Consider the following 217,582-nt stretch of genomic DNA (forward strand, 5'->3'; position numbering starts at 1 on the left):
AGTACCGGGCACTGGTCGTCCCGGTGCAGTGCGCCCAGGCGTACGCGGTTTTCCCGCTCCTCTTCCCACAATACGGCTGCCAGGCAATTGCCACGGGCCACAAGGGTCAGCATGCCGACGGGCGATGGCATGATCGTGAATGCGCTGGACATAGCAGGCTCCTGCAAGTTGCGATCGGCCCACTGTACGCATCCACAGTCCTTGATGCACCCGCTTTCTTGCTCAGTTCATTGCGCAGCCGGCAATGTGCCGCGCCTGGCTGAGCGTGACCTTGGGTATCAGCTCAGCGGGAATGCGTGATGTTGCCGACAGGTTGTAGACGTGGAAATGCTCGCTGACCACTTCCCTGGCCATCAGCTTCAACGACGGCAGGATGCGGCTGTCCCAATGCTGATCGAGCCCGCACGGCGAAGACGGGCCTTGGCCGTCCTCGTAAAAGCGCCCGACGCTCTGGTCGAGGTCAACCCCCACCAGCAACACTTCCTCGAAGCCCAGGTGATAGGCCAACTGCAAGGCCACATAAGCCACCGTGCGGGCATCGAAAAAGCCATGGCCCATGTCTTTACTGAAGGCGATCGAGCGGCTGCGTTTGCTCCACAGTGCCCGGTTGCACACGCAACTGTCACCATGGCCGCGCAAACCGTCCAGCAGGCTCGGCATATCGGCTTTGTGCAAGGCATAACACTGGGTGTGAGCTGGCACATCGGTACGCGCATACTGCTCTGGCCACAAGGCCAGGCGTTCGCTGTCGCGCACGGCAGTGGCGAACAAGGCCGGCTGTTGCTGGCAAAAGCTTTTGTCGGTGCACACGTAGAAGAAGGGTTTGATGCCGTGTTCGGCGGTCATGGCGACCGAGCCATTCATGGCGATGATGGGCAAGTGCGCAAACTCGCCCAGCGGAAAATGTTTGGCAGAAGCGCCGGAGGCAAGGATCACCACGGGGCCCTGTTGGGAATTGCGACACGCCTCGAAACCGGAGAACGCCCCGCGTTCAGCGCTTGGCTGCGACGGAAGTGTGTTCATCAATGGCATCTTTAACTGGACAGTACAAACCACAATACTGATCCGTGTATATGCCGTGGCCGCTTTTACCTAACTTTACGTGGGTGAACTTAAGTCAACCGCCATTCCCTTGTTTGGCGGGGTTTTGGGGCTGCTGAGCGCGCGGGCAAAGACCCCGCCAGCAACAAGATGGGGCGCAAGGCGCCCCCAAGCATCGCAAGCCACTTCTATATTGCAGTCTGGCGAATGCGTTTCTTGTCGATCTTGCCGACACTGGTCTTGGGGATCTCGTCCACACACCGCACCTGCCGCGGTATCGCCCATTTGGCCAGGTGCCCGCTGTCAACATACGGCTGCAGGTGCCTGGCCAATGCCGGCTGGTCCAACTGCACACCGTCATGACAGACCACCAAGGCCAAAGGTTGTTCCCCCCACTGTGGATCAGGAATACCGATCACCGCGACCGAGGCGACGGACGGGTGCTGGCTGATCAGGTTTTCCAGCGCCACCGAACTGATCCACTCGCCACCGGTCTTGATCACATCCTTGATGCGATCGCGGATACGCACCACGCCCAGCGAGTCGATACAGGCCAGGTCACCGGTATTCATCCAGCCACCCAGCCACAGCGCCGCGCCTTGCTCCGGTTCGTGCAGGTAACCCTGGCTCAGCCAAGGCGCGCGCACCACGATTTCGCCCAGGCTCGCACCATCGTGCGGTACTTCCCTGCCCTCGCTATCGACGATGCGCAGGTCCACCAAGGCAAGCGGCACACCGGCATCGATGCGCAGCGGCAGTTGCTGCGCCATGGGCTGTGCCAGCAAGTCGGTGCTCAGGTGGGTGATGCTGAGCAGCGGGCAGCTTTCCGACATGCCGTAGCCACAATGCACACTGATGCCGCGTGCGCTGGCACGCTGGGCCAGGCTCAGCGTCAGGGCGCTGCCGCCCAGCAGCATCTTCCAGCCGGTCAGGTCGGTGCAGCGCCCTTGCTCGCTGTCGAGCATCATTTGCAGCACCGTCGGTACGCAATGGGAGAACGTCACCCCCTCGTCATGGAACAGGCGCACCAGGCGGTTGGGCTCGTAGCGCCCGGGGTAGACCTGCTTGATGCCCAGCGCCGTGGCCACATAGGGCACGCCCCAGGCATGCACGTGGAACATGGGCGTGATCGGCATGTACACATCGCCGGTGCGCAGCAACGGTACCTCCCCACACGCGGCCAAGGTGCCCTGCTCGACCAGGGTATGCAGCACCAGTTGCCGGTGGCTGAAGTACACCCCCTTGGGGTTGCCGGTGGTACCGCTGGTATAGAACAGTGTGGCCAGCGAGTTTTCGTCGAAGTCGGCAAATTCGAACTGTGGCGCTGCAGCCGCCAGCATGGCTTCGTATTCGCCCAGCAAAGGCACTGTCTGCGCGGCGGCAGCGCCGTCGCTGAGGCGGATGATGCCCTCGACTGCCGGCAGGTCGGCGCATAGCTGCTGCATCAATGGCAGGAAGTCGTCATGCGCCAGTACCCACCGATCCTCGGCGTGGTTCATGGTGTAGCGCACCTGCTCGCTGGACAGCCGCACGTTCACCGTATGCAAAACCGCGCCCAGCATTGGTACGGCAAAGAAACATTCCAGTGCCCGGTGGCTGTCCCAGTCGAGCAATGCCACCGTGTCGCCAGGCTTGACCCCGGCCGTGGTCAGCACGTTGGCCAGCCGTTGGATGCGTTCCAGCAACGTGGTGTAGGTGTAGCGCAGCTTGTCGGCGTAGACGATTTCCTGGTTGGGCTGGTAGCGCACACCCGACAGCAGCAGGCGTTTGATCAGCAGCGGATAGGCATAGGCCTGCTCGGCCCGGGGCATGACGCGAGTGGTGAGTATGTTGGTGGCCATCACAGTTGCTCGGCCTTGAGCAGGTACAGGCTATCGCTGCCAGCCCTGACACTGGCGCTGAGCGAATGGATGCGTGGTAGCAGGCGTGCAAAGTAGAAGCGCGCGGTACCGAGCTTGCTGAGGTGGAACGGCTCAGGTGCCGCTTGGCCCTGGCACACCACGGCCATGCGCGCCCACAGGTAGGCGTAGAAGGTGTAGCCAAACACGTGCAGGTACTCCACCGCCGCCGCGCCAAGCTCGCGTGGGTTGCCTTGGCTGCGGTCGAGCAGCCACGCACTCAGTTCGTCAAGGTTGTGCACGGCAGCCAGCAGTGGCGCACTGAACTCGGCGTGCGCCACTGGCAGCGCCTGGGCAAAGCTGACGATTTCGTCAGATAGGCCACGGTAGGCCTTGCCGCCATCACCAAATAGCTTGCGCCCTACCAGGTCGAGCGCCTGGATGCCATTGGTGCCTTCGTAGATCTGGGTAATGCGGCAGTCACGAATCAACTGCTCCTGGCCCCACTCGCGGATATAGCCGTGGCCACCCAGCACCTGCTGGCCGTGCAGGGTAGTCTCCAGTCCCATGTCGGTGAGGAAGGCTTTGGCTACCGGCGTAAGCAACGCCACCTTGGCCTCGGCATTGGCGCGTGTAGCCGGGTCGTCGCTGTATTTGGCCAGGTCCAACTGCAACGCCACGTAGGTGGAAAATGCCCGCCCGCCTTCGTTCAGCGCTTTCATGGTCAGCAGCATGCGGCGTACGTCCGGGTGGACGATGATCGGGTCGGCAGACTGCGACGGCGCTTCGACACCCGACGGCGCGCGGCCTTGAAGACGATCACGGGCATAAGCGATGGCCCCCTGATAAGACCGCTCGCCCAGCGCCAGCCCCTGGATACCCACGCCCAGGCGCTCGTAGTTCATCATGGTGAACATGGCATTGAGGCCCTTGTTCGGCTCGCCGACCAGGTAGCCGATGGCGCCGTCGAAGTTCATCACGCAGGTGGCCGAGGCCTTGATGCCCATCTTGTGCTCGATCGAGCCGCAGCTCACTGCATTGGCCTCGCCAAGCACGCCGTCGGCGTCGACCAGCACCTTGGGCACCAGGAACAGCGAGATGCCTTTGGGGCCGGCCGGGGCATCCGGTAACCGCGCCAGCACCAGGTGGATGATGTTCTCGGTCAGGTCCTGCTCGCCGCCAGTGATGAAGACCTTGGTGCCGCTGATGCGGTAGCCGCCGTCGGCGAGGGGTTGTGCCCGGGTGCGGATCAGGCCCAGGTCGGTGCCGGCGTGGGGCTCGGTCAGGCACATCGAACCGGCCCAACGCCCTTGGTACATGGGTGGCAGGTACAGCGCCTGCAAAGCCTCACTGGCATGGTTGAGCAGTGCCAGGCAGGCCCCGGCGGTCAGCATCGGGTACAGGCCAAACGACAGGTTGGCGGCATTGAGCATCTCTTCGAGTTGGGCGCCGATCACCTTCGGCATGCCCATGCCGCCGTAGGCCGGGTCGCCGGCCACACCGACCCAGCCGTCAGCGGCAAATGCCCGGTAGGCATCGGCGAAGCCGTCGGGCGTGCGTACCAGGCCAGCCTCCCAGCGGCAGCCCTGCTCGTCGCCACTGCGGTTGAGCGGCGCCACTCGCTCGGCAATCAGCTTGCCGGCCTGCTCGAGTATGGCCCGGGCAGTGTCACCATCGACCACCTCGGCCAGTTCGGGCGTTTGCGCCCACCAGGTCGGGATGTCGAACACTTCGTTGAACAGAAAATCCATGTCGCGCAGTGGCGCAAGGTAATCAGACATGAGGCGAGCACTCGGTTTCTTGGGTTTGCGAAAGCGCCGGCGCCTGGGCATCGGCAGCTGCCGGGGCGCCCTGGCCGCGCAGGAGGAAGTGCGACAACGCGGGTATCAGCACCAGCGCGCCGAGCATGTTCCACAGGAACATGAAGGTCAGCAGCAGGCCCATGTCGGCCTGAAACTTGATTGGCGACCAAGCCCAGCCGGCTACGCCAGCGGCCAAGGTGATACCGACCAGCCCCACCACCCGACCGGTGAAGGCCAGGGCTTTCTGGTAGGCGTGGGCCAGGCTCAGGCCGGCGCGCTGGTAGTGCAACTGCACGCTGAGCAGATACAGCGCGTAGTCCACGCCAATGCCCACCCCCAGGGCGATCACCGGCAAGGTGGCGACCTTGACGCCGATGCCCATGGCCACCATCAACGCCTCGCACAGCACCGAGGTAAGCATCAGCGGCAGGATTGCCACCAGCGTCGCTCGCCAGCTGCGGAAGGTGACCAGGCAGAACAGGGTCACCGCCAGGTACACCAGCAACAGCATGCGGTGGTTGGCCTCGCGCACCACCTCGTTGGTGGCGGCCTCGATGCCGGCGCTGCCGGCGGCCAGCAGGAATTGGTGGTCAGCATTGCTGTTGGCCTGGGCGAAACGCTCAGCCGCTACAGCCACCTGGGCCAGCGTGTCGGCGCGGTGGTCCTTGAGGTAGGCGATCACCGGCATCAGCGAACAGTCGTTGTTGAACAGCTCCGGGGCGTTGACCGAGGCTTGCTGGGCGGCGTAGTTGAGCACGTCCTGGTTGCGCTGCAGGCTGTTCAGGCGCGCGTTGCCTTCGTAGGTACCCGCAGTGATCTGGCGCACCGCGTTTGCCAGCGACACGGTGGTCTGCACACCCGGCAGTTGCTGCAGCTCCCAGGCCAGGCGGTCGGCGAGGATCAGTGTCTGGTATTGCAGGCAGCCTTCGGGGGCCGTCTTGACCATGACCGCGAAGGTATCGCTGGACAGTGCGTAGTGCTGGGTGATGTAAGCGTTGTCGAGGTTGTAGCGCGAGTCCGCACGCAGCTCGGGGGCGCCACTGTCGAGGTCGCCGATTTTCAGCTGGAGGCTACCCCAGGTGCCTAGGGCGGCCAACGCCAGGGCAGCCAGCAGTGCAGCACTGGCCCACTTGCGTTCGGTGAATCGGTCAAGCAGCGCCCACAGCCGGCCGAAGCCACGGTGCTGATCCGCGCGAGCATCGATACGCAGCGCTCGCTCGGCTGCCTTGCGGCCCACACCGACATAGGACAGCGCCACCGGCATCAACAGCAACGAGGTAAAAATCAGCACCGCCACACCAATGCTGGCGGTGATTGCCAGGTCCTGGATCACCGGAATATCGATCAGCATCAGCACCGCAAAGCCCACGGCATCGGCCAGCAGTGCGGTGACCCCGGCCACGAACAGGCGGCGGAAGGTATAGCGGGCGGCAATCTGCCGGTGCGTACCGCGGCCTATGTCCTGAAGGATGCCGTTCATCTTCTGCGCCGCGTGCGACACGCCGATGGCAAAGATCAGGAACGGCACCAGGATCGAATACGGGTCGATGGCATAGCCCAGCCAGGCGACGATACCCAGCTGCCATACCACCGCAGTCAGCGAACACACCACCACCAGCAAGGTGCTGCGTACACAGCGGGTATAGCAGTAGATGATCACCAGGCTGGTCAGCACAGCCAGCGCAAAGAACGCCATCACCTGGATCAGGCCGTCGATCAGGTCGCCCATCAGCTTGGCGAAGCCGATCACATGAATGCGGTACTGGCCGCTGGCCTGGTACTGACTGCGCAATTGTTCGAGCTTTTGCGAAAAGGCATGGTAGTCCAGGCCTTTGCCGGTGGCTGAGTCCTGGTCCAGCAGCGGCACCACCAGCATGCTCGACTTGAAGTCGCGCGCTACCAGGCTGCCGACGATGTTGGCACGCTCGATGTTCTGCCTTAGCTGTTCGATATCACCGGCTGCGCCTTGATACCCGTCAGGCATGACCGGCCCGCCCTGGAAACCCTCCTCGGTAACCTCGGTCCATCGCACCGCCGGGCTCCACAAGGACTTCACCCATGCCCGGTCCACGCCTTGGCTGAGGAACAGTTCGTCGTTGATATGGCGCAGGGTCTGCAGGTAACCCGGGTCGAAGATATCACCGTGGGTGTTCTCTACCACCACCCGGACCGCATTGCCCAATCCGCGCAGCGAAGCGCGGTTTTCCAGGTAGTTCTGTATGTAGGGGTGGCTCTGCGGCAGCATTTTGTCAAAGCTGGGGCGCAGCTCCAGGCGCGTCGCCGCCATGAAGCCCAGCACCAACGTTGCCAGCAGCATGCACAGCAGAAATGGCCAGCGATGGTTGAACACCAGGCGTTCCAGGCGATTGCCCGAGCGTGGGTCGAAATCGGCGAGGTTGCGGATTACCGGAAGCGTATCTTGGCGGGTAGCGGCCATCAGGGTCTTCTCTTGTCAGGGGTGCAGCGTGGGGTTACCGGCCAGGTTGCGCGTGCCCCGCTCGCCCACCAGCACCAGGCCGTTACCGGCATCGCTGACGAGCGCGGTGACTGGGCTGCGGGGGCTGTGGGGTACCGGGCTGAAGCTGGCGCCGTCATCGCGGCTGAGCAGCAGGTCACCGGCCTGGCTGGCAAGCCAGAATTGCCCGTCACGGTCGATACCGGCGGCGGTGAGGCTGGCGTTGATCCCGGTGTCGATCAGTTGCCACTGCTGGCCGCCATCGGTACTGCGGTAGGCGTGGCCGCGCAGGCCGTATATCAGCAGCACGCCGGGCTTGCCGACAGCACCGAACAGGGTGCCGGCGTAGGGTGTGCCAACGCGAGCGAAGCGCTTGCCGTCCCACTTCAGCAACAGGCCCTGCTCGCCCGTGATGAACAACTCGTCGCCCACCGCGGCCAGGCTGGTCAGGTGCAGGCCTTGCGGGTTGTCGCTGTGGTCGAGCCACGGCTGCCAGTGCTTGCCGCCATCCGTGGTGCGAAGCAGCAGGTTGAACACCCCCACCGCGTAGCCCGTGCGGGCATCGCCGAACCACACGTCGAGCAAGGCATTGTCGGTGTCCGCGCCTGGCAGCTGTTCGGCCAGTACCCGGCCGTCCAGCTGTTTTTGCCAGTGCATGCCACCGTCACGGCTGTGCAGGACCACGCCGTCGTGGCCCACCGCCCAGCCCAGTTCGGGCGTGGCGAAGCTCACCGCATTCAGGTCGGCGCTGACCGGCACCTGGGCTTGCTGCCAGTGCGCGCCGTGGTCATCGGAATACAGGATGTGCCCGCGCGGGCCGACCGCGACCAGGCGCTGCCCGGCCCAGGTCACATCACGCAGGGCGCTACTGCTGGCAAGGGCGCTGGGCATGGCGGGCACATCCAGCACATCGGTGAATGGCGCAGCCAAGGCTGCACCCTGCAGCGCAACCAGGGCCAGCATCACCACGCTGCATCGTTTGAAGACAGACATTGGAACCTCTGCTCCGTGCGTTCAGCGAATGCCGTTGCCGGCCAGCGAATCGGGCGACCATTGGGTTTTCGACAACGGGTCGATGTAACGGATGCCGCCGTAGGCACCGACCACGCCATTGAGGTTGTAGGTGCCGCCGATGAGGTCGTAGATCATGAACGGCGTGGCGTCCGGGGTCTGCTTGTCATAGCTCTGGGTGAGGAAGGCGAACGAACCCCGGTACAGCTGGCCACGGGCGTCGTACTGGTCCGAGGCCAGCGCGATCCAGCTGTCCTCATCAAGGTAGAAGCGGCGCTTGTGGTAGATGTGACGCGCGCCGTCCTTGAGCTTGCCTTCCACCACCCACACGCGGTGTTTTTCCCAACGTACAAACTGCGGCGCCAGGTGGTTGGGGGTGATCAACTGTTTGACATCGGTGTTGTAGGTCAGCTGGTAGGTGTTGTAAGGCACATACATCTCCTGCTTGCCGACCAGGGTCCAGTCGTAGCGGTCCAGCGCGCCGTTGAAGACGAACACGTCATCGTAGGTGCCAGAGCCGGAGGTGCCCGGGTTGGGCGTGTCGTAGGCCAGGTTAGGTGCCAGCTTGACCCGGCGCTGGCCCGGCAGGTACTGCCAGGCGCTGCGCGGCTGCACCAGCGGGTTGGCAGCGTCGCGCAGCATCATTGCTTCACCGGCACGGCGTGCGGGCCCGGTGTACACCAGTTTCATCTGGTAATAGGTGTCCTTGGCGCCGATCGGCCTGGTCATGTCCTCGTAGATCGGGTAACTGATGTGCGCCTGGCCTGTGGTCGACAATGACGGTTTGCCGGCAGCATCGACGTTCCACGAGTCGTACTTGGCGGTCATGCTCACGCCCTGGTAGCGCAGCAGGAAGTTCCACATGGCCTCGGCGCCGTTCTGCGGAATGGGGAACGGAATGCCCGGCAGCACATTGTCCACGGCAGTGCCGCCCTCCTGGCTTCTGGCGCCGGTGGCGTTCTTGCGGGTGTTGTCCAGCACCGCCTGCGGCAGCGCAACGCTGCGGTGCGTCGGGTACACGTCAACGTGGTAGCTGGGGTAGCGCTTGAGCAGTTCGAGGGTAGTGGCGGTCAGTTGCCCCTTGTACTGATCGGCATTCTTGCCATCGATGACCAGCAACGGCTTCTCGCTGGCAAACGGGTCGGGGCGCATGCTGGCGCCGCTCTGATAGCTGGCCGGCGGGGTAAGCAGGCCGCCTTGGTAGGCCGGGATAGAGCCGTCGGCATTGCCGGCCTTTTCGGCGCCGAGGGTGGTCAGGTTGGTGCCCAGGTGTGCAGCCTGGTCAGGGGAAACGGCAGCCTGGGCGGCGTTGAGCGCGGCCAGCGACAGGCACGAGGCCAGCAGGGTACGTACGAAGGTCATGATGGTTGTCTTCCTGTGTAGGCGGTAGGAAACAGGGCTCAGAAGGTCGTCTTGACGGTCAGGTACAGCGCGCCACGGTCTTCGGTGGTGGCGCCACCGCCGGAGAAGGAGGCGTAGCCGCCGCCGTAGCAGGTGTAATCCTGTTCGCCGTCCAGGGCATTGGGGGTGCTGCCGTCGGTCTGGCCGTCCTTGCAGGCCTTGGTCTCACCGAAGCTGTCGACGTACTTGAGGTCGACGAAGTACTGGTTGTAGATCGCAGCGCTTAAGCCCACCGCGTAATTGCCGGTGTTTTCGGCGCCGCCGCCTTGCACTGGCGAGACACCGTCCAGGCCGACGTTGACCGACAACGGCATGCTCAAGTCCATGCCCGGCAACACCTGGTACCAGGTGGGGGTGAAGTTGACGGCGATACCCCAGTTGTCGCGGGTCGCCTTGTCGATGCCGCGGTAGCTGCCCTTGCCTTTGTACAAAGCCTCGTTGTGGCCATCGAGCTTGAGCAGGTTGCTGTAGAACAGCTCACCCAGCAGGGTTGCCGAGTCGAACAGCGGCGTGTCACCCATCGTCATCAGGCCGTTGACGGTGAAATGCAGGGTGTCGCCAGTGGCGCTCAGGCTGTCACCATCCTTGGGCACGTCGTAGACCACCCCGCTGCTGGGCAGGCGCGACGGCAGTAAACCGAAGCCACCACCCAGGCCACCTTGGCCGGGGGCACTGACGATTGCCGGGATACTCGCCAGCGGCATGTTGTGGCGGATGTTGAGGTCGCTGCCGACGCTGATGCCGGCCACATCCTTGGACAGGCTCAGGCCATAGATGTCGATGTTGTCGGCGTAGGCGAACTGGTAAGTGGTGCTTTGCAGCGAGTTGTACAGGTTACCGACCGCCCCTTGGCGGCTGCCCGGCGGGTTGCCGAAAGGGCCACTGGCCACGGTCATGCCGCGCGCATCGAGCCAGGCCTGAGGCAGAATCTCGGACGTCTTGCGGTAGTAGAAACCGAGGGTGCCGCCCAGCCATTGCGGCGACCACCTGGCCATGATGCCCCAGTCGCCGCTCTTGCCGGGCGTCAGGTCATGACCGCGACGGAGGGTGGTCAGCGCTCCGCGCACCGGGATCAAGCCCGGGGTGCCGGTGTGGCCGAGCAGGAAGCTCTGCGCGCCCTCGCCTACCACATCGGCGCCGCCATAGTAGGTGCCCGCTTCGGGCAAGCGGGCAGCATCCCAGTCGAAGAAGTACTGCGCACCCAAGGTGAGTTCGGAGTTGACCAGGAACGAGGTCGACAGTTGGTTGCGGGGGACGAACAGCTCCTTGGCCTCGGTGCCTGGCGAGGCCGCCAGCTTGGCCAGGTCCAGGCCGGATTGGCCATAGCTCAGCGAATGCACGGGGTTGAGCAGGGTTTCCCCCCAGAACAGGTTGTGCTGGCCCAGCTTGGCACTGACCTGCGACGCTTCGCCGACATCACGGCTCATGAATACGAACGCATCCAGCACTTCGCCCGATGGGCCGTTGTAGTATCGCTGGGCGTAGTTGCTCAGGTGCGGGCTGCCCAGGGGTGTGCCAGTACCCGGCAGGCCATTGAGGCTGGGGCTGATGCCCGACTGATCACCGTTGCCATTGACGAACGGGTTGCTGTTGGAGCCGGTATTGTCGTAGGCCTTGTCGTACCAGCTGGCAGTGCTGACGCGAAAACCGGTGTTGCCCTGATACACCACATCCAGCTCGGTCAGCAGGTCGACCCGGTTGGTGATGTTGGTGCCGGCCTTGCGGAAGTTGTAGTCACCGTCGTTGCTGTTGGGCGTGCCCAGCATGCGCTTGTCGGCGCTTTCCGTGCGCACGCCATAATTGTATTTGACGGTATTGTCCAAGCGCACGGCCCAGTCTTCATTGCCGGTCTCGACTTCGACGGCCTGGGCGGCGGGCAGCGTGAGCAGGGCGACGGCGCAGGCGAGCAGGCAGCGCTGTGGCTTCACGGCATGGTGAATGCGGTGTTCTGGCATTACGATGGCTCCACGTATTGTTATTGTTTTTTACGCCGCCCGTCTGTTGCGGGCGTGGCTGGGGCGTCCATGCGTTACTACAGGGTTTCGGCGTCCAGACGGCGGATCAGGGCCTCGGCCAACGGCCAAGGGCCGAAACCGGAAGCCGGGTTGAGATGGCCGACGGCACCCAGGTTGACCAGTTCACTGCCCCAACGGTGGGCAAGTTCGCTAACGGCGGCGTAGCTGGCCAGGTGGTCATTGCTGCTGGCCGCGACAATGCTCGGGAACGGCAGCGCCGTGGTTGGCAACGGCGACCAGCCCTGGGCGGCCAGGCTGGCTGGGCTTGGGTAGTGCGCCGGCCATTGGGCGTTGAGGTCTGGCGGTGCAGCCAGCAAAGCCCCCTTGATCGGCCACCGGTAACGTGCGGCCCAGTGGGCGACCATCAGTACGCCGGCACTGTGCGCCACCAGCAGCACCTGGCCGTCGATCTGCTCCAGTTCGCGCTGGATCGCCTCTACCCGGGCGTTGCAGCAAAGGCCGTCAAGCTTCAGCGGCGGTACGCTGCGCACCTTCGCCAGGCGGCTGGCAAGCAGCGTCTGCCAATGATCGGCAACGTGGTCGCGCAGGCCAGGGACGATCAACACGGTGGCAGTGGTTTGCAGTTTTTCCACGGTGAACCTCGTGTGCGGTGTAGCTGTTGAGGTTCACAGTAAACAGCCCTCCCCCCGGGTGCTTCACATTGGGCGTCAGGTACTTTTCATTTGATGACAATGGCCCGAACAGGGCTTTGCTTTTCAATAGATGACACGCAGGCTATAAAACCCGTGCACCTGCAAGCCAAGTGCTTTTTGTCGCAACAGCCTTGTGCTGCTGCTTGAAAGCGCCAGGTTGCCTGAACAATAGGGATAACAATAAAAAATGCCTGCCCTCGTCCGCGCCGCCAGCTTGACCAATTACCTGGAGGTGTCTCGCCACCTGGGTCTGAACCCCCACAAACTGCTGGCACAGGTGGGCCTCAGCGCGGCGTTGCTCGACGACCCCAACCGGCGTATCCCGGTGGCCAGCGTGATCAACCTGCTGGAAGCTTCCGCCAGCGCCAGCCAATGCGAGAGCTTCGGCTTGCGCATGGCCGAACTGCGCCAGTTGTCGGACTTCGGCGAAATCAGCCTGCTGCTCAGCCACCAACGCAACCTGCGCGATGCGCTGCAGGTGATCGTGCAGTACCGTCATCTGCTCAATGACGCGCTAGCCATTCATATCGAAGAAGCTGGCAAGACCGTGGTCATTCGCGAAGAGGTGATCAGCGAGCGCGCGCCCTGTAGCCGCCAGGCCACCGAGCTGGCTATCGGCGTGATGATGCGCTTGTGCGCGGCGCTGCTAGGCACGCACTGGCACCCGATCAGCGCCAATTTCACCCATGCGGCCCCCGCCGACCCCGCCATTCACCGGCGCATTTTCGGCTGCACGCTGGTGTTTGGCAGCGAGTTCAACGGCATCGTCTGCCCTGCCGCCGACCTCGACAGTGCCAGCCCGCAAGCCAACGAAGCCATGGCCCGCCTGGCGCGGCGCTACCTGGACACGCTACCAGCAGGCAGCGAACCATCGCTGGAGCTGGAGTTGCGCAAGACCATCTACCTGCTGCTGCCCATGGGGCGGGCCACCCTCGAGCAAGTGGCGCAAACCCAGGGCATGAACGTACGCACGCTGCAGCGGCGGCTGGAAGAAAGCGGGTTGACCTTCAAGGACCTGATCAACAGCGTGCGACGTGACCTGGTGATGCGCTACCTGGAGAACCCCAGCTATTCGCTGGGTCGCATTGCCGATATGCTCGGCTACTCGATGCCCAGTTCGTTCACCCGCTGGTTCATCGCCCAGTACGGCATGCCGCCGGCCAGCTGGCGGGCAAGCAGTGTCAGCCCTGCTCCCCAAACCCGTCACTATCGAGGGTGATGAATACCGCATCACCCTCCTGCTGCACCGGGTAGCAGGTAACTTTCAACGCCTTGGAATTGACCAGGTAGCCGCTGGCCAGGTCGAAGCGCAGGCCGTGGGCACAGCACTGGATCACCCGCCCTTCCAGGCGCCCGCCACACAGCGACGCCCCTTGGTGCGGGCAGCTATCGTCGATGGCATAGAGCGCACCGGCGACATTGAACAACGCTACGCTGCGGCCCTCGCAGGCCAGCAGCACCCGGCCATTGCGCTCCGGCAGTTGGCTGGGGTTCAGGGCGATACGCAGGCTCATGCCTGCACCCTCTCTGACAAGGCGTCGGTCATCGCGGCAAACAGCGCCTCGGCTGGCCGCACCCCGGCAATCAGAGGGCCTAGGTTGAAGCGATAACGTGGCACGGCACTGCCTGCACGCCCTGCACCGTCGAGGAACGGGCTGCCATCATCACGCAAACAATCGATTACCTGCGCGGCCTTGAGCCCGCAACTCTCGGCGATGCCGAGCAACGTGCGGCTATCACCGAGGTCACGGCCTTGGTGGAAATAGGCAATGAACAGCCGCTCCAGCAACGCTTGCTGTTGCGACGCGCCAAGCAGACTGCCGGCGCGCTGCATCAACCGGTGGGCGTTGCCGGTGTTTGGCATGCGGCAGATGCGCGAGAAGTCGATATCCTCCCCCACCACGCGGGCAGCGGCGCGCACCTGAGCCTGGCGCTCGCGCACTGCCTGCTCGCTGCCCAGGCGTTGAAGGTAGAACTGTTTGAAGGGTACCCCATTGGCTGGCAGCCCCGGCAGCAACTGCACGCCCTGCCTGTGAACCTGCACTTGCACGTGTGGCTGCTCACGCTGCAACAGCAACAACGCAGCCTGCAAGTGCCGCTGGCCAATCAGGCACCAGGGGCAGACGAAATCGAAGAGCACCTCGATGGACAATTGCTGTTTCACAGTTTCAACTCCTGGCGCGCAGACGATCCATGTCGCGGTGGTAGTGACGTTTGGCAACCCAGAACACGGCCGCCGCTGCAATGCTTGTCAGTGGCACCCACTGCAGCGCCGCCTGAAGCCCGATCAGGTCAGACACCCGACCGGTGATCAGCGGCCCGGTGGCCAGGCCGAGCAGGTTGTTGGCCAAGGTCAGGGTGGCGAATGCCGTGCCATGCACAGCGGCGTGGGTCAGGTTGGCGACCATGGCACTGGAAGGGCCATTGGTGCCGGCGGCGATCATCATGCCCAGGCAGATCAGCACCAGTTGTGCGGTACCGGCAGGCAACGCAAAGGCAATGCTCAGCAGCGCGCAACTGCCCAGGCAATAGCCGATGGCCAGGCTGATCTTGCGGTCCGGGCGCTGCCGCCCAAGGCGATCGCAGAGCATGGCGCAGAGAATCATGCCGATACCACTGCACAGCACGATGACGGCGGCGATCGCCCCCGCGCGATCGGTGCCCATGGCGTAATAGCGGTTCAGGTAGCTGGGCATCCACACGATCAGGGTGCCGCCGACAAACAACTGCAGGCCACTGCCGACATAGGCGGCGATGACCGAACGGCTGCTGTACAGGGTGCGCAGCGGGTGGCTGGCCTTGTCCAGCGCCTGCTGCGCGCACTTGGGGGCAATGCGCCCCTCTTTGACGATGACTGGGTAGAGCATCGCCAGCACCAGGCCGAACAATGCCATGCCGGCGAATGCCCAGCGCCAGCCCAGGTGCTGGGCCAACACCCCGCCCAAGGCCATGCCCAGCACCGAGCCGAACATGCCGCCCGCCATGAACGCCCCGGCCAGCGTCGAGCGCATGTCGCGGGGGAATACCGCGACCACCACGGCAATGCCGACACTGCCATAGGCGGCCTCGCCGACCCCGACCAGAAAGCGCGCAATGAACATTTGCGGGTAGTTTTCCGCCAGGCCACAGCCGAGCGTGGCCAGGCTCCACAGCACGGCCATCAGCACCAGGCTGCGTACCCTGCCGAAACGGTCGGCCAGCAGCGACAACGGGAAGGTCAGCAGGCCGACCATCAGCGCGACGATGCCGCTGAGCAAGCCTAACTGGCTGTCGCTCAATGCCCATTCGCCCTTGAGCAGCGGAAACACCGCATTGAGCACCTGGCGCGACATGTAGTCGGAGATCAACAGGCCGAAGGTCAGGGCAAAGACGACCCAGGCATAGCGCCGGGGAATGCTGTTGGCAGTGTCGGTGCCGGAGTCTTCGGCGCTGACGAGATAGGTGGCCATGTTGCCTCCTTGGGTGTGAAGCGTGGGTGTCGTTTTTGTTGTTATGGGTAACCGCCAGAACTCACGTTGCGTTTTGTGGCCTCTTCGCGGGGACGCACGCGAAGAGGCCGGGCCTGCCATAACCGCATCAAATGCGCTGCGGCACGCCCTTCTCACCCGCCTGGCGGTTCGGCGCCATGCCATTGGCTTTCAGCGTCTGCTCGATACTGTCGTACTGCTGCCCGATGCGGTAAATGGCGCGGGCCTCCTTGCCACTGGCAATCTCGCGACCCAGCTCATGGGCCACGCGCACGGTCTGCTGGACCTGCTGCACCGAGGTGAAGCGTTTGCCGTGCTGGTCGATGATGGTGTCTTCGTTGCCGCAGCGCGGGTGCAGGCCCATGGCCAGCGCCATGGTGTTGAACGGCAGCACGTTCTTTAGCAACGATTCGGCAGTCAGGGTGCAGCCGTCCGGCGCGCGGTGGATGAAGTTGAAGAAGTTGAACGGGTTGGGGCCATCGAAACCGCCGCCAATACCGATCCAGGTCAGGTTCAGCGGCCCCATGTAGTCACCCCGGCGCACGATGCGTTCGAGGGTTTCCAGGGCATGCATGCCGGTCAGCTGGAAATGCGGCTGGATATGGCTGGCCTGCAGGCGGCGCAAGTGCTCGCGAACCCAGGCCGGGCCGGCCGGCACGGTCATTTCGCTGTAGGCGGCATGGATTGCGGGGCTGGCCAGCGAGGTGCCCTCAAGGTACTCGGGGTACAGCAACTCCATGATGTTCATCTGCGTGGTGTTGATGGCCACGGTCACCTGGTCGGGCCGCGGCGTCAGCTCGGCAAGCATGTGCCGGGTGTCATCCGACAGCCATTTGGCCGCCTCGCCTTCGCCTTCCGGGGCGAAGGAAATCGAACCGCCAACTTGAATGATCATGTCCGGTACAGCTTCACGTACTCCGGCGATCAGCTCGTTGAACTTGGACAGGCGCTTGGAGCCTTTGCCGTCCAGCTCACGCACATGCAAGTGCAGCACGGTGGCGCCTGCCTCGTAGCAGTCGACGGCCTTCTGCACCTGCTCGTCCATGGTCAGCGGAATGTCTTCAGGGAAGTCTTCGGGCATCCACTCCGGGCCATAAGGGGCGACGGTGATGACCACTTTTTCCATGTTTTCCGGGTGCAACGAATCGTCGAAGAATTGCATGCTGTAGTCCTCGCTATTGTTATTGTGCGGTTACCGCCAGTGACGGCGGCAGGCTTAGAACGTGCGGCTGCCCTTGATCCCGGCACGCTCCATCTTGCGATGGCATGGCGGGTAGTCCATGACGGCGTAGTGCTGGGTGCTGCGGTTGTCCCAAATCGCCACGCTGTTGGGCTTCCAGCGCCAACGCACCTGGTATTCAGGCAGGTAGGCCTGGCTGATCAGGTAACGCAGCAGGTCGCCGGCGCCCGGGTTTGCATCCTGGCCGAAACGCACCCGCTGCGGGGTGTGGTAGTTGCTGAAGTGGGTGGTGAAGGCGTTGACGAACAGCACCTGCTCGCCCGTTTCCGGGTGGGTGCGTACGACCGGGTGCTCGGCGTCGGGGAACTGCGCCTTGAGTGCCAGCCGTTTGTCCAGCGGCATTGCAGCGCCGAAGCTGGCCTCGATGCTGTGGCGGGCGCGCAGGTCTTCGATTCTGGCCTTTACATCGTTTGGCAGGTTCTCATAGGCCAGCACCATGTTCGCCCACAAGGTGTCGCCGCCTACCGGCGGGCATTCCACACAGCGCAGCACACAACCCATGGGCGGTGCCTCACGCCAGGTGGCATCGGTGTGCCAGGCATTTTCATAGCGGTCGTTGGGCTGGTCCGGGCGCTTGTAGATCTGCACCAGCCCCGGGTGCTCCGGGTCGCTCCCGGCCACCGGATGATCCTCCAGCTCGCCGAAGCGGCGGGCGAAGGCCACGTGCTCGGCACGGCTGAAGTGCTGGTCGCGCAGGAACAGCACACGGTGCTGGAGCAACTGCTGGCGCAACTGGGCGAACAGTTCGTCATCGTGAATCGCATCGGCCAGGTTGACGCCACTCACCTCGGCACCAATCGCGCAGGTCAGTTGTTCAATGTGCATGCTGTTGCCCTCTTCAGATGACGAAGATCGACGAGCCCGTGGTTTTGCGGGCTTCCAGGTCACGGTGGGCCTGTACCGCGTCCTGCAGGGCGTAGTGCTGATTGATTTCGATACGAATGCGCCCGCTGCTGACGTGGTCGAACAATTCGCCGGCCAGGTCAGCCTTTTCTGCCGGATCGGCGATGAAGTCGGCCAGTGCCGGGCGGGTAAGCTGCAACGAGCCCTTGATTGCCAGCAACTGCGGGTCGAACGGCGGGATGGTGCCCGACGCCGTGCCGACGCAAACCATCAGCCCGCGGCGCTTGAGCGAATCGAGCGAGCCGGTGAAGGTGGTCTTGCCGACACTGTCGAACACGACGTTCACCCCTACCCCGTCGGTCAGTTCGCGCACGCGGCTGGCGACGTCTTCGACGCTGTAGTTGATGATGTGGTTGCAGCCATGGGCGCGGGCTACCTCGGCCTTGGCCTCGGTGGATACGGTGCCGATCACGTTCAGCCCAAGCAGCCGCGCCCACTGCGCGACAATCAGGCCCACCCCGCCAGCAGCCGCATGCAGCAGCACGCTGTCACCGGGTTTGAAGTCATACAGCCGGCGTAACAGGTAGGCCGAGGTCAGGCCGCGCATGGTCATGGCGGCAGCAGTCTCGAAGGCAATGGTTTCCGGCAGCTTGATCAGCGCCGCAGCGGGGATCAGGCGCTCGGTGCAATAGGCACCCAAGGTATTGAGGAAACCGGTATAGGTGACCCGGTCACCGACCACCACCTGGGTCACGCCTTCGCCCACCGCCTCCACCACCCCGGCAGCTTCCACGCCGATGCCATTGGGCAGCGCGATCGGGTAAGTGCCGTTGCGAAAGTAGGTGTCGGCATAGTTCAGGCCCACCGCCACCTGGCGCAAACGAACCTGCCCGGGGCCGGGCTCGCCAACCTCGGCGTCCTCGTAGCGCAATACCTCGGGGCCACCGGTCTGATGGAAACGTACCACTTTGGACATGCTTGTCTCTCCAATCATCGATCTGGACGTCAGGCGTCAGTGTTGGGTGATTGGACTGTATGCCCTTGGCTTGCGGGGTGCTTCGCATCGGACGACAGCGGGTTTTCATTTGATGACAGCACGTGTCGACGCACCGGTGTTCGGACCAGCGCCTTTATTCATGAGGCTGCTTGATGGTTACCTCTTGCGAGACTAATACTTAAATCTCTGCCTGGGGAGGCACGAAAAATGCAACCAAGATTCGTTATCGTTCCCGCTGTGCCGATCGAAAAGGAATCGTTCCGCGTTGGCAGCCGCTACTACGCCGCTACCGTGTGTGGAGGGTTCGACATTTATGACAATCAGGCAAAGGAGCGGCTCAAGCCGAGCTATCCGAGCCGCACGGAGGCACAGGTGAAATGCGAGCATTTGAACAAGCGGGATGAGTTGGGGTAACTGCAGGAGATCGGGGCGGCTCAACCCGCTCGGGGCACGGGTTCAATCCAGGCATTGCTTGGCAGCGTGGCGTAATTTGTCGCCAGACAGAAAGCTGCCCTTGTAGAAGGTCGCGCGGCTGCCCTCGTGAGCGTCAACCACATCAAGCACATCGTCGCTTGCCACGGCGCTTGGCGCCGTGAGCCGGTAGCCGTGGGCTATCGACTTCTGCGTGGCCTGTGGGGCCAGCGCTTGCCATTTTGGCAGGACACAGGCGGCGTACTGCTGCGGCGATTTTTTGGTCAGTTTGCTGGCAGTGGGTTTGCCGGGGCTTGCGCAACCGGCGAGGCTGGCAACCAACACAGTGGCGATAAAAATACGAATGTCAGGCATTTGCAATCGACCGTTATGGATACGCTGCATTCTAACGGGCGTGACGCCGCGTTACTAATCAACCAAAGTCTTGCTGCAGGACGACGCCCAAGCGGGATCAGTGCAGCGCACCTGATATTTCTGCCAGTAGCCGGGGCACGCCGCAACAGTGAAACTCCCGAGGGACATCACACCACGACTCGGCAGGGCTTCATACCATGCAAACGAACGCCAACCACACTCAGTTCTTCTATCAGAACGGCAAACTCGTCACCCTTAAAACCGGTGAACAGGGCCATAGTATCTTTCGCTCGCCGGACGTCCCCCTTGCCGAGCGACAATCAGACGACACCGACGCCGGCGGATTGCTGGCAACTGACGACAAGGGTTCGGTGCTGCAGGTACAGCAGAGAAGCTGAAGTCCTCATGATGCTCCGGCCCCATTGCGAACCAAACGCGGGCTCAGGGCTTGGCTCCCCTGTACAACACGATGGCTGCTATATCCAGGGCCAGCACACTGCCGACAATCACGAACATGATGTACAGATCCTCAGAGAGCATTGCCGTATCCCCCCAGATGCACCGGTTTCAAAAGGGGTAAGCAAATACTGATCCATTCAGTGCATCAGGTAGCGCGCTGCGACTCAGCTGAACTTCAACTTGACCACTTTGCTCAGCGCCCAGCCACTGAAGACATAGAACGCATCCAGGTAGAAGCGCCCTGCATAGTTGGGCAACGGCGTTTGATTCAACAGCACATCCGGCTCGGGCGCAGGAGGAAACAGTGCATAAAAGCCGTTGGGCAGCACTGCCAGTGCCAGCAGTAACAGGTAAGTCGAGGCTTGTAGCAGGGTGGCACGATTACTGGATCTGGCGGACCACTTCAGCCCGTAGTAGGCAACCAGGCCGGCAACAGGCAAAACCCAGAAATGCGTCGGCATCCCAATGAACATTTCGGCGACTACGCTTCTTGCTTCCACCTGCGGCTCTCCATCCAAATACAACGATTATTACGGGCGGGGCCGGCAAATGCAAAGCAACGCTGCTCAGGCCATACCGGCTCCCCCCCCCTTTTTGAACGTTGCCGGGCAGGCGATCGGCAGACAAAAAGCCCGCTCTCGACGGCGGGCTATTGGTGTGGGGTTGGATGATTACGCTTTTGAACACATCAGTGCAGCATCCAGCAACCTGCCATGGTCGTACCAGGCATCACGTTGATAGGCCGTGAAGTGGCGCTCGCTTCCCGTGCCCCGCAACTCTACAAGACCTTCTGCCTTGTCGGGGTCAGTGCTTTCGACGAAAAGCCTGACCGCGTTATCACCCTCAACTTCATAGGTTTTCACATTCCCTTGTAGCTCGCCTTTGACGCAGCCCAGATAGGCGGGTGGGCTTTTCACGGTAGTGCCAGCGGTATAATCGTGGCTGTCACGCACATCCGGGTTTTGTGCGCAGCCTGCGACGAACAACGAGGCTGCCCCGATTACCAGTATTGCACCTGCCAGCGATCTTGAGTTTTTCACGCGACACGCTCCTGCAGCCCCATCGAAAACTGGGAAATGTTGCCAAGCAGCCTGCCCTTTTTTGGTTTTTGTCCTGCCCATGTTACTGCTCAACGACAACAGGGCATCAGGTTTGTTTGCTATATAGGGTTCGGGGCGTTTTCCTCACACCCTGCGTTGGCCCCGATTACGCGTAAGGCCTGCCCCATAAACGGGGTCAGGGAATGGCATTGAGAAACACATATGTCGCCGCCAGATCGAGTACCAGCACAGCAACCACGCTGAAAATCATGTAATAGCGGTCATCCTGAGTCATTTCTGCGTACTCCGCATGATCAATGTCTCGGGGGTCACAGCAATTCCCGTTCCAGCGCCCAGGTTCAGCCCGCTGGCACCGCGCCAGCCAAACAGCGCAATCGCGCAGTCAGTCCTTGATCTGGCATACGCCATTGGCTTTGTTCTTACCGGTATACGAGACGTCAGGCGAGCCGTCCGGGTTGATCGACAACGATACCGTTACCCCGCCACCTTTGGCCTCGAAATAGTTGTCATTGAATTTTTTCAGCGTGGCTTCCTTGCCATTGATATAGACAGGCCCACCTTTATCGGCATGGACCTCGATATTTCCGGGGCATGTTGCGTTCAACAGCGGAATACCGGCATGGGCAGCGCCCGATGCGGCAAGCAACAGGCCCAGTAACAAACGCTTCATTTGCAGTGTCCTCGTGGGGTTTTCGGGGGTGCGCGCGTTAAAGCAGTCCTGCGATAGCAAAGAGGCTCATCGCTCGTTCGAGATGGTAGGCAAGCACATGCAGGCTCATCTCGCTAAGCATTTTTTTCATTCAGTGCATCCAGTCCGCCCGTTGGCGGGTATTGCTAGTGGGCGGCCTTTGACTGCCCAGCCCAATGACTTTCAGGAGCACTGCCCATGAACTTCAAATACTCCGCCTGCCTGTTTGCCTGCAGCCTCGCCCTTGCGCTGCCGCCCGCCCACGCCCAGACCGCGCTGCCAGAAGCGGTCAAAGTCCCTGATGGCCATCGCGTCCTGCTCGAAACCGTCGGCGTCGGCGAGATCACCTACGAGTGCCGCGACAAGGCCAACACCCCCGGTCAGACCGAATGGACTTTCGTCGGCCCCAAGGCAGTGCTCAATGACCGTGCCGGTAAACAGGTGGGCGACTACTTTGGCCCACCCGCAACCTGGCAGGCCAAGGATGGCTCGAAAGTCACCGGTACCCAGTTGGCAGTGGCACCGGCGGACAAAGGCGCCATCCCCTATCAGCTGGTCAAGGCCAACCCGGCCGAAGGCAAAGGCGCCATGCAGGGGGTCAGCTATATCCAGCGCCTGGCTACCCGCGGCGGTGTGGCGCCGTCAGTCGACTGCACGGCGCAGAACAAAGGTGCCAGGCAGGTCGTCCAGTACCAGGCTGACTATGTATTCTGGACAGCCAAGTGACACGCACCTGACCCTACGCCCTGCGAGTGATGATCTACGCTCGATGGCAAGCCCCCCGGCTGGATGGCCGGGGTACTTGCCTTACACAAGGAAGCCACACACGTTGAACTCGCCGGCCACTCCCTTCGACTTCCACCGCTGCCTGTTAGCCTGTGCACAGGGTGACCGGCGGGCCCTGCAAGCGCTCTACGATCACGAAGGCGCGCGCCTGCTGGGCGTTGCCCGGCGTATCGCACGTGACGACGCCACCGCAGAAGACATCGTCCACGATGCGATCATCCGCATCTGGACCCGCGCAGCCAGCTACGACCCGGCGCGCGGCTCGGCTCGAGGCTGGATATACAGCATTACCCGCCACCTGGCGCTGAATTCGATACGCGATACCCGCCGTGAAACTGTACTGACCGATGCCGACACCGAAACTGCGTCAACATTGCACGGGAGGGTTGATGACCTTGACCTCTGGTCCGGCTCAGCAAAGATTTACCGCTGCCTTGAACAACTGCAGCCCGCACCGCAACGCTGCATCCTGCACGCCTACGTGGACGGCTGCAGCCACGCCGAGATAGCCGGTTTATTGGGTGCGCCACTGGGCACTGTCAAGGCCTGGATCAAACGCAGCCTCAAAGCGCTACGGGAGTGCCTGGAATGAAGCCCGATTCTGCCGAAGAACTGGACAGCCTCGCCGGGGAATATGTGCTGGGGACCTTGTCGCCGGAGCAATATGCCGCGGCGGCCGAACGCCTGCGTACCGACCCCGCGCTTCGCGCCGCCGTGGATGCCTGGGAGGCCCGGCTGCTGGAGCTGACCGCGCTGTCTACCCCGCAGCCACCGAGCCCCCGCCTGTGGCGCCGTATCCAGCGCAGCCTCGATGAGCTACCCGCACCGCGCACGCAGGCTCGCTGGTGGCAACGCCTCGGCCTGTGGCAAGGGCTCAGCGCCGCAGGGCTGGCTGCAAGCCTGCTGCTGGCGTTTACCTTGCTGACAACGCCCCCCTCTACCACGCAATACCTGGTGGTGCTGGTGGCGCCGAACAGCCAGGCCCCCGGCTGGGTGGTGCAGGCCAGCGACAGCCACATGATCGAACTGCTGCCGCTGGGCCGGGACACGGTCCCCGACGGCATGGCCCTGCAGTTCTGGACCAAGGGCGAGCAATGGCGTGCTCCGGTTTCGCTTGGCCTGGTCAAACCGGGCGAACCCTATCGAGTTCCGCTGGAAAGTTTGCCACCCTTGGAGGCCAATCAATTGTTCGAGCTGACGCTGGAGAAAGCCGGTGGCTCGCCGACCGGTCTGCCGACAGGGCCGGTGAAGTTCATTGGTCGCGCGGTGAAAGTGATATGACACGAAAGGGCCGCAGAACGTGACTGCGGCCTTCGCAAGGCTGGAAGCCAGGGTCAGCCGCGGATCACCTCAAGGCGATCCCGCCCAGCCTCTGTGATGGCGTTCTCCCCTTCATCGCTGATGCGATAACGTCCTGACACCATTTTGGTAATTGAGAAACGGACCAGCCCGCTTTGGGACAAGGCTTGGCCTGCTTCGAAGCGCATTGCCTGCTCCAGGTCGAAGATCTTGATCTCTCCGATTTTGTAGCGTGCAAACGCGACCAAGGCGTTATCCAGTTCTTGTTGACTGATCGTTGTAGCGACTTCCATTCGACCTCCCAGGTCATGAGAGCCCCGGTCCGTGGGGGGGTGAAGGCAACGAACCGGGTGGCTTGTTGAAGGCGGACCGTACTATGCAGTCACGGAAGTCGCTACTGGCTTTCCATCCATGCTGGATGGGTAGGCAGCACGACACCCACCACACCTACGGTCACTTCAGGCGCCGTCGCTGGCGGCGGAACGCTTACGGCCTTGATCTGCGTCGTCCTGTTCAGTGCCCGCTGCCCTTTACGCCCGTGCGCTTTGGGGCGAAAAGCTGCCGATCGTGAATGACCGCCATCGACCCGTTATCGGTTGTCCGTTCGCTGTAGGTCGTTCATGGCCTAAAGGAACCCGATTCCAACACCTGTCCCCTGAAGACGTGGCCGTGAACCCAACACAGCTAAGTACGCAACACCTGTTCACCAGCATTGGCAGGCAGGCGTACAGCATCAACCAACGCGGCGCAAGCAATCAGGCCGATACCGACAAGCGCCCAGCGGAAGTCGCCCACTGTCATCTCGCTTTCACCCCCCCGCAGCATCGTCGAGACCCTCAGCAGCAGGGCCGCAATCGCAACCCCGAGCGCCATCGCCAGTTGGAAGAACATGCTGAACAGCGTCGACGCCTGGCCCATCTGTGCTTTTGGCACCTCGGCAAACCCGATGGCGTTGTAGGTGGTGAACTGCATGGAACGAGACAGCCCGCCAATGAACAGCACCAGCGCCATCCAGTACCACGGCATGTCCTGCTGCAGGAGCAAGCACGCGAGAATGCAACCGACGCCGATCAAGCCATTGACCAGCAGCACTCGACGAAAGCCGTGGCGGCGCAGCAGCCCGGTGGTGAACGGTTTCATCGCGAGGTTGCCGACGAAGATCGCCAGCACCAGCAACCCGGCATCCACCGGCGAATAGCCGAAACCGATCTGCAGCAACAGCGGAATCAGGAACGGCAAGGCGCTGATCGACAGGCGGAACAACGTGCCGCCGATGATGCTGGCGCGGAACGTGGCGATGCCTAGGGTAGCCAGCGGTAGCAGCGGCGCCGGATGACGCTGGCAATGGCGGATCGACAGCCAGGTCAGCATAGCCCCCACGGCCACCAGTGCAGCGCCTGTGCCGAGGCTGCCGCCCGATAGCGAGCCGAGCATCTCCAGGCCCAGCAACCAGGTCGCGCAGGCCGAAGCGAGGAAGACGAAGCCGAGCCAGTCGAAACGGCGCGATTCACTGGCACGGGTGTTGGGGACCAGCCACCACGCCGCTGCGATGGCCAGCAGGCCGAGCGGGATGTTCAGGTAGAAGATCCACGGCCACGACAGGTGGGTGACGATCAACCCGCCAATCGGTGGGCCGAGCACCGGCGCCACCAACCCGGGCCAGGTGATCACCGCAAGCACCTTCACCAGGTCCTGCTTCTCGGTGGTGCGCAGCACCACCAGACGCCCGACCGGTACCATCAGCGCGCCACCGATGCCTTGCAGCACCCGTGCGGCGACGAAAGTTTCCAAGGTTTGTGCCAATCCGCACAGCCACGAGGCCAGGGTGAACAGGCCAATGGCCCCGGCGAACACCTGGCGCGCGCCGAAGCGATCGGCGACCCAGCCGCTGAGCGGGATGAACACCGCCACCGCCAGCAGGTAGGCGCTGATGCCGATGTTCAGGCTGACCGGGTTCTCGGCGAAGTCACGGGCCATCTGCGGCAGCGCGGTGGCGATGACGGTGGCGTCGAGGTTTTCCATGAAGAAGGTGACGGCGACCAGCAAGGCGATGCCGGTGTTGGGGACTGCGGGGGTGGCCAAGGGTTCAGTTCCTTCTGCAAAAGGAGAGTCTCGATTGTAGGAGCGGGTTTACCCGCGAACACCGGCGCAGCCGGTGCCATGCCCCGCGTCACCTGCTTCGCGGGTAAACCCGCTCAGAGCGCCGAGCCATGCGGCCCTGCTCAGACCATGCTCATCGCCGCACGCAGTGCCAGCAGGTAGGTTTCGACACCAAACCCGCAGATCTGCCCGCGCACCACCTCGGCAAATACCGAGTGATGGCGGAACGGCTCCCTGGCATGGATGTTGGACATGTGCACTTCTACCACCGGCACTTCGATAATGGCCAATGCATCACGAATGCCGTAGCTGTAATGCGTCCAGGCACCGGCATTGATCAGCACCGCATCCACCCGGTCCTCATAGGCCTGATGGATGCGTTCGCACATGGCGCCCTCGAAGTTGCTCTGGAAGCTCACGACCTGCGCCCCCAGCTCTTCGCCCAGGGCTTGCAACGCCTGGTCGATGTCGGCCAGGGTCGCTGTGCCGTACTGGCGCGGGTCGCGCTTGCCGAACATGTTGTGGTTGATGCCATGCAGCATCAGTACATTGGCGACCATCGACCTACTCCAGGGGAATCGTCAGCTGATTGATCACGGCACGTGTGTCGGGCCGCACCCCGCGCCACCAGGCGAACGCCTCGGCGGCCTGCTCCACCAGCATGCCGACGCCATCGGCCAGGCGCGCCTGGCCCTGCTCGCGGGCCAGGCGCAGGAAAGGCGTGAGGCCTTTGCCATAGGCCAGTTCGTAGGCCAAGGCCGCCTCACCCAGCACATCAGCCGGCAGTGGCGGCAAGTCAGCGGTCAGGCTCGCCGAGGTGGCGTTGACCACGATGTCGAACGATTGCCCTTCCAGCGCTTCGTAGCGGCTGATGCGCAGACGCGGGTGATCGAGCTCGTTACGCAGCGCCAGCGCCTTGGCCATGTCCCGGTTGGCGATCACCAGCTCGCGTGGCCCCGCCTGCAGGAACGGCAGCAACGCCCCGCGCACCGCGCCGCCAGCGCCCAGCAGCAGCACTCGGCGGTTGCGCAGCGGCTCGCCAAGGTTCTCTTCGATGTCCCGCAGCAAACCGATGCCATCGAAGTTCTCGGCGACGATGCGGCCATCCTCGAACTTCAGCGCATTGGCCGCCCGTGCCAATTGCGCCCGCTCGCTGCGCCGGTCGGCCAGCTCGAAGGCACGCAGCTTGAACGGGGCAGTGATGTTCATGCCCTTCCCGCCTTCGCTACGAAACTGCAGTACCTGGGCCTCGAAGTCTTCCAGCGAGCCCTCGATAGCCCCGTATTCCAGCTGCTGGTTGCTGGCCTGAGCGAACAGGCCATGAATCAGTGGGGACTTGGTGTGGCTGATCGGTCGGCCGATCACTGCGTAGCGGTCGCTCATCGTGCATCTCCGTGGGTAAACAACACGCCATCCGCCTGCAAGGCAGTGATTTCTTCAGGGCTGAAGCCAAGCCCGGCGGCCACTTCGGCGTTGTGCTGGCCAAGGTCCGGGGCTACTTGGTGAATCGTGGTGTCGCAGTCGGAAAAGCGGAACGGCAGGTTGGCCAGGCGCAGCGTGCCGTAGCGTGGGTGCTGCTGCTCGATGACCATGTTGCGTGCCTGGATCTGCGGGTCGGCCAGCACTTCGTCGATGCGTTGAACCTTGGCACTGGGGATGTCGATGCCATCGAGCAACGCGAGGATCTCGGCCACCCGACGCGCGCCAACCCAGTCGCGGACCACCGCCAGGATCGCCTCGCGGTGGGCGTTGCGGCCGTTGAGGCTGTGGTAGCGGCGGTCGCTGCCGAACCCGGGCGGGCCGCCGTTAGCTTCGAGCATGGCCGCGAAGCGCTGCCAGGCATCGTCGACCTGGGCGGCGATCACCAGGTCGCCGTCGGTGGCGCGGAACACGCCGTACAGGGTCGAAGTGGGCATGTCGTGGCCGGTCTGCTGGGGCAACACAGTGCCACCGGACAGCGTGTAACACTGCACCGCGTATTCGTGCATCGACACCAGGGTGTCGTACAGCGCCATGTCGATGTGCTGGCCACGGCCACTGCTCACCCGGCCGAGCAGCGCGGCATTGATCGCCGCCACCGCGTGGATGCCGGTGTACATGTCGCCCAGGGAAATACGCAGCAGCGGCGGTGCCTCGCCCGGCACCCCAACCATCTGCATGATCCCGCTCTTGGCCTCGGCGATCAGGCCGAAGCCGGCGCGGTGGGCGTCCGGCCCGGTATGGCCGTAGGCGGAAATCGAGCAGTACACCAGGCGCGGGTTGCGCGCCGACAGCTCGGCGTAGCCCAGGCCCAGCTTGTCCAGAGCGCCGGGGCGGTAGTTCTCGATGAACACGTCGGCCGAATCGGTCAGACGCTGCATGAACGCCTTGCCGCGCGGGTCTTTCATGTTGACGCTGACGCCCTGCTTGCCCATGTTCAGCTGCAGGAAATAGCCGCTCTGCTGGTCGTCCAGGGTGAACGCATGCTGGCGGCCAGCGTCGCCGCTACCCGGCCGCTCGACCTTGATCACCTCTGCGCCGAGCGCCGCCAGGCAACGGCCGACATAGGGGCCGGCGAGGAAGTGGCTGTAGTCAATGACGCGGATACCCGCCAATGGCAATGCCTGGCTCATGCTACTGCCCTCCGCGGCACCATCAACCGGTGCTCGCCACGTTGCACGACTTCGCCGTGCTGGTTGATCAGTTCCGAAGGCAGCACCACGATGCCCCAGCCAGGTCGGCTGTTGCTCGGGCGCATCGCCCCCACCCGCATGCGCACGTGGAGCACGTCGTTGACCTTGATCGGCAGCACGAAGTCCCAGGTCCAGCCCAGCGACATGCCCGGTAGGAAGCGGTACTCGCACTGGGTCTTCAGGCCGTCGGCGATCGACAGCCCGAACAGGCCGTGGGCGACCAGGCAGCCAAAGTGGCTGGCGTTGGCGTAGGCCTCATCGACATGTACCGGGGTGTGGTCGCCGGTGAGGTCGGCGTAGGCCAGGATGCGTTCGCGGGTCACGGTGTAGGTCGGGCTGATGCACTCATCGCCTTCGCGGGCATCGTCCCAGTACTTTTCAATCACGCTCATGCCTGCACCTCCGCGCGCGGGTCGATGGCCAGTGCCTGGGCTACGCATTTGGGCGGCAGCGCCTGGATGAACTCCACCGCCAGGCCATCAGGCAGGCGCAGCCAGTTTCGGCCCTGGGGCATCTCACTGACGCCAAAGCGTTGGGCGGCGGCCAGCGCCGCTTCCAGGTCTTCGCACATGATGCCCAGGTGCGCCAGGCGCCCTTCCGGGCCTGCGAAGTCCGGCTGGTGAATGAACTGCAGGCCGCCGAGTGTCCAGTACTGCGCCGGTTGCTCGACGTCACCCTGCACTTCACGCATGGTCATGCCGCACACCTCGCTGAAAAAGCGGATATGCCACTGAATGTCCTGCACCCAGAACGCCACGTGTTCGAGGTAGGCTTTTGACTGGCTCATGGGGTTTCCCTTTTCTGGTGATCGGCCATGGCGCGCTCGATACCCTTGATGCAGGCCACCAGGGTTGCGTTGACCGGCGTGGCCACGCCATGGCGCTGGCCCCAGCGCACGACGGAGCCGTTGATGAAGTCGATTTCGGTGATCGAGTTTTTTTCCAGGCTCTGCAGCATCGAGGTGCGGAAGCTCGCCGGCAGGCCCTCGGCGGCCAGTGACCAGGCAGCCTCGGGGCTGGTCAGGCTCAAGCGGATGCCGGCGCGCTCGGCCACGGCAATGGCCTCGGCCACGGCGGCCTTGGCGGTGCTTTCCAGCAGCGGCTCGCTGTACAGCTGGCCGTAGCTGAGCATGGTGATGCCGCTCAATGCACCGGTGGCGACGTTGACCAGCAGCTTGTCCCACATGGTGCCGAGGATGTTGTCGCTGACCGTGGTGGCCAGCCCGGCATTGTTGAACGCTTCGGCGATGGCCTGCACGCGGGGCGTCAGCTGGCCGTCGAGCTCACCGATGAAAGTCTGTTTGCCGGCCACACCGGCGCGGATAGAGCCCGGCGCGAGTAGCACGCCGCCGACATAGGTCTTGCCAGCCAGCACCCGCTGGCGACCCACCACTTCGGCCAGGATGTCCTCGTGGCCGAGGCCGTTCTGCAGCGACAGCACCAGCGTCTGTGGGCCTATCAGCGCGAGGGCACCGGCGATGGCCTCTGCAGTGTGAAACGACTTCACCAGCACCACCACCAAGTCGGTCACGCCAACGTCTTCGGCTTCGATGGCCGCGTTGACCGGTACATAGCGCTCGCCCCGCTCGTCCTGCACCCGCAGACCATGCTGGTTCATCGCCTCGACATGCGCGCGGCCGCGGTTCAGCAGCCAGGTTTCATGCCCTGCCTCGCTCAGGGCCGCGCCGATGGCGCAACCCAGTGCACCGGCGCCCAGAATGCAGATTTTCACGTCGCAGACCTCCTGTGATTTGCGATCACCTTATGCAGCGGGGTTTATTTGCGCTATACAATGACCTCAATACAGCCATTGAGAATTTCAATAATGACTACCCTGGAGGCCCTGCCCGAACCCAAGCTGCTGCAGCTGTTCGACGTGCTGTACCAATGCCGCAGCGTGACCCGTGCCGCCGAACAGCTGGGGCAAAGCCAGCCGACCATCAGCATCTGGCTGGCGCGCCTGCGCGAGCAATTGAACGACCCGCTGTTCGTGCGTACGCCGGGCGGCATGGCCCCTACCCCCCGCGCCGATCAGCTGATAGGGCCGTGCCGCGAGGTGCTGGAATCGCTGCGCCGGCTGACCGCCTGGGAGCCACAGTTCATCGCCGCCACAGCGCAGCGGCGTTTTCGCCTGTGTGTCAGCGATGCCAGCCACATCACCTTGCTGCCAAGCATCCTCAACCATCTGCGCAGCCATGCGCCGGGCATCCGCCTGGAGGCGGCGCGGATCGACGGCAATACCGAGAGCGCGCTGGAGTCGGGCGAAGCGGACCTGGCCATCGGCTTCGTGCCCTGGCTGGGAGGGGGGATGTATCAGCAGGTGCTGTTCGAGCAGGACTGGGTGTGCCTGAGCAACCCGCAGCATCCGCGCCTGGGCGATGGCATGAGCCTGGAGCGGTATCGGGCCGAGGGGCATGTGCAGATCAGTTTCGGCACCGGGCAGAAGCTGCTGGAAGCGGGATTGGCGCGGGCCGGGATAGAACGGCGGATCATGCTCGAGCTGCCAGCGTTTCTCGGGTTAGGGATGATAATCGGGACTACCGATCTCCTGGGCACCTTGCCGCGGCATATCGGGCAGACACTGGCCGATATGCATGGGCTACAGGTCCATGACTGCCCGTTCGAAGTGGAGGGATTCACGGTCAAACAGCATTGGCATGCCCGCTATCATCAGGACAATGGAAATCGATGGTTGAGGGAAGTCGTTCGCGGATTGTTTCAGTAAGCCCGCCAAGCAGGCTCCCGTTTCGACTTGGATAGCAGGTCTGATTCAAGCCATCCGCTCTGGCCGCACGCCTATCTTCGCGAAGGATGGGCTTGGGTCGTAAATTGGCATTCACGACCGGCCGCTTTCGACCATAAGCGGTCGCTCGATTATTTACTATTAAACGCGAACGGCCTGTTTCTGAGCACTTGCTTAGGGCGTCTAGACGTCCATGAGGACACAGTCGCCACCTCCCGATTTCCGGGACTGATGAGCAAACCTCATGAACCCTTGCCGATTTCACCGTCTAGTCCCCGCTCGTTAGCTCGCTTACTGTGCTCCCAACGCCAATGTCGGGAGATCCAAATGCACAAGCGCACACTCGGAAACAGTTCACTCGAAGTGTCAGCCCTGGGTTTGGGTTGCATGGGACTGAGCCATGGCTACGGCCCGGCGACTGACACAAAACAAGCCATTGCGCTGATCCGATCGGCGGTTGACCGAGGCGTCACGCTCTTCGATACCGCCGAGGTTTACGGCCCTTACCTGAACGAACAAGTGGTAGGCGAAGCCCTCGCCCCGGTGCGCGATCAAGTGGTCATCGCCACCAAGTTCGGCTTCACCTTCGGCGACGACAATAAACAGCAGATTCTCAACAGCCGCCCTGAGCACATCCGGGTCGCGGTCGAGGGTTCGTTGCGTCGACTGAGGACCGATTACATCGATCTGCTTTACCAGCACCGCGTCGATCCGGATGTGCCGATCGAGGACGTCGCCGGGGTGGTGAAAGACTTGATTGGCGAAGGTAAGGTCAAGCACTTCGGCCTGTCAGAAGCTGGTGCGCAGACCATTCGCCGTGCGCACGCGGTACAGCCGGTCGCAGCGTTGCAAAGCGAATACTCGCTGTGGTGGCGCGAGCCTGAGCAGGAAATCCTGCCGACGCTGTGGGAGTTAGGCATCGGCCTCGTGCCGTTCAGCCCATTGGGCAAAGGTTTTCTCACCGGCGCGGTGTCGGCGCAGGCCACTTACGGCAGCGACGATTTCCGCAGCATCGTCCCCCGTTTCAGTCAGTCGGCGCTGCAAGCCAATCAGGGACTGGTGGTGTTGATTCGTCAGATCGCCGCGCAGAAACAAGCGACACCCGCACAGATCGCACTGGCATGGCTGCTCGCACAGGCGCCATGGATTGTGCCGATTCCGGGGACAACCAAACTGCATCGCCTGGAAGAAAACCTCGGCGGCGCGGACATCACGCTTGACGCCTTCGAACTTAAGGCAATTGATACAGCGCTGGCGCAGATTCGCATCGAAGGCGAGCGTTATCCCGAGGCCCTTAAGGCGCGCGTAGGTCGATGAGCAACGATCACGACCCGCTGCGGCGCACGGTGATCGCCGCACTGGCCAGCGCCCCGCTGCTGTCGCTCGCCGACACGCAAGGCGTCCGTCAAACACCGCGCTCAGGCTCGCGGATTCTGGTCGCGTACTTCTCGCGCTCAGGCAATACCCGCGTGGTCGCCGGGCTGATCCAGCGTGGACTGGGTGCCGATCTCTTCGAGATTCGCCCGGCCCACGCCTACCCCGAGGACTATCTGCAAACCGTGGAGCAAGCGCGTCAGGAGCGTGACAGCGGCTTCGAGCCCGAGCTGCAAAACAAGGTTCACGCCCTCAGCGACTACGACACGATCTATCTCGGCTTTCCGATCTGGGGTGAAACCGCCCCGCCCATCGTGCGCGCCTTTCTCAGCGCCCACGACCTGACCGGCAAGACCCTCATCCCCTTCAATACCCACGGCGGTTATGGCTTGGGCAACAGCCGCAGCGTGCTGGTCGAGCACGCGCCTAAGGTTAGGCTTCTCGAAGGTTTTGTGATGGAGAGTGAGCAGGAGCGCAAGACCATGGAACGTGTGAACGGCTGGCTGAGCAATCACCCCTGCACGCGTTAATCGAATTCTGTACGGAGTGACATCATGAAAATCCGCACGTTGGGCAATGGCCTGGAAGTGTCTGCACTGGGCCTTGGCTGCATGAGCATGACCTCGGCTTATGGGCCGGCTGCCGACAAAGCCGGCATGATCAAGCTGATTCGTTCGGCCCACGAGCAAGGCATCACTTTGTTCGACACCGCCGAAGCGTATGGCCCGTTCGCCAATGAAGAACTGCTGGGCGAGGCCTTGCAGCCGATCCGCGAGCAGGTCGTCATCGCCACCAAGTTCGGCTTCGATATCGACCTGATCACCGGTGCACGCGGCGGTGGAACCAACAGCCGCCCGGAACATATACGCGCCGTGGCCGAGGCGTCGTTGAAGCGTCTGCGCACCGATTGCATCGACCTGTTTTATCAGCACCGCGTCGATCCGCAGGTCCCCATCGAAGACGTCGCCGGCACCGTCAAGGATCTGATCGCTGAGGGCAAGGTCAAGCATTTCGGCCTATCTGAGGCGGGTGTGCAAACCATTCGCCGGGCGCACGCGGTGCAAGCGGTCACGGCGGTGCAGAGCGAATATTCGCTGTTCTGGCGAGGCCCGGAGTTGGAGCTGCTGGCCGTACTGGAAGAACTGGGAATCGGTTTCGTACCGTTCAGCCCCCTCGGAGCCGGTTTCCTCACCGGCCAGATCGATGAGCACACGCAGTTCGATGCCAGCGATTTCCGCAACTTCGTCCCGCGTTTTTCCCCTGAAGCGCGCAAGGCCAATCTGGCATTGGTCGAGGTGGTGAAAGCCGTCGCGCAACGCAAACACGCCACGCCGGCGCAAGTGGCGCTGGCCTGGTTGCTCGCACAGAGACCGTGGATTGTACCGATCCCAGGCACGACCAAACCCCATCGACTGGAAGAGAACCTGGGCGCAGTCGAACTGCAATTGACCGGTGACGATCTGCGCGAGATCAACCAACAGATGGCGCAGATTCAAGTGCACGGTGAACGCCTGCCGGAATCGGCACTGAAGATGACCGGACTCTGAGTCTGCCCAACGCGGCGCCATGTGCGGCGCCACTTTCACGTCTGAACGGAGTTGATCCGATGAACCGATTGATTGCACCACTCGTTGCTTTGTCATTCATGGCGGCAGAATCCCAGGCCGCCAGCGAAATCCGCGTTACGCCGAACGGCTCGCAGCCCTCGGTCAAGGGCGCTGCTCAAAACTTTACCGGCACGGTGCGCGTTGATGGCCTGTTCAACGGTGATGCGCCGGCGCGCATCGGCGGCGGCACGGTGACCTTCGAGCCCGGCGCACGCACGGCGTGGCACACCCACCCGCTGGGCCAAACGCTGATCGTCACCGCCGGCGTCGGCTACGTGCAGCAAGAGGGCGGCCCGCGACAGGAAATCCGGCCGGGCGACACTGTCTGGATTCCGCCGCACACCCGTCACTGGCATGGCGCCACGGCCAGCAACGGCATGACCCACATCGCCATCGCTGAAGCCGAGGACGGCAACACCGTCACCTGGGCAGAACAGGTCTCGGAGGCGCAATACGCCGGCCAATGAAGTTACGGAATGTGTCGAAGTTGTTCGCCCGGCACTTTTATCGCAGTCCGTCATCCGCCCTACAGGCCCCGCATCAGCGGGGTCGCGCCGGAATTGCAGCGGTAAGGTCAAGGTCGACTCATGAGCTCTGCTCAGAAGTCCATGCGCAATTTCGGGGTTAATCGATACAACCATCCTCCGTACGATCCAGCGACACCCCGGTGACCTGCAACGAATGGAGCCTTTCACGATGACCATTGACGCACGCAACAACGCTACCCTACCCGCACTCATGGCGCTTTGTCTGGGCATCGGGGCGATGTTCAGCGTTACCACTCAAGCAGCCGAGGCATCGCAGACCATGGCCAGCAAGCCCACCAGCGCAGCCACGTTGTCGCACCAACAACAAACGATCCCTCTGATCGCCGCGTTCATGGCGACCAGCGACATGCCCAACCTCAACACCGCGCTCAATCAAGGGCTCGATGCCGGCCTGACCATCAGCGAAACCCGGGAAATTCTGGTGCAGCTGTACGCCTATGTGGGCTTCCCGCGTAGCCTTAACGCCTTGAACGAGCTGATGACCGTGGTGCAGGCGCGCAAAAAGCGCGGTATCGAAGACGTGCCGGGGCGTGAGCCGAGCCGGCCGACCCCGATCGGGGATGAGCTGCTGGCCGCCGGCACTGCAAATCAAACCCGGATCTCCGGCGCCCCGGTCAAAGGCCCGGTGTTCGAGTTCGCGCCAGTGATCAACCGTTTCCTGCAAACCCACCTGTTCGGCGACATCTTCGAGCGTGACAACCTCGACTGGCAAAGCCGCGAACTGGCGACCGTCGGGGCCCTGGCGGCAACGCCTGGGGTCGAGCCGCAACTACGCGCGCACATGGCGGCGAGCCTGCGCGTCGGTCTGAGCCCGGCACAGTTGCACGAGGTCACGGAACTGCTGAAAAAACACGGCGATGCGCAGACGGCTGAACGCGCCAACACCGCGTTGGCCCAGGCCCTCGCGGCGTCGGGGAAATGACATGAAATCTGCAAAGTACCTGCTGAGCATCACGCTGTTGAGCGTGTTGGCGGCCTGCGCGAACCACCCCGATGGCTCGTTGCTGATTCAACAACAAGGCAGCTTCGCCGCAGGCGGAACGGTGACCACTGCACCGGGCACCTTCAACCCGCACCAACCGATGACGCCCAACGGCCAGACCTACCATGGTGACCACGCCTACGCCTTCTATCAAATCCCGGTGGATGCGCGAAAGCTGCCCATCGTCATGTGGCACGGTGCGGGTCAGTTTTCCAAGACCTGGGAAACCACCGCCGATGGTCGCGAAGGCTTTCAGAACATCTTTCTGCGCCGCCATTACGGCGTCTATCTGATCGATCAGCCCCGGCGTGGCGATGCTGGACGCAGCATGGTCGAGACCACAATCAAGCCTGTGCCTGACGAACAACTGTGGTTCAACCAGTTCCGCATCGGCTTGTGGCCCAACTACTTCAAGGGCGTACAAGTGGCACAGGACGCCCAGACCCGCGAGCAGTTTTTCCGGGCGATGACGCCGAACACCGGGCCGTTCGACATGGGCGTGGTCGCTGATGGCGTGTCAGCACTTTTCGACAAAATCGGCCCAGGGATTTTATTCACCCACTCGCAAGGTGGCGGGCCGGGCTGGTTGACGGCGATCAAGAACGACAAGGTCAAGGCCATCGTGGCGTTCGAGCCGGGCAGCAGCTTCGTGTTTGCAGATGGTGAAGTGCCTGCGCCGATTCCCAGCGCGTTCGACACGGTGCAAGGCGCGGCGGTGCCGATGGAGCAATTCATGGCCCTCACTCGCATTCCGATCCTGATCCTTTACGGCGACAACATCCCGGAGCAGGCGGTCGACCTGCCCGCTCAGGACAGTTGGCGCGCACGCCTGGAAATGGCCAGGCTCTGGCGTGACGCGGTCAATCGCCACGGCGGGGATGTTCGATTGATCCATCTGCCGGAAATCGGCATTCACGGCAATACCCATTTCCCCATGTCGGATCTGAACAACGTGCAGATCGCTGACCTGGTCGCGCAATTCCTCAGAGATAAACAACTGGACTGACCCAAACACATCTGCAACTGCCGCCCTTTGGATTGCTCAGGAGCTTCACGTGAAAAACACTCTCAAAGCCACGCTCATGTCGGCATTGGTCGGCCTCTCGGCGGGCGAAGCCTTGGCCGCCGATTACAAAAAGAACCCGTTCACCCTCACCTACGACGGCGCGATCAGCAAGAACGAACCGGGCAAGGTCAACATCCACCCGGTCAGCTATAAACTCAATGGTCTGGACATCGCCGCCAACGTTTACACTCCAGCCAACTACGATGCGAAGAAGACCTACCCGACCGTGGTCGTTGCCCACCCCAATGGCGGCGTGAAAGAACAAGTCGCCGGTCTGTATGCCCAACGCCTGGCCGAACAGGGCTACATCACCATCACGGCCGATGCGGCGTATCAGGGTGCCAGCGGTGGTCAGCCGCGCAGCATCGATAAACCGGCGTATCGCATCGAAGACATTCACGGCATGGCCGACTTCATCAGCCAATTTGCCGGCGTCGATGACAAGCGTCTGGGCCTGCTCGGCATCTGTGGTGGCGGTGGTTATTCGTTGGCGGCAGCGCAAACCGACAAACGCTTCAAATCGCTGGCAACCGTGAGCATGTTCAATTCGGGCCGGGTACGTCGCAACGGCTACAACGACTCGCAACTGGACAGCATTCAGCAACGCCTGCAACAGGCGTCAGCAGCCCGCGCGCAAGAAGCGGCCGGCGGCGCGGTGCTGTACTCGGGCGATGCCAACCTCACCGACGAGCAGATTGCCAAACTGCCCTTCGAGCTGTATCGCCAAGGTTATGAATACTACTGGAAGACCCACGCGCACCCGAACTCGACCTTCAAATACACCACCAGCAGCCTGATCGACTTGATGCGTTTCGACGCCACTGACCATATCGAGCTGATCAACCAACCGTTGCTGATGATCGCGGGCAGCAAAGCCGATAGCCTGTACATGACGCAGGACGCCTTTCCCAAAGCCACCGGCACCACCGACAAGGAAGTGTTTATCCTCGACGGCGCGACGCACATCGAAACCTATTGGGTGCCGCGTTATGTCGATGCCGCAATTGGCAAACTGACCGCGTTTTACGCCCGCACCTTGTAATTACCGCTCTTGGGGTCGCGCTTCCGTGTGTAACCTGCTTTCATGGATTAATCCCGCGCCCCTCATGAGAGGTTCTCATCAATGTCACGCGCCAATCTAAACGACCTGCAAGCCTTCGTGGTCATCACTCGCGAAGGCAGTTTCACCCGCGCGGCCGCTCAGCTTGGCGTCTCGCAGTCAGCGCTGAGCCACACCATGCGCGCGCTGGAAAGCCGATTGGGCGTCCGCCTGCTGACACGTACCACCCGCAGCGTGTCGCCCACCGAGGCGGGTCAGCGGCTGTATCAATCGATGGCGCCGAGGTTCGATGAAATTGAACTCGAACTGGCTGCGGTCAGCGAGTTTCGTGACACCCCAGCAGGCAATGTGCGGATTCAAGCATCCGAACATGCCGCCAACAATATTCTGTGGCCCAAGCTATTGAAGGTGCTACCCGACTATCCGGACATCAAAGTCGAAATCACTGTCGACTACGCCCTCTCCGACATCGTCGCGCAACGCTATGACGCCGGAGTACGTTTGGGAGATCAGGTGGCTAAGGACATGATCGCCGTTCCTATCGGCCCACCCTTGCGCATCGCGGTCGTGGGCTCACCCGAGTATTTCAAACAGCGGCCGGTGCCGAAGGAGCCCGGTGATCTGGCCGCGCAAAATTGCATCAATCTACGCCTACCCACCCATGGCAGCCTGATGCAATGGGATTTTGAGAAGGATGGTCACGAACTGAAGGCCCGTGTCGAAGGACAATGGACGTTCAACAGCAGCCTGCCGATCCTGCGTGCGGCCGTGGCGGGATGTGGCTTGGGGTTCCTGCCGGAGGACATGGTGGCGAAGGAGCTAGCGGACGGTAGCCTTGTGCGGGTATTGGAAGATTGGTGCCAACCCTTTGCCGGTTACCATCTTTACTACCCCAATCGCCGAGAACATTCGTCAGCGTTTGGCGTTGTAGTTGAAGCGTTACTCTACAAGCACTGAGTCATCGACCTTCAAGGCGTCTGACTTTTACCCGCCCCACAAACCCGCGAATGAGTAGATATCTTTGATCGACTGCAGGCGTACGCGACCGATTGCAATCGGTCGTTAGAAGTCCTTCGTGAAGGGCTGCTTTGGGTCCAGGCTGTGTGAAAACGCCTGCGATTGTCTAACCTTCTGATCGTCGAGATCGTGGCGCCAAGGCTGAGCATCTTCGGCATCATAGGGCTACTTGAGGCGATCAGGGCGTGAATCCCGCCGCTTGCTGGCCCGTAAACAGGCATATGGGCCAGCAAGCGCCCCATATGGCCTTCTTCTCTTCTGCTCCACCGGAACACGCTAAACCTAAGTCAGATTCAACCCACCGTCTGAAAGGAGTATCTCGCCGGTCAAGTAGTCCGACTCGACCAGCATGACAACAGCTTTTGCGATGTCGTCTGGGCTGGCGGCCCTGCGCATGGGTGCGCGAGTTCGCCACAACTCTTGGGCCTCTGTCCACTCTGCGGTCAGAGGCGTGTCGACCAAGCCAGGCGCCACAGCGTTTACGCGAATGTCTGGCCCCAGCGATAGCGCGAGCAAGCGGGTCATGTGATTTAGCGCAGCTTTGCTTACCGCATAGGGAATCGATGCGCCCTTAGGACGGGTACCGGCATGCGAACTGATGTTTACGACGCAACCTGCTCGACGGTAACGGGCGGCATCGCGCAGTGCCGACTCGGCCAAAGCAACCAGATGGAACGGTGCCACGACATTAACCTCGTTAAGCTCGTGCCACACCGTCGAACTGGCAGCGGCAAGGTCGCCGTGCGCAATGACTCTGCTAATACCGGCGTTATTGACCAGTACGTCGAGCTGCCCCCACGCGGCGATAGCCTCGTTAACAAGCCTGACCCTGTCCGCTTCGACAGCAAGATCAGCTTGCAAGTAAATAGCCTGCTTCATTTCGGCAACCATCGCGCGTCCCGTATCCGCAGAATTTCGCGAATGGAGCACCACCGCATAGCCTGCCCGGCTAAGGACACGTGCAATGGCTGCGCCGATACCGGACGTTGATCCTGTCACCAACGCAACGCGTAATGCGTTATCAGTTGTCGGATTGGGTGTCATATGGGTATCTCGAATGGAGTGCTAAAGAGTAAGCGGCCAGCGTACACACCTTGCACAGATCAGTCAGCCATCCACAGATGCGGAAGCAGTTGCTCGGTCTCACTGGCTCACTGCGTCGGCAGCCGCGTCAGCACATCGTTTAGCTACGCGCATGGGTCATGACCCTTCAGCCGCTCAGAAGCTGATATCGTGGGACACGCGAACGTATCCGCTACCGGGAATCTGCTTGGCCATCTACCAACGTCTGGATCTCTGCGAAGACATCTGAAGCCAGGCTAGCCGGGACGACCCAATTATCAAAAATCCCGCCCTCCTCTCGATTCTGGCCACCAGTCACAAAATGCCGGTCCCAAACTTCTGCTTCAGGCGCATTGCCAAACAGCCAACGAGCCCTCTACAGCGATCGTCATCTTGCGTCTCCCAGGCCCTTGTCATGCGCAGACGTTTCAATCCATTTTCGATACTGGCGCGTGCGATAAGCCATGAAGAGCTGTTGCACGATCAGCGCGCGCAACGGCGAAACGCTCGGATCGGGCTTTTTAGCCCGGCTGAGTTTGCGCAGTTGAAACTTCACTACTGCCATGTTTGCCAAGGATGCGATGGCTTTGTTTTTCCAGGTGATCGGCGGCAATTGAGGGGCGTTTTCTTTGCCCTGCAACCAGTCACGAGGCAAGTGCGGATCGATGGCTAACGCCGTGCCGATACCCACCATGTCCACACCGCTCTGCACGACGCTTTCGGCCACCGGGCGGCGACGTATACCGCCAGTGACCATCACCGGCATTTTGGCGACGGTTTGGAGATCACGGGCGAACTCGACGAAATACGCTTCGCGAGCCAGGGTGCGACCATCGCGCGCGTCACCCTGCATGGCGGGGACTTCGTAGCTGCCTCCCGATAACTCCACCATGTCTACGCCCAGGTCGTTGAGCCACTCAACGACCTTTTTCGCGTCTTCGGTGGTGAACCCTCCACGCTGGAAATCGGCGGAGTTGAGTTTGACCGCCACTGCAAAATCCACAGAAACCTCGGCCCTGACCGCCTTGACGATTTCGAGCAACAGGCGCGCCCGGTTTTCCAGAGAGCCACCCCACTCGTCCTTCCTTTGGTTGGTCAACGGCGAAAGGAACTGGCTCAACAAATAGCCATGGGCAGCGTGGATCTCCACACCTGTGAATCCGGCTTGTTCGCCCAGGCGTGCGGTGTTCGCAAAGCGCTGAATAACCTCTTCGATCACGCCGGGGGGCATCGCGTGAGGCGTGGCAAAACGCTTGGACATTGTGCCCAGTTCCAGCGGCACGGCTGACGGTGCCCAGGTATTTTGCCCAAGATTGGACTGCATCTGCCGCCCTGGGTGGTTAATTTGCAACCAGAACTGCGCGCCGCCGGATCGACCAATACGCGCCCAGCGCTTGAACTTGCCCAGTTGCTGATCGTCCTGTAACACCACGCCACCCGGTCCGGTCATGGCGCGGCCGTCGACCATCACATTGCCGGTGATAATCAGGCCAGCACCACCGTCGGCCCACGCTTGATAGAGACGCATGAGTGCTTCGGAAGGCGCCTGGTCGGCATCCGCCATGTTCTCTTCCATGGCGGCTTTGGCGATTCGGTTCTTGACGGTCGAACCGTTGGGAAGCATCAGGGTGTCGAACACATTCATGGAGCAGTCCTCAACTGGATATGCGGCCACCTTAAGTTTGAAGTCGACTTTAAGGTCAATACCTTTTTCAAGGTCAGTCGATGTTCAACGCGCCAGGCCCTGGCAAGTGTGTCACCCGATGGGCGCCCGACAACCGAGTGGGGTGTTCAATCGAAGTCTTGGCAGCACCGGGTGAACAGCTCGAGCGCGAATCAAACCCCAGCGCCAGATGCGTCGGAAATTATTTGCAGCATTGGGGATTGACCTTAAAGCGAGGTTTAAGGTGAGCATGCGCTGACCTGCTTGAGTGATGGAACTCGGGTGATGCTCAAGACCGTTGTTTCTTATGCGTTGGTACTGATAGGTAGCGCTTTCATGACATTTTCAACTGCTGGCACCGCCGCTTCCACAATGACTGCCAAGAATCGCCAAATGCTGGTGATTCTGACCAATCACGCCAGATATCCCTCACGCACCGATTCCACGGGGTTGTGGCTTACTGAGCTGACGCATTTCACCGATGTGGTGGAGGCGGCTGGCTACAGCACAGTTTTTGCCAGTCCCAAAGGCGGTGCGGTGCCACTGGACGAGCGCAGTCTCGGTTGGCTGTACATGGACAAAGCCGCGCGTGAGCATTTGCAGTCCCCGGCCTTTCGCACTCGCTTGCAAAACACGCTGCCGATCGCCGATATCGATCCGTCCCAGTTCGGCGTCATCTACTTCACCGGGGGCCATGGCGTGATGTGGGACTTCCCCAATAATCCCGACCTGCGACGTGTCGCCGAAACCATCTACAACCAGGGTGGCATCGTCTCGGCCGTCTGCCATGGCGTAGCGGGCCTGCTGGATCTGAAGGATGAAAAGGGCCAGTTGATCATCAAGGGCAAGAACATCACCGGCTTCTCTGATCGCGAAGAGCTGTTCTCCGGCATGAAAAGCCAGGTGCCCTTCTTCCTTGAGGACAAGTTGGTGAGTCAGGGTGCTCGGTACCGCAAAGGCTGGCTGCCATTCACGTCATTTGCCATCACGGATGGAAGGCTTGTCACCGGCCAAAACCCTCAATCGCCCAAAGCCGTAGCTGAAGCCGTGGTGGCGGTGCTCTCTGGCAACAACGTAGCTCGCTGAACCCTCAAGCAGTTCCCACCGCGGAGAAAGACCGATTGAAACTCGCACGCACCGTATTAACAGGATTGCTGTTCAGCTCAATTGCCAACCAAGGGTTGGCGGGGACGCCTGAAATGCTCACTTCGAATGAAACCAACACAATCGAAATCGCAGGCCACCCAGTGCCGGTCGTCAAAGGCGGCCTGTACGACCGTTATCGCTCGAACCCGCCCTTGTCGGTGATTGCAGCAGAGCTGCCGGGTGTTGATTTGAGCTGGTTCAAAGGACTGGAAAAGCACAAGGTCGACATCGGCTTCGAGTCATACTCCCCGAACTTTTACTACCAGAACAGTCGGGTAACGGCTGTCTACACGGCCGACTTGGACGCACTTCGGGCATTGATGCCGCCGGAAGTACTAGCAACCGCATCCCCCCTGCAAGTCTGGCCAGGCCGTGGCTTGGTTGCGTTTACTGCATACACCTATGAGCATTGTGATAACGACGCCTATAACGAAGTGGCCGTGTCGATCATTACCAACACGCCAGGCAAAGCCAATCTGGGTCCGTTCACACTGATTGGACAGTCGATGTCCGGCGACTTCTGGGGCTATGTGCTCAAGCTGCCGGTCAATACCGAGCTTGCACGGGTGCGTGGTGTCGTCGGTTACAACCTGCCTAAATGGCTGACAGGTATCGACCGCAAAGAAGATGCCCAGTCTGTGGTCTATGACATTACCGACAGCCAGACCGGAAAAGTCGATGTGTCCTTCAAAGCGAAGAAACTCGACAAGCTCTCTCGCGAAGTCGATATCGTCACCAGCAGCTTCACCAATCTCGATCATCAGGGCCAGTTGGCATACGGTTATGCGGTTTCCCGCCAACTCCGTCACGGCTCGAGCCGCGACGCAGATTCAGCCACCCTCACACTAGGCGACGGCGCTCTGTCGAATTACCTCCGCACCCTGAAGCTTGGGAAAATGATGAAGTACGAATACGTGCCAGCGTTCCAGAGTGCGCTCTATGCCCCCAGACCACTCGCCGGCCTGATTGGCGAGCGCTGAGACCTTTTGCGCCTGTCAGGCCCCGGAAGCCTGGCGGGTGTTTTTTCTCGTTGAAGACGTTACCGCACGCTTGCCGGACGCTTGGCCAACCCCTTCTTCACGCAAACGATTTATCAGCATTTGCGCATTGTCCGCACACGCCATGCCTTCGGGCTTACCCTCGATGCCTTCGATGACGAGCAGAAGTTGCGCTTTGTTTTGTGCCAGCCGTTCCTCCAGCGCACTGATTTCCTCAACCTTTTGCTTGAGCCCAGTGAGCAACTCGTCGTGCCGCCAGCCACTGGTGTCCATCGGCATCAGTTGCCGGATCTCCTCCAAAGAAAAACCTGCTGCCTGTGCGCTGGTTATGAGTTGCAGAACCCATTCGGTATCAGGCGCATAGTCCCGGTATCCATTGGCCTTGCGCTCGACGGCGCTGATCAAGCCACTGGCTTCATAGAAACGGATGCGTGACGGAGCCAGCCCACTGATTTTTGCCAGTTCGCCTATTCTCATACCTCACCCTGAAAAACCTATTGACCTTAAAGTTGACTTTAAGTCTAAAGTCATCGGGCGGCCAAGCACAACGTGTGACTTGGTCGCCTTGGTTTCATAGGGAAGCGGAGGCCGCGGATTCGATCATTCGTACACAATCACGCGTTCAGTGGCCGCTGATATCGTTCAGCCGCGTGGGTTTGTCGAATGTCAGACATCAGCCCTTGACGTGCACCTTCCAGCGCATCCCAGCGCTCGGCAACATGAAGTGGCGGGATGGTTACCAACTCGCGACGGTCGAAACCGACAAGTGCAGCATCGACCAGCTCACCGACCTCCATCACCTCCGGGAGTGTGTTGACGTCAATGCCGGCACGCGCCCAGATCTCGGTACGGGTCGCGGCTGGCAGCACCGCTTGCACGTACACGCCCTTGGGTGACAGCTCCTGACTCAGCCCCTGTGACAGAAACAGCACGAAGGCTTTGGTAGCGCCGTAGATGGACATGCCGAACTCGGGCGCAAAACCCACCACTGAACCCACGTTGACGATTGCACCAGTGCCCGACTGCGCGAGGCGCGGCGCGATCGCAGCCGCAAGCCGTGTCAGCGCGGTGGTGTTGAGCGTGACAAGGCGCTCAATAGCTTCAGCGGACTGGTCCAGAAAACCACCCGATTGGGCCATACCCGCGTTGTTGATCAACACGCCGATATTGGCGTCGTCGCGCAGTCGACTTTCAAGTACGGACAGGTCTGCCGAGCTTGTCAGGTCGGCGGGCAGCACCTCAACGGCCACATGGCTTTCCTTGCGCAAGCGTAATGCAAGCGACTCCATGCGCGATGTGTCGCGCGCCACAAGGATGAGATCGTGGCCACGACGGGCGAAACGCTCGGCGTAGGTGGCGCCAATGCCGCTGGAGGCGCCGGTAATGAGTACGGTCGGACGTGTGGTCATGGAAGTTACCTTTATGTCGATAGTTGTGTGAGAAACACGGCGGCAGTCACATCTTGATTACGACCTTGCCCTTGGAGCGCCCTTGAGCAAGGTACTCAAGCGCACCCTTTGCGTCCTCGAACGGAAATACCCGGTCGATCACCGGCTTAATTTGCTGGGCGTCCAGAAGTTTGCCGATTTCGGCGAGTTGGGCACCGTCGGGCTGCACGAAAAGAAACGAGTATTTGACATTGCGCCTCTTTGCCAGGCGCATGATCTTGCGGCTCATCAGGCCGAACACGAAGGTCAGGAGGACGTTCAGGCGTTTGGCCCGGGCGAACGCAGCATCCAGTGGGCCGATGAGCGAGACAATCTGGCTTCCGGGTCTGAGGATGGACATGGATTTTTCAATCGCATCCCCCCTTACGGTTCCGAGCACCGCGTCGTAGTTGCGCAGCACGGTCTCGAAATCCTGCGTCTTGTAGTCCACAACCTCGTCCGCCCCCAGAGCGCGCACCAGGTCAACGTTGCCTGTACTGGTGGTGGTGCCCACCTTTGCACCGAGGTGTTTGGCCAACTGGATTGCGAACGTACCGATGCCGCCGGACCCGGCGGGAATGAACACCTTCTGCCCGGCCTGAAGCGTGAGGCGCTCTTTGAGCGCTTGCCATGAGGTGAGGCCGACCATCGGGATGGACGCCGCCTGCTCGAAGCTCAGATTGGCCGGTTTCAGCGCGGCGGCGCTTTCCGGCACAACCGCGAATTCAGCAATCGCCCCTGTGCCAATATCGAAGAGGCTGGCGAAGACAGCATCGCCTGGCTTGAAGCGGGTCACATTGCTGCCCACCTCGGTCACGATGCCGGCCAGATCGCTGCCCAGGGTGGCTGGCAGCTGGAAATGCAATACTGGCTTGAACATCCCCGTTGGAATCATGTTGTCGATCGGATTCAGGCCGGCAGCGTGGACGTGCACCAGTAATTCGTCAGCCTTTGGCGTGGGGCGGGGAACGTCGGCCAACCCGATGTCGGGTGACTTGCCGTAGCGCTTGAAGGTCAGTGCTTGCATGGTTCGGCTATTCATCATTGGTTTTTACGGGTGGATGGCTCATCATCGAGGTGTTACTATCAATTTGATACAGACAATACTCCCCTTTTGAAGGCAGGTCACTATCAAAATAGTATGGACGTGAAAAATAGTTGTGATGACCCGTGCCCGATCGCCCGCAGCCTGGCTGTTGCCGGTGACGCCTGGAGCATATTGATCCTGCGCGATGCCCATGCTGGCATCGCTCGCTTTGACCAATTCCGCAAGAGCCTGGGTATTGCACCGACAATGCTGACCCGCCGGCTGGCGGCACTGACGGAGGAAGGATTACTGGAGAAGCGGCGCTACTCGGAGCACCCGCCTAGGGAGGAGTATCTGCTGACCGCTGCGGGTCGCGATTTTCTCCCTGTGCTGTTCATGATTGGTGCATGGGGCCGGCAATACCGAGGCGGTGGTAAGCTGACGCGCTTCTTCGATGCGCAAACCGGCACAGAAATCAAAGCTGTCGCCGTGGACGAGGTTACGGGGGCAAAGATCGGCACGCGCCCCATGCGTATTGTCACACCTGACGAAAGTTGACACCGCCTGTTCAGCCTTAGAACCGGTAGTCGTACAGCAACATGCCGTCTTGCGCCGAAGATGCCTGCGGGTCACTTGCTGATCCGCTGTCGCTCTGGATCGTCGCGCCGACATCCACCCTGAAACTGCAGGCTTTATTGCGTTAACAGGTGGCTCGTGGAACAACCGTCGCATTTGCCGAGGACACGGCTTCGAGCAGAACCCCCTCCAAGGTGTCAAAAAAGCATTTGATGTGAGCTTGCTTTAAGGCCTGAGGCCGGGTCACCAAATAGATCTCCATATCTGGAAGTTGGAGATGCGGGAACAGCTCGACCAAATCGGTAGCCGCTAAACGAGGCAGCACAGCCACCCCCATCCCTCGCCTCACCGACTGGAGCTGCACGGCGAACGAGTTCACGCTGATCTGCGCGCGGTCCAGACCTGCGGCCTTTGCCGCTCGCATTTGCGGCAAGATATCCAGCGGGGGAAGCAAGGAAACACTGACCGCCGTGGTAAGCGTCACGCCTGGAAATTGCTTCAGATAACTCGGGGCAGCAAAGATGCCGTAGGCGAGCCGGCCAATGGGTCGATAAATCAGTGACGGTTCCCCCAGACGGGCGGTGCGCACAGCAACATCTGCCACGCCGCGGGCGATCTTGTGAAAGTCGGCTGCCACCGTTAGCTCCACTGAGCAACGCGGGTGCAGGGATGTAAAGCGCCTTATCGCCTCCAGAACGTAATCCGAGAACCCCTCCCCTGCACTGACCAACACACTGCCGGACAGCTCGGTAGGCTGCTGCGATGTGCCAGAAAGGGATTGCCGCCTCAAGCCTGATTCTGCAGCGATAGCAACTTCCACCAGGGATTGCCCCCGGGACGTCAGCCGGCATCCTTCAACGCCGCGCTCGACAAGTGGCTCGCCCACTGCAACCTCAAGTTGAGTCAGGCGGCGTGACAATGTAGAAGCTGCGATACCGAGCAATTGTCCAGCCTGAAGAAAGCTGCCACGTCGCGAGACGGCCAGCAGAAGGCGAAGATCATCCCAATTTGCGTGCAACGTCATACTGTCAGTCATTCCCGGCTTTGCGAATATGCAAAGCCATTATGCAGTGATCGCTGTTTTTCGAAAGCACCCTCAAAGGTATATCTATAGCCCTTCGATACGAATGGACCGGACTTTATGACTCTCCCCCCCAACGTCTATGCGCAACACGCTTCTGGCGCTTTCAATCGACCAGATCCAGAGGCGTTGCTTGCAGTGCTTGGCGACGATTGCATCCACCTCGATAGCAGGGGTCTGATCGTCAGCGACGAGGCCTTTTTCGACAGGGCCGTGTTGCTGCCGTTAACCGAACAGCGAGCGTGTTGAGCCATGCGCAACGTATTTGTGACCGGAGCAACCGGCTTGCTGGGCAACAACCTGGTGCGTGAATTGGTCGCTCGCGGCTACACGGTCAAAGGCCTGGTCCGCTCAAAAGCCAAAGGTGAACAGCAGTTCAACAATCTGCCGGGCGTGGAACTGGTCGTTGGGGACATGGCCAAGGTCGACGCATTCTCAGCATCGCTGCAAGGCTGCGATACGGTATTTCACACAGCGGCGTTCTTTCGCGATAACTACAAGGGCGGCAGCCACGGGAACGAACTCGAACAGATAAACGTGTCGGGTACGCGGCGCCTGCTTGAGCAGGCCTACCGGGCCGGCATACGACGGTTCATCCATACGTCTTCCATTGCTGTGCTCAACGGCGCACCTGGCACTTCCATCGAGGAGAACTGCCTGAGGGCCGACGCCGACGCAGATGACTACTACCGCAGCAAGATCCTCGCTGACCGTGTCGTATTGTCGTTCCTGGAGAGCCACCCCCAGATGCATGCCTGTATGGTCTTGCCTGGCTGGATGTGGGGGCCTGGCGACATTGGCCCAACCTCGTCGGGGCAACTGGTCAACGATGTGGTACAGGGCAAGTTGCCCGGGTTGATCCCTGGCAGTTTTTCCATTGTCGATGCCCGTGATGTGGCATTGGCACACATTGCAGCAGCCAGACATGGGCGCCGAGGTGAGCGCTATCTCGCGGCGGGTCGACATATGACAATGCGCGAACTGATGCCTGTTTTAGGACGCATGGCGGGCGTCAAGACACCCGCCCGACAAATACCGCTGCCCTTTCTATACACCTTGGCGGCTGTTCAGGAGATCTATGCGCGCCTGACCGGCAGACCCATTCTGCTGAGCATGGCCACGTTGCGTCTACTGGTACGAGAGCAGGACCGCACCCGTTTCGACCACCGCAAGAGTGAACAGGAGCTTGGACTGAGTTTCCGGGCACTCGAGCTGACAATCGCCGACACCGTGGCGTGGTACCGTGATCACGGCTGGTTTGAAAAAGGCAGCCGACTGTGAGCGGGGAAATAATCCTGATGCGCCACGGCCAGCCAAAACGAGTCACAGCCATTGTTCGGTCATGGTTTCATGAATCGGATGATCTCCAAGCACCTGATGGCAGACAGATGGAAACGCCAAACGCGTAACGGCAGCCAGTATTGGAGTGCGACGGTCTATCGATATGCAGGTGTTGAAGCGTGAATCGCCCGGATTCCGAATACACATATCGGCGACAGTGATTGACCTGTAAGTGAGTGGCAAAAGCACACGCCTTGATGGACAATCCGGCGCCTCGAGGATTTATCGCCAAGGAACGGACATGGCACTGACCAGCAAGATTGCCCCCTACGATCCCACATGGCCTGCCCGCTTCCTGACAGACAAGCCACTCATTGCCTCTGCATTTGACGCTGAACTGATTGCTGTCCACCACGTTGGAAGCACGTCTGTCCCAGGGCTGGCGGCGAAGCCCGAACTCGATGTGCTCATTGAGGTTCACGCGCATCGCAATACCTCGGCGCGGGACGAGGTGTTGATGGCTCTGGGGTATGTACGGGGAAGTGATCTGTCAGAGGGCCATCATTTCTACCGGCGCAATGTGGATGGGATTCGCACGCACAAGCTCCATGTTTGTACCCGCGACCACCTGACGATCACTCAGATGCTGGGGTTCAGAGATTTGCTCAGGCGCGATGCCTCGATCCGCCAACAGTATGAAACGCTGAAGCTTCAGTTGGAGTCGAGCAATACGGGTGGGATGGCTGAGTATCTAGAGAAAAAGGCTCCTTTCATTATCGCGGCGCTGCTTCATGCCGGTATAACCACGCGTGAATGATCGATTTTTCTGGCACACCCTTTCCTCCCGACAGTAGCGACGAAGTCACCACTTCGATTGCGGCCAGCTTGACCGGCCGCCGGCACCGCCTGGAACAAAGCCCCTCACATCAAGGAAGGACTTTCATGATCACTTGCCATCAAGGCTTGAAGCGGGCGTTTCCGGCGGGTAATTACTGATAGATAAAGCTCAGGAGACTATTCACTTATCAACTGGATAACCGTCTTGCCCCTGCCGCGACCTTCGGCGACCTGTCGGAATGCGTCGTTGACCTCATCCAATGCAAACTGTTGCGGGTCCACCCGGATCGCCAGTTGCCCGGCATTGGCCAGAACGGCGGCCTCGCGCAGGATACTTCCATGGTGTTCGCGTCCCTTGCCGGTTAGCAGCGGTGCCAGGGTAAATACGCCCGAGTAGGTGGCACTTTTGAAGGATAAAGGCGCGAGACTGTGCTGGCCCCAACCGAGGCAGCTGAGTACGTGCCCGGTATAAGGCTTTACTGCCTTGAATGACGCGTCCAACGTGCTGCCGCCGACGGTGTCATAAACGATGTCGAAACCTTCCCCGGCCGTATATTGTTCGACATAGGCCTCTACACCCTGCGCCTGATAGTCAATTGCCGTGGCCCCCAGCGAGCGAATGAAGTCTAGACTGCCCGCGGAACCGGTGGCGTAGACTTCGGCACCGCGAGCCTTGGCCAATTGCACCGCAACTTGGCCGACGCCACCTGCGCCGCCATGAATCAGCACACGCTGACCACTACGAACATTTGCGTGATCTACCAAACCTTCCCAGGCGGTGATGAATACCAACGGCAGCGCGGCAGCCTCACGCATGCCGAGTGCATGCGGCTTTGATGCAATCAGCCTGGCATCCACGGCGATGTATTCGGCCAGGGTGCCTTGGGCGCCGCCGATTCCGCCGGCCATGCCGAAGACCTCCTGGCCAGGCGTGAAGCCATCAACTGCCTCGCCCAGTTCGACGACCGTACCGGCGAGATCCAGGCCGAGCACGGCCGGTAACTCCTGGCGGGCGTGAGCACCCGCACCGATTGAAATCTTGGTGTCGAGCGGGTTGACCCCGGCGGCGTGAATCCGCACCAAAACCTGCCCCTTACCGGGCACAGGGCGGGCGATGTGGCGCACGACCAGCGGGGTCTGGGCGGATTCGGCGATAGCGGCAAGCATGGTCTGATTCATGACGGCAACCTCTGAATGAATGGACGCTTACAGGTTGCACCGCCTTCCTCATTCCGATAAGAAACTAAATTTGGATATTACTTATTCCCCAAAGAGGCCCAATAGCGATGGATCTGTTCGACAGCATGCGCATCTTCGTGCGCGTCGTGGAGCGTGGCTCGTTTTCCGCAGTGGCTCGGGAGCTGAACATGGGGCAGCCGGCAGTCAGCAAGCAGGTCCGTGCGTTGGAGCAGTACCTGGGCGGAGCCGTGTTCGCCCGCAGCACCCGGCACCTCGCCCTCACCGATCAAGGGCAACGCTTCTACAGCCACTGCCAGGAGATTCTCAGCCAGCTAGAGCATGCCACGCGCAGCTTCGCCAGCGGCCAGGAGCAGATCGCCGGCCCCCTGCGAATAGCCGCACCGGTCAGCTATGGGAGGCTGTGCATAGCGCCCCTGATCGGGGCTTTTCTACAGCGCCACCCCGATGTGCAGATCGACCTGCGCCTGAACGATTACAACGAAGACCTGCTCATGGAAAACATCGACCTGGCCATCCGCATTGGTGTGGTGAAGAGCGAGGGGCTGGTGGCCGTGCCCCTGGGCACCAGCACACGGCGAGTCTATGCTGCACCGGCCTATCTCGATCGCCATGGCCAGCCACGCGAGCCCGCCGAACTGGCAGGCCACAACTGCATCGCCTTCACCTTGCTTGAGCATTACGACCGCTGGCACTTCACCCGTCGTGACGAAGCACTTGAGGTTGCAATCAAAGGCAACGTCACCAGCAACAACAGCGAGGCCATTCGTGAAATGGTCCTCGGTGGCCTGGGCATCTCCCTGTCTCCCCAATGGCTGTTTGCTGCAGACTTCGAGCAGGGTAGCGTGTGTAGCCTGCTCGACGAATACCAGACGACCGCGCTGCCGGTCAGCGCCGTGTTCAGCCGTGAGCGGCGCCGCTCGGCAAGGACGATGGCGTTCATCGATTTTCTTCGGGAGAACGTGTAAGCCACCCCGATGAGGCGCAGGACCTTGCTCATTGCCTGGCGTGCAAGTCGGTCGACCAGGCGTCACACCGTTCCCTGCTGCAGCCATTGTTTCGGGCTCGCGCCCACCTTGCGGCGAAAGGTTCGGGCTAGCGCAGAAGGACTTTCGTAGCCGACCTCATCGGCGATCAGGGCAATGGGGCGCCCTTCGCGAAGGCGTTTTTGCGTCAAACTGATGCGCCAGTTCGCCAGGTAGTCCGCAGGCGTAATACCCACGATCTCGCGAAAGTGCGAAGCGAAGCTTGCCCGCGACATGCCCGAAAGATTCGCCAGTTCCGCCACGGACCAATTGCGCTGCGGCTCATCGTGGATCCCCACAAGCGCGCGAGACAGCTGAGCGTTGGCCAGACCCGCCATCATTCCCGAGGCGATGCTGCGGCTGGCGATGAGGTGGCGAAGCAGCTGAATGATCATCAGCTCGAACAAGCGATTGAGAATGACATCACGACCACACTCATCTCCAAAGGCTTCTTCGAACAGCCAGTCAAGGGTGCCATCAAGGCCTTGCAATTCGCCGAGGGGCTTGATGATGAAGTCCGGCAAAGCCAGGGTCAGCGGATTGTTGGCGCCGCCATCGAATTGCAGGGTGGCGCACACTAACTCCGCTTCATCGGCGTCGGTGGCAAGCAAGTGATGCTCCTGCGGGCGCACCGCCAGAATCAGGGTGGGTTCGGTCAACTCGATACGCTGCCCACGCTTGTCCTTGAAGGACAGACGCCCCGAGCGCAACAGATGGGCGTGCCCGACACTGTGTTGCCCAAGTTGGGTCGTTCCACAGAACCCACCCTGGTGAAACGCACTAGCGTGCAGGTTGAAGTGCTTAAGCAGTGTCGACAGTCGGTCCATAGCGCACTCAGGTTTAGACGATCTGTTGCATAACTTCGACGATCTGAAGCCGAAAGAAAAGTCTGCCTCTCTAGTATGGACCCCAAGCTTGATAGACAAGCCGGTTACTCAACCTATTGGAGAACGACCATGACTCGTATTACCGCTCTCTCGCTAGACCAGGCGCCTACTGGCTCGCGCGCAGCTCTCGAAGGCATTCAAAAAGGTCTCGGCTTCATTCCCAACGCATTCAGGACCCTGGCGCACGCTCCGGTCGCGCTCAATGGTTACCTGGGCCTCGCCCAAGCGTTGGGTAAAAGCTCACTGAGCGCCGCCGAGCGTGAAGTCGTTGCCCTGGCCACTTCGGAAATCAACGGGTGCGACTACTGCCTGGCTGCACACACCTTCTTCGGCGGCAAGGCGGGTTTGAGCGATGAGGCCGTAAGCCAAGCCCGAGCCGGCACACTCAGCGCGGTTGCCGCACTGGCGCAGCAGATCACGGCAAGGCGCGGCCAGTTGAGTGACGAGCAGATCGCTGCCGCGCGTGAGGCAGGGCTTACTGATAGCAAGATCGTGGAGGTGGTGGCACAGGTCACGCTGTTAACCCTGACCAACTACCTGAACAACATCGCCGCTACCGATATCGACTTTCCGCCATCGGCAAACTAGGAGGGTAACCGCCATGAGCCCTGTGACTATCTATACCACCCCGCACTGCCCATACTGCCTGAGCGCCAAGCGACTGCTGTCGAGCAAGGGCATCACCCCTGACGAAATCAACGTTGAAGCGTCACCCCTGCACCTGGCGGAAATGATGCAGCGATCCCAACGCCGAACCGTCCCACAGATATTTGTTGGCAAGGTGCATGTCGGCGGCTTCGATGACTTGGCACGTCTCGACAGCAAGGGCCAGCTCGAGGCATTGCTTCACGCTTGAAGTGTAGAGTGCTCCGGCATGTGACCCCATCCGGAGCACTGCTTGCGTTCACTCAATGCCCATGCCATACGTACTCACCTGTGCAGCCGTTCTATCGCCCGCGCAACAGCACAGCGGCCCTTACCCGCTGCCTGCCGAAACTGCTCATGCGCTGAAATTCGGCATGGCTTACGGGCAGATGCTGGCAATCCAGGATGCGTTTCTGGCGGCTGTGATCCACATCAGGATCATGCAGGTACACGAATTCGTCATCGCAACCCGTGACCAGAATCCAGTGCGGGGCCTTCAGACGGGTGAAACGGTAGCTGCTAATCAGCACCACCGGCCTGAACCCGGCTTGCAACGCTGAACGCACATCAAGGCCGGGCGCCAGCACCTGATGCACGTCGGTTTCGGCCAACGCCCCGGCAAAGCCGTCCTCGACCAATTGCATTACGTCTTTTTTCTGCGCGCTGCGCACCCCATCGAGGAACAGCGATCCAGGCTGGCTGACCACCATGCACACCTCGAACCCGCGGCGCCAGGCCGCCAGTGCAAGCCCCTGCGGGCTGCAACCGCCGTGCCCTGCCGTCATGAAGATGGTGGTCGCTTCTCGCCACAGTTGAATTTCCTCACTGCGGTGCATGGCCCGCTCCCGTTCGACCGCAGCCATGGCCATCAGCAGGCAGGCCGCTCCGCAGGTGAACTCGGTCGTTTGCGCGTAGTACGGCACTTGCCGTGCAGGGGGCGGAGCACTGCGCAGGATACGCTTCTCGAAACGCAGCGCCTGGCTGTGGTCTTCGTAGTAGTTCTCAACCACAGCGAAGCGTTGATAGCCATTGCTTTCGTACAAGCTGATGGCCGCAGGATTGTCCGCGCGTACTTCCAGGCGCAGCCAGGCGCAATTACGCTCCAGCGCACTGGCCTGGGCCTGGTCCAGCAACTGCTGGCCCAACCCATGGCCGCGCCAGGCCGGGCTTACGGCAATTGAATACAGACGGGCAAGTGATGTGCCGCGATGGAACAGCAGCAGCGCATAGCCTGCCAGATGGCCCTGTTGTTCAGCGACAATAAGGCAGGCATTGGCGCGTCGCACCATCCAGTTGAAATTACGCGGGCTCAGGCGGTCGAGGGTGAAACAGTCCTGCTCCAGGGCAACCAGCGCATCGATATCGGCCACCGATGCAAAGCGAAAATCAAAAGCCATGGCAACACCGTAATGTTTGAGTAACGAACCGGGACAGGTCGGGAAACCCGTGATTTATTGAAGGGGCGTCTTCTTCAACAGGGATCGAATACTCATGTCAGCGGTGCAAGCCAACGTGGCCGAAGTATTGGCCAAAACCGACGTTTCCACAATAACCCTCTCCGAGGAGCCACCCAGTAAGCGGAGCGCTGGTAACCGCTTGTTGATCGTGGTGGAGCGCAAGGAAGACTGGGCCAGCTACTTTCCCAGCGAGAGCCTGATGCTGGCCCAGGATTACTTTGAACACAGCGACGACGTTGCGAGGCGTACGCAGGTAATCAACCTGTGCCGCAGCTACAAGTATCTGGGGCAAGGCTACTACTGCTCGCTGCTCGCCGAGGCACGGGGCCACAAGGTGTTCCCGTCGGTGCGAACCATCAGCGAGCTTACCCGCAAGGCGCTCTATGGCGTGGGGCTGGATGACCTGGAACGCACGCTGGAGCGAGCCCTGGCCGATCACCCCTATGGCAGCACCGAGGCCTTCACCCTCACCTTGTATTTCGGGCGGACCGCCATTGAACCCCTTCAGGATATCGGCCGACAGCTGTTCGAGTCGTTCCCCTGCCCTGTCTTGCTGGTGGAGTTTCGCAGGCGTGACACCTGGCAGATCGACGGGATCAAGGCCGGCGCGCTGCACAAACTGCGGGATGAGCAGCAGCACTTGTTTGCCGACGCGCTGGATGCCTTCAACCGCCGGACGTGGCGCCAGCCCGCCTCCAAACGCCTGGCCCGGTTCGACCTGGCGATTCTGCATGACCCGGCCGAGGCGCTGCCACCTTCCAATCCTGAGGCGCTGGAGCAGTTCATCGAAAACGGCAAACAGCTGGGCATCGATGTAGAGCTGATCGAAAAGAAGGACTATGCACGCCTGGCCGAATTTGACGCCTTGTTCATTCGGGAGACCACGCGGGTGGACGACCATACCTACCGTTTTGCCAAAAAGGCCGAAAGCGAAGGCCTGGTGGTGATCGACGACCCCTCCTCCATCCTGCGCTGCACCAACAAGGTGTATCTCGCCGATCTGCTCAAACGCCACAACCTCGGCGCACCGGCCACGGAGATCCTGTACAAGGACCGCCCGCAGGAACTCGAACTTGTGGGCCGGCGCCTCGGTTTTCCGCTGGTGTTGAAGATTCCCGACGGCTGCTTTTCGAAAGGCGTGATCAAGGTCGCCGACGCCCAGGCACTGGCCTCGGCGGCACAGGAGTTGTTCGAACACTCGGTACTGTTGCTGGCCCAGGAGTACTGCTACACCGAATACGACTGGCGTATCGGCGTACTCAACGGTGAGGCGCTGTACGCCTGCCAGTACTTCATGTCCAAGGGCCACTGGCAGATCTACAACCACAAGGCCCAGGCCGGCGAAGTCAACGGCCTGTGCCGCGCGGTCCCGGTGGAACAGGCACCGCCCGAAGTCGTAAAGCTGGCCGTCGACACTGCCAGGCTGATCGGGCAAGGGCTGTACGGTGTGGACCTGAAGCAGACCGGCGACCGCGTACTGGTGATCGAAGTCAACGACAACCCCAACCTCGATGCCGGCACCGAAGACGCCGTGCTGGGTAACGCGCTTTACCAGCGAGTGCTGCAGGCTTTCGTGCAGCGGCTTGAACGTAAACACCTCGGCCAGGCCTGGTAAACGATGATCGAATACTACCTCGCCGTAGACGGTGCGCTTCTTGAAGCCCCCGAGGAACGAGCCAGCGTCTGGTTGTGTGTCGCGCCGGACGCAGCGGAGCAATCCCGGTTGTGCGAGTGCCTGGGGGTCAGTGCCCAGTCGCTGGAGTCCTCCCTGGACCCGGATGAAGTGGCGCGTATCGAGATCAAGCCCGATCACCTGTTCCTGATCTGGAAGCGCCCGGAAAGCTTTGATGGCCGGGTATTCAATGTCTCGTCATTCGGCGTTGTACTCAGCGAAAAGCGCCTGGTGGTGATCTGCGCCGCCAACTCGCTACTCGCCGGGGTAGACCGGCAGGCCGGCATGAGCACCCCGCTGGATGTGCTGATGGCGATGCTGGCTGAGAGCGTGCATCACTACCTGGGCCACCTGCGGGTGGTAAAGCAGGTGGCCCGCGAAATCCAGCTGCAGTTCGATCGGTCCATGGACAACCAGCACCTGGTGCAGATGTACAGCCTGAGCGAAAGCCTGGTGTATTACGTCAACGCCATTCAAAGCAATGGCGCCGTGCTAGCCCTGCTGCGCAGCCATGGCCAGAAACACGGCTTCGGGCCCGAACAACTGGAAATGCTGAATGACCTGATCATCGAAAACGAGCAAAGCTACCAACAGGCGAAGATCCATGCCCAGGTCTTTACCAACCTGATCGAGGCCCGCGGCAACCTGGCCAACAACGGCATGAACCACGCGCTGCGCAACCTGACCATGATCAATGTGGTGTTCCTGCCCTTGAACCTGCTCGCCAGCATCGGCGGCATGTCGGAGTTCAGCATGATGACCGCCGGCCTGCCCTGGTGGTTGACGTTCCCCGCGCTGCTGCTGGCCATGGCGGTACTCGGGGGGGCCATGGTCGTGGCGTTACGGCGTATGACATGACCCGCCGCCCAGGAACTTTCGTCGACGTCTACCCATCACCCCGCAGGACGAGATCATGGAACAGTCATACAACGGGTTATTCATGCTGGCGCTGATTGCAATTACAGGCACCCTGATAAGTCTGTTTGAACACGGTCTATCTTCCAAGACTTGACTCAGATTGATCGGAGCCTTGATGCATGAACGCCCTCTGGATCGCACTGGCCATTTTTGGCTGCTTGGTCGCCGCCTCGCTGCTCATGATGCAGTGGTACCCAAAGCTGGCATCCCACCACAGGGATGAGGACACGAACACGGTAATTCGCCTGGTAGCTAACATTTTTGTGGTCATGACATCGCTGGTCTTTGGCTTGATGATCAATTCCGCCAAAAATACCTTCGAGTCCATCGACGCAAACTTCCATGGGTACGCAACCAGCATGATCATTTTTGATCGGACACTGCGGGGCTATGGCGATGCGGCCCAAGACACGCGCAATCGTCTGATCACCTATCTAGAGCACGCTATCGAGACGCCCTATCGGGGGGACGAGGCGCTGCAACACCGTAACAGCGAGGCGGCTAAATACTTGGATGACATAGGCAAAGCGCTGGCCGTTATAAGGCCTGTGGACCGCTACCATGAAACGATGCTTCAGGATATTCGTCAGCAATATCACTCGCTCATTGAGCAACGCTGGAGAATCGTCGAGCAGTCAGAGGGGGCAATTCCTGGCCCGCTTATTGGGATGCTTGCTGCTTGGTTGACGCTCATTTTCGCCAGTTTTGGATACCGTGCGCCTCGTAACTCGATGGTAAAAGGCATGTTCATCCTCTCTTCATTGCTTATTGCGGCTTCCGTGTACCTCGTATTGGACATGGACATACCATTTCACGGTCCTATCCAGATATCCGACGAGCCCCTGCGTAGAGCGCTCGCCGTGATGCAGCTCTAGGCTCTGTACGAAAAGTCTTGAGACGCAGGTCAGGCGAGGCTGTTTTCAACGCAGCATGGCCTGGCTCTGTTTGCCCGCCACGCTTGGGTGAGCCTACGTGCCAATGCTGCTGGCAGTAATGCCACAGTGGCCAGGGCCTGGATGAATGACCTCAGGGACAGGGCGCAACGGCAGATGACACCGGGTCAAGGAAGATCAGTTGCAAGGGCTCTGCCAGCAGCTGTTCAGCCTGCTCGGCAAACCGCTGGAAATGAGCAGTGGTCAGGTGCGCATCCAGGGCCTGCTGGTTATCGAACGCCTCGCGCATGTAGAACGTCCCTGGCTCGTCACGACGTTCGAACAGCATGTAGTCGCGGTTACCGGGCTCCGCCCGAGTCGGTTCGATCAACGCCAGCAAGGCCGCTTTGAGCGTTGGTGCCTGGCCTGGTTTGGCCTTGAGGATGGCGAGGGAAACGAGGGGGTAATCTTGTCGGTTCACATCAAGCTCCTGGTCAGTTGCAAAGAGCAGGCACGGTAGTGCCTGCTTCAATGTGTGCATGCGTTTCACCGGGCGTAGCGCCGGGAATCTGCGCGGCGCAGAGAAACACGGTTCGTTCAAGCATGCATGCTCCTGGCAGACCGGATCGACCGGTCCGCCGTTGTCGGTCAAACAGGTTTCAGAAGCCTTCCAGGACGATCTTGCCGCGCGCCTTGCCACTCTCGACCAGCGCATGGGCACGGCGCATGTTGGCGGCATTGATGGCGCCGAAATGCTCGCCCAAGGTGGTCCGCAGGATGCCTTGATCGATCAGCCCGGCCACGCGCTCGAGCAGCTCGTGCTGGCGCACCATGTCGTCGGTTTCGTAAAGCGAGCGGGTGAACATCAGCTCCCAGTGCAGCGACAGCGACTTGCGCTTGAGCGGCATGACGTCCAGGGTCTGCGGGTCGTCGATCACGCCCAGGCGACCTTGTGGTCGCAGCACTTCAACCAGTTGCGCAAAGTGTTGATCAGTATGGGTAAGGCTGGCGACATGGCTGACTGACTCGATCCCCAAGGCCTGCAGCTGCCCTTGCAGCGGCGCACTGTGATCGATGACGTGATGGGCGCCCAGTTCGCGTACCCAGTTGCTGGTCTCGGCGCGGGAGGCCGTGCCGATAACCGTCAGGCGGGTCAGTTGCCGGGCCAACTGCACCAGCATCGAACCGACGCCACCGGCAGCGCCAACGATCAGCAGGGCATCGCCCTCCCCGCCGCCCTCCACGATGCCCAGGCGATCGAACAGCAGTTCCCAGGCGGTGATGGCCGTCAGCGGCAGCGCGGCTGCCTGTGCTGCACCCAGGCTACGCGGTTGATGCCCGACGATACGTTCGTCAACCAGGTGATATTCGCTGTAGCTGCCGGGCCGGGCGATGGAGCCGGCGTAGTACACCTGGTCTCCGGGCTTGAACAGGGTCACCTGGGCCCCGACTTCGCGGACGATACCGGCCGCGTCCCAGCCGAGTATTTTCGGCTCACGCGTGAAAGTGCCGGCGCGCACCTTGGTGTCGACGGGGTTGACCGACACGGCGTTGACCTCGACCAGAAGGTCCCTGGGCCCAGGGCTGGGCTTGGGCATGAAGATGTCTTGAAGAGACGCAGGGTCTTCGATAGGCAAACCTTTGTGGATGAAACTGATCGCTTTCATGGGCACTCGCTGCTGAATGTGGTTTGATTTGGCATTGAGTCTGGCGTGCCTGGCGTCCGGGAAAAACGGGCCCTGCCCGTCAACACTTTCATTGCAGGAGTGATAATGATCCGTCTCGACGACCTGGGCATCTTCGTTCGCAGCGCCGCGCTGGGCAGCTTTACCGCGGCGGCCCGCGAGGCCGATCTGCTACCCGGCCAGGCGGCCGAAGCAGTCAAGCGCCTGGAGCGTGAGCTGGATGTGCGATTGTTTGCCCGCACCACGCGCAGCTTGCGCCTCACAGCCGAAGGCGAGCAGTACCTGCCCTCGGCCCTGATTGCCCTGGAAGCCCTCAGGCACGGACGCGACAACCTGCGTCAGGAAAGCGCCCAGCTCAGCGGAACGTTGCAGGTGGCCGCGCCCTCCGATCTGGGGCGCAACGTGCTGCTGCCCTGGCTCACGGCGTTTCGCCGAGAGCATCCCCAGTTGAACCTGCGCTTCTTCCTCTCCGACCAGATCGCCGATCTGTTCCGCGATCCGGTGGATATCGCCATCCGCTATGGCCTGAACGCCGACGCCAACTATGTAGCCCTGCCACTGGCACCTTGGAACCGCAAGGTACTGGTGGCCTCGCCCGAGTACCTGGCGCGGGAAGGCACCGTGCAAGCCCCCGAAGATCTGCTCGAACACCAGTGCCTGCTGTACATGCAACAGGGCCGGGTCTACGACAAGTGGCAACTGGGTACGCAGACCGTCCAGGTGCGTGGCGCCCTGCTCTGCGACGACGCCGATATTGCCCGGCGCTGGGCCGTGGGCGGCGAAGGGATAACCTACAAGTCGTGGCTGGATGTGAGCGACGATGTGCTGGCGGGAAGACTTGTCGTGCTATTGCAGGACTACCCCGGGCCGACCATGCCTTTGAGCCTGGTGTGCCCGCACCGCAAGCAGTTGTCGCCTGCGGTAAGGCACCTGCACGCCTGGTTGTCCAGCCGCTTCGCCGAACTGGAGCGCGACTGATCAGCGGGAAGCCAGCCGCCCTGATCGAAAGCACGCCGGCACCCCGCTGCACGCAATCGAATAGTTTCAAGCGCTGCTTGACCAGGGAGAACGATCGTTCTACTCTGGCTACATGGATAAGCCAATGACTGACACACGCGAAAAAATCCTGGCGACTGCCGAGAAGCTGATTTACGAAAACGGGATTCACGCCACGGGCATGGACCTGTTGGTAAAGACCTCGGGCGTCGCCCGTAAAAGTATTTATCGCTATTTTGCGAATAAAGACGACGTAGCAGCAGCGGCACTCAATGCCCGCGATATACGTTGGATGACGTGGTTCAGAAGTGAATGCGAAAAAGCGCAAACGCCAGAAGCACGCATCCTTGGCATTTTTGATGCCCTCAAAAGCTGGTTCGAGTCAGACGGTTTTCGCGGATGTGCTTTTATCAACACAGCCGGAGAGGTGGGTGACGCAGACGATCCTGTTCGACAGATCGCAAAACTGCATAAACAAAAGCTGCTGGACTACACGCTAGAACTGACCAGCGAATTAGGTGTTAACGATCCGACTGGCTTGGCCAAGCAACTTCTTTTGATTATAGAGGGCACGATAACCGTGGCCCACGTCATGGGTGATCACAGCGCGCTCGACAGTGCACGAGAAATCGCAAAGGTCTTGCTCAAAGATGTGCAGCGCGCAAGCGCTTTAAGTTAAAGAAATACCCACTCAACTGAACCATCCAAACGATTGGAGGCACCACCATGTCCAACGAACACGCTCGTCCGCCACTTCCTCCTTTCACTCGCGAATCGGCCATCGAAAAGGTCCGACTTGCCGAAGATGGTTGGAATACCCGTGAGCCGGAAAAGATTGCGCTGGCCTATACGGTGGACACCCAATGGCGTAACCGTGCCGAGTTTGCAAACAACCGTGAAGAAGCTCGGAACTTCCTCACTCGCAAGTGGAAGAAAGAACTGGACTACCGCTTGATCAAAGAGCTCTGGGCCTTCACCGACAACCGCATCGCCGTCCGTTACGCCTACGAGTGGCACGACGATTCGGGCAACTGGTTCCGCTCCTACGGCAACGAAAACTGGGAATTTGAAGCCGACGGCTTGATGCATCGCCGCTTTGCCTGCATTAACGACATGCCCATCAAGGAAAGCGAGCGAAAGTTCCACTGGCCACTGGGTCGCCGTCCGGATGATCACCCAGGGCTGACCGAACTGGGCCTGTAAGTCAGGCTAAACCTGATCCTTTACATAGGGATCAGGTTTTTTGTTTGAGGGGCACAGAGCGTGGCCAAGCGCAGGTTTCAATTCTCACCCCCTACTGCGCGGTAACAACGAATGCGGCGCCACTCCAAACGCCTTGCGAAACGCATGGCTAAAATGCGAAAAGTCTGAAAAACCAAACTCCAACGCCGCCTGCGAAACACTCTTTACCTGCCCACACTCAATCGCCGCGCGGCTAGCATTCAGCCGTTCCCTCCAGATCTCGGCAACCGGTGACTTCTGATGCCGGGCAAACGCCCGTGTCACCGTCCGTGTCGACACGTGATGTGCCAGGGCAATCGACTCGATCGACAGCTCCGGCTCAGTCAAATGGCGTTGAATGTAATTCATGATTCGCCCATAAAGATCCAGTTCTCGATGGGTAGTCTTCAGGTCCTGCAACTCAAGGCTGAGCACCAGCAGGTCGACGATGGTGTTGGAGTACCGTCGGGAGACGCCTTCGTCCCGCAGCAACGGCGCAGAACTGGCCGCTTGGCCAATCATCTGCCGCAGCGGGATCACTCCGGGGCGCCCCTCTTCCAGCACCAGCGCGGTGATGTCAGCAATGTGCGGGACGCGCTGTGCGAGCAGCGGCCGGGGGATGCGGATAAGGTGGTTTTCGGTACCACCCAGGCTGAATCGAAACGGTTGGGTTGCGTCGTAAAGAAACACATTGCCGGCCGTGAGCCTGGCCTTGCGGTTGTGTTGTTCAATTTCGCCGTAGCCGTCGAGGGTGACTCCCAACCATATGTCTTCGGCGGGGTCGCTGCGCAGGTGTTGCTCGGAGCGCACCCAGTGGTGCAGCGGCGACGACAGCGTCGTGACATCCAACGGGCCGATGCCGTTGACCTGCAGCGCTCCCTCGAAGTTGCTCTGCGACGAGGGTTTGCTGTCTGCCGACAAACAATGGCGGCAGACCACCTCCCGCCAGTAATCAAAGCGACGGGATGGCGAAACGGCAAGGGTCGAATAGTGGTTGGTCTCAGCCATGATGGCGCTCACCTTCATGTGGCAACTTGAAAAAGGGGCACTGTTACAGAAGTTCGCGTAGGCAATATTCACGCCAGCGGTATTCGCTGGTACATGCTGCGGCCATCTCAGCCTTCGTCCTTATAGCGCCAACAGGCGCTTTCCAAAACCTCCCATATCGCTCCCCATTTCGGGGCAAAAATGCTGCTTTTCCCTGGACGCTGCACCATCGCGGTTCGTGCTCAAGCGGGTGTTACGGCGCTGTCGTTTCCAACCAAACGATTGTCCTTGCGAACAAAGCGACGTTGCCCAGTCCTCCCTAATTTTGACCTCACGTTGTTTCCAGCAACTGCGCTGATGAGGTAGCCCATGCAATTACAACAACAGCGAATCGCCGACGAGTTCAGGTGGCTGCATAGGCGCGACCTGGCGCCCGAAGAGTTTTTATCGTGGGTGCTCGAGTGGGCGGCGTGTGCGCTGCGCGCCCGGCTGGCGAACGCACCACGCAATGCTGAGCGTGTTCTGAACATAAAATAACAAGGAGCCTGTGATGGAATCTGCAATCGATAAACACCTCATGTGCCCGCGCACGTTATCGCGCCGGGTGCCTGATGATTACCAGCCGCCCTTCCCGATGTGGGTCGGCCGCGCTGATGAGCAACTGACGCAAGTGGTGATGGCCTATCTGGGGGTGCAGTACCAGGGTGATGGTCAGCGTGAGCGGGCCTTGCAGGCGATGCGCGAAATTCTCAACAGCTTTGGCTTGAGCGACGGCCCGCTGACTCACGACCTGACGCACCACACCGACAGCAGTGGCTACGACAACCTGATGATCGTCGGCTACTGGAAAGATACCGGCGCTTACTGCCGCTGGTCACGCTCGCCTGAGGTGGATGGCTGGTGGAGTTCGCCGCAACGCTTGAATGATGGCCTTGGTTACTACCGCGAAATCACCGCGCCGCGGGCCGAGCAGTTCGAGACGCTGTATGCGTTCCAGCGCGATTTGCCCGGGGTCGGGGCAATCATGGACAACACCAGTGGCGAGATCGAGGAACACGGTTACTGGGGCTCGATGCGCGACCGTTTCCCGGTATCGCAAACGGACTGGATGAACCCGAACGGCGAACTGCGAGTCGTGGCTGGCGACCCGGCCAAAGGCGGTCGCGTGGTGGTGCTCGGCCATGACAATATCGCCTTGATTCGCTCGGGCCAGGACTGGGCAGCGGCAGAATCGGCTGAGCGCTCGCTGTATCTGGATGAAATCTTGCCGACCTTGCAGGATGGTATGGATTTTCTACGCGATAACGGCCAGCCGCTGGGCTGTTACAGCAATCGCTTTGTACGCAATATCGACGCGAACGGCAATTTGCTCGACATGAGTTACAACATCGGCCACTGGCGTTCACTGGAGAAACTCGAACGCTGGGCGGAATCGCACCCCACCCATCTGCGTATTTTCGTCACCTTCTTTCGGGTAGCGGCAGGGCTCGAGAAGTTGCGGCTCTATCACGAAGTCTCCGTGTCGGATGCAAGCAGCCAGGTGTTCGAATACATCAACTGCCACCCACACACCGGCATGTTGCGCGACGCAAAAGTCAGTTCCAACTAGCCCCAACTCCACGTTTAGCCCCGCACCTGCCGTCCCTGCGGCAGTGGGGCTCTTTTTGCCCAGAATAAAGGACCTCTGTCCATGAAACAGCTCCGTTACCTGATGCTCGCGGCAGCCGTGCCAAGCGTGTGTGCGCAAGCGTTCGAAGTTGATCCGGGTGATTATGAAGCGCTGCCGGTGGGTGCAACGATCGGTGTGGTCTATTACCAGCATTCCACCACCGACAGCGCTTATGCCAACGGCCACAAAGTCAGCTCCGATTTCAACCTGACCTCCAACGTCGGCATCCTGCGGCTGCTGCACGTCTATCAATTGACTGATCGACTGACCCTGGAGCCGCAATTTCTGCTGCCGTTCGGCCGCGTATCGAGCGGCAGCGATGCCTCGGGCCTGGGCAACACCAGCGGCGTCGGCGACCTCACCCTGACGGCGCCGCTCAAGTACCGCTTGAACGAGGCCAACGACATCCTTGGCGCCACCGTCTACCTCACCGCCCCCACTGGCAATTACGACCGCGACGACGCGCTCAACCTTGGCGAGAACCGCTGGAAGGTCGATCTGCAGGCCGCCTACGTCAAACATTTGGGCGAAAAATGGGCTGTGGACCTGGTCGGTGATGCCATCTGGTACAGCGACAACGACGACTTCGGCTCCAGCTCTGCGCGCCGTGAACAGGAGGTTTCCTACGGGGCGCAACTGATGGGGCGCTACATCGTAGACCCAGGCACTTCACTGGCAATTGGCCTCGGTCACACCTGGGGCGGGGAAAACCAGATTGATGGAACGGCGCAGGACGACCGCGCCGAAACCACCAACTTGCGCCTCACCGCGAACAAGTTCTTCACCGCCAAGGACCAGCTGCAGGTGCAACTGGGGCGTGACCTCGCGGTAGAAAACGGCCCCAAGGAAAACTTCCGCCTGAACCTCAGGTACGTCCGGGTCTTTTAACCCAAGGCCCGTTGGCACCAGCAAGCCCCCCAGCAGATACGGAGCACCAGTACATGACTGATCAACAGGCAACCCCTGAACAGCAACCTTCGTTGTATACCCGCCTCGGCGGCTATGACGCTATCTACCAGTTCGCCGGCGCGGTACTGCGCAAGACCATGGCCCACCCGGCGATCGGTCATATCTGGGCACACATGTCCGAGTCGACCTTCCAGAAGGAACACATCAACTTCGTCGACTTCCTCTCGCAACACTGGGGTGGTAGCGCCAAGTACCGCGGCCGGGACATGGTTACCGCACACCGCGGCATGGGGCTTACCGAGGTTCATTGGCAAGCCACGCTGGATTGCCTGGAGGAGTGCTACAACGACTACAACCTGCCACCGGAGCTGCGCAAGGAGGTCAACGACTTCCTGGTCAAGTTCAAACCCGCCGTAATCGGCAGCCCTTCCTACCGCGATGTGGTGTTGGCCAACCCCACGATGGACCCGGCCAAAGGCATGAAAAGCGTCGGCGTAGTGTGGCCCGGACGCACCGATTCGGCTGAGCAGGCAGCTGTGCCCAAGTTGGAGCCGTAAGCCCACCCGGCCACATTCAGGACGCACTTCACTTGGCGCAACGCAGTCCTGCTCAACAAAGCGACTGTCCTGCTCAACCAAGTACCGCTCGCGCGCTGGCGCTAGCTTGTTACCAGGCCCAGCCGCGGCGAGCCTCTCGAATAGTCATTTATCGGCCCCTGCGGCCTGCCACCGGAAACAGGACACCCCATGGCCATCATCCGCCCGACGCTCGAACAGTTGCAGGCCCTCGCCAGCCGCCTGCACATGCAGCTGACCCCCGAACAAGCCAGCGAATACCTGGCGCTCATGCAGGCAAGCCTCGACGCCTATGACCTGGTCGACGAACTGCCGGACTTCATCCCCTTGGTGCGCTACGAGCGCACTGCGGGTTACCGCCCCTCCAGCCGGGAGAACCCGTTGAACGCCTGGTACTACCGTACCGAGGTGATGGGCGCCAGCACCGGCAAACTGCTCGGCAAAACAGTCGCACTCAAGGACAACATCTCGCTGGCGGGCGTGCCGATGATGAACGGTGCCGCGCCACTGGCCGGTTTTGTACCGTCATTCGATGCCACTGTGGTTACGCGTTTGCTCGACGCCGGGGTGACCATCCTCGGCAAGGCCACTTGCGAGCACTACTGCCTGTCCGGCGCCAGCCACACCTCGGACCCGGCACCCGTGCACAACCCATTGCGCCCTGGTTTCAGCACCGGCGGCTCTTCGTCGGGCAGCGCCGCGCTGGTTGCTGCGGGCGAAGTTGACCTGGCGGTGGGCGGCGATCAGGGCGGTTCAGCACGTATTCCCGCAGCGTGGTGCGGCATCTATGGCATGAAGCCGACTTTCGGGCTGGTGCCGTATACCGGGGTGATGGCGATCGAGGCCACCTTCGACCATGTCGGCCCGATGACCAGCAACGTGCGCGACAACGCGCTCATGCTCGAAGTCATGGCCGGTGCCGACGGCCTTGACCCACGCCAGGGCGTGCCCGAGGTCGATACCTATGGCAGCTACCTCGAGCGCGGTGTACGCGGGCTGCGTATCGGCATCCTCCAGCAAGGTTTCCAGCTCGCTAACCTTGATCAGCGCGTTGGCGACAAGGTGCGCAGCGCCATCGCTCGCTTCGAGGCGTTGGGCGCAGTGGTCGAGGAAGTATCGGTTGCCGAGCATACGCTGGCCGGCTCGCTATGGAGCCCGATCGGCTGCGAAGGCCTGACCATGCAGATGATGCACGGCAACGGCGCGGGCTTTAACTGGAAGGGCCTGTATGACGTCGCCTTGCTCGACAAGCAGGCCGGCTGGCGAACCCAGGCCGACGCCCTGTCGCCCTCGCTCAAGCTGTGCATGCTGGTTGGCCAGTTTGGCCTGGAACACTACCACGGCCGTTACTACGCAAAGGCGCAGAACATCGCCCGTTTCGCGCGCGCCGGCTACGACAAGGCGCTGGAGCGCTACGACCTGCTGGTAATGCCAACCGTGCCCATCATCGCCCAGCCGCTGCCGGCACCAGGTTGCTCGATCACCGAGAGTGTCTCGCGCGCGCTGGAGATGCTCGGCAATACCGCCGCACAAGACATCACCGGTCACCCGGCCATGTCCATCCCTTGCGGCCTGGTCGACGGCCTGCCGGTGGGGCTGATGCTGGTCGGCAAGCACTATGCCGAAGGCACGATCTATCAGGCCGCGGCAGCGTTCGAGGCCGCGGTGGACTGGCGCACGCTGTGACCCAGGCAGCAGGCGCTGCGCCCCTGAAAAAAACAACTGGCACAACAACAGATTTCAACAACCGTGTTGGACGAGAGGAGTAATCCCATGACGGCAACTTCAACCCCTGGTGAGCGCGCACGCGCACTGTTTGCAGTGCTCAAGCGCAAAGACCTCATCCCCGAGGGCTACATCGAACAGCTCACCCAGCTGATGGAACACGGCTGGAGCCCGGAAAACGGCGCGCGCATCGTCGCCAAGGCCTGGGTCGATCCGCAGTTTCGCGAGCTGCTGCTCAAGGACGGTACGGCCGCCTGCGCCCAGTTCGGCTTCACCGGCCCACAGGGTGAATACATCGTCGCCCTGGAAGACACCCCGCAGTTGAAAAACGTGATCGTCTGCAGCCTGTGCTCCTGCACGAACTGGCCGGTGCTGGGCCTGCCGCCTGAGTGGTACAAGGGCTTCGAGTTCCGTGCGCGGTTGGTCCGGGAGGGGCGCACGGTATTGCGCGAGCTGGGCACCGAGTTGCCCGGTGACATGGTGGTCAAGGTCTGGGATACCAGCGCTGAAAGCCGCTACCTGGTGCTGCCGCAACGGCCAGCGGGCTCAGAGCATATGAACGAAGAGCAGTTGCGGCAACTGGTCACCAAGGATGTGCTGATCGGCGTCGCCCTGCCCCGCGTTGGCTGAGCAAAACCACCCAACCCCATTCAACTTCCGGAGTGTTCAATATGGATGGCTTTCACGATCTCGGCGGTTTCCAGGGCTTTGGCAAAGTGCCCCACCGCATCAACAGCCTGAGCTACAAGCAGGTGTTCAAGCAGGACTGGGAACACCTGGCCTACAGCCTGATGTTCATCGGCGTCGACCACCTGAACAAGTTCAGCGTCGATGAAATACGTCATGCCGTCGAACGCATTGACGTGCGCCAGCACGTCGGCACCGAATACTACGAACGTTATGTGATCGCCACTGCCACGCTGCTGGTCGAAACAGGCGTCATCACCCAGGCCGAACTGGATGAAGCACTCGGCTCGCACTTCAAGCTGGCCAACCCCGCCCATGCGCAAGGGCGTGCTGCAATTACCGGGCGAGCGCCTTTTGAAGTGGGCGACCGGGTCATCGTACGCGATGAATACGTGGCCGGGCATGTGCGCATGCCTGCATATGTGCGCGGCAAGCAAGGCGTAGTGCTGCACCGGACCACTGAACAGTGGCCGTTTCCGGACGCGATTGGCCATGGCGACCAGAACGCTGCGCATCAACCGACCTACCATGTCGAGTTCCGCGTGCGGGACCTGTGGGGCGATGCCGCAGACGACGGCCTGGTGGTGGTAGACCTGTTTGAAAGCTATCTGGACAGGGTCGAAAGCCCGCGAGTGGTGCGCGCATGAGTGCCGGCGCCCAGGCAGGCCGGCTGCCGGTGACGGTCCTTTCAGGCTTCCTCGGCGCAGGCAAGACCACCCTGCTCAACCACATCCTGCGCAACCGCCAGGGCCTGAAGGTGGCGGTTATCGTCAATGACATGAGCGAGGTCAACATCGATGCCGCCCAGGTCCAGCGCGACGTTGCGCTGTATCGTGGCCAGGATGAATTGATAGAGATGAGCAACGGCTGCATCTGCTGCACCCTGCGCGCCGACCTGCTTGAGCAGATCAGCGCGCTGGCGCGCCAGCAGCGTTTCGATTACCTGTTGATCGAGTCCACCGGGATTTCCGAGCCGATGCCAGTCGCCGAGACCTTTGCCTTTCTCGACGCCAACGGCTTCAGCCTCAGCGAACTGGCGCGGCTGGATACGCTGGTGACGGTGGTCGATGCCAGCCAGTTCATGGCCATGCTCGACTCACCCGAAACCGTCGCGCGGGCCAACGTCGCCACGGATGACAGCAGGCGCCCGCTGGCCGATCTGCTGATCGAGCAGGTCGAGTATGCCAACGTGATTCTGGTCAACAAACGCGACCTGGTCGACGAGGCGCAGTACCAGGCCCTGCAGGCAGTTCTCGCCGGGCTCAATCCAGGCGCACAGATCCTGCCGATGGTGACCGGCAACGTCGCCCTGTCGAGCATCCTTGGCACCCAGCTGTTCGATTTGCCCAGCCTTGCCGCAGCGCCCGGCTGGATGAAACAGATGGGCGCGCACGACACCCCGGCCGGCGAGTCGCAGACCTATGGCGTAACGTCATGGGTCTACCGAGCGCGCGCCCCGTTCCATCCGCAACGCTTGCTTGATTTTCTCGCCCGGCCCTGGCGCAACGGCCGTCTTCTGCGCAGCAAAGGTTATTTCTGGCTTGCCAGCCGCCACCGCGAAATCGGCTTGCTGGTGCACAGCGGCCAGCAGTTTCAGTGGGACTATGTTGGCCATTGGTGGAACTTCATCGACCCGTCACAGTGGCCACAGGACAAGTATCGCTTGCAGGGCATCATGGCCAAGTGGGACAGCATCGTCGGCGATTGCCGTCAGGAGCTGGTGTTCATTGGCCAGGACCTGGATACCCAGACACTGCAACGCGAACTCGACCATTGCCTGCTGAGTGCAGAAGAAATCGCCATCGGTCCGTTGGACTGGGCAAGGTTGCCGGGGGGCAGCGCGTTCGACAACCGGGCCTTGTCGGCCACCAAGACGCAGTCATTACCGGCTGATGCCATTTTCTAGTTGGAGGTGCGGAGTACGTCTCGCCGAAAGTCGGCAACCGTTTTGCAGTGGCGAGACAACCGGCCCCGTTAACCCCATCAGCTCGACATTGCGCTCTGCCTGGCTGTTCATCTATTGGGCATATTTCCTGGCCCCGTAAACACAGATGACAGCACCCAGCGTCACGAGAAGCATCGTCCAGCTGACATGCTCGTGCAGAAGCAACGCTGCCAGCCCAAGCCCCATGAACGGCTGAAAGAGTTGCAATTGGCCCACTGCCGCAATCCCCCCCTGGACGAGCCCTCGGTACCAGAACACAAACCCGATCAGCATGCTGAACAGTGAAACGTAGCCAAAGCTGAACCACGCAGGGGCACTTACCCTGGCAAAGTCATCAGGGGCTGGAAGATTGACCACCGTCAGCAGCAGCATGAACGGCAACGCTACCAGCAACGCCCAGCTGATCACCTGCCAACCACCCAATGTCCGCGAGAGGCGCGCTCCTTCGGCATAGCCCAACCCACAGACCACAACCGCAGCCATCATCAGCAGATCGCCCACCGCCGACGCCTCGCCTCCGTTCATCAACGCATAGCCAGCGACCAATCCGGCACCTGTCGACGAGAACAGCCAGAACAATGGCCGAGGTCGTTCACCGCCCCGCAGAACCGCAAATCCTGCGGTACACAATGGCAGGAGCCCGACAAAAACGATGGAGTGAGCAGAGCTTATGTGCTGAAGGGCAAATGCTGTCAGTAGCGGGAAACCGATAACAACGCCGAGCGCTGTTACGGCCAAGGGCGACAAATCCCGCCGTTTGGGTCGAGGCTGGCGTAGCACGATCAGAAAAAGCGCGCCCAGCATGGCGGCAATTGTTGCCCGGGCACAGGTGAGGAACGTCGGTTCGAAGTCGGCCACTGCCACTCGGGTTGCCGGCAACGAGCCTGCAAAGATGGCGACGCCTATGAAACCGTTGATCCACCCGTTTGCTGATTTTTCCATCGGTAAGTCCTCGATAAGCCAAGGCTCAGTACATCACCGACAGGCTCACCCAGACCATGTACAATCCAATACACTTAAACCAAACTGTTATGCATATGAATCCAGCACAGTTGAGGGTGCGATGAAACGGGACGGAACGCGAATTCGAACTGTCATGGGTGAAATCCAGTCGCGGATAGCCTCTCGAACCTACACACCAGGCGCGAGAATTCCCTCGGTGCGTGCGATGGCTCAGACCATGCAAGTGTCGGTTTCTACGGTGCTTGAGGCCTATGAAAGGTTGATGGCAGAGGGTGTACTCAACTCTCGCCCTGGCTCCGGCTTTTACGTAGCCGGGCCAGTGGCACCCCTGGTGCTCACCGAACTCGGCCCAAGGCTTGATCGTGAAGTGGACCCGCTGTGGATCTCGCGCCAGTCTCTAGACACCGCTAGCGATGCGTTGAAACCGGGGTGCGGGTGGCTACCGGCCTCCTGGATGTTCGAAGCCGGCTTGCGCAAGGCGCTTCGCACCGTTGCCCGTTTAGACACGTCGAAACTGACGGAGTACGCCTCGCCACTTGGGCATCTGCCGCTCAGGCAGTTCCTGTCACGCAAGCTGACAGGGATCGGGGTCGAAGCCCCTCTTGAACAGATCATGCTCACTGAGTCCGGCACCCACGCCATCGACCTGGTCTGCCGTTTTCTGCTTGAGCCGGGGGACACTGTGCTGGTCGACGACCCCTGCTATTTCAATTTTCACGCACTGCTGAAAGCGCACAGGGTGAACATCGTAGGCGTTCCCTACACCGCGACGGGCCCGGACATCGATGCTTTCGGCGCTGCCCTGCTCGCGCATTCTCCCCGGTTGTACATAACCAATTCAGGCATCCACAACCCGACCGGCGCTACCCTGTCTCCGGTCACGGCACACAGGTTGCTGAAGCTGGCCGACACCTCCAGCCTGGTGATTGTAGAGGACGACATCTTCGGGGATTTCGAGAATGCGCCAGCGCCACGGCTGTCTGCCTTCGATGGCCTCTCTCGTGTCATCCAGATCGGTAGCTTTTCCAAGACCATCTCCGCTTCGATTCGATGCGGCTACATCGCGGCTCGCAGTGACTGGATCGAGAGCCTGGTCGATCTCAAGATTGCGACCACATTCGGGGGTGGCCGCCTGGCCGCGGACATCATCCATCTGGCGATTACCGATAGCGGGTACCGGAAACACATGGAAAGTGTTCGCCTAAGGCTGGCCGAGGCTATGGACAGAACGGTAGCGAGGCTTCGGGCCATTGGCATCAAGCCCTGGATAACGCCCCAGTCAGGCATGTACGTCTGGTGCCAACTCCCTCAAGGCAAGGATGCAGCAACGCTGGCTCGGGCTTGCTTGAATGAAGGTGTAGTGCTGGCGCCTGGTAATGCGTTCAGCCAGTCGATGGCTGCGGGTGATTTCCTCCGTTTCAACGTTGCCCAATCGGGTGATGCCAAAATTTACGAAGTGTTGAAACGGGCGCTGAGTGCTTAGTCGCGTGACCAATCCACGTTCTACCTGAGCAAGGATCGTTAGATGCAGGCCTTCATCTCCTGACGTTCAACCTGGCCGAGGGTCGGGTATCGGGAAAGCACTGTTGAACGTGGTGAGTTCCAGGGTCTTTCAGGATGGGGCAAGCGGTAACCAGATGCAGACTTCAAACCCATCGCGTCGACCTGTTGCCGGGGAGAACAATGCCATGCGCGCGTTTACCCCCTGCACGATGGTTTTGGCAATCGCCAAGCCCAGCCCTGAACCACTGATCTCACTGTGACCGCGCACAAAACGCTCGGTCAGGTGCTCTAATACAGACTGCGGCACTGCCGGGCCGCTGTTGACTATCCGCAGCTGTGCCTGATCGGTGAGACTGACTTCGACCGGTTGGTCCGTTGCACCATACTTCAGCGCATTCTCAATCAGGTTGCGCAGCAGGATGCCAAACGCGTCCGGGTCAATGATCGAGTACACGCCGGCCTGACTTGGCAACTGCAACTCGATGCGCTGCCCGCTGCGCTGGTTCCACTCGTCGACGCCGTGGGCAAGCAACGGAATCAGGTCTTGTGGCGTTTCGGACAACAGCCCGCCGCCCTCCGCTTTGGCCAACTGCATGAGCTTTTCTGAAAGCCTTGAAAGCTCGCGCAACGCCTGCTCGATCTTCTGCGCACGCAGTCGCAGCGGACCTTCCGGCGCTTCGTGGTGTAACCGCTGGATCTGCGCCAGGGTCGAGGCCAATGGCGTGCGCAGCTCGTGAGCGCTGTTGGCGGTAAAGCTGCGCTCGGCCTCAAGGGCATTGCGTAAGCGCTCCAGCAGGTGATTGACCGCCTCCGCCAACGGATCGATTTCTGCTGGCAGGTGCGCCACCTTGATCGGCGACAAGTCACCCACACCGCGTGTTTCAATGGCACGACGATAAGCCCGCACGCTGCGCAGGCTGAAACGTACAAACAACCAAGTGCCCGCCAGGCTGACAGGAATCAACACCATTAGAGGCAACAACAACGCAAACAAGGCCTCCCGCGCGGCTTCACGACGATGACCAAGCGGTTCGGCCATCTCGATGAACAGTGTCTGGCGCAATGCGCTAGCGCCATACAATCGGTATTTTTCAGAAGTGGAAAAACCTTCAGACGGTTGTCGGTTGAAAATCTCCGGGTTGGCGTCGTGAGATTGCATCAGAATCTTGCCCTTGGCGTCGCGCACCAGGTAAGTCAGGTACTCCTTGTGCATCTTCAGCGTCGCTACGTGTTGTGCAGTCCGGGATTCTTCCCGATTGCTGATTTCCAGCACAGCCAAGGGCAGGATGCGTTGTGCTGTCTCTTCCAAGGCGCTATCGAACGCTTCGTTCAACTCATGCCGCACCACGAGCCAGGCCCCCACTGTCGCTACCAGCCAGAGTAAAGTCATACCAAGCGTCAGCCCCAGGCCGAGACGTATCTGCAGGCTCGAAGACGGCTTCATGCGGACATTAACCGGTAGCCCATGCCTCGCACGGTTTCGATCAGTTCGCGTCCGAGTTTTTTACGTAGACGGCTGATGTATACCTCGATGGTATTGCTCTCGATTTCAGCGCCGAACGCATACAGCCGCTCTTCGAGCTGCGACTTTGACAGCAGTGCACTGGGACGCTGCACAAACGCCTCGAACAGCGCCCATTCCCGCGCCGTGAGGTCCACCGTCGCACTGCCCCGCTGCACCGTGCGGGCACTCATGTCGACCTGCAAATCACCGAGTTTGATCTGTGGATTGGGGTTGCCGCTATAACGGCGGCCCACCGCTGCCACGCGGGCCGAGAGTTCAAACAGGTCGAACGGTTTGACCAGGTAGTCATCGGCGCCAGCGTTCAGGCCGGCGATACGATCGGAAATCTGATCCTGAGCGGTCAGGATAATCACCGGGGTCACGTCTCCTGCCGCGCGTTGTTGACGCAGAAAGTCCAACCCGCGCCCGTCCGGAAGCATCAGGTCCAGCAAGATCAGGTCGTAAGGCGTCGTGCGGACGCTGTTGCGCGCGTGGTCCAGGCGCTGTACCCAATCGACGGCGTGGCCGTCATCAGCAATTTGTTCGCGCACCGCTTCACCCAGGCCTGGAGCGTCCTCAACCAGTAGAACCCGCATCTGACACCTCCCGTGATGGTTGTCTTGCAGCACCTTAATCGCCGTGCCTGATGTGAATCTGAAGATTCAGCTGGCTGTCAGGAAGGCACTTTAGGCTATGCCACAGACGCCGCCCTCGACAGGAGACAAGTCATGAAATCCGGTTTTATTGCCTATGCCACGCTGTTGAGCTTGCTGCTCAGCGGTTACGCCCTGGCCGGTGACGACTGCAGCGACCCGGTGAGCGACTGGCAGCCTCGCGAAACCTTGCGTCAGCAGGTAGAGCGGCAATACGGCTGGCGCGTGCAGCGCATCAAGGTCGACGATGGCTGTTACGAACTCAAGGGCCAGGACCGCAAAGGCAATGACATCGAAGCCAGCTACTCCCCGGCATCGCTGCGCCTGAAGACACTCGAGGTCCATTTGCGCAATGACGGCGATGCCAATGACTATCTCGGCAGCCCGCTCGCCGAATGACAACTCACCTGTCTATGAATTTTCCTGCCGTTCAGGTTGCTGTCAGCCGGCAGGTCCAGGCTCTCGACCTGACGATCAAGAGGACACGCTCATGAAAAAGATCATCGCAGCAACCTGCCTCATCGGCGCCATTACCCTACCGGCGCTGGCCCAGGCCCGTGAAGTGACCCTGACCACGCAGCTCAAGGACTACAGCGGCAATGATGCCTACCTGGCGATCTACGTCACCGACGCCAATGGCCAGTACCAGAAAACCCTCTGGGTGGCCGGCAAGAAGGCCAAATATTACAAGCACCTGGCCGACTGGGCCCGGGGCAGCGGGATGAACCCGAGCGAATTCGACGGGGTCAGCGGCGCCAGCGTCGGCAGTGGGGGCACGCTGAAAGTCAGCGTAGAACTGGCGGACACGCTGATTGATGCCGGGTATCAGATCCGCATCGACAGCGCCGTCGAAGACAAACGCGACGCCCGCGGCGATGTCAGCGTGCCGCTGACCTCCAAGGGCGCAGGCAAGCCCGCGACCGGCAATGCCTACGTCGACGCCTTTACTTACGACCTGTAGCACCCGCCACCTCCGGAGGCTGAACATGCTTCGTCAGTTCCATTCCCTTCCTGGCCTGATCGCCGCCCTGTTGGTCATGGTATTGGCCAGCAGCGGCGCGATTCTGTCTGTCGAGCCGGCGCTGGAGCGTCTGCACAGCACGTCCACTTCTGCCGGGCAACTCAACGTCGGCCAACTTGCCGGGCGCGTGGCCAACCACTTTACGGGGGTGGAGCAGATCCAGCGCTCAGCGTCCGGCACGGTGATCGTCTACTACAACCAGAACGGCAAGGCCGGGGCGGAGAAGGTCGACCCACTGACCGGCCAAGGGCTCGCCCCTTACGAGCCATCCGCGTTCACCCGCTGGGTGAAAGACCTGCACCGCTCGCTGTTCCTTGGCACGCCGGGCCATGGGGTGTCGGGTGTTGGTGCCCTGCTCATGCTGGCGCTGTCAGTGTCCGGCGCGCTATTGCTGGCCCGACGCCTGGGTGGCTGGCGCAACCTGCTACGGCCGCTGCGGGGCACTTTCAGCCAGCGCTGGCATGCTGAAGTCGGGCGACTGGCCTTGCTCGGGCTGTTGTTGTCGGCACTGAGCGGGGCCTACCTGTCCGCCACCACGTTTGGTTTTATCGCCGACGGCAGTCAAGGTGAACCCGCCTTCCCTGCCCACGTCAGCGCCGGCCCGGCCTTGCCGGTGGCAAAACTGCAGGCCTTGCAGGCCACCGACCTGAACGACCTGCGCGAGCTGGTCTACCCGAGCCCCGGCAACCCTCGCGATGTGTTTTCCCTGCGCACAGCACAGGGCGATGGCTACGTGGACCAGGCCAGCGGCGCCTTGCTGTCCTATCAAGCCCACGACCCGATGCTAAACCTCTATGAATTGGTCTACCAGTTGCACACTGGCGAAGGCCTCTGGTGGCTGGGCCTGTTGCTCGGGCTCTGCGCCCTCTGCGTGCCGTTGATGAGCGTGACTGGCATTCTGTTATGGTGGCGCCGCCGCAAGGCTGGCCCGAGCCTCCGCCACAACAGCCCTGCTCATGCCGCCGACAGCGTGATTCTGGTGGGCAGTGAAAACAACAGCACCTGGGGTTTTGCCAAAACCTTGCATGACGCCTTGCACCAGAGCGGCCATCAGGTGCACAGCGCGGCGATGAATGACTGGTTGGGCGATTACCCTAATGCCAAACGAGTGTTCATCCTCACCGCGACCCACGGTGACGGCGATGCGCCGGCTTCGGCTTCGCAGTTCCTGGCGCGGCTGGCCAAAACCGGCATCAAGCCCGGCCTACCCTTTGCGGTGCTGGGCCTGGGCGACCGCCAGTTTGCGCAGTTCTGTCAGTACGCCCAACAAGTGCAGGACGCCATGTTGCAGGCCGGTGGCTCGCCATTGCTGGGGCTGGAAACCGTAAACCGCCAGTGCCCTCAGGCGTTTGCGCGTTGGGGCCACGCGCTGGGCGACGTGTTGGGGCAGGCGCTGGCGCTGGTTCACACCCCGCAGCAGCCGCGTACCCATTCATTGGAGCTGACAGAGCGGATTGCCTATGGCGAACAGGTAAATGCACCGACCCATGTCCTGCGCTTCAAAGCTCGCGGCGGACTGCCGAATTTTCTGGCCGGCGACCTGGTCGGGATTCTGCCCCCGGGCAGCCCAATCCCGCGCTTCTACTCGCTGGCCAGCGGTTCCCAGGACGGCGTGCTGGAGATCTGCGTGCGTAAACACAACGGGGGCATGTGCTCGGAGTTTCTTCACGGCCTGGACATTGGCGCGCAGATTGACGCCTTCATTCAGCCCAACCCGCAATTTCGTCCGGCATCGGGCACGCACCCGGTAATCCTGATCGGCGCCGGTACCGGTATCGGTCCTTTGGCCGGCTTTATCCGCAACAACAAGGCCCGACACCCGATGCACCTGTATTGGGGCGGGCGCAACCCGGCCTCGGACTTTCTCTACGAACCGGAGCTCAACCAATACTTGTCGGACCGCCGCCTGACGCAATTGCACGCCGCCTTTTCTCAAGTCCAGGAGCGCAGCTACGTACAAGACCGGCTGATCAGTGATGCCCTCGCTTTGCGCCGGCTGATTGAAAAAGGTGCCCAAGTGCTGGTGTGTGGCAGTCGCGAAATGGCCAAAGGCGTGATGCAGGCCCTGGATGAAGTCTTGGCGCCCCTCAACCTCAGCGTGCTGATCCTCAAGGCACAAGGACGCTACCGTGAAGATGTCTACTGAGTTGCAGCGTTATAGCCTGAACGGCGAAACCATGGGCACCCGCTACACTGCCCTGTTTTATGCCGGGCCCGGGATGGATACCGACGAACTTGGCCAGCAGCTGGCCCGCGCCGTGGCCCGGGTGGACCAGCAAATGTCCACCTGGAAACCCGAGTCGGACCTCAACCGCCTCAATGCCGCCCCCGAGCAGGAATGGGTATCGGTGCCCAAGGAACTGGCCATGGTGCTGTCTGCTGCATTGCGCGTCAGTCGACAATCCGGCGGCGCCTTCGACATCACTGTCGGTGACCTGGTGAACGCGTGGGGCTTCGGCCCAGCGGCGCGGCAGGTCACAGCGCAGGGGATCGGCACAATTGCGCCGCGCACCTGGCTGTCAGCCGACGCCGCATTGGAGGTTGAGCCACAACGCAATCAGGTGCGCAAGCGCGCGCCGGCGAACCTTGACTTGAGTGGGATTGCCAAAGGTTTTGGCGTGGATGAACTGGCCCGTTGCCTGGAAGGTTCAGGTATCACGCGGTACTTGGTCGGTATCGATGGCGAAATGCGCGCCCGGGGCGTCAAACCTGACGGACAATGCTGGGTCGTGGCCCTGGAAAAGCCCAAAAGGGGCGTGCGTGAAGTCATGGGTGTGATGGAACTTAGCGATACCTCAATCGCGACCTCCGGGGACTACCGACAGTGGATCGACGTGGCCGGTCAGTCCTATGCTCACACCATGAACCCGGCCACCGGCGCACCACTGTGCAACTCGCTCGCCGCCGTTACCGTGGTGGCGACCTCGTGCATGCTCGCCGATGCCTGGGCCACGGCGCTGATGGTCCTGGGCGAAACCGAGGGCCCTCGTCTGGCTCAGGAACGCGGGATGGACGCGCTGTTCGTGCTGCGCGAAGGTGAGCAGTTCAGGGAAATATCCATTGTCGGCGGACAGCTGCAGGTGCAAATTGAAGCCCGCTGACGCCGGCTGCCGGCCCGCTCGGCACCCGTGCAACGTGAACCGCCTGATGACAGGGAGCCGCGTCAAACAATGAAATTCATGCACAGGCACACCGAGGCACACAGAAGTGATCGTATCGGCTGGCTACGCGCCGCTGTCCTGGGTGCCAACGACGGCATTGTCTCTACCGCCAGCCTGCTGATTGGGGTCGCGGCGGCCAACGCCAGCCACGCCACGTTGCTGGTCACCGGAATGGCGGGGCTGATGGCCGGGGCCATGTCCATGGCCGCTGGCGAGTACATTTCGGTGCACTCCCAGGCCGATACCGAGCGGGCGGACCTGTCCCGCGAACGGGCAGAACTGGCCAGCGACCCGAAAGCTGAGCACGCCGAACTCGCCAACATCTACATACAGCGTGGGGTAGCACCCGAGCTGGCACATCAAGTGGCCGATCAATTGATGGCCCATGACGCATTGGGCTCCCACGCCCGCGACGAACTGGGCATCAGCGCCACGCTCACCGCCAAACCGTTGCAGGCCGCCCTGGCGTCCGCCGCGAGCTTCGTGGTGGGCGCCGCCTTGCCGCTGGCGGTGACGTTTGTCGCACCGGAGCACAGCGTGGCCCCCTGGATATCGGGCATGTCATTGGTATTTCTCGGGTCATTGGGGGCTATTGCCGCCAAGGCTGGCGGTGCCAGCATCATGACAGGCGCCTGGCGGGTGACCTTCTGGGGGGCGTTGGCCATGGGCGTCACGGCACTGGTGGGGCACTTGTTTGGCGCGTTGGTCTAGCGCGAGAATCGGGCCTCAGGCCGCGCCATTGGCGGCCTATGCATCGATCCTGCCTAATACCGTTCGGCCAGGGCGCAGAACTCAGCGTCGGAATATTCGGCCCAGTTTCTTCGATGTCATGAATTGTCTCAGCTCGTACGAATCAGACGATTGAAAAGGGGCAATGGCAGGCGCTATAAATCAGGTTTAAAGCCGTTCGACAAGGCACATCATGCAGCTGCATTTCCGGCGTCTCAGCGACGCCCCCATCGCTGACATCATCGCACTCAACAACAACCCCGATGTCTTGCGCCAAATGCCCTTGGGTCGTCCCGACTTTGACGAACGCAAATGCAAGGTGTGGGTTGCCCAAAAAGAGGCCCAATGGGCACTGAATGGCTATGGCCCCTGGGCTTTTTTCGTTGACGGTCAATTCGCCGGCTGGGGTGGCCTGCAGCAGGAAGACGGCGACGCTGATCTTGCCTTGGTGCTTCATCCAGACTACTGGGGGCTTGGCAGAGTGATTTTCGATGAGATCGTACGGCGCGCTTTCCAGGAGATGGGGCTAGCGTCCATTACCCTATTGCTTCCATCAACCAGAACTCGAATCAAAGGTATTCTTCGCCTGGGGTTTTGCCTTGACGCAGAGGTGGATATCGACGGCACGCCCTTCTCACGCTATCGGCTACTCGCCACCGCAAAACATTGACTTGTTGGCGGGATCGTCGGGGCACGCACCCCCTGCCCTTTTGGGGATGTGGCATACCCACCCCGCGTGCGCTATCACAGCGTTGCGCTCTGCTTTACCGGCAGTTGCACACGAAACGTTGTTCCCACTCCGACCTGGCTTGATACGGATATCTCTCCTCCATGTTTCTTTACAATGCCGTAGGAAAGGGACAGGCCTAGCCCGGTTCCTTGGCCGACGGGCTTGGTGGTGAAAAAAGGATCGAAGATTTTCTTGATGTTCTCCGGTGCTATCCCAGCGCCAGTATCCGCAACGTCGATGCACACCCAGGCGCCTTGATGAACAGTGCCCAATGTGATGGTGCCCCGCTCGGGGCCCATGGCTTGGGCGGCATTGAGCACAAGGTTCATTATTACTTGGTTGATCTGCGACGGCAGGCATTCGACAGGGGGTAACGGCTGGTACCGTTTTACCAGGTCGGCTTTATGTTTCAGCTCGCTCGCGACGATGTTAAGCGTGGAGTCAATGCCCTGCTGCAAATCGGCTAATTGCCACTGCTGAGCGCTGTCAACGCGCGAGAAGTCTTTGAGGTCCTTGACGATATGCGCCACTCGACCGATTCCGTCCTTGGACTCCTTGATGAGGATCGGGATGTCTTCCATGAGGAATTCCAGCTCCGTCTGCTCACGAAGCCTTTGCAAGCGCCCAGTGGTTTCGTTTGCGCCGAGCATCAGTTCGGCCTCGCGATAGGCGTCGAGCATCGCTAACAGTTGCTGAAAGTACCCTCCCAGAGTGCCCAGGTTGGAGGACACGAAACCGATCGGATTGTTGATCTCGTGCGCCACGCCGGCGGCCATCTGCCCCAACGAGGCGAGCTTCTCCGATTGCACCAGCTGGCTTTCCAGCTGCTTGCGCTCCTCCATCTCCTGCTGCAGCGCCTCGCTGGCTTGGGTCAGTTGCTGAGTACGCCGCTCTACCCGCTGTTCGAGCTGATGCATTTTCAGCGAGGCTCGTTGGGTCATTTCCCACTTGGTCAGCAAGGTGCTGGCCATTTGCTGGACCTCAATGTTGTCGAACGGTTTTTTCAGGATCAGCAGGCGATCGTGGGCCTGCAGCCGGTCGAGCAACTCATCCCAGGAATAGTCCGAGTAGGCGGTGCAGACGACTACCTGCAACAGCGGATCCTCTTCCCACAGGTGCTCAATGGTTTGAGCGCCATCCCATCCACCTGGCATTCGCATGTCGACGAAGGCTAACGCGTAAGGCTTGCTGGCCTGCAGCGCACGCTTCAGCAGGCCGAGCCCTTCCTCACCGCCATAGGCTGAATCGAGTTCGAATACCGGTCGTTCGTTCTTGATCTGCTCGCCAAACAACAACCCTTCCATCTCGTCCAGCTCAGTGTTCTGCGCTTTGGCCGGGGCAAGGATCTTGCGAAAATCCTCGTGGATAGTCGGCATGTCATCGATCAGCAGAATCCGGCGATTGGTCAGGTCACTCATGCAGGCTCCGTCACCGCGATCAGCGGGATCCTCAGGGTAAAGACAGCACCTAGGCCAGGGCCGTCGCTGTGTGCGGTCAGGTGACCATTCATCTCGATGGCGGCCAAGGCGCAACTGTGCAAGCCGAAGCCATGCCCGTCTTTGCGCGTGGTGAAGCCATGGGCAAAGATCTTCTGCAGGTTTTCGGGCGCAATGCCTTCGCCTTCGTCCAGCACGCTCATTTCCAGCAAGCCCCCATCAATGATGCGCGTCCTGAGGATCATCGTCCGTGGGTCGCTGCCGGGGCCGGACATGGCGTACTTGGCGTTGCTGATAAGGTTGATCAGTATCAGCAACAGCCGATGCCGGTCGCCCATCACCAGAGGCAGATCTGCGAAGTCGCGCACTACCCTCACCTGATGCCGGGTCAACGCGCCTGCGTTCATGCGCAGCGCGTCCTCGACCAGGTCGTTGACCGACAGCGGCACTGGCACATTTTTAGCCCCGGCGTAGGATTGCTGGGTGGCCACCACTTCCTTGATGTGGTCGATGCTCTTGTTCATTCGTTCCAGCTCGATCGCCATCTCCTTCTGTTCATCGGCAATCGCCTCGGTCAGCTGGTTGAGGTAGCCGGGAAGCAACCGGCCTCTGGGATCCTCGTCGAGAAACCGACCGATGTCAGTGGCATGCTCGCGGAACAGCTGCATGGCCTTGCCCAAACCCTGGGTTTTGCTGCTGCGCAACGTTCGAGCGATGAGATCAGAGGATGTGTTCACGCTGTTGAGCACGTTGCCCACGTTGTGCAACACATTGGTGGCGATCTCCGCCATACCTGCCTGGCGCGCGGCGTTGAACAGCTCGCTCTGAGCGTTCCGGAGCGCCAGGGTGCGTTCCTCGACCCGCTGTTCCAGGACGTCATTGGCGCTTTGCAATGCGTTGTTGACCCGTCTCACCTCGGCGAAGCTGCGCACCAACAACGCAGCCAGGCAAATGACCGAGAACATCAGCAAGCCGGATAGCCATAACGTGTAGAGATGGTTTTTACGGTTGATCCTTTCAACCTGCTGTTGATCCCTGTCCAGGAGGCTGGTGATCGTATCCAGGCGCTCGGCAACCGGGATCGCCTCGATCCGTTCGAGCAGGCGGTTGACGACAGGTTGCTCGCGCAGGATCAACGCCACGTGATTGCTCAACAAATTGAGGGGCGTCTGGAATTCTTTGGGCAGGTTCTGCGCGTTAACAGCCAGGTTACCTAACCCCACCTCTATCTCGGCAGCCCTTTCCACAGAGGTAACCTGTGCGAACTCCAGGGCACTTAGCAACAGGTCATAAGTGTCAGTGACGAATACGTGTACCTCCGGCTGATTCGGGGCCAGCATGGTGTTGATCTGGGCCTGAATGCCGTCTTCGGCTGTGGGTAGAAATGCCAACGAATTTCGCAACAAGGCATTGTGCGATTTGAATTGCTCCACGAGCCGAGCCTTTTCCCCAAACGCAGAGAGAAAACCGTCATAGGCATCGCGCCACTGGTCTGAGTCAACGCGCCCTTGCTCGGCTTCCCGGCTGTCGAATCGTGCCCACAGCCGCTTCATCTCCTTGAGGGGGGTCACGAGTGGATCATAGTTATGGGAGACGGCTACTCGGGCCTTGAGCACCTCGTTTTCCCATACAGCATCCTGTTGCTTGAGCTGACGAATGAGATCTCGGGATTCATTGTAGGTCTGGGTCTGCTCTGACCCGGAATTCAGGTACAAGTACAGCAGCATCGACGCCAGTACAAGGACCAACCCACTGAATAGAATCAGGCTTGTGCGCCGGGAAATCACCCTCATGGCTGACCCGCCTTTTCAGCAGTAAGGGTTTTGAGGAACAGCATGATGAGCCTGCGGTCCTCATCGCTTGCGATTCGTCCAAGCTGATACTGGAACATCACGTCGATCGCACGCTCCAGCGTAGGCGCCGAGCCATCGTGGAAATAGGGCGCGGTCATCGCCACATTACGCAGGCTCGGCACTTTGAACACACCCCGGTCGGCCTCCTCTCCGGTCACGTTGAAGCGGCCCTGATCCGCCTCGGTGGGGTTGCCGCGGTCCGCGATGTAGTCGCCGAACACGCCAAATTTCTGGAACATGTTGCCCCCAATATTCACCCCTTGGTGGCAGGCGATGCAGCCATAGTCCTTGAAGCGCTGGTAGCCGTATTTTTCCTCCAGGGTAAGCGCCTCGGTATCGCCCTGCAGGTAACGATCGAAGCGTGCGCCGGGGGTAAGAAGCGTCCTTTCGTAATCGGCCAACGCGCTGAGGATGTTGTCCTTTGTCACCGCGTCCGGGTAGGCATCCTTGAACGCCTTGCGGTAACGCACGTCTGCGGCGATGCGCTGCTCGATCACGCGCCAGTCTCCGCCCATCTCGTGAGCGCTGGTGATCACCGCATCCCCCTGCTCCTCGAGTGACTCGACCCGGCCATTCCAGAACTGTCGGAAATTAAGGCTGGCATTGAGTACCGTTGGCGTATTGAGCGTAAGCGGCAGGCCATCTGCCCCCATGGAAAACGCCCGGTCATCGGCCCCGTACTTGTCCAGACGGTGACAGCTGGCGCAGGACAGTGTGCCGTTGCGCGACAACCGCGGATCGTTGAACAACTGGCGGCCCAACTCGACACGCCCAGGTGCCAGAGTGGGTATCGGAGGCAGCGGCTTGAGCGGCTCGTCCAGCAGCTCGGCCCCGCTGTCCACACTCATAACGAGTAGCACCCACAGGCTCAGGCAACGTCGCAAGCGCTGCGGGCGAAGAACGGAACGAAAACGACAGGTTGTATGCGCGAACATCCGGGAGAATCCTTTTCCCTGGGCTGACGGATATACAGAAGGGTGGTGCCATGCCGTCAGGTTAGATGCCTTCCAGACAATTTGCCTGCCACCCGCCACGCCTTGCTCCGACACCTGTCGCGGAAAAATGATCTAGCCTTTGCCCTAAGCGCTCGTTGAGCTCGAGTGCCTCCATCGATCGACCGCGTGAGGCCTGCCATGGACGTGCAACCGAACCCGAACCCACCCTATCGGCCGACCGTGTTGCTAGTGGACGACGAGGAGTCGATCCTTAGCAGTCTGCGTCGGCTATTGCGTGGCCAACCCTATGACGTGAAGCTGGCGACCAGCGGCGAGCAGGCACTGGCGCAGATGGCCGAGGGCCCGGTTGATCTGGTGATGAGCGATGCGCGCATGCCCGGGATGGACGGCGCCACCTTGTTGGCACAGATCAATCAGCATCACCCATCGACCGTCAGGATCTTGCTGACCGGCTATGCCGACCCAAGCGCAATTATCAAGGCCGTCAATGACGGTCAAATCCACCGTTACATCAGCAAGCCCTGGAACGACGACGAATTGCTGATGACCTTGCGCCAGGCCCTGGACCACCAGCATTCCGAACGCGAGCGCCAACGCCTGGAGCTGCTGGCACGTCGGCAGAACGCCCAGTTGAGACTGCTCAATAACGACTTGGAGAAACGCGTTGCAGCCCGTACCGCGGAGCTGCAGCAGACCGCTGACATGCTCGATCTGGCCTACGAAGAACTGAAACACAGCTATGTGACTGGGACCGAGGTGTTCTCGATGTTGGCTAATCTGCGGCTGCCTCCAGCCAAGCAGACCAATCGACAGATCATCGAACTGGTGCGTTGCTACTGTCGGGTCCACGCCTTGGACGAGGCGATAAGCCGCGATCTGGCCATGGCTGCGGCGCTGTACAACATAGGCAAATTGAGTTGGCCGGATAGCATGATCGTAGCCCCATCGGACCAGCTGATGCACGGCGACCGCGACCGCTATCGCGACTACCCACGCCAAAGTGAAGCGCTGCTGATGACCCTTGAGCCCATGAAAGATGCAGCGCGCCTGATCCTGCATCACCAGGAGCACTGGGACGGCAGCGGTTTCCCCGACCGGCTCAAGGGTGAAGCTATCCCGTTCGGCGCTCGCTTGCTCAAGCTGGCCGTGGACTTCGTTGAGCTGCAACGGGGTTTGATTCTTGAACGGCAGATGAACAGCGATGAGGCCTTGCTCTACCTGCGCAAGTACGCCGGCCGGTTGTATGACCCGGCACTCCTTGAGGATTTCGTCCAGGTTTGCGCCTCGTTCCACAGCGATCTCACCCTGGTGGACCCTGAAGTCCAGGTGTGTACCACCCGTGACCTGGCGCCGGGAATGGTGCTTGCGCGCAACCTGAACGCCGACAACGGCATGTTGCTGCTTAACGCCGGCAAGGTTTTGAGCGCCGCGCTGGTGGAAAAGCTGGTGGCCTTTGAATCGATGGAGGGTGGTAAGTACTGCATTTTCGTTCGGGTCCCCTCGAACGAGCCTATAACGCCTGGAAGATCAGACTTGGCGCCGTGCTGAATGGAGGTGGGGCGCTCATTCAGCCCTGCACCGCCGGGACTGCGCGTACGGCACGCCGTCGCCCCCCTCCACACCGGCGATACGCCCAAGCGCTATGCTTGCTCTGGCAGGAGGGCCGCGCATGTGTGGAAGGTTGAGTCAGTACCGAGTCATACACGACTTTGTCGAAACCCTGAGCCTGCCAGAGGCCTGGCGGAACAACGTCGGCGACCAGCCACTTGGCCGGTACAACGTCGCGCCGACCACGCCGGTGGCACTATTGCGACTGGATGAAGCAGGCCCGCGGGCGGACCTGGTGAGATGGGGCTGGCGGCCGCATTGGGCGACCGACCGTGCCGCGCCGATCAACGCCAGGGTCGAAAAGGTGGCACACGGCCCTTTCTTCCGGGCGATCTGGCCGCACCGAGGCATAACGCCGATCGACGGCTGGTATGAATGGGTCGATGAAGGCGGACCGAAGAAACAGCCGTACTACATCCGACGCCGGGACGGGCGCCCTTCCCTTTGCGCCAGCATCGGCCAGTTCGCTGGCAGCGAGCATGATGGGTTCGTCATCATTACGGCCGATGCCCAGGGCGGAATGGTGGATGTGCACGACCGCAGGCCAGTGGTTTTGGCCCCAGACCTTGCGCGTGAGTGGATGAAAACCGCGACGCCGGGCGAACAGGCCGAGCAGATGGCGCTCAACCTGGGCGAGCCAGCCGAGGCCTTCGAGTGGTATCGAGTGAGCACAGCCATTGGCAATGTGCGCAACCAAGGCGCTGAGCTGATAGAGCCGCTTCAGTGAAGCGGTAGTAGACCATGCCGGCCCTCGTACCGGCAGCGCAACATCATCGACCACTGATGTGCAGGGTTTCGACTCGGGGACCGGGTCGACTTGGAAACCGCGCAGCACGACGATTGGTAACACCACCGTCCACAATGGCACTTGCCCAAGCCGTTACTGTTGAAATGGCACGACTCGACGAACAGGGAATACCGTTATCAACAGCTGCACAGATTCGAAGGCAGTCGACCTGCCCGTGGTTGCGGTGGGTCCGATCGCAGGCCTCGGCGAATTCACCTGGCAGGACAAGCTCCGCTTTTCTGACTTTCCACGTACTGTTCAGCCATAACCTTCCCTTCGAGAATGGCTTCTGTCGAAGAGGAGAATGGTCGCCTCACACGCAGGGTTCGCGCCGTTGCGCCCGGCTTCCCTACCGCGACCAACATCCCCGTGGGAAATTCGACGCTCGACTCCCACAGCACGTAAATCGATGCCTGGTAGCCAAGGTAGGAATGCACGTAAAGGTCATGACTGGTGAACTGAAGGCTCATCACTTTCTCCAACTGGGCGCCTCAATGCGCTTTTGATGGAGATACGACTCAAGCGATCTGACGAGCGTTCCGTTTTCCCTGCATCGTTATCCGTGAAGACGCGAGCCTCTGCGCGGGAGGGGTTCAGGCCCTGGTGCTTTGGGCGTAGGAAACGCCTTGGCGAACCAGTCGTGAGCACGCTCGAGCGCCCAGGCCATCGCCGCAGACAGTTTCTGTCCACGGCAGTCAGGGTGTACCTCTTCGAGCAAGAGCACGCCTTTTTTCCCGTAGATACCTAAGAAAAGTTGAGTGGCGTTTTCAAGTGAGAGTCGGGCTTGGATGTTGATTAAAGTGCCACAGGGTAGGCGCTCATCGTAGTTCCGGGAATGCAACTCAGAATTGGCCCATTCCCAATAGATTTTGCCGCGATTACGCATGGAACGGACCTTGAACTCATATTCTTGACTGGTGAGACAGAATACACAGCTGTTCCAATGAATTCACTGCTTAAGGTGTGTGTTACATTTTTTTACAGCTGCTTTTCGTTTAACAGCCGTGATCGCACCACCAGCCCCCCTTCAATCGCCGCGCGGTCAACGCACGGTCGCTCAAGGAAAGTGGCTACGGTGTTCCGCCAGGCGAGCGCCATGAATTACCGGCGGATGGACAACCTGGCCTAGCGGATGGCCACGCTCCGGCGTATGGCGTCCAAAACCGCATACCCGGTCGGACCCTTTGTGCTTCAACCGAGCAAAGGTGGGCTGTGGCCCAAATTTGGCCCAAACCTGACGCGCGCACCGTCCTGATGCTTACGCTGAGGGCGATGGAGTCCATCTATTGAGATGCCCTGTCCCGTCGGGCAAACTCCGGTTGTTTCATTGGCCGATAACAGGAGTTTACGGATGCCATTTCCACTGACGGAACATAATGCCTTGTTGGCCCTAAAGGGCGTAGGGCCGGCCGTTATCGCTCGCCTTGAGCAGATGGGCATTGACTCGCTGGCTGTGCTCAGCAAAGCGAATGCTTGTGACATCCTGGCTCAGGCATCGGCAGCAGTGGGATCGAGTTGCTGGAAGAATAGCCCCCAAGCTCGGGCCGCCATTAACGCGGCCATCGAGCTTGCAAAGGACTCTCAGTTGGGCACACCTAGTGCGTAAAGCTGATCGCTTATTTCAATTGGTAAATCTGATTCGTGTCCATCAGCCAATCTCTGCTGAACGACTGGCTAGCCGAATTGGCGTTTCCGTTCGCTCAATCTATCGATACATCGACGATCTTTCCTTCAGTGGAATCCCAATCTATGGTACCGCCGGCGTGGGGTATGCCTTGGATGCCGACTTCGAGATGCCGCCATTAACGTTGAACAGGCTCGAACTGGATACATTGATGCTCGGGATGGAAATGCTTTCAGCTTCCGCCGATAACGATCTAAGTGCTGCTGCAAGGATGTTGTTGAGCAAAATCTCAGCGTCCATAGCCCATCACCAGATTGACCCCAGCACGGCAAAAATCAGGGCACTTGGAACCACTCCTTCCTCGACGCGTGGCCATCTCGCAACCCTTCGAAATGCCATCGAAAATGCACAGGCGCTGACGATAACTTATACCAGCTTGGATGGTGCAGTTTCGCAACGCCTCATTTCCCCCCTTGGCCTTTTCTACTGGGGAGGAAAGTGGACGGTTGGAAGCTGGTGTAGCACCAGAGCGGCTTACCGCGATTTTCGGGTCGATCGCATAGCCTCTATCGCTATTGCTCAACAACCATCACCCGACAATCCTGCCCTTGATCTCCAAGCGTATATGAAGCACCAGGCAAGCCAGTGGAAAGCGATCACTGCTACTGACACTACGCTGTCAGTATGAGCTATTGATAATTGGGACTTCCTAACACACAGCAGGTCATCCCTATGCAGCGCTCATCTCATGTACTCGAACTAGCCATTTTCAAGGTCAAACAGGAATGCGTTGCGCAAGTGCCTGTGCTCCGCGCAGGGCTTCGGGAAACGTTAAAGACCTTTCCCGGTTTGATTGAGTACCGTGCCTACTGCCCGATGAGCGACGACCGAATCTTCGCGGACTTAGCAATGTGGGACAGTCTTGAGAACGCACAGAAAGTGGCAAAGGCGTTCAACGATGGAGATCCGAGATTCTCTGAGTATATGTACGCTATTGAAAGCCTGACGTTCATGAGTCACCTCGCTCCAGAGATGAGTTGACCCCGACGCCCAGCCAGAGCTGGCAAGAGACACCGATGCCTTTGCTGTCAGGCATCGGTGTCGTCACCTCCAGTGTAAGTGTTCTCAGATCACCTATTGCTAGGTTTCGGGCTGCAAACTGACGTTATCTGGCAAAGCCGTTTCGAAAAAACGTATCGCCCGCCCTCACACCTTGCGTGACTAAACGGGCACCCACCTATGCGGCAGCAGCTCGGTAATCTCACTCGCACGCTGCGTCGGCAGGCGAGTGAGAACATCCTTCAAGTAAGCATACGGATCATGCCCGTTGAGCCTGCAGACTGGATTAAACTCATGATCGCCGCCGCACGTTTAGCCATCATAGCTGCACACTCGTCATCCGTTGATCAGCCAAGTACTGCAGCAGTAGCGTGAGAATCGAGCATCAGGCCGCACCGTAAGCGGCCTGTGCATCGGCCCTGTCTAGTACAGTTGTGCCAGTTTCAGCGATTTGGCCCAGTAACATCCAGAAGCCTTCGATCAGCGATAAGGTCTCGTCAGCACACGCTGCCGAATTCGGCCAGGCCATCAAATCGGCAAAAGACAGGTTGCACGTTACAGGATGACCAGGCCATTCGGTGTATTGATATAAGCTTTCAATGCACATCGCTCGCTGCGTAATACACTCACCGGGCCAGTAAAACCGATAGACTCCAGTTGGCGTTCCACCAAACGGGGATTCGGAAAAGCAATTTCCAAGCGTTCCAATTCGCAGCCTTGATCACCGAGTCTCTGAACTGGATGCTCCGATTCGCCCCAATCGATCAAGCTAGGGACTGCCCCATTCAGTGGTAGATGCCCATCACGCTGAATGGTGATTTTCCACGAAAGCACTCCCCTGCTCATCGGTTCAATCTCGCCAAAAACATTCCGGAGTTCTTCGTCTGTGGTATCCAGATGCTCTGTACGCGCGACCCAATGGGCTAGATATGGCGACGCTTGCGCGCTCAGTCTATCCAGCCCAAACCACCTGGGCCTGGTGGGCAAGGGCGCCTTACTGTCCGGAGCAATCACTTCAAGATAGAAAGACTCTCCTAACCTCAGCAGCAGGTTGTGAGTGCTCATTCGCGGATGCTCACCACCTGGCTGCAACCGTACTCCAAGCTGACGCTCAACAAATTGCGCCCCTAACGGAAGGGTCGGTGAAACAATGACCAGATGATCCAAGGTTGAACGCCTCATGGTCTCTTATCTCCCTGATCAGAGAACCTCGTTTGTTGCCTGCTCTTCATCCGGCACTCTCGATCTTAGTTACACTTACCTACGCTTGATCAGTCCACGCGATAACGGCGAATACAGAGGTGCCGCGTATTCAACCGATCTGTGCCAGACACTCCGGATCCAACCAGTACCTCCCAATTTTGCACACCGGGCCCTTCATGAGTACGTGGTTGTCCTCATCAAGTTCGATGGTGATCTCACCGCCAGGCATGTGCACTGTCACATGATCGTCAACGAACCCAAGTCGTCGTGAGACTGCCGCAGCGGCACAGCTGCTGGTGCCTGAAGATAGGGTGTAGCCCACGCCACGCTCCCAGATCTGCACCATCAGGTTTCGGCGATCGACAACGTTCACGAATTGCACGTTGGTTCTGTTTGGGAAGAGCGACAATTGCTCAATGGTTGGCCCAAGCTTGCGTGCAAGTGCCTCAGTCGCCTGATCGACAAACACCACGCAATGGGGGTTGCCCATCGACACAAGGTTCAGGTGCAGGCGCATGCCATCGACTTCCATTGAGTGTCGTTCGTTTTCGGGGAATGTCGCCATACCCATGGCAATGGAAATGCGTCGGCCGTCGTCAAGTACATGGCAACGAACCTTACCGCCTTTGGTTAACAACTCGAAGGGCTCGTGCGAAACGATGCGCTGATCCCAAAGGTAGCGACATAGGATTCGCAATCCATTGCCACTCTTTTCCGCCTCGGAGCCATCGGTATTGAAAATCTGCACTGAGAGCATCTTGCCTGGCTCGATAACAGGAACAAGGATGCCGTCACTGCCTAACCCTCTATGCCGGTCGCATATCACCGAGATGGCCAGCATAGAGCAATCGAATGGCGTTTTGTCGTGGTAGACGAGATAGTCGTTGCCAGCTGCGTGATATTTTACGAACTGCATGAGTTATGAGACCAAGGCGCTCGGGGCGGGGAATAATGAATGGAGTTAGAAACATAGCACACGACCGCTGAGGCGCTAGCGGGGCCCGGTTGAGGATTCCACACCAGGTTAGAGCGATGGTGAAATAAGAGATGTCAGTGACTTGCTAGCAATGACCGCAATCGGCCAACAGCAGTCATTAGCCGCCGAAAAGCTAGTCCACCCTCCACGTCAGTCAGCGCAGAGCTAGACTGAGCCCAGTATTCTGAATCGCTAATGGTGGTTCCCATGAAGCACTGGCTTCCCCTGCTGCTCACCCTGCCTCTGTCGCACACCCAAGCTGCGGGACCTGCCTTCAACTGCACTCAGGTCGAGGCCGGCAGCATCGAACAACAGATCTGCCAGAGCGAGCGGCTCTCGGCAATGGACCGGAAAATGGCCGAGGTCTACACAGCCGCGCAGCAGAAGGCCGCCAATGAACATCCGCCGGTGCTCAAGACCGAGCAACGGGGCTGGATCAAAGGCCGCAACGATTGCTGGAAAAGCGCGGACCAGCCCGCCTGCATCGCCGACAGCTACCGCCTGCGCATCGCCGAACTGCAGGCGCGCTACAGGCTGGTCGAGGCCACCGGCCCGGTGTTCTACCAGTGTGACGGCAACCCGGCCAAGGAAGTGGTTGCCCGCCTCTTCCGCACCGAGCCGCCCACGGCCATCGTCGAGTTCGGTGACCGCAGTTCGCTGATGTACCTAGAACAGACCGCAAGCGGCGCGCGCTACCAGGGACAAAATGAGAGTTTATGGGAGCACGATGGCGAGGCCATCGTGGTGTGGGGCTATCAGGGGCCGGAAATGCACTGCACAGCGCGTTGAAAGCCGCCGCTATGACCCATTGCAGAAATTCTCCAGGGGTAGCTATCGGCATCAAGGCCTCGATCAATCTTAAAGGATAGACCGTGACCGACCGCTTTGAGTCGATTGCAGCCATTCTGGGACTGGCTGCATTCGACCCCGATATAGATAGCCCGATCCAAGGCACCCTGTAGCGGTCAATTCCAGATCATAATCGAATGACCTGGCCGCTGGGTGCACATTGACCCGGAGGGAGCCCCTGTCCAAGCTGCCACTGGCAGAGTGCCGACCTCACCATCCTTGGCAACGTCAGCCGCCTAATTGACGTGTGTCTACGCCCCCCCTGCATCACCCGTGAGCACCGTCTGGTCTACTTCTTCGAGATACAGGTGGGCGCACGTCCTGGCAAAAGCCGGGGACGACGGCACCGCAGCGCAGGTCCTTCTGATCTGAGGGCAAATCCGTACTCTTTCTGATGTAGCCCCTGTCCCCTTCCCCCTCTATTCACTGCCGCGATATGGCGGCGAAGGGGTCAGCTGCGTGCTCGTTTCACGATGCGGGCGGCCATGAGCGCGGCGCCCGGTATCCAGAGCCCAGGATTTGAAGTGCCTAATCCTACGGCAAGAAGCGCAATTCCGGCAGCAAACATAAGCGTTATCCCTCGCTAGAAAAATCCATTTCAACAATCGCCCATTAAAGCACAGGCCGGTCGCAAGAACGGCCAAGGAATCGTCATGCCCGCAACAATTGAGTTGGACCTCGACGCGATCGAGGTGGCGGCGAAGGCTCCGTTGAGCTGAAGCACCACTGTGCGTGTTGAGGCCCCAAGCCTGAGATAGGGTTTCGATACCCTCAAGCCAAGGACACGACAGAGAGCACGAGGAAATCAGCAATCAGGACTATTCGCAGTTCGGATCATTGCATGTGCTCGGATTGCTCATGCGTCGCTGCAAACACTAGATGCTGGTGGAGAGCCCTCAATCGAGAGCAAGATAACCGCACCCAAGCGATGGGCAAGATTTTCCGGCCGTCTTTCGACACAGGAGTGACCATGAAAGAACACCATTACGCTGTCACCGTAAATTGGATAGGTAACACGGGTGAAGGTACTGCCAGTTACACGGCGTACCAGAGAGACTTCAACGTGGAGGCTCCAGGCAAGGCACCTATCCTTGGCTCTGCCGACCCCGCCTTTCGCGGGAACCCTGAACGCTGGAACCCTGAAGACATGTTGCTGGCCTCGATCTCGGCCTGCCACAAGCTTTGGTATCTTCATCTGTGCGCAGTCAACAACGTGAACGTCTTGGAATATGTCGACTACCCGGTGGGCCGGATGCTTGAAGGGGATGGCCAGCGCAAGGGCCATTTCAAAGACGCTGAGTTAAGGCCTCAGGTCATTATCAGCAGCCAGTCAGATCTGGATCTTGCAAGACGCCTGCATGACGATGCTCACCACGAATGTTTTATTGCCAACTCAGTCAACTTCCCTATCAGATGCAGTGCTGTTATCAAGCATCAGGACTAGATGTTCTGAATACAACTGCTTCCTTTGTTTAACAATGGCTTCTAATCGACGCTATCAATAGAAGGGGGGGACACTCTTTCACTAGAGGCCGATAAAGGGCGAAAGCTGATAATCACGACCGACCGCGATCAATCCAAAGCGAAAACCTGACCAGACGAAAACCAAGCATCATCGGGTGGTCCTGTTAAACGAGCGCGCATTGAACGCCTTCAACCATGCCCAGCCAATCGCTACCCTTCGTCGCATGGCGTCCAAGTCGGCCCACCCGACTAGCCCCTTCGTGTTCCTACCTAGCAAAGGTGGGCTGTGGATCAACGAGCCAAGTGTTACAATCCGCCACTTCAAATCGGCGCTGAAGGCGCTGAACATCCGTGAACGCCGTCAGTACGACACCCGCCACACCTACGCCACCCTATGCCTGATGCCTGGGATGAACCCGCGTTCATCGCGAGCCAGCTTGGCCACAGCGTCGAGATGTTGCTCTCTACCTACGCGAAATGGATCAGCTCCTCCTCGGACTGGAGGGAGCTGGAGAAGCTGCCGCCCCGAGTCGAATTGGCCCAAAATTGGCCCAAGACTGACGACAGGGCCTAAATACACCTCTGGAACCCCCGCAGGACAAGCACTTGATTTCTACCGCTAACATCACCATGCGCTATGCGATGGGGTTTAGCGGGTGGGGATGTGTTGATTTTGCTGGCCAAAGCTACCCTCAATCCCTCACCGAAACGCATCGGTTGGTTCGCAAATTGGTCCGGCGCGGATCCATGACCACTCATGCCGTACACGCATAATCCTCACCGATACCGAGCGAAGTCAGCGGATTTCAAGACCGTGGTATAAGCGCCCTTCTCACGCGGCGCGAGCGCACAAATCGATTCCAAAACAGACACGAAACGGCACGGCTACAGGCCGCATCCAGCAGGGGTTGTAGCTTCATTTTTGGAATCGATTATGATGAAAAAAGCTCCGATAGCCGTTAGGGCTTTGCTCAATCTTACCCGGCAGATAGCAAGGCATGGCATCATAAGGCCACTAATTTCATGGAGCGATCCGATGAACCGTTTTCTATTTCCTGTAATGGCGATCGCGCTGATTGGGTGCTCGACACCATCCTCAACCCGATCCAATTTCCCACAGCCGGTACCGATTAATCGTTATGCAATCCCATCAGACGTTGTGCAGTGGGCACAGGCCATGGTCGCTCGGAATTTGAAAGATCCTGACTCGGCCAAGTTCAGAGATGCATTCTATGCCTCAACTGATCCTCGGGGCGAAGGGCGGGATAAAGCTAAAGACTCGATCTGCATCGAAGTGAACGGCAAGAACTCCTACGGTGCTTATAGCGGGTTCCGCTGGGCATTGATCGCCGTGGAATCTGAAACTGTACTTCTAGGCGGTGAGACCGCTGCAGTGGCCAATAGATTCTGCTCAATTGCCGTGCCAGGCCCAGCGACCGCTCAACAGGCTGAAACGAAAAAGATGGCTCCAGTAATGCAGCAGTAGTGTGAGATTCGAACCTCAGGCCGCGCCACAAGCGGCCTGTACATCGCCCCTGTCTAATACAGCTCTGCCAGTTTCAACGATCCTGGCCCAGTAAAACCGAGAAGCTTTCGGGCAGTTTTAGACAGCTACAGCCTCTAGGCGTTCTGCCAACCACGATCCGTCCTCATCGTCTCTTACCCCCTGCTCTCACAGTCCGCTTTCGACCCAAGGCAGCCCTCCATGGATTTCTGCTATCGACCAATAGCTGCCAGCTGAAATGGACCCAAAGCGGATATCCTCAACGTTCAGGTTGATCTCATGCACAGAGAGTGCGGGAAGAAGTCAACCGAAAGCTGACCTACATGTGCTTTGCTCAAGGCATAAGCAACTCTTCCTGAAGCGCCTCGACTGGAATTGCGTAGTGGTTACAGATACCCCTTTCGATGAGTCGCACGATGGCGGCTTTTATTTCCGGAGTAATCTCGAAGGGCTGAGGGTATCGCACTTTCCTGCGTTCTATCATGAAGTCAAGTCCGAGGTCCTCCTTCCTGACGACAAGGTCAAGCTGCATAAAGCGCATGTACGCACCATTCGCTTTTGTAGCGAGTACTACCGTGTTCGGCTCAAATGAAGGTTTCGAGCCGTCGCTGACCTCAGTAAGGAAGTCCCGATACGGTCGTCGCTGGATATCGGCAGGTTTGGTTACATTTCCAGCGGCATGCTCCGTCACAATTTCCTGATCATTTACGATTCGAACTGCCTCATCCTTTATCTCCTCGGTATGGTTCTCATCCCATACAAACAATGGGATTGTAAGGAAACCCTGTTTTACCCACTCATCAAAGGGGAGCACTCTGCGAGTGCGGCTTCGCGAGGCAGACTGAACTCCTTGCTGAGCTATTTGCAGAGCCGCCTGGTTGCGATTGTGTTGCTCGCGGTGACGCTCAAGGGCGTCATCAAAGCCAGGAGATCCCCCATCCAATACCTCCCTCTGACTTTTTAGGAGTGACAACTGTTGCTGATATTCTTCAAAGAGATGACCGTCCTGAATCACCACACAAGTGTCTCGGCCCATCCCAATGCCTTGGTTAGTGAAATTCGCACTTCCGATAACCACGATATCGGGCGAGACAAGATAGAGCTTCCAATGGATGCTAGTATTACCCCGGAAATCCACCCAAAGCTGCCGATGAAGTAGCTTACGTGCATCGTCAATGAATTTCGGAGAGGTAAACGCGTTGATCGTACCCACAATCACTTCGACGTCATTCTGAATGGCGATAGATTTCAGGAGTCTGGCGGTGCCAGAAGCAAATGCGGATACAATTGTAATGCTTCGTCCGCTTTGTTTAAGTAAGAATTTCTCAAGATCATTATTGGTATGAAGCCGTTCCATTTTCTTCCCTAATAACGTGACTTGCGCCGCAATATTCTGCAAGGTGAGAATGGAAATTCACCCAACCAGCATGCCTGGGCTGCGAGGGGAAAGCAAGGCACCTAGTAGTCGTTGCGGTGATGCTCTGGACGATAGATCTTTAACACCCTAGTAACGCTGATGTCCAGCTTAGCCTAGGTTGACTGTGAACTAATTAGGCGGATGGTAATGCCAGTCTGCATCATATCTCTCAGATGATCAGCCGTAGTGCCCGGGGTGACGAGCGATAGTTTCGCCGACTATCAATGGCCACCTCTGGCCGATTGCTGCTCTTAACAAGAGTCCGCTTTGGGTCGAAACCAGCCGATCAAGACTGACCGCTATCAACCTAGGCTGTGTGAAAACCCCCGCTGCTTTTCGATGATCGCGCTCGTACGTGAAATCTGAAAAGAGATGGCGGCTCAGCAGACCCAGATTTTGCGTAGACGCGCGATTTTTAGGATGTTTTTTGAACAGCCACATCGGTCGGGAGGTTTTCACACAGCCTGGGTCGATAGCTGTCACTGGCTACCCTGGGCTTTCTCCCCATAGCCGTTGTTCACACAAGCAGGCTCAAGCAACCTCCTCATGCTCGATCAGCGCCCACAGCCTTGCTGCCTCGGTGAAATCCAGCATGTCTGCCAGCTGGTCTGCGTCAACGTCGCTGCGTCGGTGCGCGGAAAACGCTAGCTCAACGAGCACCGCGGCCCTGCCATCGGGATCGGTCAACAAGGCAGGCTGGTCATTCAGCTCGGCCAGCCAGGCGGACGGCAGGCTTAACATTTGACCGTCCATAGCTGGTCGATCCGTGTCGTATAGGATTGGCTCATCATCTCCCTCCTCATACCCCAGTCCGGTGTCGCCGGCACGCTGGCGGCCCGCACTGTCCCCCTCCCCCAGCGCTCGTTGATGCCATCCATCACCTGCATCAGCCGGTCACATGCCACCGACTGCTTGAGCGCGAACAAATCCTCTGAAAATTCGCCTGGTTGCCGCAGATCCATCAATAGCACCTCTGCCTTGCTGTATCGAAACCCTGGCCTGAAGATCCGGCCAACCGCGTCGGTCGCCAGCCTGGTCATCAGCAGCGTGTCGCAGGTGGGGTATGGCAGTTCTACCAATGCCCCTTGGGCGTGGTGCGCCTCGTCAGGGTTGAACATCCCGGTGCGGATGCTGACGCGCATGCTCTTGCAAACCGATCCCTGGGCCCGAAGCTTTTCCGCTGCGCGACCAACGTAGGTAGCCACTGCCTGCTTGATCGGCGCGAGCTCTGTCAGCCGCTTGCCGAACATCCGGCTGCAGCAGATTTCCTGCTTCGGGGGCTCGGTCTCGTCCAGCTCCAGGCAAGGCGTTCCTGCCAGTTCGCGGGCAGTCTTCTCTACCACCACACTAAATTTCTGTCGCAGCGTCCTGGCATCAGCCTTGGTCAGATCCATCGCCGTATGAATGCCCATCGCTTCAAGGTGGGCAGTCATACGGCGGCCAACTCCCCACACCTCTTTCACCTCGGTATTGCGCAGCACCCAATCTCGCTTGAACGGATCGGTGATGTCGACCACGCCGCCAGTTTGGGCCTGCAGGCGCTTGGCGGTGTGATTGGCCAGCTTGGCCAAGGTTTTTGTGCCGGCGATCCCAACCCCCACAGGTATGCCAGTGCACTGGAAGATCCTGGACCTCAGCTTTCGCCCGAACTGGGTCAAGTTTTCCTGTATACCGGACAGATCAGCGAAGCACTCGTCGATGCTGTAGATCTCGGTGGCAGGCACCATCGACTCGATCAGCGACATGACACGCTCGCTCATGTCGCCGTAAAGCGCGTAATTACTGCTAAAGACCATGATGCCGTGCCGACGTAGCTTGTCCTTCGCCTGGAAGTACGGCTCGCCCATCTTCACGAATGGCTTGGCGTCGTATGACCTGGCAATCACGCACCCATCGTTGTTGCTCAGTACAACGATCGGCGTCTTGGCCAGGTCGGGCCGGAATACACGCTCGCAGCTCGCGTAAAACGAGTTGCAATCAATGAGTGCGAAAACTGGATCACTGCGCATGGTCGCGAACGCTGTAACGCACAACGCCCCATACCACGAGATCATCGCCCTCCATGATGTACCGCGGCGGATACGCCGGATTCTCCGACTTGAGGATCACCACGCCATCGCGTCGGTGCAAGCGCTTGCACACAGGCTCGCTGTTGACGGCGGCAATCACTACATCACCGTGCTCGGCCTCGCGACCGCGGTCTACGATGACGATGTCACCCGAGTAGATTCCAGCCCCTTGCATGCTGTCGCCCTCAACTTTCACTAGATACACATGGGGCGCGCGGAGGTCGAATAGCTCATCCAGGGAAATATGGCCCTCCAAGTGGTCCGCTGCAGGCGAAGGGAACCCGGCCGGGACGTGGAATGAGTACAGCGGTAGCGGCTCGGTACCACCGGAAGGCGTACCCAAGAATGTGATGGTCATGATGGAAGATCCAATGCAAACTGTACGTATATACAGTAAATCCAGCATCGGGCGCCCGGTCAATCCTGGGTGGCGAAAATTCTGACGGGCGAGAGGTGGGATATGTGCGGACGGTACTCGATCTACGAGTCGATGGATCACTACCTGCGCCAGCTATCGTTGGACCTCGTGGTGATTAACGGCTACGACATTGAGCCGATCAACCGGTACAACGTAGCGCCGTCCACTCGCGTAGAAATCGTCCGCCAGGTAGGGGATGGATTGAGCGTGGATCGCGTTAAGTGGGGATGGTCGCCTTTTGGGGCGAAGGGGAAGCGCCCGGATCCGATCAATGCTCGGGCCGAGACGGTGGTGAGGGGAAAGTTCTTTAAGGGGCTGTGGCCAGGTGGCAGGGCTTTAGCTCCTGCTAACGGGTGGTTCGAATGGATACCCGACCCAGCAGACCCGAAACGGAAACAGCCGTACTACATAACAAGCGCCGATGGAGGGCCGCTCTACTTCGCTGTGCTTGCTGAGGTGCACCATAACGTCGAGCCGGATGAGCGCGATGGATTCGTGATTATCACGGCAGCTGCGGACCAAGGGCTTATCGACATCCACGATCGAAAACCTTTGGTACTGACCCCCGAACTCGCAAGGGAATGGCTGGCCCCCGCCACCTCACCCGAACGAGCAGCGGCGATCGTCAAAGATGGATGCCGCCCTTCTCAGGATTTCCGATGGTTCCCGATAAGTAAGGCAGTGGGCAATGTCCGCAACCAGGGACCAGCGCTCATAGAACCTCTCAGTGAGGGGAGTCGCCAGGGCGACCTAGGACTTTAAGCTGGTAATCGGTAACCGCTTGGAATTGGGCTTCTGCGATCAGTCGTAGTCGCTCAATTTCAAGGGGTGACGTGCCATCGGCTTGGGCTTGGTGATAACGCTTCATAGCTTCGGCTGCATCGGTGTACATCGGATGATCTGGGAACAGTAACAAAGGAGCTTTTGACATTACGGAGCCCTCATTCAGCAGTCGCTTTTCAATGAATAGTATCGGGCGGCTGTTTGGCTTCGATCAGCTGAAAATCGATGACTGCATGATAGAGGGAGTCCGCGAGAACGCGTAGCCGCTCCACTTCTTCAGCAGGCGCGTTGGCGGCCTCAGCTGCCCGGAACTCCCTCATGGCGTCGATCGCCTGCTGAATCAGAGCCTCGCCGGCCTCAACAATCCCTATGAAAGAACGCTTGACCACAAGTCACTCCTAGCGGCTGATGGAGAAAGCATAGGGTAAAACGAACCAAGCAGCTGCAGAGGACAAAGATCTCGGTGTTTCAGAACAGTTGCCCCAACTCCGCAGGCGTCCAGTTCATGATAATCAACTCACCGGTCATCTCTGCTTTGCCCTGACGCTGGTTGGTCGTCGTGTAGCGAATATCAACGCTCTCAAAGTGGAAGCCATCGAAAGCACGGCGAATATCTGGGTGATCGTTGATGCTCACCATCACCTTACCTTTGCAAGTGCGCATGAATTCCGCCATGCGCTCATATTGGTGGAACGGAAAGTCGACTCCGTAGCCAGCGGTTTGCCAGTAAGGCGGATCCATGTAGAAAAAAGTGTGATCTCGATCGTAACGCTGGGCGCAATCGAGCCACGACAGGTTCTCGACGTACGTACCGGCCAACCGTTGCCAGGCTGAGGAAAGATTCTCCTCAATGCGCAGTAGGTTGATGGCAGGCCCGGTGGTGGCAGTTCCGAACGTTTGCCCCGTAACCTTCCCCCCAAAAGCGTGCTGCTGCAAGTAAAAGAATCGGGCCGCTCGCTGGATATCGGTCAACGTCTCCGGTCTCGCCATTTTCTGCCACTCGAAAATCTGCCGGGATGAAAGCGCCCATTTGAACTGCCGGACAAACTCCTCCAGGTGGTTCTGCACCACCCGGTACAGGTTGACCAAATCGCCGTTGAGATCATTCAAGACCTCAACCTGGGCGGGTTGAGGCCGCATGAAGTAGAGAGCAGCGCCACCGGCGAAGACCTCAACATAGCATTCATGAGCGGGGAAAAGCGGGATCAAGCGGTCGGCCAGGCGGCGCTTGCCGCCCATCCATGGAATGATTGGGGTAGTCACTTTGCAAACCTTTACTGTATGGATGAACAGGTGCTAGGCTCGCCGTGCTTTGTGCACAGAGCGGGAGCCTTGGCTGGGCTTGCAGGTATGGTCTGCGGGTTCGGTGGTCAGCAGGGATGTTGACGCATCCCCGGTGGCCGCTCTCTTTGCATGAGGCCTTTAAATTACTAGCGAGCGCTTACTGACGCTCGCTTGCCACTAGTGCGTCATGCTCGCGGGCGCATTGTTTACCGGCGATCCTGGCTCGGTCATAAGCCTGCGCCAGCTCTCGATTCGTTTCGACAGACCGACTGAGCAGGTCGGAGAGCACCATGGCGGCGCGGGTGGCTGCCTCGCCTCTGGCGACAGCGGCGGTATCCGTGCCGGGGCAACTGACGGCGGCAGCGAACTGGGTGGATTCACTGCGCAGCCGCTGGCCAGCAGCATCGGCGTCAGCAGCACCAGCATCAGCAATCGTTCTTTCTTCATGGGCTTTTACCCTTGCCTCTTGCTGCGCATCTGCGCGCCGATGTTCATCCTGACGCGCCGATCGCTCGCCAATCACTTCGGCGAGTCGGTCGCCGCTGTCCCGCTTCGCTGATTGCTGCCCGGCCTTGGCAAGTTCCACTGAACGGCCGTGCTCATAGGTCGCCCAGTGGGAAGCCAGCAGCACCAGCCCTACCCCAACGCCGGCCCACGGGCTCATGAAGCCAGGGCCCGCCGTACGCCCTCGTCGATCACCTCGGCCTTGTAGGAGTTGCCGCCGTTCTCGTGGACGATGATGCCCACCACAGCCTCACGCAGCACCTGCGGCTGGGAGATGTCGATCGAATCGCGAACGCCTACGCCGAGGCGCTTGGCGATGGTATGGGCATAGGCCAAGGTGTTGTTCTCACTGGCCGGCGCCCAGCGGCTGATGAACTCCAGCGGGGTATCGATACCAGGGCGGCCCACGCCGGGCATGCCGTCCTTGCCGCGGTAGTTGAGCAGTAGCTTGGCCAAGGCCCGGATGCCATTCTCGGCTTGATCAAAGCGGGCGAAGCGCGGGCTGGCCACCCCCACCTCCAAGCCAAGCTGGCCCTGCCACGCGTTACGGGGGTTGAAATCAATGTTGCCCGGGTTGTTATTGCGAACGCCGCGCGGTGTGGACATGGTTTCTCCAGAGGAAAGAAAGCCCGCACATGGCGGGCTGCATGAATTTCAGGCACAAAAAAACCGCTCAAGGCGGCTGTTTGGTGTCAGGCGGGATCAGGCAATGCTGTAGTAGGTCTTCAGCGCCGCCATCAGTTCAGCCAGCTGGGACTTGCCCAGGTCAGTCTTCAGCAGCGAATCACTGAAGGTGTACAGGTCGCCCAGCTTCGAGTTGCGGATGCTTGATGCGTCAATGTGATAACCGACCTCGATGTAGGAGCCGGACGCAGGCGCGTAACTGGCGGGCATGGTCGCTACGGTGAAGGTGGACGCCTGGTTCACGCTTACCGACATGGTGCGGGTTGCGTTGCTGTAGTCCACGACAACAATTGCCCAGCCGGCCGCTGGCGAGTTTGCGAACGACCACGTCCCAGTGGTTCCTGTGTTGCTTCCGATCTTGCTCGGGTAGACGGACGCGGCTGAGCCGTAGGCTCTCAGCAAGGCACTGATATAGGTATCCGACGGGTCGAACCCAGAGACGAAATTGATCGGATACGTTCCCGCTGCGTCAGTGGCATTGAGGTTGACCGCCGCCACCAGGGTGAACGAACTGCTGAGACTTCCAGCCGGAAGCGCGAGACCGGCAGAGCCTGATCCATTGATGCCGAGCCCCAGGCGCCCTGCAATTTCGCTTACTACCAAATTAACGGCCTGGCTACCCTTTGGGGTAAGTGCTGCGCCAGTCACACGGCAGCGCCCCACTACCCCGCCGCCAGCGCCAGCCGTGAGCGAACGGGCGGCAACAGAGTGCTTGAGCGTGGAGATCTTGGCCGCGATGGTATCTGGGGTGTTCATATTGACGCGAGGAGCGCCAGCGCCAGCCGCGGCTGTTACGCCTGGTAGAACGATCATTTGTCCAGCCATGTTCATTTCCTTTGTTGCTTGGAGTTATGCGGCCTCTACAGCGATGCGCTGGTGACAGGCCCAGTTGTAGACAGGCTGGCTGTAGCCATCGAGGTCAGTGCTGCTGTCGCGCAGGCATGCGCGCGGACCGGTAGCCGGACCACCTGCTGCGCCCACGGTGCCGATATCGGCAATGCCAACGTATGGGCTTGCCCCTATGGGGACTGCACTCAGCGTGACTTCGAGGGTGTTATCGCCAAGCAGCTTCACGCTCTGGATAGTGGCCACGCCGGAGTCATCAACGTAACGGATACCCAGATTGCCCGGGTCGGTGACGTTTACGGTGTCGATTACCAGCGGGCCGGATGGGGTATGGAAGCGCAGCGTCACCACGGCGCCAACCCTGATGGCCGACACCGCATGGGTTGGCTTCCAAGAGTGGCCGTCGATGATCGCCTGAGCAGCACGCTCATGCATGACGCCAAGGCGCATCGAGTTCTCTGCTGCCAGGTGAATCCCGTCGGTATTGGTCTGCAGCCAGTACTTGGGCCCGGCGCAATAGAAGCGCGTCGGGTAGGTCAGCGCCGCCTGCAGCTGCTCCAAGGGGACGAAGCTGGTGGCCGTGCTGTACATCGTCCAGTTGCTGATCTGGTCGAGCAGCAATGGCACCGTCTGCGGCTGGGCGCTGATTGCACGAATGTCGGTGTCATAGTCGGTCTGCAGCTGTAACAGAGCCGCCAGGTAAACCCCCTGGGCCCGGTTGGCGTCGTTCTCACCCTGAATCCAGTCAACGAACGGCACCCGGTAACCCAACCCCAAACGAACGGCCTCAGCCTTGGCGTTGGTCACAGCGGTGATCGAGTTGGTATACGGCAACGTGCCCTTGCTCAAGGCAGCGATCGCGTAGCCGCCTCGGCCGTGACAGCTGACCAACAAACCGGCATTACTCGGGATACCGCGGGTCCGGTTGAGCTGCGCGGCCAGCTGAACGGCCGGCACTTCGTTGGTCTTGGCTACTAGCGGCTTGAAGGGCGCCACCATGGCTGCCGTGAGGGTATCGTCCTGGTTGGTCAGCCGCACCCCGTCCTGCAGAGTCAGAAGGCGGTTCGCAGTCGGCGGCTGCAAGGTGGTTGGCGCGGCAGTCGCGCCCATCGAAAGTGACTGGCCGGAGCTGACGATGTGCAGCAAGGTGGTGACGAAAGGGGCTACCGAGCCGGGCAGCGGTACATCGACTGTCACCGAGGAGACTGACCCGCTGCGGCGGATATAGCTGAGCCGGCCGCTGGACACCTGCGGCGAGAAGTTATCGCCGCTCGACGTGACCTGGTACGGCACGCCGTCGACAAGCACCCAGATATCCTGGCCGCCAATCGGGCCATCAGCAAATGCACTCACGGCGCCGGTGCTCAGGCCATAAACCACGACCTCGCCAGACCACTTGATGCCCAGCAGCACCACGCCATTGGTATCGGTGATGGCCCATGCATACTCGCCAAGAAGGTCAAGGCCTGGCAGCTTGTCCAGAACCGCATGCACAGCACCATTCTTCTTGATGGCGAGGATTGCTCGGAAGTACTGATCGAGAATCGCCCAGGGAAACTCCTCATCAAGAGACTGAGGGTAGGACAGGCCATACGCCGTTTCGGCTAGCCCACTGGCCATCTGCGTTGCTTTTGCATTTGGGTAGCTGTCGACGAACATCGCCGCGCCCCTCTCGTTCCTGTAGACATTGACGTACTCGTCCTGGGCGCTGGAGAGCACGCTGAAGTTGGTGCCGTCTGCAGTCCCAGCTAGGCCAAGGGCGACAGAGGCATAGGGCATGGCCCCGCCCAGGAGGGTGGCTAGGTTGGTCATCACCATGGCATTGGTCGGGCGCATCACGCCTCCACCAACGTCCATCATCTTCACTTCGGGCGACAGCAGTAGCTCGTTCGTCGTCCCGACAATCCGGTCCAGCTCCTGAATGGTCTGTTGGCCGCTCATCAAATCTTCCTCAATAAAAAGCCCGCACGGGCGGGCTTGGTAACTGCTGCGGCGTCATGCCGGCGGGAACTGGTCGTCGTAGGTGTAAACCCGGGCGTCGTAGGGCATGCCCTTCATCGCCGTGTTGCCGTTGGCTGGGGCAGAACTGGTTACCAGCACCGGATAGGCCCAGCGCGAGGCGGGACCGAACAGGATGTGAGGTGGCTCAAGCGGGCCATCAACCTCCGGCGTGAAGTCGAGCGCGTCGACTCGCACCGTGTACTGGTCCACCTGCGTAGCAGTCCAAGGCCCGGATAGCGTGCCGTCCAGCTTGCGCACACCGATCCGGTGCTCGCCGCCGGCGCTGAAGTCCAGTGGCTCCGACGAAGTCAGCAGCGTTCCCGATCCCGTCACTTCGAAGGCCAGAAGAATCGCGCTCTGGCACCGCTTTGGCGCGTCATCAGCAACGGCCGCAAAGCTCAGGTATCCGCTGTTGCTGCCGTCCATCTCGGTTTCCCAGGTGTAGATGTCGGTCCGGAACTTCTGATGGCCACGCCGGCGCATACCAATCCGCCAGGCCCTGGTCCTGTCGCTGATGCCGGGCATCTTGATCTTCTCGACCTTGGCGCCCAGGTCTCCAGGCCACCGGCACTCGACCGTCTCCCACGCCCAGGTGGTGCGCGAGAAGAACTCCACATCCACGCCGTCGAAGTCGTTGATCGACGGCATGGCGCCGCTGATCTTGAGCATCTTGGTCATGTTCTGTGGCGAGTAGGTCTGCGTTTTCGGGCCGTAGGTCACGTCGAATGCGGCCCGGGCACTGTCTCGAACCGGGCGTAACAGGCCCCGGAAGGTCACCAGCTCCCCGAAACCGCACGCCAGCGCGTTGTTGATCATGTCCTTGACGGTGATCGTCGAATCCAGCGTCTCGTCGTAGGTGTCGCCGCGGGCCACGCAGGTGTTGTGGAAGGCCTGCCATTCCGGCAGATCCAGATCGTCGTCCGTGTACCCGCGCTGCTTCAGCTGGTAAATGCACCAGGGCACGATGTCGCGGCTTGGCCCGGTACCGCCCTCCATCAGCGGCAGAATGCGGGTTGCCTCGGCGCTGACCTGGCTCTCGGACTGCGCAGAAAGCCGGTCACCGCCACGGATGTTGCAGGTCATCACCGTCAGGCCGGGGTAGCTGGTGGGTGAGTTCTGCATCCGCCCGCGCAGGTCCGTCCAGGTGGCGTCATCCCGCGCTTCATCGTTGATCCGGCCGGGCCGGTCAACATATTGCTTGCGGACACGGGCCTCGGCTCGCATTGCGTATGGCAGCGTGATTCGTTCGGTGAAGCCTTGGGCATCAAGTGAGCCGCCCACGTTCATGTACTGGAGCTGCGTCCAGGCACCGGCCACGTCCATGTCGCGGTACTCGAACACGTAGTAGGTCGGGATCTCGTAAATCTGCCCTTCCCGGCCGATGCCAGCCAGGCCGTTGGCGTAGGTGACGGTCCACTCCAGCTGGGTGACCTTCTCGTTTTCCGGGCAGCAGGCGAATGGCCCACGGTAGCCGCCCTGCAGGTTCGAAGCGTCCAGCGTGATGAGGCCGTTCACGGTCTGCATGGCGTTGAAGCCGGGCCAGCCGGCGTCGGTCGATCCGGACGAGGTCAGGCGCTCCACCTCTAGCAGGTTCGTGCTGTAGGCAGTGATCCGGTAACGCAGGCCGCGCGGCCCTATGGTGGCCAGGCCCTGCCCGAGCGCCAGGCCTACCACCGGAGATCCTCCGTCGTAGTCCAGCGTCATTTCCGCTGGCTGCTCGGGAATGGCGCTGGTCGTTGCCATGCCGGTTGACCCTACGGGCGAAGAGCCAAGGATGGTCGATGCGCCGGTGGCCGTGATGGCCTGGCCGGCGAACGGCGTTAGCTCAACGAACCGCACCATACCGCTGCTCTGTTGCGCCTGGAATGGAGTTCCGCTGAGCTGAGTATTCAGTGCAGATACCAGGCCCGCGAGATCGGTTGTGGCGGTGTTCAGCGTCACCGGGTAGGTGGACGCGCCCCGTACCAGGCTAAAGCTCAGTGGCGTGACGTCGAAGTCATACCGGCTCGGTGCTGCTGAGCCAGTGAGCGTAGAAGCGGTTCCCGGGTTGGCCGGCACTGCTGGGCTGTATGGTGTGTAGCTGTGCACGACATACAAGCCAGCATTCGCCCCGGCCACCTCGATGAGCATCCCAGCCGTGGGGTTCAGCATTTCCAGCGGGCCACGAATGATGTCGCGGCCTGCGCCACCGTCGATCACCGTGTAGGTGTAAGGCGCAAGCACACGGACGATGATGCCATTCGACCAGTCGGCCGGGAACTGGCCCGAGCCGGCCGGCACACTGATCGTATCGCCCACGAACTGGTACGCCGAAGCCGTGGCCGACCTGGTGAGGTCGGTGGCCATGGTCAGTTCCAGGCCGGCCGAGCCGCTGGAGCTTGCCCCTACCTCAGGAACGTTGAACCAGTTGATGTGGGCCGGGTCGCCCGACAGATCAGCGCCTGGCGGGTAAATCGTGAACGTTGCATCGGATCCGAGGGAGATCAGCGGGGTTTCGCCAACCTTGACCTTGGCCAGCGGTACGTCGTACTCGCCTTCGCCGATGTACAGCAGCATTTCCACGCGCTGGTCACGCGGGGCAACGTGTGCCCTGCGTGGCTGGGTCAGGTACGACGGATAGACCCGCTGGTGCCCGGCGATCTGGCGCACCGGGTCACCCAACTTGACCTTGTTGCCCTTGGCGCTGGCCTCGGTCAGGGGATCGCCCTGCTGGGTGCCAGCGCTGGATGGCATGCCGGGCATCTTAGGCATGATCGACTTCAGCACCGCCTTGGCGCCTTTGAAAAGCGCGAAGGTGATGGAAAATGGGTCGGTACCCTTCGGCTCGCGGTAGATCTGCAGCAGGTCAGCCGGCTTGAACTTCACCTTGTGCCACAGGTGCTGCTCGATCACCTCATCATTGAGCACAATGCTGATCGGCGGGCTTTCCCGGCGCTCGTAGGACGGAGCCAGGGACTTCAACCACTCCTCGATCGACATGCGGCGGTCGGTCTTCCAGGTGCCGAGCGGCGCCGTGTCACTCAGCTTGTTCGGATAGAACTCGATCACGGTAATAGACCACCTTGGGGTGAGCGGCTTCAAACTCGCCAGTTGTCCGGAGGCAGGCACCGCCGGGGTTTGTGTCCAGCACCTTCAGCCGGCCTTCGCTTTCCACGACCACGCCGACGTGCAGGCACAGCGCTCCGCGAAACACGGCAGCAATGGCGCCAGGCTCCGGGGTGCACACCTCCATACCCTGACGCAGATCGTGATAGGCCTCGGTGTTGGCCCTGAGATTGTTCTTGCCCACGGCGCCGAGGCTGGGCAGCAGCGGCAGGCCGAACACCTCATGGCGCACCGCGATGCACAGCCCCCAGCAATCGAAGGCAATAGGCCCCCGTGCACCCTCGCGATACGGGGCGCGCATGAATTTCTCGATCATGGTTAGAGGTACTTCAGGCCAGGGGCTTTTGTCGCGGTGAGGAACTCACGCATGCCGTTGGTATTGAGTAGATCCATAAATCCGCAAGTCAGCTTGGCGATGCCGTCTTCATACTCCCGGCTGAGCAGGGTCATCCGATATCGCTCTTGCGGGAACGAAAGATCTTCGGCGAGATAGCGCCGGATGGTGATGACGAAGCGCTCGTCGTCGTCCTTTGCCTCCTCAACTACTTCCTGCACCTCTCCAGTGACGTTATCCATCCCGAGCACAATGTTCTGGAACGCACTGTTGTCGCTCTTCGGTAGGCCTAGGTCCATCGCCATAGCGATGAAGGTCAACGTGCGACCGTCCTCAGTGGTGCATACTCGATCTTCCCAGCCAGCGCAGTAGCAGTGCGAGACCGTACCGCCCTCCTTCCGCGCCTCGATCGTATCCACCAGCTCCCCGCGCCCCGAGGCGTAGCACTCTTCTATCAGGCTCATCCGAAGTAATCCGTATGCCATTTCTCAAGGATGGATTGCAGGCCGGCGTTGAACTGGTCGAGCGGCATGCCAAGGTAGGCGCCGAGGTACTGGTCCTCGGTGTAGACCGGCCGTTTCTTGAACTCCAAGCGGGCAGAGAACCGCCAGCGCTTGATCTGAGCCAGTTCCCCGCCGGAGGGGATGCCCTTGAAATGGACCAAGTGCACCTGCATGCCCAGCGGGGTCTGAAGCGGCATCTCGAACCACTCGACGCCAAGGTTCAGAGCCCACGTATACCAACCCTCGAACAGCGCAGCCTCTTCCTGGCTGAAGTTGAATGTGAACTGAGCAGAGGTCGGAGGATTGCTGGTTACCCGTCGATACCGCGAACGCCCGGTGACCATCGGCGTAGCCCGCATCGGGTCGACCGTGCTCAGGCCATACCCCTCCTGCAGAGGAAGTGGCAATTCTGCCGGGTATTGAATCATTGCCATTCCTCAGCTGAGGTTCGTTTTAGGTGAGAGGGCTGAGGCCCAGCGCTTCCTCGATGCGGGCAAGTCGCCGTTGCAGCAGAAGCTCTTTCTCGTCGGGCTGAGCGGGCTCTGGACCGGGCGCAGTCGCTCCCGGCCCGGTCTCGGCCTCGTCAGTTTCGGTGGTCATGGGATTTCCTTACGTTGGGTTACGCGACAGGCCGTAGGCCGCTTCGATAGCCTGAGCCCGCTCACCGCCGCCCCAGATGTCAGCCACGAAGGCGTCTATCTGCAGCTGGCCGTCGTCTCCGGTGCGCTGATCAACGGTGCCGGCGCGGGACCGGTCTTCGATCAGGTTTACTGTGACGTTAGGCTGGGGCGCGGCAGCAGCTACGGCCGGGTTACTGCTTGGCGACGTCGAGACGGCCCGGGTCGACCCACCAGCCACCGATACCCGCTCATTCGAGTTGATCGCCTCCAGTAGCGCCCGGTTGCGCTTGGTCGCCGCGGCATTCACCACGAACTCGCCGTCGCTGAGCCTGGCCATGATGCTGTCGGAGGTGCCGGTGCCGGCGCCGGAGACGTAACCGCCAGTGGCGAAGCCCGGGAGGCTAACAGAGCGAATCGATGCAACCTGGGCCATCTGCGCAGTGAGGGCAGCGCCTGCGGCCGCAATGCCGAGCGCAGGTCCGACAATTGGGATGCCAGCCATTGCTGAGTAGGCATCACTCGCTGTTTTCGGGGCATTGATCAAGGCCTGAGCGATTGCCACGGCCTTCGAGACAGCAAACATCGCCTTGTAGGCTGAAGACTGCTCGCCAGCAAACGTCCCAACAACACTGGTCAGGTCGCTGAACATGTCCTGAGCGATGGCGATTCTAGCCATGCTCATTGCCTGCTCGTTCCTCATGGTGTCGGCGGCACGCTGTTGCTCGAGCTGACGAATTGTCTCGTCATATTGAGCAGCATTCTCCACCTCAAGTTCGCGGTACTGCTGGTACATCGCTATCCGCTGGTCGTACCACGCCTGAAGCTGAGCATTCTCCTCAGTCATGCGTGTCAGTTCTGAGCTAGGCCCGCCGACCTCTGCCGAAATCACAGAGGTATTCGGCTTTCCGCTAAAGATCTGACCCTTGATCGATGAGTCAATGCCTGCCCTGGCAATGTTACCAGCCGGCCCCTGGATTCCAGTTGCTGCCGCTTTCTGAGCGTAGAGCTCTGCTAGGCTTTGACCCTTCACATACTGGTCGTTGATCTGCTTTAGTCGGGCAAGGTGCTCATCCTGACCCTGTACAACCTCGGCATACATCGACGAAGACTTAGCCAGCGCCTCGTTGTACTGCTGCTGGGTGATCTTCCCTTTCGACAGCAGAAGCTCCAGCTGGGATTGGCGCTCGACGTACTCTTGCAGGGCGAACTTGGCCGGCTGGGCCGCCTCGTACAGGTTGTCGAAAGCGGTCTGAGCTTCGTTCAGCTTGCTCGAAAGACCCTTCTGTCCTTGCGGCGACCCTGCATTTCCGGACTTCGTCGTGGTATTGCCGTCAATCTGATCCAGTACATCCTGAACCATCTCGGCAACCGTCTTGGTTTTCGGCAGCGACTTCGGCTGCGCGGCAGGCTGGGACTGGCCGAAGGTCAGCAGGCTTGCCCCTTGCAGATTCTGCTTGCGCTCGTATTTCTCTACCAGCGAAAGACCCTTCGCATACCGAACCGTCTGGTCGATAACGGTTTGAATCGCATCAACTTGGCGTTTGGCGCTCGACTCGGCGTTCTCGGCCATGGTCTTCATGGAGCGTTCCTGGCTCTCCATTTGAGTCTTGATGGCTTCGGACGCGGTGATTGATGCCGTCAGCTGAACGCGCAGCCGTTCCTGGTCTTGCTTCTTGCCATCCTTGACGGCCTCCTCGTACTTCTTGAGGAGATCTGTCTGTTCGCCGATCAGGCGAGCATATTCGACCTGCTGGCTGTTGAAGCCGGCCTTCGCAGCCGTATATGCCGCCTCTTGGGCGGTGTTTGCGCCAATCAGGTCGCGGGTCTGCGTAAGCTGGGAAATGTACTTATCCCACGCCTGCTCACCACCACCGACTGCCGCAGCCGAGGCCTGCTGCGCGCTCGCCAGGGACTTTGCAGAGCTGGCAGCGCCATCAGTTGCGGTCTTGCTGCGGTCAAGCAGGCGAGCGTAGTCGTCAGCCTTCTGGCTGCTGGCCGAGTACTCGGCGCCGATCTTGACCAGTTCGTCACGGTACACGCTGGAAATCCGGGTGTTACTGGTGAGCCATCCTGTCAGTGAGTCAAGTGAGCGCTGTCCGTTCCTGACCTCTTCAAACATCCGCTTGAAGGTGTCCGCCGACTCCACTCCGCTGGCACCCAGAGAGTTCAGGCCGTCGAACGCCCTGGTGAAATACTCGTTGAGAGCACTGCTGGCGTCCCTGGTAGCATCCCTTTGAGCCTCCATCCATTTGGCAGATTGGAAGCGCTGCTGCTCAGCGCTGAGCTGCTTGAACTTGGAGATCGAATCGTCAAGCGTCAGGTTCTGGTCGATCAGAGACTGAGTTGCACTGTCTGTGCTCGACGCGAAGTAAATTGCGGCCCCGGCGGCCAGTGTAAGCGCGGTAGTTACCAACCCAATAGGACCGCCAGCAAGAGCCATCAAGCCAGCTGAAGCACGAGCGCCAAGAGACTGCGAGGTGTTCAGGCTAACTTGAGCCGCGTTTTGAGCCGTTACTGCGACTGCATCAGCCTCCCGAAGAGTGGTAAGCCTGGCGTGGCTAGCTGCGAGCTGACCTTGGATGATCACCTCTTGGCCGGCAGCCTGGCTGAGCGCTCGCTCTGCCGCTGCCTGCTGCAGAGTGATGGCCGCCTCTGACCTGCGTATTTCTGCAAGACGGCCTAGCGACTGCTGGCGCCCAACATCGTTGATCTGGGCCTGCAGTCGCTGTGTTTCAAGCGCACGATCGGCCGCAAGCTGCTGCTGGACGGCTTGAAGTTGGGCAATGGTGTTGGCCTGAGCCGCGCGAGCCGCTGCCGTTTCGGCAAGAGATCGCTGAGTAGCAGCAACCGCAGCAGCCTCGTCAGCCACTGCCTTCCGGGTAGCCTGGGCAGTTGCAGCGGTCGAAGCCACTTCGGCCTGTTTATCGGCAACTACTTGTTGCTGAGTGGCCGCAAGGTCTGCGTACCTTGCTTTGGTTGCCGCAGCGAGCGACGCAACGAGGCCAACGCCAACCTTGGCAGCATAAGCGCCGGTGATTGCCATCAGCACGTCAGTGTTTTCTGCAACGGTCTTCAGCCCATCACCGCCGACAGCAACAAGGCTGCCGAGCGCATTCGCGATGCTCTGAATGCCCATAACCACTTCTGGCTTTGCGAGGGAGCTGGCAAGGGCGTCTACCGAGCTAACAACCGGATCTACGTTGATCTGTCCAATAGCGGCCAGGAAGTTGTTTTTCAGCGCGACAGACGCCTGCTCGAAGCGGCGCGGCATCTTGTCGAGCTCGCTGTTCAGCGAAGAAAGCGATTGCAGTAGGGCATTGGTGACCACATCGGATGTGATCTTGCCTTCTGCTGCCATCTGCCGGATCTGGCCGTTGGTGACGCCCAGGTACTCCGCTAAGGCCCTGGTAATGCGCGGGCCCTGCTCCATCACAGAGTTCAGCTCTTCGCCGCGCAGAGTGCCAGATGCCAGCCCCTGAGACAGCTGAATAGCAGCGTTCGAAGCCTCTTGCATCGTCGCGCCAGAGATCACGAACGCCTTGTTGAGCGCGTCCGTGACGTTTAGCAGCTGCTCCTGGGTGAATCCTGCGCCGCGCGTGGCGTTAGCCAGTCTGGTGTACAGCGACACCGTCGACTCCAGCGAGCTGCCGGTGTTGTTGGCCATCGCCAGCAGCTTTTGGAAAGACTCATTGGCGTTCGTCGTCGAGGTGCTGACCAAGGCCAGCGAGCCCTGCATGGACTTGAACGAGTCAGTTAGGCGAAGAACCTCCCTGGTTACCGCGCCCACTCCGAGAGCAGCTAACGCACTGCCAACTGCTCGCGCGGCATCACCTACCCCTTTTGTGCTTTCTGCTGCATCGTCACCAGCCCCTTGAAGACGACCCAGGCCAGTCCTGAGCTGATCGACCTGCTGCTTTGCGTTCCGCGAGTCGATGACTATCGCGAGGCGGGACTCCTGGACCATGCCTTTCTCCAGACGTAAAAAAACCCGCTAATGGCGGGTTTTGTAGGTTAACTTTTGATCCTTGGGTCCTTTCCACACTTAGGGCAGTAGATACTGTACCTCTCGATACCTTCTCCACACGCACCGCAAGCCGTTAGACGGCGAGCAACCTTGGATGGGTTTGAATTTCCCTCAAAGGGATTGCTCTGACCATTACCAGTAAGGCAGGAAGTGGATTCAACGAATGATTCTTTCTTATCAGCTCGCGACTGCTCAACCGCAGCGGACTGGATGTCAGCAGCAATACTCCAATAGCGCCTAATCGCATGACGCAACGCCAAAAATGCTCCGTAGGCCAGGATGGAGCAAGCCAGCACAACCCAATAGCTTACCCATGCACCGGCCACAATGGCCAGAAGAAAGGGGAAAAGCAAAACGAGGATTACACCAATCAAAATGTGCATTCTTTCTCCTCGTTAGATCAGCGCCCTTCGGATGACTTGGTTATAACCATCTTGTTATCAGGCGCACTACACGTAATCAGGACGCTGCCATCGTCAACATAGATCCTCGTCATGGTCATTGAACTGGTGTTGACTATCTGAACAATGTCGCCTGACGGAACATTAAGTTGCGCAATGGTGTTGGCCTGGGTAGCTTGGCACTTCTCAAAGCTCATAGGCATAGAGCTGGATTCAGCAGTAGCGCTGGCGATGGAGGGAGTAGCCAGAATGACGAGTGCAGCGAAGATACTTCCCTTATTCATGAGCTTGCTCCTTGGGTGATGGCAGCAATTTACCACTGTGTCTGGATGCTACAAAGCCCTCAAACCGCTATCGCTTCTTCGGATGCGTATTGCTCCTTGCCTTCTCCTGCTGCTCGTCCCAATGCCGCCTGAACTCGTCGTCTAGCGCGAATATCGAGGCGTCAAACTCATCCCGGCAAATTGCCGAAGGGTACCGCTCCAAATACTGACCGATGATTGCAGGCGAGATCGGTGCGGGCGCCCCAACCATCCCGACGTACTGCCGCGACCTCCCAATGTGGCCGTAGGCCTCAAGTATCTCAGCGGTAATCGGGTCTATATCTGGAGCCGGTGGAGCAGGCTCTACGCCTTTGAGGCGTTCTCGCTTCCAGCGCTCCTTCTCACTGCCTGGCCCAGCCCAATCACGCCCCCAGCAATAGGCCTCTACGGCTTTTTTGCCGTTTCCTTGGCCCGCTCCTCGGCCCGAGTGGCGATATCAGTTGCTACCTGCAGGGCGGTGAAGTAGACGTCAGGGCGCAGGCCTATAAGCAGCTTCCCACGCTCTTGGGTGTATGGGGCGTCAACGCCTGGCTGGTCGGCTTCTTGCACCCCTTCCCAGTCGAGAATGATGTGCTTGCACACCAGGTCGACCAGCATGTCATCCATGCTTTCGATATCGGGGATCTCAGCGTTGACCGGATCGAACCCTTCGGTGCCCACGCCATAGCGCGAGTCGACGATGGATTGATGCCGCTGAATCATGGCGTGATGCGACTTGAATTTAGGGTTGGCAGCCGAGCCGACCTTGATTTTCACGCCTGTGGCGATATCCACCCAACGCGTGCCTTCAATGTCCAACTTCGGAGCCTGGGAAATGACGAGAGCCATGGTATTCCTCTGCGGTAAAAGGCCCGACGCACACCGCAGGGCGCGCCGGGCAAAGGGTTAAGCGGTGACGGTGACAGCGCAGGTGTCGGTCTTGGTGCCGTCTGCGACGCTGGTGGCCATGATAGTGGCGGCGCCGACTGCCAGAGCGGTGACCAGGCCGGTCTCGCTCACGCTGGCGATGGTCGGGGCGGAACTGGTCCAAGTGACCTGCTGGCTGGCACCGGCCGGGGTGACCACGACTTCGAGGTCGCCGGTATCACCTACTTCCAGGCTCAGAGTGGCCGGGGTGACGTCCACTGCAGCCACAACGATCGGCGCCGGCAGGCGGGTGATGGTCGGAGCAACACGGCGGGCGGTGTAGTTCAGTTCTACCTGGATGATGTCGGTCGAGCCGCCATCAGGCCAGTCTGCGGTGACTTCCATCTCAGGGATCAGGAACCTGTAGCCACCGTCAGCGTTGCCGATGGTGAATTCCAAGCTGATCGCGTCGTTGCCCTTCTGGGCCTTCCACAGCTCGTAGGCCATCTTCGACCAGCTGATGGTGATCGCGCCGGACGGGGTGAAGGTGGTGGCAATGATGTTGCCCGGGTACGGGTTGCCGTTGCCGATGCAACGCTGGGTCTGCACGTTGTTGTCGAACTGCAGGTTGAAGCTGTCGACGCAGGCGTTGTCCTCGCCAACCTGTACGCCGTTGATACGCAGGCCGCTGATGTCTTTGAAGCTGAACCGCCGCTGGCTGGCCTCTGGCTGGGCGTTGACGATGAACGACGTGTTGTCGCCCTTGTCATCCCAGGAGCGCGCTGCCATGGTCATGGTGACCGTGACCTCGTTGTCGCCCGGGAAATCGAAGTTCATGTTGGCGACTTGCACGCCGCGGGCAATGGCAGAGACGCCGATATCGGTCGCGTAGGATGCGATCGAGAAGGTGATGCGGTCGTCACCCATGGTCAGGACGTTGCCGGTCCAGTCCTTGCCGAAGCAGGAGGCCATGAAATCGTCCAGTGCGCCAAAGCGCCACTTGGTTTCGATATCGCCGCCCACGTCCACGGTGGTTTGGGCAGTACCCTGAGACATGCGGGTGAAGCCGATTTCGTTGTTCTCTTCCGAGTTGAAGGTCGGCATCAGGCCATTGCTGATGCGGGTCAGCACCTTCCAGTCACCGGCCGGTGTCACGCCTGGCGTCACCTCTCTGATGGAGGCGAGTTGTACTTTTGCACCGCTCGACATGGGGTGTTTCTCCTATAAGTAGGCGTAAAAAAACCGCCATGTGGCGGTGCATTGGTCGGGTTCTGATCAGGCCGCGTCGAGCCCAAGTGTCATTTGCAACTGGTCGCGCCAGTATTCGACCTGGTGCTCCAGGCCTGGCTTCTTGTTTCGCCAGCGGGCCAGCTCACGACCGCTCAGGCTTGCAACGGCCTTCGCGTCGTCCAGAGCACGGCAGGCGCGGTCAAATTGCTGCTTTTCGTTCAACTCGCCGCGCAGTAGGGCGTCAATGTGCAGGTCTGCCCATACGGCGAAGTCATCATCGAGCCAGCGGGCGAATGCTACCGCGAGTTTTGGGTGAAGCCAGGTGCCCTGTCCCTTGCCGCCCTTCACTGCCTCGACAAGACCGAAGTGAGATTTTCCCACTTCGGTGTCCAGGCCCAGTGCTCTCGCCAGAGCTTTGAGGTAACTGATGCTTGCGGGCAGGCGCAGCCAATCGACCGGGCGCTTGCCGAAGCGCTTGGCTACGTCCGTGGCGTTGATCCATCCATCGCTGTTGAAGCGTACGGCTTTGCCTTGGTAGTGAAACGGAATGACGTTGCTCTCGATCATCTGTGACACCTCGTTCATCAGGCGAATAGAAACGCAGCCGGGGCGGACGGATGAACGAACATCCACCGTTCGGCTGTACGGGCCTAGGCTGCGTGTTTGGTTGCCTTGCGGCAGAAATTGGCGGGCTCAGTAGGCCCGGTATGGGATCGACACGTTGACCTGGTACCAGCCGTGGCCGTCATCGCCAATCGTCGCAGCCGAAGCCGCGTGGCAGTCGAATGGCCCGGTCGGGTCACTGTAGAACTCGAAGTGCTGCACCAGCGTGTCGGCGGCCTTGGTGATGGCCAGGGTGCCCTTGTAGCTGGGCACGAACAGCTGAACCATGATGATGCCGGTGCGGCGCACGCACGGGCCGATGCCGGCCTCTGGCGCGCTGGCCAGGCCTGGTACGTCTGCCAGTCGTGCCCATATGGACTTGCCAGCCGGGTTGAAAGGCCCTTGCGGATTGTTCGGGTAATCGACAGCGTCTGCGGGAATGCCCGCCCACTGCGTCATGCGGCCAGTCACGATGGCCCGGATCTGTTCGAAGGTCATGTCCTGTAGGCCTCGGCAACGCCGTTGAACGACACCGCGTAGATGCCGGCCGGCGCCTGCTGGGAATGGCCATCCTCAAGCGGGCCTGCATACGGCAGATTGTTCTGGATGAAGACCTGCGTGTATGGCTCCAGGCCGGTGACCGCCCGCACACCCGCCTGGAGGGTTTCGGCACCAGTTGGGTCGACGTTCACGGTGCTGGTGTAAACCGGCGCTCCGACGCTGACGATGTTGTTGCCACGGAATCGCCCTGTATCCACCGGCGAGCGCAGAACGATTTCGTTGAGGAGCGCAATAGCGATGACTCGAACGCGCTGGCTCAGCTGCTCCTCAACTACGCCCGCGAACATGCTTGGCGGCGTGCTCCAGCCTCTTTTGGCCATGCCTATTTCCTCAGCTGGATCTCGTAGTGGGCCTTGGCCGGGTCGATGCCTGGGCTGACGATGCGGTATTTCACAGGCTCGCCCGTGATCAGGTCGTTGGCGGTGATTTCGTGGCCAACAGCCGGCTTGTCGGTGACCTCGCTGGCCAGGCAGATCAGCAGCACATCGCCCACTAGGATGTTCAGCCCGTCGATGCGCCGGCTGTCGTAGCTGTCGAGCACTCCGCGCCCCGTATAGGTCACGGGCTGGGCCGTGGTGGTCTCGCCGACCGGATCCCAGACGCCAGGCCCCATGTAGGTGCCAGTGAACGTCGATACCGCGTCGGCCAGGTCTTCGTCGAAGGCCTCTGCCAGGTCTGCCTGGATTTCGTCACGTAGACCCATGGCTACCCCCTTTTCACAGCAAAGGCGAATGGGTTGCTGCGCCATGGCGTCAGCAGGGCAAGTGCCAGCTGCACACAGGCTGGCTGGGCGATAGTGCTGGTCTTGTCGATCGAGCCGAAGGTCTTGCTGGTCGATACCGACCCAGCCTTGACGGTCTTCGCCTCAAGCGATCCTTCGGTCTGCTGCTGGTACAGCTTCCCTTGAGACGCGCATTTGGCCAGCCGGGCGCCAGCCTCTTTCACGTCGTCAGAGATGGCTTCCATGTAGATCCCGGTCAGGTTTAGCGCTGTCAGGTAGGCGTTTGCCTCGAAGACCGCCTCGTCCTTCAGCTCTGGAGATGCCCAGTCAGACCCGAGGATGGCGTCTACGTCGGCCACTGTGATGTAGGTAGCCATCAGGCCTCCGCTTGAATGAGTGGGGCCGCAGCCCCGGGATTACTGCTGGCCGAGTTCAGCGACCTGCTTCTGCAACGACTCTTTCGAGGCGTTGGCGCGGTAGGTGACGTTCGCAGCGTCCAACGTGGCCTTGAGCTCGGCGACCTGTTTGGCCTCGCGGCTTTCTTCGGTCTCGAGCTCCTGCTTGGCTGCTTGGGCCAGCAGATCGTCCACTTGCTTCTGCAGCACTCTGGCCTTCTCGACTTCACTGTCGCGCTCGCACTGAAGGCTAGCGATACCGGCGTTGACCGCTTCCAACACCTGGAATAGGTGGCCAGCAGTTTCGCCAAGCTCGCCTTCAGGGCGCTCCAGGCGCTGCGCGGCGAAGGAGTCGACAATCACACCGATGGATGCAAGCTCGGTGACCAAGCGATCGAGCGCTGCATGATCGGGACCTTCAACAAGAGCCACACGTGTAGGTACCTCAACCACTGACACATCAGCGCCAGCGGCTTCGTAAGCATCGACCACCTTGGGCCAATTGCCGATCACCACAACCGATTCGACGCCTGGTTCGGCCTGATCAAAATGTCGTGGGTTGCGATAGGTCAGGCCTTGCTCGAAGCCGTCACGCTGGGTGGTGTAAATCAGTTCCATGGATTATCTCCAAGGCAGGCCCGCTGGACCCGCCTTTGCTATGGCCGATTAAGGCGCGGACAGGTCGATCAGGACGCCGGCAGTAGCCTTGTCGCTGGTCGCGTGCTTACGCCAGTTCGCACCGGTGCCGAGCGCTGCGAGGTTCGGGTTTACGCCTGCGGTGTCCTTCCAGGAGTAACCCATGATGTCGACGTTGAAGGCGCCTTCCGCGCGATAGCCGATCGCCAAGTTTTCCTGGGTGTTTACCGGATACGAGCGCACACCCGGGGCTTGGGACTCAGTCACCGAGACAGCGCCCACCTGCAGGCCGAAGATGCGCTCTTCGGTGACTTTGTCAGAGACGAGGACCGGTTTGCCCATGGTGCCAGGCGAGCCGCCGTAGATGACCACGCCCGCCTCTTCGTAAATCTTCTGGTCGATTGCGTCGTCAACCAGGTCGAAGTAGGTGGCGGAGTCCATGGCGAAGAGCGCGATGCGATTGAAACGATCGCCGAACTTGCGCATGCCCTTGGTCAGCACCTTCTTGTGATCGACTGCGAAGGACCCGGTGGCGACCATGTTGGCGTTAGCACCGATAGCCGCGCCCAGAGCCGCGAAGGCAGTCTGGATGTAGTAGTCCAGGGCTGCGTCGGCCATATCCTGGCCAACCAGCATGGAGAACTCTTCGGGGCTTCGCGCACGTCGTTTGAAGGCCTCCTCCGTGGTCTCGTACGGACCGTACTTCCACGGGGTTTTCACGCCGACCGCTTCGTCGGCACCGATCTTGATGCCGGCTACAGTGGCGTCGGAGTTGACGTTACGGTGGCCCAACGTGCCGCCGATCTTGTAGAACGAACGCTTGCGCAGGTCGCCCTCGATCAGTTCGTTACGCAGGATCAGCGCACCGCCCGACGAGGCGTTGAACACCTCCAGAACGTCCTGCAGACGCTCCAGGTAGGCGGTTTGGGCAAGATCGTTGTAAATGATCATGTCCGAGTTGAGGGTGGTAGGCATCTGCTACTTCCTATTTTGGCAATTTGAGGTATGCCTCCTGCCCATGCGCTTCGATGTATTCGCGCTTTTGGACAGAGGTCATTTCGGAGCGTTTCTGTGCGGCCCCGCCGCCTTTTCCAGCACCGCCGGCCCCGCCGCCAGATGCCTTGCTGCCAGCGATCAGCGGGCCAAAGGCCGGATCGTTGGTGAATTCTGCTTTCAGCTCGTCCAGCGTTGCCGCCGAGAGCTTGCCGGCGGCGTCCAGCACGACAACGGTTGGTTTACCGTCGCGCTGCTCGACGCTCAGCCGGCGTTCGATGTGGGGAAGCAATGCCTTTGCGGTACCTGGCACAGCCAACTCGGTGGCCAACTCGGTGGCGGTACGCCCCACGGTCAGATCCCGGATCTGGCCCTGCAAGGTTGAGCGTTCAGTTTCCAGAGCCGAGGTCAGCTCAGCTTCGCGACGGTTGAACTTGTCGGACCAGGACTTCTCCAGGCCTTCGATATCACCTGCCTTGCGGGCAGCCTCCTCGGCCTCGGCGCGAGCCTTATCTTCAGCCTCGCGGCGTGCCTTCTCGGCGGCCTTCTTCTCGCCCAGGAGCTCTTCCACCTTGGCCTTCAGGCCGGTGACGTCTTCCTGCTGCGGAAGCCCATCGATGCCAAGGACAAACTTGCCGTCCTTCTCGACGTACAGGCCTGCTACCGATTCTTCGACGCCTTCGAGGCTGTCCAGTTGGAATTTCAAGGTCATTGCTGTCTCCCTGAGACGTTGAGCAGGCCCTGCCTGCAACTAAAAAAGCTTGAAATGAATCTACGTCGTAGCTATATTGCAGACACAACAAAGCACAATGGAGTCACACAATGAGTTCTGTACAGTTCATTCATGGCGATAATGGCGAGGCTGTTTTTGCTGTGTTGCCTATCGAGATGTACCGCTCTCTCCTCGCAGGCGGCGTTGGATCAGAGGCCTCTGCCTCATCACATCCGCTTTTGAATGAGGATCAAACGATGATCAAACTGCCTTACGGTGGCCCTGATGCTTATCTCCACATCCCGGACCTTCTGAAGTACTTGAAGGACAATGGAATCAAGCACCTCGCTATCAACCAGCGCGCTCAGATTTTGGATAACTTTCCGCCTGAGCAAGCGATGACGCTCGACCCAATCATCCGCCGCGAGTTTCTTGGCGACCTTCGGTACAGAAACACGATGCAAGCCACTACCGAGGTGGTAGACGCCCTTGTCGCATCGGGCCACTTCCGGCGCATAAAACAGCGCTATGAAGGCGTGTTTGGTCGAACTGTGAATGCTCTGGAAGTAGTCGAGTAAAGCTCGCCCCGGCCTCAATCGAGGCCGGCTCTTTGGTACGCCATCGGCTCACGCTCGCGCAGCTGCTTGAGGGTCAAGGTGCCGCCGTCGTCATCGACAAACCGGTCGATGGACAATTCGCCCTTGCTGAACAACTTGTAGCGAGCTGGGCCCAGCACATCCTCTTGGAATGCCGCCGGTTGCCGGGCGAGCCATTCGCCATAGGTTGTCCGGCTACTGACTTGTTCCACACCATCGGCACCTACTGCCGGCCTGGTCGATCCCGGGATCTCTCTGGCGAATTCATCCTTGAGTACGGGAATCTCGGTCGTCCGGCAGTTCCAGTGGAACGGCGGCGACGGTGCGGTCATAGGCACCACAGTGCCGTCCAGTACCCGGCATAACGGCGTTGTCCGGCCGTCCAGCGTGGCCACGCGACGCTTCCCCTTCAAGATGTCGTCGTTGTCAGCCATGACCTGCGCCCTTGCCGAACTGGCGATGTGGTTGGTCATGGTTCTGACCAGCGATGCGGCCTGGTCGCGCTGCTGCACGCCCAGGGAGGTTAGCCGCCGGCTGATCTGTCCGGACGTCTCGCCCAGCGCCGACCCCACGCGAATCTCGCTGATGATCTCAGCGTTCTTCTTGGTGCCGTACTGGTCGAGCGCGCCGTTGATGCTGATGCGCTGGCGGCCCTTGCCGACCTCTAAATCGAGAGGATCAGCCAGCGCAGCAGCGGCTACCTGCTCGATGCTGGGCCTGTTCAGTTGGACGACCGTCTTCACGACCTTGCCCAGCAGAGTCATGTTGAACTCAGCCTCATAGCCACCGAATTCGGTCAGGTCGAGCACAGCCTGCTGCTTCATCTCACCATAGACGCCCGCCAGATCGCCTTGCAGCTCTTGGATCTGCTTTTCGTACCGCTGGGTGCCGTACCTGCTCAATCCATCGGATACACGCGATTTGGCGGTGCTGATGGCCTTGGTGATGAACTTGGCCAGGCGCTTGAGGCTGCCCCCGGCGTAGCGCTGCACGTGCACCTGGTGGCGAGTCGCTGCGTCGGACAGGTAGCCGTCACTGCTCATCCTCGCCGCCTCCGGTGTCGCTTCCGTCTATCGGCGCCTGCTGGGCCAGTTCATCGTCGATCAGCTCATCGGTGCGGTCAGCCTCAAGCACGCCGCCCTGGCGCAGGTTGGTGCGCAGGTCAGACTTCGCAATAAGGCCCTGCTGCCACAACTGAACCTGAGCCAGGATGTCCTGGGCGGTCATCGTCTCGTCGAAGAACGATTGGTTGAGCCAGAAGACCGTCCCTTCCTCGTCCGGCTCGCCCATCATGAAGCGCTCAGCGTCGAGGATGGCCCGCTTTAGGGCCTCGGACACGTTCCCTGCGATGGTGCCCAGCACGCTGTTATCCGAGCTATAACGGATACGCACCGCCTCGGCCGTCTCTGCACCGCCCGCTTTCTGGACGATGCGCGCGCCGATCATGAGCATCTGCTCCTCCTTGTCCTTCATCAGCGTACGAGCCAGTTGGCTCTCCGTTGCCTGGACAAGCTTTGCGTCACCGGACTTGCCGAGGTTGTAGCCCCGGGTCGATCCGATGTGCATGCCGTTCGGGTTCACCTTGGCGAACTCGTCGGCGCTGATATCGGTGGTGATGAACAGCGTGGGCTGGCTGCTGATGAACCCGCTCTCTTCCACCGTGGCGCTGTTGCCGTAGTGCAGGATGTTCACGTCGGCCAGGTCTTCAAGTGGCGACTTGTCGACACTGGCGTCGTTGTTCTGCGAGCCGTAGAAACTGAACAGAATGTGATCGAAGGGGCGGCCATTCTTGTCGAGCGGCGCGACTTCGCTATAGGTGTTGCCGTCCTCGGCGTAAACACGCTGCACATAGCGGCCATCAACCAGCAGCAACACGCGGTATTGGGTGCTCGTTGTGCGCTCCAGGCTGTCCGGACTGAACGTAGACACGCATTCCAGCAGGCAGACATAGACCAGTCGCTTCACGCCATCGACCACCTGCTCATCCCAGTCGATGATCGACTCGGCGCCATAGTGATGGATCAGCGCGCTGCGCCCCTGCATGTCGGCCATGGAGGACACGCCCTCAACCGCAGGGAAGTCCACGAGGAACCCACCCCGGCCTGCGTCAAGGCACTCGCCCACGGCATCCTTGGACAGCTGCTCCAGGCTCGTGCCGTCGCCGCTAGCGTTCTCTTTGAGGTATTCGACCCCGGCGGGCAACTCCAGCTCTGCAGTCTTGCGAAACACCGCACCCAGCAGACCGGTACGCGTGCGCCCGGTGACGTTCAGGAACATCGCCCGCTTCTTGTACTGCTTGTACCGCGCCTGGTTCTCGGGAGACTTGTTCTCCGGGTCCGGCATCGGTAGGTAGATATCGTGCTTGCGCACCTCGCGGGCGCCCGCCACGCAGCGCTTGACCAGCTGCCAGCCGGGCAAGGCCTCCGAGTACTCTGCCCGAGGGAGGAAGTTAGGCATGGATGGCCTCAGAAAGTGAACGAGATTGGTACGTGAGTGACCGGCCTGCTGATCGGGTAGTCGTGGTGGATGAAGTAGCCGCCGGCGTCGTTCGCGTGGTCGACGCCAGATTTCTTGTCGGGCTCGCCATTGGGCGCCCACACCTGCTGCTCCAAGCCATCCGCGTAGGTCGGGCAGCGCAGCGGGTTAATCAGGTAGCGGCGTTCGCCATGCGCGTTGCAGAACATCGCGTTCATGGCGTTGATGCGGTCTTTAACCGGTGGGTTGGCATCGGGGGCTATCACGCTGAACCCGGCCTGGCGCAGGATGGCGATGTCCGTCTCACTGGCATTGACCGACTTGCGCGATCCGCCTGAGGCGTCCGGATAAATCCGGATTTCGCGTGTCTTCTCGTAGTCTCTGCCGTTGTGCCGCCAGTAGCGCTCCTTGATACGCCGGATCATGTCCGGGGTATCGAAGCCGTCTATCAGCTCATCCACTGCTCTGGGCTTTCCGTCAGCGCGCTTGACGTGCGTGATAGCCGCCATCTTGCCGACGTTGAAGTCCATGCCGATGAACAGAGGCTCTCCAGGCTCGACGGTGTCGAAGCAGGAGTTCAGCTTTCGGTCGTAGGCGTGGTAGATCGAGCCGGCGTTCAGGTTAACGAACTGGCCATTCAGGTAGGCCAGGATCAGCTGGGCCGGGTATGACTCCATCAGCGACGGGATGTAGTCCGGCGGTAGGTTCAGCTCGTTGTCGAACGTGCTGGCCTGCACCAGTCCATACATGCCTTGCAGGGCTGGCTTCTCGCGCAGCTGTTTCACGAACTGCTGGTAGACGAACTTGAACCCCTCGGGGGTGGTGGTCACATCCACGCCGTTCTTCAGCCCGGGCACGTTGTAGCGCATCCGGGCAATGATCTTGCGCCAGGCGTGCTCAGCCTTCAGCGCGGGCAGAACATCGAGCTCATCGACCAGGGCATGCCCGATCTTGAAACCCACGATGGTCTGCGGCTTCTCCATCGAGCGGCAGATAGTCGTGCTGCGGTACTGGCCGCCGCTGTAGAACTCGACCTCCTTGTCGCTCTCCTTCGTCTTGACCTTCAGGCCCCAGTCGAAGGCGACCTCCTCGATGGTCGGGAAGAAGATGTCGCGGATCTGCGGGTACGTCGGGGCGAAGTAGCCGGAGTCGATCCGTGGCCATTCCCAGACGTGCTTGCAAAGCGCCGCGCAGCCTACCCAGGTCTTGCCGGAGCCGAACCCCGCCACGAAGCCGCGAAACTTGTTCTCCATACGGAGGAAGCTGGCCTGGGGCACGTTAAGTGACGGCATCAGGCTTCCTCGCATCCACCACGTCGACCTGCACCCGGGTAGGCGGCACGTTGTCGTGGGGATTCTCGTTCTTGGTCTGGCGGTTCACGTATACATCGCCGACCTCTTTGGCCGCCTGCTCCAGCAACTGGGCAGTCAGGGCCATGTTCTTCATGTTCTCCGCCTTCTCGGCCATACGCCCAAGCACACGAAGCCGGAACGCTCGGTTGGCGATCGGTATCTCGGCCGTCTCCTCGCGGAAGCGCTTTCGAGTGTCTTCGAAAAGGGTTACCCAGCGCTTGGCCAGGTCACGCCCAGCACGCTTGGTCGGGTCGTGCGCCTCACACTTCTGTCGGGTAATCTCAAGGCCGAATTCTTCTCGGACGGCTGCCGCGACTTGCGAGGGGGTATCGAAACAGGCCAGGGCCTGAACGATGAAGGCTTTCACCTCGTTGCTCAGGGCCGCCATAGGTTTTCATCCGTCGTGGGTCTGTCAGGGGTCAGGCAGACTTGAGCAGACAGGTTCCGCAGGCCCTCGAAATGTTGATCTTGGCCACCTCAGGCGGCCGGCTTGCAGCGTCGATCAGCTGCTGTACGTCATGCCCGGCACCGTAGCGGCGGACCACGCCGACGAACTCCTCCACATCGTGGCCACGGAGCGTCAGGCTGGGTAGCCCGTCCTGGGTGAACTTGGGCGCGCCGTACTGATCGAGCTTCTGGGCAATGTGGTACAGCTCGTGCTCGATGAGCGCGCAGAACTCGGTGTCGGAGCAATGCGAGCAGTAATCGGCAGCCAGGGTGATCACGAAGCCCGGCACTTCGCCGAACCAGTCGATCATCTGCTGCTCTTGCCGGGCCTTCTGCCACCCACCAGCTCGAAACATCAGCTGCTCGGCCTGACCAAGGACCACCCGCCCCTGCTTGACGAACCCGGACGATGCCCAGAGCACACCGATGTTCGCGTCGAACAAGTGGGCGTGTTCAGGGTTATGGATGCTGCCGGTGTCGGCAAGAATCTCGGCCTTAAGCCAAGCCCATATTTCAGGGGCAGGAGCCAAGCGGATACTGAAGTCGGATAGCTCGGACAGTTCAAGCAGTGACGATGGAGGATACGGCCTATCCATAGGTCACCTTGTTCTTGAAATGATGTTGCGGTGCCGGGACGGCAGAAGTCTATTCAGTGCAGGAGGGAGTACTAAGCCGAAAGGCGATTGGCTCAACGCAAGCTATGCATGGTGATTGCCCCATCTGGCTGCCATGCGGCATACCACTTCAAGCGCTCGCACGAGAGGCCGACCCGATTAACTCTTATCATCATGCACAGTGACCCTCACTCCCGTAGCCACGATCTCGTACTCAGTTTCGGAAATCTTGTTCACGGCACCACCCATTTGCATTTCGAAATGCTTCAAGCCTTCATGTCGAACCATTCCGCTCGAAGAGCGCTCAACGGTCTCGTCTTGGTAGATGTAGATGACGTACTCCACATTATCCGTGCCAAGCCCAACTATTCTTCCAACATATTTATCTGCCATGTCCGGACTCCTCGCGTGAAGCCTCAAGGTAGCGGGTGCCAACAGATCAATCCACTGCATTGGAGCGTTAATCATGAATATGATGCTGGTCTGAGCGTGAGCACGCTCATGCAGCAAGCGGCGACCCGGCACGGTAGGCTCGTTCCATCGCCTCCCAGTCGGGTTGCTTCGTTGTCATTGGACACCTACATAAACCAGCCGGTCGCCTCTACACCACAGCCGCGGCAGTGAACCGCGCCGCTGGCTTGGCCTGACTTGCGCATGATGAAGAATGTTTCGCTACCGCAGTTGCAGTGGAATGCCTCGTCACCTGGCTGCGGGCCAAATGGATACTTGAACGCGCCGCGATGGGTGCCGCACTCCGGACACTCCATCTGCGTGACGCCTAACGGTGCAGCCGCTACCCATTCATGCCGACAGTTCGCGCAGATGCACTCGCCGGAGGCGTGCGGCCCCTCTCGCTCTCGCGGTTTCAGCTCAACCACGTTCATTCGGCCACCATCTTGTGTGTTTCGGCGTGGGCGTGGCCGTGCAGCAGGGCGACCAGAAGCCCCTGCGGCAGCCCGGCATCCTTGGCGGCACCAATCGCTTTCACCAGAGCGGCATCGAACTCGGTCACCGCATGGACGATATCCATGCTTACCGGCAGCTCGTGGCGAATGCGGGTTACGTTCCTCATCGCTACTCCCGCGCCACAAAACGGCGCATCTCGAATTTGTGGCGCGCTACCCAGGCTGGAACACATGGCCGCGCCGGGCGACCGCGTACAGGACGATCCCCAGTTTAAGGATCACGCCGTACAAGGTGGGCACATGGCCGTTCATGGCCAGGACAAAGGCGCCGAACGCGCCGATGGCCACCAGGTAGAAGGCGACAGCCAGCAGTGGATGATCCATGGGCCGGATGCGCCGCAGGTAGTCGCATACTGCGATCACGACCAGTACGCTCAGGAAGGCATTCGCGCCGATCAGAACTGAAATCAGGGTCGAGCTCATCAGGTAGCTCCCTTGGCTCCGAACTGACCCACAAGCGACTTCAGCACCGGGATGATGTTCATTGCCAGAAGGCCTATCAGAAAGGCCACGCCGTATTGGGTTTCTCCGCTCGTGCCAAGGCTGAAATAGCTGATGGCGAGCGGGGTGCAGAAGACTGCCGAAGCGAAACCGGTGAAGAAGGCGGCGACCGCCTGGCCCCGGGTGAGGCCTCGCAGAAAGGTCAGCGAGAGGATCGCTCCTGCGAAGCCGCCAATGATCACGCCGTACTTCACCAGCAGGACGCCGGCAGTCGTGCTTGCTGGTTCGGCCATGTGTGGATCCTAGAAGAAAAGGCCCGGCGAGGCCCTATTCAGGGACCGGGCAAGCGTGCGGAGCAGCACATAACGAAAAGCCCCAGAGTTTCCGAGGCTTAGGATGGTAAGCGTACATCCGTTGATCTGATGGGGAGCTAATTCACCTGAACAAAAAAACCGCCCGAAGGCGGCTAGCTAGTGATTATTAGCGCTATCCCAATCAATCGGGAGCGCCAATCAGCTCAAATGTTCTATTTCATGACTTTCGCGGATCATTTTTAGCATCTTTCTCAGCAACCTTGTCGTGCCGACTGTAGAGCTCTGCCTTTGAAGCCCGCTCGGTGTTGGCACCCTTACTTGCTTCCGCCCTTGAGCCTTGGGAAGATGTATTTGCACCAGAACTTCTTTCCCCCTGGCGCGATGTTTTATCTGTCATATAAACCTCTGATGAGCCCGATTATCCGAGCTCAGATAAATGAATTACTCAGCGAGTGATCAATCATTTGTACGCATCTGCCTACGGTCACTCTCCGGACCTTTCTCAAGGCCTAGCTCGTCATCATCTGGGGTGTAGCCCAATGGATCATCAGCTTCGAGGAGCGTATGTGGCGAAAGAGCCGTACTTGGTTGGGCGCTTCTACCAACGGCGCCCAGGATAAGTCCAGCCGGCCTGCTGACTACTGAACTTTTCCGAATTTGAAGCTTTTTGACGCTCAGAAAACTCAGGTTCTAGTTCAGGCGTAGCGTCGGGATCGATATAATCGTCCCTATCCTCTGGGCTAGATTTTTCCAACCCCTCACGCTTTTCAGTACCTGACCCGACTTCCAATTCAAGTCCCGGAGATCCATCTGGCTTGGCAATGTCACTAGACATAAGTACCTCTCATTAACTCAGAAATTCTGAGCTAAAGCGAGTATGCGCCCTAAGGTTGCCATAAGGTGGAATACCAGACCACCGGGGTAATTAAAAAGACCGGCGCAATTATGGAAATTCTGAGGGCCTATTTCGGGCAATAAAAAACCCGGCGCGGTGGCCGGGTTCTGTGTGTCACTCCTCAACTAGCGCAGGAATGACAGGATGGGTGAATATTCGGCGAAGCGGCATGTCATGTCAAGCGGTCTATGCGGCGTCCTGGTCATCGAATAAAACCCCCTCGCTGCTCAGGATCTCGCCAGCCTCCACCAGCGCTTCATCCACCATCTTGTCCAACCCCTTGAAGATTTTGCGGCGCCAGTCTCGGCGGGTGCGCTCTGGGCTTCCATCAAGATCCCAGGTGTTCATGTCATAGTTGTGCGCGGGCAGGATGATCACCCCTTCGCACGGCGCTTCCTGGCGCTGCTTCAGCTTTGCGTTGATGGCCTGCTGGGCTTTAGCAACAGCGGCCTTTCGCCAAGCGGGCGCATCGTCGTCAACCTCGAGCGTTACCTTTTGCGAAACGGGTCGCTCAGCACCCCCGAGCTGCGGGTAAGCCCAGGCGGTCACCGCCTTGGTAAGGAACAGCCTCGGCGCCGGCGAGGTAACGTGAGCAACGATCCGGCCTATGGCCCCAACCTTGGAAGCCATGTGCGTCGAGTAGCGCGCATTCAGGGCCAGCCAGTGCTTGGGCTGGAGGCAGGAATGCAACCTCCCGAACACCCAGCAGTCGGTGAGGAATGCCGCATCCTTGCCGACGATCTCGCCTTTGAGCTTGCTGGCCTGCACCTTTGGGGTGTAGTCACAGCCACCAGCGCTGTTGATCGTCTCAGACGCCAACGCTCGAATTACTGCGGAAATCACGTCTCGATAGATCATTGCTCGCCCCCTGCCCGCTTGGCCTTGCTCAAAATGAATTCTTCGTAGAAGCGCTTGCGGCGCACCGCGCCCGCCCAGGACAGCGACACACCACCCACCACCATGAGGGTGGCCAAAATCAGGAATCCCCATGCTGGTGTCATGCTGCTGCCCTCCTCAGGTCTTTGAGCTTCTGCCTGTACATGGCCTTGATGGCCTGCAGGTCTTCGATGGTCAGGCGCTGGGGCTTATGAGGCCCTTCGAGCCATTCAACCTGGTCAGCGCCGATGCGCTTCACCAGGCGGATGCGGTACTCGACCGCGTTACCGGACAGGTTCCGATTGCACTTCACGCACTGGCGGTGCACGTTGAGCGGCTCGAAGCGCAGCTCTGGGCAGGCGCCCACCGACCGGTAATGGCCGGCGTCCCAGCGACTGCCGGTGATGAGGTCGTGGTCGCTTGGGTTCGCGTCGCAGCTGATACACGGAAGGCCGGCGTCGCGCTCGCGGATGTAGGCATTGAACGCGGTCTGGGCCTCGGCCATGTGCTCGCGGCGCGTCTTCAGCTTCTCCCGGCGCTCCTGCAGGTCCTGGCGCGCCTGCTTGGTGATGGCCTTGGCCGCAACCTTCTGCAGCTTCGGATCTTTGGCCATGGCCTTGGCACAGGCGATGCTGCACACCTTCTGCGTGGTCATTGTCGGCTTGAAGAGCTTGCCGCAACCTGGTGCCTTGCACTTCTTCGGCTTGATCTCGGCTACACGCATGGCTCGGCCTCCTTGGCTTTCTGCTGCTCGGACTCGAAGTCGCCGCGCAGGGGCATCAGCACACCAGAGCGCGCATCACCCTCGAAGCTGCCGCACCGGATCGCATACCAGTCCTGCAACCCAGTCCCGAAAAAATCCCAGGCACCTTTGTGCTCGATGATCTCTGCGCAGCACCCATTGAAGTTCGTCATGGTGCGGCAGCCTACGATCAGCGCCAGGTCGCCCGGCTTGAATTGGTGGCTCATGCCGCTTCCTCCCCCAGCAGGTCAGCGAAGTGCACGCCGCGGGCGGCAAACTCCTCTACGATCCGGTCGGTGTACTGGCAGCCCTGGGCCCGGTCGAACAGCCGTGTTACCGGGAAGCCATCCGGCCCGAACATGGCACACGGCCCCATCAGGCGCAGCTTCACGTCGTAATCCAGGTGGATGAACGACTCAGCCCAGCCGGTGCGGAACTCGGCGCAGCCGGCGCGCATGATCGGCACGCCCAGGTGCAGCTTGCAGTAGCGGCGCACGTCCTCGATGTCACCCATCTCGGTGCTCTTGGCGATGCGCTCGTACATGGCGAACCACAGGGCGTTCTGGTCCAGGGTGCGGTCCTTGCCTGGGCGCATGCTGACCACGACGAACTTCTTGTCGCGGAACATCCGGGTGATCGTGGTGATCGCCTCCGACAGCTTGGCCTGGCTGTTGACGCTGATCTTCTCGGTCATGGTGTTACCTTTGGCAGGACCTGGCGGCGGCCATCCGAGTCAATTGGGCTGACAACGCCGTCAGCAACCAGCCGATCCATAAGCCGGCACGCAGACCCATAGGCGATCTTGAAATGCCGCTGAAGGGCGGAGATCGAGGCGCGCCCCGATTCGCGGACGAACACCTCAGCACGCAGCGCCTGCCCACGCTCCTCGTCATCGATACGCTGCATTAGCGCAGAGGCTTCCGGACTGATTGAGTAGACCTGTAAAGCCTCGCGGGATGCCTGCCAGGCCTTCCAGCAGTGCTCGACCGTGAAGCCCTGGTATTCGCCGGTAGTGAAACGGGCCAGCGATTGCTCAGGCCATTCCCGAAGGACCCACGCCTCGAACTGCTCGCGCATCTTGTTGGTGTCCATCAGTGCTTCTCCTCGAGTTTTTTCAGCACCCAGGCAACTGGGATTGCAGCGAGTAACACCACCGGCGTGATGTAGATGCCGAAGCGAACAGGCTTTGGCAGGTCCAGCGATATCGCGAACTCGCACCACAGGTAGGCCATCACCGATCCGGCGATCACGGCCGACGGCAAAAGCACGATCATCAGCACGGCTTTGAGATAGGTGCGCATCACACCCCCTCCCCGGCCGGCTGCCCGGCGCGCTTGATGTTCAACTTGGCCAGCAGGTGTGCACGGCACGCGGCGGCGCTCGATGGGATCTGCTGCAGGTCCAGCAGGCGGGCCTGGCGCTGGCTGGCGTATTGATCGGCCAGCTCGATCAGGCTCTTCTGGCTGTCGTGACCGATGCCGGTGGCGATGTCGCCAAGTGGCTCGCCGGCCACCAGCATGCGGATGGTGATGTCGTAGGCCCGGGCGAAGACCTTCTCGGCTCGCTCGACTTCCATCGACCCCAGGTTCTGCGCCTCGCATTGCAGGGCCGCGTGGCGCACCGCTGCGTGCGACCATTGGCGTCCACCTGCCCTGCTGGGGTGAAAGTTCTCCAGCGCCTCTGCCAGGGCCCGTGCAAGTGGCGGAATGCCCATCTCTTCCGGTGTTGGCTGGCACAGCTTGATGAACTTGCCGCTGCTCGGGGCGAAGTCAGTACCCAGCACCCGGCACTTCTGAATGCCGAAGCGGATCTGCTCGAGCGTGTTGATGCCCGCGGCGACGAAGGACTTGATCCAGCTGCGCTTGGCAGCCTTCAGGGCCTCGTCATCCGGCCAGGCCTGCTTCCACGCCGGGAAGATGGCCTGCAGCTCCTTGAACAGGGCGTTGACCACTTCAGTGGTGCCTGGGTCCAGCTGCTTTGCCGGGGCCTGGACCTCGGCGGGCAGGTTGCGGGCCGTGGCCATGATCTGCGTGACGCTGCGCAGTTTCGGTTGAGCGCTCATAGGTCACCCAAGTCGTCAGCCCAGGACGTGTCGCTGAAATTCGGACCGTTGGCCTGACGACGTGGCGGGAACTGGTGGACGTTGCCAGCAGGCGGCAGTTCGTCATCCCAGCGCTTGCCGTTCAGCCAGGTAGCCGGGTGCGGGATGAACTGGCCGCCGTCCTTGGTCCAGTCGACGGACACGCTCCAGGCTGCCAGCGACGTAGCCATACGGTCGAACAGATCGGCGTCAACCTTGAGCTTCGCCCAAGCCTTCTCAGCGTTGGCTTTGCCCACTTTGCGCGGGAACAGCTTCCAGAAACGATCAAACAGGTCAGCGTCATCGCCAGATGACGAAGTCTTTTGATCTTGTTCTTTATCTTCTCTTCTCTTCTCTTCTCTGGTCCGCGTTTTGTCCGCACCACTTGCGGACGAATTGCGGACAGAATTCGCCTTACGCGACTCGCGCTTGCGTTCGCTGTCATTAGCTCGGCGCTTGGCGCTGGCCCCGTTGTGCTCGTCAAAGCGAGGCATGACAAGGCTTCCGTCCTCATCGATGTCGGCCCACTCAACGTCGATCATGGCCTGCGTGAAACCTGGCCAGCCGATCACCGCATCCATGGCATCAGGGGTGTAGCCATGCAACACGCCGTCAGCAGAATGGGTGTCGAAGATGCTCCAGGCGACATGCAGTCCGCCAATCACCCGCAGCCTGTCCGCACGCAATGCGGACACCATGCGGAAAACTTTCGGATGGGTCTGAAGGTCTACGCGCATTTTGATCCAGTCTCCGGCCATTACTCACGCCCTACGCCGACCAAGCCGGCGAGCTCAAGGAAGCGATCCACGTACCAATGCGGCTGCGTTTCACGAGGGGATTGAGGGCTGGTCAGGTTCTTGCCGTAGCGCAGCCCCTTCTCCGTGATCGCCCAGAAGGTGACCACCTCCTGCTTCGAGTTCTTGCGCTGCATCACCTTGATCAGGCCGGCTTGCTGCAGCGCCTTGTTGAACGACGCGGGCGACATGCGGATACCGTTGTCTTTGAGCAAGGCGGTCAGCGCTTTGGTCGGCAACGAACTTCCGCCAGCTGCGTCAGTCGGCGCATCCACCGCATAGCTGGGCAGAAACTTCGGGGCGAGCCCGTTGCTCTCGGCGATCTTGGCGAGCATCTGCACTTGGCAGGACACAGCGGGCTTCAGCAGGCGCGTGAAGCACTCCATGATGGCGATCTCGCCTATCACCTTGGTGCCATTGGCCATCACGGCCTGGCGCACCTCGGACAGGCCTTCCAGCTCACGCCAGCGGCGAATTACCTTCATACGCAGGCCGGCGCTGTAGCCGGTCAGGAGACAGTCGGTGTGCTCGCGGTCAAGCAAATACTCGACCTGCTCGCGGTTCTGCCCGTCCAAGTAGATGTGCTCAAAACTGAGTACATCTGCTTTCAGTTCGGCCAGCATGGCCACAATGTCGCGCTTCACGTTGGCGTGACGCTTGCCAGTCAAGCTGGCGATCTCGCGCGACGACATGATCCGCGCCACGAAATCGTGGTCCGCATTTTGTGGCGCGGGCCTTGATAGGGCCTGTACACTTTGCGTCTGCATATGCATAATTCCCTTACAGAGTTTTGTGTTGCAGAGAGCCGGGCCTTCACCCCCGGCTTTTCTGTGCCCGCAATTCGGGCTTATCAGGGCCTGTTCAGGCCTTGCGCTGGAACGGAAGAACCGTTCCCCTCGCGTTTCGAGGTTTCGTTCGGCTGGCCAGCTCTCGATCAATCAGCTCTGCTGCTAGCGCTTCCGGGGTAATCCCCCGCTTTCGCGCCTCTCGCTCAAGCAACTCCATCGATCCCTGGTCCAGACCGAATTGTTCGGTCGGCATAGGGCCTCCTCGCGGCCTTCAGGCTGCGGTTTGATCGCCGGTATTCTCCGAAGCCAGCGCAGCCAACTGCGCTTCCAGCAGTTCGCGGCACAGCACGGCACGCTGGGTGCGGTGATACGCGGCTAACGCCTGAATCAAGTTGAAAGTGTCCTCATCGACCCGGACCTTGATCTCGCGGTCATGCAGGTGCTTGGGGTTGGCGTACATGCGGGGACGGCTCCTTGCTGTTGGGAATGGTTATGCAGCTGACTTTCGGGCTGGGATCGGGCGAATCTCGTTCGCCTCAATGTGACCGTCGTCATAAATCGTGATTCGGATATCCCGCTTGGCGCGGAACATCTGGGATACGGCGCTCTGCTGGATCCCCAGGGCTTTGGCGAGGTCGCTCTGGGTTCCTTGCTCAGCCAGGTAATCCTCAAGGGATACAGTCTTCATCTGGTCTGCCTCATAGGGGTTTGGTCGAATATTAGCACTGCTGTTTTACAATATTCAAGGACAAAGAGTAGCAGTGCTGTTTGCTTAAGAAGCAGCTGTGCTACTAAATCACGCGCATGAAGAAACCGATCAGAACTCCTCTTTCCGCTGAGCAGCTGGATGACGCCAGACGGCTTCACGACATCTACAAACTGCGCGTGAAAGAGTCCAGGTCCGACCCTGATAAACCGGTGCTTACCCAAACCGAGGTCGGGGAAAGGTGCGAATGGAAATCTCCTCAGAGCACCGTCAGCCAGTACATGACGGGTAAAGTGGCTCTGAACCTTGAGGCGCTGGTCAAGCTATCCCAGGCCCTGGACTTCGAACCTTACGAGGTGAGCCCAACGCTTGCGGCTGGCATACGTCGCGCGCCCTCCTCCGTGGATCACACCGCTGACGCGGCCAACTCCCCGATACCGGAGAAGTCCGACGTCTCCGATACCGAGGATGATCGATATGCCTTCATCCCCCAATACGACGCAAAGGCTGCCGCCGGGCTGGGCAGTGAGAACCCGCACGTTGAGATCCGGTCGACGCTGGCGTTCAAGCGCGAATGGCTGAAGGTGAAAGGCGCCAAGCCTGATCAGCTGATAGTGATCTACGCCGAGGGCGAGAGCATGTGGCCAACCATCAATGATGGCGACGTTCTGCTTGTGGATCGGTCTCGCATCGAGCCGGTTCATGGCCAGGTATTCGTACTGGCTGGATCTGATGGCGCAATCGTGAAGCGCCTAGTTCAGGGCCCGCTTGGCCAATGGGTGCTCCGCAGCGACAACGACGACAAAGAGGAGTACCCGGACCGCTACCACCTGCACAGCAATGGCAACGAGCACCGGATCATTGGCAAGGTGATATGGCGAGGCGGAGACCTCTAGCCATGCCCCTAACCAAGCTCAACCAGCAGCTGCGCCGAGACCTGAAGGATGCTGCTTTTGCCTTGGAAAGCGCCGCACTGGAGATCTTTCATAAGGCCCAAGGCGGTGAGGAAGCCCAGTTCCTGGAAGCGAGGAAGCGTGTCGGGGAGCTGCATGAGTTGGCCGATCGCTTGGTGGGGTATGGGGATGAGGTAAAGGCTCGGCGGATTGAGCGACACAAGGCTGATTAGCTCCTCCTTCGACACAAGATGAATCCAATTTTTGAGAGATCCCCGGAGATTTGCTTTAGGATGGCTGCTAGATGAGCTCTACCAAGGATGATGCCGCAAGCGGCTCCATGCTTAAGGATTTGTCGCTGGCGATTGACTCGTTCAAGGGGCTCCTGGAAATGATCTACGCCAAATCGGCGTACTTAGGCCATTTCTGCGTCATCATGATCATTGTCTGCCCCGCCTATGCTATCTACACTTGGGGAAAGATTGGGAAGCCCGAGCGCGCTGCTGACGAAAAGGCTGAGAAGGCCTTCAAGAAAAAGCTAGCCAAGGGCAAGAAATCTGGAGGTAAAGGGAAATGATCGAATTTGTCGTCGCAAGCCTGCTGGCAGCTACCACTGTCGGCTACTGGGCGCTTTGCAGATCCCGATCCCTTCCTTTGAGGGAGAAGGCATCTCAACTGGTTACCGAGTACATCGAGCGCGATGATGTGTCGGAAGCAGACGCTCAGTCGATGTTCGGGGCTTATTTCATGGCTACCAAATGTTGGTTCCTACCGCTGGCCGTGATTTTGTCGATTGGGCTAATTCCCTACATTGCATTGGTCAGCAAGCCTGGGGACAAGCCGACCCCGGATGACAAGCGCAAGATTATGGCAAGCTGCATGCTGTTCCATGTTGTGCGAAACCCTCTCATATCCGTTGCCTGCCTTTCCGTTATGTTCATTTGGGCGACGCTCTTTGTGGCCGGTGGCTTGCTGACTCGCAGAATCACCTCTGTCCCCTCTTTAGGCCAGGTTCTCGATATTTTGAGTGTCTTGAGGCCAGAAAGGGATAGGCATGCACATTGATGGTAAAGCCCGCCTCGGCGGGCTTTTTCATGCCTTCACGCTTTTTCACGCTCTACCCTGCACAGTGAAGGCTCACCCGAATCCCTACGTTAGCCCGCATAGCAGTGCGGGCTTTTCTTTGTCTGAGTGATGGCGGATAGCCATGGTGGTAGGATGGCGGCTCATTTCACAGGGAGGTCGCCATGCTTTACTACATCCACCGATTCCTTCTCGCTGCTGTAGTCATCGTCCTGGCTGGATGCGCAGGCACCCCATTCACCTTTGGCCAGGCCAGCCAGGTCAAGGTCGGTATGACCGAGGATCAGCTCTACGAGATCATGGGCAACCCCTACATGGTCACATCCAGGGAGGAAGGCCAAATGTGGATCTACAGCCATGCGACTGCATTCGGCGGCGCGAAGTCCGTGTCGTTTGAGACGAAGGACGGAAAGGTGACCAAGGTTCCGTACATCCCGAAGGACTTCATCGCCAAGCCAAGTCCTGACGAGTGATCCGGCCACGCCAATGAAGCCCGCCTAGCGCGGGCTTTTTTGTGGACACACATCAAGCCTTACCGCCGTAGCGCTCCCATGCCAAGATCATTTCTTTGATGGCGCGCTTTTGAGAATCCGGCAGGATGAAGTCGTTGTAATACTGCTTCCCGTCGAACCTGATGGTCACCTTTTTGGCGTCTGCAATTTTTCTCAGCATGGCCTTGTTCTCGGCAACGGTGTCCGACCACTCCCAAATTCCGCCGTAGCCGTTGTCTCGCTCGAAGTCTTGGCTCCCTAGCTGGAAGGTCTGATCGTCAGCCTTGATCGTGACGCTCTGGACAAATAGCCAACTGTCAGAGTGATATTGGAGCTTTAGCCTCAGCGGCATAACCCTGGAGTTCTCACCTTCCAGCCCGAAGTACAGTGACATGTAGGTGTCGAGCGTAGGGATGGACTTGTGGGAAACCCAGGTTATCCCTTTGATCTCATCGGTATTTTTCTTGAGGTTCTTGTCCAGCTTCGCCAGGGCTTCCCTTGCCTCCTCTGCTTTCTTTTTCTCAGCTGCCAGCCTTTCGATTTCCGCTGCCTTTTCCTCGCGCTCAATGGCATCGAGGATAGCTTTTGCCGTTGCCGCCTCTGGTTTTTCTGGATGATGCGCGATCAGGTCATGCAGGTCTGATTTGGCAGAAGCGTTATTCCCTGCGGCCTTGGCGTCCTTCGCTCGCGCCAGCAATCTTTGAGCTCCATGCTTTTCAGCATCCAGTTCCGCCTTGAGTGTGGCGATCTCAGACTGCAGCTTGCTCACCTCTCCTTGAAGCTGTTCAGCCTTCTCCCTGTCGGCATTCCCGCAGCCAGCAAGCGACAACCCAAGAGTCAATGCAACAACGGCCCTTTTCATTTCCCAAGCTCCTTATATGACCGGCGAGAGTGTATCAAATCGCCACCATAGAGACTGCCCTTGATCGGTAGTGCCGGGCTTGCTGTGTGCGGAAGAAAATTATTAGCACTGCTGTTGACCGATCAATAACAGCAGTGCTACTTTTATTTCACGCAATCACTCACAAGGGGCTGCGGAGGCCCTCAAACCTCACTGCTCTTTACACAACCTGACGTGAACCACTCGACGTACCGGCAGCCGCCGGTGGCAACCAAGCTAAACCGTCGACCACGCAGCCTCTGGATAGCTGCCGTACTCCTCTCATGGGAGGACGCCAAACCATGCAAGCCAGCCGGGAATAACACCGAACACGAAATGTGTGACCCGGCCAGGTGGGAATAGCCGCGGCGACGCGCATGGGGAGGAACAAACACCACAGGAGGAACCAGCCAATGAAGTAGCAAGCCCAGCCGGAACACGGACCGGCAACCCACGACGGACTGCCCACCCAACGGGCCGCAGAGCTGCAGTTGACAGTCGTGTAGCGAACACCTGACCCCATGACCACCACGCCGAGGCCGAACGACGCGAGGTGATAGGGAAGCTCAAGGCCAACCTAACTGAGAGCAGGGCCGTCGGCGGCTGAGCTCGAGCGATCACCGCTGACGCAATACCCCGGCCTGTCGCCAGTAGCGAGGCCGGGATTTCACCAGGTGCCATTCCATGAGTGGCATCTGGGAAATCAACCGCCCTGGAGGGCAAGACGATGCAAAAGCTCGTAGTCAGCGTCCATGTACCAATGTTCGGCGGCGTGGTTCCGATGAGTGTTCAGCTGATGATTGGGTGTGGTTACTACCCGCTCATCCAGGATTGCGATGGTGTCCCATTTGTAGCCATCAGCTTTCTCTGAATCCTGACCGGGGTTAACCGGCCGCTGGACTCCCAAGCGCATAAAGGGATAGCCCTTCCGCATGACGGGCTCAATGGTTGTGCGGTGACAGCCGGAAAGACGGCCCGATGCCCTGCCCCCCATCGCAGGCTGCATCGGAGATTGATCGGAGCGTGCCCAAGCGGGCTGCAGCGCTAGGATCGCAAAGACCCGTGAACCTCCTGAGCCGGTATGAGCGAGACGGCCAATACTATAAACGCGGCGGGAACCAAGCAGGGGTTGCGCCCTGGTGTTCCGATCAATCTCCGATGCATCCCGCATCCCCTTCCCTTCACATACGACCGCATTAGGCAGGCGCCAGGCCACCTTTCACGGTGGGTTTGGTCACCCGCGCCTGGCTCCTGACCAATGCGGCCGCATAACCCACCTGGAGATCGCCATGGGCGCACTTCGAGCAGCACAGTTTGAGTACGACAATCGGATGCCGCCGGCGGTGAATGAGAGCTCGCCGGAGGAGCGCTGGATCGACGACGGCATCGCTGAGCTGATGGCGCGCCGCGACGTGGTGTTTCAGCGCCGGATGCGCCCGAAGCAGGGTGTCACTTATGAGCGCTTCGCCCAGGCGGTGGATGAGTTCGTTATGGGCCAGCTGGGCCAGTCGGATATCAGCAACTCGGTGTTAGGCCGCCTGGTCTTGGCGGCGCGCTGCAAGGTCACCAGTGACGCCGCATCGGCAGCCGACGAGATCCTGAGCGTGGCCAACCCTGAGTCGGCGCTGGAAGAGATCGCCCGTCAGCTGCTCACCCCTTTTGCCAAGGAAGGAGTAATGGCCCGGGCCGAGGGGGCGGAATGAGCCCTCACAGCATCGCGGTCAGCGCGATCGAAGCGGCCATTGAAACGATGCTTCTGCCGGGCTCTGGCCCGGTGGAGGATGCCAAGGCAGAAACCCTGGTGGTCGCCTACTTCTCTCTCCTCGCCATCGACGCCGAGGAGTTCAAACACTACTGCGAGCGCATCCGGCGTATTGCCGTTCGGCGCAAGGAGGCTGCATGACTACGCCGATCTTCATGTCGATCGTTGACGAGCAGGTGGCAGAGGTGGCCCAGGCGGTGCCAGATGACCGCATCCTTCTGGTGTTCAAGGGCCTGACCATGGAGGACGCCATGAACCAGGCGCGCCTGGCTCATGTCGAGAATCCTGCGGCCTGGTCGGGCCGGGCCTACATCTGCGGTATGTGCACCTTGGCCTACGAGGTCCGCACGTGAGCCGCCAGCAGGCCAGACGCTGGGCGTTCTGGCGCGGCTCCTTCTCCGTGCTCTTCGCCTGCACCTTCTTCATGCTTGCCAGCGCCCTAGCCGGCAGCATCACTTCCTGAATCACACGCACCCGAGCCCGGTGGGCCCTTAGGGGATAACCGGACCTACCCGGAGCGTAAGCGGCGAGAGCGCGCAACCATCCACCGCAGCCAGGGCCTGGAGCGTACCTCCAATCTGGGTGACCTGGCATTTCCCTATCCCAACTGACGGCGCCGGCCTGGCGCGAGGTTTTCCAATGTCCGCAGAACAGAAACTGATCGCGATCGAAGAGATCAGCGAAGCGAACGCCCCGGCCATCTACGTGGCCGGCGGCCTGCAGCAATTCATCGACCTGGTGAAGGGCGAGATCCAGGGCGAAGTGCCCGATCTGACCACCCGCAAAGGCCGCGAGCGCATCGCCAGCCTGGCCGCCAAGGTCAGCAAGTCGAAGACCGCCGTCGAGAAGCCCGGGCGCGACTACCTGCGCCGACTCAAGGAAATGCCGAAGGTGGTCGAGGCTGAGCTTCGCGACTTCGTGACCAAAATGGACGCGCTACGGGACGAAACGCGCCGGCCGCTCACCGAGTGGGAAGCCGCCGAGGATGCTCGGATCGACCGCCACAACGACGCAATCAACCGCATGAGGGACCTTGCCGCCGAGCTGGGCACCTTGGATGCCGAGCAGCTGCAGGCGCGCCTCAGCGAGCTATCCGCGTTCCAGTTGGGCGAAGCGTGGGAGGAATTCGAGGCTGAGGCAGTTCGGACCAAAGAGGCTTCGCTGAATGCAGTGCAGGCCGCCCTGGTCGCCCGCCAGAAGTACGACGCCGAACAGGCCGAACTGGCCCGCCTGCGCCGCGAAGCAGAAGAGCGGGCCGAGCAGGACCGTATCCGCCTGGCACAGGAGGCCGCAGTCGAGGCGGAGCGCCAGCGTATGGCCCAAGAGCAGCAGGCAGCGCGTGAAGCCGCAGCCCGCCGCGAGCAGGAACTGCTTGACCAGGCTGCCGCACAAGAGCGCGAAGCTGAGAACCAGCGCCTGCAGCTCAAGTTGCAGGCCGAGCAAGCGGAGCGCGCAGCCGCCCAGGCAGAAGCGGACCGTCAGGCTGCACTCCGCCAAGCCGAAGAAGAGCGCCAAGCTGCCGCCCGCCGTGCCGAGGAGGCAGCCGAGCAGGCCCGCCAGGAAGAGCGCCGCCGCGCCGATGCCGCTGCCGCCGAGATCCTCCGTCAGCAAGAAGCCCGCGAGCGCGACCAAGCCCACAAGGCAAAGGTCATGGGCGAGGCCAAAACCGCGTTGATGTCACTGAACATCACCGAGGAGCTGGCCAGGGCCATCGTGCTCAAGATCGCCCGCCGCGAAGTCCCGAACATCACCATCAGCTTCTGAGGTCGCCATGAGCCAAGTAGCCAGGGTCGAAACCCATTCCCAGCCACAGGCTGTAGCCGCTGAGTCGGTCACCGTCCTGCAGATCATCCAGCAGGTGGCCATGTCCCCCAACGCTGACATCGACAAGATGGAGCGTTTGATGGTCATGCATCAGAACATCCAGGCACAGCAGGCCAAACAGCAGTATGACGAGGCGCTGGCCGCCATGCAGGAAGAGTTGCCAGTCATCGGTGAGCGCGGCGGAATCAAGGACCGTAACGGCCGCGTCCAGAGCACCTACGCCCTCTGGGAAGACATCAACGAGATGATCAAGCCGGTGCTTGCCCGCCACGGCTTCGCCCTCACGTTCCGCACTCCGCGCAACGAGCGCGGCATCGAGGTAGAGGGCGTGCTGAGCCACCGGGCCGGTCACCGCGAAACCACCTCTCTCGTGCTGCCGGCTGACACCAGCGGCAGCAAGAACGGCGTCCAGGCCGTGGCGTCGAGCGTGAGCTACGGCAAACGCTACACCGCCGGCGCCCTGCTCAACTTCACCACCACTGGCGAGGACGACGACGGCAACGGCGCCGTGATCAAGCCTCGGGTTACCTCGGTGCAGGCCACCCAGCTGGCCATGCTGCTGGAGCGGTGCAGCGACAAGGCCAAGAAAGCTTTCGCCAGCATCCATGGCACGCCGTCGGCTGTGGAGAAAGCGGCTTTCGACCAGGTGCTGGGCATGCTCAGCAAGTCAGTCAAACAGCACGAATCAGCCCCGCAGGAGGCACAAGATGCAGATCATCACTGATATCGAGCAGGGCACACCTGAATGGCTGGCACTGCGCCTGGGCATCGTTACTTGCTCGGAATTGGACTGCCTGCTGGTCGCCGGCAAGGGGGAAGCGGGCTTCGGCGTGGCCGCTTTCACTTACATGGACCAGCTGATCGGCGAGCGGATCACAGAGGAAGCCGCAGAAACCCCATTCCAAACCAAGGCCACGATTCGCGGCCACGAACTGGAGGGCGTCGCCCGGGGCCTGTACGAGGACCGCGAAAGCATAAAGACCCGATCGGTCGGCATCATCCTCAACCACGGCATCGGCTACTCCCCTGACGCGCTGGTCGGCGACCAGGGTCTGACCGAGATCAAGACCAAGCTCCCCAAGTTTCAGGTGAGCGTCATCCTGAACGGTGAAGTGCCCAAAGAACACGTCGCCCAGTGCCAGGGCGGCCTATGGGTATCGGAGCGTGAATGGCTGGACTTCATCAGCTACTGGCCCGGCATGCCTCTCTTCGTGAAGCGCGTGTACCGCGACGAAGTGATGATCCGCAAGCTCACCGAACGGGTGAAAACCTTCTACGAAATCCTCGACGAGCGCATGAACAAGGTGCTTGGCGCGGCCGCATAACAAGGAATCACGATGCCTACTCTTACTGACATCGGCCGCATTGGCCGCGACGCTGAACTGCGCTACACGCCGAACGGCGACCCAGTGTGCAACATCGCCATCGCCTGTGAATACGGCCGCAAGGGCAACGATGGCAAGCGCCCCACCCAGTGGGTCGACGCCACGCTCTGGGGCAAACAGGCCGAGGCCATGGCCCAGTACCTGGTCAAAGGCCAGCAAGTGCACTTCACCATCGACGACGCCCACGTCGAGACCTACACCAAGTCCGATCACTCCCAAGGTGTGAAGCTCACCGGTCGAGTGATCATCATTAAGTTCGCCGGCGGTCCGCCTCAGCAAGCCCAGGGCAACCAGCCCGCGCAGCAGCCACGCCATCAGCAACAGCGCACCCAGCAGCGCCCGGCTGCCCAGCAGCAGAGCCAGCAAGGCACGAACGGTCCCGACTACGAAAGCTTCGATGACGACATCCCGTTCGCCCCTCTACACCACCTGGCAGGCGCATGATCGCCACCATGTCTCAGCCTGTGCCCGCCGTGAAGTACGCGGCGGCCATGGCCAGATCCACTGGTCAGCCTTGGGGCGTGTACCGAGGAAACAAGCGTCTACTGGTGGTTATGCCGTCTGGCTCGACGAAGAAAGCGCCCATTGAGGTGTGCCACCCATGAGACGCATCCAGAAGCTCAGGCAGCAGCGTCGCCGCCAGCTGCACATACACATCCCGCCCAGCGAATTGAAGGAGGCGCCGTATGGCGATGACGTCGCAAGAGCGCGACAAGCGACGGCGCGAGAAGGCCGAGCGCCTGCAGGAAGAAGACCTGCGCTTGAAGGTTCGACCAGGGACTAGACAGGCACTAGCCGAGATAAAGGCCTGGGCCAGCGTCGAGGAAAACGGCGAAGCCATGACCCTGCTCATCCACCGCATCCATGAATTAGGGCCTGAAGCGGCCCGCCACTTCCTCAGTCCACCGCGCCACGAAATCAAGCTATCGAATTCTGTGGTGCGCAAGCTCGACCAGTTCCGACTGAGCCGCGAACTGCGCGCGCCCGGCCTGGAGCTCGGCGACGACCCGGACGACACCGGCCTGATCCTGCTCGCAGAACGGGCCTGACTCAGCCCTCAACCGGATGATGATGCTGATTATTCAACAGGACCCTGGATGTGAGCCGAATCAGTCCTTTTTCGGGTAAGGAACCCACAAGGTGCAGGCTGACGCGGATTGTCCAATCAGCCAGTCATGCTCGCGGGCATCGAATGGTCTTTCCATGCCATCGGCGACTTTCAGTGCAACCGTGTAGGCCCCGACAACCTCACCCTCGTAGGGCATTGTCTCGACAAAAGCTGGGTTTGCCTTGAGCGCCTTGAATGCTTCAAGCAGGAGATCTGGATGTTTGCTGGCGTCCGCATTCATTTCGATCACAGAAACTGCGAGAAAGGCCGCGTTTGAGCACCGATCAATCTTTTCACGCTGCGCCTTGTTGCTTTCAGTCGCACTCACTGAAGTGATGAATGACAGTGCAACCCATGCAGCGGCAATCGCGTAGCGCATTGAGTAGTCCTCGAATTAGATCGAGGCGAATGAAACACCATCCCAAACCAAATTGCCACCATGCCGCATCCGGCCACGGAGGGCGGCGCATGCATGGAAAACGCCATGAACATCGAGACATCGACCGTCACCAAGCTGCTGATCACCGGCGCCGAAGGCCTGGACCCGATCAGCGTCTACCTCGAAGACTTCGAGCCCTGCAAGGGCAAGATCACCGTCAGCTGCTACGACAAGACCTGGCACGCCTACTGGGGCGGCATGTGGGATGGGCTGAACGTGGCCCAGTTCTTCTGCAAGCTGAACGAGGCCTACATCATCGGCTACTTCGACCGCTCCCTCAGCTTTCGGAGGTTCAGCGGTGATGCCCTGGCCTTCAGGGCCCGGAAAATGATCCTGCGGATACGCCGTGAATGCGACCTGGATGGCGAGGATGCCAGGAGCCTTTTCGACGAGGCCGAGGATGTTCGCCACACCAGCTCGCTCGACGAGTGCGGCGGCGCCCATCGCGAGTTCATGCACCGCGTGTTCGGTGACGATTGGTGGAACCTGCCGGCGGACGCCATGGAGCCGAATCCCGACTGGGCCTACCTCTGCCGCATCATCGCGACAGTTCAGCAGGCCCTGGCCAAGCAGTTCCCGATCGCCGCCTGACTGTCCTTCGCTACCCGCCAGCCTCAGTCGACTGAGCGAGCGTCAACACAAGATGCCACGCATTCGACGATGGCCGTGAAGCTCCCGGTAAAGTTGTGCCGCAGCTCTCGCGGCATGTCGTAGGAAAAGTGGATCAGCCAGGAACCGTCGCCCAATAGCACAGCTTCCTGACGGTACTTATCAACCTGATCCTCATCAATTCCGAGAACTGCTGCGACTTCCTGGTTTGTTGGCTCGCGGTCCATCAGGGGATTCGACTCGCTGGGATGGAATTACAATCCTATAGCCCAAATGACATCAAATTGCCACCACCAAGCATCCCCCGGTGAGGCCGGCGCCTACGCGCAGGGCTCCGCGCAGATGGATGTGTTTCACGACACCAAGCTAGCAGCGTGAGATAACTGGGGCTCATCCTTTTTTGGTTTTCTTCCAGGTCAGGCTTCCACTGCCTTCATGATCATGGGTTTCAACGATTAGGTAGTGAGCGATTGTCTTTCCATTCTCGTCGATCTCGTAGAAATTCCAGGTATCTACGCCGGCGGTGATTTCCATGACGCCGTCCCCAGACCTGAATTCATGCTGGTCTGGTATCCGTAAAAACTTTTTCAGTTCCTTTGTATTCACGTCTGCTCCGATGCGGCCCCATGCCGCTTGTCGACTAAATACCCCACATAAACGAATCACGCCACCCCCGCGAGGGCGGCGTATGCATGGAGAAAGCCATGAACGACGAACAACGCCACCAAGAATGGATTGCCCAGCGTAAGGCCGACGAAGCCAAGCGCCGCGAACGTGCCGCCGAGTGCTTGAAGGATCACGAATACACCATTTTGGCTGACACTGATCAGCTGAAGGTGTGGCGCTGCAAGGAACCGGGCACCAACTGCTATGCATTCGACATCCTCATCACCCGCTTCGGTATCGCCATCGTCGGCGACATCAATGGCCTGACCTTCAACGTCGGCCTTTCCTACGGCATGGAGTTCCTGGCCGGGGACGACATCGGCTACTACATCCATTCGAAGCTCGAAGAGCATTGCCGTGAGCGCGAGTTCGATGAGGAAGCTTTCCGCGCAGCACTGGTAACCGGCGTCTGCAGCCAGATCTGTGAAAACACCCATGACGACGAGCTGTACGCCGCCCTGCCCGAGTGGATGCGGAATGACGGCGGTGTCGGTGAAGCAGGCCGGTGGGATGAGTTGCGCAGCCTGGTCAAGGATCGGCTCGCAGCGTTCGAGTACGGCGAATACGGGCACGACTTCTGGGACGCCCTGAATGATCGCCTGTACGAAGCCGACCACGTCGAATGCGTCGAACAGGCCAGCATGCTCATGAGCGAGCACCACGAAGTGCTTGGCCTGGGCTGCGACTACTGGGAGATCACCATCGACAAGCCTCGGGACAGCCTGATCAATCGGCTGTACCTGATCAACCACGCCGCCAAGGCGATCGTCGCTCAGCAGGCCGAAGCGAAAGCCGCCTGACCATCCGGCGCTGCCCGCCAGCGACTAATCTGCTCCGGCATTGGCCTATCTCAGTTCCGTTTATCGTCATCCGTTGGAGGGCTGTACATCCCTCTATCCTCGCTGAGTCGGTGAAAAGGCGACCGCTTCAGCCGAGGGATTGCGAAATGGTAAACAATCAACAGCGTTGCCCATCCAGCAAGGCAGAAAATCGAACGCTCGCTTGTGCTCAATGACAGGGCGAAGGAGATTGCCACTATCGCAAACATGATGCTGACGAAGAAGAATCCAGTCGCCAAGGCATTGACGAGGAAATTAAGCCTGTGCCAACGATCTGGGATCAGTTCGAGGGGGCCTGTGGCGATCAGAGCAATTCCAAACGGCACGGAATAGCTGATCAACGACGCAGATGGCTTTCCCAACCAAAGAAACGCTATCCAAATCGCGAGCCCTATGAATGATGCCGTTCGGGTCTTCATCGCGGCAGCTCCTGATCTTGGCGATCTTCCTCGATCGCGCAACCCCATTACCACTATCCTTGTTCGGTGAGCGGCGAAGCATATCACTCGGCGCTGCCCGCCAGCGCCTTCTGTGTTACTTAATCGGTGAAAGCCAATCATCTGACCACGGAACACTCATCACTTTTTCATCATCTAATGCATGCATCCACTGCGTCACCAGCTTATTTGCAATCCCCCCTTTTTTTATAACCTTGATTGCCTCGTTATGAATATTAAACAGCATTGGATAGGTACTTTCAAACCAGTCGATCTCTAAAACCCTTTCAAAAACCTGCTGTTCTTTCTGAGTTCCTGATTCTTTGGCAAAGGCGCGCATAATAGAAAGAATTTCGCACACTCTAGAGCTTTGCAAAAGCATGGATTGAACAGTTAGATACGCGCCATAATCGAACGACTTTTTCAACTGATGCGACTTAATGTTCAGAAGGCTAGACTCGAGATCATAGGGGTGCCGTTTAGCATCCAAAAAATATGCTGTCAACCACCATGCCGCATGCTTAGGTTTTCTGGCTATTTCTTCGGGATGGAGTAAGAAGTTCAGCTTAACCAATATTGCCAAGAAATCAGATTTAGCATCACTGTTGATAGCCCTTAGATCAGCCGCATACCTTTCCTGCAGATCCCTAAGGTGTGTACGGAGACTAATTTTCGCACTTATCTCTAAAGAGCTCGCTTGCATCTCTGCAGCGCCCTTCAAACTAGTCATTTCATGACGCTGCAACAGAACCGTTACAAGCAACCAAACAAAAGCCAAAGTACCAGCCGGACCAGCTAGCGAGTCACCTATTTCATTAAGCTTTAAGTCTGAAACACCTTTTACAGAAAAAAGAACAATAAAACCAACGACTATTACAACGGTAACCAGCGACGCAACACTTAATATAACGAGTGGTACTGGTGAATCATCCTTGCGACTCAAAGATACACCTCTAGCATCAGGCCAAAAATCCCCAATTAAAAGGGAGCAGCATGACTACTGCAATAGATTTGTTCGCCGGCCTCGGCGGATGGAGCACCGGCGCGCGCGCCGCAGGCGTCCAGGTTCTCTGGGCGGCAAACCACTGGCCAGTGGCCGTTGAATGGCACAGCGCTAACCACCCAGAAACCCAGCACGTCTGCCAGGACCTGCACCAGGCGCGATGGGAACAAGTGCCGGCACACGACATCCTGCTGGCCTCGCCTTGCTGTCAGGGCCATGCAAAAGCCCGCGGCAAGAAGTCGGGCAACCCTGAGCATGACGCATCGCGGTCGACGGCATGGGCGCCGGTATCGGCTCTTGAATTTCACCGGCCGCAGGCGGCAGTGATCGAGAACGTTCCTGAGTTCACCGACTGGGTGCTTTACCCGGCCTGGCTCCAAGCAGTTCAAGCGCTTGGGTATCAGGCCGCGCCGCACATTGTCGACTGCGCCGACCTGGGCGTGCCGCAACACCGGGTTCGCCTGTTCATGGTTCTGACGCGCAGCAAGGCGCCTCTGATGCTACAGCTGCCGCAGGAACGGCACGTGCCCGCCACCAGCTTCCTCGACTTCGACGCCGGGCGCTGGTCACAGATAGAGAAGCCGGGCCGGGCTCAGGCCACGCTCGACCGGGTGCGCAACGGCCGCCAGCGCTTCGGCGACCGCTTCATCATGCCCTACTACGGAAAGGGCTCAGGCACCACCGGCCGCGATATCAAACGGCCGATCGGCACCATCACCACCCTGGACCGCTGGGCCTTGGTCGACGGCGACCGCATGCGGATGCTCAGCGCCAGCGAGGCCCTGGCCGCTATGTCGTTCCCGGCTGACACCCTGCGCCCGGATAACCACCGGCTGACAATGCACATGGCCGGCAATGCGGTACCGCCGCTGGCCGGACAGCGGGTGATTGAGGCCTTACTGCAGGCTGCCTAGAAGGCAGAGTCTCCTCACAGCCTGACGAAATATTCGAGTTTTTCGCCTAGATATTTCGCGACCTGCTCAGCCTCCTCCCTGCTAGTGCCAGGCGCCAAGTGGAAACCATATCGTCCATTCGTGATTTGCCCTTCCTCTGGCCCTGCCTCAATTGCTATCCACGGCTCGCCATCCTCAGCGAGGTGGACTTGAAATGTCGGTCGCTCCAGCTTCTTCATGCTCATCACTCCAGCGCAAGACTGAGCCATAAATCATAGTCTTTTTTGACGGCAGTTAAGGTATCCCCATGCCCACAGAAAACCGATCCAGCAACACCTACCGGCACACGTTCACCGCAATCTGCCCAGGCGACGGAGAGGTCATCGTCTACAGTCTGGAGATCCGCAGCCAGCCGATGATCCGCGTCGAGCACATCAAGACCGCCACCGCGCTAATCAAACAGGGCTGGCACGAGCAAATCGCCGACCAACTGGCCGAGCGCTTCGGCGGAGACCAGGTGATCAAGGCGGTGCACCAGGGCGTCGAGATCGAATCGGTGAGGCTGAGCGGATGATCCATTACCACGGGACGCCCATCGGCGGAACGCGGCAGGATGCGGCGAGGCTGCTTGCCGGCCGGCACGCCCTTGTACCTTTCCCGCGCCAGGACGACATGGGCATCGTCGCCGAGACCTGCCAGTCGTTCGTCTTCGACAACGGTGCGTTCACCGTCTGGAAGAAGGGAGGCCAGGTAGACGTGCACGGCTATACCCGCTGGGTGGATGACTGGCACCGGCACCCAGGCTTCGATTGGGCCCTGATCCCTGACGTGATCGATGGAGACGAAGACGCCAATGATCGGCTGCTCGAGCAATGGCCTGGCCGCCTGCCAGGCGTTCCGGTCTGGCATATGCATGAGTCGATTGAACGTCTGCAGCGCCTGGCCCAGTCCTGGCGCATGGTTGCCCTGGGCAGTTCGGGCCAGTGGCGCTCCCCGGGTACCGCCTCGTGGTGGAAGCGCATGGGCGCCGCAATGGACGCCATTTGCGATGACCAAGGCCGGCCACTCTGTCGCCTGCACGGGCTGCGAATGCTTGATCCAGCAATCTTCCAAGGTCTGCCGCTGGCATCGGCTGACAGCACGAACGCCGCGGTGAACGGCGGCAGCATCAGCCGGTTCGGCATTTACACCCCGCCATCGGCTGGGCAGCGCGCCAGCGTGATCGCAGACCGAATCGAGGCTCACAATAGCGCGCCGATCTGGCAGCGAAATCCTCAGGCGGAAATGGCGCTATAAGCCAACGCCTCGCGGGACTTGGTCATTCCCGCAGAGCGTCGTTAAGCACTCAACGGATATCCATCGTGGTCTTTGCAACTACCACGTCTGAATCGTCGAACCAGACAACGCACCACTTCGTTTGGTCCATGAAGTAGAAACTCTTTTGTCTTTCGGGCCTACCCATGAGTCCGCGCTTCCCCCAACCTCCAAGCGCTTCTTCGCCAACGATCTCCGTAACCTCATCAAGAGTCATGCCGACCTTGATCATGCTGTCACTCAAGTTGTAACGCACCAGCTTCTCCTTAATCCGGCTCCATGCCGCGCCACACGAATAACCCAATTCAACGAATCACGCCACCCCGGCGAGGACCGCCCATGTCTGCATTTCAGAAAAAGAACCCGCTCGACTTCAAAACCCAGTACGGCCTCGGCTTCGATCCGCAAGACGATGAAATCGTGGTGGACTTCTTCTGCGGTGGCGGCGGCGCCGGTACCGGGCTGGAGATGGGCCTGGGCCGGCCGGTGACGGTGGCAAAGAACCACAGCCCGGCGGCCATCAGCATGCACACCGCCAACCACCCTGCAGCGCGCCACTTCACCACCGACGTTTTCGAGGGTGACCCGGATGAGGAATGCCAGGGCCGACCAGTTGGCTGGTTCCACATGAGCCCAGACTGCACCCACCACAGCCAGGCCGCCGGCGGCCAGCCGCGAAAGCGCGAGATCCGCAACCTGTCTTGGATTGGACTGAAGTGGGCCGGCAGGAAGCGGCCGCGGGTCATCAGCCTGGAGAACGTGAAGCAGATCCTGCAGTGGGGTCCGCTGATCGCCAAGCGCGACAAGACTACCGGGCGGGTGATGAAGCTGGACGGCACCGTGGCTGCCATCGGCGAGCGCGTGCCGGTGCAGCAGCAGTTCCTGGTTCCCGACCCGAAACGTCGCGGCATCACCTGGCGCCGGTTCGTGCACCTGCTCGAAGGTATGGGCTACCAGGTTGAGTGGCGCGTCATCAAGGCCTGCGACTTCGGCGCTCCCACCAGCCGGGAGCGGCTGTTCATGATCGCTCGCTGCGACGGACAGCCCATCGTGTGGCCAGAGCCGACCCACGCCAAACACCCGGTCAAGGGCCAGCAGAAGTGGCGAACCGCCGCCGACTGCATCGACTGGAGTGTGCCGAGCAAAAGCATCTTCGGTCGCAAGAAGGAGCTGGCAGCTGCAACGCTGCGCCGCGTGGCCAAGGGCATGAAGAAGTTCGTGCTGGAAAACCCGCAACCCTTCATCGTGCCAATCGCCAACTGGTCTGGCGAGCTGGCCCAGTCGGCAAATGAGCCGCTGCGAACTGTGACCTCCTGGCCGCGCGGCGGGTCATTCGCTTTGGCTAGCCCAGTAATGATTGGGGCCGGTGGCCCGGTCTATGCGGGAAAGCCCGTACCAGCCGACCAGCCGATGGGCACCCTCATGACGCAGAGCCACCGGGCGCTGGTGACTGCCTTCATCGAGCAGGCCAACGGCGGATTCAACACCACGCCAGCGAAGGGCGCGGACGAGCCGCTGACCACGGTCACCAACACCGGCAGCCAGCAGCGCCTCGTGACCGCCAGCCTGGCCACGCTCAGGCGCAACTGCGTAGGCCGTCCCGTAGATGACCTGGTGCCGACAATGACTGCCGGCGCCGAGCACCACGCCTTGGTCGAGTACAAGCTCTCGCCAGAGCATGAGGAAGGTGCCCTGCGCGTCGCGGCATTTCTGATCAGCTACTACGGCACAGAGAACATCAGCGCCTGCGACGCGCCGGCGCCGACCGTGACCACCAAGGACCGCCTGGGCCTAGTCACCGTCTTCGTGAAGGGCACCCCGTACGTCATCGTCGACATCTGCCTGCGCATGCTGCAGCCGCACGAGCTCTACCGCGCCCAAGGCTTCCCGGCCAGTTACATCATCGACAAGGGCGCCGACGGCAAGCCGTTCACCAAGACCGAGCAGGTGCACATGTGCGGTAACAGCGTCAGCCCGCCGCCGATGGCTGCACTTGCTCGCGCAAACGATCCTTGGAAAGTCAAAGTTTCGGAAGCTGCTGCCGCCTGACACCACGGCGCTGGCCGCCAGTGCCCTCCCCTACTCAACGATGACACCTCGACTATAAAGGCTGCGTCTGGGGGAGCGCTGGCGGGCTAGTCTAAACTGGACATGAGAAACCACCACGGAGCCAGCAGATGGACCCGTTAACCTCTGAGCAGTCTAAACCTGATGAAATTCCTGAGGACGTAGACCATCTCAGGTTTCATCGCGCCCATGAACATATGCACCACCCCTTTGGTAACGATGCATTTGCCCGAAAAGCCGAAGCTTTCGCCCGTTTCTTTGGTACACCAATTTTTCTTGGGTCCCAGTCACTAGTGGTTCTTATTTGGATGGGTATCAGCTTATCGGGGCTGTCAGCGTTTGATCCCTACCCCTTCATTTTATTGAATCTAGCGTTCAGTCTGCAGGCGGCCTACGCGGCACCTCTAATTCTTCTGGCGCAAACTCGCCAAGCCGACCGTGACAAAGCAACTTCCGATGCAGACGCACGACATCGAGAGGCAATTGCCATGGACAATCAAAGACGGCAGCGGGACGCAGAGCTGCACAGCAAGCAGCTTCTGCAGTTGTTGGAGCAAAATACACACCTAACGGAGGTAACAAAGCAGATGAGTGAGCGAATCGAAGTCCTTACTTCACAGATCCACTCACATTTGCTTGCTTCGTCAGGAAGAGCGTCCTGATAATGAGTGCATCCGTACTCTTTTCGCAGCAACCTATCTCCCTTCTATCGCTGGTCCCATACCCGACAAACGAGCGGGGAGCGCAGAGCGGCTGTAGTTCGGGCACGAACCACTCCCCAGGCAAGTGCTTGGGTCATCGTTTCTTCAGAGCGAGTATCGTAAACCTCCTCCAGCAATGGTATGCCCCCCGAGGCGTAGACACCGACGAACAGTTGCGTAACGCCCTTGGGGGAGAGCCGGACCTCAACGTCAATGCTTACGCCGTCAGCATAGGCCTCAGCATGACATCGAGAATGTAGCGCTGAGTTTGCCCAGCACCAGTACGTGGGGCCTCGAGCTCTCATTCTGGTTGTCCTTTCTATCGAGAACTTAGTAAGGCACACAAATCATTAGCGCACAGCACCACTGGGCGGTTGGCCTGGACCGTTTCGCTATCGACAAACTCGCTTTAACCTCTATTCACTGCCGCGATATGGCGGCCAAGGCGACCTCATACACACAGAAAACTGATCCAGAGCGCATCAAGTGGCCAGCGTGACATACCGAAACTAGCTAGTTTGAGCGATTTTTGACTCGAATCCTTCGACGGATAAACTACCTCACCTCATTCGCAAAGCGACCAACCGCCCCGACCACTTGTTTAGCGCCGTTTTGAATTTCCAAGATCACGGTACCAGCTTCATTAGCTAGTACGAGGCCTTCCTCAGCTTTTGCTCGGCTACTGAATATTTCGCTAACAGCTTGATCAGCAAGCGCCTGGTTCTGTTGGACAACGCTCACGATTTCCTCGGTCGCCGAGCTGGTGTGACCAGCGAGTTTGCGCACCTCATCAGCAACCACAGCGAAACCTCGACCTTGCTCACCAGCACGCGCAGCTTCAATAGCGGCATTTAGTGCTAGTAGATTCGTTTGTGAAGCAATACCGCCAATGGTTTGAACAATAGAACTAATCAAGGCAGACTGTTTTCCAAGCGCCTCGATGCTCCCGGTTGCCGCTTTCATTTGCTCAGCAATACTGCGCATGGTGTCGACTGTACGCGTCACGACCACCGCACCACGCTCTGCGCTCGAATCAGTTTGCTGGGATATATCAAATGCAACGCCAGCTGCATCCTTGACCTCTTGCTCCCGTGCGACCTGGTCCGTAACAACGCTCGCAAACTTTACAACTTTAGACAGCCTGCCCTCAGTATCATGCACAGGATTGTAGGTAGCCTCGAGCCAGATATCGCTACCACGGGCATCGACTCGTTTGAAACGATCCGCGACGTACTCGCCACGGTTGAGCGTCTTCCAGAAATTCTCATACTGGGGAGATGCAGACTCTTCAGCGGGGCAAAACAGACGATGATGTTTTCCAACAATTTGGCTTAATGAGTACCCCATGGCCTCGAGAAACTGCTTATTAGCTGTGATTACAGTTCCATCCAAGTTGAATTCAATGACGGCAGTAGACCGAACCAGCGCCTGGATGAGAGCCTCATTTTCCTTCGCCTGCTCCACGGTGCGAGTTATTTCACTGCCGTAACCCTGGACATAGGCGAGGCTGCCCTCTTGATCTCGAATGGGGAGCCAATAGATTTTCAACCACGCAAGAGTACCGTCAGCGCGAAGGTAGCGATATTCGTCATTTACGGGTTCAAATCGCGCTACAGCTTGGTTAAAGGCGTGAAAGCAAGGTAGTTCTTTAACGTAAGGCGGAACGATCTCAGAGAGCGGGCGACCATACAGGCGCTCGTCGGAATACCCCAAAGTCTCTGAGAAAAGCCGATTAAATGAGCAGATACGAAACTGTGAATCAAGTCTTATGGAGAGCATACCTCTGTCCATCTGCTCGACCTGCTGACGGAGCAGTAGCAGCTCCGCGTTCTGCTCTTGCAGAGTTTTTTTAAGATTACGGTTGAACATAGAGGGCTCCAAGTTTTCTGGGTAAGGAAATATCGACAAAGGCCTTTTTTTCTTGAGCACCCAGTCATTTTTTATCTCATCACTAAGGGTATACGGACGGGGTATGAAAAAATTCCCAGCCAGCTATTAAATAGCTACAGGATCAGGAACCGTGATCGTCATCCGATGACACTGGCTTAAGGACGACTGAAGCACCTCGACAAAAAGGACATGCATTACCTTGTGCAAAGCGAGCGCCCCACCGACCACGGCCTTTCTGTGCTACAGGTGGCCGCTCCCGCTTAACGCCCCCTACTGGAGGAGCGGAGAATCACCGCTGAAAATCGCAGTTCCATCTGAGATTCTGGATCACGCTGGTAGCGGAGGCTGAGGTCTCTGGCTCAAAAATGGATCCAGGCTTCATGCGTTTTCGCTTGCTAGGCCACAGCATCATCCCAGATAACGCCGCAGATACCGCCCGCAGAATCTAGGTGCAATCCTTGAATTACAGGCTTCCAAAACAAGAGAGGCCGAAGAGCCATATAGCAAAAATCATCGTCGCTTAGCATTTGGACGAGTCCTGGAAGGCTGGCTCGAAAATACGTGCCGATGTCCCTATGCCGTCACTATGACATCAAATCGAACAGGTCACATTGCAATTCCAAATCCGTTCGATTCATGCGGAGAACACTTGTACTCCACCTAGCTGTAACCCTCTCCCCTCTATTTCGAGCAGGCTGAGAGCTTTTCCGTTGCAGCAAACCCCTCAGTGGCGATCAAGCGAGCACGCCCAACGCCCCAGGCCAAAGCTCTGGTCATCGACTCGCCTGGTCTTGAGTCAAACGCCTCTTCATGAAGAGCACTTCCAGCCGGCGCATAGACGCCGATGAACATCTGCGTAGTGCCTGTGCGCGACAATCTGACCTGAACATCAACCATGGTGCCGTCGTCGAGAATTTCGTCATGGGTACGATGGTGAAGCGTTGGGTCGGCCCAGTCCCAATATGCCGGTCCTCGAATTCTCATAATTCCTCCGTTCCAGCTGTTCTGCTTTAGGTCGTGAAAAACAACATAGCGAACCTAACCATAGAGACAACTAAAACGACCGAAACTGAGAACTCGTTCCGACAATTGGCCAAAAACTATACATATTTACGATTTTGTATAATTTTTTCGCCGAAGTTCTTACACGTCATCCCGGATAGTCACGGCAAAATCGATCCACTCTCGAAACGCTTTACGCTGAGCTTCGAGATCCTCCTCCCAGCAAATTTTACCCCCGTGGCTGTAGGCCACTCGATTCATCAATGCAGCAGTCGATTTATCGAGCTCCTTCAGCAATTGATAAGCACGATATCTCTGGTCGGCGTTCAGCATCTTGTTTTCTCTCGCGGCGCCCGCAGCCCACTCTCTGTTGAGCATGGCTTGCTGGCCGTCTGCTATCTAGACCCCTCAGTAACCAATTTTATTCCCAGCACACGCTGAAATCAGCAGCGTAAGGATAAGTCATGCCTGAAGAAATCAAGGTAATCCAACGTGTAGCTGTCGAACGAGGCAAAGACAGCCAGGCGGCGCAGCCATGACCCGCCTCGCCCTATGCTTCGCGCTTCTGGCCACCGGCGCCAGCGCAACCGAGAACGTCATCAACGTGCAGCACGACAGCCAGCGCGGCGTCACCTGCTACCTGCTCAACGGGGTCGGCATCAGCTGCATCCCCGACAGCCAGCTGCAGGCCGGCAACCAGCGCCAGCTCTCCCCGCACGAAACACAACCCGAACCTACACCCGCACTGGCGCCTGGGCGCTGGATTGATGAGAGGTATCAGCTGTGACCGAACTGGAAGAACTGCTGCTCGCCGCAAAGGCCGCTGGGATTGAAGTAGAGCCGTGCACCTGCAGCGATCCGAAATGGCCGCTGCGCATCAAGGGCCAGTCGGGCACCCGGGCACATTGGAACCCTCACATCAACGACGGCGACGCATTCAAGCTGGCCATTGACCTGGGCATCCAGATCCACATTGAAGGGTCCGGCGAGTCTGAGGCCGTCTGGGCTGATGACACCATGATCTGGGTGGACAGCGAATATGCCCAAGGCGATCGCAGAAAGGCGGCACGCACGGCCATCGTCAGCGTTGCCGCCCAGCGCGGAGAGAAGATGCCATGACCGACCTGATCGAAGTGAAGACGGCCGACTTGGCCGGCGAAGCGCTGGGATGGGCCGTCGGCAAGGCTGAAGGCCTGGACGTGTTCCTAGCCCAGCCAGAGTACGGCAACCCTTGGCGCGTGTTCGCTCGCTACAGCTACACGGTGACCGAGCACACCAAGCGCTACAACCCGTGGGAAGACTGGGCGCTGGGCGGGAAGCTGATCGAGAAGTACCAGGTTTCGCTGTCGCCACCGACAAGCGCCGTGCACCGCAACTTCGGCTACATGGACAAGCGAAACGGCTACTACGAGTCGGGCCTGTGGAGCAGCACGATCTTCGGCAAAGAGCGAAAGCACCGGCGCACCGCGTTCCACCATCCCAACAACCCACTGATTGTCGCCATGCAGGCGATCGCCCAGTTTGAGTTCGGCGATACCGTCCAGGTGCCGAAGGAGCTGATGCCATGTTCTTGATCCCTATCGCAGCACCACTGCTCATGGCCTACCTGATCTACAGGGGGACGCGATGAGCCGCGAAGTGACAGAGCTGGACTTCAGGAAGCCGGAATTCCGCGACGCAAAGGTTGAGGATTACGAGTTCCGCGAAGACGGCGCGCTGGTCAGAAAAGACCGGTGGCAAACCGGAATGTGGCGAGTTGCATCGCTTGTCGGCCAGTCACGGGGTGGATTCGAGATCGACGCTGTTGTCGAGAAGGTCCGCAAACTCGCTGGAAATTGGTGCCCGCCTGATCCAGATGAAGACCCAGGGTTAGAGCGTATCGACATTCGCCTGTCCTGTGGGAGCGTGCTGGTCAGCTGCGAACGCACCGGACCGTTTGCCTATCGCTGGTCCTTCGGGAACATAACCTTCACCAGCAAAGACTTCGGCGCCGACATCGTCGAATGGCAAGAGACAGCCGCGCCCAAAGACTAACCCCTCCCCCTACAACTCAAGCCCGCCGACATGCGCGGGCATGGAGAGCTATTGCCATGACGAAAGAAGAACTGGCCGCCCAACTGAACGGCCTGGAATACCCGACCCGCATCCCCGGCGCGCTGATCGTCGCAGCACAGAGCGCTGGCCTGGTGATCCTCTGCGGAGCCAGCGACGACCTGATGGAATTCTACGGCGCCCGGCGTGAGGAGATCGGCTGCTACGACGGTGGCACCGCATTCGTCGATGCAGATGGCGTCCTGCCTGATCGCGATTGCCTGGATGGCGATGAGGAGCTCGCCGAGTACGTGCAGCGACAGAAGTCGGCCAAATCGATCGAGGCCCTGTGGTGTAAGGAGGACGGCTACAGCTGGACCTATAAAACCGAGATCCCGCACGCCACCTTCGAAGTCGTGGAAGACGAAGAGCCATATTGCCGCGGGATCGTTTTCGCCCTGGCTGACCTGGCCTGACCACCAACCTGCCGCCACCGGCGGCGTGGAGACCATCCAATGGAAACCCAAAGCACCGGTGACGTCGACAAGGTCACCGAACAGAAAATGGCTGACCTGCTCGGCTGCACCAAACGCGCCTTGGAAGGCCGGCGCTTACGAGGAGCGATCCCCGAGGGCGTCTGGATGAAGCACGGCGGACGCATCATCTATAGCAAAAAGAGGTATGACGAATGGCTGGAAAGCCAATGGATTTACCCCCTGGAATCGACGTCCACTATGGCTCGCTCCGGCTCAGGTTCATGTGGGAAGGTACTCGCCGAAGTGAGACCCTTCCCTACCCCCCGACACAAAAAGGCATCAAAGCTGCATCCCAGCTTCGCGATAAAGTAAACAGCCTGATCAAGCTCAACCTCCTCGACCACGACAAGTACGCGGAGTTGTTCCCCAGCTCCGCCGCGGTTGTGGGCGGCGTTCCAACATTCGGTGAGTACGCCCAGTTGTGGCTGGACAGTCGTGAGATCGCAGCTGGTACCAGGCTGAACTATAAGGGCACCCTGAACCTGTACTGGGTGCCCCACCTCGCCTTGGTGCGTATTGATCTGATTACGTCGACGCTCCTGAGGCGAATCGTCGCCTCCATCACCTGGACTTCACCGTCGGTCAAACGCAACGCAATGGTGAAGCTGTCGACCATCCTGCGATCAGCGGTACTGGACGGGCTGATCACGAGGAACCCGGCTGAAGCCATACAGCTGCCAGCACGCTCGAGGAAAGAGGTCGATCCCTTTACCTTGGACGAGGCGAATCTGATCATTACCGAGCTGTACAAGCACCCTCATTGGCCTAGCCAGATATATGCGGCTTTCTTCGAATTCATGTTTTTCACTGGCCTACGCCTGTCCGAAGGCCTGGCACTGAGATGGGATGCGGTCGATACGACCAAGAAGACAGCTCACGTGCGGCGAACGATCGCGCTCGGGGTAGTTGAGGAAAGGACGAAGACAGGGAGGGACAGGTTTGTGCTGCTCAACGACAGGGCCTTGCACGCCCTGGAGTTCGCCAAGCAGTACGCAGAACGCCGCAGGCTGGGCAAAGGCCAATTCACCGAATCGCCGTTCGTCTTCCCGCCTGGGAAGAATGGGGAGCACGTCAAGCAGACGTCGGACCTGCACCATCAGTGGCGCCCGATCCTTAAAGGCTTGGGGATCAGATACCGCCCCCCGTATAACTGCCGCCACACCTATGCGACAATATGCTTAATGTCTGGTCTCAACCCCGCATTTATCGCCCAACAGCTCGGGCATAGCGTGCAGATGCTCTTATCGACTTATGCGCGCTGGATTAACTCGTCCAACGACTGGCAGGAGCTGGAAAAGCTCCAAATTGGTCCGAAATTGGTCCGTAGCTGCGAAGAAGCCACGTAAGTTATTGATAGGTAAGCTCCTTGATCTCCACCGCTAACATCACCATGCAGTTCGGCTCCAAGCCGCTGTTCGAAAACGTTTCCGTCAAATTCAACAACGGCAACCGCTACGGCCTGATCGGCGCCAACGGTTGCGGCAAGTCGACCTTCATGAAAATCCTCGGCGGTGACCTGGAGCCGTCCGCAGGCCAGGTCATGCTTGAGCCGAACACCCGCCTGGGCAAGCTGCGCCAGGACCAGTTCGCCTACGAGGAATTCACCGTGATCGACACGGTGATCATGGGCCACGGCCAGCTGTGGAAAGTCAAAGCCGAGCGTGACCGTATCTACTCGCTGCCGGAAATGACCGAAGAAGACGGCATGGCCGTCGCCGAGCTGGAAACCGAATTCGCCGAAATGGACGGCTACACCGCCGAGTCCCGCGCCGGTGAACTGCTGCTGGGCCTGGGTATTCCGCTGGACCAGCACTTCGGCCCGATGAGCGAAGTGGCACCGGGCTGGAAGCTGCGTGTCCTGCTGGCCCAGGCGCTGTTCTCGGACCCGGACGTGCTGCTGCTCGACGAACCGACCAACCACCTGGACATCAACACCATCCGCTGGCTGGAAACGATCCTCACGGCGCGTAACAGCACCATGATCATCATTTCCCACGACCGGCACTTCCTCAACAGCGTCTGCACCCACATGGCTGACCTGGATTACGGTGAGCTGCGCCTGTTCCCGGGCAACTATGACGAGTACATGACCGCAGCCACCCAGTCGCGTGAGCAGCTGCTGTCGGACAACGCCAAGAAGAAAGCCCAGATCGCCGAGCTGCAGACCTTCGTCAGCCGCTTCTCGGCCAACGCCTCCAAAGCCAAGCAGGCCACTTCACGTGCCAAGCAGATCGACAAGATCCAGCTGGCCGAGGTCAAGCCGTCCAGCCGCGTCAGCCCGTTCATTCGCTTCGAACAGACGAAAAAACTGCACCGCCAGGCCGTGGTCGTCGAGAAAATGGCCAAAGCCTTCGACGACAAGGTGCTGTTCAAGAACTTCGACATCACCGTCGAAGCGGGCGAGCGCGTTGCGATCATCGGCCCCAACGGTATTGGCAAGACCACCCTGCTGCGCACCCTGGTCGGCGAGATGACCCCGGATGCCGGCTCGGTAAAGTGGACCGACAGCGCCGAAGTGGGCTACTACGCCCAGGACCACGCCCACGACTTCGAAGACGACATGAGCCTGTTCGACTGGATGGGCCAGTGGACCTCTGGTGAGCAGGTTATCCGCGGCACCCTGGGGCGCATGCTGTTCTCCAACGACGAAATCCTCAAGTCGGTGAAGGTGATTTCCGGTGGTGAACAAGGTCGCATGCTGTTCGGCAAGCTGATCCTGCAGAAGCCGAACGTGCTGGTGATGGACGAGCCGACCAACCACCTGGACATGGAATCGATCGAAGCGCTGAACCTGGCGCTGGAAAACTACCCGGGCACCCTGCTGTTCGTCAGCCACGACCGCGAGTTCGTGTCGTCGCTGGCCACGCGCATCATCGAGCTGTCGGCCGATGGTGTGGTGGACTTCAGCGGTACTTACGATGACTACCTGCGCAGCCAGGGTGTGCTGGTCTGATTGAAGGCCAAGGCCTGGCCACCTTGTGTGGCTGGGCCTCTTCGCGGGCTTGCCCGCGAAGCCCCCCTCCCACCGACTGACACTGCCCGACGAATAATTCGTTAGCCTGCTTTCTTTTCCTTTGCGCAACGGCCATGATGGGACCACGCCCAACCGCCCGCCCGCGAAAGAGCCCATGACCGCGCAACAACCTGCCCCCGCCAGTCACACGCTGCACATCACCCTGCAGATCCTGTCGATCGTTTTCTATACCTTCATTGCCTTCCTCTGCATCGGCCTGCCGATTGCGGTGCTGCCCAGCTATGTGCACGACCAGCTCGGCTTTGGCGCAGTGATCGCCGGTGTAACCATTGGCCTGCAGTACCTGGCCACGCTGCTGAGCCGCCCGTTTGCAGGCAGGGTGGCGGACACCTTGGGAGGGAAACAGGCCATCCGCTTTGGCTTGCTGGGGATTGCCGGTTGCGGGGTGTTGACGTTGCTGTCAGCCTGGACCCTCACCTTACCGCTGCTGAGCCTGGCACTGCTGCTCGGTGGACGTTTGCTGCTGGGCATCGCCCAAGGGCTGATCGGTGTGGCCACTTTGAGCTGGGGCATCAGCCAGGTCGGCCCCGAACACACTGCCAGGGTGATCTCGTGGAACGGCATCGCCTCCTATGGCGCGATTGCCATCGGTGCGCCGATCGGCGTGCTGGCCGTGGACGGGCTGGACTTCAGCGTACTGGGGCCGGCTTTGCTGGTGCTGGCAACCCTTGCCCTGCTGGTGCTTCGCAAGCGCCCCGACGTGGTCGTGGTGCGCGGCGAGCGCCTGCCCTTCTGGTCGGCGTTCGGCCGGGTTGCCCCGTGTGGCCTGGGTTTGACCCTGGCCTCGATCGGCTACGGCACCTTGACCACCTTCGTCACCCTGTACTACCTCGAGCGCGGCTGGGCCGGTGCGGCCTGGTGCCTGAGTGCGTTTGGTGTGTGCTTCATCATCTCGCGGCTGCTGTTCGTCAACGCGGTCAACCGCTTTGGTGGCTACAACGTGGCGGTCGCCTGCATGGCCACCGAAGTGCTGGGCCTGGGCCTTCTGTGGCTGGCGCCCTCGCCGCCCTGGGCGCTGGTTGGCGCCGGGCTGACCGGTTTCGGGCTGTCGCTGGTGTACCCGGCATTGGGCGTGGAGGCGATCAAGCACGTCCCCAGCAGCAGCCGCGGCGCAGGGCTGGGTGCCTATGCTGTGTTCTTCGACATGGCCTTGGCCATTGCCGGCCCGGTGATGGGCGCCGTGGCGGTACACCTGGGGTATGCCTCGATCTTCTGCGTGGCGGCCCTGCTCGCCTTGGCCGGGGTTGGCCTAACGTTGTGGCTGGCGCGGCGCGCCCGCCGTAGCTGAACGCTCAGCCGGCGCTGGCGCCCCCAGCGCCTGGCTGAAGAACGCTGCCGTTTCTCGCTGCAGCGAATGATGTATATGCCGGCGGTCGACGCCGTCGGCGTCCTTGCACAGCGCCGGCATTCGCGCGTACTGCTCGGCATCGCAGTGGGCCATGAACACGAAATGCCCGGCACCGGCCAACAGACGGTAGTCCGGTGTGACCGGCAGTTTGCGGGCCAGGGCCTCGGCATTACGGTCTACGGCCACAAGCTGATCGCTGTCGCCACTGTAGATCAGTGCGGGTACCTGCACTCCGGCCAGCGCATGGCGCCCGAACAACAGGCTCAGCGGCGCCATCAACATGACCGCCCCCACTCGCGGGTCGGTCTCAGGCGCCAGTTCGCTACGGTCGGCAATCAGTATGCCGTGGGTCTTGCAGGCATCTGCGTCATGCGGGCGCTCCAGGCAGTACTGACGCAGACGGTCCAGGTCGGGGCGTGCGCCAGACAGGATCAACGCGGTTTCTCCGCCGGCCGAGTAGCCGATCACGCCCACCTTGCCGTCATTCAGATAAGGCCCGACCACTGCATCATCACGCGCTGCGGTGATCGCCGCGCTGACTTGCAGCGGCCGCCCATAAAGATTGCTCAGGGTGCCAAGGCGACTGTGGTCGCGCACGTTGTCCCCCGGGTGCACCACCGCCACCACCACGAACCCTTGCCGCGCCAACGACGTGGCCAGGTAATGCAAGGCCAATGGGCTGCCCGTATTGCCGTGAGACAGCACCAGCAGCGGGAATCGGCCCATGGCGACGGGCGCCTCTTCGGCCACGTCGACGGGATACCCGTCTATACGGCTGCTACGGGTTTTGCCAATGGCCGGGTAGAACGCCAGCGCTTGCATCGGGCGGCTATCGACCGGGTCGGTCAAGGTCATGGGTGCAGGCCGGCAACCCACGGCGCGGCCTCGGCGCGGGCCAACAGGCCGCCGAGCAGGACCAGCGCCAACACGCAGCGTGCAAGGGTCATCGGCCAGCGGTTCCTTGCAAGACGAAGTGATAACCCAGCATAAAACCGGCCGGAGTTATGCCGGATGAAAACTGGATGAAACCGCCGTCATGCAAGCTGCGCCTGCACCCTGTGCATTTGCGCATTGTGTCGAACCCATGGCATAGATGCAGGTCAACGTTTTCACGTGACCGTTTTCGCGCCATTGAAGGAGATTCATGCATGAGCAAGCCTGCCTACGTGCCACCCAAAGTGTGGCGCAACGACGCAGCCTCCGGCGGCCAGTTCGCCAGCATCAACCGCCCGGTCGCCGGCCCGACTCACGACAAGGACCTGCCGCTGGGCAAACACCCGCTGCAGCTGTATTCCCTGGCCACGCCCAATGGCGTCAAGGTCACCATTGCCCTTGAAGAGCTGCTTGCCCTGGGCCACGCCGGTGCCGAATACGATGCCTGGCTGATTCGCATCGGCGAGGGTGATCAGTTTTCCAGTGGCTTCGTCCAGGTCAACCCCAACTCGAAGATTCCCGCCCTGCTCGACCGCAGCGTGGAGCCGCCGGTGCGGGTGTTCGAATCAGGTTCGATCCTGCTGTACCTGGCAGAAAAGTTTGGAGCATTGCTGCCAAAATCGCCGGCTGCGCGCACCGAATGCCTGAACTGGTTGTTCTGGCAGATGGGTGCGGCGCCTTACCTGGGCGGTGGTTTTGGCCACTTCTACGTGTATGCACCAGAAAAGTTCGAGTACGCCATCAACCGCTTCACCATGGAGGCCAAGCGTCAGCTGGACGTACTTGATCGTCGCTTGGCCGAAAGCCGTTATCTGGGCGGCGAGGCATACAGTATTGCTGATATTGCCGTGTGGCCGTGGTATGGCCAGCTGGTACGCGGCAACCTGTATGACGCGGCGCAGTTCCTGGCGGTTGACGAGTACCCGAACGTACAGCGCTGGGCCGAGGACATCGCCCAGCGCCCTGCTGTGCAGCGCGGTACACGCGTGAACCGTACCTGGGGAGATGAACACAGCCAGGTGCCGGAGCGCCATAGCGCCGCCGACCTGGCAGGTTGACGCAAACCGTGTGGAGCAACTGTCTTGCTCAATTTCCATAAGCTGGCGCGATCCGTGTGGGAGCGGCCTTGTGTCGCGAAAGGGCCGCGAAGCGGCCCCAGCATTATTTGCATCGACGCTGAAATCCCGGGGCTGCTGTGCAGCCCTTTCGCGACACAAGGCCGCTCCCACAGGGACTGCGCCAGGCTTTAGATGTGGACGACGACTTTCAGGACTTCCAGCGCCGGTTCGACCTTGATGCCCAGCACTGCCCCCAGGTCCATTACCCGTGCCAGTTCCTGCTGCCCTACCATGACCATCTGCAGTTCATACCTGTGGGAAACAACGGCGACCCTGGGGTTGTGGGTGGGTTTGCGGTGATGATGTTTCTCGATATCGCGCAGGGCTGAGGCTGAGCACCAGCCTGTGGGCGGCCCTTTGGTGACTGAAAGGCCGCCCCCACAATGGGCCGGGTAATGCCTGTGAATGCCCCCGACAATGCCCCCCTGCATAAAACCATTTGCCCCTGCGCAAACCTGCGTCCGCCAAGCCCTTCTTGTACACTCGTCGCATTAGCCCCCACCTGCACATTTTTTGGTGAACGCATGATCGAGGTAACCGAGGTTTCCATTGCCGAGCTGCGCGACGCGCTCGAGTCGGGCCGCACGACAGCGGTCGAGCTGGTCAAGGCCTACCTGGCGCGCATCGACGCCTACGATGGCGCCGACACGGCCACAGCCCTTAACGCCGTAGTGGTGCGCAACCCGGAGGCGCTTAAAGAGGCCGAGGCCTCCGATGCCCGTCGTGCCAAGGGCCAGGTGCTGAGCCCGCTGGACGGCATCCCCTACACCGCCAAGGACAGCTACCTGGTCAAAGGCTTGACTGCCGCCTCCGGCAGCCCTGCCTTCAAGGACCTGGTCGCCCAGCGCGACGCTTTCACCATCGAGCGCCTGCGCGCCGCCGGTGCCGTGTGCCTGGGCAAGACCAACATGCCGCCCATGGCTAACGGTGGCATGCAGCGCGGCGTCTATGGCCGCGCCGAAAGCCCGTACAACGCCAACTACCTGACCGCGCCCTTCGCCTCGGGCTCGTCCAACGGTGCCGGTACCGCCACCGCCGCCAGCTTCAGCGCCTTTGGCCTGGCCGAAGAAACCTGGTCCAGCGGCCGTGGCCCGGCGTCCAACAACGGCCTGTGCGCCTACACCCCGTCGCGCGGGGTGATTTCGGTGCGTGGCAACTGGCCGCTGACGCCGACCATGGACGTGGTGGTGCCCTATGCCCGCACCATGGCCGACCTGCTGGAAATCCTCGACGTGGTGGTAGCCGATGACGCCGACAAGCGCGGCGACCTGTGGCGCCTGCAGCCGTGGGTGCCAATCCCCGCTGCCTCGACGGTACGTCCGGCTTCGTACCTTGAACTGGCGGTAGATGCCAGCGCGCTCAAGGGCAAGCGCTTTGGCGTACCACGCATGTATATAAATGCCGATCCCGAAGCGGGCACCGCCGAGAAGCCAGGCATCGGCGGGCCGACCGGCCAACGCATCAACACCCGCGCCACGGTGATCGACCTGTGGCAACAAGCACGCCAGGCCCTGGAAGCGGCAGGTGCCGAAGTGCTGGAAGTGGACTTCCCGTTGGTGTCCAACTGCGAAGGCGACCGCCCAGGCGCGCCGACCGTGTACAACCGCGGCATCGTCAGCAAAGCTTTCCTGCATGACGAACTGTGGGAACTGTCGGGCTGGGCCTTTGACGACTTCCTGCGTGCCAACGATGACCCCAAGCTTAACCGCCTGGCCGATGTCGACGGGCTGAAGATCTTCCCCCACGACCCGGGCACCTTGCCCAACCGTGAAGACGACCTGGCTGCCGGCATGGACGAGTACGTCAACATGGCCAAACGTGGCCTGAAGACCTGGGACCAGATCGAGACCCTGCCCGACGGCCTGCGCGGGCTGGAGCAGACCCGCAAGCTGGACCTGGAAGACTGGATGGACAAGCTGGGCCTGGACGCGGTGCTGTTCCCCACCGTAGCCGACGTTGGCCCGGCCGATGCCGATATCAACCCGGCATCGGCGGACATCGCCTGGAGCAACGGTATCTGGGTAGCCAACGGCAACCTGGCAATCCGTCACCTGGGCGTGCCGACCGTGACCGTGCCGATGGGCGTGATGGCCGATATCGGTATGCCGGTGGGGCTGACCTTTGCCGGGAAGGCCTATAGCGACAACGCGCTGCTGAGTTTTGCTGCCGCGTTCGAGGCCACCGGCTCGCGCCGGATGATTCCGCCGCGCACGCCTGCGCTCGGCTGAGTCTTACAGGGCCCGCAAAAGCAGATCGCGAATTTCAACCATATGTGTAAAAATGCACAAACAGTTGATTTTGCGGTCTGCCATGCCTATCACCCCCAGCGAAGAACGCCAACTCACCCTCACCGTGCTCAAGGCCGCGATCCAGGCACTGGGCAGCGTTGCCGCGCGCAACATGGAAATACTCCTGCACGACCTTGACCACCCCGAACACTCGGTGGTGGCGATCGTCAACGGTCATCTTTCCGGCCGCAGCGTGGGCAGCCCGATCCTCGCCGCACCGGAGCAGGACCAGGGTTTCAAGGCACTGATGCAGGCCTCGGCCGACCAGCACGGCTGCGAGCCGGTGGTGCTGCCCGATTACCCCACTACGCTCAAAGGCCGCACGCTACGAAGTGCCACGGCAATCTTCCGTGACAGCAGCGGCCACCCGTTCGCCAGCCTGTGCGTCAACACCGACGTCACCGGCCTGGATGCTGCCATGAGCTTTCTCCAGCAGTTGCAGCCGCTGGGGGCCATACCGGCGGTCAACGAACCGGCCGACATGGAGCTGCTGATGAGCGAGATCATCCAGGCTGCCCTGCAGCGCAGCGGCCAGGGGCGGATGAACAAACAGGCCAAGGTCGAGGCCGTGCGCGTCATGCAGGAGCGCGGCCTGTTCATCGTCAAGGGCGGCGTCGAGAAGGCTGCCAGCGCCCTCGGCGTGACGCGCTACACCATTTACAACTACCTCGAGCAACTACGCGGAGCCAGCCAATGACCTTGCACATTCATACCCCCCTGATCGAGTCGCGCCCGCTGTCGTTGGCGGCCGGTCGTAATATCTGGCTCAAGCTCGACGCCCTGCAACCCTGCGGTTCGTTCAAACTGCGCGGTGTAGGCCACGCCTGCGAGGTACACCACGCGCGTGGCGCCCGGCACTTTGTGTCCTCGTCAGGTGGCAATGCCGGTTTGGCAGTCGCCTACGCCGGACGCAAGCTGGGGGTGCCGGTGACCGTGGTGGTACCCGAAACCACCACCGAACGGGCCAAGCAGCTGCTGCACCTGGAAGACGCCAAGGTGGTGGTGCACGGCAGTTCCTGGCAAGAGGCCAACGCCCTGGCACAGACACTGGTAGGCCCGAACGATGCCTTCATCCACCCGTTCGACGACCCACTGCTGTGGGCCGGGCATGCCAGCCTGGTGGATGAAGTGGCCGAGGCCGGCCTGAAGCCGGACGCGGTGGTGTTGTCAGTCGGCGGGGGCGGCTTGCTCAGTGGCGTGGTAGAGGGGCTCAAGCGCAATGGCTGGGGCGATGTGCCGGTGCTGGCAGTAGAAACCGAGGGCGCGGCGTCGCTGCATGCGGCCATGCAGGCTGGGCATTCGGTGGAGCTGGAGCGCATCGCCTCGGTGGCCACGTCGCTGGGGGCCAAGCGTGTGGCTGATCAGGCGCTGAGGTGCGTGCAGCAGCATCCGGTGCACAGCCATCTGGTCAGCGATCGCGCAGCGCTGGAGGCCTGTGAGCGGTTCTTGCTGGACCACCGTGTGCTGGTCGAGCCCGCGTGCGGGGCGGCGCTGGCAGTGGCCTATGATGCCAAGGCACTGGGCGCCTTGAGCAATGTACTGGTGGTGGTCTGTGGCGGCGCTACCGCAACACTGGAGCAGATCCAGGCCTGGCTGCAGCAGGCAGACTGAAGCTGCCATCTGTCGGGGGTGATTACGACAGTCACATGCACCTGATCTACTAGGCTCGCCGCAACCGAAAAAGCCCTCGCAATAGCGTCAACCCTGACGAAATGCGTATCCCGCCCTTTCGGTCTGCGGCAAGTGAAGGCACAATGCGTGTCCTTTTTTTGGCCGGCCTGGCCGGGGGCCTTTAAATGATCAAGACGCCGTATTACCTCATCGATAAAACCAAGCTGCTCAGCAACATGGAGAAGATCGCCTACGTGCGCGAACACTCCGGTGCCAAGGCGCTGCTCGCCCTCAAGTGCTTCGCCACCTGGTCGGTGTTCGACCTGATGCAGCAGTACATGGACGGTACCACCTCGTCCTCCCTGTTCGAGCTCAAGCTCGGCCGCCAGAAGTTCGCCGGCGAAACCCATGCCTATAGCGTGGCCTGGGCCGACGACGAGGTCGAGGAGATGCTTGAGAACTGCGACAAGATCATCTTCAACTCGATCGGCCAGCTGCAGCGCTTTGCCGAACAGTCCGAAGGCAAAGTCCGTGGTCTGCGTGTCAACCCGCAGGTCAGCAGCTCCGACTACCTGCTGGCCGACCCGGCCCGCCCGTTCAGCCGCCTGGGCGAATGGGACCCGGCCAAGATCGAACAGGTGATCGAACAGATCTCCGGCTTCATGTTCCACAACAACTGCGAGAACGGTGACTTCGGCCTGTTCGACAAGATGCTCACGCACATCGAAGAGCGTTTCGGCCACCTGCTGCACAAGGTCGAGTGGGTCAGCCTTGGTGGCGGCATTCACTTCACCGGTGAAGACTATGCAGTAGACGCCTTCTGCGCGCGCCTGAAGGCGTTCTCGGAAAAATACGGCGTGCAGGTTTACCTGGAGCCGGGCGAAGCCGCCATCACCAACAGCGCCTCGCTGGAAGTGACCGTGCTCGACACCCTGTACAACGGCAAGCACCTGGCCGTGGTCGACAGCTCGATCGAAGCGCACCTGCTCGACCTGCTGATCTACCGCCTCAACGCCAAGATGGCCCCCAATGACGGCGAGCATACCTACATGGTCTGCGGCAAGTCATGCCTGGCCGGTGACATCTTCGGCGAGTACCAATTCGACCGTCCGCTGGCCATTGGCGATCGCCTGTCGTTCATCGACACGGCGGGTTACACCATGGTCAAGAAAAACTGGTTCAACGGGCTGAAGATGCCTTCCATCGTGGTCAAGCAGCTCGACGGCAGCGTCGAAGTCGTCCGCGAGTTCGGTTTCGAAGACTACGTTTCCAGCCTGTCGTAAGACCGGCTTTCAAGTAAGGAGCAAAGGGTAAATTGAAGAAGAACGTTCTTATCATTGGTGCAGGAGGTGTCGCCAAGGTGGTGGCCCACAAGTGCGCGCAGCATAACGACGAACTGGGTCGTATCGCCATCGCGTCACGGAACATCTCCAAATGCCAGGCCATCATCGACAGCGTCAAGGCCAAGGGTAGCCTCAAGGTACCCGCCGACATCCAGGCCTTCTCGCTCAATGCCCTCGATGTCGAGGCAACCAAGGCACTGATCCGCGAAACCGAATCGCAGATCGTGATCAATGTGGGTTCCGCCTTCCTCAACATGTCGGTGCTGCGTGCTTGCATCGATACGGGTGTCGCCTATCTGGACACCGCCATCCACGAAGAGCCGGGCAAGATCTGCGAGACCCCACCGTGGTACGGCAACTACGAGTGGAAACACCTCGAAGAGTGCCAGGCAAAGAACATTACCGCCATTCTCGGCGTCGGTTTCGACCCGGGTGTGGTGAACAGCTACGCCAAGCTGGCGCAGCAGCAGTATTTCGACAGCATTGATTCGATCGATATTCTCGACGTCAATGCCGGTTCGCATGGCAAGTACTTTGCCACCAACTTCGACCCGGAAATCAACTTCCGCGAGTTCACCGGACAAGTGTGGAGCTGGCAGAACAGCCAGTGGACCAGCAACACCATGTTCGAGGTCAAGCGTACCGACGACCTGCCAGTGGTAGGCTCGCAAAACCTGTACCTGACCGGCCACGATGAAGTTCACTCGATTTCGAAGAACCTCAACGTCCCGAACGTGCGCTTCTGGATGAGCTTTGGCGAACACTACATCAACGTGTTCACGGTTCTGAAAAACCTGGGCCTGCTCAGCGAGCAACCGGTGAAAACCGCCGAAGGCCTGGAAGTGGTACCGCTGAAAGTGGTCAAGGCTGTACTGCCAGACCCGGCCTCGCTGGCCCCTGGCTACACCGGCAAGACCTGCATCGGCGACCTGGTCAAAGGCACCAAGGATGGCCAGCCGCGCGAAGTGTTCATCTACAACGTGGCCGACCACGAAGAAGCCTACGCCGAGACCGACAGCCAGGGCATTTCCTACACCGCCGGCGTACCGCCAGTGGCTGCCGCCCTGCTGGTTGCCCGTGGCGAGTGGGATGCCAAGCGCATGGTCAACGTCGAGGAGCTGCCAGCCGAGCCGTTCCTCAAGGCGCTGGACGTGATGGGCCTGCCAACCCGCGTCAAAGATGAAAAAGGCGATCGTCCTTGGGACGCTGAAGCCTAAGCGACAAACAGAAGGGGTGCCATGCAGCACCCCTTCTGCTTTCCAGGTCCAGCCTCTTCGCGGGCAGTCCAGGATAGCCACAGGCCTGAAACAAGCACGTAACCTGTGGGAGCGGGCGAGCCCGCGAAGAGGCCGGCGCAAGATCACGCTCTACTTGCGGGCCTCCAGAATCAGGTTGAACGGCGTCTGCGTCGCCCGCCGGAACCTGCTGAACCCCGCCTCCTCGAAAACGGCCCGCAATCGTGCCTCCCCGGCCTGCGCACCCAACCCCAGCCCCACTTCCTGCGACAACGAATTGGGCGTACAGATAAACGTCGACGCCGCATAGAACAAGCGCCCGACCGGTGTCAGGTTACCCTCCAGCGAGTCCTCGGCATATGGCTCCACCAGCATGACCGTGCCATCAGCTTTCAAAGCATGGTAGGCATGCCGGGCTGCCCCGACCGGGTCACCCATGTCGTGCAGGCAATCGAAGAAGCACACCAGGTCATGGTCACGCCCCGGGTACTCCTTGGCGCTGGCCTGCTGGAAGCTCACCCGCCCCTCCAACCCCGCTTCCCGTGCACGCGCGTTGGCGGTGACGATCGAAGGCTGATGATAGTCGTACCCCACGAAGGTCGATGCCGGAAACGCCTGCGCCATCACCAGCGTCGAGGCACCATGACCGCAGCCCACATCCGCCACCTTGGCGCCCGCCTGCAGCTTGGCCACCACACCCTCCAGTGCCGGCAGCCAATCCGCTACCAGGAAGGTGCGATACCCCGGCCGGAAAAACCGCTCGGTACCGCTGAACATGCACGGGTGGTGATCGCCCCAAGCCAACCCGCCATCGCCGCGCATGGCGGCTACCAGCTTGTCCTTGTCATGGAACAGCGCCGCCACCACTGACGCGCCGCCGGCCATGTAGGCCGGAGAATCCTCCAGCGCCAGGGCCATGGCCTGTTCTTCAGGCAGCACAAAACGGCCCTTGTCATGGACCATGTAGCCCGATGCCGCCTGGGCATTCAACCATTCGCGCACCAGCCGCGGGTGGCAGCCGGTCTTTTCCGCCAGTTGCTCCGGGGTGACCGCCTGGCTGTCGGCCATGGCCCGGTACAGCCCCAGTTCATCGCCAAGAATGACATTGGCCAGCGTCGCCGCTGCGCCCATGTCGCCCACCAGCTTGCCCATGAAATCGTGAAGCCTTGCCTCGTCCATGACCTGCCCTCCTCTGCAAGAAGGCCATCGCCAACGAGGGGCGTCCGCTCCGGGAAGGCGGTGGTCGGTTCAAGGGTTTTCGTTCGCGGTACAACACACTACTGCGAGCTGTCAGTAAGTTTAGATGCTCTGCCTGGGCGATGTGGAATAACGGCCATATGGCCCACGAGCACATCCCTCAGGTCACAATTCCTAAACAACGATGTGACATTTTTTTTCAGCTTTCCTATCAAGGAGCTGTCAAATGAAGGTCACGGTTTTCGGAACCGGCTATGTCGGCCTGACCCAGGCGGTGTGCCTGGCCCAGGTAGGCCATTCGGTGATGTGCATGGATGTCGATGCCGATCGGGTGGCCAGCCTGAGTGAAGGCCATTGCCCGATCTTCGAGCCCGGCCTTGCGCCGCTGCTGGAGAAGAACCTCGCCTGCGGTCGGCTGCGCTTCACCACGGATGCCGCAGTCGCTGCCAACTATGCCAGGTTGCAGTTCATTGCCGTCGGTACTCCGCCGCAAGCCGATGGTAGCGCCGACCTGAAACACGTTTTCGCCGTGGTCGACAGCATCCTCGAACACGCTGACGGGCCCAAAGTAATCGTCAACAAGTCCACCGTGCCGGTGGGTACGGTACACCGCATCAAGGCACGCATCGCCCAGGCCGTGGCCGATACCAGCCGCTTCCAGGTGATCAGCAACCCGGAGTTTCTCAAGGAAGGGTCTGCGGTGGATGACTGCATGCGCCCCCAGCGCATTATCATCGGCGGCGCAGAAGCGGCCGAAGTGCAGTTGCTACGCGAGCTTTACCTGCCGTTCAACCGCAACCGCGAAAAGTTCATGGTCATGGACGCGCGCAGTGCCGAGCTGACCAAGTACGCAGCCAATTGCATGCTGGCCACCAAGATTTCCTTCATCAACGAAATCGCCAACCTGGCCGAGCACCTGGGGGCCGACATCGAAATGGTGCGCCGTGGCATCGGCTCGGACCCGCGCATCGGTTATGACTTCATCTACGCCGGCTGCGGTTTTGGCGGCTCGTGCTTCCCCAAAGACCTGCAAGCCCTGCGCCACAGTGCCGAGTCGGAAGGCTTCGAGACACAGTTGCTGCGCGCAGTAGAGTCGGTCAACGAGCAGCAGAAGGGACGGCTGTTCAGCAAGATCCAGCGCCACTACCCCGGCGGCCTGCGGGGCAAGGTGTTTGCCCTGTGGGGGTTGTCGTTCAAGCCCAATACCAATGATATCCGCGAAGCCTCCAGCCGGGTCCTGCTGGAAGCACTGTGGGCCGCGGGCGCGCGGGTGCAGGCTCACGACCCTCAGGCCATGGAAGAAATCCGGCGCCACTACGGCCCGCGTGCCGACTTGCAACTGGTGCCCTGCAAGGACGATGCATTGCGGGGCGCCGATGCCCTGGTGATCGTCACCGAATGGCAGGACTACCGTGTGCTCAACCTGGACGAGGTGCCGCAGCAGCTGGCCGACCGGGTGGTGTTCGATGGCCGCAACCTGTACGAACCCGAGCACATGGCCTCGGCAGGGCTGACTTACTACGGCATCGGACGTGGCAAGATTGCGCCAGCTTGACTGCAATGATTACCGGCTGGCCACTCCCTGGCTGTCAGCCGGCCTTATCGACTCAGGGCGCTGCGGACTGACAGGCGGCTCAAGCTGCAGCACCTCGTTGGTATATGCCCACTCCTTCTCTAGCTGATCCGGCTGGTCGTTCAGGCGGATGCCATAGGACGGGATGATCTGTTTGATCTTGGCCTGCCACTCGGGCGACGCCACCTTGTTCTTGAACACCTTGTTCAACACATCGAGCATGATAGGCGCAGCGGTCGACGCACCGGGAGAGGCCCCCAGCAAGCCGGCGATACTGCCGTCCCTGGACGTCACCACCTCGGTACCGAGCTTGAGCACACCGCCCAACGCTTCGTCTTTCTTGATGATTTGCACCCGCTGGCCCGCCTGCCACAGCCGCCAGTCTTCTTTCTTCGCCCCGGGGAAGTAGGTGCGCAGCGCTTCGAAGCGGTCATCGTCCGATTGCAACACCTGCCCGATCAGGTACTGCACCAGGTCGAACTCGCGTACCCCTACCCGCACCATCGGCCAGGCATTGTGCACGCTGGTACTGGCGAGCAGGTCAAGCAAAGAGCCCTGCTTGAGGAACTTGGTCGAGAAGGTGGCGAACGGCCCAAACAGGATCATGCGCTTGCCATCAAGTACCCGGGTGTCCAGGTGTGGCACCGACATGGGCGGCGCACCGGTTGCGGCAATGCCATAGGCCTTGGCCATGTGACGCTGGGCGATAGCCGGGTTGTCAGTGACCAGGAACGAGCCACCGACCGGGAAGCCGCCATAGTCCTTGGCCTCGTCGATACCCGACTTCTGCAGCAGCGGCAGTGCCGCCCCGCCAGCGCCGATGAACAGGAACCGGGCATCGGTGGCTGCCTTGCTGCCATTTTTCAGATTCTTGTACTCGACGTGCCAGGAACCATCGTCGTTACGGGTGATGTCCTGTACTTCGCTCGACAGCTTGAGATCGAAGTTCGGCCGCGTCTGCAGGTAACCCACATACTGCCGGGTGATCTCGCCAAAGTTGACGTCGGTGCCGATCGGCGTCCAGGTCACGGCCAGCTTCTGGTTGGGATCGCGGCCTTCCATCATCAGCGGGACCCATTTGCGGATCTGCTCGTGGTCTTCGGAGTACTGCATGGGCTTGAACAACGGGCTGGCTTGCAGGGCCTCGTAGCGTTTTTTAAGGAAACGAATGTTGTCATCGCCCCAGACAAAGCTCATGTGCGGGGTGGTATTGATGAACGAATGCGGATTTTTCAGCACACCCTGCTTGACCTGCCAGGCGAGAAACTGGCGCGTTACCTGGAACGACTCGTTGATTTCCACCGCCTTGCTGATGTCGATCTTGCCGTCTTTTTCCGGGGTGTAGTTCAACTCCGCCAGGGCCGAGTGGCCGGTGCCGGCGTTGTTCCAGCCGTTGGAACTCTCCTCGGCTACCTTGTCCAGACGCTCGACCATTTCCATCGACCAGCCGGGCTCCAGCTCGTTGAGCCACACGGCCAAGGTAGAACTCATGATGCCGCCGCCCACCAGCAGCACATCGACCTTCCTGGTTTCCGCCGCTTGGGCATTGAGCATGCCGATGGCCAAGGCCAGCCCGGCCATCGCCAGTTTTGGCTTGATGGTGATCTTCATAACCTCTCCCGCGCCTCGTTGCTGTCCGTGGTTCAGCCACAAGCTTAGCCGACGCGTTTAGTCGGGTATGACGACGCACAAACACTTGCAATCGGCCACATCTCAAAATACTGTATGAATACTCAGTATCGCAGGTCAGCCACCATGCAACTCATCGCCAAACTCGGCATCCTTGCCGACGCAGCCAAGTACGACGCCTCCTGCGCCAGCAGTGGTGCGCCCAAGCGCAATTCGCGCGGCGCTGACGGCCTGGGTGCCACCAACGGCATGGGTATCTGTCACAGCTATACCCCGGACGGCCGCTGTGTATCGCTGCTCAAGGTACTGCTGACCAACTTCTGCCTGTACGACTGCCAGTACTGCGTCAACCGCCGCTCCAGCAACGTGCCGCGCGCACGCTTCAGCCCCGAGGAAGTGGTGCGCCTGACCCTGGACTTCTACCGGCGCAACTGCATCAGCGGCCTGTTCCTCAGCTCTGGCATCATCCGCTCGGCGGACTACACCATGGAGCAGCTGATCCGTGTGGCCCGGCTGTTGCGCGAAGAACACAGCTTCCGCGGCTACATCCACCTCAAGGCCATCCCCGATGCCGACCCGCTGCTGATCGAAGAGGCCGGGCGCCTGGCCGACCGCCTCAGCGTCAACATCGAACTGCCCACCGACGCCAGCCTCAAGCGCCTGGCGCCAGAAAAGCAAGGGCGCACCATTCGCCAGGCCATGGGCGTGATTCATCAGGGCCAGCAGGCCGTGGCCAACGAGCCCAGGGCGCCGCGCTTTACCCCGGCCGGGCAGAGCACCCAAGTCATCGTCGGCGCCGACAGCACCGACGACAGTACCTTGCTGCGCAATGCCGAGTCGCTGTACCAGGGCTACGGCCTCAAGCGCGTGTACTACTCCGCCTTCAGCCCGATCCCCGACAGCCCCGGCAGCGTGCCCCTCGCCGCACCACCGCTGCTGCGCGAACACCGCCTGTATCAAGCCGACTTCCTGCTGCGTGGCTATGGCTACAAGGCTGGCGAGCTGCTGGGCCACAGCGGTAACCTGGCACTGGACATCGACCCCAAGCTGGCCTGGGCGCTGGCCAACCGCGAAGTCTTCCCGCTGGACGTGAACCGCGCCGAACCTGCGCTACTGGCGCGTATCCCCGGCATCGGCCTGCGCAGCGTACAGCGCCTGGTCGCCCTGCGCCGGGAGCGGCGCATCCGTTATGACGACCTGATCCAGCTGCGCTGCGTGCTGGACAAGGCACGGCCGTTCATCGTCACCAGCGACTACCGCCCCGCCCAGGCCGAGCTGCGCAGCGGCTTGCTGCGAGCGCGCTTGAGTGAGCCGCCAGCGCCCGTGCAGATGGGGTTATGGGGGTGATCGCACTCGACTGCGACGACCTGTTCGCCACCTGGCGCGACCAGGCCCGGGTGTTGTTGAGCCATGGCATCGACCCGTCGGAAGTCACCTGGTCGCAAGGCCCGATGGCGGACCTGCTGGCCGTGCCGGCAGCGCCGCCTGAAGGGCCTGGCCCTTTCCGGGCCAAAGTCCCGGCCGCACTGCTGAGCCAGTTGGAGCAGGCCTCTCGCTACCGTGGCGAACAGCGCTGGAACCTGCTGTATGAAGTGCTGTGGCGCGTCGCCCATGGCGATCGCACGGCAATGCTGGCCGGTGACCGGCTGGGCAGTGAGCTGCAACGGCGCATCAAGCAGGTAACCCGCGAGGCGCATCACTTGCACGCGTTTGTACGCTTCGTGCCGTTGCCTGAGGAACTGGCTGAGCACTTGCAGCTGGATCTGGTGGCCTATCACGAGCCGGCACACGACATTCTGCACAGTGCCAGCGCGCATTTTGCCGACCGCCTGGGGCGTTTGCGCTGGTTGATTGCCACGCCACAGGATGGCATTCGCTTCGACGGCCAGTCGTTCGACTACCAGCGACAGTGCCCCGAGCCCTGGCGCCAGTGGGCCCGCAACGCCGAAGACCCCGGCGCCGAACTTTGGCGCACCTACTATCGCCATACCTTCAACCCGGCCCGCCTCAACCCGGATGCCTTGCGCCTGCACATGCCAGGACGGTTCTGGCGGCATTTGCCGGAAGGCATGCTGATACCGCAACTTGAAGGCCTGGCGCGCCAAGGCAAACAGCGGGACGGCCAAGCCCTTGAGGTGGCCTCGCAAACCGGCAAGACCATCAGCAAGCCTGCGCGCTCGGTGTAGCCGCGGAGCCCGTTGCGGCCCCGTCGGGGCACAAGGCCGCTGCTACAGCGAAAACATCATGCTCAGCTGAAGAGCCTGGCCAGACAGGCCAGCTTCTTCTTGTACGAACGCCGCGCCTCCAGTGCCTGCTCCAGGCTCACCGGCAGGAACCGCGCCTGCTGGTTGGGCTGCATCTGCCCGATCAGGTCGAGGTCGGCGCTGATCACCGTGCCGATCATGGCGTAGCCGCCCCCCGACACTGCATCGCGATGCAGGATGATCGGTTCCAACCCTGCCGGCACCTGGATCGATCCGATCGGGTAGCAGCTGTCGACGATATTGGACGGGTCCGACCCCGCACCGAACGGCTGCTCGCGCGGTTGGAAACTCAAGGCGCTGCCGCCTTTGTAGCGATAACCGATACGGTCCGCTTCGGAGCCAACGGTCCAGGCGTCGGTGAAGAAACGTTGCGCTGCAGCTTCGGTCAGGCGGTGGAAGTACAGCCCAGGCACCACCCGCAACACCACCTCGCCCCCCAGGGCCTGACGCAGGGCCATGGGCAAGCTTGCACCGGCACGGGTCTTGCCGCTGGGCACGCCGACCGGCAGCAGGTCGCCCGCCATCAGTTTGCGCCCATGAAAGCCACCCAACGCGCCCAGCGCGTAGGTGGACCGGCTACCCAGCACCTCGGGCACATCGATGCCTCCGGCCACTGCCAGGTAGGCCCGGGCGCCCGCTGTTGGAAAGCCGAAACGCAACACTTGCCCGGCACGCACGGCAAACGCCGTGTCCGGGCGCTGCTCGCGGCCATCGAGCAACGCTGGCATCTGCGCGCCGCACACAGCGACCAGTGCGTCCTGCTGGAACTCCAGCTCCGGCCCCACCAGCGCGCACTCCAGGCCCGCAGCGCCGGCCGGGTTGCCCACCAGGTGGTTGGCTGCGCTCAAGGCGTACTGGTCGAGTGCGCCGGACGGTGGAATGCCCAGGTGGTAGTAACCTTCGCGGCCCAGGTCCTGTACAGAAGTGGCCAGCCCCGGTTTGAGTACCTTGATCATGCCAGCACCTCCTGCAACGATTTGGGGTAGCCGACCGGGTCGGCGAGGAAGGCGTCCAGGGAAAACGCCACCGGGCGAATGCGCAGGTCGAAGCAGCCATCCTCCACCTCCGCCACCGCCTGGTCGTAGGTGCGGCGGTCGATAGGCTTGAACTGCACGATGTCACCCGGGCGGAAGAACACCATGTGCTCTTTCAGGTAATTCAAGGTCTGCTGCGGGTCGTAGATCGGTGCCGGGGTGACGCCGAACATCTGGTAGCCCCCGGCCCCGCGCACCGAGTAGATGCAACCAAAGCAGCCGCCATGGCCCAGGGTGAGCTTGGGCGTGTCGGTACGGGGGCGCAGGTACTTGGGCACCTGCAGCTGCCGCTGGCGCTCGACCATCTGGAACATGAACGGCAGGCCGGCAACAAAGCCGACCATCGACACGAACCATGGCGCGCCACTGTGGGCGGCGATGAAGGCCTCGACATCGGCCAGGCCGTTGATGCGCGCGGCGTACTCCAGGTCAGTGCTGGTGGGGTCCTGGTGGCGATCCCGAAAGCGCATCAGGGTTTCATGGGTCCAGGGGTCGTTGTACAGCACCGGGATCTCGATAATCCGTGTCTGCAACGAACGCTCGGCCACCGCCTGCGCTTCGGCGCCGCGCACGGCTTCGAGCAGTGCCTCGGGGGCGATACGGTCCGGGTCGAAGCGGACCTGGAACGACGCATTGGCCAGGCACACATCAAGCACGCCATCCAGGGCCATGCGCTCCACCGCACGGGTGACGGCCATACCCTTGAAAAAGGCCTCCAGCGACATGCTTTCGCTGACTTCGGCAAACAGGTGCTCGTCGGCGCCGAAGCTGTAACGGATCGGGGTTGTAGCAAGCGGTTCGGCCATGACAGTTCCTTTTCTTGGAATCTTTATAGAAAGGCAGGCGAAAACAAAATGCACGGGCTCCGGCTTGTCGGTTTGCCGGATGCCTGACGGGTTCAGCGCGGTGCACGCACCACGATGTCGGCCGCATCCAGTGCCTTGCGCGTGGCCTCGACCAGGTCCAGCGCGCCCGGGGTGTCACTGTGCAGGCAAATGGAATCGAATTCGATCGCCAGGTCCTGGCCTTCGACCGTGCGCACCACGCCTTGGCGGCAAGCACGCAGCACCCGCTCGGCGACGGCTTGGGGCTCGTAGCCACGCACATTGCGGGTAAACACGATCGACCCGCTCAGGTCGTACTCGCGGTCGGCATAGAACTCGCGAATCACCGGCTGCCCCATTTCCTGGGCAATGCGGCAGATCACCGAACCCGGCATGCAGTACAGCAGCAACTCGGGCTCGATCACCCGCAGGTTCTGCACCAGCAAGCGCGCCGCTTCTTCGTCACGCGCCAAGTGCATGTACAGTGCCCCATGCGGCTTGATGTGCTGCAGGCGCACGCCCTGGGCACGAGCGATTTCACGCAGCGCGCCCAATTGATAGAGCATGTCGTCCACCAGTTCCTGCGCCGAGGCATTGATATGCCGGCGGCCAAAGCCGACCAGGTCACGGAACCCCGGGTGTGCCCCCACCGCAACGCCCAGTGCCTTGGCGCGCTCGACGGTGCGGCGCATGGTGCCGGGGTCGCCGGCATGGAAACCAGTGGCGATGTTGGCGCTGCTGATGTAACCCATCAGCTCATTGTCGACGCCATCGCCAATGGTCCACGGGCCAAAGCCCTCACCCATGTCCGAATTGAAATCCACTGCTTGCATGACCGCGTCTCCTGGCACTTGTGACTGCATGCAAGCCACGTTAGATTCTCTACACCCCCTTGGGAAGATCTATAAACAGATGGGGTACCTTCTGAAAAACAGATACCCCGGGAGCCTACCGTGTCACTCACCCTGCGCCAGGTCCGCTACTTCGTTGCCACCGCTGAAATCGGCCAGATCTCGCAAGCGGCGATCCACCTGAACATCTCCCAGTCGGCAGTGACCACAGCCATCAAGGAGCTGGAGGCGATGCTCGGCGTGCTGTTGTTTCAGCGCTCGGCCCAAGGCATGAGCCTGACCGAAGCCGGCCGGCACTTCTTGAACCGGGCCTACGTCATCCTGCGCAGTGTCGACGATGCGTTGAACAGCCCGCTTCCGGACGTGCGCGCCAGTGGCCTGTTGCGCCTGGCGGCGAGTTACACGGTGATCGGCTACTTCCTGCCGCACCACTTGCAGCGCCTGGAGCACTGGCATCCGGACGTGACCCTGGAGCTGTACGAGCAGGAGCGCAGCGCCATCGAGCAAGGCCTGCTGGAGGGGCGTTTCGACATGGCGGTGGTGCTCACCGCCAACCTCACCCACCCCGATATCGTCTCGGAAACCCTGTTCAACTCCGAGCGCCGGCTGTGGCTGCCCGGGCATCACCCACTGTGCGAGCGCTCGGCCGTGAGCCTGGCCGATGTGGCCTGTGAGCCGTTCATTCTGTTGACCGTGGATGAGGCCGAGCACAGTGCCATGCGCTACTGGGAGCAGGCCGGCCAACGGCCAAGCGTAAGGGTGCGGACCAGCTCGGTGGAGGCCGTGCGCAGCATGGTCGCCAATGGCAGCGGAGTGGCGATCCTGTCGGACCTGGTGCACCGGCCGTGGTCGCTGGAGGGCAAGCGCATCGAGACGGTGACCATCAGCGACCCGGTCACACCGATGAGCGTGGGGTTGGCCTGGCACCGGGAACGGGCATTCAGCCCGGCGATGCAGGCGGTGCGCAATTACTTCCATGATGCGTTTCTGGCACCGCAGCAGTTGTCGGCCCGGCGCTGAGCCTGCCGGGCCTGTCATCAGCGTTTCAGGCAGGTTTCGATGTTCCAGCCATACAACCACTGCACGGCATCGTAGAACTGCTCCTGCGAACGGCCTTCCCACAGTTGGTTGCGCACCTGCCGCTCGACGCCCTTGGCATGGTAAAGCCGCCCCATTTCCCGCGCCGACCACAGCACCCGTGCGGTACGGGGTATGCGGATCGATTCGTACAGGCGCAACGCCGCCTGCAAGTCATGCTCACAGGCCTTCACCGCCTCCCCTAGCACCACGGCGTCCTCCAGCGCCATGCACGCGCCTTGGGCCAGGTACTGGGTCATCGGGTGAGCAGCATCGCCCAGCAGGGTCGCCAGCCCTTCTCCCCACTGCTCCACCGGGTCGCGGTCGGCGGTGGCCCAGCGGCGCCAGGAGGTAGGCCGGTCAAGCATCTGCCGGGGCCGCGGGTGAATGCCCTCGAAATACGACAGTACCTCTTCCTTGCTGCCGTCGGTCACGCCCCACTGTTCCTCGTTACGGCTATGGAAAGTCACTACCAGGTTGTACTGCTGGCCGCCGCGCAGCGGGTAGTGCACCAGGTGGCAGCGCGGGCCGGCCCACAGCATCGGCGCGTTGACGCGCAGATCTTCGGGCATGTTCTGCACATCCACCACAGCGCGATACACCACGTGCCCGGTGACCCTTGCCGGGTCGCCAACCATACGCTCGCGGATCACCGACTTCACCCCGTCGCAGCCAATCACCGCGTCGGCCTGGTAGCGGTTGCCCTTGCTGTCGGTCAGGGTCACGCCATGGTCGTCCATCTCCATGCCGGCGATAAGCGTCGAGGTTTGGAAACGGATCAACGGATTCTGCTGCACGGCTTCAAGGATCGACAGGTGAATGTCGGCACGATGAATCACACCATACGGGTTGCCGAAACGCTGGCGAAAACGCTCGCCGACTTCAACGCGCCCCACTTCGTGGGCGTCGATGGCGTCCATCATGATCAGGTGGTCGGTAAACACCGAGCGATTGCGCGCAGCATCGCCGACGCCCAGCGCATCCAGCGCGGCATAGGCGTTAGGGCCAAGCTGGATACCGGCGCCGATCTCACCGATATGCTCGGCCTGTTCCAGCAGCAGCACCTGGATACCTTGGGCGGCCAGGGCCTGAGCGGCAGCAAGGCCACCGATGCCCCCGCCGACGATGATGATTTTTTGTTGTTGGGCAGTCATGGTTGGGGTCTCCGTACAGGCTGCGGTTTTTATTGGATGAAGTCGGCTTGGCGGCCGGGCGCAGCACGCTGGAAGGCGGGTTGCGCCTGGCAGTGGTCGTACACCGCCATCACTCGTGGGTAAGCGTGCAGGTCACAGCCCATGCGTTCGGCGTTCGCCACTTGCGGCACCAGGCAGCAGTCGGCCAGGGTCGGCTGTGCACCGAAGCAGTAGGGGCCTTCGCCATGGCGTTGCAGGAGGGCTTCGAGAGCACCAAGCCCCTCGGCGACCCAGTGCGCGTACCAACGGTCCTTTTCCTCAGGCCCTACGTTCAGCACACCTTGCAGGTAACCAAGCACGCGCAGGTTGTTGAGCGGGTGGATGTCGGATGCGATCAGTTGCGCCACCTCCAGCACCCGGGCACGCAGCAAGGGGTCGCCGGGCAGCAATGGCGCCTGCGGATAGCGCGCGTCGAGGTAGTCGATGATCGCCAGTGACTGGGTCAGGCTGACAGAATCGTTGTCCACCAGTACCGGCACGCCCCCCATGGGGCTGAGCGCACGGTGCGGCGCCTGGCGTTGTTCACCGGCGCGCAGGTTGACGCCGTGGTACTCCACCTCCAGGCCTTTCAGGGCCAGGGCAATGCGCACACGGTACGAGGTGGAACTGTTGAAAAAGCTGTAGAGCTGCATGGCAGTATTCCTGCGGGTTCAGGGCATGATGTGGGTGGTGGCGGGCAACGCAGTGACAGGTCGCACGCCCTTCAGGAAGATCGCCGCAGCGGCCAGCACCGCAGGCAGCATGAGCACGCTGAACAGCAGCTCGAAGGACAGCCCGGCATCCATCAGCAACGCACCACCAAAGGTGCCGCACACTGAGCCGATTCGCCCTACCCCGTGTGCCCAGCTCACACCCGTGGCGCGGCTGCTGGTGGGGTAGAAGGCTGCAGCCAGGGCATTGGCACCGACCTGCGAACCGCTGATGCAAAAGCCCATGCCGGCCACGCTCAGCCCCAGCAGTACGTAGTCGCCATGGCACTGACCAATGGCGAACAGGCACGCAGCGCCGCCGAGCAAGGCCAGCATCAGCACGTTATGCGGGTCGAAGCGGTCCATGGCCGCCCCCAGGCACAATGCGCCAAGGGTGCCACCGATCTGGAAGAGCGCGCTGATCAGCGCCGCCTGGCTCAGGCTCAGGCCGGTGTCACGCACCAGCAACGGCAGCCAGTTGGTCATGCCGTAGATGATCAGCAGGCTCATGAAAAACGCCAGCCAAAGCGCCAGGGTGCCGCGGCGCAACGGCGCGGCAAGAATCTGCCGCACCGGCGAATGGCCTTCTACCGCGTCATCGATGCGCAGGCCCTGACAGCCTACGGGCAACACACCAATACGTCGCACAATGGCAAGCGCCTTGCTATCGGCCGGATTGCGGCGCGCCAGAAAACGCACGGACTCGGGCAGCGCAAACCACAATACCGGCAGCAATGCCAGCGGCAGCACCCCACCCAGGGCCAGCACACTGCGCCAGCCGAAGACTGGCAACAACTGCGCAGCGACCACCCCGCCCAGGGCTGAGCCGAGGGTGAAGCCGCAGAACATGCCGGTCACCATCAAAGAGCGTCGGCGTTGCGGGCAGTATTCGGAGGTCAGGGTGATGGCGTTGGGCATCGCCCCGCCCAGGCCCAGCCCGGTAAGCAGGCGCAACAGTGCAAGGCTGTGCAGGTCCTGGGCGAATGCGGCAGCCAGGCTGAAGACGCCGAAGCAGGCCACCGACAGCAGCAGCACGCGCTTGCGGCCAAAGCGGTCGGCCAAAGGCCCGGCCATGAACGCTCCCAGCATCAGCCCGACCAGTGCTGCACCCAGCACCGGCCCAAGCTCGGCGGCGCCGATTTGCCAGTGCTCGCGCAGCGCCGGGGCAATGAAGCCGATGGCGGCCGTGTCCAGGCCATCGATGGCGGTGACCAGAAAACACAGCAGCAAGACGCGCCACTGAAAGCGCGTCACCGGCTGGCTATCGATGAAGGCTTGTACATCCACGGTGTTGTTTTTATCGGTGGAAGACATGAGCGAAACCTCCGGGCCGGCGCTTGGCGCCGGCCACGTGTTGAACCGGGATGAAAGGCCAGCTGCGCCGGCCCACGGCAATCAGACGACGCGAACGCAGATTTCGCCCAGGCCTTCGACGCCACCCACCATCAGCTCGCCAGCGATCACCGGACCAACGCCTTCGGGCGTACCGGTCATGATCAGGTCACCCGGCTGCAGCTCGAAGAAGCGCGACAGGTAGGCGATGGTTTCCGGCACCGACCAGATCAGCTTGTCGATGTCGCTGCGCTGGCGGTCCTGGCCTTCGACCTGCAGCCAGATGCCGGCCTGCGCCGGATGGCCAACCTGGCTGGCCGGGTAAAGCGGCGCGATGGGTGCTGAGGCGTCGAATGCCTTGCCGATTTCCCAAGGGCGGCCCATTTCGCGCATCTTCATCTGCAGGTCGCGGCGGGTCATGTCCAGGCCCACTGCATAACCGAACACGTGTTCGTTGGCCTGCTCGGGCGCGATGTTGCGCCCGCCTTTACCGATGGCTGCGACCAGTTCGATTTCGTAGTGGTAATTGCTGGTTTGCGCCGGGTATGGCAGCTCCAGGGTCTGGCCGTCGGCCGTCGGTACCACGGCATCGGCCGGCTTGCAGAAGAAGAACGGCGGCTCGCGGTCCGGGTCAAAGCCCATTTCACGAGCGTGGGCAGCGTAGTTGCGGCCCACGCAGTAAACGCGGCGTACAGGGAAGCGCTGGTCGCTGCCGGCGATCGGCAGGCTGGTGGTGGCGGCAGGTTCAAACAGGTAAGTCATGGCAGGGCTCCTTGGATCAATGATGTTCGCGGGCTTCGCGCAGCAGCCCGAGGGCCTCCTGCACCGGCCGATCGGAATAGCTGAACAGTACACACGCGTCGTCCGCCTGCAGGCTCAGCGTTACCCAGCTGGGCACGACGAAGGTGTCCTTGGGTTCGAAATGGAAGGTCTGCCCACCGATGATGGCGCGCCCCCGTCCCTCGACCACCGAGTACACGGTGGCATCGGTGCAGCGGGCAGTCTTGCCGGCGAATCCGCGTGGCAGCAGCTGCATGCAGGTACCGATGGTGGGCATGGCCCAGCCACCAGTGGCTGGGTTGACATAACGCAGCTTCACGCCATCCCAGGCATCCACTTCGCCCTGCTGCTCAAGCGTGGCCAGCGCTTCGCGGGTACGCGCATACGGGTAACTGAAAATCGGTGAGGTAGCGCCCTGCACCTCATGGCGCAGCGGCAGCATGTTGGCGCCGTAGCGGGCCAGGCTGTTGCCGTCCGGGCGACTGACCGGCTGCACGGCCTGCGGGTAGTTCTCGGCGAAACCGGCGCCATAGAAGCGCACGGTGGGGATGTCCAGGCCGTCGAGCCAGATCACCGGCTCGCCGCCTTCGGTTTCGCTGGGGTTGCCGTGGTCATGCCAGGTCCAGGACGGAGTGATGATGAAGTCGCCCGGGTGCATGGTGGTGCGCTCGCCGTCCACTGCGGTGTAGGCGCCCTTGCCTTCGACCACGAAACGCAGCGCAGACTGGCTGTGGCGGTGGCTGGGGGCGATCTCGCCCGGCAGGATCAGTTGCAGCCCGGCATACAGGCTGGGGGTGATCGAGGCCTGGCCGCGAATACCCGGGTTTTCCAGCACCAGCACCCGGCGCACCGCCTCTTCGGCGCTGATCAGCTGACCGGCCTCCATCAGGTACGGGCGCACTTCACCGAAGCGCCACAGCGCCGGCACGCAGGTGGTGGTGGGCTGCGGCGGTACCAGGTTGTGCAGCTGTTCCCACAGGGGGAACAGCGCCTGGCTGTCGATGCGTTGATAGAAGTCGGCGCGGGCCGTGCCGATGTTGTCGTTGTTATTCATCGCTTCACCTTCGGTGGGCTGGGAAGGGGCGATTGGCAGTGGCAGCGCCCCGTTGTGCGACCGATTAAACGCCCGCCAGGCATACAAAAAAAATGATATTTTCATATGCATCCATACTAAAAAGATGATGAGAGGCACGCCATGCACTGGACCCGCCGCCTGCGCCCAAGGCACCTGCAACTGCTGGTGACGCTGGCCGAAACCGGTAACCTCAGCGACACCGCACGGCAGGCCTACACCACCCAGCCTGGGCTGTCGAAGTTCCTCAAGGAGTTGGAGGAAGATGCCGGCGCCCTGCTGTTCGAGCGCCATGCCCGGGGCCTGCGGCCGACCGCCGAAGGTACCCTGCTGGTCAACCATGCGCGGCGCATACTCAGCGAGATGGAACGCGCACAAAGCAACCTGGACGCCCTGCGCGAAGGCAGCACACCCAACGTGGCGATAGGCACCTCACCGGCTTCGGCGCCAAGCCTGGTGCCTGACGCCATCCTGTACTTCCTGGAGAAACACCCCAAAGCGCAGGTATCGCTGCAGGAAAGCACGATGAACGTGCTGCTCGAACGCCTGCAGTTGGGCCAGCTGGATGTGGTGGTCGGGCGAGTCGATAACTACCAGCCCAGCCAGGCCCTGCACAGCGAGATGCTGTTTCGCGAACCCATGCAGGTAGTCGCCCACCCCGACCACCCGTTAGCCAAGCGCAAGGGCCTGAACTGGGACGACCTGTATCAGTACGATTGGCTGTTGTGGCCGCCTGCCACGCCGATCCGCAACCGCCTGGACACGGCCCTGAGCAACGCCGGGCGCAAGCCGTTGCCGTGCCGCATCGAATCATCGTCGCTGATGGCCAATTTGTGGTTGATGCAGAACAGCGACATGCTGTCGGTGGCGTCCGGGCGGGTGGCCGAGCATTTCCATGGGCGCGGGTTGTTGCGGCAGCTGGATTTCGAGCTGGAGGCCGAAGGCTCGATCGGTATGTGCTGGCGTGATGAACCGCATATCGAAGGGGCAGTACTGGATTTGCTGGAGAGCCTGCGCCAAGCGGCCCGCAGCCCCATTCGCAAGCCGTGACCGGTGCTGGTTTCTGCACGGGCCGAACGTTCAGGCCGCAGCGCCGTCATAACCTGAGCCGGTGCCGACACGCAAAGAGGACGCGAAATGACCCAGCCCGACCCGTCGTACGTCAAATGGCTCGAAGACCGCGCCATGCTCAAGGCCTCCCAGGCGCGCGCCAGCCTGTACTCAGGCCAGTCGCGACTGTGGCAACAACCGTACGCCGAGGCCCAGCCCCGCCGCGCCACCGAAATCGCCTCGGTGTGGCTGACCGTCTACCCCGACGCCATCATCGCGCCCGAGGGTTGCTCGGTACTCGGTGCCCTGGCCCACGAAGCGTTGTGGAGGCGCCTGTCGGAGATCGGCGTACAGGGCCTGCACACCGGCCCGATCAAACTGTCCGGTGGCATCCGCGGCCGCGAACTCACCCCCAGCGTGGACGGCAACTTCGACCGCATCAGCTTCGACATCGACCCGCTGTACGGCAGCGAGCAGGAACTGATCCAGATGAGCCGCATGGCCGCTGCGCACAATGCCGTGACCATCGACGACCTGATCCCCTCGCACACCGGCAAGGGCGCCGACTTCCGCCTGGCCGAGATCGCCCATGGCCCCTACCCGGGGCTGTACCACATGGTCGAGATCCGCGAAGAAGACTGGACGCTGCTGCCCGAGGTGCCCGCCGGGCGCGATGCGGTCAATTTACTGCCAGCTCAGTGTGACGAGCTGAAGGCGCGCCATTACATCGTTGGCCAGCTGCAACGGGTAATCTTCTTCGAGCCGGGCGTGAAGGAAACCGACTGGAGCGCCACGCCGCCGATCACAGGCGTCGACGGCAAAACCCGCCGCTGGGTGTACCTGCATTACTTCAAGGAAGGCCAGCCCTCGCTGAACTGGTTGGACCCTACCTTCGCCGCCCAACAAATGATCATTGGTGACGCGCTGCACGCGCTGGACTGCCTGGGTGCACGCGGCCTGCGCCTGGACGCCAACGGCTTTCTCGGCGTAGAAACCCGCGCCAGCGGCACCGCCTGGTCGGAAAGCCACCCGCTGTCGCTCGTCGGCAACCAGCTGATCGGTGGCATGATCCGCAAGGCCGGCGGTTTCAGCTTCCAGGAGCTGAACCTGACCCTCGATGACATTGCGCAGATGTCCAGGGGCGGTGCCGACCTGTCCTACGATTTCATTACCCGGCCGGCCTACCAGCATGCGCTGCTGACGGGCGACACCGAGTTCCTGCGCCTGATGCTCAAGGAGATGCACGCCTTCGGCATCGACCCGGCCTCGCTGATCCATGCCCTGCAAAACCATGACGAGCTGACCGTGGAGCTGGTGCACTTCTGGACACTGCACGCGCACGACATGTACCTGTACAAGGGCCAGACCCTGCCTGGCAGCATTCTGCGCGAACATATCCGCGAAGAGATCTACGAACGGCTGTCGGGGGAACATGCGCCGTACAACCTGCGCTTCGTGACCAACGGCATTGCCTGCACCACCGCCAGCCTGATCGCTGCTGCACTGGGTATCCGCGACCTTGAACAGATTGGCGTAGCGGATATCGAGCGGATCAAGAAAGTGCACCTGCTGCTGGTCATGTACAACGCCATGCAGCCGGGGGTGGTCGCCTTGTCTGGCTGGGACCTGGTCGGTGCCCTGCCCTTGCCCGCCGAAGCGGTTGCCGAACGCATGCTCGACGGCGATACCCGCTGGATTCACCGAGGCGGCTATGACCTGGCCGGGCTTGACCCAGAGGCGGCGGCTTCGGTGCGTGGCATGCCGCGTGCCCGGGCGCTTTACGGCAGCCTCGACAGCCAGCTGGACGAGGGTGATTCATTTGCCTGCCAGGTGAAGAAACTGCTGGCTGTGCGCCAGGCTTACGGTATTGCCACCAGCCGTCAGGTGCTGGTACCTGAGGTACGCAGCCCTGGGCTACTGGTGATGGTGCATGAGCTGCCAGCCGGGCGTGGTATCCAGATCACTGCGCTGAACTTCGGCCAGGACGCAATTGCCGAGGAACTGCTGTTGACCGGGTTCACACCTGGGCCGGTGGTCGACATGATCAACGAGACGGTCGAAGGCGATTTGACCGAGGACGGGCGGCTGATGGTGAACCTGGACCCGTACGAGGCGCTGTGCCTGCGGATCGTCAACAGCAGCGGGCATGTTTGAATCTGGCGTGGCCATGCCGTCGGCAAACCGGTTTCGCCCACAAGCACGCCGCCTGCCCCGCGCAGGCGCCAGACTCGCAAGCCGGCTTGCCAGCCAAGAAGCCGGTCTTGCATTTACGGCGCTACCGGCATAGCGTTCGGAAGTTTTCTTTTCCGTGCCCAGGAGCAACTCCATGTACACCGGCATCGTCCAGGCCGTCCGCCCTCTGCTTGATGTGACCACCTACCCGGGCCACAACCAGTTCACCATCGACCTCACCCCGGAACTGCTCGACGAGCTGAAAATCGGTGCCAGCGTCAGTGTCGAAGGTACCTGCCTGTCCGTGACCGAAATCGACGGCAGCCAGGTCAGGTTCGACGCCATGACCGCTACCCTCGAACGCACCAATCTGAGCAGCTTCAAGCCTGGCCGGAGCGTGAACATTGAACGCTCAGCGAAGATGAACGCCGAAGTCGGCGGCCACCTGATGGCCGGCCACATCGCCACCACTGCCGAAATCGTCGAGCTGTCGATCAAGGAAACCGGCGCCTTCATCAAGTTCCGCATGCCGCCGCGATGGGGCAAGTACGTGTTCCCGCGCGGTTTCATCGGGGTCAATGGCTGCAGCCTGACGGTCGCTGACGTGGAGGATAACGTGATCACCATCAACCTGATCCCGGAAACCCTGCGTCAGACTACCTTCGCCAGCTACCACACAGGTGAACTGCTCAACATCGAGGTCGACCACCAGACCATGGTGCTGGTCGATGTGGTAGAGCGCACCATCAAAGGTACCCTGGCCCGCGAAAACCTGTTGCCCTGAGGCCTGCACATGCTCCCTAACGCCCTCCCCGCGCGCACAGCCAGGCGTTTGCGCCTGCAGGTAATGCGCGGTCGCGTCGGCCTTGGCCTGGTCGCCGCCCTGTCGGTGCTGGCCGGCATGACCGATGCCATCGGCTTGCTGGCACTGGGCGATTTCGTGTCGTTCATGAGTGGCAACACCACACGCCTGGCGGTGGCCATCAGTGAAGCTGACCTGGCCCTGGTGCTACGCCTCAGTGGCGCGGTCCTGGGCTTTGTCGCGGGCAATGCGCTGGGTGTGCTCCTGGCTCGCGGATTGCGCCGTCGAGCCTGGCCGGTGCTGTTGGTGGTTGCCGCACTGCTGGCTTTCGCCGCAGCGTGGCCGTTGCCGGCCACCTTCCCTGCGTTGTTGGCGGCCACGCTGGCCATGGGCATGATCAATGCGGTCGTGGAACAGGTGAATGGCCTGCCCATCGGCCTGACTTACGTGACGGGCGCCCTGTCGCGTTTCGGCCGCGGCCTGGGGCGTTGGCTACTGGGCGAGCGGCACAATGGCTGGCGGGTGCAGTTGGTACCTTGGGCCGGAATGTTGCTGGGCGCCGCGCTCGGCGCCTGGTTGCAAAAACACCTGGGCCTGCAGGCGCTGGCCGGCAGTTGTGCGCTGGCCTGCGTGCTGGCACTGGTATCGCGGTTCATACCGCGTTCCTGGCAGCGTGGCTACATGCCGCGCTGATCATTCGATACGCGGGTGCTGCTGTGCCAGTTTTTTGCGCTTGGCTTCCAACTCGGCGATCTGCGCATCGATGTCCTCGATCTTCTGCTCGATGTTGTCGTGGTGCTCTTGCAGCAGTTCACGCGCCTCTTCGATGTCTGACGCCGCGGGTGCGGCGCCGCGCAGGGGCTTGTTGGCGGTTTCCTTCATGGTCAGGCCGGTGACCAGGCCGACAGCAGCGATCACCATCAGGTAATAGGCCGGCATGTACAGGTCGTTTGTGGTCTCCACCAGCCACGCAGTGAGGGTTGGGGTAAGGCCGGCGATCAGCACCGAGATGTTGAAGGCGCTGGCCAGGGCGCTGTAACGGATGTGCGTGGGGAACATGGCCGGCAGCGTCGAGGCCATCACGCCGATGAAGAAGTTCAGCAGCACGGCAATGATCAGCAGGCCGGCGAAAATAAGCCCAAGCACCCCACTGTTGATCAGCATGAATGCCGGAATGGCCAAGGCCAGCAGGCCGACACTGCCCACGATGATGAACGGCCGTCGGCCAAACTTGTCGCTGAGCAGGCCGATGATCGGCTGCACGAACAGCATGCCGACCATGATCGCGATGATGATCAGCACGCCATGGTCTTCGCTGTAGTGCAGGTTGTGCGACAGGTAGCTGGGCATGTAGGTAAGCAGCATGTAGTAGGTGACGTTGGTGGCAATTACCACGCCGATGCAGGTCACCAGGCTGCGCCAGTGCTGGGTGGCCACCTCCTTGAACGACACCTTGGGCCCGGAGGCCAGGCCTTCACGATCGCCCTGTTCCAGCTTGTCGACGTGCTGCTGGAACGCAGGTGTTTCTTCCAGCGCATGGCGCAGGTAAAGGCCGATGATGCCCAGCGGCAGGGCCAGGAAGAACGGCAGGCGCCAACCCCATTCGAGGAACTTTTCTTCACCCAGCACCGTGGAAATGAGCACCACCACCCCTGCGCCCAATACAAAGCCGGCAATCGAACCGAAATCCAGCCAGCTGCCGAGAAAGCCGCGCTTGCGGTCAGGCGCGTACTCGGCAACGAAGATCGAGGCACCGGTGTATTCGCCACCCACCGAAAAGCCCTGGGCCATCTTGGCCAGCAGCAACAGGATCGGCGCCCAGATACCAATGCTTGCATAGGACGGTATCAGGCCGATGGCGAAGGTGCTCAGGGACATGATCACGATGGTCGCGGCGAGGATTTTCTGCCGCCCGAACCTGTCGCCCAAGGCGCCGAAGAACAACCCGCCAAGGGGCCGAATCAGGAACGGCACCGAGAAGGTGGCCAAGGCCGCGATCATTTGCACGCTGGGGTCGGCGTTGGGGAAAAACACCTTGCCCAAGGCATAAGCGACGAAGCCATAGACCCCAAAGTCGAACCACTCCATGGCGTTGCCCAGCGCGGCGGCCGTGATCGCCTTCTTCATCTTGGCGTCGTCGACGATGGTGATGTCCTTCAGGCCGATTGGCTGGACGCTTTTCTTGCGAGGTTTCATACCCGTATCCCTGTCGATGAATGCTCTAAGGGATCAGATACAACGGGACACTAAATAATTCAGCGCTTACTGTTTTTTTGTGCGTTTGCGGCACCACCCAACGGCGCCCAAAGAAAAGCCGCTGCAATGGCAGCGGCTTTCATGCCCAAGGCCTGGCTTCAGATACCTTCGCGCGCCAGGTCCATGGCGAAGTAGGTCAGGATCAGGTCGGCACCGGCACGCTTGATTGCGCCAATGCTTTCGCGCACCACCCGGCCTTCGTCGATGGCACCGGCCAGGCCACCGAACTTGATCATCGCATACTCGCCACTCACCTGGTACGCCGCCAGTGGCAGGCGCGAAGCGGCGCGGATGTCGGCGATCACATCAAGGTAGGCACCGGCCGGCTTGACCATCAGCACGTCCGCGCCTTCCTGCTCGTCGAGCAGCGACTCGCGCACCGCTTCGCGGCGGTTCATCGGGTTCATCTGGTAACTTTTGCGGTCACCCTTCAGTGCAGTGCCGCCGGCCTCACGGAACGGGCCATACAACGACGAGGCGAACTTGGTTGAGTAGGCCATGATCGCGGTGTCGTGGAAACCGGCACCGTCCAGCGCGCTGCGGATAGCTTGCACCTGGCCGTCCATCGCCGCCGAGGGGGCAATGAAGTCGGCACCGGCAGCAGCGGCGATGACGGCCTGCTTGCCCAGGTTGGCCAGGGTGGCGTCGTTGTCCACGCCATGGTCATGCAGCACGCCGCAGTGGCCGTGGCTGGTGTATTCGCAGAAGCAGGTGTCGGACATCACCACCATTTCCGGCACGGTGTCCTTGCAGATACGCGACATGCGCGCAACCAGGCCGTTTTCGTTCCAGGTGTCGCTGCCATCGGCATCCAGGTGGTGCGATACGCCAAAGGTCATCACCGACTTGATACCGGCGCGGGCATAGCGCTCGATTTCCTGGGCCAACAGCTTCTCGGGGATACGGTTGACACCGGGCATGCTGGTGATCGGCACGAAATCATCGATGCCCTCTTCGACGAAGATCGGCAGGATCAGGTCTTCAAGGCGGAACTCGGTTTCCTGGAAGATCGTGCGCAGGGACTCGTTCTGCCGCAGGCGGCGGGGACGAACGGACGGGAATTGGTTGGACATGACAGCTCCAGGGAATTTGAACGGCGTATACCTTATGCCTGTCGCGCGCCAGTGAAAAGGCTAAATGACGAGATTGTGTCTTGCGTCAATGGCAACGACCGGGGTTTGCCTGTGTTGGCCTCTTCGCGGGCAAAACCGCGCCCACAAATCCCGTAGGTGCGGGTTTACCCGAGAAGAGGCCGGTACAGGAATAAATTACTGCAGCCAGGGCGGCGTCACTTCCTCTGCCTTGGCCGGCCCATGCTCAGCCTCGGCGCGTGCTGCACGGCGGCGAGCGTCGTCCATCCGGGCGGCGTCGATCTCGCGCATCACCCCGGTTACGTCAGCTTCATGTTCATCATCCTCGAACACCCCGGTCAACGGGCTGTCGGGCAGCAACTCGCCGGCCTCGTACAACGCCCACATCTCCTGCGCATAGCGGGTGCTTTTCAGCTCCGGGGCAAAGCGCCCGAAATAATGGGCCATGTTGTCCACATCGCGCTGCAGCATGCTGAAGGCGTGGTTGTTGGCGGCTGCATCCACTGCCTGCGGCAGGTCGATGATCACCGGCCCGTCCGGGCCGAGCAGCACGTTGAACTCGGACAGGTCGCCATGCACCATTCCGGCGCACAGCATCAGCACGACCTGGCGAATGACGAAGGCGTGGAACGCGCGGGCATCCTCCGCTTCCAGGTGTACGTCGTTCAGCCTCGGGGCCGCATCGCCATCGGCATCGGTGACCAGCTCCATCAGGAGCACACCGTCCTGGAAGTCGTAAGGCTTGGGCACCCTCACACCTGCGGCGGCCAAACGGAACAGCGCTGCCACTTCGGCGTTCTGCCAGGCATCTTCGGCTTCTTTGCGGCCGTACTTGCTGCCCTTGGCCATGGCCCGGGCCTGACGGCTGTTGCGTACCTTGCGGCCCTCCTGGTATTCGGCGGCCTGGCGGAAACTGCGCTTGTTGGCTTCTTTATAGACCTTGGCGCAGCGTACCTCGCTGCCACAGCGCACCACGTACACAGCGGCTTCCTTGCCACTCATCAACGGCCGTAGTACTTCGTCGACAAGGCCGTCTTCGATCAACGGTTCGATTCTTTTAGGTGTCTTCATCAGGCTGCGTTCAGGGTCCTGGCTTTGTTGGCGGACATCCTCTCACAGCCTGATGCGACTTGCTCGTCTGTCTTCAGGCCAGACGAATCAGGCGCCCTGCCCTACGCCAGCCACGGCCCCGCCGCGTGCCCGGCGCCGGGTCACCAGCACCCCCGAGCACACCACCAACACCGCCAGCACCATCGTCGAGACCACTTCCAGGCGATGATCCGGACGGAACAGCATCAATACCAGTACGCCGCTGATGAACAGGATCACGCCCCAGGTCAGCCACGGGAACAGCCACATGCGGTAACCCAGAGTCTTGCCCTGTGCCGTCAGGCGCTGGCGCAGGCGCAGCTGGGAAATGGCGATGACCAGATACACCAGCAAGGCAATGGCACCGGAGCTTGCCATGAGGAAGCCAAATACCTGGGCCGGCACCAGGTAGTTGGCGATCACCGCCAGGAATGCAGCCCCCGTCGACAACAAGACTGCCACCACGGGTGTACCACTGCGGCTGGTTATCTGGGCACAGGCTGGGGCATCACCACGGCGGCTAAGCGAATAGACCATGCGCGAGGCGGTGTACAGCGACGAATTGAGGCAGCTGGTCACCGACGTCAGCACCACGAAGTCGATGATGGCCTTGGCATTTGGCACGCCCAGGGTGTCCAGCACCGTGACATAAGAGCCTTCGGTCGCCAGGCGTGGGTCGGTCCACGGTACCAATGCGATGACGATGAAGATCGACAGGATGTAGAACAGCGTTATCCGCCAGATCACCGAATTGGTGGCCTTGGAAATATGCTTGCCCGCCTCGTCGGATTCAGCCGCAGCGATGGTCACCACCTCGGCCCCGAGGAACGAGAACATGGTGATCAGCATCGCGCTCAGCACCGCACCAAAGCCGTTGGGCATGAAGCCCCCCGTATCCCACAGGCGCGAGACGCCGCTGACGCCAGACCCCGGCAACAGGCCGAAAATGGCGCAAACACCCAGGGCGATGAAGCTGACGATGGCCACCACCTTGACCAGTGCCAACCAGAACTCGAACTCACCGTAATTCTTCACGCTGAACAGGTTGGTGGCCGTCAGCAGCAACGTGATCACCAACGACAACACCCAGATCTCCATCTGCGGGACCCAGGAGTTGATGATGGTAGCGGCGATATTGGCCTCGATCGGAATGATCAGCACCCAGAACCACCAGTACAGCCAACCGATGGTGTAACCGGCCCATTTGCCGATGGCGAGGTCAGCGTAGGTTGAGAACGAGCCGGTGTCCGGGGAGGCAACCGCCATTTCGGCCAGCATGCGCATCACCAGCACCACCAGGCCGCCCGCCAGGATATAGGCCAGGATGGTGGCCGGCCCCGCTTCGGCGATGGCGCGGCCAGAGCCGACAAACAGCCCGGCGCCGATCACGCCGGCAATGGACAGCATGGTGACATGCCGTGATTTCAATCCATGACTCAAATTGTTCTTGTGGGTTTGCATGGCGCTACCTTGTTGTTTTTGTCATGCCCACGCAGGGGCCGCCGGCTGCACGTCACCGACGCAGGCGCGAAAAAGCCCGTCCTGCCCTGAATGGTGAGCAGGGCAGTACGGGTTGAGTAAAACGAAACCGCAGAAGGTGTTACCGGGGGGTCAGCTGGCGGCCCTATGGTTGGCCGACCGGTCGGCCTTGGGGAAGCTGCCGCCCTGCAGGCCGACCTGCTCGCACACCTTCTCGACGATGTAGGCGCCGATCGGGATGGCCGAGGTCGCGGCTGGCGACGGTGCGTTGCACACGTTGACACTGCGCGCGGTGTTGACGAACAGGAAATCGTCGATCAGCTTGCCGTCGCGCGACACCGCCTGGGCACGCACGCCGGCCGGGTAAGGCGTGAGGTCGGCTTTGGTTATGCTCGGGCAGTACTTCTGCACCTGCTTGAGGTACCCGCCCTTGAACAGCGAGTTCTTCATCTCGATCAGGCCCGGGCGGAAGTTCTTCGCCAGCACCTTGAGAATGCCGGGCGTGGTCAGGGTCTGGAACAGGTCGCTGGGGCTGACATCGGTCTTGCGGTAGCCCTCGCGCTTCATCGCCAGCACAGCATTGGGGCCAACGGTGACGGTGCCGTCGATCATGCGGGTCAGGTGCACCCCCAGGAAGGGCATCGACGGGTCGGGAATCGGGTAGATCAGGTGGTTGACGATCTGATTGTGCTGCTTGGGCAGCAGGTAGTATTCGCCACGGAACGGGCAGATCACGAACTCGGTACGCAGCCCGAGCATGCCCACCACGCGGTCAGCCATCAGCCCCGAGCAGGTCACCAGGAAACGGCTGCGCAATTCATCACGCTGGGTGCGCACGATCACTTCATTTGCCTGTTCCTGCAGGCCGACCACTTCTGCGCCATAGCGGATTTCGCCACCGGCACGCTGGAACTCTGCGGCCATCGCAGCAGTCACCTGGGCGTAATTGACGATGCCGCTGGACGGCACGAAGATGCCCCCCATACCGACGATGTTGGGCTCACGCTCGCGCAACTCGTCAGCCGACAGCCAGTAGCGTTCAAGGCCATTGGCCGCCGTCCGCTCCCACAGCGCCTTCATGCGCTGCATTTCCAGATCGTTGGTGGCTACCAGCAGCTTGCCACACTCATCGAAGCGAATGCCGTGCTGGGTGCAGAAGGCTTTGGTCGCCTTGTTGCCTTCCAGGCAGAAGCGCGCCTTGAGGCTGCCGGGGGTGTAATACACGCCGGCGTGGATCACGCCGCTGTTATGGCCGGTCTGATGGCGGGCCGGGCCAGACTCTTTCTCCAGCAGGAGCATCTTCGCGTCCGGGTAGACCTTGATCAGGTGCATGGCCGTGGACATGCCCACAATCCCGCCGCCAATAATGATGAAATCGTACACAGCCTTACCTCACACGCAGGCATTGCCTGGCAGGCTCACCAAGGCCCGCACGGGGCCTGGTGGCATTGTTTTGTGCATAAACGCGTGGGCGAGCGCCCGCCCCGCGCCCTGTCATTATTGCCCGCGCTGGTACAGCGGCTTGGGGAAGGCGACGTAACCACGCTGGCGCATCAGTTCGCGGCGCAGGCCCTCGTGCGGGGTGAAGCGATCGCGGCCATGCAGCCAGAACAGGTTGTTGATCAGCAGGAAACTGCCTACGCCTACCGGCACCGAGACCTTCTTGCCGCTGCCTTCCAGCGACTCGGACAAGGCGTTCAGCCAGATACCTTCCTCGTAGTTTTCCGGCTGCACGAACTGGTCAATGTAGCGCATGGTCGGCCGGCCTTCGGTATCGGTGTCGAATACCGAATGGAACACATCTTCGGCAACCTTTTTGCTCGGCGGTGCGGTCCAGCGCATTTCGCGACGGGCCATCGGGTGACGGAAGAACGCCTCGCACTGCTCCCAGTCGTCCAGGTGCAGCAGCAGCGAGTTGCCGCCTTCCATGTTCTTTTCGTCGATCTTCAGCATCAGCACATAGTCGGTGATCTGGTTCACGAACGTACCGTCGTTGTGCAGCTCCATCACACGGTGCGGCTGGCGCAGGTAGCTGTCGGAGTTGTCGCTGTTGACCACCACGAAGCGCGCATAGAACTGGCCACTCATGGCGTCATAGTTGGAACGGCCGATCAGGTGTGCACAGGCGGTGGTGAACTTGACCATGTCTTCGGCCTGGCTCACGTCGTCCAGGCCGATCGGGGTAATCAGCATGCCACCTGTGGCGCGGTCGAGGATGGTGTTGAGCAGCACCGGGCGCAGCGTGCCCTGGCACAGCTCGTCAAGGATTTCGCCTACGCGAAAACGCAGGAACGACTTGTACTCCAATGCCTGCACCGGCCATTGGGCAACGGCCTGCACGAACGCTTCGACGGTTTCCCGGGCAAAGGTCAGTTCAAGCAGGCGCGGCGACTGTTTCGAGGGGGCGATGGTGTAGCCCTGCGGTTCGAGCGGCAGTGGCATGACAAGTTCGTCGATCTGCGTAAAGGCGTTCATGGCAGTGTCCTGGCTAAAAAAGTTGGTGGCGCCGTCCGGTCATGACCTGGATCAGTGCGGGCGAGGTAAAAATATCGCCACTAACTAAAAATGTCTACATTTTTATGTTTCAACGACACTAGTCGCGTTTGTCCATTGTTTTTCGTCAGCAGAGGGTTTCGGTATGATCGGCAAAACGTTTTGAGGAACAGGATCTTGGAAGCGCTCGCCCCCCGACAAAACTCAGCATTCAGCGGGTATGAGAGGCTCAAGAAGGACATCATCCGCGGGGTGTTCAAGCCCGGTGAAAAGCTGTTGATGAGCACCCTCAAGGAACGCTACGACCTGGGTGTGGGCCCGCTGCGCGAAGCACTGTCGCAACTGGTGGCCGAGCACCTGGTCAACGCGATCAGCCAGAAAGGCTACCGGGTAGCGCCCATGTCGCTGGATGAGATGAACGACATCTACGACGCCCGCGCCAACCTGGAAGCGATGATCATTGCCTTGGCCATCGAGCGCGGCGATGACGCCTGGGAGGCGTCGGTGCTGGCCCACTCGCATACCTTGGCCAAGGTGGTGGAAGTAAAAACCCGCGAGCAGCGGCTGGATGTGTGGGACGAGCGGCACAAGGCGTTCCATACTGCCATTGCCTCGGGCTGCGGCTCCAAGCACCTGCTGCAGGCGCGCACCTACCTGTTCGACCAGGCCGAGCGCTACCGCCACCTGTGGCTGACGCAGACGGTGTTTTCCGAAGAGGCGCTGGCGCTCAAGCGCCAGGAGCATGCGGCACTGGTCGAGGTGATCCTTGCCCGGGATGCCAAAACCGCCAGCGCCATGATGCGCTCGCACCTGATGACACCGGTACCGATCATTGCGCAGATCATGCACGCCGAAGGCATCGGTGCCCGCTAGATGAATTTTTCTTAAATCGCCGGTTGTCTATTCTTTGGCACAATCAGATCTCCATTAGATGCCCAGGAACCAGCATGCCTCGCGTACTGACCATCGAAGACGACGCCGTCACCGGCCAGGAAATCGTCGCCGAACTGACCAGCCACGGTCTGGAAGTGGATTGGGCCGACAATGGCCGTGAAGGCCTGGCCAAAGCCATTGCGGGCGGCTACGACCTGATCACCCTGGACCGCATGCTGCCCGAGGTCGACGGCCTGACCATCGTCACCACCCTGCGCAACCTCAAGATCGCTACGCCGATCCTGATGATCAGCGCCCTCTCCGACGTCGATGAGCGGGTGCGCGGCCTGCGTGCCGGCGGAGACGACTACCTGACCAAGCCGTTCGCCTCCGACGAAATGGCCGCGCGAGTCGAGGTATTGCTGCGTCGTAACAGCGTACCCACGACCCAGACCCGCTTGCAGGTTGCCGATCTGCAACTGGACCTGATCAGCCACGAAGCGCGCCGCGGTGACAACACCCTCAACCTGTTGCCCACCGAGTACAAGCTGCTGGAGTACCTGATGCGCCACAGCGGCCAGGTGATCACGCGGATGATGATTTTCGAGGAGGTCTGGGGCTATCACTTCGACCCGGGCACCAACCTGATCGACGTGCACATCGGCCGCCTGCGCAAGAAGATCGACTCACCCGGCCAGTCGCCGCTGATCCGTACGGTACGGGGCTCCGGCTATGCCATTGCTGAACCCGTCTAAAGGCTGGAGTTCTTCTACCAGCCGCCTGCTGGCACTGTACAGCTTTCTGTTCGTGGCCTGGAGCAGCATCCTCATGGGGGTGCTGTACTTCGAGGTCTCCAGCTACCTGAACAAACTCACCCGTCATTCCATGCTGCAGCGCCAGCACCTGTTCGCCCACATGAGCGGCAAACAACTGGACGACGCCCTGATTGCCAGCCAGGCCTTCGAGGAGCGCAGCTTTGACGCCTACGGCCTGTTCGATAGCCAGCTCAACCCGATTGGCGGCACCGTGCGGGCCTTGCCCCCAGAGCTCAGACTGGACGGCAAGATTCATGAGCTGGAACGCTGCCTGGATGCCGACGACCCACGCATGCCCCGCGACAGCTGCGACGCGGTGGCAATCAAGGTACAGGATGGCCGGTGGCTGGTGCTGGTGCGCGACAATGGCTCGTTGTTCGTGGTTACCCGGATCATCCTGCACGCCTTGCTCTGGGGCATCTCGCTGACCCTGATCCCGGGTTTTGCCGGTTGGTACCTGCTACGGCGCAGGCCGCTCAAGCGTATACGGGCGATCCAGGCCCAGGCCGAACTGATCGTCGCCGGCGACCTGACCCACCGCCTGCCACTGTCGGCCCGCCGCGACGAGCTGGACATGCTTGCGGCGATCGTCAATGCCATGCTCGACCGTATCGAACGGCTGATGCATGAGGTCAAGGGTGTATGCGACAACATTGCCCATGACCTGCGCACACCGCTGACCCGCCTGCGCGCCCAGCTGTACCGTATTCGCCAGCAAAGCGACGTGGATTCTGCGCAAGCCGAAGCGCTGGACCAGGCCATTGGCGAAACCGACACCTTGATGGCGCGCTTTCGCGGGTTGTTGCGCATCAGCGAGCTGGAAGACCGCCAGCGCCGCGCCGGCTTCATCCAGCTTGACCCGCATGAGCTGCTGGTAGAACTGCATGATTTTTACCTGCCATTGGCCGAGGATGGCGGCATTCAACTGCAATTGCACCAACCTGCGCAGCTACCGGCGTTGCACGGCGACCGCGAACTGCTGTTCGAGGCCTTGGCGAATCTGGTGGGTAACGCGATCAAGTTCACGCCCGAGGGTGGTCGGGTGCGCATCACCGCCACGCAGGATGACAGCGGCGTGCACATGGCGATCGAGGATAGCGGGCCTGGTATTCCCGAAGCAGAGCGAACGGCTGTACTGAAACGGTTCTATCGCAGCGATGAGGGCCACCGCCATGCCGGCTTCGGGCTGGGGTTGTCGATCGTGGCGGCAATCGTCGACCTGCATGGGTTCGGGCTGGAGATTGGCGAAAGCGAATTGGGTGGGGCCAGGCTGGTATTGCACTGCCCGCTTGCGGGTCTAGCGAAGTAAAAGCAGGGGCCGCTTTGCGGCCCTTCGCGGGCACGCCCGCTCCCACAGGTTGGCGCGACATTTCAAGTGTGCGCTATCCCTGTGGGAGCGGGCGTGCCCGCGAAGGGCTGCAACGCAGCCCCAGTTGCTTTAGTCAGCCAGGCGCCAGGTCGTCGTGCCCTTGCTGTCTTCCAGCACCACCCCCATGGCGGTCAGCTGATCGCGAATGCGGTCCGACTCGGCCCAGTTCTTGTCCGCACGCGCCTGCAGGCGCGCCTGGATCAAGCCCTCGACTTCAGCCGCATCGACCTTGCCTTCGGCACCAGCACGCAGGAAGTCATCGGCCTCCAGTTGCAGCACACCCAGCACATCACCCAGCTCGCGCAGTCGACCGGCCAGGCCAGCAGCAGCCTCCACGTCGCTGTCGCGCAGGCGGTTGATCTCGCGCACCAGGTCGAACAGGACGGCACAGGCTTCGGGAGTGCCGAAGTCGTCGTTCATCGCCACGCTGAAGCGCTCGACAAACGCTTCGCCACCCTTGGCCGCCACCCGTGGCAGGCCGCGCAGGGCGTGGTAGAAGCGCTCCAGCGCGCCCTTGGCGTCACGCAGGCTGTCTTCCGAGTAGTTGATCGCGCTGCGGTAGTGGCTGGCCACCAGCAGGTAGCGCACCACCTCCGGGTGGTACTTCTCGAGCACGTCGCGGATGGTGAAGAAGTTGTTCAACGACTTGGACATCTTCTCGCCGTTGATACGGATCATGCCGCAATGCATCCAGGCGTTGGCGTACTGCTTGCCGGTGGCCGCCTCGCTCTGGGCAATCTCGTTCTCGTGGTGCGGGAATTCCAGGTCGCTGCCGCCGCCGTGAATGTCGAAGCTCTCGCCCAGGCAGCAGGTGGACATGACCGAGCACTCGATGTGCCAGCCCGGGCGACCCGGGCCCCATGGCGATTCCCAGCTTGGCTCGCCCGGCTTGACGCCCTTCCACAGGACGAAGTCGAGCGGGTCCTGCTTGGCTTCGTCGACCTCGATGCGTGCACCGATACGCAGGTCTTCGATCTTCTTGCGCGACAGCTTGCCGTAGCCGACGAACTTGCCGACCCGGTAATACACGTCACCATTGCCTGGCGCGTAGGCGTACCCTTTGTCGATCAGGGTCTGGATCATCGCGTGCATGCCAGCGATATGGTCGGTGGCACGCGGCTCCTGGTCCGGCGGCAGAATGTTCAGGCGGCGCTCGTCTTCGTGCATCGCATCGATCATGCGGGCGGTCAGGGCGTCGAAACTTTCGCCGTTCTCGTTGGCCCGGTTGATGATCTTGTCATCGATGTCAGTGATGTTGCGCACGTAGGTCAGCTCATAGCCACTCTTGCGCAGCCAGCGGGTGACCAGGTCGAAGGCCACCATGCTGCGGCCATGGCCCAGGTGGCAGTAGTCGTACACGGTCATGCCGCACACGTACATGCGCACCTTGTTGCCATCCAGCGGCTTGAAGACTTCCTTGGTTTTGCTCAGGGTGTTGTAGATGGTAAGCACGGCGGTTCCTCAGCTGCCCCAGGAGTCACGCAGGGTGACAGTGCGGTTGAACACCGGGCGACCCGGCTGGCTGTCTTTCAGGTCGGCGCAGAAGTAGCCTTCACGCTCGAACTGGAAGCGGTCCTCGGGCTGCGCCTGGGCCAGCGACGGCTCGGCACGGCAACCGCTGAGTACTTGCAGCGAAGCCGGGTTGATGTTGTCCAGGAAGCTGCCGCCCTCCTCGGTCTTTTCCGGGTTCGGCGAGCGGAACAGGCGGTCGTACAGACGCACTTCGCACTCGACGCTGCCCTCGGCCGGCACCCAGTGGATCACGCCCTTGACCTTGCGGCCTTCAGGGTTTTTGCCCAGGGTGTCCGGGTCGTACGAGCAACGCAGTTCGACGATATTGCCGTCGGCGTCCTTGATCGCTTCGTCAGCACGAATCACGTAGCTGCCGCGCAGGCGCACTTCACCGGCCGGTTCCAGGCGCTTGTAGCCCTTCGGCGGTTCTTCCATGAAGTCGTCGCGGTCGATGTACAGCTCCCGGGAGAACGGCAGCACACGCACGCCCATGTCTTCCTTCGGGTGACGTGGCAGCTCAAGCTGCTCGACCTGGCCTTCCGGGTAGTTGGTGATGACCACTTTCAGCGGGCGCAGCACGCACATCGCGCGTGGCGCGGTGCGGTCCAGGTCGTCACGGATGCTGAACTCGAGCATCGACATGTCGACCACACCGTCGGAACGGTTGGTGCCGATCATTTCGCAGAAGTTGCGGATCGAAGCTGGCGTATAGCCACGGCGACGGAAGCCGGACAGGGTCGACATGCGTGGGTCGTCCCAGGCGTCGACGTGCTTCTCGTCCACAAGCTGCTTGAGCTTGCGCTTGGAGGTAATGGTGTAGTTCAGGTTCAGGCGGCTGAACTCGTACTGGCGCGGGTGTGCCGGCACCGGCAGGTTGTCGAGGAACCAGTCGTACAGCGGACGATGCCCTTCGAACTCCAGGGTGCAGATCGAGTGGGTAATGCCCTCGATGGCGTCCGACTGGCCGTGGGTGAAGTCGTAGTTGGGGTAGATGCACCACTTGTCGCCGGTCTGGTGGTGGTGGGCATGGCGAATGCGGTACAGGATAGGGTCGCGCAGGTTCATGTTTGGCGAGGCCATGTCGATCTTGGCCCGCAGCACACGCTCGCCGTCCTGGAATTCGCCAGCCTTCATGCGGGCGAACAGGTCGAGGTTTTCTTCCACGCTACGCTCGCGGAACGGGCTGTTCTTGCCCGGCTCCTTGAGGTTGCCGCGGTATTCCTTGGCTTGCTCAGGGGTGAGGTCGCAGACGTAGGCCTTGCCGCGCTTGATCAGCTCGACCGCCCAGTCGTGCAACTGGTCGAAATAGTCGGAGGCATAGCGCACGTCGCCGGCCCAGTCGAAGCCCAGCCACTTCACATCGCTCTGGATGGCGTCGATGTACTCCTGGTCTTCCTTGGCCGGGTTGGTATCGTCGAAGCGCAGGTGGCAGACGCCGCCGAATTCCTTGGCCAGGCCGAAGTTGACGCAGATCGACTTGGCGTGGCCGATGTGCAGATAACCATTGGGCTCCGGCGGGAAACGGGTGACGATACTGCTGTGCTTGCCCGAGTCCAGGTCGGCCTGGATGATCGGCCGCAGGAAGTTCGCAGGGACAGCGGGGGCGCCTTTGGCAGCGGCGTTGGGCGCGTTGTCGGCAGTGGGCTTGCTCATAGGATCCTTGAATGCGTGTGTCCAGCCTGGGTAGGCCGATTGAATCAAAGGGCCTATCATAGCCGAAGCAGTCAAGCTGCTGACAGCCGCGCCCGGACAAACTGATGTGATTTATCACGGCTTTTTGCCGCAGCCTGGCAAAATGGCCAGTGCGCGCCATGTGTCGTGATCGCCTGAACATACGTCAGGTGATAACCGGCGCCCTGCGCACCCTAATTTCTGATTGCCTTGAAAGAGCGAGTTTCAGCATGTCCAAAGTCAAACTGACCACCAACCACGGCGACATCGTCCTGCAACTGGACGCCGAGAAAGCGCCACTGACTACCGAAAACTTCGTTCAGTACGTCAAGGACGGCCACTACAATGGCACCGTATTCCACCGTGTGATCAAAGGCTTCATGATCCAGGGCGGCGGCTTCGAGGCCGGCATGAGCCAGAAGAAAACCCGCGCCAGCATCCAGAACGAAGCCGACAACGGCCTGAAGAACAAGAAGTACAGCATTGCCATGGCCCGTACCATGGAGCCGCACTCCGCCTCGGCGCAGTTCTTCATCAACGCCTCCGACAACGACTTCCTCAACCACAGCGGCAAGAACGTGCAAGGCTGGGGTTATGCCGTATTCGGTGAAGTGATCGAAGGCCGTGAAGTGGTCGACGCCATCGAGAAAGTGGCCACCGGTTCCAAAGCTGGCCACCAGGACGTACCGAAGGACGACGTGATCATCGAGAAAGCCGAGATCATTGAGTGATTCTGCTGATCTCTGATCTGCACCTGCAAGAAGAACGCCCGGATATTTCCCGGGCGTTTCTTGATCTGCTAGACGGCCGCGCCCGCCACGCCAAGGCCCTGTACATCCTTGGTGACTTCTTCGAAGCGTGGATTGGCGACGATGCCATGACGCCCTTCCAGCAGTCGATCTGCCAGGCCATGCGCCGGCTGAGCGACAGTGGCACGGCCATCTACCTGATGCATGGCAACCGTGACTTCCTGATTGGCCAGGCCTTCTGCGATGCCGCTGGCTGCACCTTGTTGAGCGACCCCAGCGTGATCGAGCTGGGCGGTGAACAGGTGCTGCTGATGCACGGCGACACCCTGTGCACCCGCGACTTGGGCTACATGAAGATGCGCCGCCTGCTGCGCAATCCGCTGAGCTTGTGGATCCTGCGCCACCTGCCGCTGTCGGCCCGCTACAGGCTGGCGCGCAAGCTGCGCAATGAAAGCCGTACACAAACGCGGATGAAGTCCACTGAGATTGTCGACGTCACGCCGGAAGAAGTACCCAAGGTGATGGCGGCGCATGGCGTGCGCACCCTGGTGCATGGCCATACCCATCGGCCGGCGATTCACAAGCTGGTGGTCGACGGCCAACCGGCACGACGTATCGTGCTGGGCGACTGGGATCGCCGCGGTTGGGCCTTGCAGGTTGACGAGCAGGGCTTTCAGTTGGCGCCGTTCGAGTTTTCCTGACATTACAGGGTCTCGCGGGCAAGCCCGCAGGCCCCTGTAGGAGCGGGTTTACCCGCGAATGGGCCGGCGCAGGCTGACGCCTCAGGGCTGGCTGACTACCGCCCCCTTGTCCCGCTCACTGATCACCACTTCCCGGTACTCAGGGTCTGCCTTGATCTGCGCCTCGGTAAACGGAATCAGCGCCAGCTGCTTGGCCGCAAAGGCCTTGGTCTGGTCACTGGCATGCGCCGAAGCCTTTTCACTCGACTGGGAAAACGCAAGCAGGCCACGGGCTTCTGGCCCCTTGTCGGTGAAGCTGACCAGTTGCAGGTAGCTGGTGCCACTCACCACCAGCCGCTTGCCCTGCCCGTGCGGCACGCTGTAGATCGCGTTGTACACCCCTAGCGCCTGCGGGCCGCCCGGTACCGGCGTGCCGTCAAGGGCCTGTTGCACCTGCCCCCAGCGCGCCGCCCCGGCAACGCCACTTTCACTGACCTGCTTGAGCGACGCCAGTGCTGCCTGATGTACCAGCCTGCTTACCGCCGCCTGCTCGACAGCCAGGCCGCGCGGGGTGTGCTGCGGGTCGGCCGGGTTGAATGCCACTCGCCAGCTTTCCGGGTGCTCGGCCAGCGCATTGAACAGGTTCTGGAAGTGCACCAGGCCCATACCACTGTCGAGGTCGGCCTTACCGTTCCAGGCAGCCAGGCTGCTGCACACGGCCTGCACATCTGCGCCGGCGCCCTTGCACCATTGCAGCAGGTCTGGCAACACCAGGCTGGCCAGGTACACCTCGTCATCGGTGACCATGCGCTGCAATTCATCTACACCTAACCGGGCTTTGCCCTGTAGGCGTTGCAAGGCAAAGCGGCCACGCATGCCCAGTGGTTGGTCATTGCGGCTGACCAGTGGCGAGTAGCCGGTCAGCGGCTGCGCCGGGTTGGCCATCCAGGCCGGGTCGTTGGAGTTCTGTACGAAGTCTTCACGCTCCAGGCTTGGCAGCAGCCGCGCCGGGAAGATGCCCGGTTGCGCCGCCTGCGCGTCAACCTTCCACTGGCATGCGCTCCGCGAGCCATCCAGCACCACCAGGCGCCCTTGCGCCTGCGGGTTGCTGCAGGTATCCAACAGTTGCTGGTCAACATAGGGTACTACCGACTGATTCAGGTACAAGGCCCGCCCTCTCTGGTCCACGGCCAGCGTGTTGACCCAAGGGATACCTTGCAACTGCTCGACCGATCCCTTCAATGCCGCCAGGCTGTCGGCTCGGTTGATCTGGTACCACTGCTGCAACACCCGTGAGTTCTCGAGGTTGGCGTCTCGCACGCTGTAGGCCGCCTGCGCATCCCAGTCCAGGCGGCCTGGCCATTGCACCACCGGGCCGAACTGCGAACTGTAGACCGGCCGCTCAACCTGGCTCAGGCTGCCATCCGTGCCTTTGACCGCGACACGGATGGTTTGCCGGGCCATCGGCAGCGACTTGCCATCGAGCACATAGCGGGTCGGGTCTTTGGGGTCGAGTTGCAGGCGGTAGAGCGTGAAGTGCTTGGAGGTGTCGACGGTGTGCGTCCACGCCAGGTGCTGGTTGAAACCGATGTTGACCACCGGCAGGCCCGGTAGCGCCGCGCCCATCACATCAAGCTGGCCGGGAATGGTCAGTTGCATCTGGTAGAAGCGCATGCCGCCCATCCACGGGAAGTGCGGGTTGGCCAGCAACAGGCCGCGGCCATTGGCTGAACGCTGCGCGCCTACTGCCACCGCATTGCTGCCGCGCTCCGCGGCGAACCGCTCCTGCCGGGCCAACGCGCTGGCAAAGCCCGCGGATGATTGCTGACGGGCCAGCGTTGGCGGTTGCGCCCCTGCCAACGCCTCGACGAACTGCCCGACACCGCCCTCGGCCAGTAAACGGCGGGTCAGTTTGACCAGATCCTGGCTGCTGATGGGCCGCACCCACTCACCATCACCACACTCGGCGGGCAGCCCTTGACGACGGCGTTCGACCAACGCCCGGTTGTAGCCGCTGGCGTATCCCGCCAGCAACGCCTGCACCGGCGCGGGTTGCGCCTGCAGGAAGGCATCGACCGCCGCTGAGCTATTGAGCCAGGTGAAGAACAGGTCGCTGGTCAGGTTGTCACGCTGCTCCAGGGTCTTGCCCTTGGCGCCGAAATAGCGTGAGCGCTCACCGCTCACGGTCAGCACTTCATTGGCGAGCAGGCATAGGTTGTCCTGGGCGTAGGCATAGCCGACGCCATAGCCCAGGCCACGCTCATCCTTGGCCACGATATGCGGTACGCCGTATCGGGTATAGCGGATCTGGGCACTGGTGTCGGCTATCGCGGGCTGCGCCTGCACACCGACGCTGAAGGCCACCAGGGCAGCGGCCAGGCCGGCGCAAGTCATGGGACGGCAAAGTGGAAACACGGGCACTCCTCGGGTTCGGGGGTCATCCCGATCAGACGAATGGCCAGATGAATATTTTACGTATTACAAGGCGATGGAACGTCTTGATGAGAAACAGGCATTTTTTTCACGAATGGGTTGCAGTTTTTGCGTGCTCATTCGTCCTAGTAAGTGAGCCACCCACATTTCGGGTTCGTCCACGAAAAGGAGCATTCGCATGTACAACCCGCAAACCTCGATCCAGGCCGGGCGCGTCCCAGGCAAAACGTCCAAGGGACAGGACGTATTTGCTGAAGAACGAACCGGCAACGAACAAATCCGCGAGCTGTTGCGCACCTTCGGCCTGCGCACCAGCCTGATCCGCCTCAAGGTTATCGATGCCTTGCACGCCGCTGACCGCAATGGCCGCAGTATTGGCGTGCGCGGGGTGCACGCACAACTGGAACAGCTGGATATCCCGCTGTCGTTCCTCAGTGTGCGTGAAGTGCTCAAGCGCCTGTGCACCGAAGGCGTCATACAACTGGGTAGCGACAAGTGCTACAGGCTCAACCCCCAGGCGCGCGCCGTACTGGAGCAAACACCCTCGCGCTGAGCGCATGGCCGGCCATACCTGGCCGGCCCGCGCAGATCAGGGCTTGACCTTGCGCCGCAGAATGCCGTTGATCACCACGACCACCACGGCAATGGCGATGGCCAGCATCTGGAAGGTCTGCTCACTGATCGTGCCCTGCTTCTGCAGGTGGGACAGGCCCAGCATCAGGCCCAGTACCACCAGGATGATCAGAAGTGAATATTTGAGGCGCTGCACGTGTGTCATCGAATGTTCCTTGCAACATCAGGGGCAAATGGCTCGCAACGAGCCGCGGCAATGATACAACGGTCACCGCCCCCGGCGCTGGATTTCCTGCTGGGTGGGGTGACGTCAGCCTGAAAGCATGGGGCTTCCTAGCACCCACGCCGGAGGCACCATGTACAAACCCCTGTTGTTCGCATCGCTGTTACTGACCCCGCTCTCCCTTCATGCACTGGACACCCAGCAGACGCCGACCGAGCACCTGCTCGAACTGGGCCGCGAGTTGGCCACCCATGCCGGTGCCAGCCAATGGCAACAACTGTGGCAACGCGTACGCCAGGCCGGCTACCTGCAGACCGAAGCTGCACCGGTACATTTCAGCGTGCCCACAGCCCGCTTGCCCGACCTGGCCCGACAAACGCTGGCGCAGGCCGACCAGGCACAGCCACTGAATCAGACCCAGGTACTGTACCGCCGCCACTTTGCCGACCAGGTCATCGGCCAGCGTAACGGCCAACCGTTGCACGCGCTGTGCCTGCTGGTCGATTGGCGCACGTTGCCGCCGGGCATGCGCGCCACCCCTCAAGCCTATCTGGGTAGCGCCAGCTTGCTGAGCAGCTACCCGTGCGATTGAGGGGTGCTGCACCCACTGCGCATCATCGCGAGCGACCCGACAGGAAACCAGGAAGCACAGCCAGATGTCGACGCCATTTCCTACAGCGCCAGATATCGCTGCCTGCAAATCCTGTTCACCGAAGCTACAACCCCCAACCCATATGCCGCCTAGCGACGCGCCTCGGCTGTCGCACAGAATTTGCTCACACCTTCGACACAACGCCGCGGGTGATCGGGTCGCACATCCCATCCACCCCGAAGGAGCGCCATATGCAAATGCCAGATTTGAGCCAGATCGATATCAGCCAACTGCCCCACTCGCTGCAGGCCCTGATCGACTGTATCGGCATCGAAAACGCCTACCAACTGACCTGCGCCTACGGCGGCAGGCCCAAGTACATCCCCAAGCACCGCGAGCGCACCAAGCTCGCTGACGTGCTGCCGGCCGAAGCGCTTGACGCACTGATCAAGCGCTTTGCCGGGGTCGCCCTGGAGATCCCCAAGGCTGACCACTTTCTGCGTCAGCTGCGCAACCAGCAGATCCAGAAGGAAAGCGCCAACGGTTTGTCCCGCAGCCTGCTGGCCAACAAGTACGGCCTGAGCCTGCGGCAGATCGGCAACATCCGGCGCCAGGAGCTTTGCGAGCGCTGACGCCCGAACACCTTGGCTGCTATTCGCGGCGGCCTTAACCCACTAGATAGAGCGAGCTTCCCGATATGTCGTTAGATAACAGCCTTATAGGCTCCGTGATCAATGCCCTGCCGATGGACCGCATGATCGCCGGTCCCTTGCAGGCCATGGTCCAGGCGCAGGTCACCGCCAGCAAATCCTACGCCGACTTCCTGATGCAGGTATGCGTCCAGGATGGCAAGGCAGTAGCCATCCAGTTCGACTACGACGAAACCATCGTCGACGAACAGGGCGAATACAAAGGGGTGGTCAGCAAGACCATGAAAGTGCCGCTGATGGCGGCCATTACCCACCCGAACATTTCCATCGAAGAGGGTAATGTAGAGTTCGAGCTGGTTATCAACCAGATGTCGGAAGATGTTTCCAACAAGGACATGAGTGCAGAAGCTACCGGCTCACTGGGATGGGGGCCGTTCAGGCTTAACGTGAAAGGCAGCGTGAGCCACAAATCCACGCAAACCCGTAAAACAGACACCCGTGCCCGCTATGCCTTCAACACGACCCTGAAGCGTCAGGAACCGCCCGAAGCGATGATGAGGGTAATCGAGTTCCTCACTGACGCCGCAACCAAGCCAACCATTGTCCGAACCGCCGCACTGGAAAGCCCGGACGAAATATCCCAGGCGGACACCTTGAAACGGGCCGCGCCTGCAAACCTACCGACCCCGTAAAACGCTAGCGCTTGACCCATAGCCCCTCCTGCCGGTAGCGGGAGGGGCACACCCTGGCCTGAGGAGTCGAATCGTTGCAAAAGCCCCCCGCCCCCATGACCTCCATTGACCTGCGTGAAATTACCCGCGGCCTGCAAGAAGCCGCCAGTGCCACCAACAGCCTGATTGCCCAGCAGTACATCAACCTGTTCGACCAGTTTTTCGAGTGCGACACCCAAGCGCTGGGCGCCCCCATGAAAGCCAAGATGGTCGAGGTGGCCATGGATGGGCAGCACATCATGCGCGTCCCCCTGTTTGCGCTGGTGTCACCGAAAGGCCTGGCCCTTGAGCGCATGCAGGTCGACCTGTCGGTAAGGGTCAAAGGCACCGAGGCGCAGCAGGCACTGCTGACCGCGAGCGAGAGCAAGGCCGCGAGCTTCAAGGTCACCATTGGTGGCCAAGGCCGCCAGGGCGAAAACCGCGACCCCGACGAAGTGCAGATCCGCATGCAGTTCCAGGCGAGCGAACCGCCAGAGGCCCTGAACCGGTTGATCGAGGAATACACCAACCTGATCGTCCCGGTACGCGCCACCACTCCACCGCCCTCACCCGACACCAACGAGTTCATCGAGGCGGCCACCGTCCGTTGATGGCCGCCACGCTGCGGGCCTAGAAGTCGCGCTTGTAGAAGATGTCCAGAGAGCTTGCCAGCCCACTGGCGGCCTCGAGGTAAACCTTCTTGCTCAGCTTGTAACGCAACGCGATCGTGTTGGCCGGTTCGAACACGCCCACCCCGTAACGAAGGCTGAGTTTCTCGGTAAGGTTACCGCTGGCGACCACGCTGGTGCTGTTGCCAGAACCTTCGGTATCCAGCTGAAAGTCGTCGATCCCCAGGCTCGACGCCAGGCTGCCGGTTATGCCGGCGCTCCCGGCAAGGCCCAGGCCCAGGGCCGCCTCGGCGAGCATGTTGTTATCTTCGCCGGTATTGCCCAATGGCCGCCCCAATACCAGGTACGAAAGCGCCTGCTCCTGGCTCATGGCCGGCTCCGAGAACACTTTGGTCGTCGGCTGCTCGGCGCTGCCCGCTCAGGCGGATGCCGGCTATCACATCGTCAACCTTGCGGATCGCTTCGATGTCCAGGTATGGCTGGTCAATCGGGCCGGCGAACAGCAGACGCGCCCGGCGTATGGTGAGGCGCTGGCCGTAGGCACGGTAGCGGCCGTCTGCCAGGCTCAGTTCGCCACGGGTATCGAGGTTATCGCCGATGTGCACATGACCCAGCAGGTTGGCAGTCAGCCCGAAGCCGCTGAACGACAGCTTGTCGCGGCCGACTTCGACATCGATGTCCATGGCCATTGCCATGGGTGGTTTGCCTTCCTCGGTCTGGTGACCGACGATTACCGTGTCATCCGACACCTTGACCGTGGACGGCGGCAGCTCTCGTACAGTGATCTTGCCCTTGGGCACCTGCACCTTGCCGGTCACCGCCAGCTTGTCATCGATCAGGCGCAAGGTCAGGTCCGGGGCAACTTCCAGTGTGGCGTAGGGCTCGACCGCGACCGGCAGTTGCTGGCCTTGCAGACGCACGTCCATGCCCAGTGCCTGCCCCCAGGTGAGGTTGCCGCTCAACTGGCCACGTCCCGCCTCGCCACTGCGCCAGTTACCGTTGAGCTGCACTTGCTCGCCGGCAATCAGCGCCTGCAATGACAGGTCCTGAAGGCTGGCCGGCAGCTCGGCGCCACTGACTTCGCCACCGCTGAGCATCAGGTTGCCGTTGACCTGAGGTGCCAGCAAGGTGCCTGAAAGCCGACCACTGCCATTGAGCTGCCCGGCCAGGCGTTCGACCATGGGCACGAATGGGCGGGCCACCGACAGGTCCAGCCCGGCCAGGCGGAAATCACCCGACAACGGTTTGTTCTTGCCCAGCGGATCGAGCCGGGCGTTGACGTTCAGCTCACCCAGGCGCTCACCGCGAAACGCCAGGCGCGTATCGATGCGCCGCGGTGCCAGCGTGCTGTCCAGGCGCAGGGCCTGGTAAGGGAAATCGACCCAACGGCCTTTGTCGCGTACGCGCAAGGTGCCGCCACTGGCATCGACAACGACAGTGCCCTTGGGGCCGCTGGCCGGGATGTCAAGGTTGATATCGGCATTGAGCAGGCCTTGCCAGGCAAAGTCCTTCGGCAGCCACTGGGCCAGGCTGCCCAGCGGGAACTGCTTGAGGTGGTAGCGCAGGCGCGGTTCGGGGGCCAGCCGCTGGTCGTCGCCACACAGGCTTGCCTGGCCGGAGCGCCAGCAGTGGGCCCCGAAGTCGAGCTGGCCGCTGGCCAGCCGCTGCAGGCGTGCGGGCGCCTGCAACTGCCAGTCCTGGCCACCGGCCTGGATGCGGCCAGTGGCCAGGCGCCCGCGCCAGTCACCTTTGTTCAACTGGCCATCCAGGCCAAGGTCGAGCTTGAGCTGCGGGCCGTCCAGCGCCAGGGTCAAGGCCTGTTGGCGAATGTCGCCTTTGCCGTTGGCCTGCAACGTGCCCAAGGCTGTGTCACCCAGGTGGATACCGGTTGCCTTGAGCTCGATTACACCGCGTTGGGCGTTGTCCAGGCGGGCATCCAGGTCCAACTGCTGCAGGCGGTTTTCGGCCTGGGCCAAGCGCTGGCCCTGCAGGGTGAGCGTACCTTGCGGGGCCTGCAAGGTGCCGGCGACATCCAGCCGGCCCTTGACCCGGCCTTGCAGCCTTGGCCACAACTGGCCGAGGCGCGGCAAGTCAAGGTCGATTCGCCCAGCCAGGCGCTGTTGCAAGCTGCCACTGCCGTTGATGCGGTTTTCACCCAGCTGGATGGCCAGTGTGCCCAGGGTCCAGCTTTGCCCTGCCCCCTGGGCCTCGGCCTTGAGCATGGCTGGCTGGCCACGCAGGCGGCCTTTGAGGTCAAGCTGGGCATCCAGGGTAAGCGTATCGCCTTTCAGTTCGCCTTTGCTGCGCAGTGGCCCCGCCAGGGTACCCGGCAGTTCGGCCAGCCAATAGGCCGGGTCGAACGCGGAGAGCTGCAGGTCGACATCCCAGGCCAGGGTGTCGGCAAAACGTACGGCGACACTGCCGGCTGCCTTGCCTTGGCCGGCGGTCAGCGCCAACTGCGGCAGTTTCACCTGGGTGAGGTCACCTTCGAACGGGCTGGCGATGCTGAACGCTCCCGCCGGGCCGTCCAGG

General features: G+C 60.8%; 238 protein-coding genes and 6 pseudogenes (2 of these 244 running past the window's edge). 108 read left to right on the forward strand and 136 right to left on the reverse strand.

Annotation, left to right across the window (positions count from 1 at the left end):
- From ACZ889_RS18960 to ACZ889_RS19000, 9 genes are all read right to left on the reverse strand, one after another.
- Positions 1-152, reverse strand: the start of a protein-coding gene (locus ACZ889_RS18960) for a methylated-DNA--[protein]-cysteine S-methyltransferase (RefSeq protein WP_004576657.1). 349 nt of this gene lie to the left of the window's left edge; only the first 152 of its 501 coding nucleotides appear in the window; the start codon lies at positions 150-152; its stop codon lies beyond the left edge, outside the window.
- Positions 153-222: 70 nt separating this feature from the next.
- Positions 223-1,023 carry a lipopolysaccharide biosynthesis protein gene (locus ACZ889_RS18965; RefSeq protein ID WP_180689992.1) on the reverse strand — a complete coding sequence of 267 codons (801 nt, stop codon included), beginning with the start codon at positions 1,021-1,023 and terminating at the stop codon, positions 223-225.
- Positions 1,024-1,229: 206 nt separating this feature from the next.
- Positions 1,230-2,882: a fatty acid--CoA ligase gene (locus ACZ889_RS18970; RefSeq protein ID WP_476257687.1), complete on the reverse strand. Its 1,653-nt coding sequence runs from the start codon at positions 2,880-2,882 to the stop codon at positions 1,230-1,232.
- Positions 2,882-4,660, reverse strand: a complete 1,779-nt coding sequence (locus tag ACZ889_RS18975; protein ID WP_180689990.1) for an acyl-CoA dehydrogenase C-terminal domain-containing protein — start codon at positions 4,658-4,660, stop codon at positions 2,882-2,884. The genes ACZ889_RS18970 and ACZ889_RS18975 overlap by 1 nt, the downstream gene beginning before the upstream one ends.
- Positions 4,653-7,118, reverse strand: coding sequence for an efflux RND transporter permease subunit (locus ACZ889_RS18980; RefSeq protein ID WP_180689989.1), 2,466 nt, complete (start codon positions 7,116-7,118; stop codon positions 4,653-4,655). Before ACZ889_RS18980 ends, ACZ889_RS18975 begins: the two co-directional genes overlap by 8 nt.
- Before the next feature lie 15 nt (positions 7,119-7,133).
- Entirely contained in the window at positions 7,134-8,129 is a 996-nt protein-coding gene (locus ACZ889_RS18985) for a WD40/YVTN/BNR-like repeat-containing protein (protein WP_476257688.1), read from the reverse strand.
- A gap of 21 nt (positions 8,130-8,150) precedes the next feature.
- A complete protein-coding gene (locus ACZ889_RS18990) occupies positions 8,151-9,509 on the reverse strand; it encodes a DUF1329 domain-containing protein (RefSeq protein ID WP_180689987.1) in 1,359 nt (452 codons plus the stop codon).
- Between the two features lie 38 nt (positions 9,510-9,547).
- The gene (locus ACZ889_RS18995) at positions 9,548-11,503 is read right to left on the reverse strand and encodes a DUF1302 domain-containing protein (RefSeq protein WP_476257689.1); all 1,956 of its coding nucleotides are present in this window, start codon (positions 11,501-11,503) and stop codon (positions 9,548-9,550) included.
- Between the two features lie 77 nt (positions 11,504-11,580).
- Positions 11,581-12,156, reverse strand: coding sequence for an RBBP9/YdeN family alpha/beta hydrolase (locus tag ACZ889_RS19000; RefSeq protein ID WP_014860235.1), 576 nt, complete (start codon positions 12,154-12,156; stop codon positions 11,581-11,583).
- Between the two features lie 247 nt (positions 12,157-12,403).
- Here ACZ889_RS19000 and ACZ889_RS19005 point away from each other — a divergent pair, with 247 nt between their 5' ends.
- A complete protein-coding gene (locus ACZ889_RS19005; protein WP_121783576.1) occupies positions 12,404-13,435 on the forward strand; it encodes an AraC family transcriptional regulator in 1,032 nt (343 codons plus the stop codon).
- Here the strand turns inward: ACZ889_RS19005 and ACZ889_RS19010 are convergent.
- The 6 genes from ACZ889_RS19010 to ACZ889_RS19035 form a co-directional block, all read right to left on the reverse strand.
- Entirely contained in the window at positions 13,398-13,730 is a 333-nt protein-coding gene (locus ACZ889_RS19010) for a Rieske (2Fe-2S) protein (protein WP_012052447.1), read from the reverse strand. The two genes, ACZ889_RS19005 and ACZ889_RS19010, sit on opposite strands and share 38 nt — an antisense overlap.
- On the reverse strand, positions 13,727-14,380 hold the full coding sequence (locus ACZ889_RS19015) for a DsbA family protein (RefSeq protein ID WP_020191132.1): 654 nt from the start codon (positions 14,378-14,380) through the stop codon (positions 13,727-13,729). Before ACZ889_RS19015 ends, ACZ889_RS19010 begins: the two co-directional genes overlap by 4 nt.
- Before the next feature lie 4 nt (positions 14,381-14,384).
- On the reverse strand, positions 14,385-15,665 hold the full coding sequence (locus ACZ889_RS19020) for an MFS transporter (protein ID WP_476257690.1): 1,281 nt from the start codon (positions 15,663-15,665) through the stop codon (positions 14,385-14,387).
- Between the two features lie 127 nt (positions 15,666-15,792).
- Positions 15,793-16,845, reverse strand: a complete 1,053-nt coding sequence (locus ACZ889_RS19025) for a beta-keto acid cleavage family enzyme (protein WP_319901314.1) — start codon at positions 16,843-16,845, stop codon at positions 15,793-15,795.
- Positions 16,846-16,899: 54 nt separating this feature from the next.
- The gene (locus ACZ889_RS19030) at positions 16,900-17,748 is read right to left on the reverse strand and encodes a TauD/TfdA dioxygenase family protein (RefSeq protein WP_012052451.1); all 849 of its coding nucleotides are present in this window, start codon (positions 17,746-17,748) and stop codon (positions 16,900-16,902) included.
- A gap of 13 nt (positions 17,749-17,761) precedes the next feature.
- On the reverse strand, positions 17,762-18,742 hold the full coding sequence (locus tag ACZ889_RS19035; RefSeq protein WP_012052452.1) for a quinone oxidoreductase family protein: 981 nt from the start codon (positions 18,740-18,742) through the stop codon (positions 17,762-17,764).
- 228 nt (positions 18,743-18,970) lie between these two features.
- Here ACZ889_RS19035 and ACZ889_RS19040 point away from each other — a divergent pair, with 228 nt between their 5' ends.
- The gene (locus ACZ889_RS19040) at positions 18,971-19,177 is read left to right on the forward strand and encodes a hypothetical protein (protein ID WP_003248274.1); all 207 of its coding nucleotides are present in this window, start codon (positions 18,971-18,973) and stop codon (positions 19,175-19,177) included.
- Between the two features lie 42 nt (positions 19,178-19,219).
- On the opposite strand, the gene ACZ889_RS19045 is transcribed toward ACZ889_RS19040, so the two are convergent.
- Positions 19,220-19,579 carry a hypothetical protein gene (locus tag ACZ889_RS19045; protein ID WP_180689983.1) on the reverse strand — a complete coding sequence of 120 codons (360 nt, stop codon included), beginning with the start codon at positions 19,577-19,579 and terminating at the stop codon, positions 19,220-19,222.
- A 167-nt stretch (positions 19,580-19,746) separates the two neighbouring features.
- On the opposite strand from ACZ889_RS19045, the gene ACZ889_RS19050 reads away from it, so the two are divergent.
- Complete coding sequence (locus tag ACZ889_RS19050) at positions 19,747-19,947, forward strand: hypothetical protein (protein ID WP_180689982.1); 201 nt, start codon at positions 19,747-19,749, stop codon at positions 19,945-19,947.
- Positions 19,948-20,172: 225 nt separating this feature from the next.
- On the opposite strand, the gene ACZ889_RS19055 is transcribed toward ACZ889_RS19050, so the two are convergent.
- From ACZ889_RS19055 to ACZ889_RS19065, 3 genes are all read right to left on the reverse strand, one after another.
- The gene (locus ACZ889_RS19055; RefSeq protein ID WP_003248263.1) at positions 20,173-20,481 is read right to left on the reverse strand and encodes a hypothetical protein; all 309 of its coding nucleotides are present in this window, start codon (positions 20,479-20,481) and stop codon (positions 20,173-20,175) included.
- Between the two features lie 198 nt (positions 20,482-20,679).
- Positions 20,680-21,048 (reverse strand): hypothetical protein, encoded by a 369-nt coding sequence (locus ACZ889_RS19060; protein WP_010953909.1) that lies wholly within the window; start codon positions 21,046-21,048, stop codon positions 20,680-20,682.
- A 403-nt stretch (positions 21,049-21,451) separates the two neighbouring features.
- Complete coding sequence (locus ACZ889_RS19065; RefSeq protein WP_012052457.1) at positions 21,452-21,739, reverse strand: hypothetical protein; 288 nt, start codon at positions 21,737-21,739, stop codon at positions 21,452-21,454.
- A 216-nt stretch (positions 21,740-21,955) separates the two neighbouring features.
- Here ACZ889_RS19065 and ACZ889_RS19070 point away from each other — a divergent pair, with 216 nt between their 5' ends.
- The 3 genes from ACZ889_RS19070 to ACZ889_RS19080 all read left to right on the forward strand — a co-directional run bounded on the left by ACZ889_RS19070 (position 21,956) and on the right by ACZ889_RS19080 (position 23,824).
- On the forward strand, positions 21,956-22,483 hold the full coding sequence (locus ACZ889_RS19070; protein ID WP_180689981.1) for a DUF3455 domain-containing protein: 528 nt from the start codon (positions 21,956-21,958) through the stop codon (positions 22,481-22,483).
- Between the two features lie 103 nt (positions 22,484-22,586).
- A complete protein-coding gene (locus tag ACZ889_RS19075) occupies positions 22,587-23,135 on the forward strand; it encodes a sigma-70 family RNA polymerase sigma factor (protein WP_104961796.1) in 549 nt (182 codons plus the stop codon).
- Positions 23,132-23,824 (forward strand): anti-sigma factor, encoded by a 693-nt coding sequence (locus ACZ889_RS19080; protein WP_047604896.1) that lies wholly within the window; start codon positions 23,132-23,134, stop codon positions 23,822-23,824. Before ACZ889_RS19075 ends, ACZ889_RS19080 begins: the two co-directional genes overlap by 4 nt.
- A gap of 53 nt (positions 23,825-23,877) precedes the next feature.
- Here the strand turns inward: ACZ889_RS19080 and ACZ889_RS19085 are convergent, their stop codons facing one another.
- From ACZ889_RS19085 to ACZ889_RS19120, 8 genes are all read right to left on the reverse strand, one after another.
- Positions 23,878-24,135, reverse strand: coding sequence for a hypothetical protein (locus tag ACZ889_RS19085; RefSeq protein WP_003248248.1), 258 nt, complete (start codon positions 24,133-24,135; stop codon positions 23,878-23,880).
- Positions 24,136-24,526: 391 nt separating this feature from the next.
- Positions 24,527-25,924, reverse strand: coding sequence for an MFS transporter (locus ACZ889_RS19090; protein WP_047604898.1), 1,398 nt, complete (start codon positions 25,922-25,924; stop codon positions 24,527-24,529).
- Between the two features lie 140 nt (positions 25,925-26,064).
- Positions 26,065-26,502, reverse strand: coding sequence for a type II 3-dehydroquinate dehydratase (aroQ, locus tag ACZ889_RS19095; protein ID WP_476257691.1), 438 nt, complete (start codon positions 26,500-26,502; stop codon positions 26,065-26,067).
- 4 nt (positions 26,503-26,506) lie between these two features.
- Entirely contained in the window at positions 26,507-27,325 is an 819-nt protein-coding gene (gene aroE / locus ACZ889_RS19100; RefSeq protein ID WP_180689980.1) for a shikimate dehydrogenase, read from the reverse strand.
- Positions 27,322-28,554 carry a CaiB/BaiF CoA transferase family protein gene (locus ACZ889_RS19105; RefSeq protein ID WP_003248241.1) on the reverse strand — a complete coding sequence of 411 codons (1,233 nt, stop codon included), beginning with the start codon at positions 28,552-28,554 and terminating at the stop codon, positions 27,322-27,324. The genes aroE and ACZ889_RS19105 overlap by 4 nt, the downstream gene beginning before the upstream one ends.
- Positions 28,551-29,006, reverse strand: a complete 456-nt coding sequence (locus ACZ889_RS19110) for a MaoC family dehydratase (RefSeq protein ID WP_019751728.1) — start codon at positions 29,004-29,006, stop codon at positions 28,551-28,553. Before ACZ889_RS19110 ends, ACZ889_RS19105 begins: the two co-directional genes overlap by 4 nt.
- On the reverse strand, positions 29,003-29,401 hold the full coding sequence (locus ACZ889_RS19115; protein WP_104961799.1) for a VOC family protein: 399 nt from the start codon (positions 29,399-29,401) through the stop codon (positions 29,003-29,005). The genes ACZ889_RS19110 and ACZ889_RS19115 overlap by 4 nt, the downstream gene beginning before the upstream one ends.
- Positions 29,398-30,345 carry a ketopantoate reductase family protein gene (locus tag ACZ889_RS19120; protein WP_104961800.1) on the reverse strand — a complete coding sequence of 316 codons (948 nt, stop codon included), beginning with the start codon at positions 30,343-30,345 and terminating at the stop codon, positions 29,398-29,400. The genes ACZ889_RS19115 and ACZ889_RS19120 overlap by 4 nt, the downstream gene beginning before the upstream one ends.
- Positions 30,346-30,438: 93 nt before the next feature.
- On the opposite strand from ACZ889_RS19120, the gene ACZ889_RS19125 reads away from it, so the two are divergent.
- The 9 genes from ACZ889_RS19125 to ACZ889_RS19165 all read left to right on the forward strand — a co-directional run bounded on the left by ACZ889_RS19125 (position 30,439) and on the right by ACZ889_RS19165 (position 38,950).
- On the forward strand, positions 30,439-31,338 hold the full coding sequence (locus tag ACZ889_RS19125; protein ID WP_003248234.1) for a LysR family transcriptional regulator: 900 nt from the start codon (positions 30,439-30,441) through the stop codon (positions 31,336-31,338).
- A 345-nt stretch (positions 31,339-31,683) separates the two neighbouring features.
- Positions 31,684-32,673: an aldo/keto reductase gene (locus ACZ889_RS19130; RefSeq protein ID WP_179053021.1), complete on the forward strand. Its 990-nt coding sequence runs from the start codon at positions 31,684-31,686 to the stop codon at positions 32,671-32,673.
- On the forward strand, positions 32,670-33,260 hold the full coding sequence (locus ACZ889_RS19135) for a flavodoxin (RefSeq protein ID WP_070096611.1): 591 nt from the start codon (positions 32,670-32,672) through the stop codon (positions 33,258-33,260). Before ACZ889_RS19130 ends, ACZ889_RS19135 begins: the two co-directional genes overlap by 4 nt.
- 24 nt (positions 33,261-33,284) lie before the next feature.
- Positions 33,285-34,277 carry an aldo/keto reductase gene (locus ACZ889_RS19140; RefSeq protein ID WP_014861121.1) on the forward strand — a complete coding sequence of 331 codons (993 nt, stop codon included), beginning with the start codon at positions 33,285-33,287 and terminating at the stop codon, positions 34,275-34,277.
- A gap of 59 nt (positions 34,278-34,336) precedes the next feature.
- Complete coding sequence (locus ACZ889_RS19145) at positions 34,337-34,804, forward strand: (R)-mandelonitrile lyase (protein WP_003248227.1); 468 nt, start codon at positions 34,337-34,339, stop codon at positions 34,802-34,804.
- 229 nt (positions 34,805-35,033) lie between these two features.
- Positions 35,034-35,807, forward strand: a complete 774-nt coding sequence (locus ACZ889_RS19150) for a carboxymuconolactone decarboxylase family protein (RefSeq protein WP_180689978.1) — start codon at positions 35,034-35,036, stop codon at positions 35,805-35,807.
- Between the two features lie 121 nt (positions 35,808-35,928).
- Positions 35,929-36,873 (forward strand): alpha/beta hydrolase, encoded by a 945-nt coding sequence (locus tag ACZ889_RS19155; protein ID WP_175442749.1) that lies wholly within the window; start codon positions 35,929-35,931, stop codon positions 36,871-36,873.
- A 49-nt stretch (positions 36,874-36,922) separates the two neighbouring features.
- Positions 36,923-37,975 carry an alpha/beta hydrolase gene (locus tag ACZ889_RS19160; protein WP_004576668.1) on the forward strand — a complete coding sequence of 351 codons (1,053 nt, stop codon included), beginning with the start codon at positions 36,923-36,925 and terminating at the stop codon, positions 37,973-37,975.
- An 81-nt stretch (positions 37,976-38,056) separates the two neighbouring features.
- Positions 38,057-38,950 carry a LysR family transcriptional regulator gene (locus ACZ889_RS19165; RefSeq protein ID WP_003248221.1) on the forward strand — a complete coding sequence of 298 codons (894 nt, stop codon included), beginning with the start codon at positions 38,057-38,059 and terminating at the stop codon, positions 38,948-38,950.
- Positions 38,951-39,292: 342 nt separating this feature from the next.
- On the opposite strand, the gene ACZ889_RS19170 is transcribed toward ACZ889_RS19165, so the two are convergent.
- From ACZ889_RS19170 to ACZ889_RS19180, 3 genes are all read right to left on the reverse strand, one after another.
- On the reverse strand, positions 39,293-40,054 hold the full coding sequence (locus tag ACZ889_RS19170) for an SDR family NAD(P)-dependent oxidoreductase (protein WP_019751731.1): 762 nt from the start codon (positions 40,052-40,054) through the stop codon (positions 39,293-39,295).
- Positions 40,055-40,265: 211 nt separating this feature from the next.
- Entirely contained in the window at positions 40,266-40,391 is a 126-nt protein-coding gene (locus ACZ889_RS19175; protein ID WP_374222550.1) for a DUF6196 family protein, read from the reverse strand.
- Positions 40,392-40,460: 69 nt separating this feature from the next.
- Positions 40,461-41,717 (reverse strand): NADH:flavin oxidoreductase/NADH oxidase family protein, encoded by a 1,257-nt coding sequence (locus ACZ889_RS19180; RefSeq protein ID WP_180689977.1) that lies wholly within the window; start codon positions 41,715-41,717, stop codon positions 40,461-40,463.
- Between the two features lie 300 nt (positions 41,718-42,017).
- Between ACZ889_RS19180 and ACZ889_RS19185 the strand changes: the two genes are divergently transcribed.
- Complete coding sequence (locus tag ACZ889_RS19185; protein ID WP_144000057.1) at positions 42,018-42,821, forward strand: type 1 glutamine amidotransferase domain-containing protein; 804 nt, start codon at positions 42,018-42,020, stop codon at positions 42,819-42,821.
- 113 nt (positions 42,822-42,934) lie between these two features.
- The gene (locus tag ACZ889_RS19190; protein ID WP_180690118.1) at positions 42,935-43,861 is read left to right on the forward strand and encodes an acetoacetate decarboxylase (ADC); all 927 of its coding nucleotides are present in this window, start codon (positions 42,935-42,937) and stop codon (positions 43,859-43,861) included.
- Positions 43,862-43,876: 15 nt separating this feature from the next.
- Here ACZ889_RS19190 and ACZ889_RS19195 read toward each other — a convergent pair whose 3' ends face one another.
- From ACZ889_RS19195 to ACZ889_RS19205, 3 genes are all read right to left on the reverse strand, one after another.
- Complete coding sequence (locus ACZ889_RS19195) at positions 43,877-44,356, reverse strand: MerR family transcriptional regulator (protein WP_180689976.1); 480 nt, start codon at positions 44,354-44,356, stop codon at positions 43,877-43,879.
- Between the two features lie 137 nt (positions 44,357-44,493).
- Complete coding sequence (locus ACZ889_RS19200; protein ID WP_012052472.1) at positions 44,494-45,288, reverse strand: SDR family NAD(P)-dependent oxidoreductase; 795 nt, start codon at positions 45,286-45,288, stop codon at positions 44,494-44,496.
- 46 nt (positions 45,289-45,334) lie between these two features.
- Positions 45,335-46,333 carry an NADP-dependent oxidoreductase gene (locus tag ACZ889_RS19205; RefSeq protein ID WP_180689975.1) on the reverse strand — a complete coding sequence of 333 codons (999 nt, stop codon included), beginning with the start codon at positions 46,331-46,333 and terminating at the stop codon, positions 45,335-45,337.
- On the opposite strand from ACZ889_RS19205, the gene ACZ889_RS19210 reads away from it, so the two are divergent.
- The gene (locus tag ACZ889_RS19210) at positions 46,328-46,891 is read left to right on the forward strand and encodes a winged helix-turn-helix transcriptional regulator (RefSeq protein ID WP_257645173.1); all 564 of its coding nucleotides are present in this window, start codon (positions 46,328-46,330) and stop codon (positions 46,889-46,891) included. The genes ACZ889_RS19205 and ACZ889_RS19210 overlap by 6 nt on opposite strands.
- A gap of 142 nt (positions 46,892-47,033) precedes the next feature.
- Here the strand turns inward: ACZ889_RS19210 and ACZ889_RS19215 are convergent, their stop codons facing one another.
- Positions 47,034-47,933 carry a LysR family transcriptional regulator gene (locus tag ACZ889_RS19215; RefSeq protein WP_180689974.1) on the reverse strand — a complete coding sequence of 300 codons (900 nt, stop codon included), beginning with the start codon at positions 47,931-47,933 and terminating at the stop codon, positions 47,034-47,036.
- 309 nt (positions 47,934-48,242) lie between these two features.
- On the opposite strand from ACZ889_RS19215, the gene ACZ889_RS19220 reads away from it, so the two are divergent.
- From ACZ889_RS19220 to ACZ889_RS19230, 3 genes and pseudogenes are all read left to right on the forward strand, one after another.
- The gene (locus ACZ889_RS19220; RefSeq protein ID WP_180689973.1) at positions 48,243-49,271 is read left to right on the forward strand and encodes an SDR family oxidoreductase; all 1,029 of its coding nucleotides are present in this window, start codon (positions 48,243-48,245) and stop codon (positions 49,269-49,271) included.
- 51 nt (positions 49,272-49,322) lie between these two features.
- A pseudogene (locus tag ACZ889_RS19225) lies at positions 49,323-49,454 on the forward strand (histidine phosphatase family protein); the annotation flags it as partial.
- Positions 49,455-49,572: 118 nt separating this feature from the next.
- Positions 49,573-50,088: a GrpB family protein gene (locus ACZ889_RS19230; RefSeq protein ID WP_070096617.1), complete on the forward strand. Its 516-nt coding sequence runs from the start codon at positions 49,573-49,575 to the stop codon at positions 50,086-50,088.
- Between the two features lie 197 nt (positions 50,089-50,285).
- On the opposite strand, the gene ACZ889_RS19235 is transcribed toward ACZ889_RS19230, so the two are convergent.
- The gene (locus ACZ889_RS19235) at positions 50,286-51,287 is read right to left on the reverse strand and encodes a zinc-dependent alcohol dehydrogenase family protein (protein WP_180689972.1); all 1,002 of its coding nucleotides are present in this window, start codon (positions 51,285-51,287) and stop codon (positions 50,286-50,288) included.
- 107 nt (positions 51,288-51,394) lie between these two features.
- Here ACZ889_RS19235 and ACZ889_RS19240 point away from each other — a divergent pair, with 107 nt between their 5' ends.
- The gene (locus tag ACZ889_RS19240) at positions 51,395-52,273 is read left to right on the forward strand and encodes a LysR family transcriptional regulator (RefSeq protein ID WP_003248202.1); all 879 of its coding nucleotides are present in this window, start codon (positions 51,395-51,397) and stop codon (positions 52,271-52,273) included.
- A gap of 62 nt (positions 52,274-52,335) precedes the next feature.
- Here the strand turns inward: ACZ889_RS19240 and ACZ889_RS19245 are convergent, their stop codons facing one another.
- Positions 52,336-53,157 (reverse strand): AraC family transcriptional regulator, encoded by an 822-nt coding sequence (locus ACZ889_RS19245; protein WP_014861104.1) that lies wholly within the window; start codon positions 53,155-53,157, stop codon positions 52,336-52,338.
- Between the two features lie 129 nt (positions 53,158-53,286).
- On the opposite strand from ACZ889_RS19245, the gene ACZ889_RS19250 reads away from it, so the two are divergent.
- Positions 53,287-53,805, forward strand: a complete 519-nt coding sequence (locus ACZ889_RS19250; RefSeq protein ID WP_010953859.1) for a carboxymuconolactone decarboxylase family protein — start codon at positions 53,287-53,289, stop codon at positions 53,803-53,805.
- A 13-nt stretch (positions 53,806-53,818) separates the two neighbouring features.
- Positions 53,819-54,073 carry a glutaredoxin 3 gene (gene grxC / locus ACZ889_RS19255; protein WP_004576678.1) on the forward strand — a complete coding sequence of 85 codons (255 nt, stop codon included), beginning with the start codon at positions 53,819-53,821 and terminating at the stop codon, positions 54,071-54,073.
- 91 nt (positions 54,074-54,164) lie between these two features.
- Here grxC and ACZ889_RS19260 read toward each other — a convergent pair whose 3' ends face one another.
- Complete coding sequence (locus tag ACZ889_RS19260) at positions 54,165-55,259, reverse strand: GNAT family N-acetyltransferase/peptidase C39 family protein (protein WP_014861103.1); 1,095 nt, start codon at positions 55,257-55,259, stop codon at positions 54,165-54,167.
- Between the two features lie 94 nt (positions 55,260-55,353).
- On the opposite strand from ACZ889_RS19260, the gene ACZ889_RS19265 reads away from it, so the two are divergent.
- From ACZ889_RS19265 to ACZ889_RS19275, 3 genes are all read left to right on the forward strand, one after another.
- Positions 55,354-56,934, forward strand: a complete 1,581-nt coding sequence (locus ACZ889_RS19265) for a RimK family alpha-L-glutamate ligase (protein ID WP_003248192.1) — start codon at positions 55,354-55,356, stop codon at positions 56,932-56,934.
- 3 nt (positions 56,935-56,937) lie between these two features.
- Positions 56,938-57,849, forward strand: a complete 912-nt coding sequence (locus ACZ889_RS19270) for a magnesium transporter CorA family protein (RefSeq protein WP_180689970.1) — start codon at positions 56,938-56,940, stop codon at positions 57,847-57,849.
- Between the two features lie 179 nt (positions 57,850-58,028).
- Positions 58,029-58,784, forward strand: a complete 756-nt coding sequence (locus ACZ889_RS19275; RefSeq protein ID WP_003248187.1) for a bestrophin-like domain — start codon at positions 58,029-58,031, stop codon at positions 58,782-58,784.
- Positions 58,785-58,935: 151 nt separating this feature from the next.
- On the opposite strand, the gene ACZ889_RS19280 is transcribed toward ACZ889_RS19275, so the two are convergent.
- Entirely contained in the window at positions 58,936-59,322 is a 387-nt protein-coding gene (locus ACZ889_RS19280; RefSeq protein ID WP_080580378.1) for a putative quinol monooxygenase, read from the reverse strand.
- A gap of 118 nt (positions 59,323-59,440) precedes the next feature.
- Positions 59,441-60,448, reverse strand: coding sequence for a zinc-binding alcohol dehydrogenase family protein (locus tag ACZ889_RS19285; RefSeq protein WP_003248183.1), 1,008 nt, complete (start codon positions 60,446-60,448; stop codon positions 59,441-59,443).
- A 105-nt stretch (positions 60,449-60,553) separates the two neighbouring features.
- On the opposite strand from ACZ889_RS19285, the gene ACZ889_RS19290 reads away from it, so the two are divergent.
- The 3 genes from ACZ889_RS19290 to ACZ889_RS19300 all read left to right on the forward strand — a co-directional run bounded on the left by ACZ889_RS19290 (position 60,554) and on the right by ACZ889_RS19300 (position 62,665).
- On the forward strand, positions 60,554-61,444 hold the full coding sequence (locus ACZ889_RS19290; protein ID WP_017147641.1) for a LysR family transcriptional regulator: 891 nt from the start codon (positions 60,554-60,556) through the stop codon (positions 61,442-61,444).
- 112 nt (positions 61,445-61,556) lie between these two features.
- The gene (locus ACZ889_RS19295) at positions 61,557-62,141 is read left to right on the forward strand and encodes a TetR/AcrR family transcriptional regulator (protein ID WP_014756491.1); all 585 of its coding nucleotides are present in this window, start codon (positions 61,557-61,559) and stop codon (positions 62,139-62,141) included.
- Between the two features lie 47 nt (positions 62,142-62,188).
- The gene (locus ACZ889_RS19300; protein ID WP_014756490.1) at positions 62,189-62,665 is read left to right on the forward strand and encodes a nuclear transport factor 2 family protein; all 477 of its coding nucleotides are present in this window, start codon (positions 62,189-62,191) and stop codon (positions 62,663-62,665) included.
- An 84-nt stretch (positions 62,666-62,749) separates the two neighbouring features.
- Here ACZ889_RS19300 and ACZ889_RS19305 read toward each other — a convergent pair whose 3' ends face one another.
- Positions 62,750-63,691: an AraC-like ligand-binding domain-containing protein gene (locus tag ACZ889_RS19305; RefSeq protein WP_041167384.1), complete on the reverse strand. Its 942-nt coding sequence runs from the start codon at positions 63,689-63,691 to the stop codon at positions 62,750-62,752.
- Positions 63,692-64,039: 348 nt separating this feature from the next.
- Between ACZ889_RS19305 and ACZ889_RS19310 the strand changes: the two genes are divergently transcribed.
- From ACZ889_RS19310 to ACZ889_RS19345, 8 genes are all read left to right on the forward strand, one after another.
- The gene (locus tag ACZ889_RS19310; RefSeq protein WP_178085897.1) at positions 64,040-64,207 is read left to right on the forward strand and encodes a hypothetical protein; all 168 of its coding nucleotides are present in this window, start codon (positions 64,040-64,042) and stop codon (positions 64,205-64,207) included.
- 13 nt (positions 64,208-64,220) lie between these two features.
- Positions 64,221-65,279: an aliphatic aldoxime dehydratase gene (gene oxdA, locus ACZ889_RS19315; protein WP_088512157.1), complete on the forward strand. Its 1,059-nt coding sequence runs from the start codon at positions 64,221-64,223 to the stop codon at positions 65,277-65,279.
- Positions 65,280-65,360: 81 nt separating this feature from the next.
- Positions 65,361-66,227, forward strand: coding sequence for a transporter (locus tag ACZ889_RS19320; RefSeq protein ID WP_180689969.1), 867 nt, complete (start codon positions 65,361-65,363; stop codon positions 66,225-66,227).
- Between the two features lie 53 nt (positions 66,228-66,280).
- The gene (locus tag ACZ889_RS19325) at positions 66,281-66,805 is read left to right on the forward strand and encodes a group I truncated hemoglobin (protein ID WP_088512159.1); all 525 of its coding nucleotides are present in this window, start codon (positions 66,281-66,283) and stop codon (positions 66,803-66,805) included.
- Between the two features lie 189 nt (positions 66,806-66,994).
- On the forward strand, positions 66,995-68,509 hold the full coding sequence (locus ACZ889_RS19330; protein ID WP_088512160.1) for an amidase: 1,515 nt from the start codon (positions 66,995-66,997) through the stop codon (positions 68,507-68,509).
- A gap of 87 nt (positions 68,510-68,596) precedes the next feature.
- The gene (gene nthA, locus ACZ889_RS19335; protein WP_064490623.1) at positions 68,597-69,178 is read left to right on the forward strand and encodes a nitrile hydratase subunit alpha; all 582 of its coding nucleotides are present in this window, start codon (positions 68,597-68,599) and stop codon (positions 69,176-69,178) included.
- Positions 69,179-69,219: 41 nt separating this feature from the next.
- Positions 69,220-69,882, forward strand: a complete 663-nt coding sequence (gene nthB, locus ACZ889_RS19340; protein WP_180689967.1) for a nitrile hydratase subunit beta — start codon at positions 69,220-69,222, stop codon at positions 69,880-69,882.
- Complete coding sequence (locus ACZ889_RS19345; protein ID WP_180689966.1) at positions 69,879-71,141, forward strand: GTP-binding protein; 1,263 nt, start codon at positions 69,879-69,881, stop codon at positions 71,139-71,141. The genes nthB and ACZ889_RS19345 overlap by 4 nt, the downstream gene beginning before the upstream one ends.
- 111 nt (positions 71,142-71,252) lie before the next feature.
- Here the strand turns inward: ACZ889_RS19345 and ACZ889_RS19350 are convergent, their stop codons facing one another.
- Positions 71,253-72,122 (reverse strand): DMT family transporter, encoded by an 870-nt coding sequence (locus ACZ889_RS19350; RefSeq protein ID WP_180689965.1) that lies wholly within the window; start codon positions 72,120-72,122, stop codon positions 71,253-71,255.
- A gap of 121 nt (positions 72,123-72,243) precedes the next feature.
- On the opposite strand from ACZ889_RS19350, the gene ACZ889_RS19355 reads away from it, so the two are divergent.
- On the forward strand, positions 72,244-73,626 hold the full coding sequence (locus ACZ889_RS19355) for an aminotransferase-like domain-containing protein (RefSeq protein WP_180690116.1): 1,383 nt from the start codon (positions 72,244-72,246) through the stop codon (positions 73,624-73,626).
- A gap of 129 nt (positions 73,627-73,755) precedes the next feature.
- Here the strand turns inward: ACZ889_RS19355 and ACZ889_RS19360 are convergent, their stop codons facing one another.
- Together ACZ889_RS19360 and ACZ889_RS19365 are read right to left on the reverse strand one after the other, a co-directional pair.
- Positions 73,756-75,090, reverse strand: coding sequence for a sensor histidine kinase (locus ACZ889_RS19360; protein WP_047604928.1), 1,335 nt, complete (start codon positions 75,088-75,090; stop codon positions 73,756-73,758).
- Complete coding sequence (locus ACZ889_RS19365) at positions 75,087-75,746, reverse strand: response regulator transcription factor (protein WP_003248169.1); 660 nt, start codon at positions 75,744-75,746, stop codon at positions 75,087-75,089. The genes ACZ889_RS19360 and ACZ889_RS19365 overlap by 4 nt, the downstream gene beginning before the upstream one ends.
- Positions 75,747-75,878: 132 nt before the next feature.
- On the opposite strand from ACZ889_RS19365, the gene ACZ889_RS19370 reads away from it, so the two are divergent.
- The 6 genes from ACZ889_RS19370 (at position 75,879) to ACZ889_RS19395 (ending at position 81,384) form a co-directional block, all read left to right on the forward strand.
- Positions 75,879-76,202 (forward strand): PepSY domain-containing protein, encoded by a 324-nt coding sequence (locus ACZ889_RS19370; protein ID WP_476257692.1) that lies wholly within the window; start codon positions 75,879-75,881, stop codon positions 76,200-76,202.
- 91 nt (positions 76,203-76,293) lie between these two features.
- Positions 76,294-76,764 carry a DUF2271 domain-containing protein gene (locus tag ACZ889_RS19375; RefSeq protein ID WP_003248166.1) on the forward strand — a complete coding sequence of 157 codons (471 nt, stop codon included), beginning with the start codon at positions 76,294-76,296 and terminating at the stop codon, positions 76,762-76,764.
- Between the two features lie 25 nt (positions 76,765-76,789).
- Positions 76,790-78,970, forward strand: coding sequence for a PepSY domain-containing protein (locus tag ACZ889_RS19380; RefSeq protein ID WP_476257693.1), 2,181 nt, complete (start codon positions 76,790-76,792; stop codon positions 78,968-78,970).
- Entirely contained in the window at positions 78,960-79,925 is a 966-nt protein-coding gene (locus ACZ889_RS19385) for an FAD:protein FMN transferase (protein ID WP_476258026.1), read from the forward strand. The genes ACZ889_RS19380 and ACZ889_RS19385 overlap by 11 nt, the downstream gene beginning before the upstream one ends.
- A gap of 69 nt (positions 79,926-79,994) precedes the next feature.
- Positions 79,995-80,696: a VIT1/CCC1 transporter family protein gene (locus ACZ889_RS19390; RefSeq protein ID WP_476257694.1), complete on the forward strand. Its 702-nt coding sequence runs from the start codon at positions 79,995-79,997 to the stop codon at positions 80,694-80,696.
- Between the two features lie 211 nt (positions 80,697-80,907).
- The gene (locus tag ACZ889_RS19395) at positions 80,908-81,384 is read left to right on the forward strand and encodes a GNAT family N-acetyltransferase (RefSeq protein WP_012052503.1); all 477 of its coding nucleotides are present in this window, start codon (positions 80,908-80,910) and stop codon (positions 81,382-81,384) included.
- A gap of 74 nt (positions 81,385-81,458) precedes the next feature.
- Here ACZ889_RS19395 and ACZ889_RS19400 read toward each other — a convergent pair whose 3' ends face one another.
- Genes ACZ889_RS19400 through ACZ889_RS19410 form a run of 3 tightly spaced genes read right to left on the reverse strand, consistent with a single transcriptional unit; the run spans position 81,459 to position 85,668 of the window.
- Positions 81,459-82,862 carry an ATP-binding protein gene (locus tag ACZ889_RS19400; protein WP_476257695.1) on the reverse strand — a complete coding sequence of 468 codons (1,404 nt, stop codon included), beginning with the start codon at positions 82,860-82,862 and terminating at the stop codon, positions 81,459-81,461.
- Complete coding sequence (locus tag ACZ889_RS19405; RefSeq protein ID WP_476257696.1) at positions 82,859-84,673, reverse strand: DAHL domain-containing protein; 1,815 nt, start codon at positions 84,671-84,673, stop codon at positions 82,859-82,861. Before ACZ889_RS19405 ends, ACZ889_RS19400 begins: the two co-directional genes overlap by 4 nt.
- On the reverse strand, positions 84,670-85,668 hold the full coding sequence (locus tag ACZ889_RS19410) for a cytochrome-c peroxidase (RefSeq protein WP_180689959.1): 999 nt from the start codon (positions 85,666-85,668) through the stop codon (positions 84,670-84,672). Before ACZ889_RS19410 ends, ACZ889_RS19405 begins: the two co-directional genes overlap by 4 nt.
- A 198-nt stretch (positions 85,669-85,866) precedes the next feature.
- Here ACZ889_RS19410 and nosR point away from each other — a divergent pair, with 198 nt between their 5' ends.
- Positions 85,867-87,237, forward strand: a complete 1,371-nt coding sequence (nosR, locus tag ACZ889_RS19415; RefSeq protein WP_180689958.1) for a response regulator c-di-GMP phosphodiesterase, NosR family — start codon at positions 85,867-85,869, stop codon at positions 87,235-87,237.
- Positions 87,238-87,358: 121 nt separating this feature from the next.
- Positions 87,359-88,024, forward strand: coding sequence for an SOS response-associated peptidase (locus tag ACZ889_RS19420; protein ID WP_476257697.1), 666 nt, complete (start codon positions 87,359-87,361; stop codon positions 88,022-88,024).
- Between the two features lie 272 nt (positions 88,025-88,296).
- Here ACZ889_RS19420 and ACZ889_RS19425 read toward each other — a convergent pair whose 3' ends face one another.
- Positions 88,297-88,554 (reverse strand): hypothetical protein, encoded by a 258-nt coding sequence (locus ACZ889_RS19425; protein ID WP_252460857.1) that lies wholly within the window; start codon positions 88,552-88,554, stop codon positions 88,297-88,299.
- 881 nt (positions 88,555-89,435) lie between these two features.
- On the opposite strand from ACZ889_RS19425, the gene ACZ889_RS19430 reads away from it, so the two are divergent.
- Genes ACZ889_RS19430 through ACZ889_RS19440 form a run of 3 tightly spaced genes read left to right on the forward strand, consistent with a single transcriptional unit; the run spans position 89,436 to position 90,749 of the window.
- On the forward strand, positions 89,436-89,690 hold the full coding sequence (locus ACZ889_RS19430; RefSeq protein WP_012052510.1) for a hypothetical protein: 255 nt from the start codon (positions 89,436-89,438) through the stop codon (positions 89,688-89,690).
- Positions 89,683-90,396 (forward strand): helix-turn-helix transcriptional regulator, encoded by a 714-nt coding sequence (locus tag ACZ889_RS19435; RefSeq protein WP_108191039.1) that lies wholly within the window; start codon positions 89,683-89,685, stop codon positions 90,394-90,396. The genes ACZ889_RS19430 and ACZ889_RS19435 overlap by 8 nt, the downstream gene beginning before the upstream one ends.
- Positions 90,397-90,440: 44 nt before the next feature.
- Positions 90,441-90,749, forward strand: a complete 309-nt coding sequence (locus ACZ889_RS19440) for a hypothetical protein (protein ID WP_108191038.1) — start codon at positions 90,441-90,443, stop codon at positions 90,747-90,749.
- 180 nt (positions 90,750-90,929) lie between these two features.
- On the opposite strand, the pseudogene ACZ889_RS19445 reads toward ACZ889_RS19440, so the two are convergent.
- From ACZ889_RS19445 to dapF, 3 genes and pseudogenes are all read right to left on the reverse strand, one after another.
- A pseudogene (locus tag ACZ889_RS19445) lies at positions 90,930-91,081 on the reverse strand (transposase domain-containing protein); the annotation flags it as partial.
- A gap of 241 nt (positions 91,082-91,322) precedes the next feature.
- Positions 91,323-91,949 carry a VOC family protein gene (locus ACZ889_RS19450; RefSeq protein WP_476257698.1) on the reverse strand — a complete coding sequence of 209 codons (627 nt, stop codon included), beginning with the start codon at positions 91,947-91,949 and terminating at the stop codon, positions 91,323-91,325.
- 130 nt (positions 91,950-92,079) lie between these two features.
- The gene (gene dapF, locus ACZ889_RS19455) at positions 92,080-92,886 is read right to left on the reverse strand and encodes a diaminopimelate epimerase (RefSeq protein ID WP_108191037.1); all 807 of its coding nucleotides are present in this window, start codon (positions 92,884-92,886) and stop codon (positions 92,080-92,082) included.
- 267 nt (positions 92,887-93,153) lie between these two features.
- Between dapF and ACZ889_RS19460 the strand changes: the two genes are divergently transcribed.
- From ACZ889_RS19460 to ACZ889_RS19475, 4 genes and pseudogenes are all read left to right on the forward strand, one after another.
- On the forward strand, positions 93,154-93,735 hold the full coding sequence (locus ACZ889_RS19460) for an MliC family protein (RefSeq protein WP_476257699.1): 582 nt from the start codon (positions 93,154-93,156) through the stop codon (positions 93,733-93,735).
- A 1,030-nt stretch (positions 93,736-94,765) separates the two neighbouring features.
- Complete coding sequence (locus ACZ889_RS19465; RefSeq protein ID WP_003248145.1) at positions 94,766-95,239, forward strand: OsmC family protein; 474 nt, start codon at positions 94,766-94,768, stop codon at positions 95,237-95,239.
- 175 nt (positions 95,240-95,414) lie between these two features.
- A pseudogene (locus ACZ889_RS19470) lies at positions 95,415-95,833 on the forward strand (site-specific integrase).
- Positions 95,834-96,295: 462 nt separating this feature from the next.
- Positions 96,296-96,745, forward strand: a complete 450-nt coding sequence (locus ACZ889_RS19475; RefSeq protein WP_180689954.1) for a hypothetical protein — start codon at positions 96,296-96,298, stop codon at positions 96,743-96,745.
- Between the two features lie 352 nt (positions 96,746-97,097).
- Here the strand turns inward: ACZ889_RS19475 and ACZ889_RS19480 are convergent, their stop codons facing one another.
- The 4 genes from ACZ889_RS19480 to ACZ889_RS19495 all read right to left on the reverse strand — a co-directional run bounded on the left by ACZ889_RS19480 (position 97,098) and on the right by ACZ889_RS19495 (position 100,607).
- The gene (locus tag ACZ889_RS19480) at positions 97,098-98,120 is read right to left on the reverse strand and encodes a phospholipase D family protein (protein WP_180689953.1); all 1,023 of its coding nucleotides are present in this window, start codon (positions 98,118-98,120) and stop codon (positions 97,098-97,100) included.
- 591 nt (positions 98,121-98,711) lie between these two features.
- Entirely contained in the window at positions 98,712-98,921 is a 210-nt protein-coding gene (locus ACZ889_RS19485; protein WP_476257700.1) for a hypothetical protein, read from the reverse strand.
- The gene (locus ACZ889_RS19490) at positions 98,915-100,189 is read right to left on the reverse strand and encodes a Y-family DNA polymerase (RefSeq protein WP_476257701.1); all 1,275 of its coding nucleotides are present in this window, start codon (positions 100,187-100,189) and stop codon (positions 98,915-98,917) included. The genes ACZ889_RS19485 and ACZ889_RS19490 overlap by 7 nt, the downstream gene beginning before the upstream one ends.
- Positions 100,179-100,607 (reverse strand): LexA family protein, encoded by a 429-nt coding sequence (locus ACZ889_RS19495; protein ID WP_476257702.1) that lies wholly within the window; start codon positions 100,605-100,607, stop codon positions 100,179-100,181. The genes ACZ889_RS19490 and ACZ889_RS19495 overlap by 11 nt, the downstream gene beginning before the upstream one ends.
- 102 nt (positions 100,608-100,709) lie before the next feature.
- Here ACZ889_RS19495 and ACZ889_RS19500 point away from each other — a divergent pair, with 102 nt between their 5' ends.
- Positions 100,710-101,429: an SOS response-associated peptidase family protein gene (locus tag ACZ889_RS19500; protein WP_476258027.1), complete on the forward strand. Its 720-nt coding sequence runs from the start codon at positions 100,710-100,712 to the stop codon at positions 101,427-101,429.
- Here the strand turns inward: ACZ889_RS19500 and ACZ889_RS19505 are convergent.
- The 25 genes from ACZ889_RS19505 to ACZ889_RS19625 all read right to left on the reverse strand — a co-directional run bounded on the left by ACZ889_RS19505 (position 101,392) and on the right by ACZ889_RS19625 (position 122,776).
- The gene (locus ACZ889_RS19505) at positions 101,392-101,598 is read right to left on the reverse strand and encodes a hypothetical protein (RefSeq protein WP_476257703.1); all 207 of its coding nucleotides are present in this window, start codon (positions 101,596-101,598) and stop codon (positions 101,392-101,394) included. The genes ACZ889_RS19500 and ACZ889_RS19505 overlap by 38 nt on opposite strands.
- Positions 101,599-101,626: 28 nt before the next feature.
- The gene (locus ACZ889_RS19510; protein WP_076402825.1) at positions 101,627-101,839 is read right to left on the reverse strand and encodes a hypothetical protein; all 213 of its coding nucleotides are present in this window, start codon (positions 101,837-101,839) and stop codon (positions 101,627-101,629) included.
- 79 nt (positions 101,840-101,918) lie between these two features.
- Positions 101,919-102,713 carry a DNA adenine methylase gene (locus tag ACZ889_RS19515; protein ID WP_476257704.1) on the reverse strand — a complete coding sequence of 265 codons (795 nt, stop codon included), beginning with the start codon at positions 102,711-102,713 and terminating at the stop codon, positions 101,919-101,921.
- 178 nt (positions 102,714-102,891) lie between these two features.
- Positions 102,892-103,398 carry a DUF2514 domain-containing protein gene (locus ACZ889_RS19520; RefSeq protein ID WP_476257705.1) on the reverse strand — a complete coding sequence of 169 codons (507 nt, stop codon included), beginning with the start codon at positions 103,396-103,398 and terminating at the stop codon, positions 102,892-102,894.
- The gene (locus tag ACZ889_RS19525) at positions 103,395-103,844 is read right to left on the reverse strand and encodes a structural protein P5 (protein WP_476257706.1); all 450 of its coding nucleotides are present in this window, start codon (positions 103,842-103,844) and stop codon (positions 103,395-103,397) included. Before ACZ889_RS19525 ends, ACZ889_RS19520 begins: the two co-directional genes overlap by 4 nt.
- A 96-nt stretch (positions 103,845-103,940) precedes the next feature.
- Positions 103,941-104,747 carry a carbohydrate-binding protein gene (locus tag ACZ889_RS19530; protein ID WP_476257707.1) on the reverse strand — a complete coding sequence of 269 codons (807 nt, stop codon included), beginning with the start codon at positions 104,745-104,747 and terminating at the stop codon, positions 103,941-103,943.
- A 24-nt stretch (positions 104,748-104,771) separates the two neighbouring features.
- Positions 104,772-106,709, reverse strand: coding sequence for a hypothetical protein (locus ACZ889_RS19535; RefSeq protein WP_476257708.1), 1,938 nt, complete (start codon positions 106,707-106,709; stop codon positions 104,772-104,774).
- A gap of 54 nt (positions 106,710-106,763) precedes the next feature.
- Positions 106,764-109,817: a host specificity factor TipJ family phage tail protein gene (locus ACZ889_RS19540; RefSeq protein ID WP_476257709.1), complete on the reverse strand. Its 3,054-nt coding sequence runs from the start codon at positions 109,815-109,817 to the stop codon at positions 106,764-106,766.
- A complete protein-coding gene (locus tag ACZ889_RS19545; protein WP_476257710.1) occupies positions 109,786-110,190 on the reverse strand; it encodes a hypothetical protein in 405 nt (134 codons plus the stop codon). The genes ACZ889_RS19540 and ACZ889_RS19545 overlap by 32 nt, the downstream gene beginning before the upstream one ends.
- 2 nt (positions 110,191-110,192) lie before the next feature.
- Entirely contained in the window at positions 110,193-110,672 is a 480-nt protein-coding gene (locus tag ACZ889_RS19550) for a DUF1833 family protein (RefSeq protein WP_476257711.1), read from the reverse strand.
- Positions 110,669-111,139 (reverse strand): transposase, encoded by a 471-nt coding sequence (locus ACZ889_RS19555; protein ID WP_476257712.1) that lies wholly within the window; start codon positions 111,137-111,139, stop codon positions 110,669-110,671. Before ACZ889_RS19555 ends, ACZ889_RS19550 begins: the two co-directional genes overlap by 4 nt.
- A gap of 25 nt (positions 111,140-111,164) precedes the next feature.
- On the reverse strand, positions 111,165-111,311 hold the full coding sequence (locus ACZ889_RS19560) for a hypothetical protein (RefSeq protein WP_476257713.1): 147 nt from the start codon (positions 111,309-111,311) through the stop codon (positions 111,165-111,167).
- Positions 111,312-111,320: 9 nt separating this feature from the next.
- Complete coding sequence (locus ACZ889_RS19565) at positions 111,321-115,295, reverse strand: tape measure protein (RefSeq protein WP_476257714.1); 3,975 nt, start codon at positions 115,293-115,295, stop codon at positions 111,321-111,323.
- A gap of 47 nt (positions 115,296-115,342) precedes the next feature.
- On the reverse strand, positions 115,343-115,738 hold the full coding sequence (locus ACZ889_RS19570; protein WP_476257715.1) for a hypothetical protein: 396 nt from the start codon (positions 115,736-115,738) through the stop codon (positions 115,343-115,345).
- A 17-nt stretch (positions 115,739-115,755) separates the two neighbouring features.
- A complete protein-coding gene (locus tag ACZ889_RS19575; RefSeq protein WP_476257716.1) occupies positions 115,756-116,040 on the reverse strand; it encodes a hypothetical protein in 285 nt (94 codons plus the stop codon).
- 423 nt (positions 116,041-116,463) lie between these two features.
- A complete protein-coding gene (locus ACZ889_RS19580; RefSeq protein WP_476257717.1) occupies positions 116,464-116,907 on the reverse strand; it encodes a hypothetical protein in 444 nt (147 codons plus the stop codon).
- 57 nt (positions 116,908-116,964) lie between these two features.
- The gene (locus ACZ889_RS19585) at positions 116,965-118,134 is read right to left on the reverse strand and encodes a phage tail tube protein (RefSeq protein ID WP_476257718.1); all 1,170 of its coding nucleotides are present in this window, start codon (positions 118,132-118,134) and stop codon (positions 116,965-116,967) included.
- A gap of 66 nt (positions 118,135-118,200) precedes the next feature.
- On the reverse strand, positions 118,201-118,722 hold the full coding sequence (locus ACZ889_RS19590; protein WP_054572992.1) for a KilA-N domain-containing protein: 522 nt from the start codon (positions 118,720-118,722) through the stop codon (positions 118,201-118,203).
- A gap of 126 nt (positions 118,723-118,848) precedes the next feature.
- Entirely contained in the window at positions 118,849-119,256 is a 408-nt protein-coding gene (locus ACZ889_RS19595) for a phage tail terminator-like protein (RefSeq protein ID WP_476239027.1), read from the reverse strand.
- On the reverse strand, positions 119,253-119,639 hold the full coding sequence (locus ACZ889_RS19600; RefSeq protein WP_012052991.1) for a hypothetical protein: 387 nt from the start codon (positions 119,637-119,639) through the stop codon (positions 119,253-119,255). The genes ACZ889_RS19595 and ACZ889_RS19600 overlap by 4 nt, the downstream gene beginning before the upstream one ends.
- Before the next feature lie 2 nt (positions 119,640-119,641).
- Entirely contained in the window at positions 119,642-120,022 is a 381-nt protein-coding gene (locus tag ACZ889_RS19605; RefSeq protein ID WP_476239026.1) for a glutamate 5-kinase, read from the reverse strand.
- Positions 120,023-120,024: 2 nt separating this feature from the next.
- Positions 120,025-120,417 carry a protein singed gene (locus tag ACZ889_RS19610; protein ID WP_476239025.1) on the reverse strand — a complete coding sequence of 131 codons (393 nt, stop codon included), beginning with the start codon at positions 120,415-120,417 and terminating at the stop codon, positions 120,025-120,027.
- Between the two features lie 39 nt (positions 120,418-120,456).
- Complete coding sequence (locus tag ACZ889_RS19615) at positions 120,457-121,053, reverse strand: hypothetical protein (protein ID WP_476257719.1); 597 nt, start codon at positions 121,051-121,053, stop codon at positions 120,457-120,459.
- A gap of 48 nt (positions 121,054-121,101) precedes the next feature.
- Positions 121,102-122,046, reverse strand: a complete 945-nt coding sequence (locus ACZ889_RS19620) for a major capsid protein (RefSeq protein ID WP_104886286.1) — start codon at positions 122,044-122,046, stop codon at positions 121,102-121,104.
- 10 nt (positions 122,047-122,056) lie between these two features.
- The gene (locus ACZ889_RS19625) at positions 122,057-122,776 is read right to left on the reverse strand and encodes a hypothetical protein (RefSeq protein ID WP_476239023.1); all 720 of its coding nucleotides are present in this window, start codon (positions 122,774-122,776) and stop codon (positions 122,057-122,059) included.
- A 110-nt stretch (positions 122,777-122,886) separates the two neighbouring features.
- Between ACZ889_RS19625 and ACZ889_RS19630 the strand changes: the two genes are divergently transcribed.
- Entirely contained in the window at positions 122,887-123,354 is a 468-nt protein-coding gene (locus ACZ889_RS19630) for a hypothetical protein (RefSeq protein ID WP_445677721.1), read from the forward strand.
- Positions 123,355-123,368: 14 nt separating this feature from the next.
- Here the strand turns inward: ACZ889_RS19630 and ACZ889_RS19635 are convergent, their stop codons facing one another.
- The 23 genes from ACZ889_RS19635 to ACZ889_RS19745 form a co-directional block, all read right to left on the reverse strand.
- Complete coding sequence (locus ACZ889_RS19635) at positions 123,369-124,415, reverse strand: minor capsid protein (RefSeq protein ID WP_476257720.1); 1,047 nt, start codon at positions 124,413-124,415, stop codon at positions 123,369-123,371.
- Complete coding sequence (locus ACZ889_RS19640) at positions 124,405-125,829, reverse strand: DUF4055 domain-containing protein (protein ID WP_476239021.1); 1,425 nt, start codon at positions 125,827-125,829, stop codon at positions 124,405-124,407. Before ACZ889_RS19640 ends, ACZ889_RS19635 begins: the two co-directional genes overlap by 11 nt.
- Positions 125,830-125,837: 8 nt before the next feature.
- The gene (locus ACZ889_RS19645) at positions 125,838-127,139 is read right to left on the reverse strand and encodes a terminase large subunit domain-containing protein (RefSeq protein ID WP_476257721.1); all 1,302 of its coding nucleotides are present in this window, start codon (positions 127,137-127,139) and stop codon (positions 125,838-125,840) included.
- Positions 127,126-127,587, reverse strand: a complete 462-nt coding sequence (locus ACZ889_RS19650; RefSeq protein ID WP_392545932.1) for a DUF2280 domain-containing protein — start codon at positions 127,585-127,587, stop codon at positions 127,126-127,128. The genes ACZ889_RS19645 and ACZ889_RS19650 overlap by 14 nt, the downstream gene beginning before the upstream one ends.
- A gap of 31 nt (positions 127,588-127,618) precedes the next feature.
- Positions 127,619-128,242, reverse strand: coding sequence for a putative metallopeptidase (locus ACZ889_RS19655; protein WP_476257722.1), 624 nt, complete (start codon positions 128,240-128,242; stop codon positions 127,619-127,621).
- A gap of 177 nt (positions 128,243-128,419) precedes the next feature.
- Positions 128,420-128,653: a hypothetical protein gene (locus tag ACZ889_RS19660; RefSeq protein WP_026031959.1), complete on the reverse strand. Its 234-nt coding sequence runs from the start codon at positions 128,651-128,653 to the stop codon at positions 128,420-128,422.
- Between the two features lie 487 nt (positions 128,654-129,140).
- Positions 129,141-129,332 carry a hypothetical protein gene (locus ACZ889_RS19665; RefSeq protein WP_476239018.1) on the reverse strand — a complete coding sequence of 64 codons (192 nt, stop codon included), beginning with the start codon at positions 129,330-129,332 and terminating at the stop codon, positions 129,141-129,143.
- 46 nt (positions 129,333-129,378) lie between these two features.
- Positions 129,379-129,648: a hypothetical protein gene (locus ACZ889_RS19670; RefSeq protein ID WP_476239017.1), complete on the reverse strand. Its 270-nt coding sequence runs from the start codon at positions 129,646-129,648 to the stop codon at positions 129,379-129,381.
- Positions 129,648-129,959 (reverse strand): hypothetical protein, encoded by a 312-nt coding sequence (locus ACZ889_RS19675; protein WP_016711287.1) that lies wholly within the window; start codon positions 129,957-129,959, stop codon positions 129,648-129,650. Before ACZ889_RS19675 ends, ACZ889_RS19670 begins: the two co-directional genes overlap by 1 nt.
- A 619-nt stretch (positions 129,960-130,578) precedes the next feature.
- Positions 130,579-130,815: a hypothetical protein gene (locus ACZ889_RS19680; protein ID WP_476239016.1), complete on the reverse strand. Its 237-nt coding sequence runs from the start codon at positions 130,813-130,815 to the stop codon at positions 130,579-130,581.
- 246 nt (positions 130,816-131,061) lie between these two features.
- On the reverse strand, positions 131,062-131,733 hold the full coding sequence (locus ACZ889_RS19685) for a hypothetical protein (protein WP_476239015.1): 672 nt from the start codon (positions 131,731-131,733) through the stop codon (positions 131,062-131,064).
- Positions 131,730-131,876 carry a hypothetical protein gene (locus tag ACZ889_RS19690; RefSeq protein ID WP_476239014.1) on the reverse strand — a complete coding sequence of 49 codons (147 nt, stop codon included), beginning with the start codon at positions 131,874-131,876 and terminating at the stop codon, positions 131,730-131,732. Before ACZ889_RS19690 ends, ACZ889_RS19685 begins: the two co-directional genes overlap by 4 nt.
- On the reverse strand, positions 131,873-132,475 hold the full coding sequence (locus tag ACZ889_RS19695) for a recombination protein NinG (protein ID WP_476257723.1): 603 nt from the start codon (positions 132,473-132,475) through the stop codon (positions 131,873-131,875). Before ACZ889_RS19695 ends, ACZ889_RS19690 begins: the two co-directional genes overlap by 4 nt.
- Complete coding sequence (locus tag ACZ889_RS19700; protein ID WP_476257724.1) at positions 132,466-132,720, reverse strand: hypothetical protein; 255 nt, start codon at positions 132,718-132,720, stop codon at positions 132,466-132,468. Before ACZ889_RS19700 ends, ACZ889_RS19695 begins: the two co-directional genes overlap by 10 nt.
- Positions 132,717-133,187 (reverse strand): hypothetical protein, encoded by a 471-nt coding sequence (locus tag ACZ889_RS19705; RefSeq protein WP_279839580.1) that lies wholly within the window; start codon positions 133,185-133,187, stop codon positions 132,717-132,719. Before ACZ889_RS19705 ends, ACZ889_RS19700 begins: the two co-directional genes overlap by 4 nt.
- Positions 133,184-133,585, reverse strand: a complete 402-nt coding sequence (locus ACZ889_RS19710; protein WP_265977914.1) for a phiTE_015 family protein — start codon at positions 133,583-133,585, stop codon at positions 133,184-133,186. Before ACZ889_RS19710 ends, ACZ889_RS19705 begins: the two co-directional genes overlap by 4 nt.
- Positions 133,585-133,794 carry a hypothetical protein gene (locus tag ACZ889_RS19715; protein ID WP_279839583.1) on the reverse strand — a complete coding sequence of 70 codons (210 nt, stop codon included), beginning with the start codon at positions 133,792-133,794 and terminating at the stop codon, positions 133,585-133,587. The genes ACZ889_RS19710 and ACZ889_RS19715 overlap by 1 nt, the downstream gene beginning before the upstream one ends.
- Positions 133,794-134,555, reverse strand: a complete 762-nt coding sequence (locus ACZ889_RS19720) for a replication protein P (protein ID WP_476257725.1) — start codon at positions 134,553-134,555, stop codon at positions 133,794-133,796. Before ACZ889_RS19720 ends, ACZ889_RS19715 begins: the two co-directional genes overlap by 1 nt.
- A complete protein-coding gene (locus ACZ889_RS19725; RefSeq protein ID WP_476257726.1) occupies positions 134,552-135,331 on the reverse strand; it encodes a Pyocin large subunit-like protein in 780 nt (259 codons plus the stop codon). The genes ACZ889_RS19720 and ACZ889_RS19725 overlap by 4 nt, the downstream gene beginning before the upstream one ends.
- On the reverse strand, positions 135,331-136,059 hold the full coding sequence (locus ACZ889_RS19730; protein ID WP_476257727.1) for a Rha family transcriptional regulator: 729 nt from the start codon (positions 136,057-136,059) through the stop codon (positions 135,331-135,333). The genes ACZ889_RS19725 and ACZ889_RS19730 overlap by 1 nt, the downstream gene beginning before the upstream one ends.
- 169 nt (positions 136,060-136,228) lie before the next feature.
- Positions 136,229-136,408 carry a hypothetical protein gene (locus tag ACZ889_RS19735; protein ID WP_084850610.1) on the reverse strand — a complete coding sequence of 60 codons (180 nt, stop codon included), beginning with the start codon at positions 136,406-136,408 and terminating at the stop codon, positions 136,229-136,231.
- 18 nt (positions 136,409-136,426) lie between these two features.
- Positions 136,427-136,615 (reverse strand): hypothetical protein, encoded by a 189-nt coding sequence (locus tag ACZ889_RS19740; RefSeq protein WP_004573832.1) that lies wholly within the window; start codon positions 136,613-136,615, stop codon positions 136,427-136,429.
- A 30-nt stretch (positions 136,616-136,645) separates the two neighbouring features.
- Positions 136,646-136,843: a Cro/CI family transcriptional regulator gene (locus ACZ889_RS19745; protein ID WP_045195692.1), complete on the reverse strand. Its 198-nt coding sequence runs from the start codon at positions 136,841-136,843 to the stop codon at positions 136,646-136,648.
- 116 nt (positions 136,844-136,959) lie between these two features.
- Between ACZ889_RS19745 and ACZ889_RS19750 the strand changes: the two genes are divergently transcribed.
- The 5 genes from ACZ889_RS19750 to bamE all read left to right on the forward strand — a co-directional run bounded on the left by ACZ889_RS19750 (position 136,960) and on the right by bamE (position 139,310).
- Complete coding sequence (locus tag ACZ889_RS19750) at positions 136,960-137,757, forward strand: LexA family transcriptional regulator (protein WP_409264699.1); 798 nt, start codon at positions 136,960-136,962, stop codon at positions 137,755-137,757.
- Between the two features lie 2 nt (positions 137,758-137,759).
- The gene (locus ACZ889_RS19755) at positions 137,760-137,987 is read left to right on the forward strand and encodes a hypothetical protein (RefSeq protein ID WP_476239005.1); all 228 of its coding nucleotides are present in this window, start codon (positions 137,760-137,762) and stop codon (positions 137,985-137,987) included.
- 71 nt (positions 137,988-138,058) lie between these two features.
- Positions 138,059-138,331: a hypothetical protein gene (locus tag ACZ889_RS19760; RefSeq protein WP_182815840.1), complete on the forward strand. Its 273-nt coding sequence runs from the start codon at positions 138,059-138,061 to the stop codon at positions 138,329-138,331.
- Positions 138,328-138,819: a hypothetical protein gene (locus tag ACZ889_RS19765; protein ID WP_476239004.1), complete on the forward strand. Its 492-nt coding sequence runs from the start codon at positions 138,328-138,330 to the stop codon at positions 138,817-138,819. The genes ACZ889_RS19760 and ACZ889_RS19765 overlap by 4 nt, the downstream gene beginning before the upstream one ends.
- A 182-nt stretch (positions 138,820-139,001) precedes the next feature.
- Positions 139,002-139,310: an outer membrane protein assembly factor BamE domain-containing protein gene (gene bamE, locus ACZ889_RS19770; protein WP_476239003.1), complete on the forward strand. Its 309-nt coding sequence runs from the start codon at positions 139,002-139,004 to the stop codon at positions 139,308-139,310.
- A gap of 52 nt (positions 139,311-139,362) precedes the next feature.
- On the opposite strand, the gene ACZ889_RS19775 is transcribed toward bamE, so the two are convergent.
- Positions 139,363-140,190: a hypothetical protein gene (locus tag ACZ889_RS19775; protein ID WP_409264694.1), complete on the reverse strand. Its 828-nt coding sequence runs from the start codon at positions 140,188-140,190 to the stop codon at positions 139,363-139,365.
- A 1,307-nt stretch (positions 140,191-141,497) separates the two neighbouring features.
- Here ACZ889_RS19775 and ACZ889_RS19780 point away from each other — a divergent pair.
- The 8 genes from ACZ889_RS19780 (at position 141,498) to ACZ889_RS19815 (ending at position 146,228) form a co-directional block, all read left to right on the forward strand.
- Positions 141,498-141,911, forward strand: a complete 414-nt coding sequence (locus ACZ889_RS19780; protein ID WP_476239001.1) for a hypothetical protein — start codon at positions 141,498-141,500, stop codon at positions 141,909-141,911.
- Positions 141,908-142,111 carry a hypothetical protein gene (locus ACZ889_RS19785; RefSeq protein ID WP_476257728.1) on the forward strand — a complete coding sequence of 68 codons (204 nt, stop codon included), beginning with the start codon at positions 141,908-141,910 and terminating at the stop codon, positions 142,109-142,111. Before ACZ889_RS19780 ends, ACZ889_RS19785 begins: the two co-directional genes overlap by 4 nt.
- On the forward strand, positions 142,108-142,323 hold the full coding sequence (locus ACZ889_RS19790; protein ID WP_476257729.1) for a hypothetical protein: 216 nt from the start codon (positions 142,108-142,110) through the stop codon (positions 142,321-142,323). The genes ACZ889_RS19785 and ACZ889_RS19790 overlap by 4 nt, the downstream gene beginning before the upstream one ends.
- A gap of 286 nt (positions 142,324-142,609) precedes the next feature.
- Entirely contained in the window at positions 142,610-143,734 is a 1,125-nt protein-coding gene (locus ACZ889_RS19795; protein ID WP_476257730.1) for a hypothetical protein, read from the forward strand.
- A gap of 7 nt (positions 143,735-143,741) precedes the next feature.
- Positions 143,742-144,518, forward strand: coding sequence for an ERF family protein (locus tag ACZ889_RS19800; protein WP_476238996.1), 777 nt, complete (start codon positions 143,742-143,744; stop codon positions 144,516-144,518).
- Positions 144,502-145,119: a lambda exonuclease family protein gene (locus ACZ889_RS19805; RefSeq protein ID WP_476238995.1), complete on the forward strand. Its 618-nt coding sequence runs from the start codon at positions 144,502-144,504 to the stop codon at positions 145,117-145,119. The genes ACZ889_RS19800 and ACZ889_RS19805 overlap by 17 nt, the downstream gene beginning before the upstream one ends.
- Positions 145,120-145,131: 12 nt before the next feature.
- A complete protein-coding gene (locus ACZ889_RS19810) occupies positions 145,132-145,623 on the forward strand; it encodes a single-stranded DNA-binding protein (RefSeq protein ID WP_232896293.1) in 492 nt (163 codons plus the stop codon).
- A 242-nt stretch (positions 145,624-145,865) separates the two neighbouring features.
- Positions 145,866-146,228, forward strand: a complete 363-nt coding sequence (locus ACZ889_RS19815) for a hypothetical protein (protein WP_180689911.1) — start codon at positions 145,866-145,868, stop codon at positions 146,226-146,228.
- Positions 146,229-146,288: 60 nt separating this feature from the next.
- Here ACZ889_RS19815 and ACZ889_RS19820 read toward each other — a convergent pair whose 3' ends face one another.
- A complete protein-coding gene (locus ACZ889_RS19820) occupies positions 146,289-146,666 on the reverse strand; it encodes a hypothetical protein (protein WP_180689910.1) in 378 nt (125 codons plus the stop codon).
- Between the two features lie 105 nt (positions 146,667-146,771).
- Here ACZ889_RS19820 and ACZ889_RS19825 point away from each other — a divergent pair, with 105 nt between their 5' ends.
- Positions 146,772-147,317, forward strand: a complete 546-nt coding sequence (locus ACZ889_RS19825) for a phiTE_072 family protein (protein WP_180689909.1) — start codon at positions 146,772-146,774, stop codon at positions 147,315-147,317.
- Between the two features lie 23 nt (positions 147,318-147,340).
- Here the strand turns inward: ACZ889_RS19825 and ACZ889_RS19830 are convergent, their stop codons facing one another.
- Positions 147,341-147,562 carry a hypothetical protein gene (locus tag ACZ889_RS19830; RefSeq protein WP_180689908.1) on the reverse strand — a complete coding sequence of 74 codons (222 nt, stop codon included), beginning with the start codon at positions 147,560-147,562 and terminating at the stop codon, positions 147,341-147,343.
- Between the two features lie 163 nt (positions 147,563-147,725).
- Complete coding sequence (locus ACZ889_RS19835; protein ID WP_180689907.1) at positions 147,726-147,869, reverse strand: hypothetical protein; 144 nt, start codon at positions 147,867-147,869, stop codon at positions 147,726-147,728.
- 170 nt (positions 147,870-148,039) lie between these two features.
- On the opposite strand from ACZ889_RS19835, the gene ACZ889_RS19840 reads away from it, so the two are divergent.
- Positions 148,040-148,801 (forward strand): hypothetical protein, encoded by a 762-nt coding sequence (locus ACZ889_RS19840; RefSeq protein WP_476257731.1) that lies wholly within the window; start codon positions 148,040-148,042, stop codon positions 148,799-148,801.
- A gap of 50 nt (positions 148,802-148,851) precedes the next feature.
- On the opposite strand, the gene ACZ889_RS19845 is transcribed toward ACZ889_RS19840, so the two are convergent.
- The gene (locus ACZ889_RS19845; protein ID WP_047604708.1) at positions 148,852-149,259 is read right to left on the reverse strand and encodes a hypothetical protein; all 408 of its coding nucleotides are present in this window, start codon (positions 149,257-149,259) and stop codon (positions 148,852-148,854) included.
- 115 nt (positions 149,260-149,374) lie between these two features.
- Complete coding sequence (locus ACZ889_RS19850; RefSeq protein ID WP_476257732.1) at positions 149,375-150,220, reverse strand: hypothetical protein; 846 nt, start codon at positions 150,218-150,220, stop codon at positions 149,375-149,377.
- 50 nt (positions 150,221-150,270) lie between these two features.
- Here ACZ889_RS19850 and ACZ889_RS19855 point away from each other — a divergent pair, with 50 nt between their 5' ends.
- Positions 150,271-151,194 carry a DNA cytosine methyltransferase gene (locus ACZ889_RS19855; RefSeq protein ID WP_476257733.1) on the forward strand — a complete coding sequence of 308 codons (924 nt, stop codon included), beginning with the start codon at positions 150,271-150,273 and terminating at the stop codon, positions 151,192-151,194.
- A gap of 14 nt (positions 151,195-151,208) precedes the next feature.
- On the opposite strand, the gene ACZ889_RS19860 is transcribed toward ACZ889_RS19855, so the two are convergent.
- A complete protein-coding gene (locus ACZ889_RS19860) occupies positions 151,209-151,412 on the reverse strand; it encodes a hypothetical protein (RefSeq protein WP_476257734.1) in 204 nt (67 codons plus the stop codon).
- Positions 151,413-151,480: 68 nt separating this feature from the next.
- On the opposite strand from ACZ889_RS19860, the gene ACZ889_RS19865 reads away from it, so the two are divergent.
- Positions 151,481-151,747: a hypothetical protein gene (locus ACZ889_RS19865; RefSeq protein ID WP_476257735.1), complete on the forward strand. Its 267-nt coding sequence runs from the start codon at positions 151,481-151,483 to the stop codon at positions 151,745-151,747.
- On the forward strand, positions 151,744-152,469 hold the full coding sequence (locus ACZ889_RS19870; RefSeq protein ID WP_476257736.1) for a hypothetical protein: 726 nt from the start codon (positions 151,744-151,746) through the stop codon (positions 152,467-152,469). Before ACZ889_RS19865 ends, ACZ889_RS19870 begins: the two co-directional genes overlap by 4 nt.
- 49 nt (positions 152,470-152,518) lie before the next feature.
- Here ACZ889_RS19870 and ACZ889_RS19875 read toward each other — a convergent pair whose 3' ends face one another.
- Positions 152,519-152,743, reverse strand: coding sequence for a hypothetical protein (locus ACZ889_RS19875; protein WP_110160040.1), 225 nt, complete (start codon positions 152,741-152,743; stop codon positions 152,519-152,521).
- A gap of 83 nt (positions 152,744-152,826) precedes the next feature.
- Here ACZ889_RS19875 and ACZ889_RS19880 point away from each other — a divergent pair, with 83 nt between their 5' ends.
- Together ACZ889_RS19880 and ACZ889_RS19885 are read left to right on the forward strand one after the other, a co-directional pair.
- A complete protein-coding gene (locus tag ACZ889_RS19880; protein ID WP_476257737.1) occupies positions 152,827-154,536 on the forward strand; it encodes a DNA cytosine methyltransferase in 1,710 nt (569 codons plus the stop codon).
- A gap of 128 nt (positions 154,537-154,664) precedes the next feature.
- Positions 154,665-155,216 carry a DUF1003 domain-containing protein gene (locus tag ACZ889_RS19885; RefSeq protein WP_180689902.1) on the forward strand — a complete coding sequence of 184 codons (552 nt, stop codon included), beginning with the start codon at positions 154,665-154,667 and terminating at the stop codon, positions 155,214-155,216.
- A gap of 594 nt (positions 155,217-155,810) precedes the next feature.
- Here ACZ889_RS19885 and ACZ889_RS19890 read toward each other — a convergent pair.
- The 4 genes and pseudogenes from ACZ889_RS19890 to ACZ889_RS19905 all read right to left on the reverse strand — a co-directional run bounded on the left by ACZ889_RS19890 (position 155,811) and on the right by ACZ889_RS19905 (position 158,525).
- Complete coding sequence (locus ACZ889_RS19890; protein ID WP_476258028.1) at positions 155,811-156,266, reverse strand: methyl-accepting chemotaxis protein; 456 nt, start codon at positions 156,264-156,266, stop codon at positions 155,811-155,813.
- 81 nt (positions 156,267-156,347) lie between these two features.
- Positions 156,348-157,124, reverse strand: a pseudogene (locus ACZ889_RS19895) (PAS domain-containing protein); the annotation flags it as partial.
- A gap of 702 nt (positions 157,125-157,826) precedes the next feature.
- Positions 157,827-158,129: a hypothetical protein gene (locus tag ACZ889_RS19900; RefSeq protein ID WP_454238706.1), complete on the reverse strand. Its 303-nt coding sequence runs from the start codon at positions 158,127-158,129 to the stop codon at positions 157,827-157,829.
- 159 nt (positions 158,130-158,288) lie between these two features.
- A complete protein-coding gene (locus ACZ889_RS19905; protein WP_180689899.1) occupies positions 158,289-158,525 on the reverse strand; it encodes a hypothetical protein in 237 nt (78 codons plus the stop codon).
- A 157-nt stretch (positions 158,526-158,682) separates the two neighbouring features.
- Between ACZ889_RS19905 and ACZ889_RS19910 the strand changes: the two genes are divergently transcribed.
- The 8 genes from ACZ889_RS19910 (at position 158,683) to ACZ889_RS19945 (ending at position 165,036) form a co-directional block, all read left to right on the forward strand.
- On the forward strand, positions 158,683-158,934 hold the full coding sequence (locus tag ACZ889_RS19910) for a hypothetical protein (protein ID WP_454238705.1): 252 nt from the start codon (positions 158,683-158,685) through the stop codon (positions 158,932-158,934).
- Positions 158,931-159,266, forward strand: a complete 336-nt coding sequence (locus tag ACZ889_RS19915; RefSeq protein WP_279839639.1) for a hypothetical protein — start codon at positions 158,931-158,933, stop codon at positions 159,264-159,266. Before ACZ889_RS19910 ends, ACZ889_RS19915 begins: the two co-directional genes overlap by 4 nt.
- A complete protein-coding gene (locus tag ACZ889_RS19920; RefSeq protein ID WP_476257738.1) occupies positions 159,263-159,721 on the forward strand; it encodes a DUF2591 domain-containing protein in 459 nt (152 codons plus the stop codon). The genes ACZ889_RS19915 and ACZ889_RS19920 overlap by 4 nt, the downstream gene beginning before the upstream one ends.
- 52 nt (positions 159,722-159,773) lie before the next feature.
- Positions 159,774-160,181 carry a hypothetical protein gene (locus ACZ889_RS19925; protein ID WP_454238702.1) on the forward strand — a complete coding sequence of 136 codons (408 nt, stop codon included), beginning with the start codon at positions 159,774-159,776 and terminating at the stop codon, positions 160,179-160,181.
- A gap of 56 nt (positions 160,182-160,237) precedes the next feature.
- Positions 160,238-160,654 (forward strand): hypothetical protein, encoded by a 417-nt coding sequence (locus tag ACZ889_RS19930; protein WP_012273088.1) that lies wholly within the window; start codon positions 160,238-160,240, stop codon positions 160,652-160,654.
- Between the two features lie 212 nt (positions 160,655-160,866).
- Complete coding sequence (locus ACZ889_RS19935) at positions 160,867-162,060, forward strand: tyrosine-type recombinase/integrase (protein WP_476257739.1); 1,194 nt, start codon at positions 160,867-160,869, stop codon at positions 162,058-162,060.
- A 20-nt stretch (positions 162,061-162,080) separates the two neighbouring features.
- Positions 162,081-163,667 carry an ABC-F family ATPase gene (locus ACZ889_RS19940; protein WP_003248141.1) on the forward strand — a complete coding sequence of 529 codons (1,587 nt, stop codon included), beginning with the start codon at positions 162,081-162,083 and terminating at the stop codon, positions 163,665-163,667.
- Between the two features lie 175 nt (positions 163,668-163,842).
- Positions 163,843-165,036 carry an MFS transporter gene (locus ACZ889_RS19945; RefSeq protein WP_004576697.1) on the forward strand — a complete coding sequence of 398 codons (1,194 nt, stop codon included), beginning with the start codon at positions 163,843-163,845 and terminating at the stop codon, positions 165,034-165,036.
- Here ACZ889_RS19945 and ACZ889_RS19950 read toward each other — a convergent pair.
- Positions 164,998-166,043 (reverse strand): annotated as a pseudogene (locus tag ACZ889_RS19950) (alpha/beta hydrolase family protein). The gene ACZ889_RS19945 and the pseudogene ACZ889_RS19950 sit on opposite strands and share 39 nt — an antisense overlap.
- A 201-nt stretch (positions 166,044-166,244) precedes the next feature.
- On the opposite strand from ACZ889_RS19950, the gene yghU reads away from it, so the two are divergent.
- The 6 genes from yghU (at position 166,245) to ACZ889_RS19980 (ending at position 173,606) form a co-directional block, all read left to right on the forward strand.
- Positions 166,245-167,087 (forward strand): glutathione-dependent disulfide-bond oxidoreductase, encoded by an 843-nt coding sequence (gene yghU / locus ACZ889_RS19955; RefSeq protein ID WP_003248134.1) that lies wholly within the window; start codon positions 166,245-166,247, stop codon positions 167,085-167,087.
- A gap of 584 nt (positions 167,088-167,671) precedes the next feature.
- Positions 167,672-169,375, forward strand: a complete 1,704-nt coding sequence (locus ACZ889_RS19960; RefSeq protein ID WP_476257740.1) for an amidase — start codon at positions 167,672-167,674, stop codon at positions 169,373-169,375.
- A gap of 82 nt (positions 169,376-169,457) precedes the next feature.
- Positions 169,458-170,132, forward strand: coding sequence for a helix-turn-helix transcriptional regulator (locus ACZ889_RS19965; RefSeq protein WP_003248128.1), 675 nt, complete (start codon positions 169,458-169,460; stop codon positions 170,130-170,132).
- Entirely contained in the window at positions 170,129-171,046 is a 918-nt protein-coding gene (locus ACZ889_RS19970; RefSeq protein ID WP_476257741.1) for a pyridoxal-phosphate dependent enzyme, read from the forward strand. Before ACZ889_RS19965 ends, ACZ889_RS19970 begins: the two co-directional genes overlap by 4 nt.
- 185 nt (positions 171,047-171,231) lie before the next feature.
- Positions 171,232-172,329 (forward strand): carboxynorspermidine decarboxylase, encoded by a 1,098-nt coding sequence (nspC, locus tag ACZ889_RS19975; protein ID WP_003248125.1) that lies wholly within the window; start codon positions 171,232-171,234, stop codon positions 172,327-172,329.
- A 32-nt stretch (positions 172,330-172,361) separates the two neighbouring features.
- Positions 172,362-173,606, forward strand: coding sequence for a saccharopine dehydrogenase family protein (locus ACZ889_RS19980; RefSeq protein WP_003248123.1), 1,245 nt, complete (start codon positions 172,362-172,364; stop codon positions 173,604-173,606).
- A gap of 150 nt (positions 173,607-173,756) precedes the next feature.
- Here the strand turns inward: ACZ889_RS19980 and ACZ889_RS19985 are convergent, their stop codons facing one another.
- Entirely contained in the window at positions 173,757-174,803 is a 1,047-nt protein-coding gene (locus ACZ889_RS19985; RefSeq protein WP_180689891.1) for a class I SAM-dependent methyltransferase, read from the reverse strand.
- A 244-nt stretch (positions 174,804-175,047) separates the two neighbouring features.
- Here ACZ889_RS19985 and ACZ889_RS19990 point away from each other — a divergent pair, with 244 nt between their 5' ends.
- On the forward strand, positions 175,048-176,376 hold the full coding sequence (locus tag ACZ889_RS19990) for a UDP-glucose dehydrogenase family protein (protein ID WP_180689890.1): 1,329 nt from the start codon (positions 175,048-175,050) through the stop codon (positions 176,374-176,376).
- Between the two features lie 9 nt (positions 176,377-176,385).
- On the opposite strand, the gene mqo is transcribed toward ACZ889_RS19990, so the two are convergent.
- Entirely contained in the window at positions 176,386-178,005 is a 1,620-nt protein-coding gene (gene mqo / locus ACZ889_RS19995; protein ID WP_121783605.1) for a malate dehydrogenase (quinone), read from the reverse strand.
- 144 nt (positions 178,006-178,149) lie between these two features.
- Between mqo and ACZ889_RS20000 the strand changes: the two genes are divergently transcribed.
- Both ACZ889_RS20000 and ACZ889_RS20005 read left to right on the forward strand, forming a co-directional pair.
- Positions 178,150-179,370 carry a putative DNA modification/repair radical SAM protein gene (locus ACZ889_RS20000; protein ID WP_003248106.1) on the forward strand — a complete coding sequence of 407 codons (1,221 nt, stop codon included), beginning with the start codon at positions 178,150-178,152 and terminating at the stop codon, positions 179,368-179,370.
- Positions 179,361-180,209, forward strand: coding sequence for a TIGR03915 family putative DNA repair protein (locus ACZ889_RS20005; protein WP_014591220.1), 849 nt, complete (start codon positions 179,361-179,363; stop codon positions 180,207-180,209). The genes ACZ889_RS20000 and ACZ889_RS20005 overlap by 10 nt, the downstream gene beginning before the upstream one ends.
- 62 nt (positions 180,210-180,271) lie before the next feature.
- On the opposite strand, the gene ACZ889_RS20010 is transcribed toward ACZ889_RS20005, so the two are convergent.
- The 3 genes from ACZ889_RS20010 to ACZ889_RS20020 form a co-directional block, all read right to left on the reverse strand.
- Entirely contained in the window at positions 180,272-181,243 is a 972-nt protein-coding gene (locus ACZ889_RS20010; RefSeq protein WP_014861077.1) for a 5-oxoprolinase subunit C family protein, read from the reverse strand.
- Positions 181,240-182,127, reverse strand: a complete 888-nt coding sequence (locus ACZ889_RS20015) for a 5-oxoprolinase subunit B family protein (RefSeq protein ID WP_012052525.1) — start codon at positions 182,125-182,127, stop codon at positions 181,240-181,242. Before ACZ889_RS20015 ends, ACZ889_RS20010 begins: the two co-directional genes overlap by 4 nt.
- 92 nt (positions 182,128-182,219) lie before the next feature.
- Positions 182,220-182,978, reverse strand: coding sequence for a 5-oxoprolinase subunit PxpA (locus ACZ889_RS20020; RefSeq protein WP_180689889.1), 759 nt, complete (start codon positions 182,976-182,978; stop codon positions 182,220-182,222).
- A gap of 120 nt (positions 182,979-183,098) precedes the next feature.
- Here ACZ889_RS20020 and ACZ889_RS20025 point away from each other — a divergent pair, with 120 nt between their 5' ends.
- Positions 183,099-184,016 carry a LysR family transcriptional regulator gene (locus ACZ889_RS20025; RefSeq protein ID WP_004576704.1) on the forward strand — a complete coding sequence of 306 codons (918 nt, stop codon included), beginning with the start codon at positions 183,099-183,101 and terminating at the stop codon, positions 184,014-184,016.
- Between the two features lie 17 nt (positions 184,017-184,033).
- On the opposite strand, the gene ACZ889_RS20030 is transcribed toward ACZ889_RS20025, so the two are convergent.
- The 5 genes from ACZ889_RS20030 to gtdA all read right to left on the reverse strand — a co-directional run bounded on the left by ACZ889_RS20030 (position 184,034) and on the right by gtdA (position 189,121).
- Positions 184,034-185,227: a 3-hydroxybenzoate 6-monooxygenase gene (locus tag ACZ889_RS20030; protein ID WP_180689888.1), complete on the reverse strand. Its 1,194-nt coding sequence runs from the start codon at positions 185,225-185,227 to the stop codon at positions 184,034-184,036.
- A 29-nt stretch (positions 185,228-185,256) separates the two neighbouring features.
- A complete protein-coding gene (gene maiA, locus ACZ889_RS20035; protein ID WP_180689887.1) occupies positions 185,257-185,898 on the reverse strand; it encodes a maleylacetoacetate isomerase in 642 nt (213 codons plus the stop codon).
- Positions 185,899-185,916: 18 nt separating this feature from the next.
- Positions 185,917-187,269: an MFS transporter gene (locus ACZ889_RS20040; RefSeq protein WP_180689886.1), complete on the reverse strand. Its 1,353-nt coding sequence runs from the start codon at positions 187,267-187,269 to the stop codon at positions 185,917-185,919.
- Between the two features lie 81 nt (positions 187,270-187,350).
- Positions 187,351-188,049 carry a fumarylacetoacetate hydrolase family protein gene (locus ACZ889_RS20045; protein ID WP_180689885.1) on the reverse strand — a complete coding sequence of 233 codons (699 nt, stop codon included), beginning with the start codon at positions 188,047-188,049 and terminating at the stop codon, positions 187,351-187,353.
- A 16-nt stretch (positions 188,050-188,065) separates the two neighbouring features.
- Positions 188,066-189,121 carry a gentisate 1,2-dioxygenase gene (gene gtdA / locus ACZ889_RS20050; protein ID WP_476257742.1) on the reverse strand — a complete coding sequence of 352 codons (1,056 nt, stop codon included), beginning with the start codon at positions 189,119-189,121 and terminating at the stop codon, positions 188,066-188,068.
- A 141-nt stretch (positions 189,122-189,262) separates the two neighbouring features.
- Between gtdA and ACZ889_RS20055 the strand changes: the two genes are divergently transcribed.
- The 4 genes from ACZ889_RS20055 (at position 189,263) to ACZ889_RS20070 (ending at position 193,856) form a co-directional block, all read left to right on the forward strand.
- Positions 189,263-190,189: a LysR substrate-binding domain-containing protein gene (locus ACZ889_RS20055; protein ID WP_476257743.1), complete on the forward strand. Its 927-nt coding sequence runs from the start codon at positions 189,263-189,265 to the stop codon at positions 190,187-190,189.
- A gap of 87 nt (positions 190,190-190,276) precedes the next feature.
- The gene (treS, locus tag ACZ889_RS20060) at positions 190,277-192,343 is read left to right on the forward strand and encodes a maltose alpha-D-glucosyltransferase (RefSeq protein WP_476257744.1); all 2,067 of its coding nucleotides are present in this window, start codon (positions 190,277-190,279) and stop codon (positions 192,341-192,343) included.
- 172 nt (positions 192,344-192,515) lie between these two features.
- Positions 192,516-193,145, forward strand: coding sequence for a riboflavin synthase (locus ACZ889_RS20065; RefSeq protein ID WP_003248093.1), 630 nt, complete (start codon positions 192,516-192,518; stop codon positions 193,143-193,145).
- Positions 193,146-193,154: 9 nt separating this feature from the next.
- Positions 193,155-193,856 (forward strand): YoaK family protein, encoded by a 702-nt coding sequence (locus ACZ889_RS20070; protein WP_180689881.1) that lies wholly within the window; start codon positions 193,155-193,157, stop codon positions 193,854-193,856.
- On the opposite strand, the gene proP is transcribed toward ACZ889_RS20070, so the two are convergent.
- The 6 genes from proP to glaH all read right to left on the reverse strand — a co-directional run bounded on the left by proP (position 193,857) and on the right by glaH (position 201,553).
- Positions 193,857-195,359, reverse strand: coding sequence for a glycine betaine/L-proline transporter ProP (proP, locus tag ACZ889_RS20075; RefSeq protein ID WP_476257745.1), 1,503 nt, complete (start codon positions 195,357-195,359; stop codon positions 193,857-193,859).
- Between the two features lie 158 nt (positions 195,360-195,517).
- Positions 195,518-196,492: a porphobilinogen synthase gene (gene hemB, locus ACZ889_RS20080; RefSeq protein WP_010953815.1), complete on the reverse strand. Its 975-nt coding sequence runs from the start codon at positions 196,490-196,492 to the stop codon at positions 195,518-195,520.
- A 195-nt stretch (positions 196,493-196,687) separates the two neighbouring features.
- The gene (locus tag ACZ889_RS20085) at positions 196,688-197,581 is read right to left on the reverse strand and encodes a PA4780 family RIO1-like protein kinase (protein ID WP_019437052.1); all 894 of its coding nucleotides are present in this window, start codon (positions 197,579-197,581) and stop codon (positions 196,688-196,690) included.
- 87 nt (positions 197,582-197,668) lie between these two features.
- The gene (gene gabP / locus ACZ889_RS20090) at positions 197,669-199,060 is read right to left on the reverse strand and encodes a GABA permease (protein WP_012052530.1); all 1,392 of its coding nucleotides are present in this window, start codon (positions 199,058-199,060) and stop codon (positions 197,669-197,671) included.
- A gap of 150 nt (positions 199,061-199,210) precedes the next feature.
- Positions 199,211-200,461 (reverse strand): L-2-hydroxyglutarate oxidase, encoded by a 1,251-nt coding sequence (gene lhgO, locus ACZ889_RS20095; protein WP_064490701.1) that lies wholly within the window; start codon positions 200,459-200,461, stop codon positions 199,211-199,213.
- Between the two features lie 114 nt (positions 200,462-200,575).
- Positions 200,576-201,553 carry a glutarate dioxygenase GlaH gene (gene glaH / locus ACZ889_RS20100; RefSeq protein WP_003248080.1) on the reverse strand — a complete coding sequence of 326 codons (978 nt, stop codon included), beginning with the start codon at positions 201,551-201,553 and terminating at the stop codon, positions 200,576-200,578.
- A 195-nt stretch (positions 201,554-201,748) separates the two neighbouring features.
- On the opposite strand from glaH, the gene csiR reads away from it, so the two are divergent.
- The 3 genes from csiR to ACZ889_RS20115 all read left to right on the forward strand — a co-directional run bounded on the left by csiR (position 201,749) and on the right by ACZ889_RS20115 (position 204,568).
- Complete coding sequence (csiR, locus tag ACZ889_RS20105; RefSeq protein ID WP_010953810.1) at positions 201,749-202,444, forward strand: DNA-binding transcriptional regulator CsiR; 696 nt, start codon at positions 201,749-201,751, stop codon at positions 202,442-202,444.
- A 74-nt stretch (positions 202,445-202,518) separates the two neighbouring features.
- Positions 202,519-203,199 (forward strand): response regulator transcription factor, encoded by a 681-nt coding sequence (locus tag ACZ889_RS20110; RefSeq protein WP_010953809.1) that lies wholly within the window; start codon positions 202,519-202,521, stop codon positions 203,197-203,199.
- Positions 203,177-204,568 (forward strand): sensor histidine kinase, encoded by a 1,392-nt coding sequence (locus ACZ889_RS20115; RefSeq protein ID WP_180689879.1) that lies wholly within the window; start codon positions 203,177-203,179, stop codon positions 204,566-204,568. The genes ACZ889_RS20110 and ACZ889_RS20115 overlap by 23 nt, the downstream gene beginning before the upstream one ends.
- Positions 204,569-204,697: 129 nt before the next feature.
- On the opposite strand, the gene cysS is transcribed toward ACZ889_RS20115, so the two are convergent.
- Together cysS and ACZ889_RS20125 are read right to left on the reverse strand one after the other, a co-directional pair.
- The gene (cysS, locus tag ACZ889_RS20120; protein ID WP_014591235.1) at positions 204,698-206,080 is read right to left on the reverse strand and encodes a cysteine--tRNA ligase; all 1,383 of its coding nucleotides are present in this window, start codon (positions 206,078-206,080) and stop codon (positions 204,698-204,700) included.
- A gap of 9 nt (positions 206,081-206,089) precedes the next feature.
- Positions 206,090-207,793 carry a glutamine--tRNA ligase/YqeY domain fusion protein gene (locus ACZ889_RS20125; protein WP_003248073.1) on the reverse strand — a complete coding sequence of 568 codons (1,704 nt, stop codon included), beginning with the start codon at positions 207,791-207,793 and terminating at the stop codon, positions 206,090-206,092.
- A 248-nt stretch (positions 207,794-208,041) separates the two neighbouring features.
- On the opposite strand from ACZ889_RS20125, the gene ACZ889_RS20130 reads away from it, so the two are divergent.
- Together ACZ889_RS20130 and ACZ889_RS20135 are read left to right on the forward strand one after the other, a co-directional pair.
- Positions 208,042-208,542: a peptidylprolyl isomerase gene (locus ACZ889_RS20130; protein ID WP_003248071.1), complete on the forward strand. Its 501-nt coding sequence runs from the start codon at positions 208,042-208,044 to the stop codon at positions 208,540-208,542.
- Positions 208,539-209,261, forward strand: coding sequence for a UDP-2,3-diacylglucosamine diphosphatase (locus tag ACZ889_RS20135; protein WP_020193813.1), 723 nt, complete (start codon positions 208,539-208,541; stop codon positions 209,259-209,261). The genes ACZ889_RS20130 and ACZ889_RS20135 overlap by 4 nt, the downstream gene beginning before the upstream one ends.
- An 81-nt stretch (positions 209,262-209,342) precedes the next feature.
- Here the strand turns inward: ACZ889_RS20135 and pvdQ are convergent, their stop codons facing one another.
- Positions 209,343-211,655 (reverse strand): bifunctional acylase PvdQ, encoded by a 2,313-nt coding sequence (gene pvdQ, locus ACZ889_RS20140; protein WP_476257746.1) that lies wholly within the window; start codon positions 211,653-211,655, stop codon positions 209,343-209,345.
- 196 nt (positions 211,656-211,851) lie between these two features.
- Between pvdQ and ACZ889_RS20145 the strand changes: the two genes are divergently transcribed.
- Positions 211,852-212,226, forward strand: coding sequence for a fe2+ zn2+ uptake regulation protein (locus ACZ889_RS20145; protein WP_180689878.1), 375 nt, complete (start codon positions 211,852-211,854; stop codon positions 212,224-212,226).
- A 36-nt stretch (positions 212,227-212,262) separates the two neighbouring features.
- On the opposite strand, the gene ACZ889_RS20150 is transcribed toward ACZ889_RS20145, so the two are convergent.
- On the reverse strand, positions 212,263-212,451 hold the full coding sequence (locus ACZ889_RS20150; RefSeq protein WP_003248064.1) for a hypothetical protein: 189 nt from the start codon (positions 212,449-212,451) through the stop codon (positions 212,263-212,265).
- A 151-nt stretch (positions 212,452-212,602) separates the two neighbouring features.
- Between ACZ889_RS20150 and ACZ889_RS20155 the strand changes: the two genes are divergently transcribed.
- The 4 genes from ACZ889_RS20155 (at position 212,603) to ACZ889_RS20170 (ending at position 215,032) form a co-directional block, all read left to right on the forward strand.
- Complete coding sequence (locus tag ACZ889_RS20155) at positions 212,603-213,061, forward strand: hypothetical protein (protein ID WP_019751795.1); 459 nt, start codon at positions 212,603-212,605, stop codon at positions 213,059-213,061.
- Between the two features lie 251 nt (positions 213,062-213,312).
- Entirely contained in the window at positions 213,313-213,693 is a 381-nt protein-coding gene (locus ACZ889_RS20160) for a Mor transcription activator family protein (RefSeq protein WP_010953799.1), read from the forward strand.
- Between the two features lie 65 nt (positions 213,694-213,758).
- Positions 213,759-214,403: a DUF2589 domain-containing protein gene (locus ACZ889_RS20165; protein ID WP_012052541.1), complete on the forward strand. Its 645-nt coding sequence runs from the start codon at positions 213,759-213,761 to the stop codon at positions 214,401-214,403.
- 74 nt (positions 214,404-214,477) lie between these two features.
- Entirely contained in the window at positions 214,478-215,032 is a 555-nt protein-coding gene (locus ACZ889_RS20170; RefSeq protein WP_003248053.1) for a DUF2589 domain-containing protein, read from the forward strand.
- A gap of 19 nt (positions 215,033-215,051) precedes the next feature.
- On the opposite strand, the pseudogene ACZ889_RS20175 reads toward ACZ889_RS20170, so the two are convergent.
- Positions 215,052-217,582 (reverse strand): annotated as a pseudogene (locus ACZ889_RS20175) (translocation/assembly module TamB domain-containing protein); it runs 1,145 nt beyond the window's last position.

This window comes from Pseudomonas sp. TE3895 (assembly GCF_056278855.1).

Bases quoted from the DNA above. Each gene is read 5' to 3' on its own strand.
- ACZ889_RS19440 (WP_108191038.1), top strand. From the start codon at position 90,441: ATGCAGCGCTCATCTCATGTACTCGAACTAGCCATTTTCAAGGTCAAA.
- nthB (WP_180689967.1), top strand. From the start codon at position 69,220: ATGGATGGCTTTCACGATCTCGGCGGTTTCCAGGGCTTTGGCAAAGTG.
- ACZ889_RS19790 (WP_476257729.1), top strand. From the start codon at position 142,108: ATGACTACGCCGATCTTCATGTCGATCGTTGACGAGCAGGTGGCAGAG.
- ACZ889_RS19680 (WP_476239016.1), bottom strand. From the start codon at position 130,815: ATGTCTAGTGACATTGCCAAGCCAGATGGATCTCCGGGACTTGAATTG.
- ACZ889_RS20115 (WP_180689879.1), top strand. From the start codon at position 203,177: ATGCCATTGCTGAACCCGTCTAAAGGCTGGAGTTCTTCTACCAGCCGC.
- ACZ889_RS18995 (WP_476257689.1), bottom strand. From the start codon at position 11,503: ATGCCAGAACACCGCATTCACCATGCCGTGAAGCCACAGCGCTGCCTG.
- ACZ889_RS19900 (WP_454238706.1), bottom strand. From the start codon at position 158,129: ATGAGAATTCGAGGACCGGCATATTGGGACTGGGCCGACCCAACGCTT.
- ACZ889_RS19425 (WP_252460857.1), bottom strand. From the start codon at position 88,554: ATGAGCCTTCAGTTCACCAGTCATGACCTTTACGTGCATTCCTACCTT.
- ACZ889_RS19575 (WP_476257716.1), bottom strand. From the start codon at position 116,040: ATGAATAAGGGAAGTATCTTCGCTGCACTCGTCATTCTGGCTACTCCC.
- ACZ889_RS19350 (WP_180689965.1), bottom strand. From the start codon at position 72,122: ATGGAAAAATCAGCAAACGGGTGGATCAACGGTTTCATAGGCGTCGCC.
- ACZ889_RS19325 (WP_088512159.1), top strand. From the start codon at position 66,281: ATGACTGATCAACAGGCAACCCCTGAACAGCAACCTTCGTTGTATACC.
- ACZ889_RS19215 (WP_180689974.1), bottom strand. From the start codon at position 47,933: ATGACGTTGCACGCAAATTGGGATGATCTTCGCCTTCTGCTGGCCGTC.
- ACZ889_RS20110 (WP_010953809.1), top strand. From the start codon at position 202,519: ATGCCTCGCGTACTGACCATCGAAGACGACGCCGTCACCGGCCAGGAA.
- grxC (WP_004576678.1), top strand. From the start codon at position 53,819: ATGAGCCCTGTGACTATCTATACCACCCCGCACTGCCCATACTGCCTG.
- ACZ889_RS19930 (WP_012273088.1), top strand. From the start codon at position 160,238: ATGACGAAAGAAGAACTGGCCGCCCAACTGAACGGCCTGGAATACCCG.
- ACZ889_RS19235 (WP_180689972.1), bottom strand. From the start codon at position 51,287: ATGAATCAGACCATGCTTGCCGCTATCGCCGAATCCGCCCAGACCCCG.
- ACZ889_RS19280 (WP_080580378.1), bottom strand. From the start codon at position 59,322: ATGCACACATTGAAGCAGGCACTACCGTGCCTGCTCTTTGCAACTGAC.
- ACZ889_RS19430 (WP_012052510.1), top strand. From the start codon at position 89,436: ATGCCATTTCCACTGACGGAACATAATGCCTTGTTGGCCCTAAAGGGC.
- ACZ889_RS19570 (WP_476257715.1), bottom strand. From the start codon at position 115,738: ATGCACATTTTGATTGGTGTAATCCTCGTTTTGCTTTTCCCCTTTCTT.
- ACZ889_RS19390 (WP_476257694.1), top strand. From the start codon at position 79,995: ATGAAATTCATGCACAGGCACACCGAGGCACACAGAAGTGATCGTATC.
- ACZ889_RS19985 (WP_180689891.1), bottom strand. From the start codon at position 174,803: ATGGACGAGGCAAGGCTTCACGATTTCATGGGCAAGCTGGTGGGCGAC.
- ACZ889_RS19625 (WP_476239023.1), bottom strand. From the start codon at position 122,776: ATGACCTTGAAATTCCAACTGGACAGCCTCGAAGGCGTCGAAGAATCG.
- oxdA (WP_088512157.1), top strand. From the start codon at position 64,221: ATGGAATCTGCAATCGATAAACACCTCATGTGCCCGCGCACGTTATCG.
- ACZ889_RS20040 (WP_180689886.1), bottom strand. From the start codon at position 187,269: ATGTCTTCCACCGATAAAAACAACACCGTGGATGTACAAGCCTTCATC.
- ACZ889_RS19385 (WP_476258026.1), top strand. From the start codon at position 78,960: ATGTCTACTGAGTTGCAGCGTTATAGCCTGAACGGCGAAACCATGGGC.
- ACZ889_RS19260 (WP_014861103.1), bottom strand. From the start codon at position 55,259: ATGGCTTTTGATTTTCGCTTTGCATCGGTGGCCGATATCGATGCGCTG.
- ACZ889_RS19725 (WP_476257726.1), bottom strand. From the start codon at position 135,331: ATGGCCGGAGACTGGATCAAAATGCGCGTAGACCTTCAGACCCATCCG.
- ACZ889_RS19460 (WP_476257699.1), top strand. From the start codon at position 93,154: ATGAAGCACTGGCTTCCCCTGCTGCTCACCCTGCCTCTGTCGCACACC.
- ACZ889_RS19820 (WP_180689910.1), bottom strand. From the start codon at position 146,666: ATGCGCTACGCGATTGCCGCTGCATGGGTTGCACTGTCATTCATCACT.
- ACZ889_RS19125 (WP_003248234.1), top strand. From the start codon at position 30,439: ATGACTACCCTGGAGGCCCTGCCCGAACCCAAGCTGCTGCAGCTGTTC.
- ACZ889_RS19070 (WP_180689981.1), top strand. From the start codon at position 21,956: ATGAACTTCAAATACTCCGCCTGCCTGTTTGCCTGCAGCCTCGCCCTT.
- ACZ889_RS19730 (WP_476257727.1), bottom strand. From the start codon at position 136,059: ATGTCGTCGCGCGAGATCGCCAGCTTGACTGGCAAGCGTCACGCCAAC.
- ACZ889_RS19395 (WP_012052503.1), top strand. From the start codon at position 80,908: ATGCAGCTGCATTTCCGGCGTCTCAGCGACGCCCCCATCGCTGACATC.
- ACZ889_RS19690 (WP_476239014.1), bottom strand. From the start codon at position 131,876: ATGACACCAGCATGGGGATTCCTGATTTTGGCCACCCTCATGGTGGTG.
- ACZ889_RS19355 (WP_180690116.1), top strand. From the start codon at position 72,244: ATGAAACGGGACGGAACGCGAATTCGAACTGTCATGGGTGAAATCCAG.
- aroE (WP_180689980.1), bottom strand. From the start codon at position 27,325: ATGAGCGACCGCTACGCAGTGATCGGCCGACCGATCAGCCACACCAAG.
- gabP (WP_012052530.1), bottom strand. From the start codon at position 199,060: ATGCAAACCCACAAGAACAATTTGAGTCATGGATTGAAATCACGGCAT.
- ACZ889_RS19250 (WP_010953859.1), top strand. From the start codon at position 53,287: ATGACTCGTATTACCGCTCTCTCGCTAGACCAGGCGCCTACTGGCTCG.
- ACZ889_RS19565 (WP_476257714.1), bottom strand. From the start codon at position 115,295: ATGGTCCAGGAGTCCCGCCTCGCGATAGTCATCGACTCGCGGAACGCA.
- glaH (WP_003248080.1), bottom strand. From the start codon at position 201,553: ATGAACGCCTTTACGCAGATCGACGAACTTGTCATGCCACTGCCGCTC.
- ACZ889_RS20085 (WP_019437052.1), bottom strand. From the start codon at position 197,581: ATGAAGACACCTAAAAGAATCGAACCGTTGATCGAAGACGGCCTTGTC.
- ACZ889_RS19720 (WP_476257725.1), bottom strand. From the start codon at position 134,555: ATGAGCGCTCAACCGAAACTGCGCAGCGTCACGCAGATCATGGCCACG.
- ACZ889_RS19170 (WP_019751731.1), bottom strand. From the start codon at position 40,054: ATGACACCCAATCCGACAACTGATAACGCATTACGCGTTGCGTTGGTG.
- ACZ889_RS20155 (WP_019751795.1), top strand. From the start codon at position 212,603: ATGTACAAACCCCTGTTGTTCGCATCGCTGTTACTGACCCCGCTCTCC.
- nosR (WP_180689958.1), top strand. From the start codon at position 85,867: ATGGACGTGCAACCGAACCCGAACCCACCCTATCGGCCGACCGTGTTG.
- ACZ889_RS19780 (WP_476239001.1), top strand. From the start codon at position 141,498: ATGGGCGCACTTCGAGCAGCACAGTTTGAGTACGACAATCGGATGCCG.
- ACZ889_RS19085 (WP_003248248.1), bottom strand. From the start codon at position 24,135: ATGGAAGTCGCTACAACGATCAGTCAACAAGAACTGGATAACGCCTTG.
- ACZ889_RS18970 (WP_476257687.1), bottom strand. From the start codon at position 2,882: ATGGCCACCAACATACTCACCACTCGCGTCATGCCCCGGGCCGAGCAG.
- ACZ889_RS19655 (WP_476257722.1), bottom strand. From the start codon at position 128,242: ATGGATAGGCCGTATCCTCCATCGTCACTGCTTGAACTGTCCGAGCTA.
- ACZ889_RS18980 (WP_180689989.1), bottom strand. From the start codon at position 7,118: ATGGCCGCTACCCGCCAAGATACGCTTCCGGTAATCCGCAACCTCGCC.
- ACZ889_RS19080 (WP_047604896.1), top strand. From the start codon at position 23,132: ATGAAGCCCGATTCTGCCGAAGAACTGGACAGCCTCGCCGGGGAATAT.
- ACZ889_RS20125 (WP_003248073.1), bottom strand. From the start codon at position 207,793: ATGAGCAAGCCCACTGCCGACAACGCGCCCAACGCCGCTGCCAAAGGC.
- ACZ889_RS19240 (WP_003248202.1), top strand. From the start codon at position 51,395: ATGGATCTGTTCGACAGCATGCGCATCTTCGTGCGCGTCGTGGAGCGT.
- ACZ889_RS19860 (WP_476257734.1), bottom strand. From the start codon at position 151,412: ATGAAGAAGCTGGAGCGACCGACATTTCAAGTCCACCTCGCTGAGGAT.
- ACZ889_RS19450 (WP_476257698.1), bottom strand. From the start codon at position 91,949: ATGAGGCGTTCAACCTTGGATCATCTGGTCATTGTTTCACCGACCCTT.
- ACZ889_RS19870 (WP_476257736.1), top strand. From the start codon at position 151,744: ATGATCCATTACCACGGGACGCCCATCGGCGGAACGCGGCAGGATGCG.
- ACZ889_RS20045 (WP_180689885.1), bottom strand. From the start codon at position 188,049: ATGACTTACCTGTTTGAACCTGCCGCCACCACCAGCCTGCCGATCGCC.
- ACZ889_RS19920 (WP_476257738.1), top strand. From the start codon at position 159,263: ATGACCGACCTGATCGAAGTGAAGACGGCCGACTTGGCCGGCGAAGCG.
- hemB (WP_010953815.1), bottom strand. From the start codon at position 196,492: ATGTCCAACCAATTCCCGTCCGTTCGTCCCCGCCGCCTGCGGCAGAAC.
- ACZ889_RS19620 (WP_104886286.1), bottom strand. From the start codon at position 122,046: ATGCCTACCACCCTCAACTCGGACATGATCATTTACAACGATCTTGCC.
- ACZ889_RS19645 (WP_476257721.1), bottom strand. From the start codon at position 127,139: ATGCCGTCACTTAACGTGCCCCAGGCCAGCTTCCTCCGTATGGAGAAC.
- gtdA (WP_476257742.1), bottom strand. From the start codon at position 189,121: ATGAATAACAACGACAACATCGGCACGGCCCGCGCCGACTTCTATCAA.
- ACZ889_RS19520 (WP_476257705.1), bottom strand. From the start codon at position 103,398: ATGAGCCCGTGGGCCGGCGTTGGGGTAGGGCTGGTGCTGCTGGCTTCC.
- ACZ889_RS19705 (WP_279839580.1), bottom strand. From the start codon at position 133,187: ATGACCGAGAAGATCAGCGTCAACAGCCAGGCCAAGCTGTCGGAGGCG.
- ACZ889_RS19595 (WP_476239027.1), bottom strand. From the start codon at position 119,256: ATGACCTTCGAACAGATCCGGGCCATCGTGACTGGCCGCATGACGCAG.
- ACZ889_RS19905 (WP_180689899.1), bottom strand. From the start codon at position 158,525: ATGCTCAACAGAGAGTGGGCTGCGGGCGCCGCGAGAGAAAACAAGATG.
- ACZ889_RS19300 (WP_014756490.1), top strand. From the start codon at position 62,189: ATGTCCAACGAACACGCTCGTCCGCCACTTCCTCCTTTCACTCGCGAA.
- ACZ889_RS19525 (WP_476257706.1), bottom strand. From the start codon at position 103,844: ATGTCCACACCGCGCGGCGTTCGCAATAACAACCCGGGCAACATTGAT.
- ACZ889_RS19795 (WP_476257730.1), top strand. From the start codon at position 142,610: ATGTCCGCAGAACAGAAACTGATCGCGATCGAAGAGATCAGCGAAGCG.
- ACZ889_RS19775 (WP_409264694.1), bottom strand. From the start codon at position 140,190: ATGAAAAGGGCCGTTGTTGCATTGACTCTTGGGTTGTCGCTTGCTGGC.
- ACZ889_RS19815 (WP_180689911.1), top strand. From the start codon at position 145,866: ATGGCGATGACGTCGCAAGAGCGCGACAAGCGACGGCGCGAGAAGGCC.
- ACZ889_RS19785 (WP_476257728.1), top strand. From the start codon at position 141,908: ATGAGCCCTCACAGCATCGCGGTCAGCGCGATCGAAGCGGCCATTGAA.
- ACZ889_RS19590 (WP_054572992.1), bottom strand. From the start codon at position 118,722: ATGATCGAGAGCAACGTCATTCCGTTTCACTACCAAGGCAAAGCCGTA.
- ACZ889_RS19610 (WP_476239025.1), bottom strand. From the start codon at position 120,417: ATGGCTACCTACATCACAGTGGCCGACGTAGACGCCATCCTCGGGTCT.
- ACZ889_RS19990 (WP_180689890.1), top strand. From the start codon at position 175,048: ATGAAGGTCACGGTTTTCGGAACCGGCTATGTCGGCCTGACCCAGGCG.
- ACZ889_RS19365 (WP_003248169.1), bottom strand. From the start codon at position 75,746: ATGCGGGTTCTACTGGTTGAGGACGCTCCAGGCCTGGGTGAAGCGGTG.
- ACZ889_RS19400 (WP_476257695.1), bottom strand. From the start codon at position 82,862: ATGAGTGACCTGACCAATCGCCGGATTCTGCTGATCGATGACATGCCG.
- ACZ889_RS19010 (WP_012052447.1), bottom strand. From the start codon at position 13,730: ATGAGCCTGCGTATCGCCCTGAACCCCAGCCAACTGCCGGAGCGCAAT.
- ACZ889_RS19045 (WP_180689983.1), bottom strand. From the start codon at position 19,579: ATGCAGCGTATCCATAACGGTCGATTGCAAATGCCTGACATTCGTATT.
- ACZ889_RS19180 (WP_180689977.1), bottom strand. From the start codon at position 41,717: ATGAATGTGTTCGACACCCTGATGCTTCCCAACGGTTCGACCGTCAAG.
- ACZ889_RS19960 (WP_476257740.1), top strand. From the start codon at position 167,672: ATGATCGAGGTAACCGAGGTTTCCATTGCCGAGCTGCGCGACGCGCTC.
- ACZ889_RS19480 (WP_180689953.1), bottom strand. From the start codon at position 98,120: ATGGAACGGCTTCATACCAATAATGATCTTGAGAAATTCTTACTTAAA.
- ACZ889_RS20165 (WP_012052541.1), top strand. From the start codon at position 213,759: ATGTCGTTAGATAACAGCCTTATAGGCTCCGTGATCAATGCCCTGCCG.
- ACZ889_RS19190 (WP_180690118.1), top strand. From the start codon at position 42,935: ATGCTCACTTCGAATGAAACCAACACAATCGAAATCGCAGGCCACCCA.
- ACZ889_RS19855 (WP_476257733.1), top strand. From the start codon at position 150,271: ATGACTACTGCAATAGATTTGTTCGCCGGCCTCGGCGGATGGAGCACC.
- ACZ889_RS19055 (WP_003248263.1), bottom strand. From the start codon at position 20,481: ATGTTCATTGGGATGCCGACGCATTTCTGGGTTTTGCCTGTTGCCGGC.
- ACZ889_RS19245 (WP_014861104.1), bottom strand. From the start codon at position 53,157: ATGGACCGACTGTCGACACTGCTTAAGCACTTCAACCTGCACGCTAGT.
- ACZ889_RS19580 (WP_476257717.1), bottom strand. From the start codon at position 116,907: ATGGCTCTCGTCATTTCCCAGGCTCCGAAGTTGGACATTGAAGGCACG.
- ACZ889_RS19025 (WP_319901314.1), bottom strand. From the start codon at position 16,845: ATGCAATTCTTCGACGATTCGTTGCACCCGGAAAACATGGAAAAAGTG.
- ACZ889_RS19200 (WP_012052472.1), bottom strand. From the start codon at position 45,288: ATGACCACACGTCCGACCGTACTCATTACCGGCGCCTCCAGCGGCATT.
- ACZ889_RS20000 (WP_003248106.1), top strand. From the start codon at position 178,150: ATGCAACTCATCGCCAAACTCGGCATCCTTGCCGACGCAGCCAAGTAC.
- ACZ889_RS19150 (WP_180689978.1), top strand. From the start codon at position 35,034: ATGACCATTGACGCACGCAACAACGCTACCCTACCCGCACTCATGGCG.
- ACZ889_RS19735 (WP_084850610.1), bottom strand. From the start codon at position 136,408: ATGCCGACCGAACAATTCGGTCTGGACCAGGGATCGATGGAGTTGCTT.
- ACZ889_RS19805 (WP_476238995.1), top strand. From the start codon at position 144,502: ATGCAGATCATCACTGATATCGAGCAGGGCACACCTGAATGGCTGGCA.
- ACZ889_RS19545 (WP_476257710.1), bottom strand. From the start codon at position 110,190: ATGATCGAGAAATTCATGCGCGCCCCGTATCGCGAGGGTGCACGGGGG.
- ACZ889_RS19420 (WP_476257697.1), top strand. From the start codon at position 87,359: ATGTGTGGAAGGTTGAGTCAGTACCGAGTCATACACGACTTTGTCGAA.
- ACZ889_RS19840 (WP_476257731.1), top strand. From the start codon at position 148,040: ATGAACGACGAACAACGCCACCAAGAATGGATTGCCCAGCGTAAGGCC.
- ACZ889_RS20020 (WP_180689889.1), bottom strand. From the start codon at position 182,978: ATGCAAGCAGTGGATTTCAATTCGGACATGGGTGAGGGCTTTGGCCCG.
- ACZ889_RS19105 (WP_003248241.1), bottom strand. From the start codon at position 28,554: ATGAGCCAGGCATTGCCATTGGCGGGTATCCGCGTCATTGACTACAGC.
- ACZ889_RS20015 (WP_012052525.1), bottom strand. From the start codon at position 182,127: ATGGCCGAACCGCTTGCTACAACCCCGATCCGTTACAGCTTCGGCGCC.
- ACZ889_RS19345 (WP_180689966.1), top strand. From the start codon at position 69,879: ATGAGTGCCGGCGCCCAGGCAGGCCGGCTGCCGGTGACGGTCCTTTCA.
- ACZ889_RS19375 (WP_003248166.1), top strand. From the start codon at position 76,294: ATGAAAAAGATCATCGCAGCAACCTGCCTCATCGGCGCCATTACCCTA.
- ACZ889_RS19660 (WP_026031959.1), bottom strand. From the start codon at position 128,653: ATGGCAGATAAATATGTTGGAAGAATAGTTGGGCTTGGCACGGATAAT.
- ACZ889_RS19665 (WP_476239018.1), bottom strand. From the start codon at position 129,332: ATGAGGAACGTAACCCGCATTCGCCACGAGCTGCCGGTAAGCATGGAT.
- ACZ889_RS19285 (WP_003248183.1), bottom strand. From the start codon at position 60,448: ATGAAAGCGATCAGTTTCATCCACAAAGGTTTGCCTATCGAAGACCCT.
- ACZ889_RS20145 (WP_180689878.1), top strand. From the start codon at position 211,852: ATGTACAACCCGCAAACCTCGATCCAGGCCGGGCGCGTCCCAGGCAAA.
- ACZ889_RS19310 (WP_178085897.1), top strand. From the start codon at position 64,040: ATGCAATTACAACAACAGCGAATCGCCGACGAGTTCAGGTGGCTGCAT.
- ACZ889_RS19410 (WP_180689959.1), bottom strand. From the start codon at position 85,668: ATGTTCGCGCATACAACCTGTCGTTTTCGTTCCGTTCTTCGCCCGCAG.
- ACZ889_RS19360 (WP_047604928.1), bottom strand. From the start codon at position 75,090: ATGAAGCCGTCTTCGAGCCTGCAGATACGTCTCGGCCTGGGGCTGACG.
- ACZ889_RS19065 (WP_012052457.1), bottom strand. From the start codon at position 21,739: ATGAAGCGTTTGTTACTGGGCCTGTTGCTTGCCGCATCGGGCGCTGCC.
- dapF (WP_108191037.1), bottom strand. From the start codon at position 92,886: ATGCAGTTCGTAAAATATCACGCAGCTGGCAACGACTATCTCGTCTAC.
- ACZ889_RS19265 (WP_003248192.1), top strand. From the start codon at position 55,354: ATGTCAGCGGTGCAAGCCAACGTGGCCGAAGTATTGGCCAAAACCGAC.
- ACZ889_RS19295 (WP_014756491.1), top strand. From the start codon at position 61,557: ATGGATAAGCCAATGACTGACACACGCGAAAAAATCCTGGCGACTGCC.
- maiA (WP_180689887.1), bottom strand. From the start codon at position 185,898: ATGCAGCTCTACAGCTTTTTCAACAGTTCCACCTCGTACCGTGTGCGC.
- ACZ889_RS19020 (WP_476257690.1), bottom strand. From the start codon at position 15,665: ATGGCCACCTATCTCGTCAGCGCCGAAGACTCCGGCACCGACACTGCC.
- ACZ889_RS19490 (WP_476257701.1), bottom strand. From the start codon at position 100,189: ATGCGCAGTGATCCAGTTTTCGCACTCATTGATTGCAACTCGTTTTAC.
- ACZ889_RS19745 (WP_045195692.1), bottom strand. From the start codon at position 136,843: ATGAAGACTGTATCCCTTGAGGATTACCTGGCTGAGCAAGGAACCCAG.
- ACZ889_RS18965 (WP_180689992.1), bottom strand. From the start codon at position 1,023: ATGAACACACTTCCGTCGCAGCCAAGCGCTGAACGCGGGGCGTTCTCC.
- ACZ889_RS20030 (WP_180689888.1), bottom strand. From the start codon at position 185,227: ATGACTGCCCAACAACAAAAAATCATCATCGTCGGCGGGGGCATCGGT.
- ACZ889_RS19600 (WP_012052991.1), bottom strand. From the start codon at position 119,639: ATGGCCAAAAGAGGCTGGAGCACGCCGCCAAGCATGTTCGCGGGCGTA.
- ACZ889_RS20065 (WP_003248093.1), top strand. From the start codon at position 192,516: ATGTACACCGGCATCGTCCAGGCCGTCCGCCCTCTGCTTGATGTGACC.
- ACZ889_RS19465 (WP_003248145.1), top strand. From the start codon at position 94,766: ATGAAAGAACACCATTACGCTGTCACCGTAAATTGGATAGGTAACACG.
- yghU (WP_003248134.1), top strand. From the start codon at position 166,245: ATGAGCAAGCCTGCCTACGTGCCACCCAAAGTGTGGCGCAACGACGCA.
- aroQ (WP_476257691.1), bottom strand. From the start codon at position 26,502: ATGGTCGCCAATGTACTGATGCTGCATGGCATCAACCACAACATGTTC.
- ACZ889_RS19230 (WP_070096617.1), top strand. From the start codon at position 49,573: ATGGCACTGACCAGCAAGATTGCCCCCTACGATCCCACATGGCCTGCC.
- ACZ889_RS20055 (WP_476257743.1), top strand. From the start codon at position 189,263: ATGCACTGGACCCGCCGCCTGCGCCCAAGGCACCTGCAACTGCTGGTG.
- ACZ889_RS19585 (WP_476257718.1), bottom strand. From the start codon at position 118,134: ATGTCGAGCGGTGCAAAAGTACAACTCGCCTCCATCAGAGAGGTGACG.
- treS (WP_476257744.1), top strand. From the start codon at position 190,277: ATGACCCAGCCCGACCCGTCGTACGTCAAATGGCTCGAAGACCGCGCC.
- ACZ889_RS19740 (WP_004573832.1), bottom strand. From the start codon at position 136,615: ATGTACGCCAACCCCAAGCACCTGCATGACCGCGAGATCAAGGTCCGG.
- ACZ889_RS19270 (WP_180689970.1), top strand. From the start codon at position 56,938: ATGATCGAATACTACCTCGCCGTAGACGGTGCGCTTCTTGAAGCCCCC.
- ACZ889_RS19005 (WP_121783576.1), top strand. From the start codon at position 12,404: ATGCCTGCCCTCGTCCGCGCCGCCAGCTTGACCAATTACCTGGAGGTG.
- ACZ889_RS19755 (WP_476239005.1), top strand. From the start codon at position 137,760: ATGCCCCTAACCAAGCTCAACCAGCAGCTGCGCCGAGACCTGAAGGAT.
- ACZ889_RS18985 (WP_476257688.1), bottom strand. From the start codon at position 8,129: ATGTCTGTCTTCAAACGATGCAGCGTGGTGATGCTGGCCCTGGTTGCG.
- ACZ889_RS19505 (WP_476257703.1), bottom strand. From the start codon at position 101,598: ATGTCAAAAGCTCCTTTGTTACTGTTCCCAGATCATCCGATGTACACC.
- ACZ889_RS19965 (WP_003248128.1), top strand. From the start codon at position 169,458: ATGCCTATCACCCCCAGCGAAGAACGCCAACTCACCCTCACCGTGCTC.
- ACZ889_RS18990 (WP_180689987.1), bottom strand. From the start codon at position 9,509: ATGACCTTCGTACGTACCCTGCTGGCCTCGTGCCTGTCGCTGGCCGCG.
- ACZ889_RS19485 (WP_476257700.1), bottom strand. From the start codon at position 98,921: ATGTTAAGCCTGCCGTCCGCCTGGCTGGCCGAGCTGAATGACCAGCCT.
- ACZ889_RS20130 (WP_003248071.1), top strand. From the start codon at position 208,042: ATGTCCAAAGTCAAACTGACCACCAACCACGGCGACATCGTCCTGCAA.
- ACZ889_RS19205 (WP_180689975.1), bottom strand. From the start codon at position 46,333: ATGCAAGCACTGACCTTCAAGCGCTACGGCAAGTCACCCGACATCGGG.
- ACZ889_RS19830 (WP_180689908.1), bottom strand. From the start codon at position 147,562: ATGGACCGCGAGCCAACAAACCAGGAAGTCGCAGCAGTTCTCGGAATT.
- ACZ889_RS19115 (WP_104961799.1), bottom strand. From the start codon at position 29,401: ATGAGCCAGTCAAAAGCCTACCTCGAACACGTGGCGTTCTGGGTGCAG.
- ACZ889_RS20160 (WP_010953799.1), top strand. From the start codon at position 213,313: ATGCAAATGCCAGATTTGAGCCAGATCGATATCAGCCAACTGCCCCAC.
- ACZ889_RS20150 (WP_003248064.1), bottom strand. From the start codon at position 212,451: ATGACACACGTGCAGCGCCTCAAATATTCACTTCTGATCATCCTGGTG.
- nspC (WP_003248125.1), top strand. From the start codon at position 171,232: ATGATCAAGACGCCGTATTACCTCATCGATAAAACCAAGCTGCTCAGC.
- ACZ889_RS19605 (WP_476239026.1), bottom strand. From the start codon at position 120,022: ATGGGTCTACGTGACGAAATCCAGGCAGACCTGGCAGAGGCCTTCGAC.
- mqo (WP_121783605.1), bottom strand. From the start codon at position 178,005: ATGAAGATCACCATCAAGCCAAAACTGGCGATGGCCGGGCTGGCCTTG.
- ACZ889_RS19050 (WP_180689982.1), top strand. From the start codon at position 19,747: ATGCAAACGAACGCCAACCACACTCAGTTCTTCTATCAGAACGGCAAA.
- ACZ889_RS19635 (WP_476257720.1), bottom strand. From the start codon at position 124,415: ATGAGCAGTGACGGCTACCTGTCCGACGCAGCGACTCGCCACCAGGTG.
- ACZ889_RS19695 (WP_476257723.1), bottom strand. From the start codon at position 132,475: ATGCGTGTAGCCGAGATCAAGCCGAAGAAGTGCAAGGCACCAGGTTGC.
- ACZ889_RS19935 (WP_476257739.1), top strand. From the start codon at position 160,867: ATGGCTGGAAAGCCAATGGATTTACCCCCTGGAATCGACGTCCACTAT.
- ACZ889_RS20005 (WP_014591220.1), top strand. From the start codon at position 179,361: ATGGGGGTGATCGCACTCGACTGCGACGACCTGTTCGCCACCTGGCGC.
- ACZ889_RS20070 (WP_180689881.1), top strand. From the start codon at position 193,155: ATGCTCCCTAACGCCCTCCCCGCGCGCACAGCCAGGCGTTTGCGCCTG.
- bamE (WP_476239003.1), top strand. From the start codon at position 139,002: ATGCTTTACTACATCCACCGATTCCTTCTCGCTGCTGTAGTCATCGTC.
- ACZ889_RS19500 (WP_476258027.1), top strand. From the start codon at position 100,710: ATGTGCGGACGGTACTCGATCTACGAGTCGATGGATCACTACCTGCGC.
- ACZ889_RS19380 (WP_476257693.1), top strand. From the start codon at position 76,790: ATGCTTCGTCAGTTCCATTCCCTTCCTGGCCTGATCGCCGCCCTGTTG.
- ACZ889_RS19765 (WP_476239004.1), top strand. From the start codon at position 138,328: ATGATCGAATTTGTCGTCGCAAGCCTGCTGGCAGCTACCACTGTCGGC.
- ACZ889_RS19165 (WP_003248221.1), top strand. From the start codon at position 38,057: ATGTCACGCGCCAATCTAAACGACCTGCAAGCCTTCGTGGTCATCACT.
- ACZ889_RS19970 (WP_476257741.1), top strand. From the start codon at position 170,129: ATGACCTTGCACATTCATACCCCCCTGATCGAGTCGCGCCCGCTGTCG.
- ACZ889_RS19130 (WP_179053021.1), top strand. From the start codon at position 31,684: ATGCACAAGCGCACACTCGGAAACAGTTCACTCGAAGTGTCAGCCCTG.
- ACZ889_RS19810 (WP_232896293.1), top strand. From the start codon at position 145,132: ATGCCTACTCTTACTGACATCGGCCGCATTGGCCGCGACGCTGAACTG.
- ACZ889_RS19825 (WP_180689909.1), top strand. From the start codon at position 146,772: ATGAACATCGAGACATCGACCGTCACCAAGCTGCTGATCACCGGCGCC.
- ACZ889_RS19140 (WP_014861121.1), top strand. From the start codon at position 33,285: ATGAAAATCCGCACGTTGGGCAATGGCCTGGAAGTGTCTGCACTGGGC.
- ACZ889_RS19320 (WP_180689969.1), top strand. From the start codon at position 65,361: ATGAAACAGCTCCGTTACCTGATGCTCGCGGCAGCCGTGCCAAGCGTG.
- ACZ889_RS19945 (WP_004576697.1), top strand. From the start codon at position 163,843: ATGACCGCGCAACAACCTGCCCCCGCCAGTCACACGCTGCACATCACC.
- ACZ889_RS19330 (WP_088512160.1), top strand. From the start codon at position 66,995: ATGGCCATCATCCGCCCGACGCTCGAACAGTTGCAGGCCCTCGCCAGC.
- ACZ889_RS19630 (WP_445677721.1), top strand. From the start codon at position 122,887: ATGAGTTCTGTACAGTTCATTCATGGCGATAATGGCGAGGCTGTTTTT.
- ACZ889_RS20010 (WP_014861077.1), bottom strand. From the start codon at position 181,243: ATGATCAAGGTACTCAAACCGGGGCTGGCCACTTCTGTACAGGACCTG.
- ACZ889_RS19760 (WP_182815840.1), top strand. From the start codon at position 138,059: ATGAGCTCTACCAAGGATGATGCCGCAAGCGGCTCCATGCTTAAGGAT.
- ACZ889_RS19845 (WP_047604708.1), bottom strand. From the start codon at position 149,259: ATGAAGACCCGAACGGCATCATTCATAGGGCTCGCGATTTGGATAGCG.
- ACZ889_RS19715 (WP_279839583.1), bottom strand. From the start codon at position 133,794: ATGCGCACCTATCTCAAAGCCGTGCTGATGATCGTGCTTTTGCCGTCG.
- ACZ889_RS19275 (WP_003248187.1), top strand. From the start codon at position 58,029: ATGAACGCCCTCTGGATCGCACTGGCCATTTTTGGCTGCTTGGTCGCC.
- ACZ889_RS19750 (WP_409264699.1), top strand. From the start codon at position 136,960: ATGAAGAAACCGATCAGAACTCCTCTTTCCGCTGAGCAGCTGGATGAC.
- ACZ889_RS19495 (WP_476257702.1), bottom strand. From the start codon at position 100,607: ATGACCATCACATTCTTGGGTACGCCTTCCGGTGGTACCGAGCCGCTA.
- ACZ889_RS19535 (WP_476257708.1), bottom strand. From the start codon at position 106,709: ATGAGCGGCCAACAGACCATTCAGGAGCTGGACCGGATTGTCGGGACG.
- ACZ889_RS19640 (WP_476239021.1), bottom strand. From the start codon at position 125,829: ATGCCTAACTTCCTCCCTCGGGCAGAGTACTCGGAGGCCTTGCCCGGC.
- ACZ889_RS19135 (WP_070096611.1), top strand. From the start codon at position 32,670: ATGAGCAACGATCACGACCCGCTGCGGCGCACGGTGATCGCCGCACTG.
- ACZ889_RS19195 (WP_180689976.1), bottom strand. From the start codon at position 44,356: ATGAGAATAGGCGAACTGGCAAAAATCAGTGGGCTGGCTCCGTCACGC.
- ACZ889_RS19675 (WP_016711287.1), bottom strand. From the start codon at position 129,959: ATGGCCGAACCAGCAAGCACGACTGCCGGCGTCCTGCTGGTGAAGTAC.
- ACZ889_RS19880 (WP_476257737.1), top strand. From the start codon at position 152,827: ATGTCTGCATTTCAGAAAAAGAACCCGCTCGACTTCAAAACCCAGTAC.
- ACZ889_RS19110 (WP_019751728.1), bottom strand. From the start codon at position 29,006: ATGAGCGTGATTGAAAAGTACTGGGACGATGCCCGCGAAGGCGATGAG.
- nthA (WP_064490623.1), top strand. From the start codon at position 68,597: ATGACGGCAACTTCAACCCCTGGTGAGCGCGCACGCGCACTGTTTGCA.
- ACZ889_RS19305 (WP_041167384.1), bottom strand. From the start codon at position 63,691: ATGGCTGAGACCAACCACTATTCGACCCTTGCCGTTTCGCCATCCCGT.
- ACZ889_RS19835 (WP_180689907.1), bottom strand. From the start codon at position 147,869: ATGGAAATCACCGCCGGCGTAGATACCTGGAATTTCTACGAGATCGAC.
- proP (WP_476257745.1), bottom strand. From the start codon at position 195,359: ATGAAACCTCGCAAGAAAAGCGTCCAGCCAATCGGCCTGAAGGACATC.
- ACZ889_RS19040 (WP_003248274.1), top strand. From the start codon at position 18,971: ATGCAACCAAGATTCGTTATCGTTCCCGCTGTGCCGATCGAAAAGGAA.
- ACZ889_RS19290 (WP_017147641.1), top strand. From the start codon at position 60,554: ATGATCCGTCTCGACGACCTGGGCATCTTCGTTCGCAGCGCCGCGCTG.
- ACZ889_RS19560 (WP_476257713.1), bottom strand. From the start codon at position 111,311: ATGACCACCGAAACTGACGAGGCCGAGACCGGGCCGGGAGCGACTGCG.
- ACZ889_RS19220 (WP_180689973.1), top strand. From the start codon at position 48,243: ATGCGCAACGTATTTGTGACCGGAGCAACCGGCTTGCTGGGCAACAAC.
- ACZ889_RS19530 (WP_476257707.1), bottom strand. From the start codon at position 104,747: ATGGCTGGACAAATGATCGTTCTACCAGGCGTAACAGCCGCGGCTGGC.
- ACZ889_RS19405 (WP_476257696.1), bottom strand. From the start codon at position 84,673: ATGAGGGTGATTTCCCGGCGCACAAGCCTGATTCTATTCAGTGGGTTG.
- ACZ889_RS19700 (WP_476257724.1), bottom strand. From the start codon at position 132,720: ATGAGCCACCAATTCAAGCCGGGCGACCTGGCGCTGATCGTAGGCTGC.
- ACZ889_RS18975 (WP_180689990.1), bottom strand. From the start codon at position 4,660: ATGTCTGATTACCTTGCGCCACTGCGCGACATGGATTTTCTGTTCAAC.
- ACZ889_RS19370 (WP_476257692.1), top strand. From the start codon at position 75,879: ATGAAATCCGGTTTTATTGCCTATGCCACGCTGTTGAGCTTGCTGCTC.
- ACZ889_RS19885 (WP_180689902.1), top strand. From the start codon at position 154,665: ATGGACCCGTTAACCTCTGAGCAGTCTAAACCTGATGAAATTCCTGAG.
- ACZ889_RS19035 (WP_012052452.1), bottom strand. From the start codon at position 18,742: ATGTCCAAAGTGGTACGTTTCCATCAGACCGGTGGCCCCGAGGTATTG.
- ACZ889_RS19710 (WP_265977914.1), bottom strand. From the start codon at position 133,585: ATGGACACCAACAAGATGCGCGAGCAGTTCGAGGCGTGGGTCCTTCGG.
- ACZ889_RS19475 (WP_180689954.1), top strand. From the start codon at position 96,296: ATGAACCGTTTTCTATTTCCTGTAATGGCGATCGCGCTGATTGGGTGC.
- ACZ889_RS19030 (WP_012052451.1), bottom strand. From the start codon at position 17,748: ATGCACATTGAACAACTGACCTGCGCGATTGGTGCCGAGGTGAGTGGC.
- ACZ889_RS19670 (WP_476239017.1), bottom strand. From the start codon at position 129,648: ATGAGCTCGACCCTGATTTCAGTTCTGATCGGCGCGAATGCCTTCCTG.
- ACZ889_RS19910 (WP_454238705.1), top strand. From the start codon at position 158,683: ATGACCCGCCTCGCCCTATGCTTCGCGCTTCTGGCCACCGGCGCCAGC.
- ACZ889_RS19685 (WP_476239015.1), bottom strand. From the start codon at position 131,733: ATGATCTATCGAGACGTGATTTCCGCAGTAATTCGAGCGTTGGCGTCT.
- ACZ889_RS19800 (WP_476238996.1), top strand. From the start codon at position 143,742: ATGAGCCAAGTAGCCAGGGTCGAAACCCATTCCCAGCCACAGGCTGTA.
- ACZ889_RS19555 (WP_476257712.1), bottom strand. From the start codon at position 111,139: ATGATTCAATACCCGGCAGAATTGCCACTTCCTCTGCAGGAGGGGTAT.
- ACZ889_RS19615 (WP_476257719.1), bottom strand. From the start codon at position 121,053: ATGGAACTGATTTACACCACCCAGCGTGACGGCTTCGAGCAAGGCCTG.
- ACZ889_RS19925 (WP_454238702.1), top strand. From the start codon at position 159,774: ATGAGCCGCGAAGTGACAGAGCTGGACTTCAGGAAGCCGGAATTCCGC.
- ACZ889_RS19550 (WP_476257711.1), bottom strand. From the start codon at position 110,672: ATGAGCCTGATAGAAGAGTGCTACGCCTCGGGGCGCGGGGAGCTGGTG.
- ACZ889_RS19145 (WP_003248227.1), top strand. From the start codon at position 34,337: ATGAACCGATTGATTGCACCACTCGTTGCTTTGTCATTCATGGCGGCA.
- ACZ889_RS19865 (WP_476257735.1), top strand. From the start codon at position 151,481: ATGCCCACAGAAAACCGATCCAGCAACACCTACCGGCACACGTTCACC.
- ACZ889_RS19650 (WP_392545932.1), bottom strand. From the start codon at position 127,587: ATGGCGGCCCTGAGCAACGAGGTGAAAGCCTTCATCGTTCAGGCCCTG.